The following is a 230686-nucleotide window of genomic DNA, read 5'->3' on the forward strand; positions in this document are numbered from 1 at the left end:
TTGGCTATTAGGCTGTGCAATCGGATTTTTTAACGCCGCCATTATGTTAGTCAATAATACCCGTGATATCACAACCGATACCAAAGCGGGCAAAAACACCCTTGCGGTTCGCATTGGTGAAGCGCAAGCAAAAGTCTTATACCAAAGCTTGTTATATTTACCTTTTGGAATAATCATTGCCGGATTTTTATTGGGTGCACTTCAGGGCTGGCCAGTATTATTAGCAGGCGTATCATTAGTCTTAGCCAGAAACTTAAGTAAAGATTTTAGAGATAACTCAGGAGAAGCGTTAAATCCTATTCTGGGTAAAACAGCTAAACTGACGATGATTTTCAGCGCACTTTTCAGCGCGGGCTTAATTATCAATTTCAGCCAAATCTGAGTATCAAAAAACTTAGATAACCTGAAATCTACATAACCTAAAACTAAGTACACTCAAGTTAAAAAGCTCAGTGTAAAAATCAAAAAAGGCTTCATTAAGAAGCCTTTTTTATTGGATAACACAAACTAAACTTTACACTTTAGTTAAAGTGCGCTCTTTTGCGCTCCAGTCTAAATGGTATTTTTCGCCAGCCGGTTTATCTGTTCGTTCAAAAGTATGCGCGCCAAAAAAGTCGCGTTGACCTTGCAATAAGTTAGCAGGCAATGTTTCGCAGCGATAACTATCATAATATGCCACAGCGGAACTAATACACGGTGCAGGAATACCTTGCATCACTGATGCCGCGACTGTTTTGCGCCAGTTTAATTGCTTGGTTGCTAAAGTGCTGCTAAAGCTTTCGGCCATTAACAGATTTGGCAACGCAGGATCTTGCTCATAAGCTTGAGTAATGGACTGTAAAAAAGTCGCTCTAATGATACAACCAGCACGCCAAATTTTAGCTATTTCAGCAAAGTTAAGTGGCCAATTTTGCTCTTTAGCTTCCATTGCCATTAGCTGAAAACCTTGCGCATAACAGCATACTTTGGCGCAATATAACGCATCTTCTAATGCATCGATAAAGGCTGTTTCCTCAACATCTGACAAGGTTATTTTTGCTGGACCAATTAGGGTTTTGCTTAACGACACTCGTAATGTTTTTTGAGTACTTACCGCACGGGCATACACAGCTTCAGCGATTGTTGGCGCTGGACAGCCAATTTGCAAACTACTGACTGCAGTCCACAAACCCGTGCCTTTTTGGCCGGCTTTATCCAAAATCATCTCAACCAGCGGTTTACCCGTTAGCGGATCATCTTGTTGCAATACTTCTGCACTGATTTCCATTAAATAGCTATTTAAACTACCTTGGTTCCAACGCTTGAAGATATCACCAATCTCGTGGGTTGATAAATCTAAACCATCGTGAAGCAATTGATAGGCTTCGCAAATTAACTGCATATCAGCATATTCAATACCATTGTGTACCATTTTAACGTAATGGCCTGAACCTGCAGGGCCAATAAAAGTGGTACAAGGTTCGCCTTCAGTAACCGGGTTACCGGGCTCAAAACGCTCAATAGGCAAACCTGTTTTACTGTCAACTTTAGCCGCGATAGCGTTCCAAATTGGCGCGACATATTGCCATGCTGATTCATCGCCACTGGGCATTAATGACGGACCAAAACGTGCACCCACTTCACCACCAGAAACGGCTGAACTAAAAAACTTAAACTTACCTTTATAGTGCGCCTCACGCTCAACCGTATCAGTCCACAAACTGTTACCGGTATCAATGACAATATCATCACTGGAAATGCCACTTTCAATCAAAGTATTACAAATACCATCAACAATTTTGCCCGCAGGTACTGATAAAACAATTACTTTAGGGGAAATTAATTTTTCGAGCATTTCTGAAAGATTCTTACAAGCTTGCATTCGAGGTGCTAAGCCTTCTTTCCGCTCTTGGTGTTCTTGTTCAAGCGCGCCATTAACTTTGGCCTCATCAAGATCAAAAACAGTCACGTGGTAGCCATTATCAGCTATATTTAACGCAAGATTTTTGCCCATAACACCAAGGCCGATTACGCCGATGTTTGACAATTGAGTGTGGTGAGTCATTAGATTTATATTCCACAAGGTCACAGAGATTTATCGCGATTCGCGAACCCATATGGACAAATATTATAGCGATTTTTGTAACTAAATTACCAGTTAAAACCTAGATACTATGGGTTACAGTAATCAAAATGTGTTTTTCAATATTTTCGTAAAGCAGTCTTTTTAAGGTATATTTAATAAAAACGTCAATGTTATCAAGTATAAAAATCATTATCTTAGCTAACATTGACGTCTGTATTTATTAAAAAATTTACTCACCTAAGGCTTTAGTTAGTGCATTAGCATAGCCCATTCGCGTTAACGTATTGCGAACAATGTCTAAAGTTTGTGGATCTTCTATGGTAGCGGGCACAGTATATTCTTGGTTATCGGCAATTTTACGCATAGTGGCGCGTAAAATTTTGCCTGAACGAGTCTTAGGCAATTTAGGCACTGCGCTGACTAATCTAAACGATGCCACTGGGCCTATTTCATGCCTTACTAAGGCTAATAGTTGGCGATGAAGTTCATCATCGGTTAGGTTAACGCCATTTTTAAGCACCACCATACCCAGGGGCACCTGGCCTTTTAATTTATCTTGCACCCCAATAACCGCCGCTTCTGCCACCGCAGGGTGTTGACACAAGACTTCTTCAAAGCGCCCTGTTGATAAACGATGACCGGCCACATTAATAATGTCGTCGATGCGACTCATAATATACAGATAACCATCTTCATCAATGTAACCAGCATCACCGGTTAAATAGTATCCGTGATACATGGATAAATAACTGTCCACATAGCGGTCATCATTTTGCCATAAGGTGGTTAATGTCCCTGGCGGTAACGGTTGCTTAATGACCACGTTACCACTTTCATTGGCGGGCACTTGCTCACCCATAGCGTCAAGCACTTCCACTTGATAACCCGGTACCGGTCTTGCGGGTGATCCAGGCTTAATCGCTATAGGTTCAATGCCCATTAAGTTTGACGCTACTGGCCAACCCGTTTCAGTTTGCCACCAATGGTCAATCACAGGTTTACCCAGCATGGCTTGACTCCAGTTTAACGTTTCTGGATCACAACGCTCCCCCGCTAAAAACATTTGTTTTAAACAGCTCAGATCAAATGGCTTAATGAGCTCACCTTCGGGATCTTCGCGTTTAATGGCTCGAATAGCGGTTGGGGCGGTAAAAAAACTTTTGACGTTATTGGCGGCAATAATTCGCCAGAATGCCGCGGCATCCGGTGTACCAATGGGTTTTCCTTCATACATAATTGTGGTTGCACCGACTAATAACGGCCCATAAACAATATATGAATGACCAACCACCCAGCCCACATCAGATGCAGCCCAAAACACCTCATCTTGCTCAATATCGTAGATATTCTTCATCGACCAACATAAAGCCACCGCATGACCACCATTATCACGTACAACACCTTTAGGTTTGCCGGTTGTGCCTGAGGTATAAAGCACATATAAAGGATCGGTGGCATTGAGGGATACACAATCTGCATTTGAGGCATTTTGCAGTGCGTGCTGCCAGTCAGCATCTCTTGGCTCGGTTAACTCTGCTTGATATTGATGTCTGGCTAAAATAAGGCAATGGTCAACTTTATGACTGGCTTGGTTTAGTGCATCGTCTAATAATGGCTTATAAGGTACAACGCCTGAGGGCTCTATGCCGCAAGATGCTGACAGCACGAGTTTAGGTTTGGCATCATTAATACGAGTCGCCAACTCATTGGCGGCAAAACCACCAAACACCACTGAATGAATGGCTCCAATACGAGCACACGCTAACATTGCAAAAGCGGTTTCGGGCACCATTGGCATATAAATCACCACCCTGTCACCCTTTTCAATACCGATAGACTGCATGTAGCCCGCTAAACGGCTCACTTGTGCTAATAATTCGTTATAGGTGATGGTGTATTGATTTTGTGTGACTGGGCTAATGTAATTAATGGCGATACGCTCGCCTTTTCCCGCAGCAACATGACGGTCAACGGCGTTGTAACACGTGTTCATCTTGCCATCGGCAAACCATTGATAAAAAGGTTTATTTGAATCATCTAAAATGCTCTTAGGCTCTTTGTCCCAAGTAATCATCTTTGCAGCATCAGCCCAAAAGGTCGTTGGATCTTCAATTGATTGCTCATGTAATGACTTTCCTACATCAGTCATGTTAGTTCTCCGTTAGCTCTCCCAAGGTTGATTATGAGCAGAATTAAGCCAATATCCCTATTAGACCAAGGGATTAGTATTGATATTTATGAGCGCTGCGACAATTACATCAACAGGATACAGAAACATAAATAATAATTAATAAAAACTTATTAATTAATAGCTTAAAGAAAAAACCCAATCGAAATGGCAAGATGAATCAACAGTTATAAAATAGATTTTTTACCGCAAACTTTACCTTTACGTAAACTTCATATATCGTGCAACAAAAGAAACCTATTTGGTGAGATGATGAACGCTACAGTCAGCACCCAATCTACATACTCTATCAGTGATTTATCAAAAGAATTTGATATCACCACCCGCAGCATTCGTTTTTACGAAGACCAAGGCTTAATCAAGCCGAAGCGTCGTGGCCAAACACGCATATACACCCTAAAAGATCGCGTCAGACTGAAACTGATTTTACGCGGTAAACGTTTAGGCTTTTCATTGGCTGAAACTCGCCGCCTATTCGAACTTTACGATGCAGACAAATCAAGCACATCACAGCTCAATACCATGCTGGACTTAGTCAATGATAAAAAGGCCGCACTTCAGCAGCAAATGGATGACATTAAAGTGGTGCTGATGGAACTCAATTCTGCCGAGCAACAATGTAAATCAGCCTTAGAAACTAACAAGGCATCAAAAACATAAACGCGATTTATTTGACTATTATTACAAATATTGTCATTAAAAAATCGAGTGATATTTTAGTAAAAATGCCAGTAAAAATAGAACCGAATAATCGGTCATTAGCATCATCAATACCATTTAGCTGTTTAACGCAGCCTTTAAAAGACAAGCAAATGACGCCAAAACGCAACATAGCGTGGCGTCTCAAATAATAATTCAACAGGACATAAGCCATGAGCGATTTATACAGCAGCCTTAATTTCGGTTTGGGCGAAGATATTGATATGTTGCGCGACGCAGTTCGCAGTTTTGCCAGCAACGAAATTGCCCCCATTGCCGCACAAGTAGACCATGACAATGAGTTCCCTAATCACATGTGGACTCAGTTGGGTGATATGGGCTTGCTTGGTGTCACTGTGCCAGAGGAATTTGGTGGTGCAAACATGGGTTACTTAGCCCATGTTGTGGCAATGGAAGAAGTGTCACGGGCATCAGCCTCTATTGGTTTAAGCTATGGCGCGCATTCAAACTTATGTGTAAATCAAATCAACCGTAATGGTAATGCTGCGCAACGCGCAAAATATTTGCCCAAATTAGTCAGTGGTGAACATATTGGTGCACTTGCCATGAGTGAGCCTAATGCGGGTTCTGACGTAGTGTCGATGAAGCTCAGTGCCCGTAAAGAAGGCGACCGTTATATTCTTAATGGCAATAAAATGTGGATCACCAATGGTCCAGATGCACATACTTATGTGATTTATGCCAAAACTGATTTAGAAAAAGGCGCCCATGGTATCACCGCCTTCATCGTAGAACGTGGCTCTAAAGGTTTCAGCCAAGCGCAGAAATTAGATAAATTAGGCATGCGTGGTTCAAATACCTGTGAGTTAGTGTTTGAAGACTGTGAAGTGCCAGAAGAAAATATTTTAGGCGGACTGAACAATGGCGTAAAAGTACTTATGAGCGGCCTAGATTATGAACGCGTCGTACTGTCTGGCGGCCCACTTGGCATTATGGCAGCGTGTATGGACATCGTGGTGCCTTATATTCACGAGCGCGTCCAGTTTGGTCAATCTATCGGTGAATTCCAGCTTGTGCAGGGCAAAATTGCTGACATGTACACGGGGATGAACGCAGCAAGATCCTATGTTTATAACGTTGCTAAGTCTTGTGACCGTGGCGAAACCACCCGTAAAGATGCTGCTGGTGCAATTTTGTACAGTGCCGAATTAGCCACTAAAATGGCATTAGATGCCATTCAACTGCTTGGTGGCAATGGCTATGTGAACGACTATGCCACAGGCCGTTTATTACGTGATGCCAAACTATATGAAATAGGCGCCGGTACCTCAGAAATTCGCCGTATGCTTATCGGCCGTGAACTGTTTAACGAATCTAAATAATGGTCAATGCGTTAGCCTTATCAACACTTGTTCAAAGTGAATAGGTATGGCTAACAATTTTCCACTTGAGGGGTAAGTTAATCGGCGTAAACGCCCTCCCCCCTCAATACCCTATTTGTGCTCAATAAAGGATATTGACATGACGCACCTGAGCAGCAAGATAAATCCTCGTAGTGATGAATTCAAAGCTAAATATGATGATATGGCTTTGTTAGTCGAAGACCTGCAGCAAAAACTGGCAAAAATTGAACAAGGTGGTGGCCCTGTGGCGTGTGAACGTCATCTGTCACGTGGAAAATTATTACCCCGTCACCGAGTTGAAAAACTGCTCGATCCTGGTTCTCCTTTTCTAGAAATCGCTCAATTTGCTGCATTTGAAGTCTATGATGAAGATGTCCCTGCCGCAGGTGTTATTGCCGGTATTGGGCGTGTAAGCGGCGTCGAGTGTATGATTATTGCTAACGACGCCACAGTAAAAGGCGGCACTTACTACCCTATTACAGTGAAAAAGCATTTACGCGCACAGGACATCGCCAAACGCTGTCATTTACCGTGTATTTATCTGGTTGATTCAGGCGGGGCAAACTTGCCACGCCAGGACGAAGTATTTCCAGACCGCGATCATTTCGGGCGTATTTTTTACAATCAAGCACAAATGTCGGCCCTTGGCATTCCGCAAATTGCCGTGGTAATGGGTTTATGTACCGCAGGTGGTGCTTATGTACCTGCAATGGCAGATGAATCGATTATTGTTAAAGATCAAGGCACCATCTTTTTAGCTGGGCCTCCTCTAGTTAAAGCAGCAACTGGCGAAGAAGTATCAGCGGAAGAATTAGGTGGCGCAGAAGTGCATACCAAAATATCCGGTGTTGCCGATCACTTAGCTCAAAACGATGATCATGCATTAGAGCTTGCACGTCGGGCAGTACTGCGCCTAAATCATCAAAAAACGATTTCCAGCATGCTTAGCCCAGTAAAACCGCCTAAGTATGATATTCATGAACTTTACGGCATTGTCGGAACCGATCTTAAAAAGCCATTTGATGTTAAAGAAGTCATTGGTCGTATCGTCGATGATTCAGACTTTGACGAGTTTAAGGCCAATTACGGTGCAACATTGGTCTGTGGCTTTGCCCGCATTCATGGTTACCCTGTTGGTATTGTTGCCAACAATGGCATTTTGTTCTCCGAGTCGGCTCAAAAAGGCGCTCACTTTATTGAGCTATGTTGCCAACGTAAAATTCCATTACTGTTCTTACAGAACATTACCGGGTTTATGGTCGGTAAGAAGTACGAACATGAAGGCATTGCCAAGCACGGTGCCAAAATGGTTACCGCTGTATCTTGTGCCAACGTGCCTAAATTTACCGTGATTATTGGCGGCAGTTATGGCGCAGGTAACTATGGCATGTGTGGCCGAGCATTTGAACCCACTATGATGTGGATGTGGCCAAACGCGCGCATTTCAGTCATGGGCGGTGAACAAGCAGCAGGCGTTCTTGCTACAGTTCGTCGTGATGGTTTAGCCCGTAAAGGGGTTGAATGGACCAGCGAAGAAGAACAAGCATTCAGAAAGCCTATTGTTGAGCAATATGACAAAGAAGGTCATCCATACCATGCCAGTGCCCGCCTGTGGGACGATGGTATTATCGACCCAGCACAAACCCGTGATGTGGTAGGTTTAGCGTTATCAGCGGCATTAAATGCGCCTATTGAAGACACCAAGTTTGGTGTGTTCCGCATGTAATTGCGTTCAATCAATAGGAGCATTAAAAAATGATTAAAAATGATTTTCAACACATCCAATGTCATCTTAACCAAGGCGTGGGTGAGTTAATATTAAATCGCGCAGAAAAACATAATGCGTTTGATGAAGTGATGATTAATGAAATGATTATCGCCATCGAACAGTTTGCCGATTCATCAGAATGCCAAATTTTGGTACTGCGTGCCAATGGAAAAAACTTCAGTGCTGGGGCGGATCTTAATTGGATGCGCAAGCAAGCCAAAATGGATTTCGAGCAAAATCTCACAGATGCCCATGAACTTGCCAAACTGATGCATGTGCTTGATAAATTCCCTAAACCGAGTATCGCACTGGTTAATGGAGCAGCCTTTGGTGGCGCATTAGGGTTAATTTGTTGCTGCGACATCGCGATTGCCAATCAAGCTGCCAGCTTTTGTTTAAGCGAAGTCAAACTTGGCTTAATTCCAGCGGTGATTAGTCCTTATGTAGTGCGCGCTATGGGTAATCGCCAAGCCAGACGCTATATGTTAACTGCAGAGCGTTTTAGTGCTAAAGAAGCCCTTAAACAACAGGTTATTCACGCCATTGATGATGATCTAGATGCAGCAGCAGCGCCTTTTATTACCGCCTTTAAAGCGAACAGTCCACAAGGTATGGCATGGGTTAAAACCTTAGTGGCTCGACTAGAAGACGGTGTAATTGATGATGCAACACTGAGCTACACCAGTGAACAGATTGCCCGTATTCGAGTCTCTGATGAAGGCCAAGAAGGCCTAAATGCCTTTTTCGAAAAACGCTCTCCGGCTTGGCAACATGCCGCCGTCCCTCAAGGAGCCAAATAATGATTACTAAATTACTGATAGCCAACCGTGGTGAAATTGCCTGCCGTATTATTAAAACGGCTAAGGCCATGGGTGTACGTACCATAGCCTTATATTCTGATGCCGATAAAGATGCCCTTCATGTCGCTATGGCGGATGAGTCTTATCACCTGGGTGGCAGTGCCCCAGCGGATTCATATTTAAAAGCCGATTTGATTATTGATATTGCCAAACGTTCTGGCGCCGAAGCCATTCACCCAGGTTATGGCTTTTTGTCTGAAAATGCGGAGTTTGCCCGTAAGTGCGAGCAGAACGGTATTGCTTTTGTCGGTCCTGGTAGTGATGCCATTGATGCCATGGGCAGTAAAAGTGCGGCAAAACAGATTATGGGTAAGGCGAATGTGCCATTAGTGCCTGGCTATCATGGTGATGATCAAAGCGATGAAAATTTAGTTTTTCAAGCCACACAAGTCGGCTTTCCACTACTCATTAAGGCTGCATATGGCGGTGGTGGTAAAGGCATGCGCATCGTTGAAAATGACGGTGAAACCCTTGAAGCTATTCGCTCTGCTCGTCGTGAAGCCACCTCATCATTTGGTAATGATAAATTATTAATGGAGCGTTACTTACGTCAGCCACGCCATGTAGAAGTTCAAGTTTTTGCCGACAGTAAAGGCAACGCTATCTATTTATCAGATCGTGATTGCTCTATTCAACGCCGTCACCAAAAAGTGGTTGAAGAAGCGCCGGCGCCAGGTTTGTCAGATGAGCTTCGTGTTCAAATGGGTGAAGCAGCAGTTGCTGCTGCCAAAGCCATTGATTATGTAGGCGCAGGTACGGTTGAGTTTCTACTTGATACCGATAACAGCTTCTACTTCATGGAAATGAATACTCGTTTACAAGTTGAACATCCAGTGACAGAAATGGTCACAGGCCAAGACTTAGTAAAATGGCAGCTTCTAGTCGCCAGTGGTGGAGAATTACCGCTAAAACAAGATGAAGTGCGCATTCATGGTCACTCATTTGAAGTGCGTATTTACGCAGAAGACCCACAGAATGAGTTTTTACCCGCTAGCGGTAAACTGAATTTTTTACGTGAACCTGAGCAAAACCGTCATGTGCGTATTGACTCAGGCATCCGTGAAAACGATGTAATCAGTAATTTCTATGACCCAATGATCGCTAAATTGATTGTATGGGATGAAACTCGTCCACGTGCCTTACATCGCTTAGTTAATGCACTAGAGTCATATCAAATAAGTGGCCTTAAGCATAACATTGAGTTTTTAGCCAATATTGCTGAACACCCCGCGTTTGCCAAAGCAGATTTTTGTACCGACTTTATCGAGCGCTATGGCAATACTTTAATTGGCGATGCTAGCAGTGAATCTGATACTGCGATTGCCCTCGCCGGTTTATATCAGGTGCTATTACGTCAGCAACAAGCAAAAGTGAATGCCGTTAATAGCAACGATCCCTATTCTCCCTGGGGGCAAGTCAGTGGCTTTAGATTAAACAGTGCTAGCATTCATCATGTTGCCCTACTTGATGAAAAACATGAACTGCAAAACTTACTGATGACAGACTTAGGCAGCGCATTGCACTTAGGCCTAAATGGCCAGGCGCTAAAACTAGCCGGTCAAATTAAAGGTGATGTGTTGTTTGCTGAAATTAATGGCCATAAAAGTAAAGTGCCTGTCAGCTGTGATGGTGACGACTTTACCTTGTTTCTCCCTAGCGGCAGTTACCACTTTACCGCAGTGCTTGCACAAGTTGCCGATGAAACCATTAACAGCGCAGATAAGTTAAAAGCGCCAATGAACGGCACAGTGGTGACTCATCTTGTTGAAGTGGGCGCAACCGTTAAAGCGGGACAAGGCCTATTAGTGATGGAAGCCATGAAAATGGAGTACACCATAGAAGCCCCATTTGATGGCGTAGTCACCGAGTTTTACTTCCAAAGTGGTGAGTTAGTTAGCGATGGCGTACAGCTGTTACATGTCGAAGAGTCTGTCAAGCAAGCGACTACGGAAACTGAAAAGGAAGCTAAAACATGATGCCATCAAAGGTGAGCATTTTTGAAGTTGGCGCCCGTGACGGTTTACAAAATGAAGTACCCGTGTCCACTGCCGCTAAACTGCAGCTTATTGCAGACTTGGCAGCAGCGGGCATAACTCGCATTGAAGCGGGCAGCTTTGTGTCACCTAAATGGGTGCCACAAATGGCTGACTCAGGTGACATATTTAGCCAAATGTCACGGGTAAAAGGTGTAACTTACAGCGCCTTAACCCCAAATCTGAAAGGTTTTGAGCTCGCGCTAGCCTCTGGCGCCGATGAGGTGGCAATATTTGGCGCCGCTTCAGAGAGCTTCAGTCAGAAAAATATTAATTGCTCAATTGATGAGTCAATTGAGCGCTTTATGCCATTGATGCAACAAGCAAAACAGCACAATATTGCTGTGCGTGGTTATGTCTCATGCGTACTTGGTTGCCCCTATGAAGGTCACATCGATGTCAATGAAGTCGCCCGAGTGTCTGAAATTCTTTACAAAATGGGCTGTTATGAGATTTCACTGGGTGACACCATAGGTATTGGCACACCATCAAATGCCCGTAAAATGGTAGAAGCGGTGGCGAGTGTCGTACCTGTAAACAAGCTTGCACTGCACTTTCACGACACCTACGGACAAGCATTGGCTAATATTTTAGCCTGCTTAGACATGGGGGTTACCAGTTTTGATGCATCTGTCGCGGGGTTGGGCGGATGTCCTTATGCTAAGGGCGCCTCAGGAAACTTAGCGACTGAAGACTTAGTTTACATGCTTCATGGTATGGGGATTGAGACAGGTATCGACCTAAACATGCTTGCTATAGCGGGTAATAATATCAGCCAAATTATTGGCCGTAAAAGTGCCTCAAAAGTCGCTAATGCATTAGCCTAATTTAGATGGGCAACGAACTTATTTTAAGCTGCTGACTCAAATAATACTCAGCATCTATTAAACATAATAACGAGAAAAGGACAGCACAATGGCAGGTTTCAATAAAGTCGTTCACAGCTATGACGAAGCGCTAGCTGGGCTGACAGATAACATGACCTTAATGGTTGGCGGGTTTGGTTTGTGTGGTATTCCTGAAGGCTTAATTAACCATATGGTTAAATTAGGCGTGACGGGGTTAACCGCTATTTCAAACAATGCTGGGGTAGATGATTTCGGTTTAGGTTTGTTACTCAAACAACGCCAAATTGCCACCATGATAGCGTCTTACGTCGGCGAAAATGCCACCTTTGAACAACAAATGTTGTCAGGTGAATTGAACGTCATTTTAACCCCACAAGGTACTTTGGCCGAAAAGATTCGCGCCGGTGGTGCTGGTATTCCTGCTTTTTTCACCGCAACAGGTTACGGCACACCCATTGCAGACGGTAAAGAAACCCGCGAAATCAAAGGCCGACATTATGTGTTAGAAGAATCACTTACCGCAGACTTTGCGTTAGTACGTGCCTGGAAAGCAGACACTATGGGTAATTTAGTATTCCGTAAAACGGCTGCTAACTTTAACCCTATGATGGCCACTGCAGGTAAAATTACCGTGGTTGAAGCTGAAGAAATTGTTCAGCCAGGCGAGCTTGACCCTAACCATATTCATACCCCAGGGATTTATGTTGATCGCGTGATCAAAGCCAGCTTTGAAAAACGCATTGAGCAACGTACCGTCACCCAAGCAACTGCTAAATAAAGGAGAGCAAGCACATGGCTTTAACCAGAGAACAACTTGCTCAACGTGTAGCAAAAGAAATGCAAGACGGCTTTTACGTCAACCTAGGTATTGGTATTCCTACCCTTGTGGCTAACTATATTCCACAGGGCATGCAGGTAATGCTGCAATCTGAAAATGGTTTATTAGGCATGGGACCATTTCCAACCGAAGACGCTATCGATGCTGATTTAATCAACGCCGGTAAACAAACCGTGACCGCTGTTGATGGTGCATCATTTTTCTCATCAGCAGAGAGCTTTGCCATGATCCGCGGTGGGCATGTCGATTTAACGGTACTGGGTGCATTTGAAGTTGATGTCAATGGCTCCATCGCCTCTTGGATGATCCCAGGTAAGCTCATTAAAGGCATGGGCGGCGCAATGGATTTAGTGGCTGGCGCTGAAAATATCATCGTCACCATGATGCATGCAGACAAACACGGTAACTCTAAGTTATTGCCTTTATGTGAGCTACCGTTAACGGGTTACGGCTGTATTAAGCGTGTAATGACCGACTTAGCCTTTATCGAAATCAAAGACGGCGCATTCTACTTACTTGAGCGTGCACCTGGTGTATCGGTAAAAGAGATTATCGCTAAAACGGCAGGTAAATTAGTTGTGCCTGAGCATGTGCCTGAAATGGTGTTTTAGTCTATAAGATAAATACTGAACAAACTTAAAAGCGCACTTACAGAGAAGTGTGCTTTTTTATTAGCAACACTAATGAAATCAATCTTTAGAGCATCAAATCGATATGAATTTAGTTTTACCAAGCCTCGAATATCTGCAAAGCTATCATGGTTACATCAACGAATTGGGCAATGAAGAGCGCTATCCTTTCGTATTAGATTTTGATTATCAAGATTTCACCGCCTATTTGATTAAAATCAAACATTTCTCAGAAGGCATAAACCTGCCCTGCGGCTATGTTCCTAGTAGTACATTCTGGCTAATTCATCACAATGAAATAGTGGGTGTGACTAATTTGCGTCATCATCTAAACCCTCAAATTAAGCATTGTGGTGGCCATATTGGTTTAAGTATTCGGCCATCTAAAAGAGGCGCAGGTTTAGGTATTCTGTTAATGAAACTCTCTATTGAAAAGCTCCATTCAATGGGCAACAGTGAACTACACATTCATTGTTATGAATCTAATTTAGCCTCCGAACGGGCAATTATCTGCAATGGTGGGGTTTTCGACTCTGCTATAAAAAGTGATTCACACATAGTTAAAAGATATATTATTAACCTTGCGGCTTGTTTAAAGTCAAAATAATATCAACACCTTACTTTGACGAGCTTAATTTAATACCATTATATAACCCTATCAGCAGTGTTATAGAATGGTTTTAATGGCTTGCAAACCGCTTAAAATGGCTATTTCCCTCTATTTATCCAATCGCGACACAACTCGATTTCGTCCTGATTTTTTAGCAGCATAAAGTGCAATATCACTTTGCTTTAACCATTCCTCTAACGAATCATTAATACGCAATTCAGCCACCCCTATACTGCAGGACACATTCACAGGTACGCCGTCAAAGTCGGTTTGGTAAACCGCTTGCTTTAGCCTTTGAGCCATCTCCAATGCTTTTTGCAAATCACAATCTTCATATTGAACTAAAAACTCTTCTCCACCAAAACGAAACAGCTTAGCCTCGGCGGGAAGTAAATGCTTTATCACCTCACTGAACTGCGTCAGTAGCTTATCGCCCACTAAATGGCCGTAGGTGTCATTAACCGTTTTAAAATGATCGATATCGATTAATAACAGACTAGTATCCGTTCCTGTATGCTTAAACGATTCAATACTGCTACTTAAACTGGTGGCTAAATTTTTTCTATTTAATGCGCCAGTTAACTCGTCTGTGGTAGCCAAATAAATAAGCGCAGCCTTTTGTTTTGCAATGATGTAAGCAAATATCGCCGCAAAAATAATGCAATCGAACATTGCCACCCCAAAGCGCCATACAAGGGAGTAAGTTTCAATATTGAGCGCAGCGATCAAACAGGTTAACACGTAAAAACTACTGATGAAGGATGCGTTTTTAAAATTAAAGATAAAGAAAAAAATAAAGATTGTTGGAAAAACATAGATTAACGATTTATAACCTAAAGAATAACAAGATATTGCAATCGTAATACACACTAATATTAAGGTAATTTGTTTGTGTAATATAGTCCCACGATGCTTGATCTCAAGTACCAATGAAATCAATATCGGTAACAAGGCTAACGAGAAAAGGGTAAACAAAAACAAGTCATCATGGGTCAAACGATACAAAGCGTAGATAAAAAATGTGAACAAAGCGGCCAGATGAAAGGCTATTGAAGCGTTCCTTGGTAACCTTTTCGAATCCTGAAGTGCAGTCATATACTTCATAAAGCATCCTTTATAATTTTTATTGGAGGATTTATGCAACGTCATAGAGAACGCTAAAGTAACTAGCGTACAAAGTGAGTTATTTTTTAGAGTATAGACTAAAATACTTGCTTCACGGCAACCGAAAAACAACCATAGAAAATCAACAGCGTATGAAAATGTCAGGGTGATAAAACTTCAGAAGCGGTTTTGAATCGTTAATCTGTAACAGGAGTTGGAATTGGAATTAGACTAAATCTATTTTTAAGGCAAGTAATCTAAATTGAAAATATGGTTATTATCACAAGGGTAAATGCAGCCAGTATTTACTGTTTTGACTGCATTTATTGTATTAACCATGACTACAGCTCTTTTGCTGCATTGTCGCTAACAATGGTCACCTGTGGCGTTATACTTTGTCTATTTTGTGTAAAGGTAATTAACCGCTCAGTCAGCAAGCTCATGCTATATCCCAGTACAGCACCAATAGCTAATGGAGGCACTATCGCAGCGATATCAGCGTTCATCGCAAAAGTAATACAGCAACCAATAAATGCACCGGGGATGAAGGCAAGACGTTTATGGCTGGCTTGTAAACACATCAGGCTGGTGACAATTCCCGTTAGTGCGTAACTGATAATGGGTGAGCCAAAAAAAGTGCTGCCGACGATAATCAGCCACCCCCAGAAAACACCTGACAAGTTAGTACTCATTGCCATTAACATGCCTTTAAAGCCGCTTTCGGTTTGAGCAAAAAAGGTACTGCAACCTAAAAACCCAATCCAGGTCACTAGCTGGAATACATCTGCAACTCCTGCCCATAAAGCGGCTAATAAGCCCGCTGAAAGTGCAATTTGCCAACGATACTGCATGACTCACTCCAACTAAATTGTTTTAATAATAGAAATAACTATTCCCAAAAATACCACAATAACAATCGATTTCAATATTTAATTGTGATGTGAAAAAGAAGATACAAAATCTATGAACAACATCAAATATCTCGCTTATTTGTGAACATAAAATCCCTTATGACAGGCAACCTCTAAATTTTCTAGCAAGAATTAAGTGATCAAAGATTATTGCCAAGATAAATTGGATCATAAAAAACACCCACGTAAGGCGAGTAATACGTGATGTACCTCAAGCTTTACCGATAAAGAAAGCTTAATCAATAAATGCAGCTCTTTTCATGCGTAGGGCGACAGTTTCTCTTTATCAGTTAATTTAATCTAACGGTATGAACAGGGTTGATTGTTTTCAGGAATGGGGATTAGCACTATTTTATTACATCTAAAGATTAAGGGCTCACCATGAAAAATTCTTTCTCATCCTTAAGATTGAATCTAGCAACAACAAGCCTTGATTGGGTTATGGAACACACGATAAAGCATTCATTAAGCCTTAAAAATGCTGTCACTCTTGATGAGTTACAGCCACATAATGTGCCTCAGTCCCCAATTGAAACCCTTTATATCCATATTCCTTTTTGCCATACCCTTTGTCGTTTTTGTTCGTTCCATAAAGTCAAATTTAACGAACATATTGCCAGGGAGTATTTTCAAGCTCTAAGGCAAGAAATACGCGCAGTACTCACCCAAGGTTATCGCTTTAACCGGGTTTATATTGGCGGTGGCACGACGACTATTTTAGAAGATGAACTGATTAACACTATCGAGATGATAAAATCATTAACCTCGGTACGTGAAGTATCATGTGAGAGCGACCCAATCTATTTTAAAGAGGGCAATCCACACTTACTAAAAGGGCTAGTCGACCGCATGTCTATTGGCATACAAAGCTTTGATGATAAGATATTAAAAGCCAGCGGACGATTTGAAAAATTTGGCAGTGGTTTACAACAAGCTGAGTATGTCAGCCGAGCCATTGAGGTTATTCCAACGGTTAATGTAGACATGATGTATGGCTTTAACATACAAACACCTGAAACCATTGCCAACGATTTAGCGCAAACTATTCGCTTACATCCAGATCAAATTACCACTTATCCACTAACAATCGGTATTGGTAAAAATAGTAAAAAGGCGGCTTGCCTAGCGGGTCAAGCCAACGAATTATGGCCACAGTTTTTAGCTGTCAAAAAAGCAATGTCTGAGCACTATGTTATGGAGTTTCCTTGGACTTTTAGCCGAAACTATGGCAAACCGGTAAAAAATAAATATGTATTAGATGGTGAAGACTGTTTTGGCGTAGGATCGGGAGCATTTGGTCGTTTTGGTGAACAGTTTCGCATTTCAAGCTTTGATATTCCCGATTATATCAATCGTATCAATGCGGGTCATACTGGCACTTGCTATACCAAACCATTAGAGAAAAAAGCACTGTTACAACATCATTTAATGATGATGATGGGACATGGCGTGTTAGATAATAAGCTATTAAAAAACCATACTGGCTATAGTTTATGGCAAGCTTTCCCTATAGAAATGACTTACCTGCTATCTGCTGGTGCGCTTATTAAACAAGGAGACCAATACCATACAAACACACAGGGCCAATTTATTGCTTTGAAAATGTTCTCAGGTTTTTTAGCTGGAATGGATTACCTGCGCGAACAAGCAAGGGAATTCCCCTTATCAATGCAGAATTCACCAAGCTCATATCGCGGCTAGTTATAATGAGTCATGCCATTAGGTGTCGTATTATAAATGACATTAACATCTACCTTAATATTATTGTGAGTCATCAATCTCCAATAAATACCCAAGGGCTTTTGATAACTGTGGCGAATCAGGATCGGAAATCCGGGTTGTCCAAACCACATCACCTTTTCTATCGATAAATATTGTTGTCGGTGTACCCGTAACGCCGTATTGTTTTGCAACCGCATCACCCAGAATAAGTGTCGGCATGCCTATGCCACGGTCAGTTAACGACTGCGCGGGTGTCGCCCCTTCATCCTCATTAAAGCTTATCGCCATCATAACCAAATCAGTCTGTTTATTTTCCAGCCTTAAGCGTTCAAGTTCTGGTTGTAACTTTTTACAATAGGGGCACCAAGTCGCCCAAAAGTGCAGCACTATAGGTTTTCCCTTATGCTCACTTAAGGTAAACAGCTGCCCTTTTGCATCTCGTAAGCTGAAATCACTGGTTGGGCCAGCTCCAGCACTCGCATAGGTCGACATCAATATCAGCGGTAGCAAAATGAGTAATTTACCGCGCGTTAACCAATGCGAAATCGCATACAATGACGAAAACGATGTCACAAATTTATCCATGGTAATAACCTTTTTTAAGAAATTGATTTATACAACATGTGGCAAGATTCAAATACTAGACCGACAATATGACGTTTTGTATTCAATTAATAATAGTTAGTAAAGAATTTAACAGTGTTTACCACTATAGTAGTTTAGATTAACTTGTGTTCTATGTTAGATGAATGCGAGTACTTTTTGCCTTATTTAATCAAGGTCTACCTGCAATAAAGGAAGTCATGCCTAATAACAACATAAACGGATCAAACACTCATAATCAGTGGCCTACCCAATGGCATCAAACAGGATTTTTCTATCCATTTATCGATGAAAAAGGCATTCAACGACAGATTTTTATCAATCAGGCTAAGAGTGATAAACCTTGTTTATTGTTGATCCATGGGTTTCCGACTAGTAGTTACGACTGGCATCTGCTTTGGTTTCACCTAAGTAAACATTTTAATCTGCTCACGTTAGACTTATTAGGTTATGGTTTATCAGATAAACCCAGTGATATTGATTACTCTTTTGCTTTGCAAGCTGACATTATTGAAGATGTATTGGCTCATCTTGGTATTCAACATTTTCACATTCTTGCCCATGATTACGGCGACACGGTTACGCAAGAGTTATTAGCCCGTCATGGTGACGCCGGCATTGATAGCGGTTTCGCCATCGACAGTACGATATTGTTAAATGGAGGGTTATTTCCTGAAACAACTCAACCCATCTTGATCCAACGTTTACTTTTGAGTCCATTAGGATTTGTTATCGCTAAGATGTTTTCATTTAAAAAATTTAAGCAAAATTTTGATTACATTTGTTACCAACCGTTACCCGTAGCGGAACTGGCGATTCATTGGCAGCTAATAACACAAAACCAGGGGACTAAAGTAATCCATAAGATTATTCAATATATTCGCGAACGCAAACTACACCGAGAACGTTGGGTGAGTGCATTGCAGCAATATAAAATGCCGCTGCGATTTATCAATGGGATCTGTGACCCCGTTTCAGGCCAAGATACCCTTATTCGTTTTGAACAGCTTATTGAACAAGCTGACACAGTTGCTTTAGTGGAAACAGGTCATTACCCTCAACTAGAAAAACCAAAAGCCGTTTTGCAGCACTGCACTAGTTTTTGGCTACAGCATAAAATTATTATTTAAAACAATGACAAGATTGTTACTTAACAGCTGATTTCAAAGCATTAAACTAAATTTAAGCTGTGATACTTTGTTACAAATTATACTGTCAAATACTTACTGAGTTTTTACTCAAATTGGGTTAATGTAGAAAAGATGACCATAATAAATCACTTAGCATTAGAGACTGATGCTGTATTGCTGAAATACACCAAGCACTAATTAAGTAGTAATAAGCACTGACAAGGAACGACCTCATGCCAATTTATCAAGCCCCTATTCGTGACTATCAATTCATTCTTTCTGAGTTACTGAATATTTATCAATATCAAGAATTAGCCGGATTTGACCAGGTCGATCCGGAACTAGTAGATGCTATTTTACAAGGCGTAGCTGATTTCACGACCGATATTATGCTGCCATTAAATGCAGTGGGCGATCATCAAGGTTGTAAATTAGTTGACGGCAAGGTCATTACCCCTGATGGCTTTAAAGATGCTTATAAGCAGTATGTTGAAAATGGCTGGGCAACATTAACCTGTGACCCAGAATATGGCGGACAAGGCTTACCTGAAGTGGTCGGCACATTTGCTACCGAAATGAAGACCGCTACCAATATGGCATTTGCTATGTACCCTGGCCTCACCCATGGCGCCTATTCAGCAATTCATGTGCATGGTAGTGATGCATTAAAACAAAAATATTTAGCTAAGTTAGTCAGCGGTGAATGGACAGGTACCATGAACCTGACTGAATCCCATGCGGGTACCGATTTAGCCCTATTACGCACAAAAGCCAAGCCTTTAGGTGACGATAAATTTGCGATTAGCGGTGAAAAAATCTTTATTTCATCTGGCGATCATGACCTAGCTGAAAACATCATCCACCTTGTATTAGCGCGATTACCTGATGCCCCAGAAGGCGTAAAAGGCATTTCACTTTTTGCAGTGCCTAAATTTCTAGTCAATGCTGATGGTAGCCTAGGCGCAGCGAATACACTGGCGGCAACGGGTCTTGAGCATAAAATGGGGATTCACGGCAATTCAACTTGCGTGATGCTTTTTGACAACGCTGTAGGTGAGCTTGTGGGCGCTGCACATCAAGGTTTACGTGCGATGTTCACCATGATGAACCAGGCTCGTTTAGGTGTAGGAATTCAAGGTTTAGGCGTATCAGATATCGCCTATCAGAATGCGTTAGTTTACGCTAAAGATCGTATTCAAGGTCGTGCACTTAGTGGCGTGAAAGAGGCCGATAAAGCCGCAGATTCAATTTTAGTACACGGTGATGTTCGCCGTATGCTGCTGTCGCAAAAATCATTTAATGAAGGTACCCGTGCATTAATGGGTCAACAAGCTTTGTGGCTAGATCAGGCAGAGCGCGAATCAGACCCTGTTAAAGCGAAGCAGGCTTCAGCATTAGCCGCCTTATTTACCCCTATTGTGAAAGGTTTTGTCACTGACCAAGGTTTTAAGGCCTGTGTTGATGCACAGCAAGTCTATGGTGGACATGGTTACATTAACGAATGGGGCATGGAGCAATTTGTTCGCGACATTCGTATTGCGATGATTTATGAAGGAACCAATGGTGTGCAGGCACTGGATTTAGTTGGCCGTAAATTGTTAGCAGATAAAGGCGCAACCTTAAACCTATGGTCTGATATGGTTAAACAGTTTATTGGTCAGCACAATGGCAACGAACAAATGAAACCTTTTATTGCAGGACTAATGGATGCTGCTGGTGATCTTGAGCGTGCAACGGGCTACATTGCTAAAAGTGCGGTGACTAATCCAGATCTTATTGGTGCGGCCTCTATGGCATACATGCAATTATTTGGTATTAGTGCTTTAGCTTGGATGTGGGCTCGAATAGCCGCAACCTCTTTAGCCGCATTAGACAAAGGCACAGATGAGGCTAGTTTTTATCAAGCTAAGCTTAAAACCGGTGCATTCTTTATGGGATATTGGGTAAGCCAAACCCGCAGTCTGCGTAAGCAGATTGAAGCCAGCAGTCAACAAATTGTCGATTTTAATGATGCCGACTTTTAATTTATAATAGCTTGATACAAATCACTTAATATAAATTTTTAGAGACTAAAATGCCGCTGAATTCAGCGGCATTTTTAATTCTAGCCAGCAAACTTTTTAAGCATATTCAGCCATAAAATCATCTAAACTATCATTGACGATTTCAATCTCATCACCCTCAAATTGAGCAATATGGAATAAGGCTTCACCTTCATTAGTCACAGGAATATTACTATTACCAATAATGATGCCATCAGTAGGAGCGCGCAGCGCATAAGGCTCACCACCGTGTGGGTTAACAATATAAGCTAAGATATTGCCTTTATTAACCCTTTCACCCAGCTTAAGCTTAATGTTAATCAAACCATCAGCTTCACTTCTTACCCAATAGCTGCGACTGGCGTTAACACTATTGCCTTTGATGCGAATACGGCCTTTAACCATTTCTAAGTGGCGCATGACATTTAATACACCATTAAGACCCGACTTAATCGACATTTCACTAAAGCGTAAGGCTTCACCTGCCTCGTATAAAATACAAGGTATGCCTTTACCGTTAGCATAGCCCCGCATAGAACCTGTGACATTTTTAGACGTCATTATCACAGGTGCGCCGAAGGCATTTGCCATGCCAAACATCACTTCATCATCGGTATCACAACGGATTTGAGGTAAGTTGTCACGGTGAACGGCACCGGTATGTAAATCTATAATGTGCGTCGCCCGATCAACTAATGTATGCGACACCAAATGGGCTAAACGACTAGCCAAAGCCCCTTTTGATGACCCAGGAAAACATCGATTCAAATCTCGACGATCTGGTAAGTATCGTGATTGCTGAATAAAACCAAACACGTTAACAATAGGCACGACAAGTATGGTACCTGTTAACGATTTAGCATTTATTTTGCTTAACAAACGTCGACAAATTTCAATACCATTTAGCTCATCACCATGGATAGCGGCGCACACTAATAAAGTCGGCCCGGCTTTTAGGCCATGGAAAACTTCAACATGTAACTCCATAGGTGTATCGTTATAAAGCCTTGCCGCAGGTAGCTTAACGCTTTGTTGCGTGCCAGCTTTAACGCTCACTTCACCAAGAGTGAAAGCTTCGCGTTTTTTGACCATTTAACCCGTCCCTTTGGTTTTAGAGCTGCTTTTTGTAGAATTCTTTTCAATAAATTGAATAATCTTATCGGCTACATCAATACCGGTAGCTTTTTCAATGCCTTCAAGACCTGGTGATGAGTTCACCTCCATCACGAGTGGACCATGTTTAGAACGTAAAATATCAACACCAGCAACATTCAGCCCCATTGTTTTAGCGGCTCGAATCGCAGTAGAGCGCTCTTCTGGCGTTAGCTTAACCACAGTTGCCGTACCACCACGGTGTAAGTTAGAGCGGAACTCGCCAGCTAACGCTTGACGCTTCATTGCAGCAATCACTTTATCACCAATCACAAAGCAACGAATGTCAGCCCCACCGGCTTCAGCGATATATTCCTGCACCATGATGTTGGCTTTAAGCCCCATAAAGGCTTCAATAACAGACTCAGCCGCTTTACGCGTCTCAGCAAGTACTACGCCAATACCTTGGGTACCTTCAAGTAGTTTAATCACACACGGTGCGCCGCCAACCATATCTAATAAATCAGGTACGTCGGCAGGCTTGTTTGCAAAACCGGTAACTGGTAAGCCAATATTTTTACGAGATAATAACTGTAATGAACGTAATTTATCGCGTGAACGCGTAATCGCCACAGATTCGTTTAATGGATGAGTGCCCATCATTTCAAATTGACGTAAAACAGCAGTACCGTAGAAGGTCACAGAAGCACCAATACGAGGGATAACAGCATCAAACTTAGGCAATTCAACACCACGAGCATGAATACTTGGTGCATTCATGTTGATGTTCATATAACACTTTAATGGGTCGATAACTTTAACTTCATGCCCACGAGCTTCAGCGGCTTCTTTTAAACGATTGGTGGAATAAAGATTCTTATTCCGTGACATAATTGCAATGTGCATTTTACTCTCCAGTTATATAAGATGCTGCTGAATCCACTAAAAAACGTCCTTCCAGTGCTCGGCGACCTAACAACATACGAAATTTCATATTATCTCTATTGGTTAGGGTGAGTTCGATATCGAACTGCTTTCTACCGATAATGATTGGTGTTTTAATTACATACCGTTTAGTCACGTGTCCACCAGAATCGCTAACATTACGGCGATCAAAAATGGGGAATTCACAGATAACTTCACGTTCAGATTCTTGTTCAGGATGCAACCATACACGCACCCACTTTTCTTTTTCTTTTTGGAACGGTTTAATTTTAAAAGCATGTAAACAAGAGGTTTTTGCCCCTGTATCTACCTTAATTTTGACTTTTTCATTGCCAATTTCAGGAAACGTGCCCCATTCTCGCCATCCCACTATATCGAGGGTTTGTTTCGTCATGGTCAGTCCTTACGTTTAAAGGAAATAAGTCTTTCTCGAATAACTTGTCCGATACTACTCATCAAATGTCATATCATCTACTGCATACTTGAGTATGCGAGAAAGTCAGTTAATCATAGCTAATATCAATCAATTTTGGCGCAATATACACTGCATTTTTAATAAAACAAATTTTTTTAATTAGAATTTTTACGTTAGTATTATCAACCATAACGCTTTACAAACACGCACTCAACAGACTAATACTAACCTATTAATAATAAAAGATTTAATTATTAAGGCATAACAATGTTCACTCACAATAGCTTCCTATTTTTAACCGAGCTAAATCAGCATAATGACCGTGATTGGTTTAAAGCCAATCAACCTCGTTATGAAGCTCAAGTGCGTACACCCGCATTACAATTTATTGAAGCCATGCAAGGGCCTATTTTATCCTTGTCACCACGTTTTAATGCTGTGCCCAAAAAAGTCGGCGGCAGCTTAATGCGCCCCCAAAGAGATAGTCGTTTTAGTAAAGATAAAACACCTTATAAAACTAATATTGGGATTCAATTTAAACATTTCCAGGCTAAAGATGTCCATTCACCTGGGTTTTATGTGCATTTAGCCAATAATGAATGTTTTATCGCTGCAGGTATTTGGCATCCAGAATCAACAGCCTTAAATGCCATAAGACACTGTATCGATGAAAACCCTAATGGCTATAAAAAAGCGTTACAAGCGATAGAAAGAGCAGGATTTGTTATGACAGGTGACAGTTTAGTCAGACCACCAAGGGGATTTGATAAAGATCATCCGCTACTTACTGAACTAAAACGGAAAGACTTTATCGCGCTAAAGACGATAACTGAAGCACAAGTTTGCCGGGCTGATTTTGTCGAGTTCTGTCAAATGGAATTTCAAAAAACGACTCAATTAATGGCCTATCTGTGTTTTGCGCTTGAGTTAGATTACTAAACTGTTGCCGATAAACCTAATGGCAACTAAATATAATCTTTGTGCATCATTAATAATACCAACAGTAATATAGCCATACATTCAATCAAGAAAGAGATGCGTCAGTAGCTTAAAAAGCTTATCTAGCAAAAGAGTTAAAGCAAAGTAATAATGATGAAACAGCTAAGCCGCATTTGCTCGCATGCCATGGGGTACGGGTACCCCATTAGCATTTATGTTAACAAAGACCATTTTATCGACACTGGCTATAGGTGCCTGAGTGACTTTGTTGCGTACTTTACAACGAATAGTCACTGAGCTTTGACCTAAACTTACACTTTCAAAACCAAATTCAAGCATATCGCCAACCAATCCTGGAGTCATAAAGCTGATCTCGGCAATCAGCTTAGCAACATGGCATTGGCTGTTCATTTGGCAACTGGCAAATATTGTTGCCTGTTCATTTATCCAACTCAATAGCTGACCGCAGCATAGAGTATGGCTACTGTTTAAATGGACCGGAAGTATTAAGTGGCGGCTGTAGTATTTCATAAGAAAACCCTTTAGTTATTAATAAGAAACTCTTGTATCACTAAAGAGGTAGCAAAGTTCAAGCCAGTTTTAGTCACCTTAATAATCAATTACTTATATGATTGATTAATAAAAACTGCCCTATAACGGAATTATATTTGCACTATTTAACGCCATTCAAGGCATCACTCATATCACGAATGACGTTTACTATCAGCGGATAAAAGTACGGCCCTAGTTAAGTAGATAACACCTGCTTTAAAGATGTAATGAAAGTAGAAATATCTTTCGCTGTAATATCAGCATGGGTTACTAGGCGCAGTTGCTGACTAGGGCTAACCTTAATACCTTTTTGCAATAACGCGTGTGATAATCGATTGGGATCTATATGACTGGCTAAACGAGCAAATACCATATTGGTTTGTACTGATTTCATATCAATCTCAAATTCGTCAAATTGATATAATGCCTCAGCGAGCTGTTTTGCGTGGTGATGGTCTTCAACTAATCGTTCAACTTGATCGGTTAAAGCCAATTTAGCCGCTGCGGCAATAATACCAGCTTGACGCATTCCGCCGCCCAACATTTTACGCCAACGAGTCGCTTTACCAATAAGCCGCTCATCGCCTAACAAAATAGAGCCAATTGGGGCACATAACCCTTTTGATAGACAAATAGAAACCGAATCAAAATATTGGGTAATATCAGCAATCGCAAGATTTTGGGCAACCGCTGCATTGGCTATTCTTGCGCCGTCTAAATGAATTTTTAAACCCCGATTAAAGGCCAAAGTTTGTGCTTGTGCTAAATACTCTTGCGATAAGACTTTACCGCCAATGGTATTTTCTAAGCTCAATAAACGGGTTCTGGCAAAATGAACGTCATCAGGTTTAATAGCAGCGTCGATATCTGACAATAAAATACTACCGTCTTGCTGATTATTTAACGGCTGTGGCTGAATGCTACCAAGCACCGCAGCACCGCCGCCTTCAAATTTATAATTGTGCGCTTGTTGACCGCATAAATACTCGTCTCCACGCTCACAATGTGACATTAAGGCCAATAAATTAGCTTGAGTACCAGAGCTAACAAATAAGGCCGCATCAAAGCCATACATTTCAGCGGCCATATCTTGTAGGTTGTTGACTGTCGGGTCATCACCATAAACATCATCACCCACAAGGGCACTGGCCATTGCTTTGCGCATTGCTGCTGTAGGTTGAGTAACAGTATCGCTTCTAAAATCAATCATAATAAATCATCATTTATCCAAACCATGGCCGACAGTGTAACGGATTAAGATTTAGCTGCAGCAATTTTTGTTAATGCTGCTATTGCCGCATCATAATCAGGGTGGCTGCCGACTTCTTTAACAAGCTCTTGATACTGTAGCTGGCCATTGGCATCAATAATAAATATTGCCCGAGCCAGTAAGCCACGGCTTTCAATCAATAATCCATATTGGTCAGCAAAGTTACGCCATACTGAATCAGATAATACTTTAATTTTATCAACGCTTTCAGTTTGGCAAAAACGCTTTTGAGCAAAAGGTAAATCTGTACTAATAGTCAGCATAACAACGTCGGCATCAAAATTAGCAAATTCACTGTTAAATCGTTTTGTTTGCAACGCACACACACCGGTATCTAAGCTTGGTACGGCACTGATTAATACTGTTTTACCTTTAAAATCACTTAAATTAACCGGATTAAACTTATCATCAACCACTTTAAACTCAGGGGCTGGCATATTATTAGCGGGTAAATCACCTTTAAGCACCACCGGTTGTCCACCCATTGTGACTTCAGCAGCTTGCGTAAAGTTAATAAATACTGGACTGGCAATTAACACTAAGGACAAACCTATGTTCAATAAAGATTGTTGAAATGTCATTATATTCTCCTGATTAATGATAAAAATAATAAAAAACCAGCCTTGTGGCTGGTTCTTGATATACGCAGTTAATCAAATAACTGATTAACTTGCTGCTAATTCTTTAACATGTAAATCCATTTGTGGAAATGGTATTTCAATCTCAGCTGCATCTAATGCATTTTTGATTTGCTCTAAAATTTGAAAACGCGCTGGCCAGTAATCACCCGTGCTCACCCATGGACGAACAACGAAGTTAATCGATGAATCAGCTAACTCAGCTAAACCAATAGTGTAAGCAGGATCTTTTAATACAAATTCATTGTTATCTAATACTTCAGCCAATACTTTTTTAGTTTTCGCGATATCAGAGGTATAGCCCACACCGATGACTAAGTCGATACGACGCTTTTCAAGCGCTGAATAATTGGTAATAGTGCCATTCATAATGGCTGAGTTTGGCGCAGTGATAAGTTTATTATCACCCGTACGAAGCTTAGTCGAGAAAATAGTAATCTCATCTACTACACCGGCAACGCCTGCGGCTTCGATAAAGTCACCCACACGACATGGACGGAATAATACCATTAATACGCCTGAGGCAAAGTTAGATAGTGACCCCTGTAATGCCAAACCAACAGCCAAACCTGCAGCACCAATAACAGCTACGAGTGAAGCGGTTTGCACGCCTATTTGACCTAATGTAGCCACAATGGTGAATACAAATACAACTGACCATGCAAGGTTTGACACAAATGACACTACAGTTTGATCAACTTTGCGACTGGTTAATACTTTATCAGTGAGGCGTTTTGCTACACCAGCAAAATACTTACCAATAAAAAACATCGCCAAAGCAGCTAATGTTTTAAGTCCATAAGCCATAATAAACTCTGGTGCTTGCTTTATTAACGCTTCTAAACCGTCAAGGTTTTCCATTTTTTTACTCCCTAAAGTGACAGATTATTCTGCCGAAATGATAAATTCTACCCGTCTATTGCGTTGTCGCCCTTCAGATGTGGCGTTATCCGCAGCGGGTTGGGTGTTACTCATCCCTTTTACAGAAATGTTGTCAGGATTAAAATTAAATTCGGTGACTAATATTGCTTTTACGCTGTTTGCCCGGGCTAATGAAAGCGCTTGATTTAACTCATCACTTCCCAATAAATCGGCATGTCCAACTAGGTCTAAAGTTACATTATTACCTTGGGCTATTATTTTATTGATACTGTCAAACACAGGTCTTTGCGATAACATCACCTCTGCTTTAGCAAATTCAAAATAAATAGGTTGTACAACTTGCTGTAAACAATTAACTACGCCATCAGCACCCAGTTGCTCGCAGCGATTAACATATTCTGTAGTGCTGGTTGGTTGTTCAGCAACTGCTGTTATAGGTTCTTCATCAAAAATAGGAGCTTCATCAATATTGGATTCAGTTAAAGCAAAAGCTGGATCGTTACAGCCATTAGCCATAACCACCTCACCTTGAGGAGTATCAGCACAGGCATCTTTTTTATCTGGTACGCCATCCATGTCTGAATCAATCCATGCCAAAGCTGGGGTGCTGATCAAAAAAAGCCATAGTACTAATACAGGTACGAATATAGTCAGTAATGAACGCATGCTGTCTCCAATCATGTGATTTTAATACAGTAAGACAACACTTTTTGAGATTTTAACTTTTTTAACAAGTTTGAATTATACATATTTTAACTTCTAGCGACACATTTGCAATCAAGCAAACATAAATTACTGCAAACAAGTTAATGCTTTATGTATTTCAGCTCAAAATAGCACCATCTAAAACTTATAAGGTCAATCTATAATTATCGGCAATAAACTCACAAACTTGATAACAGTAGCTGAAATCAGCATAGAGATATTGAAAATAACTGGCCCTGTATAATAAGCATACAAGCCAACTTAAAAAATGATATATGTTTACAAAAGTGTAACCCGCAAAATGCGCCTGATACCCGCACAAACATTGACTTAAGCGTCCTGAAAAGGGTATATAAGGTGGGATTTTTGATGTTTTAAACAAATTAAACATTAAATGAATAATATTTATTATAAGAAATGAACTATAAATCGGCCAAGATTGCCCAGATAAAAAGCACAACATCTTCATGATGCAATGCCTAATCGCAATACTTTGCCTAAATATGCAAACAATTATTCTGTGGTGCAACTTGTGCCGCAGCCAATCACAAGCTTTAAGGTGGAAAACTTAATGAGTGAAGTAAAAGCACCAGGAACGATGCTTGGGCATCCAAAAGGATTGTTCCTTCTCTTTACAACTGAATTGTGGGAACGATTCAGTTATTACGCAATGCGTGCCATATTGGTCCTTTATTTGGTTGATAAAGTTCAAGCAGATGGTGGTAGTGGTTTAGGTTGGACCCCACAGGATGCATTATCTCTTTATGGAACCTTTACCGGTTTAGTCTATTTAACGCCGCTTATTGGCGGTTGGTTAGCAGATAATTACCTTGGCCAACGTAAATCTATTTATATTGGTGGTGCGTTAATGGCAATAGGGCAATTTACCCTTGCAGCGCCGCATAGCTGGTTTTCTGGTTTAGAAACCACTCTGTTCTATATTGGTTTAGGTACGTTAATATTAGGTAACGGACTGTTTAAACCTAACATCTCTACTATGGTTGGCGACTTGTATGAAGAAGGCGATCACCGTCGTGATGGTGCATTCACTATTTTTTACATGGGTATCAACGTTGGCGCCGCGCTATCGGGTATTATTGTAGCTTGGGCTTACACAACTTTTGGCCATACTGAAGTGGTTGCAGGACAAGAGGTATTTGTTAATAACTGGCAGGCTGGTTTCTTCTGTGCAGGTGTTGGTATGGTTGCATCGTTAATTATTCAATTCTTTTTTGCTCAAAGATTACTTGGCGATATCGGTACTGTTCCTGCAGCAAAGCTCGAACGAGACAGAAATGCACTTAAAGGACAAGTCCGCAGTGAGCCACTGACTAAAATTGAACGTGATCGCATAAAAGTAATTATGATTATGGGTTTATTTACCATTATCTTCTGGGCTGGTTTTGAACAAGCCGGTGGATTAATGAACCTATTCACCAATAACTTTACAGACCGTATGATTGGTAGCTGGGAAGTCCCCACCACTTACTTCCAATCACTGAATGCTATTTTTATCGTCATTTTCGCCCCCGTGATAGCCTCAATTTGGATACGTTTAGGTAAGAACGAACCCAATTCGCCCGTTAAGTTTGCCCTTGGTCTAGTATTACTTGGCATTGGTTTCTTATTTATGATTGGTGCTGTTTTGCAAATGGGCGGCGACGCTTCAATCAAATCAAGCATGTGGTGGTTAGTCGGCGCATATTTCTTCCATACTATGGGGGAACTATGTTTATCACCTATTGGTTTATCTATGGTCACTAAACTGGCTCCACTGCGTATAGCATCACTTATGATGGGCGCATGGTTCCTATTTATTGCTATTGCAAACAAAGTTGGCGGATTAGTTGGTTCACTGATTGGCCACGGTGGCAGCGTTGAAGATCAACTTGCTAATGCAATGTCAATCTTCGCCGGCATCGCAATTACAGCGGCGGTTTCAGGTATAATTTTATACTTTATGGCTGACAAGTTAGTGGATTGGATGCACGGTGCTGAAGGCCATAATGATTCTGAAGAAGAAGCATTAGCGGAAGAAATTGCCGTTACTGCAGAACACGAAGCGATTAAACGTTAATCGCTTGCTATTGAAGTTACTAAGGTAGCTTAATAGGTAAATAAATCATCATATTAATGATATGAAAATGGGCTTTAGATGTAAATCTAAGGCCCATTTTATTTGTATAATTTCGATTGAATAACGAATACGATATAACGGATAACTAGAATTTATTAACCTTCTCTCACTAACTCACTAGCTTATCTAATTGCACTTGCAGTGATGGGTGATATCCTGCCCTGGCTTTAGCGTATATTTGCTCAACTTCCTGTTTATACCCAGCAACTAATAACTCGCTATAAAGTGGTTTAACAAACTTAGCGCGCCCGACTGAAATGAGAAACGCCGATAAGGGTTCAAGCACGGGATCATAATGATTTCGAATAGCGACCCTAAACCAATCACAAACAATTTCTGCATTTTTACTTTGACTAAATAAAAAGGTGTCATCTAAATCAAGTAACTGTTCTTGGCTGATAACCTGTGGTAACTGATTTAAAAAATACTGCCAATGATGAACCCGCCAGTCACTCACATTCAGCATTTTTGCTGGTTTTTTATGTTTAATGTCTATAAGCGCCAAATATACTTTATCTAAACTGCTTGAAGAAGGAGGTACAAACCAATGAGGCAGTCCTTCACCATATACCCACTCTTTTAATTCAACTTCAGATAACTTATCTGGAAAACTGGGTAATACATGTTGCAGCATATAAGCCATAAAGACTTCAGTGGTAATGGCTTTGAAAGCAAAGTGAGTGACATATTGAAACAAAAAAGCATCAAAGGATTCACGGCCAAAACGCTGCTCTAGTTCATGGACAAACATTGATGCTTTATCATAGGTAAAACGATTAAATGCCTGATTTGGATCTCGCGTTTGAACATTTGCAGGCAAGGTTTGATTTATCAAATCAACACACTGCATTTCAGCTTCTAAACGAGTGTATTCATTAACCCATTCTAAATCAGCTTGCTCTTTGCCATATACAGCTTCAACGATACGATTAGTAAAGTAGGTGGTAAATCCTTCGTTAAGCCATAGATCACGCCATGTCGCATTACTGACCAAGTTTCCAGTCCAAGAATGTGCCAGCTCATGGGCTACCGTAGACACTAAACTTTTATCACCCGCTATCAAGGTTGGGGTCATAAATGCCAGCATAGGATTTTCCATACCGCCAAAGGGAAAACTAGGTGGTAATACAATCATGTCGTACCTTTGCCACGCATAAGGGCCAAGTAATGACTCTGCTACCTTGATCATCGCTTCTGTATCTTCAAACTCTTTAACCGCACTTGCTAGCATTGCAGGTTCGGTATAAATACCACTTCTAGGTCCTGTCACTTCAAACGCTAAGTCCCCTACTGCTAAGGCCAGTAGATGAGTCGGTATGGGCTTATCCATCACAAAATGGAAAATACCATCTTTAGGCATCTGCGGATTATTAAGCGCACTCATTACTGCACGTAAACCATTATTAACTTTAATGGTGGCGTCGAACGTTACCCGCGCTTTAGGCGTATCCTGCAAAGGGATCCAGCTTCTGGCGTTAATTGGTTGTGATTGACTAAATAAATAGGGTTGTTGCTTACCCAGAGTTTGTTCCGGGGTCAACCACTGTAAGCCTTGGGCATGTGGGGACGTGGCGTAATGAACGGTTACCGCTCTAATTGATTGATTAATCTGTATCACCAATTTTTGCCCTAAGATATCTCCCACATCAACCAGCGAAAAATCAAGTGACTGCCCTTGTAAGTCACTCACACTTATCAAGGTTAAATCACGGCAATCTAAAATAAGTTGCTCATGTTGACTAGATGACTCTTTAGTTAAATCAAAGTGTAAAGTGACCAGCCCGATAAGTTGCTTAGCACTAAAATCAACTTCTAGATTAAGTTCTAAATGAGAAACACAAACTATGTCAGTATTTGCACTTGAATGGTAATCATACTGATGATCCCATGATGAAGTTAGACTAGTGGCCACTTTAGTCTCCTTAATGGCTGTTTTAGTTTTGACTGTTCTGTTAAGTCAAATTAATAGCACTAAACATAACATTTAAAAGGCTTCTTTAGTATCGCCCCCCTGAGGTTCGACAGGTTTATAGCCTTAAATTATGCGGGTAATAAAAATAATTAACTTTATTGGGAACTTTTATAAATATGGTCAGTCTGAATATATGAACCGAATTTTGTACACCCCAATTTATTGAAAGTTTGAGTCTGTAAATGATTTTGTTCATCATCATCTCCCCTCTCGATAGTGAGTTATCCTATCAACAGAATTGCACATTGCAGTTACAGCAACCTTAATAGGTTGCTTTTTTTTAACTGTTTTTTGAGGTCGAAGCCGTCACCCGGTTTATGGATAATCTTTTTCTTGCACATTTATAAAGCGGATTTTATAACGCTGCGCTCATCAAACGATAAAAAAATAACATTTCTAACGCTAACCTTAAGTCCTTTTCATCAGAACAGAGCTGTCAGATAATACTCGACACATTTTTGTTAGTTTTTTTATCTTTATTTGGAACTTTTATAAATAAGGCCAGTCTGAATATATGAACCGAATTTTGTACACCCCAATTTATTGAAAGTTTGAGTCTGTAAATGATTTTGTTCATCATCATCTCCCCACTCGATAGTGAGTTATCCTATCAACAGAATTGCGCATTGCAGTTACAGCAACCTTAATAGGTTGCTTTTTTTTGGCTGTTTTTTACCGATTATCTTGAAAAACATCGTAACGGCTAAGCTGCCACTATGTTTTAGTGCCATCATTTTTAACAGGCGTTTTATAGTAAAGTGCTTTCTAATAAGAAAACGGCGAGCAATGTTAGTGGGAACAGTACTTAAGATAGTTAATTCAATTTTTTATCTTTATTTGGAACTTTTATAAATAACGCTAGTCTGAATATATGAACCGAATTTTATATACCTACTTTTACTGAACGTTTGAGCCTGTAAATGATTTTGTTCTTCATCATCTCCCCTCTCGATAGTGAGTTATCCTATCAACAGAATTGCACATTGCAGTTACAGCAACCTTAATAGGTTGCTTTTTTTTGCTTCCAAAATACCGCTAAGCTCGAAGCAAAAAAAAGACCTCACTATGGAGGTCTTTAATCGTGCAACTTAATTTAATTTAAAGACGGATACCGGCTTTCTCTAAATCTTTTGCTATTACTGTGCGAGGTAATGGTACATAACCATCTTTTTCAACAACTTGCTGACCTTGCTTAGATAATATGAAGCGAATGAACTCACGATCCATCGGCGATAAATCTTTGTTTGGGTGCTTGTTGATATAAACGTACAAGTAACGAGAAAGTGGGTAAGTTCCATCTGCAGCATTGGCAGCTGATGCTTCGATAAACTTATCGCCTTTCTTAGATACTGCTACAGCTTTTACACCCGCTGTCTTATAACCAATACCTGAGTAACCGATTGCGTTAAGACCTTGAGATACTGACTGTACGACAGATGCAGAACCTGGTTGCTCATTCACGTTTGGACGGAAATCGCCTTTACATAATGCTTTTTCTTTAAAGTAGCCATAAGTACCAGATACTGAGTTACGGCCGTACAATTGCACGTCTTTTGCTGTCCAGTTACCGTCTAGGCCTAAGTCACCCCAACGTTCAACTTGCTTACCACCACACTTGTTTGTTGAAGAGAAAATGCTATCGATTTGCTCGATGCTTAATCCTTTAATTGGGTTATCTTTATGCACAAACACAGCTAGAGCATCAATTGCAACACGAATAGCGGTTGGTTGGTAACCGAAATGCTTTTCAAATGACTCAACTTCATTAGGCTTCATTTTACGGCTCATTGGACCGAACTGTGAAGTTCCTTCAGTTAATGCTGGAGGCGCTGTAGAAGAGCCAGCTGCTTGAATTTGGATATTAACATTAGGATATATATGCTTAAACTCTTCTGCCCATAATGTCATCATATTCGCTAACGTATCAGAACCAACAGAAGACAAGTTACCAGAAACACCACTTGTTTTTTCATACATAGGTAACGTTTCATCAATTGCAGCCATAGATGCTGCCGAGAACACACCAGCGGCTGTTAGGGTAATTGCGCCGACAAGTTTTTTCAGTTTCATTGTATTGCTCCAAATTAAGCGTGCTAAGTTTTTATAACGTAGTCAGTATCAACTCCAATGATGACAAGTCTATGACTATAATGTGACAGTTAGGTGACAGGTGAAATATATTTGCTGATTTAGCATCATTATTGAAATATTTAAGTCACAAAAATGAAAATGCCGTCAATATGACGGCATTCAGAATATCAAAAAGTTAGTTTTTCCTATCAATTAAATGGGTAGGAACGATAAAGCTGAAAGTACTACCTTTACCAAGTTCACTCAATACTGTTAATTCACTGTGATGATGACTTAATGCATGCTTCACAATCGCTAAGCCTAAACCACTGCCTCCCGTCTTACTGGAGCGTGCGTTATCTACCCGGTAAAAACGCTCAGTTAAACGATTGATATGTTGAGGAGCTATACCCACACCGGTATCTGTCACCGAAAACTTTGCACCACTGGCAACACTTTTCCATGTTATAGAGATTTTCCCTCCAGGAGAGGTATAACGAATAGCATTTGATATCAAATTAGAGCATGCACTTCTTACCTGCTGCTCTTGACCATGAATATTTAATCCCGGTTCGCAAAAAAACACTAGTTCGTATTGTTCAGCCGCTAATGCTTGCGCTTCTACTTTTAGCTGATTAAACATGATGTCCATATTCACAGTATGTGACAGGTCAACATTCGCCCCTGCTTCAATGCGTGATAATGCCAATAACTGCTCTACCATAGATTGCATTCGGCTCGTTTGCTGCTGCATCATGTTGAGCGGTTTTTGATTTGGCGAGTTATCATCTTCCATAGTTTGCATTATCTCTAAATACCCCTGCAATACTGTCAGCGGGGTTTTTAGCTCATGGGATACGTTAGCAACAAAGTCTTTACGCATGCTTTCTAATTGATGAATGCGGGTAATATCGCGAGCCATTAATAACAGCTGACGATCGCCATAGGGCATTAGCCTAATTTCTAGCAATCGTCTTTCTGATACTGGCGATGGGATCTCTAAAGGTTCACTGAAATTATGTTTACGCAAGTAGGCTGAAAAATCAGGGTGACGAATGAGGTTATCAATTCGTTGGCCATTATCTTGAGGCCATACAAAACCTAATATTAATTGAGCCAGTTTGTTGCACCATAAAATATTGTGCTCTGAATCTAGCACTACTGCAGCATCTGGCAGTGCTTCAGCACCTTGTCTGAAACGTCCAAGTAATGACGCTAGCTGACCCACTCGACGACGGTTTTTTCCTTGAAGCCGATAAATACCATTAAAAATACCTTCCCAACTCCCCCGACCCTGTGGCGGTGTAAGCTTTTTATCTTTCCATAACCAATGGCTTAACCGAGACAGCTGACGATAATGCCAGAATAGCAGTACAGCGGAACCGAGAAATATTGTTAACAGTATGTTGTCAACAATCCAGCCTAGCAGCAGTAATAGTAGTACCATCACACCAAGGCGAAAAAGCAAGCGAAAGCCTGAATAAGAGTTCAATATACGTTACCTAAATCGCAATATGGCAGTTAAATTATTCAATAATGATAATTTAACTGCCATACAGTGTGACTTTACATTTGAGCAGCTAGACTAGCACTTTTTGCCACTGCAAACATAGTGATATGAATATTCAAACAGTGAATATCCACTACATCCTTGTTGAAAATCGGTAACCGGCCCCACGAACCGTTTGGATTAGCTTATCATGTCCGCCTTGCTCTATCGCTTTACGTAAACGTCGAATATGCACATCAACGGTACGATCTTCAACATAAACGTTTGTTCCCCAAACGTTATCAAGCAATTGTTCACGGCTATAAACACGTTCTGGGTGTGTCATAAAAAAATGTAACAACCTAAATTCAGTGGGCCCCATATCAAGTACCCCATCACCAGCTGAAACACGATGACTAACAGGGTCTAATTGTAAACCTTGTACGTCTATTGTTTCCTCAAGCCTTGTTGGCGCACTGCGTCTTAATACAGCCTTGATACGTGCAACAAGTTCCTTGGGAGAAAAGGGTTTAGTGATGTAATCGTCAGCCCCGACCTCTAAGCCTTTAACCTTATCTTCCTCTTCGCCACGGGCGGTAAGCATGATAATAGGGATTTGACGGGTAAACTCATCTTGCTTTAACCGTTTGGCTAATTGAATACCACTGCCTCCAGGGAACATCCAATCCAATAAAATTAAGTCTGGATAAGGTTCCGCTAATAACGCAATGGCGGAATCAAAATCTTCAGCTGCAGCGGTTGTAAACCCGTGTTGGTCCATCACAAATGTCAGCATCTCGCGGATGGCTGATTCATCTTCTACAATTAAAATCCTTGCTGTCATATTCGCTTCTATCAGTAATTTGCCACGATGACCATTATTGGTCAGTTTTGTTACAGAATTATGATCTTGAAGATATTTAACCATATTCCTTGATAAACAGCTTCAAAATGCTTTGCTTAATTACATTTCAAAACTGAACCAATAACACTTTATACCACAAAGCAAAAAGGAGCCGCAGCTCCTTTTTTTCATCTAAATATTAAGCTTAAAACTTATGCTCTAAACCTAAACCAAAATATGAGTCATCAACATCACCAGAGTCATACATTGCATTAGTTGTATAGTAAGCAAATAATTTAGTTGGCTTAGCCAATGTGTAATCTGCACCCACTGACATTGAGTCGCCTTTATTATCCATGTCTTGGTATTGCACTTTTAAGGTCACTGCATCTATGTCATATGCAGCACTTAATAGATAACCATTATCTGTTACACCAGAGTTAAGCTTTTCTTGTTGCTGATACATACCGCCTAACACTAAACCAGCGACTTTACCTTGTACTGTAGCACGCGCAGTATCATAGCCTTTTACTTCAGAATCATAAGCTATTGCAGCATAAAATGGCGTTGCCTTTAAGCCTGAATCACCATAAGTAGCGGCCATACTCACGCCTGTGTTTTCGCTTTGCTCCGCATCGCCGTCAGCTACATAAGTTAAGCCGAACTGGAAATCACTAAACATTGGCGTCATATATGTCGCGGTTTGTGCCATACGGTTTTCACCTTTAAACACATTTTTTACATCACCAACTAAGTCGTTAAACTGATCAACTTTACCTTGTGATATTTTTAAAACGGTATCATTACGACCCACAGACACAAGACCGAAATTACCTTGCAAACCAACAAATTGGTTACGCGCTTTAAAGTTTTCTTTTACATCATCACCCGTGTCAACTTCATACTCAATAGTATAGAAAGCTTCAAGGTCATTACCTAAGTCAAAATTACCTTTCACGCCAAAACGTGAAGCATTGCTTTGAATCGTTGTTTCTGTCTCACCGGCTACATCGTTAGATTGTGCTGATACATTTAACTTACCATAAACTTGTAATGGGTCTGCGGCGTATGCTGTTGATGCTGTTGCAGCTGTTACAGCGCAAGCCAGTAGAGTTTTAGCAAATAAGTTCATCATTTCATCCTTTCAACGTTTCTAATCATATGTGTTTACAGCTTGGGAACGAGCCGAAGTTTGCCTTGCTAATGTTTCAGAAATATTTCAGTCATTCAGAAAAAACTAACAAACAAGCATAATTAACAAATAAAAATCAACTTAACAATTGAATTTAAACAATAAAAATACAATTAATTGCTTTGTGACATTTTTATGAATTCTGTCATATGAATCAATAGGCCGATTTTAAAGGCCTGTTTACCCAACCAATAAGATGCCGTAAACTGCTTAGCCAACTATTTATTAAATAATGAGTGTCTCTTTATGTGGTTTAAAAATCTCACCTTATACCGTTTCAATAAACCGTTTTCCACCGACACCGAAGCGTTAGAACAAGCCTTAGCAGATTTCACCTTTTCACCTTGTGGTAGCCAAGACATCAGTAAATTCGGTTTTTCAAATGCGCTGGGCAAAAAAGGCCAAGCTTTAGTTCATAGCGCTGAAAATCGTCACCTTATTTGCGTCACCAAAGAAGACAAAATATTACCTGGTCAGGTAATTAAAGAAGCACTTGATGAAAAAGTGGCTTTAATTGAAGATGCAGAAAACCGCACTGTGACTAAAAAAGAAAAAGATGCCATGAAAGATGACATCACAACCACATTACTGCCAAGAGCCTTCACTCGTCGAAGTCAAACCCGAGCGCTTATTTTGCCAGAATTGGAAATGATTTTAGTTGATAGCTCAAGTGCAACCAAAGCTGAAGAAATGTTAGCTTTATTGCGTAAAGCTTTAGGCAGTTTACCAGTTATTCCACTCAGTTATGCCAAGCCTATTGAGCAAACTTTAACTGAATGGTTACAAGCGGGTGAAGCACCACAGCCTTTTGAAATGCAAGATGAAGCAGAGTTAAAATCTGAATCAGATGAAGGTGGCATTGTGCGTTTTAAACAGCAGGTTCTTCAAGAAGACGAAGTATTGGCCCATTTAGCAACTGGTAAACAAGTGCACAAACTCGCGCTACATTTTGCTCAGTCTATCGCATTTGTTATGCAGTCTGATGCTAGCGTGAAACGAATTAAATTCTCTGAAGAGTTTAGAGCCGGCAACGACGAAGTCGGCAATGAGGATCCTATGGCGCGTTTGGATGCAGATTTTGCATTAATGGGCAGTGAGCTTATCGCCTTTGTTCAAGCTTTACATGGTGCATTTGGTCCAATGGAACAAAGTATTTAAGCTGTGACTATATCAATAAACATCTTACTTTTTTAACAAGTGAAAGGAGTGGTAATGAAGCTATATGGAAGTTATACCTCACCGTTTGTCCGCCATTGCAGAATTGCATTGATGGAGTCTGGTCAAGATTTCGAATTTATCGAAACGGACCAAGTCAGTAGTGCGTTACTCTCACCGACTCAACGTGTACCATTCCTACAACATGGTGATACTTTTTTAACAGATTCAAGTGCGATTTTATTTTATATCAGGCAGCAAGCTGGACAGCCATACTTAGGCACTCCAGCTGAACTCGATCTGTTTTGTATGGTCAATACCGCTTTAGACAGCACAGTTAATTTGTTCTTTTTAGAGAAAGATGGCGTTGATATCAACTCAGTCGCTTATACCCAACGTCAAGCGGCTAGAATTGACTCAAGTCTTGCACAGTTTGAGCAACTCACCTTAAGCGATAGCGCCCCCTATACTGACCCGGAGCTGCGTTTAGCTTGTTACTTAGACTGGGGGTTATTCCGTAATCGTATCAATATAGACAAGTGCCAAAATTTAAAGAACTTTTTAAGTGGCATAGCAAACCATGCTCCTTTTGCTGACACTAAACCACCACAGTAAAGGCCAATAAAGATGCCCCATCAATTCTTGAAGGGGCATTTTTTTATCTCACTAACTTATCATTCTGTTTTTATATATTTACCTTCAAGATCAAATGGCCATTCAACACCTAACCATGCTTTTAAAAAGGCTTTATGTTCGACAGTCACCTTTTCAACAGGAGATATTGTTAGCTCACCTTTTGGTTGTTCGGCTAAAGTAAGACTGCGTTTTACCAGTTGATCATTATTAAATATCGTCAACTCAATAATGTCGCCAGGGTTAAAATCCGCTAAACGTTTATCCCAACTTGATGCACTCACTTTAAGCCCGTTTACCGCAACAATTTGATCCCCTGCATTAATGCCAGCTTGCCATGCAGGGCCCTCTCGGGTCACAAATAAAATCGTTAAATCATCATATAAACCAGTTAGGGTTAAACCTGCATTCACTTCGGTTTTAGCCTCTTTACCGTATCCAAGTTGAAGACCAGCTTGTAATAACATGGCGTCAAAGTCCAAGGTGACGGGTGAGGTAACATTTTTACTCCACCACGCTTGATAATCTTTTCCTGATAAACCTTTGAGAATATTTTTAATGTCGCTGACGTTATAGCCCATCGGTACTTTAAAATCTTGATAAAGCTTTCTATGCACATCACGAAATGAATGCTTCAACTTAGTTTGTGCAAGTAAATCAAAATCTAATGATAATGATGTCATGTAACCTTCAGCGTATATATTCACACTGTGATTAACGGCATAGTCCCCCCAAGTACTGCTCCATTGACCTAGACTGGCTTCAGCAATCGATTGAATTTCACGGCCTGGATTATGTTGATTATTGACAATGCGTTTACTGAGGTCATCAAAAAATTCTTCGGCGGTAATAATACCAGCACGCAATAACAATTGATGTTGAAAATAACTGGTTGAACCTTCTGCAATCCACAACAGTTCAGTCATATTTTCAGACTGATAATCGTAAGGCACTAATCCCTGAGGACGATAAGCTTTAACGTTCCAGCTATGAATAAACTCATGTGAAGCGGTACTGATAAAACGTAAGTAATCGCTACGTTCTCGAAAACTAAAACGCGGTAATTGAATAACAGTTGAGTTTAAATGCTCAGTTGCCCCGCTTACTCCACTGGTGGCGTGTACCATATAAACGTACCGTTCAAACGGATAATCATCCCAAATAACACTCGCCTGATGACTGATTTTTTCTAAATCGGTAATAATTTGCTGAGTGTCATAATTACCCTCGCCCCAAAACACAACCTCATATTCCCGTCCATCGGCTTTAAAACTAAAATGCTGATTAATACCTGTCTCTATTGGAGAGTCAACTAACACATCGTAGTTATCAGCCACAAAGGAATGGGCTTTTTTACCGCTTTCCATGCCAGAATAACTGCGCCACTCTTTAGGCACAGACAAATTAACTTTTACCGCTTCGTCACGAAATGCAGGGCTATACATAAAAATACCACTGGCATCTAAATAAGCATGACTGCGATCAATATGACGTAATCGGTCGCCAAGTTCATTAGCATAAATTTGATATTGAACCGTTACACTTGAAGGATTATGTAACTTTACCTGCCATTCGCCACTCGCCGTTCGATGCCAATCTAATGCTTTCCCCTCACTATCTGTTGCTTTAAATAATCTCACCCCATCGGCAACGGGTAATACTTGATATCGACCGGTACGCCACACTGGCATATTAATAGTCAGATAACTTGTATCAATTTGTGGAAAAGTCACCGCCACTTTGGCTAAATGATGCTGTGGCTGCGTTAAATCTATTTGATATTCAACATCGGCTAACGCTGGCGTCGCCCAGCTGGCGACAAAAATAGCACTACTTAACATTATTGCTAAAGAGGTAGGTTTCACTGTGGCATCCTTCTGGTATGATTCTATTATTGTTTTTATGTTGATTTAGTTTTGCATTATCTTAAAAATTATAACAACCTATTGCCAGAGTCTCAGCAATAAACAACATATGTTTACACATTATTACTCATTGTGAGTTTCCGGCTGTTGCCGGCTTATCAAGGAAGGTCTAGGTTTTATGCGGCATATTATCACTTGGTGTTCACTGGTTTTCATTATTTTGTCTGCATCATCTAATGCTAAAGATCTTGAGCTACAGGAAATTACTTTTCGCGAAACACCACAAGAACTGTACCTTGAACTCAAATCTAGTACTCAGTTCCCATTAGAATTTAGCAACAAGAGTGAATTTGATCTGATTGCCAAAAAGCTTGGTATGTCACCCGATGATTTGATCCAACAATTAATATTGCTGGCTAGGCTTAACCTAGAGTCAAATGTGAACTCAGACACTAAAAGTGACGATGCTATTACTCTCATAAAGCAATTAAGGATAGTAGCAACCACACCGTTAGATAAAGCGGTAATTACTATGTTAGACGGGAGGTTAAACGCGCGAAAAAACCAAGATTACACTTATGCGATAAGCCAGTATAACGATGCATTGAATAAGATAAGCTCAGACTTATCATTGCAAGCCACCTTATTCAGATTTTCAATTCATGAGCACTTAAGTGGCTTATATAGAATGGCTTTACAGCCATCACCTAACCTTACTCACTTAAACCGTTATCGTGAAATAGCATATCAATTACGTAATGATTATTTCATCGCATTAGCAGAATTAGAGCTTGGACGTTATTACAATAGAAGAAATGAACCAGCAAAGTCATTGCAATATTATACTGAAGCTTTTCGTGTGGGTAACCGCATCAACTACCCAGGGATTAAAGCACACGCTCAACTCAATTTAGCACGTACTTATCGCGATTTAGAGCAGTGGGATGAAGCGCTCAAACACGCCCATGATGCAACAACAAGTTTCCAGACTTTTGACCAAGGTTCATATACGGCAGAAGCCTTGACCGTTATTGCGATGATTTACGCAGGTAAGAAAGAATGGAACAAAGCAATTGACTATTATCTTAATGCACAACAAGTTAACGAACGTCTTGGTAATGAAATAGGTCAAGGTTTAAACAGCCACAACATTGCTGAGGCCTATTTAAACCTTAATAATGGGCCAGCAGCATTGGCTGCGATAGCCAAAGCTAATAGCATCTTCATCGCTAAAAATGTTACTCATTACTTAGTTTATAATGAAGCCTTGTACACAGAAATTCTGATTAAACAAGCAATGTGGCTAGAAGCCATTGAACATGCTAAAAAGTCACTCATCCTAGCGACAGAAAAAAACTTAACAGATCAAAAGTTAGAAGCATTAAAATATCTATCAATGTCCTACCGAAAAGTTGGCGACTTAAATGCCGCCATAGAGATTGTTGATCAAATTATTGAATTATCCGACGGAATAAACGCAGTAGAACAGGATGATTCTGAGAGTTCGGGGCTCACTGAGCAAAAATTAAAATTCGATTTAAGCCTATTGCAAACAAAAGTCAACGAACAAAAAACAGCGCTTAATGACAATAAGTTGATGACTATTTTATTACTCTGCAGCGCTATTATCATTGTCATTGTATTGTTAGTGACCATAAGCCGTTCTCAGAAAATCATTCGGGCGCAACGAGATTATAAACAACAATACCTATTGGAACCCATAAGCCAGCTAAATGGATTTAGAGCCTGCATTCTACGTTTGCAAAATGACAAACTATCTGAGACATCCACTTTTGCTTTACTTAAAATAGAAGCACTGACTCATAGCGATACCCAAATGGGTTTAACTGAATCAGCTAAAATTATTCAGTCGTTTATTAATGAATTAAGCCAGTTACTAACCGCAGATATCTACGTTATCAAGCCGGGGCAATTTGCTTGTTACTTTAATCATGCTATTAACGCGCATGATTTATTGTCAACTATTGAAGGTTATGTCGCTAAAACCACACTTTTTAACCCCGTAATACCCAGCTTTAACAGAGAAAAAAAATTATCCCGTATTTATATCGGTCATATTAATATGCCATTACTTGCCAACCCGGATATATCAATATCTGCAGAATTGCATTTTGAGACCGCGCAATATGCTATTGCAGCAGCAATGACTCAAACCGACAATACCTATGTATCAATCAAGACCCTTAACTTTGCTCCAGCCACTATTTTTAGTGCGCCACTCTATCTTAACCTCACGCAAGCATTGAAAAGAGGGATAATTAAAGTCGACAGTAATCAGATAATTGCTGAAGAGTCTTGGCCACGTTAAATATTGCACAATTAATCAGCGAACATCAGGAATCATCATCTTTTGTGCTGATTTTAGATACCCGTCTACAACGCTTTGTTATAACATTGCTACACTATAGATATAGTCGAGAGTCGTTATGTTAGATATTACCCAATTAATCTAAATTTTAGTTATCTGTGTTTAGTTATCGGTGTAATTGACGATATATAGTCATTATCTTTTTTATTAGTTGAATTTAGCGGAAGCAACAAGGCATTTTATGAAAGATTCTGAGATAGCGGTATCACAAATAGCGCTAATGAAACAAAAACTTCATGCTGCCCGAACAGCTTTAGAGGATATTAATAAAGATCGTAATGATAAGCTTAAGACCTTGATCCAGTTTATTAGCCATTTAAGTTTGGCCTGTAAAGGACAGAATCTGGAACTTGATAATAAATTAGCCAAATTACGTCATCAATTACATGATTACGAGCAAATTGACGAGGCGCTACCTGAATTAGTTGATATTGAAAGAATTTTGAAAGGTCAATATCACCATACTATGACTCAGCTTGAAGAAAGCAGATTAGGTCTAGCTAGAGTGATAAGGCAGATTCAACGAGTCAATTCAGCACCCGATAAAGTCAAAAAAGAAATCAATTATTTCAAGCAAGATCTCGCTAAACCTTTTCACACCGTATGGGAATACATCCCCAAAGTTGAAAAGCTTATAGGCTTTTACGAAGAAATTTTACAGCAACAATTTACCGGTGCAGACAATTACGACATATTACCGCAGCACATTCAACTTGCGCGTGAACTGGCAGTAAAGATATCTGAAATAGAGTTTCGTAAAGATCAACGCGACCAAATCCTGGTAATGAAAGAAGTATTATTGGGCGATATTAGCTTAAATACTCTACTTGAATCGTATCAAACTATCCTAAGCTTATTATTAGATAATATTGCCAGAGAAAAATCAGCTTCCCAGGACTTTCTATACGCATTAAATGATGCTTTAACCGTTGTTCGTGATGTCGTCAATAATTCGCAAAACAACAATGAGCGAAGCCATCAACTTAAGCAGCAGTTAAATAAAGAGATTAATTTAAGGGTTAATAATGCCGACGGTATTATCACTGAAGTCGATGACTTAAGTGATTTAAAGACGCAGCTAACAGTGCAGTTATCATCCCTTCGTGATGTGTTATCTCGTAAAGAAGCGCTTGAGCAACGTGAACAAACAATATTACGTAAGTCTATTGAAGCCATGCGTAAAGAGCTCAATAGTATTACCCAAGAAGCAAATTGTTATAAAGAAAAGCTATTTGAACACCAGAAACTTAATCTTCTTGATCCACTGACTCAACTGGCCAATAGAACCGCCCTTGAGGACAGAATGGATCAAGAATATCGAAATCATGTTCGATTTAAGACACCTTTGTGGATTGCGGTAACTGATATTGACCATTTTAAATCGGTAAATGATAACTTTGGCCACAGTACGGGTGATAAAACACTGCAAGTAATTGCTATGGCTCTTAAAAACTCATTACGCGACAGTGAATTTGTGGCAAGGTACGGTGGTGAAGAGTTTGTGCTGTTACTGCCTGACGTTACCGAAGAGCATATTTCAGCATTACTTAACCGCGTAAGAGAAAAAGTAAAAAATATTCCATTTAAATTTAAAAATCAGAGAATTACAGTTACATTATCTATCGGTGCTGCGCAAGTGATGGACAATGAAACCATCGAAGAAGCTTTTGAAAGAGCAGATACGGCACTCTATAAAGCGAAAAATAATGGCAGAGACAGAGTCGTAATAGACATATAAGCAGCACCGCAGCTTAAGTGTCTTTACACTTAGGTCTAAAGGAGTTGCTTATGATTATACGGATTAGCCCTCGAGGCAGTTTGGATCAACTTTCACAGTTGGAAGTTGATCGACTAAAACAAGGCGCCAAAAGCGACCTTTATCAATTGTACCGCAGCTGCTCATTAGCGGTGTTATCTTCAGGCCTTGTCAGTGATGACGCTGAAGCGCTTTTCGATAGATTCGACACCTTTAATATCAATGTACTTCAACGTGAACGTGGTATTAAGCTTGAATTGATCAACCCTCCCGAGCAAGCTTTTGTCGACGGCGAAATAATTACCGGTATTCAAGAACACTTATTTGCTGTACTGCGTGACATCATTTACATCACCAATAAATACGATAACCTCAAACACATCAACTTAACCAATGCGAGTCACATTACCAATGTTGTTTTCGATATATTGAGAAATGCGCGCGCGATCTCGCCAATGAAGGACCCCAATGTTGTCGTATGTTGGGGCGGGCACAGTATTAATGCCGTCGAATATCAATATACTCGCGACGTAGGATACCAGTTAGGGCTTAGGCAACTTGATATTTGTACAGGCTGTGGCCCTGGTGCAATGGAAGGTCCGATGAAAGGCGCGGCAATTGGTCATGCAAAACAAAGGGTTAAAAATGCTCGTTATATTGGTTTAACCGAACCCAGTATTATTGCCGCAGAGCCTCCTAATCAAATCGTCAATGAACTGGTCATTTTGCCCGACATAGAAAAACGCCTTGAGGCCTTTGTACGCATTGGTCATGGGATTATTATATTCCCAGGTGGTGCGGGCACTGCTGAAGAGCTACTGTACTTTTTAGGTATTTTATTGAATATAGAAAACGCTGACACTCCTTTTCCATTAGTGCTTACTGGCCCTAAGGAAAGTGCACAATATTTTGAAGAAATTGATAAATTTATTGGTGCTACCCTTGGCGAAGAAGCCCAGAATAAGTATCAAATTATTATTGATGACCCTGTTAAGGTTGCTCAAATAATGAAACAAGGTATGGCGGAAGTGAAAACCTATCGCAAAACAAAAGGCGATGCTTATCAGTATCAGTGGTCTTTAAAAATTGAACCAGAATTTCAATTACCCTTTGATCCCAGCCATGAAGTTATGGCAAATTTAAATCTATACTTTCAAAATAATAAAGCTGAGCTTGCCGCTAATTTACGTAAGGCCTTTTCTGGTATTGTGGCAGGTAATGTGAAAGGAGAAACCATCAAGCGCATTAAGGAGCACGGCAAATTCCATATTAAAGGCGACCCTAAATTAATGAAAATGATGGACAAACTACTTACTGCATTTGTGGAACAACAGCGAATGAAACTTCCTGGCAGCGCTTATGAGCCTTGCTATAAAATCATCACATAAAATAATAATATGAATAATTTACTCATTATTGATGGTCTTAACCTGGTTCGCCGTATACATGCGGTGTTACCAGACGAGACTGATATTGACAGTGTTAAGACACGCTCTTTGGCAGCTTGTCATAAAATGTTACAACACCACCAACCTTCCCATGTCATTGCCGTCTGGGACGGCGAACAAGAGTCTTGGCGTAAAAAGCTTTATGCTGATTACAAAAAAGGTCGAAAGCCGATGCCTGAAGCCTTACATAAAGGGTTAAAGGAAATTAAATCGGCACTAGCTGCAGAGCACATCCATTCGTTAGATGCTACATCAGAAGCTGATGATGTCATCGCTACGTTAGCCCTTAAAATTACCGAAAACCATGGCGAAGCAATTATTGCTTCTACTGATAAAGGTTTTAGCCAATTACCCCAAAATAAACTGACACTGTGGGATCACTTTAATCAAAAAGCATTTGATTTAATTGAACATGAACGCAAACTTGATGTAGTACACAGTCAATTTTTGGACTTTATTGCCCTTGCAGGCGACAGCGGCAATAAAATCCCCGGCATTGCAGGTATCGGTCCTAAATCAGCGGCGGACTTACTGAATAAATTTCGCACTTTAGCTAATATCTATCGTTCACTGGAAAATCTTGGCCCCAAACAGGCACAAAAACTTGCAGATGGAAAAGAAATAGCACGTATTAGTTACAAATTAGCCCAGCTGCAATGTGACATACCACTCAATATCAACTTAAAACAATTTAGATATCAAGCTGGGATATCGACACCATAAGTTACAAAATTAGCCGTTACAAAAACATCTAAATCCATTAAGTTAAATAGTATTGTAACTCAACACTAAAATATATTCGGGCCTAGAAATGAAAGCTAAAGCTACTTACGTTATCGGTGGGGTTTTTATCGCATACCTCTTTTTTGTCGCTGTTGTGATGTTTGTTTACGAACCACAGCCAGAAGATAGGGAGTGGGATGACAGGCAAGCTTATAATAACCAGAAAATGAGTGAACTCAGCTTTGGACAACCACGGGAAGACATTATAAAGATATTTGGCAGCGCGGATTTTGTTGAGGCTAAAACGGCTATAGATGGTCAATATCAACTGTTATTTTATCGCACCCACCATGTGCTATCAGATGGCATTACCACCCGCGATGAATGCACACCGCTGTTGTTTAAAAATAATATCTTAATAGCTTGGGGAACCGAAACACTCCAACAATATTTAGCTAGCACTATTTTTGCTGATAACAGTATTCAGGCTCACTAGTTTAATCCTGCATTTATGCTGCGGCTCATCAATATTGAGCCGTGAGCCGCAATCAGTTAAATAATCGATATTTTTCCCGCAAAGCTAACTCTTTAGCACTATTCTATTTATGAGATTGACTAATTTTTTTGTATCCTTGATATTCAAATCTTATAATTAAGTCAAATAAAGGATTACTTACTCAGGATGATAACTGTTGGAGACAGAATGGGTGATAAGGCCAGATCATCTAATACTCCCACTTAAATGTATTATCATTTTTCAATAAGTCGCTTTTATCGCCGATCTCAATAGCATTATCGCAGCCAATCAGAGGTGCTAGCATTATGCACTGAGATGTATGTTTTCTAATAAAAATGCAGGCTGCTAGTGCCTGCATACTCTAGTCAACTCAGCATCTTATTAGTCTGCAGAATACTCTTGATAAGCTTCACCTTTTTCAAGCCATAATGGCGCTGGTTTACCGAGCAAGTAATGATCAAAGTATTGACGCATTTTGATGGTGTAATCCAGTTTATTAGGGTACTTTTTCAAATGATGTGGTTCACCTTCATACTGAAGAAATACCACATCCTTACCTGCACGGCGCATGGCTAAATACATTTCAATACCTTGCTCCCAAGGCACAGCATCGTCAATATCACCAAACATAATCATCATAGGGGTTTGAATGCGTTCAACATAAAATACCGGTGAGTTTTCAATGTATTTCTGCGGCGCTTTATATAAGCTTTCAGCCATTCGACTTTGGCCTGCCTCATACTGAAATTGACGCGCAAGTCCGCTACCATGTCGAATGCCACTGTAGGCACTAGTCATATTCGATACCGGCGCCCCCGCTACCGCTGCGGCAAACATATTAGTTTGAGTAACAGCATAAGCTGTTTGATAACCGCTCCATGAATGTCCATGCAGGCCGATTTTTTTAGGATCAGCTACACCCATTTCAACTATTTTTTGTACACCAGAGGTTAATGCTTTTACCGCCGATATACCTGGATAGCCAATTTCAAAACGAATATCGGGTAAGAAAATCGCATAACCATTATCGGTATACCAAGCAAAATTAGGTCTATGGTTAATTTTCATATCAGGAAAGGCGTGTAAACGATCACTCATAAAGCGGTAATAATAGACCATAACAGGATAGGTTTTTCCTTCCTGGTAATTACTTGGTTTAATCAACACGCCATCAATAGACTCACCATCTGCACCGGTCCATTGCACCAGTTCAGCATGACCCCAAGAAAACCCTTGGCGCTGCTTGTCTAATTGAGTAAGCGCTTTAGCACTGCTTAGGGAGTCTAGCGTTGCAGTATAAATATCTGGATATAAATCAAAACGCTGGGTTGAAAATAATACCTGTTCGCTCTGCTTAGCTCTGGCTAGCACGGTTAATTTACTATTACTATTGGTGAGTTTTTTTACCCCTGCAGTACCTATTTTTGCTTGGTAAAACTCATCCTCTTTATTGCGATGACTGTAACCTTGTAATAGCACCATTTGATCTTGCTTAAGCGTAGCAGGCTGTTTATCTTCAACTAACCCTCTAACGCGAAATTCAATACCTTGCTTTCGCCCTTCCCCATTAGATAACATAAAACCGTTATGAGACTTAGTATTGAACTGCCATGCATCATATTTATCATAGGCAATAAAGCCTGAACCATCGGCTAACCATGGACCAAAACCATAACCTGGAGCTTGGCTCGGATAATCATGGTCTTCATCGGAAAATGGCACATCATATTGACCACTCAAGTTATAACTTACCGCTTGAGCAATATCGTAAATATAAACATTTCCCTGCTGATAATAGCGAAGGAATTGAGCATTAGGTGATAATGTCGGAATAGCGTCACTAGGTTGCTGTGCCAACACTAAAATTTTTCGACCCGTGTTCACATCCACCAAATACACATCTTGATAAAAACCTGCCCAGGTAATCATTTTCTGGTAAGGCACATCTGATGTCGCCACTAAATAACGCTGTTGCTCACCATAATTTATGGTTGGCACAGTTTTATCGGCTAATTGAACCATATGATCGGCTTCAATATGATAAACAGCTAAATAAGTACGCTTTAACTCATCTTGATATTCTTTAACTTCATGGGGCTTAATTTTAGGGTCATCGCCATGCCAAACGCGTAAGTTTTTATTGTCAGTAATCACACCTTGATCAAATAATGATTGTCCATCGGTATATTTTACCCGCGCTGTAGGGGCAATAACTTGCGGTACTCTACCAACAAATAACCGCTCGTTATCACGAGAAAACATCACGCTAGCATGTTGATTCAACGTCCACCCATCACTACTAAGTTGACGTTTTTTACCTGACTTTATATCAATAAGATGCAATTTATATTCACGACTATCACGCTTACTGGCCAGTTTTCCCGCCGTAAATCCAACAAAGCGACCATCGTTGCTTAAAGCCAGCTCGCCCACTTGCTCATTTATCGCGCTATATATATTACGCTGTGCTTGATCTTTTAAGTTAACTAAAGTGACATGATGTTGATTATTATCATGATCATTAACCGCCGCGACAAAATGAATTCCTGACTCATCAAATGCGTATTGAGTCACATTAGTGAGTTGGATTTCTTTTTGAGTCGTTAAATGGATTAAGGTTAACGAGGTGCCTTTATCCGCATCATCAAGTTTGGGCTTTTTATTCGAATCTGATTGCTCGGTATTATCTTCTGCTGGCTTACTGTCTGGTGCAGTTTTTTGTTCTTTAAACCAAATAGCCAAATACTGGCCATTATCATTAAAATGCGCCGACTTAATATTTTCAAATGTCTGTTGTGTGTTTGTCTTAGTGTTAAGTAGCACTATATTCTGGGTTAATTCGGCTTTGTTTTTAGTTTCTTTATCTAGCAAACTTGCTGGAATAGTAGCGATAACAAATTGGCCATTGGGTGTCACTTCAGGTTGAGTTCCATTAGTGATTTCAAAACTTTTGCTACCATCAGTCGATTTAACAATAACATCACTCTCACCTCTGTCAGGCTGAGCCTCAACTGCCATTATGCTACCATCATCAGCTAATACCGGTTGCTGTAAGGTTTTAAAGTGCATAATGTCGGTCAGAGTTAATGGTTCTGCTGATATCAGGCTCGATGAGAACGATAAAGACAGCGCCACCAACACTGGGTAAGTAGACAAATAAGATAATTTCACAATCTTCCTCTTTTATAATTATGGGGTATTAATAACAACTAACACCCAATTCGAAGTATTTACTGGTCAGTGCTCATTTGTAATTAGTTACAGTCTCCACTAGCAGCCAAATAAGTATGGCTATTTTCATTATGCGACTATGGTCGTCTAGTAAATAACCGCAATAAATGAACAATATATCCTGCTTTAATATCGTTAACTCTTGCTGAAAAAGGCAGGCTGACTTATCGATTTGTTAAGATTTAGTTGAATCTGTCATTTATTGAATTATTTTAATCCAAAATGACTTTAAATGACCTTTAAAATGTCATTTCACTCTCAGTTTTGTGTAAATAAAGATGTTAAATCGTTAAAATAGCTCACCGAAACATTGCGTTTCGATCTTAGTGCCACCGCTTAGTGTAAGCCATATTTAAATCACCTTGCTTAGGCGGTCAATATTAATGCGCTGTATTCATTGCAGTCACATCTCAGGTGTAAGGACTTCTCATGTCAAAACGTACAATAACCGTAATTCCAGGTGATGGAATTGGCCCAAGCATTATCGATTCTGCATTAAAAATTCTTGATAAGGCTGGTTGTAATTTTGAATATGAATTTGCCGATGCTGGTTTAGCTGCGTTAGAAAAACACGGTGAGCTAATACCGCAACGTACCTTAGACTTAATTGAAAAAAACCGCATTACTTTAAAGGGCCCGTTAACCACTCCTGTTGGTGAAGGTTTCACTTCAATTAATGTTAGTTTGCGTAGAAAGTTCAGCTTGTATGCAAATGTCCGCCCAGTAAACTCATTCAAGGGCACTCAGGCCCGTTATGAAAATATTGATATTATTACGGTGCGAGAAAATACCGAAGGCATGTACTCTGGTTTTGGCCAAAAAGTATCAGACGACGGTGAAACGGCTGAAGCAACCAGTATTATTACCCGTAAAGGTGCTGAGCAAATTGTGACATTTGCCTATGAATTAGCCCGTAAGGAAAATCGTAAAAAAGTCACTATTGTGCATAAAGCCAATATCATGAAATCAACCTCAGGTTTGTTTTTGAAAGTGGCTCGAGAAGTCAGCTTACGTTATCCTGATTTGATTACTGAAGAAATGATTGTTGATGCCACTTGCATGAAGCTGGTAATGAACCCAGAAAACTTTGATGTAATAGTCACAACCAACTTATTCGGCGATATCTTATCTGATTTATGTGCTGGCCTTGTCGGTGGTTTAGGCATGGCACCGGGTGCCAATATAGGTCGCGACGCCGCTATCTTTGAAGCGGTACATGGCAGTGCACCAGATATTGCGGGTAAAAACTTAGCCAATCCAACATCCGTTATTTTAGCCTCAATTCAAATGCTTGAATATTTAGGTATGTCAGATAAAGCGGTTATGATCCGTAATGCTGTGGCGGCAGTGATTGAAGAAGGCGACCGTACTACCCGTGACTTAGGTGGCACTTATGGTACAACTGACTTCACCCAAGCGGTATTAGAACGATTAGGTTAATTTTTACAGCTGAAACTTACAAAATTAACCCTGATAAATATGACTAAATAACAAAGCCCTAATATTGATTAGGGCTTTTTATTTTGTACACTTTTAACATGTAATTAATAACTTATCTTTCACCCAATATGGCATAATTAACGCCTTTTTCTGGGAATAACCATAAGTGTACCGTCACTTCGTCACGGTCATGGTAAAGGTGTTTGCATTGCATACGGTATTCGATGTTATTTTCTTTTAAAATCTCAGCCATAGTGTCTAAAATAACCCGCACTTCTTTGTAACGACTCTTCATTGGCAATTTTAAATTAAAAATAGCTTCTTTAAACCACGCATTAATGGCCCATGCTTCCATCAACTCTGCCACACGGGAAGGTTTTTCAACCATGTCACACACTAGCCAATAAATGTTTTTTCTTGGGGGTTCAAAGCGAAAACCATCGGCACGATAATGCTTAACTTGGCCTGTTTCCATTAACTTTTCATTCATTGGACCATTATCAACAGCCGCCACCATCATCCCTCGGCGGACTAATTGATAAGTCCAACCACCAGGGCAAGCACCCAAATCAACAGCATTTAAACCGCTGCGACAGCGCAAATCCTGCTCTTCTCTGGTCAAAAAAGCACTAAAAGCCTCATCTAGCTTTAAACTCGAGCGACTCGGTGCGTCAGCAACCATTTTCAAGCGCGGAATGCCCATGAAATGTGGTGAACTATTATTACTCAGTGAATAGCCAACATACGCTTTGCCCGGACCAATAAAACACACATGTACAATAGGACGGCTTTGGCTTTCTTTGGCCAATAAAATACCAGCTTTTTTCAACCCCTGGCGTAATGGTACAGTAAACTTACGGCAAAATGCCGACAACTCTTTTGCTTCGTTAGTGTCAGGTGTTTCTACCCGTAATTCACCACAACGAGATATATCACCTAAGGCTGCAACAATCGGACTCATTCTGTCTTGCTCTGGCAAGTCAATTAATAACTCACCCGCAGCAAACATCTGCCGCGTAAAAATTAACGAGCGTAATGCTAGTTGCTCGGCTAATTTATCGGCACCATTGTCTTCAAAACATTGATAAATAACATAAGCGTCATTGTTATTGGTTTTAACGAAGCCGCCAATGTTGAGCTCTGCCGCACGTTGTTGAATTTCTGCTGCGCACTCTTTTTCATATCCAGCGCGGCAAAATAAGAATAGGTTTTTCATGTAAAGCCTTAGCAATAGTCGATCTTGGAGCCAAATTTTGTCGGATTATAGCAAGAATATGACGCTATAGCAGATTTAGATTTGATCAATACTAATGGGTCTACGCCATGCAGCAATCGCAAATAACGCCCAAGCTATGAGTAAACAAAGCCCTCCCATAGGAGTGATAGTACCAATCCATTTAGCCTGGGTTAAAGCATATAAATACAGTGAACCAGAAAACAAGAGTATGCCTACGATAAAGAAGCCCGCAGACCAATTAAGCCACTTAGTTGACAACCATTGGGCCGCAAAAGCTAAACTCACTAGTGCAAAGGTGTGATAAAACTGATACTCAACCGCTAATTTGAAAATACTAACCATTTCCGCTGAGGCAATATTTTTTAATCCATGGGCGCCAAAAGCCCCTAAAGCAACAGCAATAAAACCACTAATAGCAGCAATAAATAACAAACGATGGTTCATAACGCACCTTGAATTGAGTTAGCGGATTTATCATCCTAAAATGAATTAAGTGACAGACTGAGAGAATTTAACGATTTCTGTCACAGTAAGCTCTAGATTAGCGTCAAACGTGATGCCTGACGACTTTCTTGGTGTAAAACTATGATCGCCATCTGGAATAGTGACAAACTCAATGCCGTCCCTGAACGTCCATACCGCTATTTGTTCAGGCAAACCAAATTTATCACGCTCACCCTGTAGCACTAAAGTTGGCATGTTCGAATCATTCAGGGGTGGCAACCTTGGCTCGCCGCCTTTAATAGGAACAAAGGGATAACCTAGACATATTTGACCAACAACCTGGCCTAATATAGTTTGTGCCTCAACAGCATCACACGAATGCAGATTTGATGTTAATGTCGCCATCACTCTTGAGCCCATCGACTTACCGATAAACACGATTCGTTTAGCGGTAATGGTTCCCTGCTGCTGTTTGTGATGAATATCGGTTAACACAGTTTCAAGATGCGACAGTAGCTTAGGGGCGCGATCCGGTGGGCGCTTCTTGCTATCAAGCATATTGGCCTGCATGTATAAGAAATTAAATCGATATACTGCAAAACCTTGTAATACCAAGAGCTCAGCCAATTGCTGCATAAAAGCATGGTGCATATTAGCGCCTGCACCATGGGCAAGCACAATTAAGGTGTCACTTTGATTATCGCCTTCAAGCAAGTAATCGGTTGCTAACAAGCTTGCTGGGCTATCAGTATTTAAAGGACTGACAGATATCCTATCCTGTGAGTAATTCACTGCGTGACTCCTCAGCAAACATATCCACCATCCATTCACGAAATGCACTGACTTTGCCTAATTCAGAATGGTTCTGCTGACACACTAAATAGTATGCATCTTTACTGACTAATACTTCTGAAAACGGGCATACCAGACGACCCGCTTTAATATCTGGCCTAGCTAACACGCTGTAGCCCAATGCAACCCCCTGCCCGTGGGCAGCGGCTTGTAACACTAAGGATGAATGACTAAAAATGGGGCCTTGATTGACATTGATATCACTTACCCCGCATTGTCTAAACCAGGCCTGCCAGTCGTGGCGGCTTGAGTCATGTAATAGGGTATGATATTTCAAATCACTTGGGGTACTTAGTGGCTTAGGTCCATTTAATAACAATGGTGAACAAACGGGGATCAATACTTCATTGCGCAGTTTATCCGCTCTAAGCCCTGCCCAATTACCTTGACCATAATAAATTGCCACATCAACATCATCTGTTAACGACCCAGTATCACTGTCTACCGCTTTAATACGCACATCAATATCAGGATTCTTTTCACTAAATTTGGCTAACCGCGGCACCAACCATTGAATCGCAAAACTCGGTGACATACTTACCGTTAACGAGCCCACAGCGCTGCGGGCAAGCAAGCGGTCGGTCGCCTCCCCCAACTGAATGAAAATATCCTTGATGTCAAGAAAGTAGCTCTGACCTTCTTCGGTTAACAGTAATGATCTATTTTTACGTCTAAAAAGTTTTAACCCTAGAAAATCTTCTAATGCTTTAATCTGATGGCTCACCGCAGCCTGAGTAACAAACAACTCCTCTGCAGCCCTAGTAAAACTGAGGTTTCTTGCTGCCGCTTCAAATGCTTTAACTGCATTCAAGGGCGGTAATCGTCTAGCCATGATGATTAATCTCTTATTATTTTAATTAGTTTTTCTAATGATTATCTCTATTTTTAACGGTTTGTAAAGAACAGGTTTTTGATTAGACTAGTATATTGAAATAACGTTAGCAGGGGAGTATTTTCGAGGTGTATTTCAGCTGAACAGTAGGGGATTAATTCGCATTCACGAAACGGTATTGATTAGATTTTTCCATATCGAAGATTATCACTTAATTGCTATAAACCGTTGCTATAAACCGTTGCGATAAACAATTACTATAAAAAATTGCTATAAAAAAGGCTTGCACCGTTGAAGATACAAGCCTTTATTACAAACAGTTTAACGTTTTATGGACGATAAACTTTTACATTCTGATAGCCTTGCTCAATTAAATACAAGGCTTGTAACTTACTCATCACACCGCGGTCACAATATAATAGGTAGGTTTTGCTCTTATCTAACTCAGCAAATTTTGTTGCCAACTTAAAGAATGGAATTGCTGTAATCTCTACGCCTTCGATAGATAATGGCTTACGCTCTTCTTCTTCTGGAGCGCGCACATCAATCACTATTTCGCCAGATGCAATATCAGTTACCGTTTCTGTTTCAGTGATTTGTTGATTCATTTCGGTTTCAATATCTCTAATATCCATCACTTTAGCTGAATAAACGATACGTTCGATAAGATCTTCATCAAACTTTAATTCTTCAGCTTCAATTTTAGATAACACTGCTTTTACCGTCGGTTTTTGAGAGATAACACCGCAGTATTCAGGCATTGTCTTAGCAAAATCCTCTGTGCCAATTAAGCGACTTTGATTGATGATATCCTGTTTGTCCATGGCTATCAGTGGACGCATAATTAACATGTCAGTACAGCGGTCTATAACATTCAAATTGGTCAAGGTTTGGCTAGACACTTGACCTAAACTTTCACCTGTCACCAAACCCTGAATTTTAAATTTTTCGGCAATACGCGCAGCTACTCGCATCATCACACGCTTTAAAATAACGCCCATTTGCCCACTGTCTATTCTTTCTAAAATTTGTTCTACAACTGGCTCAAACGGCACGGTAATAAAACGTACCTTATGTGACTCGCCGTAGGTTTTCCATAAATGATAGGCAACTTGTTTAACGCCTATCTCATGCTGTGCGCCGCCCAAGTTGAAGAAGCAATAATGGGTACGCGAACCCTTTTTAATAAATTGAAAACTTGATACACCAGAGTCAAACCCACCGGAGATAAGTGATAACACATCCTCTTGGGTTGCCATTGGAAAACCACCTAAACCTTCGATACGACGCTCAACCAAATAAACTTTATTTCCATCAATTTCAAGATTAACAGTAACATCTGGATTATTCAGTTTTACGCCCAAGGCATCAGCATGTTGATTTAAGCCACCGCCAACATAACGCTCAACCTCGATCGAATTAAAATCATGGTTTCCAGTACGTTTTACCCGTACACAAAATGTTTTACCGGCAATTTCATCACGATACCGGGGTAAGGCTAACTGGTAAATGCTATCAATAGTATCAAACGGATACTCGCTAACTTGCACTACATGCGCAATACCAGGAATACACGCTAAGCGTTGCCCAAATATGTCCTGCAATTCTGGTTTATCTTCAGGTACCTTGACGATGAGCCGGTCAAATAAACGTAGCACATTAGCCTCTTCGTCGACTTTTTTAAGTACATTTCGAATATTCGTTTCTAGCATTTTAGTAAACCGTAATCTTACCGATTTACTCTTCATCATGATTTCAGGGTATAACTTTACAATAAACTTCATAGCGGTTCCGGCAACATTAATTACTGGCTAAACACGACAATGTATTTAGCCAACGTCATAGTTAATGGTTTTAATTAAGAAAATAAATACTTATTTTTCACGGCAAAAAAATATCGACCCAGCTTACACTGAGTCGAATAAATTAATTACCGTACGTAAAAAAAGCAGTAATTATGAGGATTATATCAAATTTTTAGTCGCTTGTAATAACATTATCCGCTTGAGCAAGCGTCACGATATATATACATAACGCTGAGTATGATCCAAAAAAAGCACAATCATTTGATTGCGCTTTAAATTCAGTCATTTGCGTTTATTAAGGGTTTTGAGTTATCTGCGGATCCTAAATCACTTTAATTTCATCAGATTCTTTAGGTTTGCCCTGCTCTATGGCTATTTCGACTCGACGATTTCGAGCTCGATTAGTGTTACTGTCATTCGGCACCAGTGGATTATTGGACGCCTCTCCCATCACTTTCATCCGTGTTTCATCAAAGCCAGGCACTTTCATCAATTCATGGGCTACCGCAACAGCTCGCTGACTGGATAAATCCCAGTTTGAACTATAAAGTTCATTGCTGATATGAGCGCCATCTGTATGTCCTGACACTGTAATAATGCCAGGTACATCTTTGAGTAACTCACCAATGGATCGCACAATAGGCCTAAACTGGGGCTGTAGAAAGCCTGAACCGGAAGAAAATGATCCCTTTTCTCGAATTCGAATAATAATTTGCTGACCTAACGATTCTAATTCAATGGCACCATCAACAATTTGTTCATTCAATTGTTCAGCCATTTTTTTAAGTTGCTCATTGATATTATCTTGTGAAGATGCAGCATCTTTTTTAACCGCTTCAGCTTCTTTTTGTGCAGTTGCGCTAGCATTACCGCCGCGTTGAGCGCCATTCTGTTTTTGCACCCCGCCAGCACTGTCTTCTTCACCTGCTTGATACTCAATGGTTGGTTGAGTCATTTCATTAGTTTGCTGATTAATAATTTCAATCGGAGTGGGATCGGGTCGACCAGGTCGAAACTCCAGTGCAATAACCGATGTGCCTTTGGGGATGTCTTTGACTTCAACTTTATTCTGTACACCAAAGGCATACTTCATTGAACCTGCAATTTGCTTGAACTTCATTACGTCCATTTCAGAGAACGCTAATAATAATACGAAAAAGCACATCAGCAACGACATGAGATCAGCAAAGGTTGCTAACCACATGGGCGCGCCGGCAGGTGGACATTCACACTTGGCCTTAGCCATGGGTTACTCCCCGTCCGTTGTATCTATTTTACGTTGTTTTTCAGAAATATAGTTTTTCAAAAAACCTTCAATTACACGCGGGTTTTGACCGTCTTGAATCGCCAATACCGCATCCATAATCAAATTACGATTCAATAGCTCTTCATTCATTCGCAGTGATAATTTATCCGCCATTGGGATGGCTATCATGTTGGCGATTACTGCACCATAAAGTGTGGTTAATAACGCCACCGCCATTGATGGGCCAATTGATTTAGGGTCATCCATGTTTGATAACATGGCGACCAAACCAACAAGCGTACCAATCATCCCCATCGCAGGTGCAACATCTCCCATGGCTTTAAAAATATTTACCCCAGACTTATGGCGATCTTCAGTTAAGGCAATATCTTTCTCTAATGCATTACGTACGACCTCGCCATCATGACCATCAACTAACATATCGACTGCTTTTTGCATAAAAGTGTTGCTAATTTGCGCTTCTTCTAACGCTAAAAAGCCCCCTTTACGGGCAGCATCGGCCATATTAACGGATTGCTCAATGAGGTCTTCTGGTTTATCAATTTTAAACATAAAGGCTTTTAAGCCAATCTTAATCGCACCTAAAAATTGCTTTAGGTTAAACTTCATCATCACCACAAATAAAGAGCCGGCAACAACAATCAAAATTGACGGTACGTCGATAAATAGGCCGATACCACCACTGGTCACCATAGCGCCAATGATAAATGCAAAAGCACCAATAATTCCTATCAGGGTTGCTAAATCCACAACGTCTCCTCAAATGCAGTAAAGTCTGCTTGAATATGCTAATGCTAAAATCGTTAAACTTAAACATCATCTTACTATGTTATCGGTCAAAATCATTTCTAGTTTAGCTCGAATTTCAACTTTCTAAACAAATTTCAGTAACAAAGCGTGCTATTGAGCAAATATCAAGCGTCTGTATTTGACCCAAAAGCTCGGCTGATATACCTTGTCACACGCTGAACAAGAGGAAATATCAACGTGGCAAAAAAACCTGAAAATCTCAGTTTTGAGCAATCTTTAAATGAACTTGAAACTATTGTAGCCAGTTTAGAGCAAGGTGAAGTCTCCCTTGATGATGCATTAAAGCAGTTTGAACGAGGCATCAACCTCGTACGCCAAAGCCAGGCAAAACTTGAACAGGCACAACAGAAAGTATCCATTTTATTAGATGACAAAGACACCTTAACCCCATTAGAAATTGAACAATAAACAGCTTTGACAGCATGTTGAGGTATTACAGTGCTAACTGATGCAATAAAGACTTATCAACAAAGAGTTGATCAAGTATTAAGCCAAAAATTAACTGACCTTGATAACGCTGCACCAAAATTAAAAGCGGCCATGACCCATGGTGCGTTATTAGGTGGTAAGCGTATCAGACCTTTTTTGGTTTACAGTATAGGACAAATGTTAAATGTCCCGCTAAAGGTATTAGATAATTTAGCCGCTGCCATTGAATGTATTCATGCATATTCGCTTATCCATGATGACTTACCAGCAATGGATAATGATAGTCTTCGCCGTGGCCAACCTACTGTTCATATTGCTTTTGATGAAGCCTGCGCAATATTAGCAGGTGATGCATTACAAACGCTTGCATTCGATATTATCAGTGAGCCTATTGAGGGTTTAACTCCCTCACAGCAATTAGCCATCGTGAAGTCATTGGCAAAAGCCTCTGGTTATATGGGTATGTGTGGTGGTCAGGCAATTGATCTTAGCGCTACAAATCAGCGTATTGAAATGGCGAGATTAACCGAGCTTCATAACAAAAAAACGGGTGCATTAATCTGCTGCGCAGTAGAAATGGCGTTGATTGCAGCCAATGCCCCCGATAATGAACATCAAGCCTTAATGGTTTACGCTGGTAAAATAGGTTTAGCCTTTCAAGTGCAAGACGATATATTAGATATCGTTGCTAGCACCGAAGAGTTAGGTAAACCACAAGGCAGTGACGAGCAATCAAATAAAAGTACCTTTCCTAAATTACTCGGTTTAGAAGGTGCCAAGCAGACATCACAGCAACTTGTTGATGATGCTCTATCAGAACTGACTAAATTGCCATACAATAGTCAGTTAATTGCAGACTTTGCTCGGTATATTATCGTGCGAAGAATATAATAAGACAGATATCTCACTATGAGTTTCGATAATTCTCAATATCCTGTGTTAGCAAAAGCTAACACCCCAGAAGAACTTAGACAGCTACCTCAGAGTTTATTGCCGCAGGTATCAGATGAGCTGCGCCAGTTTCTGTTGCAATCGGTAGGCATGTCTAGCGGTCATTTTGCTTCTGGTTTAGGCACGGTTGAATTAACCGTAGCGCTTCATTATGTGTACGACACGCCTTTTGACCAATTGGTTTGGGATGTTGGCCATCAAGCTTATCCTCACAAAATTTTAACTGACCGCCGTAACCGCATGCACACTATTCGCCAAAAAAACGGTTTGCATCCTTTCCCATGGCGTGAAGAAAGTCATTACGATACCTTTAGTGTCGGTCATTCTGGCACCTCTGTCAGTGCAGCTTTAGGCATGGCAATTGCCGCCGAAAAAGAAAATAAAGGCCGTAAAGTTGTTGCTGTTATTGGTGATGGCGCAATGACAGGCGGTATGGTATTTGAAGCTTTAAATCATGCCGGTGACTTACGCAACGATATGTTAGTCGTGCTGAACGATAATGAAATGTCGATTTCAGAAAATGTTGGCGCACTTAATAATCACCTTGCTCAACTTATGTCTGGCCGCTTTTACACGACTATCCGTGAAAGCAGTAAAAAAGTGCTTAAAGGCATGCCTGCTATTAAGGAAATAGCTAAGAGAACAGAAGAACACCTAAAAGGCATGGTGGTTCCAGGGACTTTGTTTGAAGAACTAGGCTTTAATTACATCGGCCCTATTGACGGCCATGATGTTGATGCCTTAGTTGAAACCATGCGCAATATGCGTAGCCTAAAAGGGCCACAGATCCTGCACATCATGACTAAGAAAGGTCGTGGATATGAGCCAGCAGAAAAAGATCCTATTGGTTGGCACGCCGTGCCTAAGTTTGATCCTAGCCAGTTTAAAAAACCTGCGACTAAACCAGGTTTGCCGACATTTTCACAGGTGTTTGGTAAATGGCTATGTGATGTTGCTGAGCTTGACGATAAAGTGATGGGGATTACCCCTGCTATGCGTGAAGGTTCTGGCATGGTTGAGTTTTCACAACGTTTCCCTAAACAGTATTTTGATGCTGCTATTGCTGAGCAGCACGCAGTAACCTTAAGTGCTGGTATGGCAACCCAAGGCTTAAAGCCCGTTGTAGCCATATACTCTACCTTCTTACAACGTGGTTATGATCAACTCATTCACGATGTCGCATTACAACGCTTACCAGTGTTATTTGCCATTGACCGTGGTGGTATTGTGGGCGCAGATGGTCCGACCCATCAAGGCGCGTTTGATTTAAGCTTTATGCGTTGTATTCCCAACATGATAATTATGACCCCTTCTGATGAAAATGAATGTCGTCAGATGCTGTACACCGGCTATTGCTATCAGGACGGTCCTACTGCTGTGCGTTACCCAAGAGGGTGTGCAACAGGTGCTGAACAAGTTGAAGAAATGACCCAATTGCCTATCGGCAAAGGCGTAATGAAGCGCCACGGCAAAAAAATTGCAATCGTTAATTTTGGTACAACATTAGAAACCGCCTTAATTGCTGCTGAAGCATTAGATGCTTCCGTTGCCGATATGCGCTTTGTGAAACCGTTAGATATTGAGCTACTGACAGAACTGGCAAACAACCATGATGTGATTGTCACAGTTGAAGAGAACGCGATAATGGGCGGCGCTGGTAGTAGCGTGATGGAAACGTTACAACAACTTAAAATAATTATGCCTGTGCTTCAAATAGGTCTGCCGGATGAGTTTATTAAACACGGCGCTCCAGATGAAATTATCAGTGAACTGAAATTAGATGCCAAAGGTATTGAGCAGCAGATTAGAGACTATTTAGCTTAGTTGATATCAATGTAGCTAAAATAACTTCTTAATCTAAACGAACTAAAAAAACGCATAAAAAAAGGGCTGAATTATCAGCCCTTTTTAATCGATTACTTTTGGAAAGGTAGAAGGCTACCGTTCTAAGTGATTATGCTTGAGTATCTACACCTGGACCGCCTTGCGATACCATCACCATAGCTGGACGTAATAAACGGTCATTTAAAATATAACCTTTTTGCATCACTAACATCACTGTATTTTCTGGATACTCAGCACTTGGCTGCATACCAATAGCTTGGTGATGTGCAGGATTAAACGTCTCGCCTAATGGGCTAAGCTGTACCACACCAAATTTCTCAACAGTACTTAAGAAACCTTTCATGGTTAATTCAACACCTTCATAAATCGCTTTAGTGGCCTCATCAGCTGGCGAGGTACCTTGTAACGCTCTATCCATGTTGTCGATAACGGGTAAAAGCTCATTAGCAAATTTTTCTAGGGCAAACTTACGCGCTTGTTCTACATCTTTTGCAGTACGTGTACGAATATTTTGTATCTCAGCTGCCGCACGCACTTCAACTTCTTTGCGATCAGCGAGTGCTGCTTCAGACTCTGCTAATAGCTGCTCTAATTCTTCAATGCGGAAGTTAGCCTGGGTTAACTCATCCATTAAGCTTGCTTCACCAGCTTCAATGACGGTACCTTCTTCCACTTGATCTTGGGTATCGATATCTTGTGGATCGTAGTTTGACTCGTTGCTCATTTTCACTCCAGCTAAAAAATGCGATATTTTCGGAAATCTGACAGAAACATGTCAGAAGAAGATTAATTATCATGCTTCTGACACTTTTAATTAGTTTGGGTATATTATGGGGATCAATTTCAGCGTTTCAAGGCTTTTAAGGCCAACAAATATCAATATGAGCAAAAAGTTTAATACTATCGGCCTTATCGGTAAGCCCCATCATCATGGCACAAACTTGACCTTGAAGCGTTTGCATCATTGGTTATCAATGCAAGGCTACCAAGTTATTGTTGAGTCCCGCGTCTCAGCAGAACTTGGTAATGATATATCATCCATGGACTTACTCGAGATGGGGGCACATTGTGATCTCGCCATTGTGGTCGGTGGTGATGGAAATATGCTAGGTGCAGCAAGGGTATTAGCCCGTTTTGATGTTGCTGTCATTGGTGTCAACCGGGGTAATTTAGGGTTTTTAACCGATTTGCCTCCAGATAATTTTGAAGATACCTTGTCTGATGTGCTTGATGGTGAATTTGAAACTGAATACCGCTTTTTATTAGAAGCTGAAGTACATCGCCATGGCAAAATAACCTCAAGTAATACTGCGGTTAATGAAGCGGTATTGCACCCTGGTAAAATTGCTCACATGATCCAATTCGAAGTCTACATAGACGAGCAGTTTATGTACAGCCAACGCGCGGATGGTATGATTGTATCAACACCAACAGGGTCTACTGCATATTCATTGTCAGCAGGCGGTGCTATTTTAACGCCTAATTTACAAGCACTCATTCTAGTGCCTATGTTTCCCCACACCCTTTCTTGTCGCCCTATTGTGGTTGATGCTTGTAGCACTATCAAATTAGTAGTGTCACCTGAGAATGGTGAAAATCTTGAAGTCAGTTGTGACGGCCACGTTCACTTAGCCGTGTTGCCTGGTGATGAAATTATTATTCGCCGCTCAAGTGAACAATTAAGACTAATCCATCCTAAAGGCCATAATTACTTCCACGTATTGCGCAATAAACTGGGCTGGGGCAGCAAGCTATTTTAATCACTTAATGCTCATGCCCGCTCCTTTCTGCTTCCTATCAAGGTGATATATAGCGTTTTTTTATCACCTTGAATGCTCATCTCGTGAGTGAGTTCACATTCATAATCGCTAATATTAAGTAAAATCATCCTTCACTCACTGGACACTTAAACGGTGATATTAATCACATACTTAAATGAGTGAAATCGATCTATGTCCCAATGTTTGGATGGTTTGTAATAGTTACGTTTTAAAATGATCTTGATCAAGTATTGAAGTCACAAAATACAGTCTATTACATCTACCTTTTGTTACATCCAAGTAATAGAAATATAACAAACAAAAATAAGACCTAAACTAACAACCTTACAAATAAAGAGGTGTGCATGACTACGTTACAGCTAATCGCGAGCTTAACGCCCATTATCAGCGTTATGGTGTTCCTTGTTTTACTTAAGCTCCCTGCGTCTAAAGCCATGCCCATTTCAATGGTCGCGACAGGATTAGCGGCTATCTTCATTTGGCAAATGGACACTAGAATACTCGCAGCTTCGATTGTAGAAGGGTTATTATCAGCCCTCACACCTCTCACCATTATTTTTGGCGCAGTGTTTTTACTCAATACGCTTAAATATTCTGGCGCCATGGACACTATTCGAGCCGGCTTTACGAGTATCAGTGCAGATGCGCGAGTACAGGTTATTATTATCTGTTGGCTATTTGGCTCGTTCATTGAAGGTTCGGCTGGTTTTGGTACACCCGCAGCCATTGGCGCCCCATTACTGGTTTTATTAGGTGTGCCGCCTATTGCGGCCGCTGTAGTGGCATTAATTGCCGACTCGACCTCGGTATCATTTGGCGCAATAGGTTTGCCTGTATTATTTGGTATGGAACAAGGTCTAATACAAAATGGCGTGTCCATGGCAACCGAACAAATTACAGCACATGGCGGTAACTTTGCTAATTATGCTCAGTTTATTGCCATGCACATTATCACTATTGATTTAATCACGGGTTCATTAATTCCCTTAGTGGTTGTCTGTGTGTTAACTGGCTTTTTTGGTAAGAACAAATCATTTAAAGAAGGGTTACAAATCTGGAAATTTGCACTGCTAGCAGGTTTCGCTTTCACCATTCCTGCATGGTTAATTAATTACCTTGCGGGTCCTGAATTCCCCTCGGTTATTGGTGCGTTAATTGGCATGGCAGTGGTTATTCCAGTCGCTCAAAAAGGCTGGTTACTTCCAGCAACACCCTGGAATGACTTTGCAGACAATGAACAACTGTCACAGAACATTACCACTGAAGATAAGCCTGTAGAAGCTAAGTTTTCGCAAATTGCAGCCTGGTCCCCATATATTATTATGGCCGCATTGTTAGTGCTTTCCAGAATAGTCACCCCATTCAAAACTTGGTTAACAGGCTTTAATATCAGCTGGACGGGGTTGTTAGGAACCGAGTTAAAAGCCAGCTTTGCCACATTCTATGCGCCGGGGATTTTCTTTATTCTAGTGTGTGTTGTAGGTTTTATATTATTCAGAATGAAACCGAAAGCCATTAAACAATCTATCACGGTATCTTGCGGCTCAATGTTACCCACCATCATCTCACTCGGCGCATCTGTGCCTATGGTCAAAATATTCTTAAACTCAGGTGCAAACTCTGCAGGCCTGCAATCTATGCCGGTAGCACTAGCAGATTTACTTGCCAATACTATGGGCTCAGTTTGGGCTTGGGTGTCGCCCATAGTCGGCATCTTTGGTGCATTTCTTTCCGGTTCAGCCACTTTCTCCAATATGATGTTTTCAGGCTTACAGTACTCTGTTGCCGATAATATTGGAATGAGCCATGCGTTGGCCTTAGCACTGCAAGGCATTGGTGCTAATGCAGGTAACATGATGTGTGTGATGAACGTTGTTGCAGCGGCAACCGTGGTGGGAATGGCAGGACGTGAGTCTGAAATTATTCGTAAAACAATGCCTATAGCATTAGGTTATGCGCTTGTTGCTGGCACCATTGCTGTAATTTGGGGTGGTTTCTAAGCTTAATGACCTGTTCTCAATGTCGCAAGTCACTGAAGTTTACTGTTGATGGTTTATTACTGTGATTTGCTGCTGAATTAATAAGAGAAATATTATGACGATTGATTATCGAACCATCATGCAAGAGTTAACGCTACAACTAGGCGAAAAAGCGGTGAGTAATGACCCTACTCGTCGCTTTGCGTGGTCTACAGATGCTAGTTATTTTCGAATCGTACCTGAAATCGTTGTTCATGCAGATGAACTTGAACAAGTTAAAATAACCCTTGAGATTGCACGCAAACATAATGCACCAGTTACCTACAGGGCAGCAGGCACCAGCTTATCAGGCCAAGCGATTGGTGAAGGTATTTTATTAATACTCGGCCATGACGGCTTTCGCACCATTAATATCAGTGCTGATAGAAGTCAAATAACCTTAGGTTGTGCGGTCATAGGTGCAGATGCGAATGCGGCATTAAAACCATTTAATAAAAAAATTGGTCCAGACCCTGCCACTCTCGCCGCAGCTAAAATTGGTGGTATTGTATCCAATAACGCTTCTGGGATGTGTTGTGGAACCGCTCAAAATAGTTATCAAACGATTTCGTCAGTGAAATTATTGTTTGCAGATGGAACCGAATTAGACACTAGTTGTGAACAATCTAAATCTGCATTCGCACTAAGTCATCCAGGTTTATTAGAAGCTTTATCATCTTTAGCTAAAAAGACCCAAAATAATTCGGCTTTGGCTGCACGAATTCGTAAAAAGTTCTCGATTAAAAATACCACTGGATACAGCATCAATGCGCTAGTCGACTTTAATGACCCTTTTGATTTAATCAACCACCTTATTGTGGCTGCAGAAGGGACATTAGCCTTTGTCAACGAAGTGACTTATCACACAGTAGACGAAGCCCTTTTTAAAGCTTCTGCTATGGCCGTGTTTTTCAGTATGGAAGATGCAGCAAGTGCCGTTCCACCGATGAAGGGGGACAGCGTAGCTGCGGTTGAATTACTCGACTGGGCATCGATTAAATCTGTTATGGGTAAGCCTGGTATGCCTACCTGGTTAAATCAATTACCTCAAGGCGCGGCGATATTATTAATTGAGTGCAGAGCAAACAATAAAACAACATTAGCCCAATATACCCAAGATGTGATTAACAAAATTGCCCATATTGAAACAGAACGCCCAATTGAATTCAGCAACGACCCTGCCGTATTTGCTCAATACTGGGCTATGCGTTCAGGTTTGTTCCCTATTATTGGTGGCGCACGCCCTAAAGGGACCTCCGTTATTATTGAAGATGTGGCCTTTGAACTTGAGCATCTTGCTGCCGCCGCGGCCGATCTAACCTCCTTATTTCATAAACACGGTTACCCTGAAGGGGTAATTTATGGTCATGCATTAGCGGGCAACTTTCATTTTATTATTACCCCCACCTTTTCATCTGAAACCGACACGCGCAATTTCCATGCTTTTATGCAGGATGTCGCGGATATGGTCATCAATAAATATGATGGTTCAATGAAGGCGGAACATGGGACTGGCCGTGCCGTCGCCCCTTTTGTTGAAATGGAATGGGGCGCTGATGCTTACACCATAATGAAGCAAATTAAACACATTTTTGATCCTCAAAGGTTACTCAATCCTGGGGTGATTTTAAATGATGACGCTGAAATCCATGTCAAAAATATCAAACCTTGCCCTGTGGTTGATGATTTTATCGATAAATGTATTGAGTGTGGATTTTGTGAAAAAACCTGCCCAACATCAGCACTTAATTTTTCACCACGTCAACGTATCGCGGTGTTGCGTGAAATAGAAAGATTAACCGAATCCGGTGACAAACAAGCGGCTGCAAAAATGCGCGCTAGCGCTAAGTATGATGTTGTTGATACCTGTGCTGCTTGTCAGTTATGTACTATTGCCTGCCCTGTTGACAGCAGTATGGGGCAACTGGTGCGTAAACTGCGTACTCCTTATATCAGTACCACTGAACAAAAAGTATTAGATTTTCAAGCCAAGCACTATGGCGCTGTGAATACCGTTATCAGCACAGGCTTTAATCTATTAGGCACTATTCATAAACTGACGGGTGATGGTATTACCAACTCGTTGATGAATGTCGGCCGCATGATCAGCAAAGAAGTACCCTATTGGAACCCTGACTTCCCTAAAGGCGGCAATGTTGCTAAACCGTCAGCCCACATAATTGGCCAGCCTACTGTGGTTTACTTCCCAGCTTGTGGTGGGCGAACATTTGGCCCTACGCCAAAAGATCCTGACAGTCGCACCTTATCTGAAGTGGTTATGACTTTACTTGAACGAGCAGGCTATAACGTTGTTACGCCAAATAACACGCGTGAATTGTGTTGCGGCCAAATGTGGGAATCAAAGGGTGATTTCAAAAATGCTGACACTAAACGAGATGAGTTAATTGATTCCCTCAGCAAGCTCAGTGATAACGGTAAAGTCCTTGTTGTGGTTGATGCATTATCTTGTACATATCGCACACTCACGGGTAACCCCAAAGTCGATATTTTAGATCTTGTGCAGTTTATGCATGACAATATTTTACCTAAAGTGACTATCACTAAAAAAGCCAGTATTACGCTACACCAGGGCTGTAGTGCGCGTAAAATGAAACTTGAGCCGACCCTCCAGGCAATTGCCAATGCCTGTGCTCAGGATGTGATATTGCCGGCTGGCATTGCCTGTTGTGGCTATGCGGGTGAAAAAGGTTTGTATAAGCCTGAAATTAACGCCAGTGCATTACGTAATATCAAAAATCTTATTCCTATTGAAGTTAAACAAGGTTACTACGCCAACAGAATGTGTGAAGTGGGCTTAACTCAACACAGCGGCATTTCGTATCGTCATCTAGCCTATTTACTGGAAGAGTGTAGCCGTTAGTTTCTCTAACAGTTGCAATAAACTTTGTACATTCATATAAAATAGGCCTGTCTGGTGACAGGCCTATTTTTTAGCGAAATAATTGTAAAATCGAATAATGAAATAGGTACGTTAAATAATTCTGCGCGCCGTAAAAAATAAATAAAGCAACTCAAAATCGTTAACCGCAACAGGCTAATAAACCTAGCTGTAATGCTTTGGGATCTAATGAAGTTGTCGCAATAATCTCTAAACGTGAATCATTCGCGTCATCCAGTTCAGATAAACTTAACTGCGCATCGACCATATTCACCCCAAGAATACCTTCTTCGGTAATCATTACCGCTTTTAGACGAAGTATTTCAGGTCGTTTAAATGTGTCAATCCAGGCCATTAATAAATCAAAATCAAACATTACGCTTGGGCTAATTAACCAGCCCACACTGAAACACCCTTCACCTTGATTAATTTTACACACCACTTCACCATGGCTTAAAATGGGTAAAACAGTCTCTTCAACTTGATTAAACCATAAAGTTGATTTTGCAGATAAGCCACTGTTTAACAAAGCATGTTGTGGCTTAATCTGTTTAATCGGCTTAATGGTTCTTTTATGGGGCTTATGCAAATTTTTTAGCAAAGTGTCAATAAGTTGAGGTGAGCTAAAATGATCGGCTGCGGTAACAACACTAGGATTAATCTCAAGCTCGTCACACAATGTGCTTAATTGTTGAATATCAGATGGTTGGTACAGTTCACTTTTACTGGCAACGATGACATCTGCTATTAACAATTGCTGAATATATATTTCATGCTGACGATAACGGCTATCGACAAGTTTACGAGCATCCACCAAACATAAACAAGCCTGCAGATGAATAACTTGTTGGTAATGAGGCTCACTCAAAGTGTTAATAATTTGCTGCGGGTGACCAATGCCGGTAGGTTCAATTAGCAACCTATCGGGTTTTGCCCGCTGAATAATTTGATTTATTGCCACTTGTATTGGTATGCCAGCGGCGCAACATAAACAGCCACCAGCTACTTCTTTAATCACTACACCATCTGTTGGCGAGCGATTAATTAATCCCGCATCAATACCAATTTCACCGAACTCATTGACCAGTACAGCCCAAACCTCGTTATCAGGTTTATGCTTAAGTAACTGTTTAATTAGGCTGGTTTTACCTACGCCTAGAAAGCCGGTAATCACATTGGTATTGACGGGTTTTATGATCATATTTTGCTTATACTTCAGTTGTTTTTATTAACTCAGTTATTTCTTCTTACTGTATTTACCATGGCGTTGTGGCTTAGCTGAGTCTTTATCAAATTGGCCTGAACGGTTATTGCGATTTGGACGAGCATGCTTTTTAACTTGCTTTGTTTTGGTCGGATCTGACGCTAATTCACGATACCGAGCAGGAAGCGGCGCACCTTGCTCATAGCCAGCAATGCTTGTTAATACTAAACGTTGTTGAATAACCGCTTCAATAGCCTCAAGGCACTCCTGTTCTTGCGGGCTCACTAGCGAAATAGCCTCGCCAGCTAAACCGGCACGACCAGTACGGCCTATTCGGTGAACATAATCTTCAGGCTCTTCAGGTAGTTCAAAGTTAATCACCCGCGGTAACGCTTGTATATCTAACCCTCGGGCGGCTAAATCGGTTGCCACTAATACACGTAACTTGCCAGACTTAAACTCTTCAAGGGCTTTATTACGTGCTCCTTGGGATTTGTCACCATGAAACACAGCACTTTTAATGCCGTCTAATGACAATTCTTTTTGAAGATGATCAGCGGTTTCTTTACGGCTGGTGAACACCATCACTTGCTGCCAATTATGCTTGCCGATAAGTTCCGATAATAATTCAGCCTTTCGGCGTTGATCGACTTGATAGGCCAGCTGAGTGACTGTGGCAGCTGTCGTTGTGGTTGCCACATTAATGTGCTCAGGTGAAATAAGCATATCATCGGCTAACAATTTAATTTCATCAGAAAAAGTCGCTGAAAACATCATCGTCTGGTGATCGCGATTAATAAGCCGCTTCACTTTTTCAATGTCTTTAACAAAACCTAAATCAAGCATGCGGTCAGCTTCATCAATGACTAAATATTTTACCGATGCAAGTGATAAGTCATGCTGACCAACAATATCAAAAAGACGACCTGGGGTGGCCACTAAAATATTAACCCCTTGGCTTATTGCTGTGAGCTGCGGGCGAATACTGGCACCACCATAAACAGCGACACTTTTAATTGGCAAAAACTGACTAAATTGTACAATATTTTGTTCAATTTGAATCGCGAGTTCACGCGTTGGTGTCATGATTAATACCGTGAGTGGATTAGCGTCTATGCCACCTTCATGGTCAGAGCTATCATCTGCTGAGGTGATCATTTCAATTAACGGTAATGCAAATGCCGCTGTTTTACCTGTACCTGTTTCAGCATTCGCTAGAATATCTTTACCAGCCTGGATTTTGGGGATCACCGCCAGTTGAATTGGCGTAGGGGTCACATAACCAATAGCGGTCAGTGCTCGTTGAATTTCAGGCTTTAATCCTAGCGATAAAAAAGACATAACAGGCTCTATAGAGTAAAAGAATTAGCAATCGCGCATTATATACTGGATTGATCCGAAAACTTATAAAAAACGGCAATCTCACTAAGGTTTGCCGATCATAATTCAAACATATCGAGTAACATTTTGTATCAACCAGACAATTTTTGGTTGAATCAATGGCCTAAAACAGCAACTATGTCGCAAAACTTATAACAACTTTATAAAGGAATATATGAAAGCTTATTTATTAGCAGCAGCTTTAATCAGTTTAACCGCCTGTGGTGGTTCAGAATCATCACCACAAACGCCAACGCCCCCACCAACTCCGACGCCAACTCCTTCGCCTGAGTTAGCGATTAATGTGTGTTATTCGGTAGATACCACCATGGGCGAATTCACCTTAGGTATTGATAATACTAACATGCCTATTACCGCTGCTAACTTTAGTCGTTATGTTGACGAAAAATTTTATGATGGCACTCTATTTCATCGTATTGCCAATAACTTTGTAAACCAAGGTGGTGGTTTTACCCCCGGCATGAATGTAAAGTCGACTTATGACCCAATAAAAAATGAATCGAGTGTTGGGCTTAAAAATGATCGCGGCACTATAGCGATGGCACGCACCCAAGTATTAGATTCAGCTACCAGTCAGTTCTTTATTAACATTCATGATAACGATAACTTAAACTACCCTAGCCAGGGCGGTTATGCGGTATTTGGCAAGGTAGTAGAAGGCATGGAGGTAGTTGATATTATGAATGCGGTGAATACTCAATCAGTACAAAAAGATGGTGTCACCTTTACCAATGTCCCTATTGAAGAAATTATCGTTAATTCAATCAGTGACACAAACTGCCCAGGGTAATACCCAATTCACCTGGCTACTTACTTATTTACTTACGGTTAATCGTAAAAATAGCCTCTCCCCTTGGTAATATCGCTATTCAAACTTCAATGATTAGCGATATATTTTTGCCTTTTAATCAGTAAACACGCTTAATAAAATAACGAATTTAAATAACAGCCAAGAACACTAAAAATGGTGCAAGCGCACCTTTTTTAGCATTTCATGATAGAAGTCATATCACATTATATTCAGTACTTTCGTCCTAGTAACAAAACTACTCCTTTTTAAGTATGATTCCGTGAAATATTTGATATCTCTCACAAATATTATCCACTGAGGTTGGTATGTTAACTACAGATAAAATAATCCGTAGAGGTAACACCATGGCGACAAAATTCTTTATTCCTAGTGTCAATATCCTAGGTAAAAACGGCGTTGAAGAAGCAGTAAAAGACATTAAAAGTTTCGGCTTTAAACACGCACTTATCGTTACAGATAAACCATTGGTCGCTATTGGTTTAGTCGCCAAGGTAGCCGATAAATTGCAAACCGAAAATATTCAAGTTTCAGTTTTTGATGGTGTTCAGCCTAACCCCACTACAGGCAACGTAGAAGCTGGATTGGCTTTGTTAACTAAAAACCAATGTGACTTTATTATCTCGCTTGGTGGTGGTTCACCACATGATTGCGCCAAGGGAATTGCATTAGTTGCTACCAATGGCGGCAGCATTAAAGATTATGAAGGCGTTGATATGTCATCTAAGCCTCAATTTCCTTTAGTCGCTATTAATACTACAGCAGGCACAGCAAGTGAAATGACACGTTTTTGTATTATCACAGATGAAGCACGTCATATCAAAATGGCTATTGTTGACAAAAATACCACTCCTATTTTATCGGTAAATGACCCCGAATTAATGCTCGAAAAACCTGCGGCATTAACCGCAGCAACAGGTATGGATGCATTAACACATGCTATTGAAGCCTATGTCTCTATTGCCGCTAATCCTATTACTGATGCGTGTGCAATTAAAGCAATCGAATTAATTAGGGCGAATTTAATTAATGCAGTAAAAGAGGGTCACAATATTGATGCCCGTGAGCAAATGGCTTACGCCCAGTTTTTAGCCGGTATGGCATTCAACAATGCAAGCTTAGGGTATGTACATGCTATGGCGCACCAATTAGGGGGGTTCTATGACTTACCTCACGGAGTTTGTAATGCCATTTTATTACCCTATGTGCAAATTTATAACGCCAAAGTGGTACCGCAACGCTTAGCCGACGTGGCCAAAGCGATGGGAGAAGACATCAGTGATTTATCAGCTGAAGCCTCCGCCATGCTAGCCATTAGTGCAATTAAGCGCTTATCTGAAGCTGTCAACATTCCTGCGACACTTAGCGAGCTTGGCGTAAAAGCCGAAGATATTCCAACACTGGCAGAAAATGCATTAAAAGATGCCTGTGGTTTTACTAACCCACAACAGGCAACCTTTGACGAAATATGTCAAATTTATCAAGCTGCGTTGTAAAAGTTAACCGGTGAAAACGATTAGTACCGTTTTCCAAAAATATCATTTCAATAAATAAAAAGCTCGCATATTTTGCGAGCTTTTTATTAGAAAAATTTTGTTTACCAACAAATGGTTAGTCAGTACATTAGTAAAAGCGAACCTAGATCTCAGTTCTGATAATAACGATTGACCACCATAGAATTTACGGTCTATGATAAATTATCTTATAAAGAAAAGGTGCACCTAAAATGACAGCGATAACTCATGTCCACAATTACACCGTTCGTTGCCCTCACTACCAACAAAATGACAAGCAAGCCTCTTGGCAGAATCATATCGAAGTTAACCATTCTTGCGAAATAGCCTTAGACAGAATCACTAAATGGCATAACAATGCTGGCAGTAAATTATTTGAAATTGACGGCATTACTATTCGTAAAGCTGATAAGGAAGAAGCTTACTTTGCGATGCAAAGTAGTCGCTTAAAAAATGATGGTCACGGTTTAGTAACGTTTAAAGTTTATTTAGATAATTGCTGCCAAGATGCTTCGGTAAACGACATTATGACTCATCTGGTCAATGACTATATGCAACGCTGTGAAAAAATAAGCTAGTCAAATAGCAGTCTATAATTCGGTCAACAAAAAAGGTTTAGTATCACTACTAAACCTTTTTGTCACTTCAAAAATACAATAAATTCAGGTAATAACTATCCGCAGTTTAACTGCATAAAGCCACCTGCATGGGTGCTTTTATCAAAGGTTAAGCCTTTAAAATGATTGTTAAGCAACGCTTGCTGATGCTCTTGAAAATGCGTACTAATACACAAATACTCACCGGTAGAAAGATGACGGCGTTGCACGCTAGGTTTCTCCCATAGAACAGAGCCTATTGGTTGACAATCAGGCAATGCTAAAGGCAATAAACCGGTACTATTTCGCAAATAACATCTTAATCCTGCCCCTGCTCGCGCAATAACCGCATCATAACGCTTTAAGTCGATGCAGATATAAACCATATTGGTAAAAATATGTAGCCCGGAACTCATTATCCGTGTGTTGAGGTAATTAAGCATCTCAACGGGGTTAAGTAGCTCGCTACTTGTTCCAGTTCTAAAACTTTTCAGTTTTTGATTAATAAAACTACGCAATAATACACATCCAAATGCAGCACTGTTATCTTCAGGTTGAAAATGAGCCATATACATCACAAGGTGATCATCACCCACCATAGTCGAATCAATGAAATAAGCACTGACATCGCTGTTTTTAAATAAACTGTAATCTATCGCAGCTTGCGGATATTGAATGTGAGAAGCGGGGAAAAGTTGTTGTTGCACATTTTTAGCGGCATGTGAGCTTTGCTCAAGTAACAATAAATTTTCATTTAATTCAAGATACGATAGCTCAGCTAATTGATGCTCAAATACATCTGTGGGATCATATGTATTCTTTGCGGTTTGATTAACGGAGTGGTTTAATGCTTGTTGGATAGCTGCTTCAATAATAAATAAATTAGCTAAAGGTTTAACAAGATAATCACACGCCCCAATTCGTAATGCTTCGACGACATCTGGCATTTCATCGTTACCAGAAATCACAATTACAGGCACATTTGGATTAATCACCATCATCTGCCTTATCATGGGTAAACCACCCAACTTAGGCATATTTAAATCAGCGATAACAATATCAAATGTTAACTCACTGAACAGCACTAAACCTTGACGCCCATTAGCACCATGTTTAACAACAGCCCCTTTGCTTTGCAAAAAGTCTGTCATTAACTGACTAAAAATAGGATCATCTTCAACAATTAAAACCGATATATCTGTCAGTGCCATGCTACAACTCCACAGATGAAAACCTGCCAGAGTCGTTATCTCTCTGGCTACTTACTCTAACTCATCCATATATTCATCTAACAGTTCATCATCCTGTTGATCTTGAGGCACATTACCATCATAAACTTTATAATCCATGTGCTGAAAATATGCTTCTTTTACAAATGTATAAGGGTCAAGAGCATTGTCTAGCAGTCTTTCTTGATCGATAGCGGATGCACGTGTGTGCAACCCTTTAAATGCCCACTTTAAAGCTGATTGCCATAAAGTAAACTCTGATAAAGGGAAGTATAGACCATCAACCCAGTCTGTCGCGAGTTCACGTGTCACATAAGGGCCTAAAAAGGGCGCCATAAAATAAGGACCATTGGGTACACCGTAATATCCGAGCACTTCATTGAAGTCATCATCTTTACGCGCCATGCCCATCATTTCTGCAACATCAACAATGCCCAGAAGTCCTAAGGTGCTATTAATAGTGAATCGCCCACCAGCATTGGCTGACCAACCCCATTTACCTTGCAAGGCGTTGTTGACCATTGAGCTAGGCTCTTCAAAATTACGAACAAAATTATCTAAACCTGACTTTACCGGATGAGGTACATAATCATTGTAACCATGTGCTACTGGGCGAAATAAATACTTATCGAAGTATAAGTAATTTAAATCCCACATCACGCGGTTAAAACCTTCAAATGGATCTCGGGGATCATTATGGATTACGGTAACTGAAGATACATTGTCACCGACTTGCATTAAATCTGTATCAGGCTCACTAGCGGCAGCATTACTGACATTCAATAACAGGAAAGGAAGTAATATTCCCTTAGACTTATTCATAATACTCTCTTAAAAACACAGCGGATAAAGCTATAAACAAACTGCTATTTTGTCGTTTTTATTAAAGCAATGATTGTTCAAGTCGATAAATGCTGAGATAGTCAATCCCAGCGTACTACACAGGCTAACGAGTCATTAAAAATTGACTATGTACTCTAAAAAGCCATTAGGTCGCTAAGGATACTTCAGCAGACATTAATCGCAAACTCAAAATTGTAAAAATAAATGAAAATTGCATCTTTAGTTTTATAACAGAAACACCTAAGGCCATAACATGAAGGCGCCACACACAAGATTACAGCCAGCAGTAAGTTCTAGCCCTGATGGTAAAACTGAGCAAATAAATAAAGTCACTGGCTCTGCTAATCAGCATGCACAGGCACCTACAAATAAGTCTCAATCTTTGTTAGATGTCCCCTTACGTGCAAGTGTCAATAACTCTGCCTATGTTGTTGCAACTACATCAGCCTTAGCAACGACCAATACAGTGCCAACTCAATGGGCTTCGACACAAGGTGTAAGCACTCAACAGACAAGCTCAAGCGGAACCAACAGCCCTATTATTGTCAGTGCAGACAAATCATTTATCCCGACCAATAATATCCAACCTGTGGTGATATCAACAACACAAAATAATAGTACGCCATCTCAAAATATGAACATCACCATTGCAAATCAGCAGTATCAATTTAACTTGACCGCAGAACTGCAAAAAATATTTCAAAACAGTGCTCAAATTGTTATTACTGCTGATGCGGCGAAAGAGGTTAACCTGCAACGAATAGCGGTCATTAATACATTAATACAAACAGCCTCGCTAGATGGTGCATCTAAGTTGGCATCTACATCTACATCTACATCTATGCTTGCACCAAATCACCAAGTTCAAACTCAGTTGATATTATTAGCACAAACCATTCAAATAAAATTACCGACAACTCTGATTGCACTGGCGGTTAAAAATGGCGTATCAACTGAACAACTGTCACAATTAGCATCTCGGCCCCAAGGTTATCCATTACCCAATGCGATAATTAATCAACAACAACTCAGCTTTGTTGATGGGCCAACAATAAAATTAGATCATGCTCATTTGGCAAAGGGGCAATACCTAGTCAATATTATGAACGTTAATCAGCGATTGGTGCTGACTCTTACCCCTGTGCAAGCCGAAGTAAAGGTGAGTTTAACCCCAATAACTCAAACGCAAGATAGCACAATAACAACCAAACAAGACTCTATTGTGTTAAGTAAACCAGAACCTTCACAGCTGCTCAATCTACTATTTAAAAAGCTCGAAACCTCATTGTTAACAGAAACGGCACTCAGAAATAATCAACCAACTAGCGGACAAGCATCACAATCTGAAACGGTCATTAAACAAGCTCTATCTGCAGATAGTTTAAGTATACAGAGCAAATCAGCGGCTGTTACAGAGACTATTGCTAGCTCAAAAATAGACATATTATCTGCGCAAAAAATGGCTAAAGACATTGCTGGAGCTTTCAGTCAAAACGCTTTAAATCAGAACGCTTTAAATTCAGGTTCAACTAAAACTCAATCACCATTAGAGATAAATAATCCAGCTTCTTCAAATACAGAAAAACCGACTTTAGGTCCCATTGAAGTGTTGCAAAAAGCACTGTCTAAAGCAGGTGCCATGCCCGTAATGACTAAAACCGCCAACCAATCACCTCAAAATTTAGCATTAGAGTTACTAAAGTTACTGCCACAATTAGCGCCTCAACCTATGACAACATTGACAGAACCAAATCAATTACTGGGTGAATTACACAGTATAACCGGATTAAATTTAGCCCAAACAGCACCTCCTGCTTCACAGTCTCAACTTTTTTCAGGTGGTGCTGTGTCAACATTATTTCAGTTATTGTTGGGCGTTAAAGCCCAAAATAGCGGCAAGCAAATCAGCGAAAAGCTACAAAACCACTTGCAGTTACTACAACGTTTAACCTCAGGAAAATCTTCAGCAAATAGTGGGTTATTGGGCTTGCTTGAAAAAGCAGGAACCTTAGATAGCATGAGTCAGCTAGCCAATAGTTTTCAACTTTATCAGCAAGCCAGCAGCAGTGATCAAACCATAAATTGGTATTTTGCTTTACCCTATTCCCTCAATCAACGAAACGAACAATTTGAAGGGCACTTTCAAAAGGAACCTGATAAAGACACTGAAGATAAAGCGGGTTGGCGTTTACAGTTAAAATTTAATTTATCTCAAGGTGCTATTTTAATTATCGCGCACAAAAAAGCTGATGTACTCAATTTACAATTTATGGGTAATAACCAACAGCTATTAGATAAAATCTCCAATTTTGACAGCGCATTATCACAAAAAATGAGTCAAATTGGATTTACACCCGGCGAGTTTTCAACTCAAATAGCCAATATTCCAGCAACCCTGTTACCGGGTGATCATTTCTTGGTAAAAACACGCGCTTAATCGATTTGAGTTTGAGTTTGGAGATAAAATATGCAAGAAAATGATCACAAGAACAAAGTAAAGCATGCTGTTGCTTTAAGTTTTGATGGTAAAAATGCCCCTAAAATAACCGCATCAGGGAAAGATTTGGTCGCGGAGGAAATTATCTCACTGGCGAAAGAAGCAGGTGTTCATATTCATCAAGACCCTCATTTAAGCGAGTTTCTACAACTACTTGAAATAGGTGAAGAGGTTCCTAAAGAGCTTTATCTTCTAATTGCAGAGCTTATTGCCTTTGTCTATATGTTAGAGGGGAAATTCCCAGAGCAATGGAATAATTTGCATCAGCGTATCCTTACTGAAGTTTAATGACTGGTAGGCAACAGAGAGCTGAGATCTTGAAACTGTGTTCGCATGGTCAAATAGCTAAGTGACGTGGTAAACTTCATATTTATTCCCTATTCCAGCAATTGACACTAAAACTCATGACTGACTCTCCATTTACTATCAGCAAAGTGGCCACTTCTAGTGCTGAAAAACGTGCAATAAGTTATGCCAGTACTATTTTCAATTTATTTGACTCTGTACTAACAACTAAGCAACCAGCAGATCGCATCATAGCCAACTATTTTAGAGAACATAAAAAGCATGGTTCAAAAGATCGGCGTGTGATCAGAGAGAGTTTGTTTAGTTTATTTCGTTGGTGGGGCTGGATCCAACAACTTGGTGAATACCAACAACAAGAAACTTTTTTTAGCATGTTAGCGAGTGCGGCACAATTAGAAAACCACTCATGGATTGATATTCGTGACGCTTGGTTAACATTTGGCAAGCATAGTCATTTAGCCAACCCACTGCCATCATCTGCATCAGATAATGTTGTCGATAAACTTAGCCTATTTAAGCAATTCTCCCAACTGGATGGCTGCACACTTGAACAGCTTTTACCCGCTTGGTTTTGGCAGCACTGCCTTGTAGATTCTAAGATAGAAAAACAAGCTTTAATCCAAGCCATGAGTTCACGCCCGCCTATCTGGGCAAGAGCACAACAGGCTTCGACTCAAAATGTATTAAACCGGTTGTCCCTGGACAATATTCAAGCTGTAGGTTCTGAGTATTTTAGTGACACGATCAATTTAGGCCATAACAGCGTTAATTTAAATCAAGTAGCCGCATACACCGAAGGCTTGCTTGAGATCCAAGACATTGCTTCACAGGTGATTGGTCAAACTTGCGATCCTAAGCCGGATAGTCAATGGTGGGACGCTTGCTCCGGTGCTGGTGGCAAGAGCCTTCAATTATTATCATTAATGCAGCAGGCCGGTATTGAGGGGCATGTAACAGCTTCTGACATAAGATTAAATCCGCTTAATGAGCTACTAAAACGTGCTAAAAGAGCCAACTTTAAGCAAATAAGTATTTGCCCATGGAAAACCGAGCAGCTGCCGGTTAAGTCAGACTTTTTTGATGGTGTGTTAGTCGATGCACCTTGCAGTTGTACAGGAACTTGGCGTAGAAACCCAGACATGCGCTGGATAGATGATGTTAGTAGTATAGAAATGAAGCCTCAGCTGCAATTAGATATTCTTAAGCGCAGTGCTGATGGTGTAAAATTCGGCGGGGAATTAGTCTACGCAACCTGCTCGCTTGCACAGGCAGAAAATCAACAGGTGGTGAATGCATTCTTACAAAGTAATGTTAACTTTGAACTGGTAATATTGACTCATCCTTTTGATGGTACACAAAGTAATATGATAACAGTGTGGCCACAACAGGCTGATAGTGATGGTATGTTTGTCGCAAAAATGCGCCGAATAAAATAGTCATTCTTGCTATTAAAACGAAAAAACCATTACAGTTGTGATGGTTTTTTCTATTAACAAAGGCTATTTTTTATGCAACCGCAGTAGTAATTCAACCTCAGCTTTAGGCAATTCACATTCCTGCATAAGCTCTTCAATACCAGCGCCAAGTGCAATCATCTTCACTGCGCGCGAGTAAAGTTTAGCCTGCGGATCTTGTTGGCTTGCTTCATCAATAAGATCTGACTGTTTAGTCAATCTCTTCTCAATTTCAGCCACTTTACGCCCCATGCCTATCGTACCACTGCGAAGCTCATTAAGTTCACGCTTAACAGCCTCTCTTTGACGATCGCTTTCTTTTACTAATAAAGTTAACGCTTCCACTTTGCTTTTTAACTTACTTGATTGTTGTTGCAAATAAAGCACCACACCTAAACAGGCAATGACATAGACCAAGGCTGCTATTAAAAATTCATCACCCATGTTTTACTCTCAAAAAACGCTTAAAACAAAAAAGCCAGCATACTGAATGAGCTGGCCATTTGTCACTGAAAAGTTTATCTAAATATCAGTTAACTCTTCCCACTCTTCGTCAGATAACAGTTTATCAAGGTCGACTAAAATCAATAGTTCATTGTCGCGATTACTCACACCTTGGATAAACTTAGCACTTTCTTCGGTGCCCACATTAGGTGCATTATCGATCTCAGAGCGGCGTAGATAAACGACCTCAGCAACACTGTCGACTAGAATACCAATAACTTGTTTTTCCGCTTCGATAATCACAATACGTGTTGAATCATCTACATCAGCAGGCTGTAAACCAAAACGTGAACGGGTATCAATAACCGTCACTACATTGCCTCGCAGATTAATAATTCCCAATACGTAATGCGGTGCACCTGGTACTGGAGCAATTTCAGTGTATCGTAATACTTCCTGAACTTGCATTACGTTAATGCCATAGGTCTCATTATCTAATTTAAATGTAACCCACTGTAATACTGCATCGTCTGAACCTGCAGCTACAGCTGCTACACTTCTAGAATCACTCATAGTTAACCTCGGTCAATCGAATCCTGACAACCTAAACCTGCATCAAGCATGTCAATCAAAGCTTGTACATGCAATATGCCACACATTTGTTGTTTTACAACTCCAGCAAGCCACGGACGCTTACCTGGTTTCTCACGCCAATTGACGTGTGATTTATCAATCTTGACGGCATTGACTAGCGATTCACAAGCCAGTCCCCATCGACTATCGCCCAGCATCACCAGATACTGATAATCTATCGATTCAGCCATTTCAGGAGAATATTTCTCTGGCATCACCCAGGCACAAGTATCCACCACATTAATTTTTTGTTCTCGATAGGGCTGAACCCCTAAAAACCATTTAGGACGACCAATTAAATGGTTTATTCGCTCCACTTTTACAATACCACCTAAATTCACAAGGGGTACTGCTAATGTTAAGCCCGCAACATTAAAAAACAGCACTTGAAACTCATCATCAAGCACTTGCTGTAAATCATGAGTAATACTCGGTGGTATTGCACCTAATTGAGTCTCAGGTGTTACATCAAGTATCTCTTCACTATTTATAATAGCTTCATTTACAGAACTTGGGGTTGTTTCTGTTAAATTTATATCGACTAAAGGCTTGATTTCTTTATTGGCATTTAGTGTTTTTTGTAATGAAAGTGGATCAACAGCAGTTTTTTTAATCGATTTCTCTATTGGCAGCCCTAAATTTTGTCTTACCTTATCAGCACTGGCCTTAATTTCCTGAGCTGTTATAGTCATTTTAGAAGAAGCTGGTATAACTTCAGTTTTGACGTCAGGCTTTACTTCAGGCTTTGAGACTGCCGACAACAGCCTTTCAAGTGCTTGCTTATTGATATTCTCACTTGGTTCGGCAAAACCTCTTTCTAGAATCGAATTTATTGGCTGCTGATATTTAACTGCAGTATTTGGTTTGTTTAGCGGCTCAAAAGAAGTTTTAGAATATTTATCATCGATTTGATCAATCTCTATCAAATCCGCCGTATCCACTTTTTTTGAAATAAAGCTCGTCTCAGATAGTTTTCTCGTTTCAGACAGCTCTTTTGCTAAAAGAGCGTCTGGTATAGTTTTTATCTCTGCAGCCGACTTTTTAGTGATTAAATCTAAAGCTAACTTATCAGAACTTATACGACTTATTTTACCTTTGGATATAAGCCCTGTAGAGTCAGAATTCTCAGATGCAACAAATCCCTGCTTTGCATCATTCGATTGCGCAGTTTGTGTCTCCTCAGTAGTTTCCGAAGCCGGCTCAGTGAGGAGCATTGTAAAATAATCAAAAACAGTTTCATCAACCGATTTTGACATGTGCTAACTCCCGCGAATCAAGGTAATTTAACAGTAAATTGTAGGCTTTTACTCCACGGCTAGATGGAGAATAATGTGATGCTGGTAAGTGCGCTAAACTGGCATCCCTAAACTTAGTATCTACAGGGATCACATTATCTGGCCATAGGTTCTTATTGTATTTTTCTTGCATATACGACAATGCTATCGGAGAAGCTTTTGTGCGTTTATCATACATTGTCGGCACGACAGTATAACTATACCGAGTCTTTTTAGATCGCCCCATTAGCTCCATCGTTTTAATCATTCTGTCTAAACCTTTAATCGCCAAGAATTCAGTTTGAACAGGAATAACAATGTGTTGGCTTGCCGCTAATGCATTTACCATTAATACGCCTAAAACGGGTGGACAATCAATAATGGCAATATCATATTTATCTTCTAATAACACGAGTAGATTACGTAACACCAGGCCCATACCTTCTTGATGCCCTAATGCTCGGTCTAATGTTGCTAGTGCCATTGTTGCAGGCAGTAAATCAAGCCCCTCAAGTTGAGTTGGCATAATATATTGTTGGATAAACTCTGCGGTAAGCGACTTGTGATTAACAAATACATCATAAAGCGAACCTGGAACCTCTTCAGAATCAATGCCTAAATAATAACCAAGTGAAGCATGAGGATCTGTATCTATCATTAAAACACGCTGCCCACGTTTAACAATAGCGCCGGCTAAACTTGCTACAGTTGTGGTTTTACCAACCCCACCCTTTTGATTTGCTACGGTCCAGACTTTCAAATATTGATTCCTCGGCCTGTTATTATGAGTGAGATTCTATCATGCTAGCGTTTTGATTCAGTTTCTTTAGGTAGTTCACGTGTAGTTACTCTTATACCACCATGAGGTAAGCGAATAACTTTTACACCATCGGCATTTTCAGACACTACTACATCAGTCGGTGGGTTATCGTCAACCATTTGAGTAGCAGACGGTTCAGTTGTAGAGAACTCTGTTGCTATTTGTGGCCCTAGTAACACACTTTGCTGACGTGAATGTTCACCAATATTCCCATAAGTACTACTCTTATCACGACCTGCAAATTCAATAATTGTTTCAGTTTGCTCTGGATGTTGCGCTAACCAATTTGCAATATCAGCAGCTTGCTCATCAGGTACCATCAGTAATACTTGTGAAGCTGCCAACCTTTCGACATCTGCTTTTAAAAGATCATTTTTTTTAAGGGCATCAAAATATAAACTCGACAGCGCGATTACCGCTAACATTAATAAAAAAAGCATTAAATTGATACCGACGCTGCCACGGTAATATTTAAAACCTTGACTAGCCACGGGAAGTCTCTTTTAAAATTGACTCAGCCATGTTGTCCAAGCTAATAGAGTGACTAGCAATACCTGCTGAGGCGACAGCTTGTGGCATACCATATACAACACAACTTGCTTCATCTTGCGCCCAAACATTGGCGCCAGCAGCTTTGAGCATTCTAGCGCCCTCACGACCATCAGCGCCCATACCAGTTAATACTACGGCTAAAATATCTCCCCCATAGGCTTTAGATGCCGATGCGAAGGTAATATCTACGCAGGGTTTATAGTTCATGTCAGTGTTGCCAGCGATAACTTTTAACCGACCAGATATACCCGCTTTTTCAACTAACATTTGCATGCCACCCGGCGCTAAATATGCACAACCAGGCTTAAGCACATCGCCACTTGCTGCTTCTTTTACACTAATCTGGCAAAGGCTATCTAAGCGAGTAGCAAAAGCAGGTGTAAACGCTGCTGGCATATGTTGAATAAGTAAAATGGGATGCGGGTAATTTGCAGGGAACTGAGTTAACACCTTTTGCAAGGCCACAGGGCCACCTGTAGATGTACCAATTAGCAATAATTTATATGATTTACCACTGGCACGAATAGAAGAAGGTAAGTTCGGGACTGTTGATGCATTACCTAATGTTGAGCCTAACGTTGTTCGTGTTGAAGTGTCAGCTGAAGAAGACGATAAGCTCCTACGAGAGGTTAACGAACTTGCCGCATTAGCACTATTTAAATTTGTGTTGGACGAGCTTAAGCTGCCAGCAAGTGAACTAGAAGACCTATAAGCTGTAGGGGAAGATGGTGATATACGGCTAACAGGTCTAAACACCCTTCTACGCCCTAACGCTTTTATACGTTGTTGAAGAAGAAGTATCGCATCATCTTTATTTGTAGCGATATCTTCAAAACGTTTAGGTAAAAAATCAAGTGCCCCAGCTTCAAGTGCATCTAAAGTCGATTTAGCACCATCATGAGTTAATGATGAAAACATAAGAATAGGAATAGGGGTACTTGCCATAATAGCGCGAACAGCACTTATACCATCCATCACTGGCATTTCAATATCCATAGTGATGACATTAGGGCTAAGCTCTGCCGCCATTTTAACAGCTTCTTCGCCATTGACAGCCACGCCCACAACTTCGAGTTCAGGATCTTGATTAACAATTTCACTGACTCGACGTCGAAAAAAGCTTGAATCGTCAACAACTAATACTTTTATAGCCATTTCATTCCTTAAATAATGGAACTTTTATTTTTTATTTTTGGCGTACTGTTTTAATAAACCTGGTACATCTAAAATCAGCGCAATACCACCGTCTGAGGTAATTGTTGCCCCCGCCATACCCGGCGTACCTTGTAGCATACTTCCTAACGGCTTAATAACCACTTCTTCCTGTCCAATTAAACCATCAACCACAAAGCCAATCTGTTTTGTACCTAATTGAACAATAACGACATGGCCGTGCTTTTTATCACCATGTTTAAACTTAGTTTTATGGCTGTGCAACCAATGCTCTAAATAAAATAATGGTACGGCTTTATTACGTACAATAACCGTTAGCTGACCATCTACAACATTGGTTTTGGTTAAATCAAGATGGAAGATCTCATTGACACTTGATAGCGGTAACGCAAACACTTGCTTAGATACATCTACCATTAAGGTCGGCATAATAGCTAACGTTAACGGTACTTTAATTTCTAAGACAGTGCCTTTACCCTTCAATGAGTCGATATGCACGGTACCGTTTAACTGAGTAATACGGGTTTTCACCACGTCCATACCCACGCCACGGCCAGAAATATCTGACACTTCCACTTTAGTTGAAAAGCCTGGCGCAAAAATTAAATTGTATGCTTCGGAATCTGTCATCCTAGATGCAGTATCCTCATCAAGCACGCCACGGGTAATAGCTATCTCTTTCAGCTTTTGAGGGTCCATCCCTGCACCATCATCTTCAATTTTCAGTAAGATGTGATCGCCTTCTTGGCTTGCTGATAATGTAATAGTACCTGTTCTTGACTTGCCATTCGCCTCACGGGTAATAGGCATTTCAATCCCGTGATCAACCGAGTTACGCACTAAATGCACTAACGGGTCGGCTAAAGCTTCAACGAGATTTTTGTCTAGATCGGTTTCTTCACCAATCATAACTAAATCAATTTCTTTATTAAGTGTACGCGCTAAGTCACGCACAACCCGCGGAAAGCGACCAAAAACCTTCTTAATGGGCTGCATACGAGTTTTCATTACTGCGCCTTGCAAATCAGCAGTAACTAAATCTAAATTTGCCAGTGCTTTAGACATTTCCTCGTCTTCACGAGTAACACCTAAACTAACTAACCTATTTCGGACTAATACCAACTCACCGACCATATTCATAATTTGATCAAGTCTAGCGGTATCAACACGAACAGTTGTTTCCCCTTGAGGAACAGATGCTGCCGCTTTTGTTGGCGCTTTATCTTTAACAACCACCTCAACCTTTGCTACAGGAGCTGGTGCTTTAGGTTGAGGGGCTGGAACTGGAGCAGCCTTTACTGGTTCAACGGTTTTAGGTGCCGCTGTTTTAGGTGTTGCTGTAGAACTTGACGCAGAAGTATCTACTTTAGCAGGGGAAGAACCTTTACCGTGAAGCTCATCAAGTAACTTCTCAAACTCGTCGTCGGTAATATCATCTGAGTCGACCATTTGAGCTGGAGGTTGTACAGATTTAGCTGGCGCAGGTTTACTATCAGCTACACTTAATTTGTTTGAACCATGAAGTTCATCTAACAATGCTTCAAATTCGTCATCAGAAATTTCATCTGAGCCAACAGGAGCTGGAGCTGTTTGCTGAGGGGTTTTAGCCGTTGATGAAGTGGTTGCTACAGGACTATTACCTTGACCATGAAGCGCATCTAATAATGCTTCAAATTCGGACTCATTTATCTCGTCAATATTAGTATCAGCGCTAATATTGTCTTCAATGAATTCAGGTTGATTGAAAGGCTCGATTTCCTCTACTGACTCTTCAATCAGCTCTTCAATCTGTCCGCCCATTTCTGATGGCAAAGGCGCACCCGAACTGAGTAGCTTCAATTTATTAAGTAGTTCGACTTCAACAGGATCTTGTTCTTCGCCTTGCTGAGTTTGCGCAAACATAATGTTAATAGCATCAACTGCTTGCAAAATGATATCCATCAATTCTGCATTAACACTACGCTTGCCGGTTCTCAATAGGTCGAAGGTATTTTCCGCTTCATGGCAGACGTCTACCATAGGTTTTAAACTTAAAAAACCTGCTCCACCCTTTACAGTATGGAAACCGCGGAAAATAGCATTTAACAAATTACTGTCATCAGGATTATTTTCAAGCGCAACTAACTGCTCTTGAAGAAGCTCTAGAATCTCACCAGCCTCTACCAAAAAGTCCTGGAGTATCTCTTCATCAACATCAAATGACATTCAACTGACTCCTAATTAGAAACCCAGACTGGATAGCAAATCATCAACTTCATCTTGACCTGCGACCACGTCATCACGCAATTCTGCGTGCATAATTGGGCCCTCTGCCTCTATTTTATTCTCTTTTTTAACAGTTTCCGGTTGCGGCGTATAATCACCAAATACTGTCAACATAGAGACTAGATTATTTTCGACTTCGCGAACTAAGTCGATAACTCGACGGATCATTTGCCCTGTTAAGTCTTGAAAATCCTGCGCCATCAGTATTTCATTTAGTAATTGTCGTAAACGGGTTGTATCGTGTTCACTATGTGACATAAGCTGTTGAACATCATGACAAAGTTTTTTGAACTCACTCAACTCTATATCTCGACGCATTAACTTATCCCACATAGGGGTAACAGATTTTATATTGGTAATTATTGTATCGGCCAAAGGTAAACATTCTTCAACTGCATCCATGGTTTTATTTGCAGCTTGTTCTGTCATATCAATAACGTAATTTAATCTTTCTTTAGCATCCGGTATTTCAACCTTGGCTAATTCTGATAAACGGTTATCTACCTGAAAGTCTTGAAGCGCGCTATGAAGTTGACGAGTTAATTTCCCGACCTCTTCAAATAATTCACGCTGTATTGGTGTAGCGAGTTCTCTAACAACGTCGTCAGCTTGATCTTGCTCCCCCGCACTAAGCAGTTCGACAAGTTGCTGGGCCTGCTCGAGAGTAATTAACCCCGATATTATTGGCTGCATAACTTATCCTTGCTTAAGCGAGACGTTCAAAAATTTTATCTAATTTCTCTTTAAGGGTCGCTGCTGTAAAAGGTTTAACAACATATCCATTCACACCTGCTTGGGCTGCTGCAATAATTTGCTCACGCTTAGCTTCTGCCGTAACCATCAAAACAGGTAAATGTTTTAATGAATCATCGGCACGAATAGCCTTCAGCAAATCAATACCTTGCATACCAGGCATATTCCAATCTGTTACAACAAAGTCAAAATCACCTTTTTGCAACATAGGTAAGGCTGTTGATCCATCATCTGCTTCTTGGGTATTATTGAATCCCAAGTCTCGCAACAAGTTCTTTATGATACGTCGCATTGTTGAAAAGTCGTCAACAATAAGAATCTTCATATTCTTGTCCAAGGTTTCCTCCGGTGAGCTGACACTCTAGTGCTCTAATTAATAATTATTGTTGTGTCCAATGCTTGAGTTTGCCTTTTAATCTAAGCATAGCCTGACTTAATATCTGACTAACCCTAGATTCGCTTACTTCAAGAATTGCACCGATTTCTTTTAAGTTTAACGCTTCGTCATAGTACAGTGAAAGTACTAATGCATCTCTTTCTGGTAAGGTTTTAATTGCTTCCACCAGCGCTGATTTAAATTGCGTTTCAGCTAATGCTTCAAAATTATCATCTGGTATTCCATCATCTGTGACTAACACATCTTGCGAAATACCTAAATCTTCTATGCCTATGATTTTCCCAACAGAAACATCATTTAAAATATGATGGTACTCATTGAGCGACATATCAAGTTTTTCTGCAATTTCTGTGTCACGAGCGTCACGTCCCAACCCTTGTTCTAGCTCGTCAATAACCTGTGCAACCCGGCGATTATTTCGATGTACTGAACGAGGAACCCAATCACCACGGCGGATTTCATCAATCATAGCACCGCGTATCCGAATCCCTGCAAAGGTTTCAAACTTAGCCCCTTTGGTATCATCAAATTTTGATGACGCTTCAAGTAACCCTATCATGCCAGACTGTAACAAGTCGTCGAGTTGAACAGAAGCAGGTAATCGCGCCAACATATGATGTGCAATTCTTTTTACCAGCGGTGCATACTGTTCAACAACGGATGTTTTATTATCGAACTGAGTATACGCGGCGGCTTTATTCACTCACTCTATCCTCTTGTGTTTCTTTGCGTTGGACTAAACGTTCAACAAAAAACTCTAAGTGACCACCCGGCTGTTGTGGAACCGGCCAGCTCATAATTTTATTTGCCAGACCGTGGTAAGCTATGGCTGATGGCGACTTTGGATACGCTTCAACGACTAACTTTTGCTTACGCACAGACTTACGTAAATTTTCATCAAATGGCACAGTTGCAACTAACTCTAAAGCAACATCTAAAAACCGATCCGTTACTTTACTTAGTTTAGCAAACAATTCCATTCCTTCACGTAAACTGCGCACCATATTAGCCACAATTTTGAAATGAAATACACCATGTTCACGGCTTAATATTTTTATCAGTGCATAGGCATCTGTGATAGATGTCGGTTCATCGCATACCACAATCAATACATCTTGTGATGCCCTTGAGAAACTCAGTACCATATCTGAAATACCTGCCGCGGTATCGACAATTAATATATCAAATTGGGTGCGCATCTCACTGAAAGCACGAATTAATCCTGCATGTTGAGCCTGGGTTAATTCAACCATGGCTCTGCTTCCAGACGTTGCAGGAACAATACCAATACCTTTAGGGCCTCGAACAATGATATCGTCTAATTCGGCGTCGCCAGATAAAACATGAGATAAATTTTTCTCAGCACGAATTCCTAACATCACATCAACGTTAGCTAAACCAAGATCCGCATCTAATACTAAAACACGTTTACCCTTTTCGGCGAGTGCGACTGCAGTGTTTATAGAAACACTGGTTTTTCCTACCCCACCTTTTCCACCGGATACGGCAATTACTTTAACTTTTTCGTTATTTGGTTGATTCATCATACGTAAACCACTTGCTTGATCACGGGTCATATTCTTACTCGAATGCATAAGTCATTTCATTCGACCATGCGCTTGTGTCTTGTGAAATTGCTTGTTCTGTTTCATTTAACGCGGCTAAAGCTTGCTTAGCCAGAGCTAAAGTATCTGCTACTTTTATGTCTTCAGGAACACGTTGGCCATCAGTCACATAGCTTAATGGTAACTCATTTTGTATCAGAACGCTCAATGCACCTGCAATTGATACAGATTCATCTAATTTGGTTAAAATTACACCCGCTAATGGAATGCGTTTAAAATGATTAACCGCGTCTTGTAATACCCTGCGTTGCCCTGTTGCCGACATAACTAAATAGCTGCGAATTGGGATCCTACTGTTTGCTGTCAAATTATCAAGTTGTTGATAAAGACGCATATCACGTTGCCCCATACCCGCTGTATCTATCAGTACTAACTTACGACTTCTAAATTGGTACAAAATCTGTTCAAGCTCGGTCACATCATGTGCTTGCTTCACTGGACAGCCCATTATTTTGCCATAAGTTGCTAATTGCTCATAGGCACCAATACGATAATGATCCGTTGTAATAAGCGCAACTTGATCTGCACCATGTTGTGCAGCAAAACGTGCAGCAATTTTTGCCAGAGATGTCGTTTTGCCAACACCAGTTGGTCCAACAAAAGCCACAACGCCACCGCGTTTTACAATATCATCACCTTGGTTATCAAGTAAGTTAGCCAAACTTTGTGGTAATGAACGCACTAATTCTGCAGGATTATAGTGTTGACTCAAAGATGAAAGTTTAGCTGCAACGGGTGCTGAAAACTCTGCAGCAAGTAGCTTACTTTCAAGCATAGCACCCACGGGGTCTTTCCGCTTTTTTTGTTCAGTCATCAATGAAGATACTTGATGAGTCAGTAAGTTACGTAATGATGCCATTTCTTCACGAAGCGCATCCATTTCGGTCGAACTGACCTTATTATTTTTTGACTGCTTATCAAATCCAGCTTGTTGCTGATATTGGGGTTTAGCTGGCTTCGCCTCAGCTGTCACACCTTGTAATTGGCGCGCCCATTCAGGTAAATCAGAGTCATCTTTTTTAGGAGGAATTTGCTGACTTAAGCGGCTTTGTTGTTTCTCTAACAACGCTTGTAATGAATCTGCCGCTGGCGGTGGATTAATTTTTGTCTTTGCCTTGATTACAGAGTTAGATGCAAGTGATACGCGATCCTCACTTAGATCCATAAAGCCTGGAGTCGGTGCCGCCATAGCGGCACTCGCCTTAGGCTCATCGTAATCAACGGCGGCGACAATCTCGATCCCGCCTGCCACTTTTTTATTCGACATAATGACAGCGTCAGAGCCAAGGGTCTCTTTTACTTGCGCTAATGCTGCGCGCATATCTTTGGCAAAAAATCGTTTAATTTTCACTTACGCACCTCTTTTATCTGACGTTATCACTATTGGCCAACAGATGAAACAATCCGTATCTGTTTCTCATCTGGAATTTCTTGATACGAAATTACCCTTAAATTTGGAATAGTGTACTTAACAAATCGTGACAGAGTTGAACGTAGCATGCCTGATGTCAATAAAATGGCTGGCTGACCAACCATTTCTTGTTTCTGTGAAGCATCAAGTAATGACTGCTGCATGCGTTCTGCAAGGCCTGGTTCAATATTTGGCCCCTCTCCCCCTGTCGCCTGCATAGACTTATGCAACATTTGTTCCAACTCTGGAGCCAAAGTAATGACGGGGATTTCTAGCTCAGGTCCGGATATTTCTTGCACAATCATACGTTTTAGCGCGATTCGAACTGCAGCGGTAAGCACTTCAGTATCATTACTTTTCGTGCCGTATTCCAGCAAAGTTTGCACTATAGTACGTAAGTCACGCACAGACACGCCTTCATTCAATAGATTTTGCATTACTTTAACTACATTACCTAGCGACATTACATCCGGAATAAAGCCATCAACAAGTTTTGGCGATTGCTTGGAAAGCATGTCCATTAATTGTTGTACTTCTTCATAGCCTAATAACTTAGCAGCATTATTACTGAGTAATTGGCTGATATGAGTTGCTACCACAGTTGCAGTATCTACCACTGTATAGCCTAGTGTTTGCGCATGCTCACGTTGCTCTGGTGCAATCCAAACGGCTTCTAGCCCAAATGCAGGATCGGTAGTTTCTATGCCATCAAGCTTGCCATAAACTTGGCCAGGATTAATGGCTAACTCACAATCATGTCTGACTTCAGCTTCACCGACGACCACGCCCATTAAGTGAATACGATATGAATTTGGCGATAAATCTAGATTGTCACGGATATGTACTGCTGGCACTAAAAAGCCTAATTCTTGTGATAATTTTTTACGTACACCTTTAATTCTACTTAATAATTCACCGCCTTGGCCTTTATCAACCAAGGGGATAAGTCTATATCCAACCTCTAAACCGATAGTGTCAACGTGACGAACATCATCCCAACTTAAATCTTTTGGTTCCTTATCTTTGACATCTACAGGGCCTTTTTTGACAAGCTCTAATGCTGCTGATTTTTTCTCATTAATACGTTTTTGTACCATATAAGCAGTGGCCGCGGTAATAAATGCAAAGCTGATAAAAGCGACATGTGGCATACCAGGCACAATACCCATAACAAATAACAAACCTGCAGCAATTGCTAATGATTTGGGCTTGTCAAACATCTGGCTCATCATCATCTGGCCCATGTCACCAGATTCATTTTGACGAGTAACCATCAGAGCAGCTGCAATTGAAAGTAGTAACCCAGGTATTTGGGCGACTAGACCATCACCAATAGTTAGCAGAGTATAAACTTCAACTGCACTAGAAAAGTCAAGTCCATGCTGGACCATACCAATGATAAAGCCACCCAACATGTTAATAACCAGAATCATAATACCGGCTATCGCATCACCTTTTACAAATTTTGACGCACCGTCCATTGCGCCATAAAAGTCCGCCTCACGGGTCACTTCTTCGCGACGAATTCGAGCTTGTTCTTGGTTTAGAATACCTGCGTTCAAGTCGGCATCAATGGCCATTTGTTTACCAGGCATAGCATCTAAGGTAAAACGTGCACTGACCTCTGAAATACGGCCAGCACCTTTGGTTACAACAGCAAAGTTGATAATGATCAAGATTAAAAACACAACTAAACCAACAGCATAGTTACCACCAATAACCACTGAACCGAAGGCTTCAATGACTTTACCCGCCGCATCGCCACCATTATGCCCTTCTAGTAATACCACTCGAGTTGAAGCCACATTTAAGGCAAGTCTTAGTAAAGTAGCTACTAAAAGTACTGTGGGGAAAGCGGCGAAATCGAGTGGTCTGTCGGTATAAATAGCGACAAGCAAAACGACTAAAGCCAGCGCAATATTGAATGAAAATAAGATATCTAATAAGAATGGCGGGATCGGTAAAACAATCATCCCTAATGCCGCCAATACTAATAGAGGCGTACCAATTCCTTTAAAGGTTGATGGTCGGATTTGTTTGAATTGGCCGAAAACTGCTTTTACATCCATTCGCGAAAGCCTTTTACTGATGAATTTTTGACGCGTACAGTCAATTAGCAAGAATTAAGCCAACAAAAAAATTCAATCATAATTTGATAATAGAATCTATTTACTACGATTAAAAAACAATCTAAGAGTGATATTAATGCTTTAGTTCATCAGGAATGGGTTGTTTTAACGGGACTGGTATAGGACGACGCCCCTTACCTTTTTGGTATTGTTTTAACTGAAATACATATGCAAGCACCTGAGCAACAGCGGTAAATAAGCCTTCTGGCACTTGTTGATCTACTTTTGTTGTATGATAAATAGCCCTTGCTAATGGTGGTGCAGACACAATCGCAACGTTATGCTCACGAGCGATTTCACGAATTTTAAATGCAACATCATCAACTCCTTTAGCAATTAAAAATGGTGCTGAGGAGCGGGCAACATCATATTTAACCGCTACAGCATAATGTTCAGGATTGACCACAATAACATCAGCATTGGGCACTTCGGCCATCATCCTTCTTTGCGCCATTTCTCGTTGCAGTTGTCTGACACGGCCTTTAACTTCAGGTTGGCCTTCAGAATCTTTATACTCGTCTTTAATTTCTTGTTTGGTCATTTTAAGTTGTTTATGGTGATTCCAAATTTGAAACGGTACATCAATAATCACAATGATTAGCATCGAGGAACATAACAGAATAAACATCCATACTAATAAATCTAAAGCATGGTAAACGTTGCCAGGTAAATGGTCGCTAGACAACATTAAAATATCGTGAAAGTAGATCTTTAGTAAGAAATAAGCAGCAATGGCTACTACCGAAAATTTGGCTATGCCCTTAGTTAACTCCACTAACGCCTGCGTTCCAAACATTCGCTTAAATCCACTAACGGGACTCATTTTACTGCCCTTGGGCATAAAAGCTTTTACAGAAAAAGACAAGCCACCTAAAACGATATTGCCCAAAAAGGATACCAAAGCGAGCAAAGCAATAAAACTTACCAAAGGCCAAGCAAGCTCATTTCCCACCACGCCCCAAATTCGATACATCGAATTAGTATCAAAAATTTGATCTCGCTCCATGGTAAAAATTTGTTTCATTATGGTATACAAACTTTTGGCAATAGCAGGCCCAGTCATAGCAAAGCCAACCGATGCAGCAAGTAACACCGCAGCAGTGCCTAACTCTTTAGATCTGGCAACCTGGCCTTTTTCACGCGCCTGTTCAAGACGCTTACTTGTGGGCTCTTCTGTGCGTTCTTGACCACTGTCAGCTTCTGACATTTACTGTGTCCTTAAAAATCCACATCACCATCAATTTGGCATTGCAGTTGTAAAATATCACACATCAATAATTGGGCTGCTAACCATACTTCATCAAAATGTGCCATGATAGGACCTAATGTTAGCCACAATATCACTAATCCGCTAACCATGGTGACCGGAAAACCTATTGAAAAGATGTTCAGCTGTGGTGATGCTCGGGTCATTACACCAAAAGATAAATTGATCAATAATAACGCAACAATCGCTGAAATAGACATAGTTAGTGCAGCACCGAACATATAAGATCCCCATTCAGCAAGATTTTTGTAGGTGGTAATATTAATACCCTCTGCCGATACTGGAATAGTTTCAAAACTGGCGACAATCATTCTAAACATCAGCAAGTGACCATCAACGGCTAAAAATATTAACGTCGCAAGAAGCAAGAATATATTACCCACCACAGGGGTTTGCTCACCAGAGCCCGGATCAACCATTGACGCAAAACCTAAACTGGTTTGCATACCAATAATATGCCCTGTCAGCACGAATGTTTGCATCATCATCACACTAACAAAGCCCATTGCAGTACCAATTAAAAGCTGTTGTAAAGTAATAAACACTGAGCTAAGTGCAAATAACTCTACATTTTCAACAGGGGGGAGAACCGGCACAATGGCAAACGTAAAGGCCATTGAGAAAAGCAATCTGACGCGGGAGGGCGTTGTATTGGCGCCAAAGACAGTCATGGTCATCAACATGGCTGATATGCGAAAAAGCGGCCATAGATACGTGGCTATTGTCTGACTGATTTCTTCAAACAATATTTCCATCGATCTACCCAATCACAACAGGGATAAGATTAATCATCTCGAAGAAAAAATCCATCATAGTCTGTATAAGCCAGTGTCCTAGAAACATCAGTGCAAATAAGGTCACCAATAATCTAGGTAGAAAACTCAATGTTTGCTCGTTAATCGATGTTGCGGCTTGAAACACTGCAACCACTAGACCTATTGCCAAACCGGGCAAAATAATCGCTGACACAATCAATACAATAATTGACAGTGCTTCACGAAAAACATCAATTAAGGACTCGGGAGACATGTCTTCTCCTAAATGCCAAAGCTATTGGCTAGGGTGCCCATCACGAGACTCCAGCCATCAACCAGCACAAATAGCATAATCTTAAAGGGTAGTGACACAATCATGGGTGACAACATCATCATACCCATTGCCATCAAGATACTGGCGACCACTAAATCTAATACTAAAAATGGCACAAATAACATAAAGCCAATTTGAAAAGCCGTTTTTAACTCACTGGTGATAAAGGCTGGCACAATGACGACCATTGGGGCTTGCTCAGGAGATTGAATGTCTTTGTAGCCTGATATTTCAATGAAAGTTTTCAAATCTGTGGTTCTTACCTGTGATAGCATAAAACTTTTAATTGGTTCTTTGCCAACATCATATGCTTGGGAAAGTGTCATCGATTCATTCATATAGGGTTCTACCGCTTCGGCATAAATTTTATCAAAAACGGGTGCCATGATAAAAAATGTCATAAACAAACTTAGGCCAATTAACACCTGGTTTGATGGAGTTTGTTGCAAGCCTAATGCTTGTCGAAGAATAGATAACACTACAATAATGCGGGTAAATGAAGTTAGCATTATCACCATAGCAGGAATAAAGCTCATGGCGGTCATCAGCAATAATATTTGCATGGTAACCGAATATTCTGTCGCGCCATCGGCACCTGTGGTTACGGTTAACGCTGGCAATACGCCATCTTGTGCGATTGTACCTGAAGACCAAACTGTCGCAGCCAACACCGAGACCCAGAGTATTGCTTGAAACACTTTACTCATGATGTCTTTCCTTAGCTTGTTGTAGGTTTTGGGCAAATGAATGAGTAGAGGCTTCAACGGGGCTTGCAAGTTTATCGATTAAATTAATTTGCTGGGATGTCACGCCGAGTAAGTATTGCTGTTGATTAATTTCAACCACCATCAACTTCTCTTTTTGACCTACAGGTGTCATCGCAATCGTCTTTATAATCCCATTTTGACTTGGAACAAGATTGAGCTTTTTAACGATATAGGCGAGTAATATAATAAGCGCAACCACAACAATAAGACCACCAAGCATATTTGCTAAGGTAGAGACTGTAGAGGTGTTATTTACCGATGTCGTTACATCAGCCACGGGTAACACTTGTGCTGTTGTAATGGCATTGGATAAAGCAACTGTAAGGTATGACACGGTTAATCCTTGAGCCATATGTCACTTAAATGATTAATAAAAATATAAGCACCTAAGTGACTATTTATGATTAAAGCACAATATAAAAAGAACAGTAAAAAGAAATGCAATAAATTTTATTGATATTATTTTAATTTTTTAATGCGCTCAGTTTGACTAATAACATCAGTCAGTCGGATACCAAACTTATCATTGACCACAACTACTTCACCATGGGCAATTAAGGTACCGTTGACCATCACATCTAATGGTTCACCTGCCACCCTATCTAACTCGACAACTGAACCTTGGTTAAGTTGAAGTAAATTACGAATACTGATAAAACTGCGCCCAACTTCCATTGAGATAGTCACAGGAATATCTAAAATAGAATCCAATTTAGCTGCATCTTCTTTAGAAATCGGCTTTGAATCATCAACTAATTCATCCAGTTCAATTTGTTCAGCTTCTTCAATTGCTTGCTCAGCCATTGCAGCTGCCCAATCATCGCCTGTATCTTCTGTGCTCATTTACATCACCTTATAATTCTGAAATATCACGCGACTTACCTTTTCGTGTTACCAATTGCAACTCAGACTTTACTGTTTCAGGTCGCGGAATTTTTTCACTAATTTTTAACGCTAAGTTATCGCGTGAACGCCCCAATTTACATCGGTAAGTGGGTAAATCTTCGATACGCATCATAATATGTTCAGGTAAATCTATCGGGATAATATCACCCGCTTTAAACCCCATGACATCACGAAGCGTCACTTCGTGTTCAATAATATTGGCGTCAAAACCAACCTTCACGTCCATAATTTCATCACGTAATGCCTGAGACCAACGCATGTCGGTATCTTGTTTGTCACTTTGCACACCTGCATCAAGTAATTCACGTATAGGCTCTATCATCGAATAAGGCAGCGTGATGTGGAAATCACCACCACCGCCGTCCACTTCAATATGGAAAGAGTTAATCACTACCACTTCTGTCGGACTAACAATGTTAGCCATTGCGGGGTTAACTTCAGAGTCCAAATATTCGAACTCTACATCCATCACTGGTGCCCAAGCGTCTTTATAATCTTCAAAAATAATTTTTAATAATAACTGAATAATTCTTCGCTCTGTCGGCGTAAATTCACGGCCTTCAATTTTTGCATGAAAGCGGCCATCACCACCAAAAAAGTTATCTACCAATATAAAGACTAAGCGCGCTTCCATAGTAATTAGCGCAGTTCCCTTTAAAGGGCTGAAACGCACCATATTTAGGCTAGTTGGCACAAATAACGTATGCACGTATTCGCCAAACTTTAACATTTGCACACCGTTGATAGACACTTCTGCCGCTCGGCGCATCATATTAAACATGCTGATCCGTAGATGACGAGCAAATCGTTCATTGACAATTTCCAGTGTCGGCATTCGGCCACGAACGATACGATCTTGAGACGAGAAGTCATAAGATCGCGCATCTTCGCCACCTATATCACCATCATCCTCATCAACATCATCAACACCATGTAATAGTGCGTCAATCTCGTCTTGACTTAATAAATCACTCACATGTTCACCTTAACTCTATCCATCTGGATTATTGCATCACAAAACCAGTAAATAGCACTTTCTCAACAAGAGGCTTTCCAGTAACAGGTTGCAAGGTATTTTGTACACTTAATAACGCCAATTGACGTACTTCATCTTTACCCGCTTGTGTACTTAACTTTTGAACATCTGCACCGCTAAAAGTGGTTAGTAAAGCATCTTCAATTAAGGGGATATGCTTTCTAACTGCAGTTTCATCATCAGCGCCACGCACCATTAATTGCACCTTAATTTCAACTAAACGAGATCTATCGACCCCTGGCAAATTGAACAAAAATGGTCTTGGCATACCGACATAATTTGCTTCATTAGTTGGTGCTTGGGAAGAGGATTCGGTAACTGCACCGACATCATCACTTTGAGCTGGTGCTGCTGGCTCGTCAGATCCTAAAAAAAACCATGCCCCCCCTCCAATTAATAATGCTACAACTAGCCCTATTCCACCAAAAAGGAATAATTTTTTAGATTTTTTTGGTTCACTGCTTGCTTCATTAAGCTCTAACTCTTCAGCCATGGAGATCCCTAAACAAATTATGCGTATCAATTATGCAAATATCTAATAAGGGTAACATAAACCGCTTTGTTAGCTTATGAACCTTGAAGATAATAATTATGCTATAGATTACCGACTTAAGCGTAATAATCTATACCTGATTGCAAACTCTCTGGATGATTTTGAAACATTGAATGCTCTAACGCTGAATTTTCATCCATATCTTGCTGCTCAGCATAGCTACTAGATGAATCTTGCGGCTGTCCATCTCTTCCGCCACCACCTTGCGAAACCTGGCTGTCGGTAAGTTGTAATCCTTCTTGCGCTAACATGTCTCTTAATCTGGGGATTGCTTGCTCAATCAATTCACGAGCTTGTGACTGCGTAACATGAAACTGTACTTGAGTTTGATCACCATTTATCTGAATTTTAACCGTCAAGTGACCTAACTCAGGTGGATCAAGGCGAATCTCCGCTTGTTGAATGCCATTGCTAACCATAGTGATCAATTGCTGCTTCATTACAGGTGAAAAACGTTGGATCATCTCCTGCATTTGAACTTGAGATTCACCCTGTTGCTTTAAAGATAGTTGAAACTGCGGTACTTCACTTTTATGAATAGGGGTAAAACTACTTTGATTTTGCATCGCCTTTACATCAATCGCTTCATCGGGAGCACCAAAAACTTCAATACGAGCTGATTTAGCCAATTCGCTATCAATATTGATTGATGCTGCAACAGAAGCTGTTTTAAGCGATTCGGCAGAAGTTTGCGTTTTAAAGTCAACCTGTGCCAAAGCCTTTGGCTCAATGATGTTAGCTGGACTAGGTGCTTTATCGCCCAAAACATTATTACTATCTTGAGTGCCCACCGAGGTAAACAAAGCATTATTCTTTTGACCCAAAGAGTCATTCGCTAATTTAGTCGCATCACTGTCTTGAATGACATTTTTCACCATATTGGCACTAGCCATAGCAGACATTGGAGCTTGAAGGGGCGCAATTGGAGAAGACTCTGTAATCGCTGGAGAGACATCATTAAGTGAATTAGCAGCAATAGGATCCAATTTAACCTCTAAATTTTTAGCTGCTAAGTCTAAAATAGATTCATCAAGCACCGGAGCTTGTAAATTAAAGTCATCTACAAGGCTAACTAAATCATCATGGCTCAGGGCAATTAACTGTTCTGCTGATAAAGTTGAAAAATCACTCAACAATTCTTTTTCAGAATCAGATAATGACGCCAAAAATACGTCATTAGACTCACCTTCAAGCGGCAATTGAATCATATTACTAAACAGGCTACTTTCTAATGGCTCTATGCTAGTAATGTCACTATCAGTGTCATTACTAGCGAGTTGATTATCTAAAACGTCAAAATCAATTTCACCATCAATGCCATCAATGCCATCAATATTAGATAAAGTCTGCGTTATAGTATCAAGCCCCCCATCATCTGCATCATTACTTTCCCCCTTAACCTCGAATATCGGCAATATTTGTCCGTCGCCCTTTGACTTGTCAAATGATTGCGCCATGTCTAATTGGGCGAAAATAAGCTCAATATCAGTTCCCTCTAGAGGCTCTGATAAGTCAACATCAATAGTGCTAATTGCTGATTGCTCAGACTGTTTACTCGTATTAACAAGTTTAGCCGATTGAAAAGAAGATATTTGGCTTGCTTGATTAAATTCATCTAGGAATGATTTACTTTCAGACACTTGCATAGCATCTTTAGCCTGTGAGCCTGTAGACTTACTCGTACCAGTTAAGAGAATATTACTCATCTGTTGCATTATATATGCTCCACAAACTCAATCTAAAAGAAGATAATCAATCATCTTTTGTGTATTTAATCTACCGTCCAATAACACGCTAAATAAAATGTCACAACGCCACTTCAATGACGATTAATTATTACGTAATGGATATTAAGCAATATAAGTGCCAACATAATAGCTACAATTTAATTATCGACTCCTAAAAAAAGCTACTTATTTAAGCGCTGGCGAATATACTGTTGCATTGCAAACTCATCAGACATTTTTTGCTCAAGCTTAGTTTCTGCTATTTGTGCTTTTTCTGCTTTGTTGGCTAACAACATTTCAATTGCTTTACGTTTTTGTTGTTTTTCAAGCCAATGAGTTTGACGATAACCTATCTGGTATTCAGCGTCTTGAACAGCTGTCACTTGTTGAGTAATAGCACTATCGACCTGTTTAATAAATTGATGAAATTGATGATATTGATTGGCACTAATACTTTGCCCTTGCCGGCTTTTCATTTGCTTCATGTAATCGAGACGGTAGTTATTTAGCGCATCTAACTGACCTTGCCGTTTCTGTTTTTCAAATTGAGCCGACTTAAGCTGCATAGCCGCTTGACTCTCTGCTTCGGTCGCTAATTTGAGAACGGTAATTAACGGATCACTTGCCATAGGTTACCTCTTATCAACACACCGAACAAATCAACACACCGAATAAATCAGCAGTAAAATAAATATTGCTTTGAATTAATTCTGACATTGACCCGCTATTTGCGTCATCATAATAGCGCTACTGTCAAAACTAATCGCTTCTTTATAACCCTGACGTAAAAAAGCATTCATAGCAGGCTGTAACCTAATCGCATTATCAATCCGCGGATCACTCCCCTGCGAATATGCCCCAATAGAAATCAAATCTCGATTCTGTTGGTAAAGAGAGTACATTTGTTTGACGCGACGCATTGCCTCTAAGTGTTCGTCGCTGATCACCATAGGCGCTACGCGACTAATCGATTGCTCTATATCAATAGCCGGATAATGGCCTGAATCAGCAAGGCGACGCGATAACACTACGTGGCCATCTAAAATAGCACGCGATGCATCAGCAATAGGATCTTGCAAATCATCGCCCTCGGTTAAGACAGTATAAAAAGCCGTAATAGACCCCTGACCTGGGCCACCATTACCCGCACGTTCAACTAGTCTAGGCAATTTAGCAAACACAGAAGGTGGATAACCTTTTGTTGCGGGCGGCTCACCAATCGCTAAAGCCACCTCACGCTGAGCCTGAGCATAGCGGGTCAAACTATCCATCAATAACAATACGTTATAGCCTAAGTCTCGAAAATATTCTGCTATACGAGTCGATGTTTCGCATGCCCTCAAGCGCATTAATGGAGAGGTATCGGCAGGTGCTGCCACAACAACTGAACGAGCACGTCCTTCATCACCTAATATCTCTTCTATAAACTCTTTGACTTCTCGGCCACGCTCGCCAACTAGCCCAACGACAATAACATCTGCATTTGAACCACGGGTCATCATGCCTAATAAAACACTCTTACCCACACCAGAACCGGCAAATAAGCCCATTCGCTGACCCTTACCAACAGTCAGCATGGCATTAATTGCACGTACACCAACATCTAATGGCTCGGTAATCGCACGTCGAGATAAGGGGTTGATATAAGGAGGATGACGAGAAGCCTGTTCACTTGTGGTTAATGGGCCCAGTCCATCAAGGGGCTGACCGCTGCCATCTAACACGCGGCCCAACAAACTTAAGCCTACTTTTAAGCCTTCTTGCTCACCTAACGGTTGCACTCTTGCGCCCGGTAATACCCCCCGAAGCTCTTCAACCGGCATTAAATATAATAATTTATCATCAAATCCAACAACTTCAGCCGTCAGCTCACCAGCCATAGTTTCAATTGAACACAAACTGCCCACAGGTGCACGACACCCAGTCGCTTCTAACGTTAAACCCACAACACGCACCAACTGACCGCTAGCAATAGGACGTACAGGAGCAACCTTAAGATGATGGGTTTTAAGTTTATTCAGTAACTGATGTTGGCGGTCTTTCATCAACTTAACCTTGCTCAGTAGTTTGCGAGTCAGCATATTCGGATGCTGCTATGTCAGTTGCTTCAATAGATTTGGATTTTAATTTTGATTGTGATTGCGTTTCGGATTCCGATCGTTTTTCATCCATAACAACCTGTACTGAACCAACTGCATCAGTTGGTGTTTCAGAAATTGACTCTGGCACATTGTTGATTAATGACGCTGTGCCATCAGGCTCATATAGAGTTGAATATTCATCGCTTGAATCATCATTGTGATTTTTATCATGATTGTGATTGTTGTCGTGAGTAGAACTAACATCAGCAGATGATAGTTCTGTATCTACTTGTGTCGTGGTATAAACGCTATCTTCATGTTTTGCCACCTCAACTTGACGAGCTAACTGAGCTGATTGTTCATCAAGGCTGCCAAATACCTGTAAAATACGTTGTGATAAACGTAAGTCGACATTTGAACGTGTACTATCAATAAATACATCACCTACCGATAAACTTGGGTCACTTTCTAGATGCCAATCATTTTTGCTTAATTGTGACTCACCGTATAAAGACATCACCAAAGCAACATCATCCGGATGCAATCTTAGTTTTACTCGTTGCTCTTTTATTGGCAGAGCATCTACGCCTTGACGAATAGTGGCTGCAATATGCTCTGGATGCATTTTCAGTTCTTGTTGTACAACAGCTTTGGCTAACGCCAATGTCATTGCTAACACTTCTGACTCAACTTCAGCATCCAAAATAGCTAAAGGCTGTTGGAACTGAGTGATTAATGAAGATAATTGCTCTGCCAGTTGATTGGCTTTAACCATTCCAGCTTCATAACCCTGCTCTTGCCCCTGAGTAAACCCTTCTTCATGGCCTTGGGCTAATCCATCTAGTCGACCTTGTTCAAGCCCCTGTTTAAGCCCCTCTTGTTTGCCTTGCTCAAATCCTTCGTTTTCTGCATCTGCTCGAATCTCTTCAATTTGAGCCATAGTCGGCATAGACACGACTTTATCAACCACGGCAACTGAAGGCTGATATACACCTTCTTTTTTACCGTATAGGTTTGAGGGTTTAGCTGAAATATCTTCGGTGACATCCGGCAGCTGCCAATGGCTGAAATCATGTTCATCCTCAACATTTAAAACTTTCTTGGATATTTTTGAGTCAGTCATAGTTTAGCCAATGTTATATACATTCCTGCTGTGACATGTTGATTTTCGAGATAGATGTCGCTTCGAAAGTTCAATTGCCATTCGTCATGGGCTGAAGTGGTTCTTACAAGAACTCTTCACCGCCGCCACCGCCAAGCATAATCTCACCACTATCAGATAAACGTCTGGCTATCGATAAAATTTCTTTTTGCGCCACTTCAACTTCACTGATTCGAATTGGTCCCATAGCCTCAAGATCATCGCGCAGTAGCTCTGCCGCACGCTTAGACATGTTACCTAATATTTTCTCTTTCAAGGCATCATCAGCACCTTTGAGCGCTTTCATTAGTACATCTTGTTGTACATCACGCAGTAATGCTTGAATACCACGGTCATCAACATCAATAAGATTTTCAAACACAAACATCATATCTTGAATTTGTTGTGCCATTTCTTCATCAGATTCACGCATGGTTTCCATAATCTGACTTTCGACACCCGTATCTAAGTAGTTCATGATATTGGCCGCAGCTTTTAAGCCGCCCATTTTCGCTGCTTGCGCACCACCTTGGCCAGCAAACTGTTTCTCCATAATATCATTTAACTCTTGTAATGCAGCGGGCTGCACTTCTTCAAGGTTAGCAATTCGCATCATTAAATCAAGGCGTGTATTTTCGGGGAACTGGCTAAAGATTTCAGCCGCTTGATCCGGTTCTAAATAGGATAAAACAATGGTTTGGATCTGCGGGTGTTCGTTTTGAATGATGGTTGCCACTTGGCGTGCATCCATCCATTTAAGCGAATCTAGACCTTTAGCTCCACTGCCCATGATAATTTGTTCAATCAAATTACCGGCTTTATCTTCACCTAACGCCGCAGTTAGCGCCTTGCGTACGAATTCAGCACTATTAAAACCAATTGAAGAGAACTTCTGAATTTCATCTAAAAAAAGCTTATGGACACCAATGACTTTTTCTTGACCAAAATCATCCATCGCCGCCATCGCCATACCCACTTTCTGAACCTGTTTGGGTTCAAGGTGCTTTAAAATTGACGCCGCATCTGCTTCGCTTAAACTCAGCAATAAAATCGCCGTTTTTTCAATTCCAGATATGGACTCAGAATCAAAACCGACTTTCTCAGCTTTTTCTTTTTTATCTGTTTTATTATCAGCCATTGTCTTGTAACCAATTTTTAATTACTTGAGTAGATAGTTCCGGCTCATTTGCAACCAGTGCCCTAATAGCCTTAATCATATCATCATCTTTATGTAAATTCGGAATAAGAATTGAACCATCATCAGCATAGCTGTATTCAGCATCTTTGGTATTTAACATGCCTAGCGTATCGGCAGCATATTGATCTTCAATTTCAGCAAGTTCATGCCCTAAACGAACATCATCGGGCATATTAACACCATCAGGGTTAACAAGGCGCTTAAGCATAGGGCGCACTACCGTAAGAATAAGAACTAAAACCACTAATGCACCTAGCACCAGTTTAATTGCACGCCAAAACCAAGGTTCTTCCCACATATCAGGAGCAGGCAGTTCTTCTAAAAGCTGATCCATAAACGGCACGGTTACCACTTCAAGCGCATCACCACGTTGGCTACTAAAGCCTACTGCACCTTCCAGCAACCGACGAATGTTAGTTAACTCTTGTTCCGTACGCGCAACCCGGCTAACTTGGCCATCTTCACCCGCCTCTCCAGGTTTAAAGTCGATTGCCACGGACACACTCACTCGACGAACTTGCCCCACTTGCTGGCGGGTATGGCTAATTGTCGTGTCATAGTCAAAATTACGGGTGGCTTCTCGATGAGTATCCGATGATTTTGATGATGCTGCCGCACCGCCGCCTGCTTCAATAGGAATATCAGCCTCCATAGGAGGTTGATTAGTTAGCGCACCTGGTATGCCACCTACACTTCCACCAGATGATTTACTTTCAATAGTCATCTCACTGCTCAATGCAGGCAAATCAGGATCGTAACGTTTTGAGGTTTGCTCTATCGCAGTAAAGTCCATACTGACATCGACCTGAGAGGTGTAGTTTTCAGGACCAAGAATAGGCATAAGAATTGAATCTATCTTTTTACGGTATTCGGCTTCTTTTTGTTGCACTAACTCAAGTTCACGACGGGCACGTGCTGACACCCCATCTTGACTGCCTGAATTAAGTAATCTTCCATTAGAATCAGTTACTGTCACGCGCGAAGGTTCAAGACCTTGTACAGCGGACCCTACGATATCAACAATAGCGTCGACTTCTTCTTGGCCTAGGCCGCCTCGACGCACATTGACTACAACAGTAGCACTTGGCTTAGATGCGTTACGGGCAAAAACATTTTCTTTAGGCAGTGCAAGAATTACTTTGGCACGGCTAATACTTTTTAATTCTTCAATAGCACGGGCAAGATTTAACTCTTGGCTGTGCTTTAATCGCGCTTGCTCCATACGCTGACTCACCCCAAAGCCACTATCCTGGCTTAAGTAGTCATCATTTTTGGCACTACTCTCGACTCCAGCACGACTTAACAGCAGTTTAACGTCTTGGTATTGATCTTCAGGAACCTTAACAACATCAACACTGATTTGGTATTTAATATTATTTTTATCAAGTACATCCAGTACCTGGATCATTTCAGCGGTTTCCATTTTACCCAATGGACGATACTCAGGCTCCTGTGCCCACATCATAATAAAAACAGCTAGGGCTAAACACACTGCCAACGCCAAAATCATAGTGATTTGACGCATCATGTCTGCCCCGCCCACATTGCTCAACAAGCCAGACTTATTCTCTTGCTGAATACCGGCATCAACTGCCGCATCTGAACCTACCATTATGTCTGTGCTCACAATATGCCCCTACTTTTATACTGCTTTAATAACGTCTTTCTGATGCAAGTTATACCGGCATACTCATGATTTCTTTATAAGCTTCTACCAGTTTATTTCTGACTTGCACAGTCGCTTCAAATGCTACGCCTGATTTTTCGCGCGCAATGACGGTGTCAGATAAGGTCACAGTTGAGTCCCCCATATCAAGACGAGTCGCTAAACTTGAAGATGATTTCTGTAAACCACTCACATGGCCGACAGCTTGGGATAACAACTGGCCAAAATCTGACCCTGAGGTGTTATTCACTTGCTGGATTAGGTTAGGGCTAATACCCGACCCCATGTTCGAACGGCTGGAAGGTGCAATTTCACCACGAAGTGACTGCATTTCTTGAAGTAATGGATTGGCGTTGATCTGCATGCTGAAACTCCCATTCGTCGAATATTTGACGATATTTAACTTTCTTAATGGGATAAAGCAATTTGAGTGCCAAGATTAACAGTAAACAAAAAAGCTACGCGGGAATGCGTAGCTTTGATAAAAAATGCTATAAAACAAACACTGTGTGTTCGTAAAAAACAAAACGGCAGTTATGCGGGCAATTGAATTCCCGCATCACGCATTTTAGCCATTTTATAACGTAGCGTGCGTGCACTTATGCCTAATTTTTCAGCGACAAGTTTTCGGCTACCATGACATTGAGTTAGGGTTTCAAGAATAATCACATGCTCTTGCGCTTGCAATTCACCGCCAAGACCTTCAACTTCAAAAGGTTTTTCGATACTGTCAATATCTGTGTGTAAAGCCACATCTGCCGAATCAATAATAATATCTTGCCCGTTGATCTCGCCACCATTGCTTAAAATAAGCGCCCTTTGAATAACATTATCAAGCTCACGCACGTTACCAGGCCAACGATGGGCTAATAATCGTCTAGTCGCTACCTCACCTAAAGTAGGTATAGGATTGATATTAAATGCTTTAGCATGTTTAACCAGTAAATGTCTGGCTAACGGTAAAATATCAGCAGGACGCTGATAAAGTGCTGGCCAAGTTAATGGAAACACATTAATCCGGTAATATAGATCTTCTCTAAATTCACCTGAATTGATAATGGCTTTTAAATCACGATTTGAGGTGGCTAATACACGCACATCAAGTTTAATCGTTTTACGACTGCCTAATCGTTCCACTTCGCGTTCTTGTAAAACACGCAACAGCTTTGCTTGTAAACCCAGTTCCATTTCAGATATTTCATCAAGCAGCAAAGTGCCACCTTGGGCCTGCTCAAACTTACCTGGACATGCTTGATATGCACCTGTAAACGCCCCCTTTTCATACCCAAATAGGGTCGCTTCCAGCATATTTTCAGGGATAGCAGCACAATTGATGGCAATAAAAGGCGCATCTTTACGACTACTATGATGATGAATATAGCGCGCTAGCACTTCTTTACCAGAACCGCTGGGACCTAAAATCATCACTGAAGCATCTGATATCGCCACACGTTGGGCTAACCCTAACAACGCGAGACTTTTTTCATCGGCAACAATAGGTTGGTTAGTATTTTGCTTCTGCGGCAAATATCTTGATACCTGATTAAGCAAAACTTCAGGCGCAAAAGGTTTAGCTAAATAGTCAACAGCTCCCAATTTAATGGCACTAACCGCACTATCAATAGTGGCATAAGCTGTCATCAACAATAGCGGTAATTTGGGCTGAGCTTGCTGCAAATAGGTCAGCAGACCTAAACCGCCAATACCTTCCATTTGGACATCGCTGATGACTAAGTCAAAATGTTGTGCTTTTAACGCGATAATCGCATCTTCTGCACAGCTAACATCAACACATTCATAATGCGCCAACAATAATGTATCAAGTAATGCTTCACGTAAATCAGCATCATCTTCAACGAGTAATAGTTTTGCTTCAGACATGATTACCCTCCTGCGACTGACTATTCAATACCGAATCTTTAGACATCGGAAAACTTAATCGCACCTGACAACCCATTTGCGGTTTACATGATAATTGAATGTTACCACCATGGTTACGCACCACAGATTGCACAACAGCTAAACCTAACCCAGTCCCCTGTGCTTTAGTGGTAAAAAAAGGCTCGAGCACTTGTTGCTGCATTTGAGGGTCTAGTCCTTTACCATTATCAATCACATCAATAATGACATTACCTTCAGCTTCAGTGGCGCAAATTTTAATTTTGGTTGCACCGGCCTCGATACTATTCATCACTAAATTATTCACTGCAGAACTTAACGCATCGCGATTAGCATATAAACTGGCATCGGTTGAGCATTGCTGGAATATCTCACAGGATTTTTTGTTGGCAATCACTTCACAATTAGCCATAACAATATTGATAATATCAGATACTGCTACGTTATCCGCTTTCGCATCTTGACGCCCTTTGGCCATCAAAAGCATATCGTTTACTTGACGCTCTAACTCATTTAAACGATCAACCAGTTTTGATTGAAAGCGAGTTCTTGAAGGCTCTGCTAGTTTAGTGTTACCTAAATTTGAGGCATAAAGTAGCGCGGCTGATAGCGGTGTTCGAATTTGATGAGCTAAAGTTGCCACCATTTTACCAAGCGCCGATAAACGCTGTAAGTGGGATAAATTTTTCTGTAGTAAACGCGTTTCAGTTAGATCAGTTAATACAATCAACTGACCGGGTTCTGGAGTTAATGGCGTAATAGCCAACTTAACTCGACGTCCATTTTTCAATGACACTTCGTGGCCATCATCATCTTGGGGTGAAAAAGCGCGATTAATAATATCAAACCAACGTAACCCCTGAAGCGGTCGGCCAAGCAGCTCTGCCGCCATAGGGTTAGCGAGTGTCACCACACCATCACCGTTAATAATAACGACACCAGACGGTAGCGCCTGAAGAATATGCGCCATTTGATTTGACATATTGGCAGCCTCTTTCACATGGGCAAACTGACTTCGGGTCAATTTACTGTCATGAAGGTATTCTGCTGAGGTGTCCACTCGCAAAGAAGCTACAGCAGATTGTTGCAGCAAATATTGAGTTTGCTGAAAATCTGTTGAATTTTGCTGGGTTACAGCGTGTGCAATTAGCATAGTGACTCCGTCAAAAGAACGACATTTAACGGGTTACTGCATTTAGTATGCCAAAATACGAAAAAAATAAAGCACACCTTTGGAGGGTATGCTTTATCAGTTAATACTCACTGTACATAAAGGTGACTATTCTTTACCCATACCGTATTTTCGCATTTTTTCTACCAGGGTAGTGCGACGAATCCCCAACATTTCAGCGGCTCTAGCAACCACATTATCTTGTAATTCTAACGCCTGACGGATCATATCTATTTCAAGCTCTGCCAATAAATCTTTAAGGTTGACGCCTTCAGGCGGTAACTCTGTAGGAAAGCGTGTGTCAGGGAGTTCAATGGGCTCATCATCATTAAAAATAGACGCTAATGCATCACGCTCTAATTGCTCTTCACTTATCTCAACACAGTATTCTGGTACATCAATATAGCGATATTTATTAGGTAAATCGTTTACATCAACTAATCCACCAGGAAATAAAATAGTCAATCGCTCGACTAAATTAGACAATTCGCGAACGTTTCCAGACCAAGTGTGCTCTTTTAATGACTCAATAGCACGCTGGGTAAACCTCACTTTACCTCGGCCTTCATTAAAGACTCGACTAACCAATTCTTGCAATAACAATGGCACATCATCACGACGTTCAGACAATGCAGGCATTTCAATTGGAAAGACGTTCAGGCGATAATATAAATCCTCACGGAATTCATTCTCAGAAATCATGGTCTCTAAATCACGATGCGTTGCCGCGACGACACGCACATCCGTTTTGATTGTTTTACTGCCGCCAACACGTTCAAATACTCGTTCTTGCAGAACACGCAATAGTTTCACTTGCATTTGCAGTGGCATATCGCCAATTTCATCAAGAAATAGCGTGCCACCTTCAGCTAACTCAAAGCGACCTTTACGTGATGATATTGCCCCGGTAAAAGAGCCTTTCTCATGGCCAAATAACTCACTTTCTAGTAACTCTGGCGGTATCGCACCGCAGTTAACCGGTATAAACGGTCCGTCACGACGTTCTGATATGTAATGAATATTACGGGCAACCACTTCTTTGCCTGTACCAGATTGGCCAAGCACTAAAACCGTGGCATCAGAACCTGCAACTTGGCTAATTAAGTGTCGCACATTGGCTATACCCTGACTGCGACCAACAAGACTGCGAAATAATTTAGTTTGATTACCACTGGTAGGAGCTTGCTCTTTTTTAGCTTGACCGAACACCTGACAAAAATGCAGTAATTCAGTTAGTTGTGGATAATTAATCGGTTCTTCTATTACACCAAGAATACTGGACGCTTCAATAGCGGTATTGCCCAATAGTAATAGTGGCTGCCAAGGCGCTATTGCTGCAATATTTTTAACACTATCAAGCCCTACCACATCGGAGTCTATAACAATGGCGCGGTATCTTGATTCTTCTATCAAAGGTAACAAAGCGTCAACGGTTAAAATGTCACATTGCTCACCTAAGAATTCAAAAATGCAGCACAGGCGAGTTACACGCTCGGAGAGGGTACCGACAATTAAAATTCGTTGTTCAATTTGCATCATTCAGAGGGCCAAAGCTTATTATAAGTGTAAAAAATCCTGAGCCATTATTACGCGTTTAATAATAAAACCAAAGGACAAAATGGTCACAGTAAGTGACAAATGTTAAACAAAACATTAATTATAACCATAAAATGTCTATCCGAAGATGATTTTCTCGTTTAGAGGACTAATTGTTTCGCTTATGGGGTTAATTTTTCATTTACAGTACTAAATATGAATTAACCCCGAACCAGAAGCAAGTGCTTCAACGGCTAAATCATTATCTAAACTCATATTAGTGCACAATTGCTGATAATTCATGCAATACAATGTATTTTTTATAAAAATATAAAAAAACGCCATTGAGATTTGCTCAATGGCGTTTAAATCTGTCACAGCATACCTGAATAAAACTAGCTTGCTTCAGAAGTTAGATGATGATCACTTTGTGGAATAGCATCCCAACCTTCTTTAAGTGTCCTTAAAACACTGACAGCATCATCAATAGACTGAGTATCGTTTTTCAAATTCGCTTCGGTGACTTTTATTAAAATAAAGTCATACAATTGACTAAGATTTCCAGCAATTTCACCACCAGCTTCCATATTTAAACTATTATTTAAACCGTTAACGATACCAATAGCTTTGCCGATAAACAGACCTTTATTTTCCATATCACCATTTTCAATGGCATAGCGACTTTGAGCAAGTCTTTCCAAGCCACCGGCAAACATCATCTGAATAATACGATGTGGCGAAGCAACTGATATTTCACTGTCAATCGAAACCTTACGGTATGACTGTAAAGAACTTCTCATAATAACCTACCTATTTGCATCAATGTTTTGATAAACTTTAATTTGTCGTTGATGAGTGCTTTTTAAATTTAATAAGTTTTGTCGATGGGACATTATTTTAGAAGCCCTGTTCACAAAGTCATTAGTGACTAATAGCTGTTCTGATAAATAAGCAGCAAATGTGTCATCGACAGCATCATTAATCATTGAATCAATATATAATTGACGCTCTCCTATACACTCAAGCAATAATGATACCAACTTATCAGACTGTTCATCTTCAGCAGGCATATTATCAATTTGATTTAACGTATCTTCAATAGTGTCGTTAATCAGTTTAAGTTTAGAGTGCAATCAATCATTCCTTTTATGTTCGAACGACGCCAGGTAGCGAATTGAGCCTATCTGATAAACCAGAACTTTGTTGATTTAATTGTGCAACAATCAAATCCATAGCATTAAACTGTTTAAGCAATCGAGCTTGTAACTGTTCCATTTTCAAACTAAATGCAGTTCTTTGATCTGTTAGCCGACTTGATTGCTCTGTATAAGAATTTTTGCGGCCATCAATCACACCGCCAGCTTTAGTATAGGTCTGAACCAGATCATCAAATTTATGTGCTAAACCTGTATTTTCAGTAGAAAAAACACCCTCAACTAACGACATGTTATTATTAATAGCGTCGGTTAAACGGGTATTATCAATATTGAGTTTACCTTTATTATCTGTCGATATTCCTAACTCATATAAAGCAGACTCTATACCATCAACACTGACTCTTTCACTAACCGTCTTTCTAAGCTGGGACTCTAATGAACGAACCATAGAATCACCTTGTAAAGCTGATGCGGTTTTTGTTTCGGCATCATATGAAGATAACTTATCTATAGAGGAGATAAGAGTATTGTAAGCATTAACAAACTCTTCAATATTCTTCTTTACTGAATCGGTATCTTGTTTAATCGATAGCGTTGAGGTGGCAGCTATATCAGCCTTCGTTAGGTCAAGTGTGACACCAGTAATAGCATCATCAACAGTATTACTTTGAGAGGTTAACTTTTGACCATCGATGTAAATAATAGAATTGGCTGCAGTTTGAAGTTCTTCAAGATTAGCGCCATTAAACATATCGCTTAACCCTGTACCACTGGTATCTGTTGCAGACATGGTAATTTGATTATCGGTGCCAGAGTCATTGGCGGTAAAAACGAGGCGGCTACCAGCATCACTTTTAACCACAGTCGCAGTTATACCTGCATTATCTGAAGCATTATTAATTTTTGATGCTATAGCGGAAAGCGTATCAGCGGGATCGACAGTAACCGAGAAGTTTGCACCATTTACAGATAAATCTAAACTTCCTTGACCAACAGCCTGACTTGGATCGGCTATATTGGCACCAGCAACTTTATGAGAAGCGGCAAGCTGCTCAACCTTTATAGAGTACTTACCTGGTTGTGCATATTGATCAGCCTTAGCGGTAAAAAATGCACTGTCTCCTGTCGATACTGTACGTAAATTTAACAGCGCACCACTTTGTAGTTTTTTGGCTGCATCTTGAAAGTTTGACAAGCCACTTTTCAACGTTCCTATGGCAGAAACTTTTGCATTAATTTGGGTTTCTTGTCGGGTAAAAAGTGCTTCTTTAGGGCTTTTTTCAGCACTAACGAGTACGCTGACAATATTTGAAATATCTAACCCAGAACCAATACCTGTCGCAGTTAATGCCATAATAGCCTCCGTTGAGCCGATTGATTACCTAAAATGCTGACAGCAAAAACCAACTACACACGTTAATATATAAAATTTATGAAAAAAATTAAACCTCAATTGGCATCAATACCCCAGATACCTCACTGAGTTTTTGCGCTAATTGTAATGCTTCTTCACTTGGTATCTGTCTGATAATATCACCAGATTCAATATCTTGTACTTTAATCACTTGTTTGCCTGAATCAACATCGACAGAAAACTTTAATCCTTTTTGCATCATTGCGACCATATCAGTCAATTCTTTGGCAACAACCTCTAGAGACTCATTTGGTTTTTTGCTATCAGTTGATGTTTCTTCTTGCTGTTTTACTGCTTGAATTGATGATTCTCGATTTAATTCTACCTGGCTAACATCAATTTTTTTAGCGCTCAAAGGTACACTATTTAAATCAGATTTTGTCGACTCTGCCCTGGCAATAAAACTCGCACTGCTATTTGTTTGAATTTCCATGTTTCACCTCAACGAATACTCTTTTACCAGTTAATTAATCGCTTTAAATAGATATCTTTGAAACAACAAAGGGAGATCCGCCAGCGAATCTCCCTATTAATGCTTACAAAACTAACTTACATTATAGTAAAGATAATGCGATTTGTGGTAATTGGTTAGCCTGAGCTAACATTGCCGAACCCGTTTGTTGAAGCACTTGGTTTTTAGTCATTGTTGATGTTTCTTTGGCGAAATCCACATCTACAATACGAGACTTAGCATCTGCAACGTTTGCTTGAGTGTTAGCACTGTTACTGATGTTATGGCTTAGACGGTTTTGAATCGCACCTAAGTCAGCTCGTTGTGTATCAATACTCTTGATTGCAGCATCAATCTTACCGAGTACAGAAGCACGGCCAGCTGATGTAGTCACATTTAAAGAGTTAACAGATAAAGAACCCGCATTTGTTGTCTTAACGGTAATCTTAACATCTTCCCCTTCTTGATGACCAACCTGGAAAGTCTTACCACCAGAAAAACCACCTGCCATTAATTTTGTATTACCAAACGCAGTGGTATTACCAATCGCTGTAATTTCTAATGCAAGCTGATCCATCTCTGATTTTAGTGCCGTTAAATCCGCTGAACTGTTTGCACCGTTTTCAGATTGAATTGCCAAGTCACGCATACGTTGAAGCATGTTAGTCTGTTCTTGCATTGCGCCTTCTGATATTTGCGCAATTGAAATTGCATCGTTCGCATTACGCATACCGACGTCAAGACCACGAACCTGCGAATTTAGACGGTTCGAAATCGCTAGACCTGCGGCATCATCTTTTGCGCTGTTAATACGCAAACCACTAGACAAACGTTCCATTGAAGTCGCAAGTCCACTAGAAGATGAATTCAGATTTTTCTGTGCTTTTAATGATGTAACATTAGTGTTTACTGTGATAGCCATGATTGCTTCCTCATATTATTTCTGACTTGAGATACGCCTGTTTGCTTTAGCTCAAGTCAGACAGGTCTTGCTCGTTACAATATATGTAACGGCAATTACTTTTTTTTCTTTAGATTTTTTTTGATTTATTTTTGTTCTTAATCTGTTTAAAAAATAAATTTCAAAAAAAACAATATTTAACAGAAAAATAAAGATCTAGAAATAAGAAAGTATTTGGGTCATAGATACCCTATAAACAAAATCAGCCCCTACGTATAGAAGCTGATAGAGGCTGATTTATTTGACGCTTCAAATTATCCCAACAGAGAGAGTGCTACTTGAGGTAACTGATTTGCTTGAGCAAGCATTGCAGAGCCTGTTTGTTGAAGCACCTGATTTTTAGTCATAACAGATGTCTCTTTAGCAAAGTCGACGTCAACGATACGACTCTTCGCATCTGCAACGTTTGCTTGAGTGTTAGCACTGTTAGCAATGTTATGACTCAAACGGTTTTGAACAGCACCTAAGTCAGCACGTTGAGTATCAATTTTGTTAATCGCGGCATCAATTCTACCTAATGCTGAGTTACGCCCTGCAGAAGTTAATACTGTTATGGCGTTAACAGATAATGACGCTGCATTATTAGTCTTCACGGTAACTTTAACATCTTCGCCTTCTTGATGGCCTACCTGGAAAACTTTTCCCGCCGAGAAACCACCCGTCAATAATTTAGTATTACCAAATGCAGTACTATTGCCAATCGCTGTAACTTCTGTAGCAAGTTGATCCATCTCTGCTTTTAATGCCGTTAAATCGGCGGTGCTATTTGCACCGTTTTCAGATTGGATGGCCAAGTCACGCATACGTTGCAGCATGTTAGTTTGTTCTTGCATCGCGCCTTCAGCAATTTGAGCAATTGAAATCGCATCATTTGCATTACGCATGCCAACATCTAACCCACGAACCTGCGAGTTCAAGCGGTTAGAAATAGCCAAACCAGCAGCATCATCCTTAGCACTGTTAATTCTTAATCCACTTGAAAGACGTTCCATTGACGTATTTAATGCACCCGTTGAAATGTTTAGGTTTTTTTGCGCCTTCATTGAAGTTACGTTTGTATTTACTGTAATAGCCATAAATAATTCCTCATTCCTAGTTTTGTTGCCAAGACTGTGGAGCTTGGCTAAATTTTACAATTTAACGTGATTGCTTTTTTGTTATATATAATCAAACAATGAAAGCGAACCCACTTTACTAAACACACTCGATACAGCATTAAGTGCAAGTTGTTGTTTTTCAAACTCTGTTATCGCTTCTGCATAATCTAAATCTTCCAGAATTGATAACGCACTACTATTAATAATTTTTTCGTCCGAATGATTTGTTGAAATACTCTCCAAACCCTTCAAATTATTTCCAGCGATACCTCGTGCTGTACTGACTTGATTTTGACCACTATCTATACCATTCAATAGTTGTGCCAACTGTGATAACCCTTGCGCACTATTTGTTGAGTTTGGGCTTTCTAATAACGCTAAAGCCTTATTAAATGTATCAAATACGCTTACTGTCTCTACCGGTTCAATAGTAAAAGAGTCCCCTGCAACTGGCGTCCCGTCCAATTTAACGTCAATGCCATTAAAAGATACTGGGGTTGTCGAGTTGAAATTAGCTACAGTTGCGACGGTTAAACCGCCAGAATCTAATACTTGAAGATCAACATTGGAACCATTTGGTGTAAAATTAAAAGTATAAGTATCAGCTACATGAGATGCTTGGTTGGCTATTTTTGCACTTGAAACAGTAAAGTCACCTTGTTGTGATGACAAATAATTGGCGCCGTAGTCGCCAAGTGGATTAACAGCATTCATAAATGCCGTATCTCCTGGTATATTTGTCGCCATAACGATTCCAGATGCGACCACACTTTTTCTGACACCAGAGTCACCGCTGTAAACAATTTCACCATTAGCGTCAAAAGAAAAAGGTTTAGAATTTGTTTTATTGCCGGCAAACAAGTAATTACCTGATTCATCCTTACTATTAGCAATAGAAAGTAACTCATCTAAACTTGATCTCATTTCATCGGCAACCATTTGCCGCTCGACTGAACTAAGACTGCCGTTAGCGCCTCGTAATACTTGTTCGCGCATAGATGAAATTAATGTTTCTGCACTGCCGATTTTACTTTCGCTAATGGATAAGTGATTTGTCGCATAGTCAATATTTTTGGCGTATTGATCGACTAAGGCATTTTTTTGCTTCAAGTTATCAATCACTATCGCGGCAACAGGGTCTTCTCCCGCGGTATTGACTTTTTTTCCGCTAGAAAGCTGTTCCATAATTTTGTTTGTTGCAGTTTGCTTTTGCAAAATACTGCTAGTGTTTTGATTAAACATTTGTCCGGTAGAAATTCTCATGATTTATCCCCTAACGAACCGAGCTTAATAAAGTATCGAAAATGGTTTGTGCTGTTGTCATAATTCTGGCGGATGCTTGATACGCTTGTTGAAAACGCATTAAATTTGCAGCTTCTTCGTCAAGGTTGACACCTGATTCACTTTGCACTCGGTTATAAGCTTGCTGAAAAATAGCATCAGCTGAACCCGCTCTCACTTCAGCAGCTTTTGTTTTACTGCCAATATCTAATTTGGTGTTTTCAAAAATGCCGACTAGTGTGGTTGTTCCACCGTTCATTAATTTGGCGTCAGCCATTTCTGCCATTGCTACCGCATTGCTGTTATCACCTTCTGCAAACGATAAGTCGAAAGTAAAGCTGTCAGTGACACCTGCTGCAGATGTGTCGTCAATTTCGATGCTAAAACCAAAACCTGTATTTATTTGTGGCGGTGTAAAAGCGCTTGGCCCGGCTAAAGAAGTGCCTGATGCATTAAAAACTTCAAAGGTATTGGCAGCACTATCTACGCGAACAGTAAGTTCACTACCTGTAAGAGGAAACCCTGCTGTAGCACGGTTAACAGTACTTACCTTAACTTCCATTTCACCAGAGTTTGCAGCATTTACAGTGATTTTAGGGGCGGCGGCGGCAATACCTTTGGGGTCAGTCATTATCATGGTTAACCCCGCAGCTGCGCCTGAGGTCGGACGAATTTCAAACTTGTCGCCATCATTCATTGCACCAGTGCTAATATTGATGGTAAAGCCGTCACCACCAACTAACTCCCCTGGTGGATTTAATGTCAACGGACTAACTTTACCGGTTTGGGTATCTGTTAGTTTATAGGTCGCTGGTGCGGTGAAAGATAAGTCATAGCCACCACCACTTAACTTGCCAACATCATCAACATTGACGCTAATTTTTGCATTACCCGTATTAGTAGAGTATTCACCAACCCTTCCAGATGACATTAATGGATCATTAATGTCGCGAAATAGGTTTTGGCCAACATTACCATTTAAGTCGAACCCTTTTGATTGCATTTCATTAAACGCATCTGCAATACCCAAAGCTAACTGACCTAGCTCTTGGCTAGCTGGTACTAAGGTTTCTGAACGAAAATCAAATAAAGCACCTAATTGTCCACCTAACTTAGAGGGATTAATAAGCAGCGACTGATTACCTGTACTTGCGGTTATACGGGGCTCATTTGGATAAGGGTCGCCAGTGGTTACGCCAACTGACATAGACACTTCACCCGATACCAACATCACAGACCCGCCTAACATAATAGACTTAGCACCAGTGTCTAATGGAATGACGTTAACTTGAGCATACTGGCTAAGCTCTTGAATTAGTGCATCTTGTTTATCTAACAATTGACTGTCATCACCACTAGACTTCATTAGTTCTAAGTTGAGGTTGCCCAACTCTTTACTAATTTCGTTAATGCGCACCGTCATTGACTCAATCTGGCTATTGGTTTGTTTAGTTTGATTATCTAAATGCGATTGCATTTGATTCATCGTTTTGGCCAATTGCTCAGCAGAACTTAATGCACTGCTGCGGATCCCTATGTCTGTAGGTAAATCAGCTACGCTATTAATACTGCCAAAAAAATTATTTAACCCTGCAGGCACCATATTGCCGATTTGTGAATAAAGTTGATCCAATTCACTCATCTTTGAATAGGTCGCTTCTGCACCACTTAAGCTAGTTTGGCCAATGCGTAACTCACGGGCAGCGAATTCGTTGTACACTCTTTTAACATCAGTGACATAAGTGCCAGTGCCATAAAAGCTATTGCCTAATCGTTGAGACTCTGTACTAGCTTGGTTTGCCACCTGACGGTGATAGCCTTGAGTATTAGCATTGGCAATATTATTACTGGTAACCCCCAATTGAGCCTGGGAAGCCTGCACACCTGTTCGGGCAATATTTAGTAGATCGATAGCCATTATTTAGTCTCCCCAGGCATAATGGACTTAAGTCCTTCAGTTACAGACTGCATTACACTGATCACTTTTTTGGCATAGTGTGGATCGGTGGCATAGCCGGCTTTTTGCAAAGCGTGAATAAATTGACTCGGCTCACTGGCCACTTTACGCGCATCTTGATAGCGATCATTTTGAGAAATAAACGACACAAAGTCATTAAAGCTCTGTTCTAAGTTTTCATACATTCGAAAATCTGCACGTTGCTGAACGGGAATACCCTTTTCAAATTCAAGAGTGTTCACTGTAGTTTTGTCACCCTGCCAACGTTTATCTGCTTTAATATTGAATAGGTTGTTACTCATGCTGCCATCTTGTTTACGGATAACTTTTTGACCCCAACCCGTTTCAAGTGCCGATTGAGCAATTAATACTTCTGGTGTCGTACCTAGTTTTTTAGCCGCTTTTTCAGCATGGGGATACAAAACTGATATAAAGTGTTGTGGATCTTTAAATTTATTCACCACCTCACCCAGAGTGGGTGTAGATGCTGTTAATAATGATAATGATTTTGTTGCTTTTTTTGAGCTTATTGCAGGCTTTTCTTCGGCAGTAGAAGCAGCCATAGTAGGCAATACTTTGCCGTCAAGATGATCAGCTCCACTTGGTGATACCTTGCCGGCTAAAATTGAATCCATCATTTGTTTAGCTGAAATAGACGACACAGGTGTTGCCATTATAATGTCGCTTTCGCCAGCTAAAGTCTGTGAACTGCCCACATTGTTGTTCGCAGTCCAAGACGGGGATAAAGAAGAAATATTCAGCTCATTTGGGTTATTCACAACCATCGCTGGAATGACATTTCCATCAATATTGCCACGCAACACTGATGCGGGGGTCATCGGGCTATCCTCAGGAGAAAGCTGCTGAACCATTAGCTCTGCTAGGCCCAGCATGCCTTTATTTGATAAGTCCATCGACATTTGTTGGTCACGCATTTGTTCGTAAAATGCTGTAGACTCACTATTAAAGGGACTGTCCGACTTAAACGCTTCGTTGGCATCGCGCATGCTTTTCATCAGCATTTGAATAAAAATACCTTCGAACTGTTTGGCCACTTCTTTAAGCGCACCTTTCTCGCCTTTCTGGGCTTGAACACGAAGTGAATCCAGTCCACCTAGATCCAGAAAGTGCGAAGAATTTGACAGCTTTTCCATAGTAGTCCCGTAACAGAAGTCGGTCTTATTTAAATAATCACTTTAAAAAAGTGCCAATATTTAAATGATGATAAGTTCACCATGCAAAGCGCCTGCCACCTTTAATGCTTCAAGAATAGCCAGGACATCTGAAGGAGCTGCACCGACTAAATTTACTGCGCGTACTAATTCATCTAAGGTGGTTCCTGGGTTAAACATGAACATGCGTCTATCATCTTGTTGTACGTCGATAGTCGTGTTGGTGGTAACAACGGTTTCGCCCCCTGCCAAAGCATTAGGTTGAGACACTTGTGTTGCTTCAGCTATAGTGACTGTGAGTCCACCGTGGGTAACCGCTGCGGGTAACAATTGCACATTTTGGCCTACTACTATGGTGCCAGTTCTAGAATTCACTATCACTTTGGCTGACTCGTCAGCTGGCTCAACCTGGACATTTTCTAAGGTTGCTAGAAATGATACCCGTTGTGAAGCATCTCTTGGCGCACTAACTTGAATTGAACTGGCATCTAAAGCTCTCGCCATGCCTGGTCCTAATAAATCATTGATGGCATCTGCGGTTCTCTTAGCGGTAGAAAAATCAGCCCGGCGTAAGTTAAAGGTTAGGTGATCACCACTTGCGAACGGTGATAACACACTGCGCTCTACAATTGCACCGCTAGGAATACGTCCAACTGTTGGTGTGTTCTGTATAACGCTTGAACCGTCTAAGCCTTCAGCACTAAAGCCACTTACCACTAAACTGCCCTGTGCAATAGCGTACACATTACCGTCTACCCCTTTCATAAAGGTTTGAATCAAGGTTCCGCCACGTAAACTTTTAGCCTCACCAATACTTGATACAGTGACATCTAATGTTTGACCGGGTTTAATGAAAGCTGGCATGTCAGCGTGAACCGCAACCACTGCTACGTTTTTCACTTTAGGTCTAACTGAATCGGGTAAATTTATACCGAAGTTCTTTAACATGGTTTTAAAGGTTTGTTCGGTGTACTGGGTTTTCTCACCAGTACCTGGCAAGCCAACAACAAGCCCATAACCAATAAGTTGGTTACTACGAACACCTTGCACATTGGCAATATCTTTAAGACGCTGTGCTTCAGTGGGTGTGGTAATGACCATACATGCTGTGAAAAGCATGGCTAAAATAGGTTTAATATTCATATTCTACCCCTTAAAAAGGCCACCACTCACCCATAAAAAACGAGCTTAACCAGCCCACTTTTTGGGTGTCGGCAAACGTGCCAGTTCCGCTATATTGGATACGAGCATTAGCTACTCGCGTTGATTCGACTGTGTTATCTGGTGTGATATCTTGACTACGCACAATACCTGTTACGCGAATAAATTCATCGCCATTGTTAATGGAGATCCATTTCTCGCCTCGAATAACCAGGTTACCATTACTCAGTACCTGCATTACATTGGCAGAAATACTGCCATCTAAACTGTTCGATTGATCAGCATCAGCTTCACGTTTGGTATTCATGCTGTCTGAATAGCGTAAATCTAACGGTACCCCTTTAATAGAGATATTACCGCCACCGGCGTAAAGTGGATCGACACTTAATCCGGTATTTTTTTTCATTTCATTGTTGGCACTTTTAGTCGCCTGAGTAGACTCTTTCAATACAACGGTAATGATGTCACCTACTTTGTGGGCACGAAGATCCGAGTACAAACTTGAAGCTTGTGAATCTAAAAATATAGATCCCGTCGCCACCACTTGAGTCGAAGGCTCTTCTGGATAAACAGGCGCGTAAAAAGGATCATCTGGGATCGGCTTTTTCTGAGTAGAACTGCAACCGACTAACAGCATGGCTGTTGTAGCTATAACAAGAAGTTTACTCATCACTGCCCCCTAAAGATTCTGATTAACATAAGACAGCATTTGATCTACCGCTGAAATAACCTTCGAGTTCATTTCATAGATCCGCTGACTTTGGATTAAATTAACCAATTCTTCTGTCACATTAACATTCGATGTTTCTAACGCACCTTGACGAATTGCCCCTAAACCATTTTGTGAAGCAGTACCTTGAATAGGAGTGCCACTCGCACCGGTTTCGGTATAGAGATTCTGACCCAGTGGATCGAGGCCTGACGGGTTGATAAAGTCTGTCATCGTAAGCTGACCGATTGTCTGGTTATCTGTAGCACCAGCCAATTTAACTGACACTTCCCCTTCCGCAGAGACAGTAATACTCATGGCATCTTCAGGAATAGTAATTGGCGGTTGTAATACGTAGCCTGAACCAGGTGTAACAATTTGCCCCGTATCATCTAAGCTAAACTGACCATTACGGGTATAGGCTGCAGTACCATCAGGCATTTGGACTTCAAAGAAACCTGGACCTTCAATCATTAAATCTAATGAATTGTCGGTTGTAAGCATGTTGCCCTGTGTAAACACTTTTTGCGTAGCAACAACTTTGGTACCCGCACCTAAGTTTAAACCATTAGGTAACTTGGTATTATCTGCACTGATCCCTCCGGCTTGGTTAATTGTTTGATAGAGCAAATCTTCAAATACCGCGCGGCCTTTTTTGTAACCTATGGTGCTAGCATTCGCGACATTATTTGAAATAACCGCAATATCCGTTTGTTGGGCGTCTAAACCCGTTTTACTAATCCACAGAGCTGGATGCATAATAAATACTCCTAACCAATTCTTAGTAACGATGAAGATGAGCGGTCTGCTTCTTCTGCATTTTTCATCATCTTCACTTGCATTTCGTACTGACGCTGAATATCTATCATCGCCACCATTTCATGTACAGGGTTAACATTACTGCCTTCAACAGCACCACTTTCAACTTGTACCATGGGATCTTTAGGTGCTGGCAAACCAGATATTAAGCGAAATAAGCCATCTTCACCGCGCATCATTTGATCATTGCCCGGATTAACAAATTTAATTCTGGCTACTTCCTCAATCACTTCAGCTGTCGCTCCCTGAGGGCGAATTGAAATGATGCCGTCAGGTGAAATATGGACTTTATCGATTGGCAGTGGCAAAACAATTGGACCGGCATCGCCCATAATTGGCGTATTACGACTATTAACCAGCAGGCCAGTGCTGTCGAACTTCAAATGTCCTGCACGGGTATAAGCTTCTGACCCATCAGCCGCTTGCACTGCTATCCAGCCATCACCTTTAATGGCAATGTCTAAGTCATTACCCGTCTCCCTAATAGGGCCTGGAGAAAAATTAGACCCGGGGCTTTCAATCATTGAAAATACCCGCGTTGGCAAACCTTCGCCAAACGCCTGCATTGACCTTGCTTGGGTCATATCCGATTTGAAGCCATCGGTATTGGCATTGGCTAAATTGTTCGCACGAACGGCCAAGGCATTCATGCCTTGCTTTGCACCGCTCATTGCAACATACAAAAATTTGTCCATTTGCCGCTCCGTCAATAATGCTTTAAATAAAGATTCTAACTAGACAAAGCAAAGGGCATGCCAACAATCGAAGGTAATATAAGTAACTGATTTGATTAGGTGGTGGTACGATTTGAAACAGAATATTGCGGATAAAGTGTCAAAAAAACACCGATAAGAGAAAGTGAAAGAATATAAAGAAAATAAAAGGCAAAGTGTTGCCGCTATGGGCAACACCTTATTAGTACCAATATAATAGGTACTATCAGAGTAAGGACTATCTGATCTGCAATATCGTTTGATTCAAAGTATTGTTAACTTCAAGAGTACGTGAGTTTGCTTGGAAGTTACGCTGAGCTGAAATCAAATCAACTAACTCTGTGGTTAAATCGACATTCGATTGCTCAAGTGATGAAGAACGAATACTGCCGAAAGTACCACTATTTGCTTCGCCCGCTAACGCAGGTCCAGAATCTAAACTTGCCTTCCAGGCCGTATTGCCTACCTGAGTTAATCCCTGTTCATTTGCAAAACGAACTAAAGCGACTCGAGATAATGGCACGGTAGACCCATTACTGTAACTGGCTGTGACTAAACCATCAGCACCTATACCTACGTTAGTTAATCGGCCCACTGTGGTGCCATCTTGAGTTAACTCAGTCACCTCAAATGGTGAAGCGTATTGGGTCGGATTGTTAAAATCGATAGTAATAGTCTGTGAGCCGTCAGCTCCTGGACCCAACACATTTGCACCAGTAACACCAAGTGCCTGAGTTTTTAATACTACAGGACTAGTCCCAGTATAAGTTCCAGCGTCATTAAACTTTATAACAGAACCAGTCCAGCCCCCCGCTGTTTGTGCATTACGAGGTGCACCATCAACAATACCATCACCTGTAGTATCAACGCTGTATTGGCCTGCTGCACCATCTAAATTAACCTGTTTACCATCTACAGCATAATAAGCAACCCAGTTACTTTCACCAGTGTAGGCACCATCTTCTGGTTTAATAAAATAGGTGGTCAAAATATGCGATTCACCCAGTGAGTCATAGATGGTCACAGAAGTAGAGTTATTGAAGGTGTCAGCATTGCTTGGATCAAATGCTGCGGGGTCTAAAGCTGACTCGCCGACATTTAGGTTCATTTGCAGGCCCACTTTACTTGACATTACAGGGCTTCCAGCTGTATCTGGTACTTTAATAGCCTGAGTTGTGGTTAAGCTTACTGATGTTGAATTTCCCTCTTTATCTACAGGAAAACCCTGTAAGAAGTTACCAGCCGAATCAACCATATAATTATTTGAATCAACTTTAAAAGCACCTGCACGAGTAAATGATTGATCGCGTGCACCAAGTTCAGATGAGGTCACAAAAAAACCACCACCACTTATCGCCATATCCAAAGAGTTGCTGGTAAGCTGCAAACTCCCTTGATGGAATTGCTGCGCGACCTGAGTGGTAGCAACACCACCACCAACTGCCGTTTTACTGTTAGAAAAAATAGAGTTAGCATACACATCCGCAAACTCAGCACGAGACTCCTTAAAGCCTATTGTATTTACGTTTGCAATATTATTGGCTGTGGTATTTAGATCTTTCTGAGCGGCTGCTATACCACTTAATGCGATGTTAAAAGACATATTTCACCTCGAGTAATCAGGTTTTCTTTAATGACAATTTATTGTCACAAGCTTTATTAAATTTATGATTCGGACACCGCAAGTACATCGGTCAATTTAATGCCACCAATACCACGAAGATTAAGAATCGCCCCAGTTGCTGCTGTACCTAATGAAACACTCGTCACATGCGCATAAGTAGAAACAGGTAAATCTTGAGATTGTCCATCGACTTTACCGCTAGCTTTGATGACGTAAGCACCTTCAACCACCGGTTTACCATTTTTATCTAAACCGTCCCATGCCACGTCTACGTTTCCGCCAGCACTACCATCAATTTCAAAGGTCTTAATTAACTGACCTGATTCATCTTCAATACGAATGCTTATTTTATCAATGGCTGCAGGTGTACTCACCACACCTTTAATTTCAGGACTTGCCGGCGAAATAGCTCCAGTATCTGATGGAATCAACACTTTACGGCCAACTAAACTAGAAGCTTGTAAAGCCTGGCTTGAACTCATTACACCATTCAAATTTAGAATTTCTTTATTTAAGTTTGAAATACCATCAACTGTTGAGAATGAAGCCATTTGAGCAATCATTTGATCATTATCAACTGGCTTAAACGGATCTTGCATCGAAAGTTGTTGACTAAGCAGTGCAAAAAAATCTTCCTGCTTAAGCATTTGATCTTTTGCAGCAGGTGTTTCAGGCGCATCAGGTAAACGGATACCATCTAGAAATGGGTTACCTGTTGTAGTACTCGTCGTGTTCGATTGAACGGTATTTTTACTGACCGTACCGGTATTAGACGATGCCAATGCCTGTTGTGGCAAAGATTGGCTACTATATGGATTAACGAGGCTCATAATTTACCTCCTACAATAATCATGTTATTTACCCATTCTAAGTGTTTGTTGCAACATAGTTTTAGCTGCATCTGCGACTTGAACATTCATTTGATAAGAGCGAGAAGCTGAAATCATGTCAGCCATTTCTTCCATTACATTTACATTAGGCTTATAAATAAAACCGTCACCATCGGCCATAGGGTGATCTGGTGAATATTCTTTAATCAATGGCTTATCACTTTCAACAATGCCACTTACATTAACGCGATGAGAACCTGACTGCTGATAACTGGCTTTGGACATTTCAGCCTCAAATACAGGGTGTCTAGCACGATAAGTTTGATCAATACTGCTGGAAACAGAGTCAGCATTAGCAATGTTACTCGCGGTGGTATTTAAGCGGACAGACTGTGCTGTCATACCTGAACCGGCGACATTGAATATATTAAATAAGCTCATAATTAATCACCTCGTAATGCTTTACGCATACCTGAAAACTTACTTTCTAAGAACCCTAGTGACATTTGGTATTCAATAGAGTTTTGCATAAAGGCTGATTGTTCTTGTTGCATATCAACCGTATTACCATCGCCAGTATCAGGCTGATTAGGGACTCGGAATTTGACATGTTGCTGACTGAGAGCAGTTAAATCAAAATGCTTTTCATTAGTAATGCTCATCGTTAAACCTTTCTGACGAGAGCTAGCTGCTTGCATTGCTGAGGAAAAGTCGACATCGCGAGCCTTATACCCAGGAGTATTCGCATTCGCTATGTTACTTGATAGCACTTCAGCGCGCTGCGCCCTGACACCAAGGGAGTATTGATGTACTCCAAGTGCATTATCAAAATTAATCGCCATAAAATTGCCTCCATCAGCTAACTGATAGTTATGAAGCAAGGGTTATGCCAATTATTTAATCAATGGGAGGATATGTAGAAAGGAAAGCATGTGCAGGAAGTAACACATGCTTTTCAATGGTTTAAACTAGGTTTTCTTTTGGTAGTATATACCTGGGTTACAGCGGACCATGTCAAATTCTTCTGTTAATCCGGAAATAGATTCTGATGCTCCAAGAAATAAAATGCCTTTTGGGTTTAAAGCGGCAGCAAATTGCCGCAAAATTTTAGCCTTTGCCTCAGGAGCAAAATAAATCAATACATTGCGACAAAAAATAATGTCGTATTTTCCTAAAAGAGTGTAACTTTCAAGTAAATTATGCGCTCTAAAATTCACCAACCGCTTAACATTATCTTTGACTTTCATATTGCCATTAGGCAAAGCATCAAAAAACTGACGTTTACGTTCTTCTGATAATCCACGCGCCAATGCTAAGCCATCATATTCGGCATTCTTACAACGTTCAAGCATTGAAGGTGACAAATCAGTCGCTTGAATAGTCACACCACCAGGCAGTGCACCCGGCTTGCGTTGTTGATACTCTAAAGAGGTCATTGCTAATGAGTAAGGCTCTTGCCCTGAAGAGCAAGCAGCAGACCAAATACGTAATGAACGACCTAATTTAGAATATTCAGGTAGTAAAGTATTATATAATAAATCAAATGGATAACGGTCACGAAACCACAATGTTTCATTGGTTGTCATAGCGTCAATCACTTCCGCACGTAATTGGCGTTCGGTGGGCTTCATTGAATGCTTAACCACTTCAGATAATGAGGGTAAACTGTATTTGCCCATCAATGGAGCTAAACGACTTCGTACTAGGTATTGTTTATTTTCACCTAAGACGATGCCGCTGTGTTGTTCTAAAAACAACCTAAATTGATTATATTCTGCTTCTGCGAGTGATTTATCTGTCACATTCACATCCTAATATAATGAGTTATATTTACCCTATCATTAGAGCTTTTACGCATAACTAACATTCATGAATTCTCATGCTGCCTACTGCGTTCAATAGACAAAAAATATTACAAACTTAAATGTTTGTTTACTGCTGCGGCTAATTCATCAGGATTAAACTTGGCAATAAAGTCATTTGCCCCTACTTTTTGTACCATTGCCTGATTAAATACGCCACTTAAAGAAGTGTGTAGCACAACCTTAATGTTTTTTAATTTAGGGTCATCTCTAATTTCAGCAGTAAGGGTATATCCGTCCATTTCAGGCATTTCAATATCTGAGATAATCAACGGGATCTCTAACGATACATCATCCATCTCTTTTGCTATGGCCTTGAGTTTGTTCAGTGCTTCTCGACCATCTTTGGCGGTATCAATTTGTAAATTTAAAGACTCAAGAGAACGAATAATTTGCTTACGAGCTACAGCTGAATCATCTATCACCATAATATGATAATGTTGTTCTCTATCTATGGTTAATGTCTTATTAACTTCTTCACTGATTGCCGTTTTAACAGGAGAAATTTCATCGAGAATTTTCTCCACGTCTAAAATTTCAACCAACTCACCTTCAATTTCAGTAACAGCGGTCAAATAAGAATAACGCCCGGCTCCTTTTGGTGGAGGCATAATGGCAGCCCAATTCATATTGATGATACGTTCAACAGAACTGACTAAGAAACCTTGAACACTGCGATTGTATTCAGAAATGATAATGAAGCAATTCTCAGTAGAAGTGAGTGGACGTCCACCTGTTGCAGCGCTTAAGTCAATGACTGAAATAGTAGCACCACGAATGTGTGCAACCCCTTTAACAAACGGACTCAGTTTAGGTAACTTAGTTAACGGAGGACACTGAAGCACTTCTTTCACTTTAAACACGTTAATGCCAAAACGTTGACGCCCATTAAGCTTAAACAACAGTAACTCTAATCGGTTTTGGCCAACTAATTGAGTACGTTTGTTGACTGATTCCATGATACTCGACATAACACTGCCTTTTTTTATTAAAATATCCGAATAAATAGATACTAGTTTGTTTTACTTAAAAACATAAATCGAATAATGATTTATCTTGCTTTAGGGGGATTAAATCTGTCCTTCCTGCTGCTCATTATTCAATTATGCACTGGGTCAAGCCACTAACTTACTACCGGCATGATTATTGCTATTGAATTATGTTAATCATATTAGCAGAATAAATAACGAAATAAGTCAATATACTGTCGCTACAGCTTAGCAAATTATGCCGTATTTAATATCAAATACGCACATACACAAGCTGCATCAATATTTTCAAAAGACTTTAAATGAATTTATTCTATTTATCTTTATAGAATTTAAGTATAGGTGCATTCTGGCTAAACAAGCTAGTATCTTAATTATGAAAGTATATTTTTTGTTATTTTTTTATTTATTGTTCAATTCATTAGCTGTTTTTGCTGATGAAGAAATAACCATACCCTCTGTATCGACCATAAGTGAGATGGCTGAAGAGGTTGTGAGAAAAAAAATTCAATTGACACCCGATGCTAAGGTGATTATTACCCCTCAAAATTTAGAAGGTCGCTTAACGCCTCCACGCTGTTATAAGCCATTAACAATCGAACTTGCAAGTGATCGGGACATAGCTAGGAATAATACGGTTAAAATAAGTTGCAACAGTCCTGACTATGATTATCCTTGGCAAATATTTTTATCGGTGAGAGTCGAAATCATGTATCCCGTTGTGGTCGCCAGTGAAATTATCTCGCCGGGCATATCACTATCAACACAACAACTGCACATAGAATATATTGATCAGTTCAGCCTTAGAGGTCAATTTTATTCTGACATCAAAGCCGTTTTAGGCAGTAAAACTAAAAGACGTATTAGTAAAGACGCGCCGATTTTAAATAGTCATTTATGCTTTGTGTGCAAAGGTGATGCTGTATCAATATACGCCAGGAGCGAAAACCTCCAAATTAAAACATTAGGTGAAGCGATGCATGACGGTAGTATCGGTGAATCGATTAGAGTTAGGAATGCAAATTCAAGCAGAGAAATAGAAGCTAGGGTAATTGGTGTTGGTGAAGTAGAAGTAAGAATGTAAAATAGATTAAAGTTTTTTTCTGCTAGGTCGATAGCCTATTTGGAAAACCAAAATTAACGCTGGAGCCACTCATGGCAATTGACATTAATAAACTTAAAGCTGCAACTTCGACACCAATGCAAACGGCACGAGATGCTAAAACTACAGGTAATACCGCTCAAGCAGCTCCCAAAGCTGCCACTGTTACAGTAAAGACGGACTCTGTTAGCATTACGCCTCAGGCGCAAGAGTTGCAAAGTGTGCAGTCAAAAATGGCTAGCCTACCTGAAATCGATCAAAAGAAAGTAGCCGAAATTAAACAGGCTATTTCGGAAGGCCGTTATAAAATTGACCCTGAAAAACTTGCTGCAAATATTGCAAGCTTTGAATCAGAGCTAAGCGGGCTTAAGTTCCAAGAAGAGTAGTAAAGCACTCAATATTGCTGTGTGCATGAATGTTTGCTGTAGTCTATTCTTCTGAGCTGAAATAAATCAGAATACCGGTGCCTAATGGCATCATAGACAAGTGTTTTTCAAGCAAAAAAATTCGAGTAATAGCATGGCTGAACTATCTACACTGCTCTCCCACCAGCACGGCATATTGACGTCGCTGAAGTCACTTATATCTGCAGAAAAGCAAGCGCTGCAAGACCAAAATGCCGACAAGCTGTTAAAACTTGCCCAAGAAAAGCAGCAATGTTTAATCGCACTGCAAACGAATGACCAGTCGATGGCTAATCACCCTGAGCATACAAGACTAACATCAGACCCTGAGCTTATTGAAAAAGTCACTTTATCGAAAAGTCTTCTTGCTGAATGCAAAGAGATTAATCAGCAAAACTCTAGCTTAATAGAACTAAATATCGCTAGTTTAAATAGATTTTCTCAGGCACTGCAAGCCAGTCGAAATGCATCAAGTTTAACCTATAATGATAAGGGTAAAACCTCGACGATTTCGACCTTGGGTAATGATTTCAAAGCATAAACGTAAACTAGGTTTTATGTGTAAAGCGTCACAGAACTAGCGTTTAATGAATTATCTATTGCCCTAACATATCTTGTTTTAAGCTTTTTTGAGCAGGCTTATCCCCTAACCAAATTTTAATAAGCGCTTGACGAAATAACTCACCAGGGATTTCCCCCTGTGGTTGATCATTTTTAAAACTTGCAACCCCTCTATCCCTTGTTAATACAAAAGTAAATTGGTCACCATCGTTAATTTCAGCGCTAAATAATGCCATAAACTGGTCTATCTCAGTTTGTAAGTGCACACTATTTCCATCAGTAGCTTCATCAAACCCATCCTTAATGGCATCGGTCATCTTATCTGAGGTGATCATCTCTGAAGTGATACGCAAACGGATAACCGCAACGGGCTGTTCAATTACTTTTTCCAGCTCAGATTGAACAGATGCAAGGTATAAACTGCCAATATACAAATCCATGAAAAACTTACTGCGAACCCCTGCACCATTAAGGACTAAAGATTGCTGATTAACGACGATGGAATCGGGCACGTTTATGCCAGATACCATTTTAGCTTGCAGAATTGGACTAACGAATAAAGCTGCGACTAAACCTAAATAGGATAATAATTTCATACTAAATATTCTTGTAGGATAAATATTTGAATTAAACTAAGCACAACTTAGCTGAGCTAAAATTACGAAAAATAACGGATAGTTAGCCGCGGGTGCCTAATTTATATTGTCCGTTTTGCTCAAACATAAGCGCTTGTTTTTGGGTAGGAGAAACCAATAAAGGGCCATCATCAAAAAACAGAAAACATTTCCAATTACGGACAAACACATCCCAGCGAGTTTCGATAATCTGGTACTTTTCATAACAAAAATAAACTGTTGTATCATCGCTCCATTGAATATGCTCAATGATAGCTTCAGGTAATGCATTATCACTCGCATCCCAGGCCGCTTGCCAGTGTTCAGTCGCGCTCCATGCATCCTGTTTCACCGGCCAATCACCTTTAGCGAATTGTTCTGCTCGGCTACTTTTATTACTTATCCATTTATTCCAGACTTCCATTGCGCTTTTATCAGATAAAGGCTTAATCATCACTTTATCCGTTTCGCTAACTGGCAAATCTTTATGGTTAAAAATCCATTTACGTTTATAGTTCTCAAATGAAATATAAGTATGTCCCACACGACCCCACTATTGAAATGTATAATTTATTCGCCTGCCATTATACGGTTTGACTGGCGACAAAGGAAATTATGGTTATCGATAACTAACTGTACAGCATTGATTGTGTTTATTAACCACCAATCTGCTGCAGATAACGCATTGCAGCTTGATTTTTGACATCTAAGTTCAATACATTTTGAAAACATGATTTAGCGCTATCAATTTGGTTCATTTCAGCGAGAAAAATACCTAACTTTAGCAATACCAGAATATCCTCAGGGTACTTATTTAAATAATCGAGATAAATATTTAACGCTTCCTGCGGTTTATCACTCAATCTTAAAGCATGAGCATATTGTGGTAAGTATTCATCGCTATAGTGGATTATTTTTGCAAGATGCGCAGTAGCAAGTTCAAGTCTATTCAGTTGCAAAGCCAGCTTGATGATCTGCTTTAATTCAGCTTCATGACAAAGATCTATCGGAATTTTCAATATTGTTTCTAACGCTATTTCAGGGTTTTTCTCTAACATTTTCTGATAACTTAGCGCCAAATGGTAAAGTCGAGAAACCTCTGAGTCTGTTGTTATAAAGGGGAAAGTGTATTCGACAATCTTAGAGATACCGAGCAAATGCTTATTATGCAGCAATATTTGCAGTTTTTTAAAAGCATTATCTATAAATGGTACGATAGACTCACCTGTATCATCGATAAACTCTTTGATTATAAATTGGTCATAGAACTTTTTTTGAGTCTTTTTAATCTGTTCCAGTTCGATTGTGGCTAAGTTTGCGAATTGCTGAGGCTGCTTGGCCTGCCAGAGAACAGATCTCCCCCATTGTTTATCGTTATTCCACTGTTTGCATAAAGCGGTTACATCAATTATGGATTGATATTCATTAATCCGAGAATCAACACGTTGCACAGCAGAGGCTATTAACGCTGATATTTCAATAGAGATGGCTTTAAATGCTTGGTAGTAAATGCGAGTGTGGTTAACAACATCTTGCTGTGACCACTCTTCCTTTTTCTTTGTAGATAAAAAGTGCGAGAACTCATAATAACCATAAAATTTAATAAGATGGGCAAGTAAAATAAATTTTTTATTAATACTCCGCTCTATCTTATCGATTTTATCTGCCAATGCTGGAATAGCTTGAGGCTTTTTCTGACTTTTTTCTATTTTGTTATTAAGTACTAATGCTTCTGATACTAAAACGTTAAGTTGTAGCAGTTTATTTTGAGTTGTAGTAAGAGCATCTAAGGTATCACTTAGGTACTTAAGTTTTTCTTGTGTAGATATCTGATAAGTTTCAGGCTTTAACATTTGCCGCTGTTTATCCGTTATTGGCTTAAGCTTAATATCATGACACGCTTGATATCGCACACCTTTTACTTTGGCAGCATCTTTAGATAAGTTGATGTAAGTGGTATTTTTTTGACATGCCACAGAAGCTTGTAATGACTCTATTGCATGCATTAACTGAATCGGGGTTTCGGCCATCTCACCAGAATAGGTTTCCACCCACTCAAGCATCACACCAATGTTAGGACCTAAACTTGCACCATAGGTCCCCTGAGTGTGCGTCACACCTTTTTGAGAATGGCAAAAATCGACACCACACAGCAAAACTTGCTTAAAACCCATTTCGGTTGCAATTTCAATGGCACTGTTGGTTACGGTCGGACCAACTGATTTTATATTGTCTTCGTCGCTATCGTTGTTCCAGGGTAAACGCTGACCAGTATAGAGTGCAGCCCCCCTCCATTGGCCCATAATTTGTGGTGCAACATGGTAGGAATTAATCAGTAAAGCATCATGTTCTAGCTGCATAAACTCTTTATTGACATCAAAACTGTGAGATTGCGGATCTACTGATACCACAATATCAGCTTTGATATTAAGTCTAGTTAGTTTGCCAACAACTCTCGAAGCTGCTATGACCACTAAATTGCATGCGTTGTCTCTAATCCAATTGATAGAATTATCTAAAGATGGCCCTCCACCTAATACAATACAGCTTTTACCGACAAACTTTTTCTTTAAAATTTTAGCTGGGATAAGATTTTCGGCTAAGTTATCCAGCTGTGCCCTTACAAAGACTTTCTGATTAAACCCAATGCTTTGTTCGAAATACTCATGATCAAGTGCGGTTTCAACTTGAGCGTTAAGTCCGCAGTACGACTCCAGATAATTCCCAGCTACGGCTATTGCACGGTGAATTTTGAATTTTTGCTTCACAATATAAATATTGTTTTCACGCTCTTTGATGAGGGCAGAAAAACGCTCTGATGAAGTAACACACAAATCGTCCTGCAGAGCTTGGGGGATATCGATTGTCAGCAGAGCCAAAACTTCAGGCAATTCAACAAAAATATATTTACTCCCCTTAGCGAGTGGCCGCTCCATAATGTAATTAGCTAATAGGCCAGAGTCTAAACCTATGATGACATGTAATGTGTCAACTGCGCTAAAAGCGTCCTTAAACTTTTCGTCATACAAAGAAACTGAGTCAATTTTTTCGAAGGTATGTCGATTAACACTGGATAAGTAACCTTCGTTAAATTGACTTATGGCAAATGTTTTGGCTATTTCTGATGGTGTATTAAGCATGGTGCCCTCAGCGATTAATTGTCCACAGTTTCTGTCAATTAATTGTCATTGTTAATCGACTAATCAATCTAATTTAAACAGTTTATCTAAAATTTCCTTTTAATTGCGATATTTATGCCACAAGGAGAGACAAAACTTATTTTATAGACATTTTTTTAGAAATTTAACCAAATAGCTAATTTTCATGCCCTATAAGAAAAATAAGGTTAGACAATTAGAATTAAGTTACTAAGATTACAGATGTTTATATAGGTTTACTTGCCAAAATTGCACTATAGATATGAATAGATTAATGAGTAACTGTTGTAATTAAACCCATTATGGTGCAGAAATTGCTTTAACGGTTTGTTGGGTTAACAAGAAAAAGTTGTCTTTTGCCAGCTTAATATCTACATAAAAAGAAAGCTGGGCGACGAAGACAACAATTTGGAGAGTACATGTTTGATAATAAATCGATTCTAATAACAGGTGGTACGGGCTCATTTGGTCAGAAATATACTAAGACAATTTTAGAGCGATACAAGCCTAAGCGGTTGATTATTTTATCGCGCGATGAACTCAAACAGTATGAGATGCAGCAGGTCTATAATGCCCCCTGTATGCGATACTTTCTTGGCGACGTCCGTGATGGCGATCGCATGATGCAGGCCTTTAAGGATGTGGATTATGTCATTCATGCCGCGGCGATCAAGCATGTACCTGCAGCTGAATATAACCCGATGGAATGCATTAAAACCAATATTCATGGCGCCGAAAATGTCATTAAAGCGGCTATTGCTAACAAGGTGAAGCGAGTCATTGCGCTTTCTACCGATAAAGCTGCTAATCCGATAAACCTTTACGGTGCGACCAAGTTAGTTTCCGATAAATTGTTTGTCGCCGGTAATAATATTGTTGGTGAAGGCGAAACACGATTTTCAGCGGTTAGATACGGTAATGTGGTTGGCTCGCGCGGTTCGGTTGTGCCCTTTTTTCAGCAATTAATCCGAAATGGCGCAACATCACTACCGATAACTCACCCGGATATGACACGTTTTTGGATCACCCTGCAAGATGGGGTTGATTTTGTACTAAAGAATTTCCAGCGTATGCAAGGCGGAGAAATCTTCGTACCTAAAATACCATCGGTGCATATTACTGATTTAGCTGAAGCTTACGGCCCAGGTCTTAAGCATGATATTGTTGGTATTCGCCCAGGTGAGAAAATGCATGAAATTATGTGCCCTGCTGATGATTCACATCACACCATCGAATTTGATGATCACTTCGTGATAACACCAAGTATTTCCTTCTTCGACCGTGAGCATGATTACTCAATTAATCAACTCGGCGAAAATGGCTCCCTGGTTAAACCGGGGTTTGAATATCACTCTGGTAATAACCACCATTTTTTATCTACCGCTGAAATAAAAAACTTGGATGAGGAGAGTGTTTAATGATCCCCTACGGACGACAAGATATAAATGCAGCAGATATCGAAGCTGTCATTAGCGTCTTAAATAGTGATTATTTAACCCAAGGCCCTCAAGTACCACTGTTTGAAGCTAATATTTGTCGCGAAACTCAGGCCAATTTTGCCGTGGCAGGAAATAGCGCAACATCGATGCTGCACGCAGCCTGTCTAGCATTAGGGGTTGGTAAGGAAGATATTGTTTGGACAAGCCCGATCACTTTTGTCGCCTCGGCCAATTGTGCGCTCTATTGCGGCGCGGACGTCGATTTTGTTGATGTGGATCCGTCAACAGCCAATATGTGTCCCGTTGCATTAGAGAAAAAACTTCTTGAGGCCGCTAGGTTAGGAATATTACCCAAGGTTATTATTCCTGTTCACATGGCTGGCCATAGTTGTGATATGCAGGCCGTATCTAAGCTAGTAAGTCCTTATGGTATAAAAATCATTGAAGATGCCGCGCATGCTATTGGTGGACACTATGCTGATATACCTATTGGTAGTTGTCTATTTAGTGATATTACCGTTTTCAGTTTTCATCCCGTTAAAATCATCACCACAGCAGAAGGAGGCGTTGCGACCACAAATTGTCCGCAACTTTCTCAAGCAATGCAATCGTACCGCAGTCATGGCATAACTAAATCCGCAGATGAGATGCTAAGACCTGATGAAGGTGATTGGTACTATGAGCAACATAATCTTGGGTTTAATTATCGGATGACAGATTTACAAGCAGGATTAGGTAATAGTCAAATTACACGCTTAAGTGAGTTTGTTGATAAACGTAATCAATTGGCTAAACGTTATGAGTTACTACTTAACAAGTTAGATATTAAATTTATTCAACCTCTTAATCACTGTCACAGCGCCTATCATCTGTTTATTGTGCGCTTGCCTGCAAATATCGACCGTAAGTCTGTCTTCAACCTAATGCGTATAGCTGGAATTGGCGTTCACGTGCATTATTTCCCTGTTTACCTTCAGCCTTTTTATCTACAAAAAGGCTTCCTGCCTGGTCATTGCCCTGGAGCGGAAGCTTATTATAGTCATTGTTTAACTTTGCCACTTTACACAGAGTTAACAGAAAGTGAACAGGATTTTATTGTCCGTAATCTTACTGACATTTTAAGCCTTATCAAATAGCTATTATTTCACTTTGCCCAGAAGTAACGGCAAGTGAATAGGATTTCATTGTTGCCACGCTCATTCAAACTCTTAATAAGGATCGATGATTTGAGCGTGCCAATTTTGAGACAGTTTTGTCATTCTTTCTCTTGTCGGCGCATAAATTGGCACAATATAGACAGTATTAGCCACCAGTTCTAATCCAGTGCTAGATAAAATCTCTTGTCCCGCAAAGGTGTGACCTGCAAGCTCATAATCATAAAGCATTATTTGTTGATTCTCTATTGCCTTGAGTATTGAAGGATACGATTGAATTAATAAATAGAAGTCCCCGCCTATGCCCCATAACCCGACTTTTTCTTGCTGCGTTAGTTTATGCTGGATCTGATTAAATAGAACACTCAAGTAGCTATTATATTGAGAAAAACGCTGTTCAACAGCAAGCTTTGCCGAGTGTTTTATAACGCTATGATTACTTATTTGCGCCGTGGTCACTTTTTTTAATAGCAACAATAATCTGGGAATATTACCTGTGGTTAGCTGCTGTTGATTGATAATTTTCAGACCCGCTTTTTCAGCAATCAACTTGAGAGAGTCTTTAGTGTAATAATGAATATGTTGGCCATGAACAATATTGGTCACTCCCAAGTTATCTGTAAAGGCATCAGGACTGCAATCTGGCACTTCGATGAAAATAATACCGTCCTCAACTAAACATTCGCTCATTTGCGTTAAATAACGCACAGGTTCGACTATGTGCTCAAGAACATGTGTGCTGATTGCGATGTTGATTGGATATTTAGCAAAATGAGGCAGGATTGTATCCAGTTGATTTAAGTTAGCAGTAATATGTTCGACTGTATTCGATTGTATGTGGTCGTGAAAATCTACGCTAGAAAGCTTGATTGAAAACTCTTTAAATTGACTATCAATATGCTTCAGCGTCGCACCACCACCCGCGCCAAAGTCAACAATATGCGCGCCCATTTTTATATAGGATGCGAAAAACTCTGACATCTCCTCATAGGGAGACTTCTCTCCTTCAGGAGTATCACACCACATATCAGGCTCTAGCGCATTGGAAAAATAAAGTGCACCAAATATTGCGTCAGTATAAGGGATGGTTACTTGAACATGGCTGCAATGCTGGCACTGTCCGATAGGGAAACGGAGCACTTGCCTTTTGAGTTCTTTAGCCTGCTTATCCCAAATGCCGGAAGTCAGTGTATCTATTTGCTGCCATACGGTATGACCGCATACTTTACATGATGTTTGCGTCGCAACTATCGTGCTCATCTTAATCATTCCCGGTATAAAAAGGGTCTACAACATTATGCCAATCTTGGCTAAGTGATCGCATCTTTATCCTTGTTTCTGCAAGTTGAGGGCTCATAAAAACGGTATACTTGGCCGAAGGAATTTGACTACTGCATAAGATGGGTTGCTGCTGGAGTATTCTATCTTTTAGTGCGTAATCAAACAGCACAATATTGCCTTGCTTAATCAAGTCATTTATATCAGCGTGCTCAGTCATCAGATTATAAAAATCAGCCCCTACCCCCCAAATACCAACCTTACCATCTCGGCTTATACTCTCACGCAATGCATCGGCTAAATTAGTCCGTAGTTGACGACATTGTGCTTGATAATGTTTGATCACATCCGCGGCATCAAATAAAGAAGATGATGGATGAGATTGGACTATTTCATCTGGGGTTAGTAATACCTGTAATCTGGGTATATAGCCTGTTGTTATACGACTAATTTTGACCACTTTAAATCCAGCCCGTTTGGCTGCAAAAGTTATAGAGTCTGCCGTATAGTAATGAATATGCTGTAAATTAACTAAATTACTCATACCAATGGATTGAAGGATATGGCATTGTGAAAAGTCAGGGACTTCAATAAACACTGCCCCATTTGGGCTCAGTTGTTGTTTGATATGCTGTAAGAAGTTAACTGGATTAATTACATGCTCTAATACATGCGAAGCCATCGCTAAATCAATACCCTCTGGCCAATGTTGGTTTGGCAACTGAGCGAGATTATTTAAATCGAACGAGAGATAGTGAATATTATCTTCAGAAAAACGGTCATTAAAATCGATACCGACTAGTGTACTGTCTGGCAGTCGTTTATTGGCAGCAGCTAATAGTTTTCCTTCGCCACAACCAAAATCGACGACAGTCTTAGGTGTCGAATCATTTAATGCAAAGTCTATCATCTCTTCGTATGGACTATTATCACCCACTAGAGTTTCATGCCACATGACAGCTTCTTGGGTAGAGTGAAAATACAACTTTTCAAATAATGCTGGCGTATATTCACTACTAATCTGAACGTGTCCACAATGTTTACATTTAGATAGAGGATAAACTGAGTTTTGACGGGAAAGTATTGTGCTACTTTCCTCCCATATCCCAAATGAAATATCTGAAAATGTTTGCCATTGCTGACGGTTACAAAGCTGACATGAAGTTATAGCCATAGGTGAAGTCCTAGTTGGTAATACCGCCGTCAATCGTCAGCGTCTGCCCAGTAATAAATGCCGCGTCATCGGACAACAAGAAACTGATTGCAGGGGTTATATCTGCAACTGTACCCAAACGATGCATAGGTGTACGGCGGATAATTTGGTCGCGTTTTTTATCTGAAAGTGTCGACGACATCTCAGTGTCGAGATAACCAGGAGCAATGGAGTTGACGGTAATATTTCGGCGGCCATTCTCTCTGGCAAGCGCACGGGTTAAGCCATCTAACCCCGCCTTTGACGCAGAATAGGCAGCAAGACCAGTATAACCTCGACTACCAATGATTGAGCTTATATTGATAATTCGCCCCGCACTATTCTGCCTTAAGAATACCCTTAGCACCTCACGAGCAAAGTACAACGCACCGTTTAAATTCACTTGCAATAACGCATCAGATTCTACATTAGGAAAGGTGGCTAACACCCCCTCTTTTGCAATGCCGGCATTATTGATTAGCCCCCAAAGTGGTACTTCTGCCCATTCACAGGCTGATTTTACAAATGCAGCGGTTTGATCTGCATTACCGACTTCACACTGAAACCACTTAACATGTTCGTTGTTATTTACTAGGTCGTCGATCGCCGCCGTTTTATTGCGACTACAGGTAGAGACCTTATAACCTTGATTAAGTAAGTGAATAACTGTGCCTAAACCCAGTCCACGACTACCGCCTGTGACCATAATGTGTTTCATTGAATCAACCTCTGTTTTTTACCCGTCGCAGAAAGACTAATTTGCTCACTAAAGGTGATAATTCTAGGTCGTGCCGCAGGTTCTAATTGTTCAGCAAGTTCTTTAAGTGCTTCTTTAGCAATCTGTTGATCTTCAGCACATAACTCAACACAGATAAGTGCCCCTGTAATAGGGTTAGCTTTGGCGTAGACTCTTGCGTCAATTATTCCAACCAATGCAATAATTTTTTGCTCTAAGGTTTCAAGATTAACCTTAACACCACCTACATTCACTAAACTATCTTCTCGACCGGTAAATAATACTCTGTCATCAGTGAGAGTAATACAGTCACCGGTGTCGATAGACTCGTTACGCCTGTTTAGTTGTAATGTATGCGTAGCTCTTAATTGCCAGCCATTAAACTCTTGTTTTAGCCAAGTTCGAGGAAAGCCCGCTAATCCATCTTTAACTGAAAATATGACACCAGCTTCAGTGGTTGCGTAGATATGGCGCACCTTAGCCCTAGGACATTGTAACTTGATAGCATCTAAGGTGCGCTGGTCAGCTATTTCTCCGCCCAGAGTAATAACGGCCAATGGTGGTGATTTTGTATGCCAGCTCATTAATAACGCCCGCATCATTGAAGGAGTCGCACTAATGGCATTAACACTATGCTTTATCGCAAGCTCGGATTTGCGTTGAAGATTGGCATCAACATCGGCAATCAACGTATCTTTACTAACAATAGCCTGCAAAATGACTTGTAAACCAGCAAAGCTCATTGGGTGATAACAAAGTAGCCATCTGCTAGCCACTTTCTCGGTATTGTTAGCGTTTTTAGGCATCAATTTGTTTAGCCGATGAAAAACTAACTTAGGTTGCCCGGTCGTACCCGATGTTAATAGTCCAATAGCGAAACCTGTTGGAAGATTGCTGTCATCAATACCTTGATTAGTTCGATTAAAAATAACCGGGATATCAGCTTGTTGTGCATCAACCATCGCCTGGATCATTTTCGACACCAGCGGGCTAGTTGCGTTGTCAGCAGCGCCATTAAGCTCGATGAACGTTTTGCTTTTACAGTCAGCACTGGGAGTAAAATCAATTCCACAGCACTGTAAGCCCGGCTCAATTAATGAGAATTGCTCATCGATAACAAACATTAAACTGCTGCACCTTCATAAAGCGCTATCAGTTCGGCAATGCTGTGAAACGTCTTAAATCCATCACGAAAGGGATCAATTCCGGTTGTTAATTCTAAAGTCACAATCAATGTTGCTAAGTCCAAAGAGTCCATTGGTAAGTCGACTAAAAACTCTGACTCGACAGTTATTTCAGGACAAACCTCGGCCTTATTTTCAATAATTTGACGGGTCTCATTGAGGATGATATCGGCTAAGTTACTCATATATTATTCCAATCATTAAAAGCGGCTGATATTTTATCTAAGCTAAAATGTTGCTTTTGGGTTAGCCAATCTTGTTTTAGCTGCTCAAAAATGTGCACATCCAGTAGCTGGCCATTTTTACAAATATGTTGCTTTAGGTGACCAACTAAACGCGTTTTATGCAATGTTTGTAGCTTGACCACTTTTTCATTTGCATCCAGTACATAGTTTACAATTTTGTTGAGTTTTAGCTGGTAAAAAACATAGTTACAAATATAAGTATGCATAGTGACACCATATTTGAGTCTCGCTTGACGCTCATAAATATAAGAACCCGTACTGCAGCGTTGGTGTTGTCTATCTATATCGGTAAAACACAAAAAGCCAATTGAAACACCATCATCTTGGATCATATAACCACGATAGTTGTCATTTTTTTCAAGTGACCGTATCCAGTTTTTTTGTTTGTCTAATGATGGCTCTTCAAGATCACTGAACATGTGTTTAGTGATCTCTGGATCGGTACGCCACTTAAGCAATAACTCTGCATCACTGACATCTACACGTTTAAAATTTAACGCCATTATCTACTTCTTAATTTGCTAAATAGCCGCCTTCAACTGGCAGTGTGACAGCGTTTATCCACTTAGCAGCGTCGCTAAGTAAAAAGGCTACCGCATTGGCCACATCTTCTGGCTGCCCTAATCCCATAGGGTGTTGGTTAAGCATATGCTGATATTGTGCTTCGGTCATACTGTCTTGGGTGCGTTGTGCCATCTCTGTTTCAACGAGTGCAGGCGCAACACAATTAACCCTGATATTATCCCGCAGTAACTCCATCGATAACCCTCGAGTTAGCGACATTAAACCAGCTTTGCTTGCGCCATAAACAGTATTACCGGTTTGGCCAATAAGCCCCGCAATTGAGGACACAAAAACTATCGCACCTTGCTTAGAGCGATCACGCTTGAGCCTGAAACCTTTAGCGATAGCCATAGCGCTAGCTAAATTGACATGCATAGTTTCGTTAAAAAATGCTTGGTCAAATACCCGTATAGGTTTGGTTATTTGAATACCTGCACAATGAACAAAACTATCAATATAACCGTATTCTTTAACTAATGATTTGACCCAATCAGAGAGTTTATCGGTATCGGCCATATCAAATGGCGCACAAACATGACCACTACCTTCAAGGCTTGATGCTGTTTTTTCAAGAGCGACCAGGTCGCGACCATTGAGTATCAAGGTTGCGCCCAATTTAGCGAGTAACACGGCGCATGCGCGGCCAATGCCTGCCGATGCGCCAGTGATCAATACTCGTTTACCGCTGAAATCCATAGGATTAAAGATCATCTCGGTACCGACTAGTTATTTATGCAGTTAAATGTTCTTCAACCAGTGCAATAAGATCCGCTACTGTGTTGATCTCTTCTAATTTGTCACCTTGAATGATGATGTCAAAATTCTCATCAGCCATCGCAATCACGCTCAGAAAAGCTAATGAATCCCATTGCTCAAGCTCCATCAATACTTCATCACCTTTTAAGGTGTTGTCATCAAGTTCTAATATCTCTTCTAAGTTGTTTAAAAATTCTTGTCTGTTCATCTTATTCACCTCTAATTTGTCGTGTTTTTTTATTTACAGTGCCGCTAATAGTGTATCGGCAAAAATAGGTATTTGTTTATGTTAATGTGCTGTGCGTTGTGCCACATGGGCATTTATCTTTGCAAGCTGCGGATTATTAAGCAGCAAAGTGCAAATTTTGTCAGGACTCGCCTCAAGCCAGTCATTACCTAAATGCTCAATTAGTTGTTCAACAAGATGAAGGTCATCTTGTTCATCAACGCAAAGCCTAAACTGCCCCCATGCTAATTGTCCGGTTTCTATCGGTACAATATGTGCATCGGGTTTGCTGTAAAGGTAAAGGGTCACATGTTCTCGTTGTGGCTGAGTCGTCGCTTCTTTATAGGCGTTTAACAGGCTTGCCATGCTAAATACTTCCACATCAAACCCCCTGGGGAAATACGCGAGGCTAATGTGTGTGTACTGTGACATGTCCCCTTGACGATGTTGTTTCACTGCCTCATCAATAAGGCTGGGGCAGATAAGCGGACAATCCCCCGTGAGACGGATAATAATATCCTCATCGGTTGCCTCCGCCGTTAATGCTGCGTGATAGAAGCGATCGAGTACATCATGTTCGTCACCACAAAAATACGGCTGCTGATTGGCTTCACAATAGTCAACAATGGGTTGATCTGTCGACTCAGTAGTGGTGGCGATAATATGAATATCAACCAGTGTTGACTGCTTAACTCTGCCAATGTGATATTCCAACATAGGGCGGCCATTTATTGGCGCTAACACTTTGCCAGGTAATCGGCTCGATCCCATGCGAGCTTGCGTAATGCAAATGACGCGCATTTATTTCTCCTTTTTAAGTAAAGGAAAAGACAGATAAGCTTCTTTCATCGGCTCGCCAAAGGCGATATCTTGGGTAGCAATTTGGCCAATTATTTGAGGTAAATAGCGCGTGTGTAGCCCATGAGCGGGTCTTACTGAACGCACATTGTCAGCGGTAAACTTCTGGCCTTGTTTAATCGCCTGCGCAATATACAAGGAACGCCTGAAATATCTTCCACCTGCTTCACTGGGTTTTACTTCATAGCCAGCAACGCCCAGTGCACTGTGCACTTTATCCGCTTGTTGTTTTAATTGAACAAATTCATCAGGTTCTAATGAAAATGCCGCATCTACTGAACCATCACTTTTATCGAGTGTAAAATGCTTCTCAATAACACTTGCACCAAGCGCTACCGCGGTAATAGATGCGGTATTTTCAATGGTGTGATCACTCAATCCGATAGGAAAATCAAACCGCTGGCACAGATCGGTAATAGTGCGTAAATTACAATCTTCAATCGGCGTTGGGTAACCGCTAATACAATGCAGTAATGCCAACTGCGTGCCACCAGCTAAGGCAACAGCTTCAACAGCCTCTTCAATCTCTTCCAGTGTAGCAAGACCGGTTGACATAATGATTGGCTTGCCGGTTTTTGCTGCAGCGCTAATCAATCCAATATCGTTAATTTCAAAAGAAGCAATTTTATAAGCTGGGCAACCAAGGGATTCAAGCAGTTCAATTGCGCTAAGGTCAAAGGGAGATGAAAATAACGTAATATTATTTTGTTTTGCTCGTTCAAATAGCGCTTTATGCCACGCCCATGGGGTGTGAGCCTCTTGATAAAGATCATATAGCGTACGACCAGCCCAAAGGCCACCTTCAATACTAAACTCTGGGCCATTATGGTTAAGCGTTATGGTATCAGCGCTATAGGTTTGAATTTTGATAGCGTCAACACCTGTTGCCGCTGCGGCATCAATCATCGCCAAGGCTTGATCTAAATTACCTTTATGGTTACCTGATAATTCTGCAATAACATACGGTTTATGCAGTGGGCCTATTTCTCGGCCATCGATATTAATTGTGGAAGCAAACATACTTATTCTCCCGAACTTAACTGCGGTTTAATATCGCTACGCCAGGCGTCATGAAAATGTCGGATCCTGTCTTCACATTTACCCAATATGCCTGGTGTATTAACAGCAGGCATATTCGCTTGGCAAGATTCAGCCACTAATCGGTCTTCTTCCAAAATGGTATGATTAAACTCGGTAAAGTTAGCTTTAATGACCGCTTTTACAGCATCACTTGTGGCACTGCCATCCAGTCTTTTTATCATTCGTAGCTGAAAGTTCAGTTGCGATTGGGTGGATGTTAACGGATCATAGGTTTGTAGCGACATTAATGAGCCATTGGTTAATCCAATTGCCAAATTAGGGTAAATAAAGAAGTGATTATATTCAGTAAACTCGCTGCTTTGCTCAAGTTTTAGGTGCTTTCTCGCCCCTGCCCACCATTTTTTGGGAGTATCTTGTAGCGGAGTATTACCTGTTGTGTGCCCATTAAAAAACTCAATATCACATTCTGCTTTGGCAAATTTTGCAAACGTTTCCGGGTGGACACCGGCGACATGATAAACTTCTAGTACCGTTTCACAGGCGATTTTCCAATTGGTATTCCACCGAAAATCACCTTGTTGAACGGGATCGGTAAACTCAGCTGAAATACGGCTTAAAATGGCATAATACGGCCCAAGATAATCTTCAAGTGATGGGCCTGCTTTCGCGACGCGAACAAAGAGCAACTCTCCGCAACTTTCTAAAGCAAACTCCCTCAGTGATAATGCCTTTTTAGCAGCCTCATCTAGACCAAAATCAGTACGATTTTGTGGAACGCCAGCCAATGCGCCATCGCTTTTATAACTCCAACAATGATAAGGACATATAAGAGCTCTATTACCATAAGCTTCTCTTTGAAGCTGTGCTCTTCTGTGACTACAAATATTAAGCAATGCACTAACTTGTCCATTAAAATTTTGCACCACAACTGGGGTATTACCCACTTTAAGGGTAATAAAATCATGATTTTTAGCCACTTGATCTTTAAAGCCAACAAATATCCAGTTTTTCTCAAACACTTCTACGCGCTCAAGTTCAAAGGTGGCCAGGTCATAATAATGGGTCGGGTGAATGGCTTGTATCGCTATCATTAAAGTTCCGATTTTTGTTGTATGCTGACAATCAACTGTCTAATTATTCGTTGACAGCCTTGGCTGTCAATCAGTTGACGAGCAATGTCACTCATGTCTTGTCTCAAGCATTTATCATGCCAGAGGTTTACAGCATCGACTTTGATTTTACTCAATAAATCGTTATTAATCTGAGTATCAGCTTGGTTACAGTCAAAAGCACGCGTATCGATAGCATAATACCAGCTGTTATTCAGCGGTGAGCCAAGTGCGGGCAATTGATTATCAACCGTCACTAACGCTAACGTAGGTACACCTTGGCTTGCTAACTCCCCCAATGTGCCACCAGCAGCAGATATGGCTAACCCTGATTGCATCATTATTTGAGCAACTGATGGAGGGTTACAAATAATCGAGAAGTTTGAATGCTGTTTAGCCAGCAGCTCTAAAGCGCGCTGTTGCTGATGAACTTGACCAATCAACAAGCGGACATGCGCTTCAGGTAGTGCATCAATAATGGCTCTTGAAAGGGGCAGTGCCAAAGATTTTGGGTCTGTACCCCCTAAGGCGATCAGTAAATCTGGGCGCTCAGCTATTGGGATATAATCTTGAGCAGCAAACTCTTTACGTAAATAGGTGTATTGAGGCCCTAAGCAAAAAGTCGCATTAGGCGCTCGTTGTCGGTACTCTTCAAGGCTGACATTGGGGGCCGGATTAATGACAAAGTCCGCCCAAATAGGCTGATGGTCTAAGGCATCATCTAGCTTAACGATAAAAATAGTAAGTTGATTGAGTTGTAACCACTCATCTGTTGTCAGATCATAATCATCAACAATAATGGCGGTAAACGCATGTGGTAAAAGTTCATCTGTCGATAATGGCGCTGCTATTTGTTGCGTGTTGAAATTAGCCTGATGCAGTTTATTGAGTAAAGGCAAACTACAGGTTTTATAAATAAAAGTGATATCAAAAAAAACCTGCGCTGCCTGTGCAAGCGCATATAGACGCATAATATGTCCAGCGCCTATACCATGGGAGTTATTTCCGTAAAATGCGACCCGTGGTTTAACCGGCAAGAAAACCACCATCAACGGCTAAGGTAATACCTGTTGTATTAGCACTTAAGCCACTCAGCAGAAAATAAACACTATTAGCCACATCTTGTGGCGAACTTAACCCTAATGGATGGGCATCGATTAATAGTTGGCTTTGCTGTTCGCCTAAAGTCGAAAATTGAAGTTCAGCTTTTGCACCACTTACCACAGCTGGCGCAACACAATTAACTCTAATTTTTTTACTGGCTAGCTCCAAGGCCGCTGATTGCACCATGGATGATAGTGCCGCCTTCGATGCTGCATATAGGGTTCGAGCCTTTAGGCCTCTTTGACCTGCTGCTGAACCAATAAATACAAAGCTGGCTCCAGAGTTAAAATGTTTTGCCTTAGAAAAAGCCGCAGTTAACATCACAGCAGCTGAAAAATTAACATCAAAATATTGGCTAATCTGTTTAGGTGAAATAGTTCTTAGTGGGCTATAGCCTTGATAGCTGGCGCTATGCACTAAGCCGTCTATTGCACCATATTGGTTGATAAGCGATTTAACCCATGATGGAATATCTTCAAGGTGACTTAAATCAAAAGGGGCTATTTGATGATGTTGTTGAGTTAATTGACGTTTTGTGTCAATAAGCGCCGCTTCTCGCCGGCCCACTAAAATGAGTTTTGCGCCACATTCATCCAGCTTTTTGCATATAGCGAGTCCAATGTCTGAATCCGCCGCAGCACCGGTAACAACATATAACTTATTAGTTAAATTCATTATAGTTACTGCACCAAGGTTAATGGCTCAAAATCATCACTTATCTCTATAATTTGTGGCGCAAGTATTGGGCCAATATCGGTAATAATGGCTCCCCAGGACCAACCAACACCAAAACCGCCTAACATGACTTTTTTTGTATCAGTTTCGAAAAAATCACCTAACTTATGGCAAATGGCTAGCGGCACAGAGGCGCTGGATGTGTTGCCAAAGTCGGCCATGTCGATGAGATATTTATCTGCTGGAATTTTGGCTTTTTTACGCAAATGTTCAAGAATAAACTGATTAGCCTGATGCATAACGACCATATCTAAACTGTCTGCTTCAATATTAGCTAAAGCCAACGACTCTCTGATTAACTTAGGCACCACTTTCAATGTAAAGGAGAATACCGCAGCGCCATTTAAATAAAGTCGAGACTCTGTATATAGCTTTTGTTCTTCTTCACTGCTTCTGGCTTCAAGTTCTGGCATGGTGGGGTTTCGTCGCCCACCCGCTTTTACTGCAATATGCTGCCCGCCAGTGCCGTCGGTGCCAAAAACAGCGTAGGAGTCAGTCCAATTCTCATCAAATTGTAATGCTGTTGCTACGCCCGCATCGCCAAAAAGAGGAAGAGTACCGCGATCATCAGGCAAAAGATGACGACTAGAAGTGTCGCCACACAGCACTAACGCCCGTTGACCATCAGAGCCATTAAGCATTTGACTCGCCAACCAGGTACCATAGACAAAACCCGAACAACCTAAACTCACATCAAGACATGCAGCATCCTGAGACAAACCAAGTCTGTGTTGCATTAAACATGCCGTTGCGGGTAATGCATAATCAGGATCCTGCGAGACATAAACCAATACATCAACAGACTCTGGTGCCCAATTAAGGCGCTTTAATAAGGTTTCAGCAGCGGCAATACACATGTCCGATGCACATAGATGTTTTGGCAGGATTCGGCGACTATGTATGCCTGTGCTGGCATAAATTTTATCCGCCTCCTCCTGAGTGAAAATATCTGGTGTTTCAACATATGAATGTCTATGGGGAGGAACAGCGGCTTGCATACCTGCAATTTTGACTGACTTTATCACAGCTTTCATAGATAACCCTGTTGAAATAAACGAATAATGTTGGTTTTAACTATAACATTGAATAATATAGCTTGAAAGTGTCATGCTTGCGTCAAATTTGCACTAACCTTTTCTATATAGTGAAAAAATCAGGGATAAGAAATGACCATTACTACTGTTAACAAGATTTCAATTGCTGGCATTGTCTGTGTCTTACCTGAATTAGTTTGTGAAAATATTGATAAGTCTTCTGAGGTTGCTAGCCAAGAAATGGCACGAATTGTTGCCTCTACAGGCATTCATTCAAGACGGGTAACACCACCAGAACAGACGGTATTAGATCTAGGGCTAATCGCATGCGAATCGTTATTAAGCGAGTTAGCTTGGGATCGCGATGAAATATCGCTGATTATTTTTGTGACTCAAACTCCCGACTACCCATTACCTGGCAATGCGATACAGCTACAACATCAACTGGGGTTAAATAAAGGCACTATTGCTTTTGACGTTAATTTAGGTTGCTCAGGTTTTATTTATGGATTGTGGCAGACATCGCAATTACTCAGCGGGCTACCAACAGGTAAAGCGTTATTAATTGTAGGTGATACTACCAGTCATCAGTACAGCGAAAGTAACCGAGCCGTATCATCATTATTTGGTGACGCAGTCAGTGCTATCGCTATTGAGAAGCGTGACAACTGCGATGAGATGGTCTTTTCACTAGGCTCAGACGGTGCAGGCGCACCTTATCTTATTCAACCAAATGGTGGTGCTAGAACGCCAAATCGCGCCCCAGAATTATTTATGGATGGTATGCAGGTATTTGTATTCACCCTAAGAGAAATACCCGCCTCAGTTAATGCTTGTTTAACCCATAAAGGCTGGCAAGTAGACGATATAGACTACTGCGTAATGCACCAAGCAAATGAAATGATGCTAAAACGCTTAGGTGACAAAATAGGCATAACTCAGCAGCAATTGATTATCTCAATGGGGGACATAGGCAACACTAGCTCGGCATCAATACCCTTAGCGTTGTGCTTAAGTCTGCAAGATGAATTGCTGCGTCAACCGACTAAATTACTCTTGTCGGGGTTTGGAGTAGGTTGGTCTTGGGGAACAGTTGCCTTTACATTACAACCGCTCAAAGTATGTAAAGTGATTGATTTAAAAACATCAAATTAACGCGTATTTAAACGCATCTAGACTGTAAGCAATTCTGGAAGTTCGTGTTCTAAGTAATCGGCTAAACCTAGCCAGTCATGACGTTCTTGAGCAGCCAACATACTTGGAATAAGCGCGAGTATTTGGCTTGAATGTGGAAGGAAAGCGAGCATAGGTTCTAAGTGATTTAAACATTCCCGCAGGCGCTGCGCCCCTTCAGCCTCATGGCCGAGTCTTAAAGTATGTGCCGTGGCAATAAGTTTCTCTATTAAGGTATTTGGACTACATAATGTCATAGTGATAAATCCTTATACTGAGCACCATGTATACGTGCTCCATCTAGGCTAGATTGATAAAATCTCACATGCTGCTTAGCGCTGATATAGTGCTCTAAACTGCGTAAATATCCCCTGAAATTCAGATCCGTTGCCACGCGTTCGCCATGTCCATTAATGACCCAATGGTGATTTTGATTATTTATGGAAGGCCCTAGGGCACCATCGTGCCAAAATGCATGTGTTTTATTGCCAGGGTAGCTAAAATCACAGCCAAAAAGTGTTATCTCCTTAATTTTAAGATATACCGCTAGATCAATCGCAGGATGAATAACACTGCCATTGGTAAATAGTCTCAGCTTCGGATACTGCTTATCTAGCGTGTCATAAATAGGATTTTTGGAATAAGCAATAAACTTTGGCCCTGGCCATTGCCCGTGTATTGATGATGACAAGGTGGGGAAATAAACCAGCGTAATCGACGACGGAATTGTGTCAGGAAAATGCGCAGGGGTAATTTTATTGTCTATTGACACCACAATATCAGGAATAATATTTTCATGAATGAGTGCCTTCAGTGCGGTATCCACTGCAATCATTAGTGATCGCTGGCCAATTGGCAGCTTACGCTGTGCGCGTAAATAATCGTAATGATTCTCTAAAGTGGGGCCTGAACCAATCAAATGCGCTTTGTATTGCCCGTGGGGAAGAATTAATGTCGATGCGTCAGGGTCATTTGCTATCGCCTGTGCATTTTCATTTAGACGCTTCTGTACTTCAGGGTTAGCGGGTTGATGCTGACGATTCACATAAGCACGATTATTTTCCAGTACTAAATGATCGCGTAAGATGGCATTTTCATTATTAGCGAGTAACAAATCAGGTGTAATAACAATATTTGGCTGGTTTATTTTATGCTGATGAACTTTATAAGCAACCGTAACTCGAGGGTCGCTTAACCACTCACTTTGGTCAGTAAAGCTCAACAGCAATGCTAACAGTGACAAATTGAGTGGAACCACTTCGATTGATTGTAATTGTTTGTTATCAATCAACAAACTCATCACATCTCCCATCCCAACACCATAAACAGTCACATTGTCGCAAACTAAAGGCAACTGGTTAATCAGTAACTTAGCTTCAGCTATTCGGTTATGGCGGCTACTAAGCTGAATACCGTCAACACTGATAGTTTGATTATTCCCCTCCACAAGGTGAGCATCAAAATGATCGATAGATTCAAATTTAAGTGCCGACGCAAGAATCGGCCAACGCTGGCTGATGATATCAACATTCTTAGCAAAAAGATCAGTCATTGACACTGCCCTCGATGTATTACTTTAAAGTGAAAGTCACTAACAAATCAGTCGCTTGAAGTTAGCCTATTACAAGATTAATCAAAGTTAGCTAGATACTATTTCTCAAAACAGTAACTCGCAAGTCTTGTTTATAAAATTATCCGACAGGTGTCAAAATAGTTCGCCTATAACAATACAACGAAAGGATAATTTTAACGCTAAGTAATTATGTCATAACAAATTACTTTAACCAAACAAGGGTGTGAGCCACGAACATAGACGCTAATATAAGCTATAAATTTAGAGGTTATACTGCTCGGTAAAATGCATTGTCAATTTTAACTTAATTTTATCGATAGTGAAGAGTATGGTCTGGCAGAGCAATTTAATGAATTGATAATAAGTCGCTGCGTTAAAAGGCAGCTTGATCGCGGTAGATATTGCTGTAAATGTTAATCTAAATACAAGCCGAAGAAGCATCCATATTTAATGGTAAAACCTTAATCATGACGGTAAGGTCTATAACTGTACTCAAGCACTAAAATACAATTCGGTTCTATTTCTGCCAAGTGTTTTAGCTTGATACATAGCATTATCAGCTTGAGTAAATAAACTTGTAAATGATATATCTTTTGCGCTAATACTCACCCCTATACTGACTGTTAATCCAATATCACCCACTTTAATTTGAGCAATTAACTTATGCAGCCGCTGGCAAAATAATTCAGTATCACTTTTGTTCGTATCCGGTAACATGATCAAAAACTCTTCTCCGCCAAATCGAGAGACAAAATCTGTTTGACGGCAAAATCCCTTTAATAACCCGCCTAGCTCCTTCAACACTCGATCACCTTCTAAATGGCCAAAGGTGTCATTAATTTTTTTAAAATGGTCAATATCGAGTACTAACAAACCTACCGATTGCTTAGACCTTGCAGCTTGTTCAAGGGCTAAAGTGCTTCGATATTTCATTTCCCTTCGATTGAGTAAACCGGTTAACTCGTCTGTAGACGCCAGCAACATCAACTTTTCGGCCTGATCCTCTAATGTTTTTCTTGTTTTGATTAATTCTTCATAGAGCTGGTCTCGTTTAGATGCATTGAAAAAACTCCAATATATACAGCCATCCTCACTTAAACGTGCGTTCACCGTTATCGGAATACGCACTCCTACAGCATTGAATATAATCAGCTGCATTTCTTCGCAAATCTTTTCATGTAACAGTGTTGGAATTAAATAACTTTGAAAAAATATTCGAGAAGATTGAGTAAATATAACATCAGCACTTTTACCTATAAGATCACCGGGCGGCCACATTAGCTCACTGGTAAAATATGAATTTACATAGGTAATCATTCTTGAGGGGTCAGTCACTAATACCCCACACGGGAAACTATCCGGAGAGAAACCAATCGAGGTATCCCCCTCCAACTTAAGTGTTTTCAAGGTAGTTAATTCGCATATTCTATTATCGATTTAATAATAGCATCAGGATGCGTCATATGCAGGCAGTGGCCATCGGCTGGAATAACTTTAAGCTGGCTATGGGCTATTTCACTGGCAATAAACTCACCAATTGAGGTTGATGCCAGCGCATCATTTTCACTTTGTAAAATTAATGACGGTTGTTTAATCTCTTTCAAAAGATAACGATAATCAGATAAAAAAGTCGCTTCAGCAAAGTTTTTGGCAATAACAGGATCAGTAGAACAAAAACTGCCAGATAACTCGCCAATCAGATCATCAGAGTTATTGGTTCCCATGACTAATGGTGCTAAATAATTAGCCCAGCCAATATAGTTTTTATCCATTAGGTTCAATAATTCTTCAAGATCTTCTTTTTCAAAGCCACCCAGGTATTCTGGAGGAAAATTTAAAAAACACGGTGATGGGCAAACCATGATCAAGTTCGAAAACAACGTCGGTTTCTCAATTGCAGCTATTGCACCAATAATACTACTGACCGAATGACCTACAAAAATAGCATCAGTGAGCTTTAACGCTTCACAAATCTCAATAATATCTTCAGCATACCCTTCAAGTTGGCTATAGCGTTTTTTGCTGTATTGAGAAATATCAGAAGCACCCGAACCAACATAATCAAATAATACCATTTTGAAATGCTTTGCCAGTTCAGGGATTAAAAAGCGCCACATGTTTTGGTCACATCCAAAACCATGAGCAAGAAACAGCGTTTTACTGCCCTTACCGATTAACTTAACATTATTTCTAATCAATACATCATCTGCATTTAGCATACTTTGTCGTCCTTTTTATCAGGTCACCAATAATGAGCGCCTGCTGACTTTGACATGGTCAATCTAATTTAGCCATAGCTAAGTTAAGAAAACCATTCAAAATTATCCATTTCATGTTCTGCATCGCCGATATTTTCCGCTGATAAAAGTCAGGTCACGTTATCAAAAATGTAAATAGCGCTTTAAAATACAATAAAGACCAGTCGCTATACACATTGAAGTATTGAAAGTTTTGGGCTGAGTGGTTTGGCATCGCATCACAGAACGCGCAGTGCTTAGTGGCACTGAAAAAGGCCTACACTTTCAAAAGAACTGCCACCATTCACGATTTAAAACGAACCATCGCCAGTTGGAGCGTCATGCGAGGCGGTAACATTCAAACCACCCATAAATCTGCTAGGTCATAAGGTAATCCCCCATACCCCTAGGGATTTAAACAAGAGCCAGTACCTATGCGCATTTGGATATTGAGCAGGTGAGAGCTGAGTTAGGTATTACCACAGCGCATTTACTGGGGACTTTTCAGCAAGAGTCTAAGGTTGAGAGATTGGTAAGGGGAATAGAACAGCTCTCTGCGGATGAAAAGAGAGCTGCAAGCAAAACTAGAGCAAATAATTAACCAGCTACAGTAAGACCTTGTTTTTTAAATTCTAGTGCTTTTTCTACAGTAAAACCTTTGCTCAACCATTTAGAGGCTTCACGGGGAGAAAATCCCGCTCTGTGCCAAGTAACAATATCATTTGGTGAATGAATTCCAGCTTGAACCCAACCGCTTGCATCTGATGGAGTAAACCCATTGCGTCTAAGTGATTTAGCATCGTAGGCTTGCACACCAATACCACTCCATGCATTAATTTCCTCATGTGGAATTCCAGCCCAAGGGCTTGGTTCTGATGCGCATCCAGTTAGCGTCAAAATGCTTGTTACAAGTGTTGCTAGAACTGCTTTCTTCATTTTAATTCCTTTTAAACTTTGTCAGTCAAACTTAATAAAAGACTCAATAAATCATAACTTAAGCGAATTATTTTAAGATGTAACATACTTGTTTCACAAGCGTTATTTATAAAAATTAAGTTGTTGGTAAATTTCTTAGCTACCTCAAAGTTCATTTTGTAATACGGACTAACAATCACAAGGCTTTAGGGATCAAATCAAACAAGGCAAGCAAAGGTAGCTTTTGGCATCGCATCACAGAACGCGCAGAGCTTCGTGGTGCAGAAAAAGGCCTACACTTTCAAAAAGAGCTGACAGTATTAACGATTTAAGGCGAACCATAGCAAGTTGGATCGTCATGCGAGGTAGTAACATTCAAACGACGAGTAAGCTGCTAGGCAATAGCCCTAGAGATTTAAACAAGAGCCAGTATTACAGACAGTACCTATGCTCATTTAGATATTGAACATGTTAGGGCTGAATTGGGTATTACTACAGCTCATCTGCTTGGAACTTTTCAACATGAATCGAAAGTTGATAAGTTAATGAGGGAGATTGAACAGCTCTCAGAAGATGAAAAAAAAGAGCTGTACAATAAATTAGTCAAATTTAGCTGATATTTTACAATCCATTTGAATCATAAAGTTCATTTAATTCCATCTGCTCCTTTTCAGAAATGAATAAAGGAAAGGCTTCAAAAGCAATTTTAAATTTGCGGATATCACTTAAGCTTTGTGCATTAAAGTAATCATTAGCAATTGAATTGTTGTATCGATGATCTAACAGTATTTTAACTTTTCCAAAAATAACTTTATCTACCGCTTTTTGCGCTATAAGACTAGTGTCTTGAATCATTATAGTCCTGATGTCAATCAAGCCGTGAAGGTAGGATACTCTCTCCTTCCAATTTTCAAGATTTAATTCATCACTTCCTTTGGAATTTAATCTATATATTTCTATTCCACATTCAGGGCATTTCTGCCCTAAACAAGGTTTTTCAAATTGTTCTTGCCTAGTTACTGCACAGCTATCATTAACTACGCCGACAAACATTACACACATTATTACACTGGCAGTAATTAGCTTATAGCCGTATGGAAAAATTTTATAGAGCATCATTTCACCTATGATTTAGTAGTTCAGAAAGAATTTCAGCCGATTCTAAACTCTGCTGCGGACTAATATTCAATGGCGTATTATTAATACTAGCTTGCATTAACTTTATCGCTCGCTCCTGTTCTGTTGTATTAGGCCAGCCATTAATTTTTTGCTGCCGAAGAAAAGTATTTTGCAAAATTTGGTAAATAAAATGATCTATAGCGGCAAGAGAGTTAGAGTATTCATTATCAATAATAGTCGCTCTTAGTTGCTCAAGCTCTTCCAGTTGCTGAATGAGAATAATTCTTATTAGAGCATTATGGTGACTAGTTGTATTATTGATAATCTCTGAGATATCAATTTTGCACTCTTTAGAAACCTCATCAGCCGTACAATAGCCAAAAGCACAAATTTCGTCCGCTTGTGAGGTATTAAAGATTAAAGACGCTACCTGAATAATAGCGATGGTAAGTAATGATAGTTTTTTCATAGAAATCCATTTCGTACTTTTTTGTAAACTCTAACTTAAAATTCATCATGTTGCGATAGTCTCGTAGTGCTAAATCATAAGTAAATTTACAAAATGAAGGTTAAAAACCGATACCGTGCCACTAACTAAATAAACGATGAATATTCTGACTAGAGGAGGCCAAGAAGCAGCCAAAGGTGAACGCTTTGTATTCCCGAGTGAGCGCAGGCAGGTAAAGGCAGCTTTTGGCATCGCATTACAGAACGTACTGAGCTTCGTTGCATAGAAAAAGGTCTATGCTTTCAAAAAGAGTTGTCACCATTCACGATTTAAGGCGAACCATCGCCAGCTGGAGCGTCATGCGAGGCGGTAACATTCAAACGACGAGTAAGCTGTTAGGCCATAGCCCTAAGAATTTAGACAAAAGCCAGTATCACACACTGCAACTATGCTCATTTAGATATTGAGCATGTTATGGCTGAGTTGGGAATTACAACGGCACATTTATTAGGAACCAACATACCGTCACTGGGTGTGGCGGTATAGATTTATAACCATTTATATTTGTGACCAGTAGCGATGAGGTTTTGCTTTAACCTATTTTTCATTTCATCGCTTGCCCTGAAATAAACAGATTTAATGTCATTGTCGTAAGCGTCTTGGCTAAACCCGCGTTCTTTTGCTTTGTCATACCACTTATGGCCTAAGTCAAACTCACCCGTTGAAAGGTAAACAGCGCCTAGCAAAGTACATGGCCTGAAATTTAATGGTGTCACTTCATGTGCTTCTAAACCAAGTTTAATTGAATTCACATAATCCTTTAAGTCTCTGCAAACGCCACCGTATGTGGTTAATAAAGCAGATTTTAACTTCTTTTCATTCTTAGGGATATTAAACGGATATGATTCATCTAGCGCTTTTTTTATTTTAGTCAGCACTTCAGCTTTTCTATATGCAGCACTGGCATTAACCAGCTCCCAAGGTAGGCTTTTTTGTTTCCAGTTTTGAAAATGAACGTGTGCAAGTTGAAGGTGATATTTCTGTACAACAAGTTCAGTTGAAAAACCAACACTATCTAACCATTTAAGCTCTTCAGGAGTAATTGCATTCTTACGCAGTTGAGTCAAAAGCTTATCTACACGGGAATTCTTTTGAATATTTCTGACTTCAAAATCCTCAAAATCAACACGGCTTGCTTTGAATGCTTCTGCTTTTTTTCTAAGTTGATTCTGTAACATTTCAGCTTTTGCTTTAGCTTCAGATAGAACTTTAGCTTTTCGTTCAAGAATCTCCTGCCGTTTTAGTGCTTCAATTTCATCGAGTTTGGATTGGTAATGAGAAATAACAACATCGACAACATCTTTATTGGCTTCTTTTGATAACTCTGTTTGGCTTGTTGTAAGCCTTCTTTTTGTTTCGACTTTAAGTTTAAGCCCATCACAAATTAAACTTTCAAGCTTATCTGCAACGTTTTCTTTTGAATTAACAGCCCTGAAAAGCTGACGTGTCGTTTGCCCCAACGCAATAGACATAATTTCAAGATCAGATTCTAAAACACAAATATCGTGTTGAGTTATGTATTTCACAAAAAGGTCAATGTAGGTACTTAAAAGAGGATACTGCAATTTTGGAAATAGCAGTTGAGCTTGAGCGATCTGTTTATTAACCACAGTAAAAATCCATTTTTATGACGTTGATTTAATAGAAAACTATTGGAAATACGCTTAAATGTCCATGATTGAGTTCAAACTATCAAAAAGCGGAGTTTTGAAGAGTGCTTAAAAAATTCCAAAAAAGGGGTTTCCAGAGGCGGCACATAGGCGGAACCACTTTTGGCGATTTTATTAAGAGTTTGATTTTAAGATAAAAAGAGGTGTTATGGTCTCCCCACAGGGACTCGAACCCCGATCGGCCGCTTAGGAGGCGGCTGCTCTATCCTGTTGAGCTATAGGAAGACGAAACTGATTATACTGGTTTTCAGCCTGATGAAAAGAGCTTATAGGCGATTAAAATCGTTAGGATTTAATTGCTTAATTATTAAACTGATTTAAATAAGACAAAAGTTGCTCACCTTTTGTCTTATTTACCCTAAACACTTAGAGTTTAATGGCTATATCGTGAACCTGAATGTTATCGGCGGCATCAACGTGTTCAATCATCGCGGTGGCTGTGCCTTCACTCACTTGATCTATCACTATTTCAGTGCGGTTTTTAGTCACAACAGCGCGCATGATATTAAGACGATCGGGGATGTTTTTTTGCAAAACCAACTGAAATTTGTCACCCAGTTTAACGCCATTTTTACGGCCTAAATTGATAATCACTCGATCCCCTTGCCTAGCGATAATTTGCCCTAGCAACGGGCGACACTTGAGTGCGTTATCAAGTGACATAACACTTAATTGCAGCTGGCTTGTGATTGCTTGACCATAGGATGAAGACCAAAAACGCTGGCTGTTTGGCATTACGGTTTCTTGACGTTCAAACTCCCAGGGGGCTGTGGTAGCAAATGTTTGTGACCACACCTCTTCACCGCTGATGCCATGATATAGGGTTAGTTCATAGCTAAATTGACGTGAGGGGACTTCATCAACAAAGCCCATAAAACTGCTGGTGTAAGGCTCTGTCGACATATCAGTAATGTAAGATTTCAATATATATTGGCTATCGGTGATTTCACCAAGCCAACTAGGGATGCTATAGCCTTTGAAATTAACCAGTTCATTGGCGGTATCTAAGCGTTCATCAGCATGTACCTTAGCGAAACTAGCGCTTGATTGTTGATTAATGGCTTTACCAAATTGAAGCGTAAAAGCTTTATTAAAATCGGATAAATGACCATAACTTAGCTGAGTTCTGTCAGCTATATCTGCCTGCGGTAACATAATAGCCGCCTTTAAGGACTGTGCCTGACACTGCTCTGTTTCACTTTCATCATCAATATTAAGCGACAAAATAACCGTCATAATATCATTGCTGACTAACTCGCTGAGCAATTCAATATTATTGGCCGCGCCCATTCGTTGCATTGAAAAGGTATCCTGGGTGAGCGAGCCTTGAGTAATTTGCTGCTGGCTAGAAAAATTAACCCCGCCCCTCAGACTGGCGTAATTCAATGCTTGGTTAATGGCGTCTTCGCGCGCTTTATCTATATTACCATTCATAACTTTGGCAGTACCTGTCACTTCAATTTGCTCTGCAATTGAATAAGGACTCAATAAAAAAGGCAATAACATCAAGGCCCGACACCATTTAGGCCACGAGTATTGTGTTAACTTATTATTTAATGCATGTACCATATTTCACCCTGCGTCAGATATCTGTCACTTGTACCACAAAACAACACGTTACATCGCTGAAATAGCGCTGTCGTGAGTTACTAACAACTTATCAAGCAAAAACTGTGCCCAATCTATCTTTACTTTCGCTAACGACACTATGACTGACGCCACTATGATTAGCGCTACTATGAATAACGCCGTTACAATTAATGAAACTCTATCTAGTTTAAGTCTACCTAAAACGGTCTGAGGTTTATTGACTTCAGTTTTATAAGTAAACAGCGCTTTATAAAGGTAAAGAATACTTATCCGATGCCGATATATCAGTATCAATTGAATAATATTGTTTTTTAGACAGACGCGAAGGACTCAATCATGCAGCACAAGCTTTCTATTCTCGCTCTGATGCTAGTCACCATAGGGCTTGCTGGGTGCGGTAATACGCTTAACCCCGCAGCAAATTTGGACTATGCACAAAATGGCCAACTAGTGGGTTATCAAGACGCTGATGACGTGCACCAGGAAAAACTGGTTTATGATATTAATGCGTCGGGTTTAGCGCCCAAGGGACAAATTAATATTTGGGCTGAAAAATTAGTCAATGAGTTGGTGTTACAAAATGATGCCCTGCGTCCTGATCAACCCTTATTAATTGTTACCCCAGTAATGAGTAGCGACTTTAATCAAACTAATGAGTTAGCACTTCAGCTGCAACAGAGTTTACTGAGCGCATTTCACGCCCATGAATTCAATTTAGTTGACCTTAATGTGTCAACGTCACTGCGCGCGACAGAAAAAGGCGAATTAATATTAAGCCGAAACTGGGAACAACTTCCCGCTGACATGCCTGTATCTCATGTATTAGTGTCAACATTAAATCTCACCAATGAAGGTGTGAATTTTAATGGCCGTGTGGTGGATATAACCAATAATCGTGTAGTGTCGGCGGTGCAGTCTTTTGTCGCAGGTCAAAGTTTATCCGGCTATGTTTTGCCAGCCAATAAAATACAAACCCGTGACGGATTAATTTATCGAACCGAAAATGTTAAACAGAGTCGCTACACTGTGATAGGAGACAAGCAATGAAAAATCTAATACTAATTGCAGTGCTAAGCTTTTTAATGCTGGGTTGTACAAGTAATGATAAGTATGTGCTATGGGAAACCGAGGCTCCAAGCCACTTTCCTAAAATTTCAGCTATTGGTTATGCACCACTCGCTACCCAACCAAGTAATATTGAAGCACATAAAGTATTGATGGCAATGCAAGCATCAAAAGTGGCCGCTTATCGTGAATTAGCAGAACAAGTATATGGGCAGAAGATTGATGCGGTTAGCAATGTCAGTGAGTGGCTACTGACTAACGATAGCGTTAAATCCTCTGTTAGCGGTATTATTCGTGGTGCAAAAGTGGTTAAAACCTACCCTTCTGGCGACTTTTATGTCACGGAACTGGAGTTAGATTTTGAACAGGTTTGGCATTTATACGAGCAACAAAACCGCGCCAAACGAATAAAAGAAGTGACTTACTTTTAACCCGAACGCACTTAAGTTATTTCAACAAAACAAAACGCCGCGTATTATCGCGGCGTTTTGTTTTGAGTAACTGCATTTATAACAACTAAATGATTATCCTCAAAAATTAAAATTTCACTTTAAATGCCAACGCCGCTGCGGCTTGATTACTGAGTTCTTCGGTTGTTTGTGGCTCGCTTAATTCCATCTCACCACCAAAATAGTAACCAGTATAGGCATTCAAGCTAACGCTTTGGCTAATTTTCCAACCTGCGCGTAAAAAGCCAACCCACTCTTCAATTTCAATGGTGGTATCATCATTTTCAATTAAAAAGCGTTCTGTACGACGAGAGCTACCGACACCAAAATCCCAGTCGGTTGAAAGCTGATACGTTAACTCTAAACCCGCAGGGCCACTGAATCCGGCTTGGAACGGGTTAGCAAGTACCCACTTATCATTAATTTGCCAACGCACCGCAAGATAGGGAACGGTTCGCACCTCAGATATATCATTAAGATAAGCCACACCAAGACCTAGCATATTGCCAGATTCAAAACGGTACATACCTGAAGCAACTACGCCATAACTTTGAGCATTTGAAGATGATGCGGTGTTGGCATAGGCATATTGCACTTTAGGTGCAAACATGAACATCCACTGATTATCAGGGCGATAAATCAAAGATAGCCCAGCGCTGTACTGATGAATAGAAGACCAGGGCACAGTATTAGTTCTTAAGGGAGTTTGCTGGTTAATACGCCAGCCATAGTCAAGATTATCATAACCAATGTTAGCGCCTATCATCCATTGTTTGTTTAATGGCATGGCCGCGGATAATTTGGCGTTCCATACATCACGCTTTAATTCATTACCATTATTACCTACAGTGGCGGCTTGCGAGCTGGTACGGGCGACATTGAATTCAAAAGGCGCACGATCTGGTGATGATGTCGATGCTAAAGCACTCATACTTGTTAAGCTTAAACCTGCAACAACGCCTGTCACTAATAAAGGTAGCAAGCTCATTTGGGATAAATAATCTGGGCTAGATTTATTTGGCTTAAATTGGTTCGGCTGTAAGTTAATGTGAAGTGCAGTAGTCATTAAAAGCATCCTTTCTAGGGTAACAAGTCGATTGATACTGCCTGAGGACAGTGTGGTATTTAAAATAGTACGAATTGTGCTACAAAGTGGTTCAATATCATCCTATTTTTATAAAATACGATGATATTATTTTATCCTTCACAATATTATTTACAGGCTCTTATTTATAGGCTCAAGTGATTATAGCTTGTGCGCTTTTAAAAACATCATCGCTGTTTCAGTTAAGTACGCTTGCCTTTTAGACAATAAATCCGCTGTTGGCAGGCCTAATTCTAAACGCATTCTCAACTCACCAAATAACATTAGACTTAATCGTACTGCACTGTCATGGGGGTTATTAAAATGATATTGGCCATGTTGATTAACCTTTTTGAGGTAACCACTGACTAAATTTAAAATATGTTTTGGGCCAGCATCATAAAAAAGTGCTGCCACTTCAGGATGAGTATCAACTTGTGCAACACAGGTAGTAAAGACGGTTATAGCCTCTTCTGACGCTATCATGGCACCAAAATGTTGAGCAAATGAAGTTAATACACGCTCAGGATCGGTAGCATCCACTAACAAATTTTCAGTCAGTTGATGTACTACACACTTAGATTCTATTGAGGCAACAAAAAGATCATCCTTCGAGCCAAAATGAGCATATACAGTCTGCTTTGACACGCCTGCGTGTTTAGCCACTTCATCCATGCTCGTATTTGGAAAGCCCTGATGGCAAAATAAATCAATAGCCGATTGCAGAATTTGCTCTCGCTTCTGTTCACTTTTAGATAATGTCATTTGATTATTCTGGGTCAATGTTTGTTCTTCTGTCATCTTTTCCCCGTATGTTGTCACATCAGCTAAACAGTTAACACTATTTAATCACAAAATGGACTGGACAGTCTAGTTCCTTAAAACTAGACTAGGCAGTCTAGTTAACACTAACGTTACATCATTAACCTAAACATAGACTTGTTTTATTAACGTGTAATACACGCTCGATAGCATTGGAGAATACAATCATGGAACATAAATCGACCCGCTCAATGCATCGATATATGGTAGGCCTATTAAGCATATTGCTCGTCAGTAGCTGTGGCTCAGAGGTTAAGCAACATTCAAAGTCTGTTAGTTATCAAACGGTAGCAGTCTCAAACATTGTCGCATCCAATTATTATCCACATGAACAAACCTATACCGGTACGATTCGCTCTGCAAACACCACAGGTATTGGTTTTGAGCTAGCGGGAAAACTCAATGGCATAAATGTCGATAGTGGTAATAGCGTTATTAAAGGGCAAACACTTGCCACACTTGATACAAATTTACTTCAGGCTGAAAAACAACAACTTGAAGCAAGCCTGCAACAAACAAAAGCTGACCTAGACCTTGCCCAAAGCACCCTAAAACGCACCTTGGCCTTAAAAGATAAAAATTACGTCTCTGAACAACAATTAGATGAAACCAAGCAACAAGTTAATGGCTTGCAGGCCAACAGCCAAAGATTAAATGCCAGCTTATATGCCACCAATCTTAAAATTGAAAAATCCACCTTAACCGCCCCTTTTAACGGCAAAATCAGTAAAAGGCATCACAATGTGGGTGAGGTTATTGGCTTAGGCAGTCCGGTGTTCACCTTAATTGGTAATGATCAACAACAGGCATATATTGGTGTACCCATTACGGTGGCACAAGGGTTAGCTAATCAACAACAAGTGCTTGTGCGTGTTGGTGATCAAAGTCTCAATGGTATCATTGCGGGGATCAGTGCTGAAGTTGATAGCATTACGCGTACAGTGCAGTTACGGATAAGTTTACCCCACGATGCCACTGTGCTTAATGGTGAAATAGCCTATCTTGAATACAATCAAAACATCCAAGTTGCCGGCTATTGGGTGCCTATTTCGGCATTAACTGATGGCGTTAGAGGATTGTGGAACATATTTGTATTAAGTAAACAAGCTGACATGAGCGGCAGCAATCACTATGCGATTGAACGTCGTGACGTTGAAATTATCTATACCAATCAAGACCAAGCTTATATCAAAGGTGCAATAAGCGCTGACGACACCATTATTGTGGAAGGTTTACATAAGTTAGTGGTAGGTCAGGTTGTGACACCTGTTAAAACCGTGATGGCGGAGGCATTATGATTAAAGCCTTTTTAGAAAACGGTCGACTTACCAGTTTATTTATCGCCCTCCTTCTTGTGGCAGGTCTTGGTGCTATTTCTAGTCTACCGCGAACAGAAGATCCGCATATCACCAATCGCTTTGCATCCGTTATAACCCACTACCCGGGCGCTTCAGCTGAACGCGTAGAAGCTCTGGTGACGGAAGAGTTAGAAACTCAGTTACGTCGCTTAGAAGAGTTAAAGCTGGTTCAGTCTACTTCTCGCCCAGGGATTTCGGTGATTCAACTGGAACTTAAAGACACCATTACAGAAACCGATCCTGTATGGTCAAGGGCGCGAGACTTAGTTGCAGACGCCAAACGTTACTTACCCGCACAAGCACAAAACAGCACATTAGATGATCAATTTGGTTATGCCAGTACTGCTATTTTAGGTGTTGTGTGGGATGACGACTCGCCAGTAAGAAGTGATATTTTAAATCGCTATGCCAAAGAGTTAGAAAGCCGAATTAGATTATTATCAGGTACTGATTTTGCCAGACTTTATGGCGCACCAGAAGAAGAAATATTGGTTGAGTTAGATGGCAATAAAATCAGCCAACTTAAATTAACGCCCGGCACGATTGCACAAATTCTGACTAATGCTGACAGCAAAATTTCAGCTGGCGAAATCAATAACGATCAATTTCGTGCCTTGGTTGAAGTGTCTGGTGAGCTCGATTCACAAAGCCGCATTCGCCAAGTACCATTAAAAGTCGACGATGATGGTCAAATCATTCGCTTGGGTGATGTGGCAACCATTAGCAGGCAATCTAAAACTCCAGCCAGCAGCATTGCATTAATAGATAGTCAGCAAGGCGTGCTGATTGGCGCGACCATGTTAAATAGTCACCGAGTGGATGTGTGGCAACAACATGTTGCCGACACCATTGAGACTTTTTCAAAAAATTTACCAGCAAACATAAAAGTACAATGGTTATTTGACCAGCAAGGTTACACCAGCGTCCGTTTAGGTGATTTGGTGATTAATCTGCTGCAAGGTTTTGTCATTATTGTCGCAGTGCTAATGCTCACGCTCGGTCTGCGTAATGCACTTATTGTCGCGTTATCTCTGCCATTAACCGCGCTATTTACCTTAGCCTGTATGAAATACACTGGCTTACCTATTCACCAAATGTCAGTTACAGGCTTAGTGGTTGCATTGGGGATCATGGTTGATAACGCCATTGTGATTGTTGATGCCATAGCGCAACGACGCCAACAGGGGATGAGTAAACTAGAAGCCGTATCGAAGACTCTGCATCATTTATGGCTCCCGTTAGCTGGGTCAACCATTACCACCATGCTTGCCTTTGCACCTATTATGCTAATGCCAGGTGCTGCGGGTGAATTTGTTGGCGGCATTGCTATTTCAGTGATGTTCGCACTTTTAGGTTCATACATTATTTCTCATACGCTTATTGCTGGCCTTGCTGGACGCTTTAGTCGAAGCGAGCCCGCTACGGCATGGTATCAACAAGGGATGGCCTTTCCACGGTTGGGGTATGCTTTTAAAGCCAGTTTAGAATTTGCACTAAAGCGACCACTGTTAACCGCATTGTTGGTGGGTATTTTACCGATAAGTGGTTTTATGGCTGTAGGACAAATGACTGAGCAGTTTTTCCCGCCGTCTGACAGGGATATGTTTCAAATTGAAGTCCATCTTGCCCCGCAGGTGAGTATTGAAAACACCCGTCAGCAAGTGGATTTAATTGATAAAAAGCTACAACAGATAACTGATATTAGTGAAGTCACCTGGGTTGTGGGCGGCAATACGCCTTCTTTTTACTACAACCTCACTCAACGTCAACAAGGGGCGACTAATTACGCCCAGGCAATGGTTAAAGCTGCAGACTTTGAAACCGCTAATCAATTGATCCCACAGCTACAAAATGAGCTAGACATTGCATTCCCTCAAGCACAAATTTTGGTGCGAAAGTTAGAGCAAGGCCCACCTTTTAATGCGCCAGTGGAGCTATTAGTCTATGGACCTAATCTTGACACATTAAAAGAAATTGGCGATCAGGTTCGCGCCCTGCTTATTGCTACGCCAGATGTTATTCATACCCGTGGCACCCTATCACCCGGAGCGCCAAAGTTATGGTTACAGGTCAACGAAGACGCTAGTTTGATAAGCGGCCTTAGCTTGACCGATATTGCCAATCAAGTGCAAATGGCCACAACCGGTATTATTGGTGGCAGTATTTTAGAACAAACTGAATCTTTACCTATTAGAGTCAGACTTGGCGATAACAGCCGCGAACAAGCAACCCGCCTAGCCGAGCTTAATCTGGTATCACCTTCAGGCACAGGCATTCCACTGTCGGCATTATCTTATAACGAAATAAGCGTCAGTCGTGGTGCAATACCCCGTCGTAACGGTGAGCGGGTCAATACCATTGAAGCCTATATCACCAGTGGTGTATTACCTGCTCAGGTGTTAAATGACGTGAAGCAAAAGTTAGCTGAGATTAATTTACCCTCGGGTTATCGCATTGAAGTCGGCGGTGAAAGCGCCAAACGAAATGAAGCTGTGGGGAACTTATTATCCAATGTGGTGGTGGTAGTCACGCTATTGCTGACCACAGTAGTGTTGTCATTTAACTCATTTAGGCTAACCGGTATTATTTTACTCAGCGCCATACAATCGGCCGGACTGGGGTTATTAGTGGTGTTTGTGTTTGGCTACCCATTTGGTTTTACGGTGATTATTGGTTTATTGGGTTTAATGGGATTAGCCATTAATGCCGCCATTGTGATTCTGGCTGAACTTGAGGACTTACCTGAGGCCAGACAAGGCAATATGGCATTAATTGTTGATACCGTTAGCAGTTGTGGCCGCCATATTGGATCGACAACCATCACCACTATCGGCGGTTTTTTACCGTTAATCATTGCTGGCGGTGGATTTTGGCCACCCTTTGCAATTGCGATAGCGGGCGGAACATTATTAACCACCATGTTGTCACTCATCTGGGTACCTGTGATGTACCGTTTACTTATGAAACCAAAATCTAGCCAGCTCTCTCTGTGAGAATTAAATGAATCAGTGACAAATATAAACCACTTTGCATTAGGCAGCATGGGGACTAAATAAATTATCATTAAAAAAGCCGCTTTATCACTAAAGCGGCTTTTTATGTTAATAACCTACATTTTATAAAACTAGGGCTAGCAATTACTCTTCGGCATTACGGTCCATGTTTTCAGTATTTTCAAGCCATAACGCATTGATGATACCGAAGGAACAAGCAAGCAACACACCTAAAATCCACGCAAAATACCACATAGATGATGACTCCTATTAATAAAGTGATGACTTGTTGTCTTCAATAAAGTTGCGACTTAAGCGGCCATACATCTTGTAGTAAGTCCAAATCGTATAACTTAATACAGTTGGAACAAAGATTATCGCTGCAAACGTCATTACTTTTAAGGTCATTTGGCTTGCGGTTGCATCCCACATGGTTAAGCTCACATTGGGTTCAAGTGACGATGGCATAACGAATGGGAACATAGCAGCACCACAGGTTAAAATTACCCCCGCAATAGCCAATGAACTGAAAAAGAACGCAAACCCACTGCGATTAAACCGGCTAGCAAATATCGCTAACACTGGCATTAATAAACCTAATGCAGGGAATAACATGGTAACAGGGTATTTGTCATAATTGACTAACCAAGCACCCGCTTCAATCGCTACCGTTTTATTAGTTGGGTTTGAAGGCCCCGCTAAATCAAGTGTTGAAGTAATCACGTAACCGTCAATACCATTGGCTAGCCACACACCGGCAGTTGCAAATAGTACAACTAACAAACCGCCACAAATTTGAGTCATGTTAGCCGCACGAACACGTAACTCACCTTCGGTTTTCATTTGTAACCAGGCAGCACCTTGCATCATGATCATGCTGACACAGACAAGGCCTGTTAGTAGTCCAAATGGATTAAGTAATCCAAAAAAACCACCATGGTATTTAGCCCGTAAAAACTCATCAAAGTTAAACGGTACACCTTGCAACAAGTTACCAAAGGCAACGCCAATGATCAGCGGGGGCACAAAACCACCGATAAATAATGCCCAATCCCATGACTTACGCCATTTTGGATCTTCGATTTTTGAACGATAATCAAACCCAACAGGACGCAAGAATAAGGCAAACAATACCAACATCATCGCGACATAAAAGCCTGAAAATGAGACAGCATAAACCATTGGCCAGGCAGCGAATAACGCTCCACCAGCGGTAATTAACCACACCTGGTTGCCATCCCAATGGGGGGCGATGGTGTTGATCATAATACGGCGTTCAGTGTCATCTTTACCAATAATGGGTAACAAGGCACCGACCCCCATATCAAATCCGTCTGTTACAGCAAAGCCAATAAACAGCACACCAATTAATGCCCACCAAATAAATCTTAATACTTCATACTCAAACATAATTAGGTCCTCTGATTAAGCATCTTGGTTTTCAAAATGATAACGGCCAGTCTTCATGCTACTAGGGCCAAGACGGGCATACTTAAACATTAAGAACATTTCTATTACCAGTAATATTGCGTAGAACAAGGTAATTGAAATAATACTGAACCACAGGTCTGCCGTCGTTAAACTAGAGGCTGACATAAAGGTCGGTAACACTTCAGAAATGGTCCAAGGTTGACGGCCATACTCAGCCACAAACCAACCACATTCAATGGCAATCCAAGGTAATGGTAAACCGTATAATGCAGCTTTAAGTACCCATTTTTTCTCTGCGATTTGATGACGCGTACTTTGCCAGAATGCAGCAGCAAAGATAAACAGCATTAATACTCCAGAACCAACCATGATACGGAATGACCAAAATATCGGTGCTACGCTAGGAATAGAATCTTTGGCAGCAGCTTTAATTTGCTCTTCTGTTGCATCAACCACATTTTCGGTATAGCGCTTTAACAAAAAGCCATAACCTAAATCATGTTTGGTAGCTTCAAAATTATCACGCAGCTCCTGGCTTTCATCACCAGCACGTAATTGGGTTAAGAAGGAATAAGCGATCATGCCGTTACGAATACGCACTTCATGTTCATCGATTAAATCAATAATCCCGGTAACCTGCTCATCTAATGAACGGGTCGCAATGATACCCATCGCGTAAGGAATTTTTATCGCATAGTCTGTATTCATTGTTTCCTGGTTAGGAAACCCGACAACAGTAAAGGCAGCAGGAGCTGGCTCAGTGTGCCATTCAGCTTCAATTGCGGCTAACTTTACACGCTGTGCTTCACCAACTTTATAGCCAGATTCATCACCTAACACGATAACAGATAAAATAGAGGCCATACCAAAGCTTGCTGCAATCGCAAATGAGCGACGCGCAAAAGGTAAGTCACGGCCTTTTAGAATGTAGTATGAGCTGATTGCCAGAACGAACATGGCACCAGCGACGTAGCCCGATGCAACTGTGTGAACAAACTTAACCTGTGCAACTGGGTTAAAAATAACCTCAGCAAAGCTGGTCATTTCCATACGCATGGTTTCGTAGTTAAACACTGACCCTACAGGGTTTTGCATCCAACCATTGGCAACCAAAATCCACAACGCAGACATGTTAGAGCCAAGCGCAACCAACCAGGTAACGGCTAAATGCTGACGCTTACTGAATCTGTCCCATCCAAAAAAGAACATTCCCACTAGGGTTGATTCCAGGAAGAATGCCATTAAGCCTTCAATAGCTAATGGCGCACCAAAAATGTCACCTACATAATGTGAGAAATAGGACCAGTTAGTACCAAACTGGAATTCCATTGCCAAACCGGTAGTGACACCTAAGGCAAAGTTAATTCCGAATAATTTACCCCAAAACTTAGTCATGTCTTTATATATCTGCTTATCTGTCATCACATAAAGTGACTCCATGATCGCAAGAATAAAAGCTAAACCTAATGTGAGGGGAACAAACAGAAAGTGATACATGGCTGTCAGCGCAAATTGTAAACGCGATAGCTCAACAACCTCTTCAATAATCATTGGCGACTCCTTACTTCAGTACAACCAAATACTGCATAGCAACATAGTTGCTATAATGACGTTATACCTGAAAACAGTCATATTGACGCAATGAACAACTCACCAATGTATATAAAATGATAAATTAATCTGTTTGTCTGCGTTTTCAAGTCCAATTCTAAACGGTATACATATTAAGGTATAATTAAGCAAAAGGTCATGTTTTTTAATCAAAAATGTGATGACAATTAGATTTTTCGAATGAATCTAATTTTAATATAAATAATCATCTACTTAGCAAAAAACCGACTCTTACTAACTTTGAATTTAATGTCAGACAGCTCACAATTTAATCATAAAAAATCATCTGCCCGACTATCACATATATCACCACCCACTTTTAGGTATTGACAAAAACATGCCACTTGCTAGGAAAAAAACGCATCGACCTTAATCAACAATAAAAATCACAACTTACGCCAATTGTTAACAGGAAGTATGAAATAGCAAGAATAAATAATAATGGATTAATTATATAAATATTACAAACTGTAATAAAATATATAAAAAACTTACAAATCAACAACTAAATTAAAAACAAAACAAATAAAAACAAACAACGAAATAAATCATTAATTAGATTATCTAATGGCAAAAATCATTTTTACTCGTTTGAACGCAAACTTCAATCTCAGTATGATATACCTATTAAGAAAACGAGCAGCATTCATGCCAGGGAGTCGTTATCTTAAGCCCAAGGTGTTTTTATCGTTCAATTACTGAACTTATTGATCTAAGAGATGTTGCTATGACTAAATTATTTGAAAACGTTGTCAACTTATACAAGCGTGCTTTTGTTGAGATGTACAACGCAAAAGAAATGAAATAATTCATTTTATCCTATTTGATATTTTGTTAGCGCAAAATAGCCAATCATTGTTTTTAACAATACGATGATTGAGACAAAAAAGCCCATTCATCACTGAATGGGCTTTTTTACGCCTAACAGTTCTATCACTCGTCGTAATGGAATGTTTTAGCGATAAAAATAAAAAAGGCGACTATAAATAGTCACCTTTTTATTAGTTCAATTTACAGCGCTAAACTTAAGACTACCTAGCCAATCTTAACTCGAGCATTGCGGAACATACGCATCCATGGGCTATCTTCGCCCCACTCTTCTGGGTGCCAAGAGTTGGCTACGGTTCTAAATACACGCTCAGGGTGCGGCATCATAATCGTTACACGACCATCAGTCGTACACACACCCGTTAAACCATTTGGTGAACCATTTGGATTTAAAGGGTATTGAGCAGCAACTTGGCCATGGCCATCAACATAACGCAATGCAATAGTGCCCGACGCCTCTGCTTTTGCTAATGCCTGTGCATTGGCGAATTCCGCTAAACCTTCACCATGTGAAACAGCGATAGGCATACGCGAACCGACCATGCCTTCAAAAAAGACCGATGGAGTTTGTTGCACTTCAACCAAACTGAAACGTGCTTCAAAACGTTCAGAACGGTTACGGACAAAGCGTGGCCAATGTTCGCTACCTGGAATGATTTCTTTCAAGTTAGATAACATCTGACAACCATTACATACACCCAAAGCGATGCTAGCGTCACGCTCAAAAAAGCGGCTGAACTCATCACGGGCACGACTGTTGAACAGAATTGACTTAGCCCAACCTTCACCAGCACCTAATACATCACCGTAAGAGAAACCACCACACGCCACTAGGCCTTGGAATTCTTCTAAGCTAATACGTCCTGATAGAATGTCTGACATATGCACATCGCGGCTTTCAAAACCTGCACGGTCAAATGCCGCAGCCATTTCAATGTGAGAGTTAACCCCTTGCTCACGTAAAATAGCCATCTTAGGCGCTAAACCTTTTAAGATATAAGGCGCTGCAACGTCAATGTTTGGATCAAAAGCTAACTTAACGGTTAAGCCCGGTGCATCAGCTTGTTGCTTGAGAGCGAACTCTTCTTTAGCACATTCTGGGTTATCACGTAACGCTTGAATGCGGTAAGTGGTTTCAGACCATAACGTCCGTAATGCGGTGCGAGTATCGGCAAAAATAATGCGCTGACCATCAGTGATGCTAATCATATCAGCGGCTTGTAGGCCACCAATGTTATGGCAAGTTACCCCTTTAGCTTCAAACAGAGCAGCTATATTAACAGCGTCATCTTGGCTAACTTGAATAACAGCGCCTAACTCTTCGTTAAATAAACGCTCTAAATCTGTACCGTTCAAGCTGGCTAAATCGATGTTTAAGCCAGTATTACCGGCAAAAGCCATTTCCACTAATGTGGTAAATAAGCCACCGTCACTGCGATCGTGATAAGCGATAACAGCTTGGTCAGCCACTAACTTTTGCATCACTTCAAAGAAGCCTGCTAGGTTAGCAGTTTTATCCAATGTTGGCGCAACATCGCCTAATTCACTGTAAACCTGAGCTAAACAAGAGCCACCTAAACGGTTTTGACCATTGCTTAAATCGAGCATTAATAAAGCGGTATCGCCTTTATCGGTGCGAAGTTCTGGCGTGACTGTTTTACGAATGTCTTGTACTACACCAAAGGCGGTGATCACTAACGACATAGGTGAGGTCACGGTTTTTTGCACGCCGTTATCTTCCCAAGCCGTCTTCATTGACATTGAGTCTTTACCGACAGGAATGGTAATGCCAAGCTCAGGACAAAGGTCCTCGCCAATGGCTTTCACAGCTTGATATAAACCGGCATCTTCACCAGGGTGACCTGCTGGAGACATCCAGTTTGCTGACAACTTAATACGTTTAAATGTGCCAATATCTGTGCCTGCAATGTTCATGATTGATTCAGCCACCGCCATACGGGCAGATGCATCAAAATCAAGCAAAGCTAACGGAGTACGTTCGCCCATAGACATAGCTTCACCGCAGTAGCTGTCATAGCTTGATGCCGTTACCGCACAGTCGGCAACTGGCACCTGCCAAGGGCCAACCATTTGGTCACGGTTAACTAAACCGGTAACTGAACGATCACCAATGGTAATCAAGAAACTTTTATCTGCCACTGTAGGCAAGGTTAAAATACGCTTAACAGCTTCTTTAACATCAATTTTAGATTGGTCTAACGCGGGTGAAACCGCTTTAGCAGATACCACATCACGGCTCATTTTAGGCGCTTTGCCTAATAAGACTTCAAGCGGTAAATCGATTGGCTTGTTGTTAAAGTGACTGTCTGCAAGCGTTAGATGCATTTCTTCAGTCGCCTCACCAACAACGGCAAAAGGTGCACGTTCACGGGCACAAATATCTGCAAATTGCTTTAGATTCTCAGGCGCAACAGACAATACATAACGTTCTTGTGACTCGTTACACCAAATTTCAAGCGGGCTCATGCCTGGCTCATCTGACGGCACGTTACGTAAATTGAATACCCCGCCGCGATCTGCATCATTTACCAATTCAGGGAAGGCATTTGATAATCCACCTGCACCCACATCGTGAATAAACTGAATTGGGTTCGCATCACCTAACTGCCAGCAACGGTCGATCACTTCCTGACAACGACGTTCCATTTCTGGGTTTTCACGTTGCACTGAAGCAAAATCTAAATCTTCACTTGATTGACCCGATGCCATAGAAGATGCTGCACCGCCGCCAAGTCCGATGTTCATTGCTGGGCCACCTAATACAATTAGCTTAGCGCCAACGGTAATTTCGCCTTTTTGCACATGCTCATCACGAATGTTACCTAAACCACCCGCTATCATGATTGGCTTATGGTATCCACGCACTTCCACACCGTTATGGCTAGACACTTGCTGCTCATAGGTACGGAAATAACCTGTAATCGCAGGGCGGCCAAACTCGTTGTTAAATGCCGCGCCACCTAGTGGGCCTTCAAGCATAATTTCAAGTGGTGTGACGATACGGTCAGGCTTGCCGTAATTATCTTCCCATGGGTGAACAAAACCCGGAATTTTCAAGTTCGAAACCGTAAAACCGGTTAAACCTGCTTTAGGCTTAGAACCACGACCAGTCGCACCTTCATCACGAATTTCACCACCAGAACCTGTAGCCGCGCCAGGATACGGGCTAATTGCGGTTGGATGATTGTGGGTTTCCACTTTCATCAAGATATGCATAGGTTCTGTGTGGTAGTTATAAACGCCATCTGGATCAGGGAAGAAGCGACCCGCAACAGGCCCTGTCATTACCGCAGCATTGTCTTTATACGCTGACAGCACGAAATCTGGAGTCACTTCAAAAGTGTTTTTGATCATTTTGAACAATGATTTTGGCTGAACTTCACCATCAATTGTCCAATCAGCATTAAAGATTTTATGGCGGCAATGCTCAGAGTTTGCTTGAGCAAACATCATCAGCTCGATGTCGTTTGGATTACGCTTCAAACGCACAAAGTTCTCGACTAGGTAGTCAATCTCATCTTCAGCCAGGGCTAGACCTAATTTGACGTTAGCCACTTCTAATGCACGGCGACCTTCGGCAAGAATATTAATACTTTTGAATTTTGCAGGCTCTGTTCGAGTAAACAACACATCTGCAGCGGCGAAATCGTTAAGTACAACCTCCATCATGCGGTCGTGTAGCAAGCTCACTAACTGGGCATATTGCTCAGTCGTTAACACTTGTGATTCAACATAGTAGGCAATACCACGTTCTAAACGCTTTACCTTACTCAAGCCACAATTGCGGGCTATGTCAGTAGCTTTAGAAGACCAAGGCGAAATAGTGCCAGGACGAGGCGTGATAAAAATTAATTGTCCTTGTGGGGCGTGGGACTCAATGGCAGGGCCATAGGTAAGAATTCGTTCAAGCTGAACACGCTCGTTATCATCTAATTGTTCAGTTAAATCAGCTAAATGCGTATATTCAGCGTAGATACTTTTCACAGGAAGATCTGCGCTGTCGCAGGCCTCGATGAGTTTTTGAACTCTAAATGCAGAAAGTGCTGGGGCTCCGCGAATGATTTCCATCACGTCTATTCACCTTATAAATTATATAGGAGGGTCAGAATTGGCGCTATTATAGGGAATTGCACAGTACAAATCACCTACCATGCTGTTTGAAAACAGTGTTTCCTAATAGACAAAATATCGAGCCAACAAAGCAGAGCAAAACCCAAAAAATCAATCTAACCTCTATACTAAAGGTTATCGGCAATTAGCCTTGTTAAGCACGTTAATCGTAACATTGGCATAACATTGACAATGCAATTTCATCATTTAGCTCAGCATAACCGCTGCTATTTTAACCAACACTATGCGATTTTAATAACTCCTGCTAAAGTAGGCGGCATAAAATACCCAACAGCTTAGCGATTAACTCTTTCTGCATGAGCTTACAATAGCCATTTATTTTGATTCCCAACAACCTTTTTATTAAATAATCTATTGAAATATATGATAAAAAAAATACTTTCCATTTTGTTTGTTATTTTTATCTCGGCATGTCAACCAGCCGAAAAACAACAAATAGAAGACATTATATCTTCAGCACCAAAGCAAACTGAACTTCGTGTCGGCACGCTTTATGGTCCACAAATTTATCTTAACTCGGAAGAGTTGGGAGAGTCAGGCTTTGATTTTGAAATGGCAAGCAAGTTTGCTGATTATCTAGGTGTACCATTACAAATGGTACCTTTTACTGACCGTAAACAATTATTTAGTGCACTTAAGCAAGGTAAGATCGATATTATTGCTGCCGGTATCGCGAAAACCCCCAACCGCATAAAGCAATTTAAACTTGGCCCAACCATGTACAAGGTTAATCAAGTACTGGTTTATAAAGAAGGCACCCCAGAACCTAAGGATATTGCCAATCTAGCGGGTGAAATCACGGTTGCGTCTAATTCGTCTTCTATACACACGTTAACCCAGTTGCAAAAAAATCATCCCGATTTAATGTGGAATCAGGTAAATGATAAAGACTACGAAGATTTATTCGCTTTAGTGGCCAATGGCGACATCAACTATACAATTGCAGATTCAAACAGCTTGTTAATCAACCAACGTTTTTTACCCGAGTTACGTGAAGGTATGATTTTAGAAGAGAAGCTTGAAGTCGTGTGGCTTTTACCACCTGATGAAAGTGATCGTTTAATGAGTAAATTACTGGCTTTTTGGCATAATGAAAAGCGCGCGGGCACCTTAGAGCATTTAAACGAAAAGTATTTTGGTCACGTTAAACGGTTTGATTATGTCGATACCCGTGCCTTTATCCGTGCTATCGATAATGTGTTACCTGAATACCGCAGTATGTTTGAACAATATTCTGGCGACTTTGATTGGCGTAAATTAGCCGCTGCCAGTTACCAAGAATCCCATTGGAATCCTTCGGCTCGCTCACCGACAGGTGTTAGGGGCATGATGATGTTGACGCTTCCTACAGCGGCTTACGTGGGAGTCGATAACCGGCTTGATCCAGAGCAAAGTATTCGAGGCGGTGCATTTTATTTAAAAGATATGATGGAGCGCTTACCTGATACTATTTCAGATAATCAGCGAATTTGGTTTGCTCTAGCCTCATATAATATTGGTTTAGGACATGTGGAAGACGCCCGTAAACTAACAGAATCGATGGGAATGGACCCCGATGCTTGGCGAGATGTCAAAAAGGTATTGCCTTTATTACAGCAATCTAAATATTATAAACAAACGCGCTATGGTTATGCTCGTGGAAGTGAAGCTGTCCATTACGTTGATAGTATTCGTCGTTATTATGACACGCTAGTCTGGATAGATGATCAAACTAAGCAAATAGACATTATCGACTCAGAGCCAACGCCTGAAGCCATTGCCGACAATATAGAACCAATAGCAGACTCAACAACAGTCCCTAAGGGCTAGTATTGATGTTACAATATCAGTCGAAAATGTATATGGAGTCATTATGAAAAGACCACTAGCAAGTAATTTTATGTCTCGCAGGCGGGTGATGTTAAAACTGCAAAAAAGACGTATCAAGAATAGACAGCATATTTTCTTCTCTTTCCAAACTCCGGATGCCTAGGCATCCGTTTTTTTATGTCTATTTTGATAGCTTTAGTTACATCAGTTATTGAACCATCAGTTATTGAAATAGTAGAGGCTGGAAAGAAAAACTGTGATATTTAACAAATGATTTTTTGCTAAAACAATATGCTTAACGGCCTTTGATGCCATCGGGCTCGATAGCTAACTGCCCAGCTTGTTTTAGGGCTTTTTTCTCAGCTCGGCGACGGGAGAAAAAAGCGCTTAACTGATTACCACATTCTGGCGCAAGCACACCAGAAGTGACTTCAAGCTGATGATTAAATGCCGGATGTTGCAATAAATTCATCACACTCCCCGCAGCACCTGTTTTTAAATCATCTGCACCATAAACTACTCGCTTAATACGGCTGTGGATGATGGCACCTGCGCACATAGTGCAAGGCTCTAAGGTGACATATAAGGTGGTATCTAACATACGATAGTTAGCTAATATTTGACCCGCCTGGCGAATACATTCCATTTCGGCATGTGCGGTAGGATCATGCTTTAAGATACTTAAATTAAAGCCACTGGCAATCATCACATCATCTTTGACCAATACAGCACCCACTGGCACTTCGCCCTTCTGCTCTGCTAGCTCAGCAAGTTGCATGGCAACACGCATCCACTTAATGTCGATAGCCTCTTGAGTGTCTTTTTCTGGGGTGTTTATCACTTTATTAACCTAGGCAATGATTGTACGGCGCTATTCTAGCAAATAAAAAAGACGCCGAAGCGTCTTTTTTATGAATAAGTAGGCTTAATGCTGACGCATTATTCCCATTCAATCGTTGCTGGAGGCTTACCTGATATATCGTAAACGACTCGCGAAATACCATCTACTTCATTGATAATCCGGTTAGATACACGACCTAAGAATTCATAAGGTAAGTGTGCCCAATGCGCGGTCATAAAGTCGATTGTTTCCACTGCACGCAATGATACAACCCAATCATATTTACGGCCATCGCCCATTACGCCAACAGAGCGAACAGGTAAGAAGACGGTAAACGCTTGGCTGACTTTGTTGTATAAATCTGCTTTGTGTAATTCTTCAATGAAGATAGCATCGGCGCGGCGCAGTAAATCACAATACTCTTTCTTCACTTCGCCTAATACGCGCACACCAAGACCTGGTCCTGGGAATGGGTGACGGTAAAGCATATTGTATGGCAAGCCTAATTCAAGACCAATTTTACGCACTTCATCTTTAAATAACTCACGTAATGGCTCAACCAAGCCCATCTTCATATCGGCAGGTAACCCGCCAACATTGTGGTGTGATTTAATCACATGCGCTTTACCTGTAGCACTACCTGCTGATTCAATCACATCAGGATAGATAGTACCTTGGGCTAACCATTTAGCATTGGCGCATTTTTTTGATTCTTCATCAAAAATTTCCACAAACACACGGCCAATAATTTTACGTTTAGCTTCTGGTTCAGCTTCTGATGCTAATGCATCTAAGAAACGGTTTTCTGCATCGACATGGACAATTTTTAATCCAAAGTGATCGCCAAACATCTCTAATACTTGATCAGCTTCGTTTAAGCGTAATAAGCCATTATCAACAAACACACAGGTTAATTTATCACCAATAGCACGATGCAGCAGCATGGCTACAACCGATGAATCTACCCCGCCGGATAAACCTAAAATAACTTCATCATCACCAATTTGTTGCTTTAAACGCTCAATCGCATCTTCAATAATCGATGATGGTTTCCAGTTGGCTGGACAACCACAAATTTCAAGGGCGAAATGCTCGAGCATACGCTGACCTTGACGAGTGTGGGTCACTTCTGGATGAAATTGTACGCCGTAGAATCTTTTGTCTTCATTGGCCATTGCTGCAAAAGGACAGGTATCTGTTTTAGCGACAGCAACAAAACCTTCTGGAATGGCTGACACTTTATCACCGTGGCTCATCCACACATCAAGAAGAGGCTTGCCTTCAGCGCTAACAGCATCTTCAATGCTTTTGAATAATGCAGAAGTAGTTTGTAACTCTATTTGAGCATAACCAAACTCACCTTCACCTACACCTTGAATCACTTTACCGCCAAGCTGCTCAGACATAGTTTGCATGCCGTAACAAATACCTAAAACAGGTACGCCAGCGTTGAACACGTATTCTGGAGCGCGTGGAGAATTAGCAGCAGTCACACTTTCTGGACCACCGGCTAAAATAATACCATTTGGGGCAAAACCGCGGATTTGCTCTTCGCTTACATCCCAAGCCCAAAGTTCACAGTAAACGCCAATTTCACGAATACGGCGGGCGATAAGTTGAGTGTACTGAGAACCAAAATCAAGGATCAGTATCTTATGCTCATGGATATTACTCATGGATTACCTTCAAATATTGATTAATGCATAACCTAAACACAGTGTTTAAGCCATTTAAAATAGTGTCAAACAGAGCGACTTTGTGTCGCTCTGTTATCGAAAACTAATCGATTAAGAGCCTGAACGGTAGTTCGGTGCTTCTTTAGTAATGGTCACATCATGAACATGTGATTCACCCATGCCAGCTGAAGTCACTCTAACAAACTGCGCTTTTTCATTTAAATCTTTAATGGTCGCACAACCTGTTAGGCCCATACATGAACGTAAGCCACCCATATGTTGATGGATAATTTCTTTCAGCTTACCTTTATAAGGTACGCGGCCTTCAACACCTTCAGGAACTAGCTTGTCTGCAGCGTTGTCACTTTGGAAATAACGGTCTGATGAGCCTTGAGTCTGACCCATTGCGCCAAGTGAGCCCATACCACGATATGACTTATAAGCACGGCCTTGGTAAAGCTCGGTTTCACCCGGAGCTTCATCAGTACCAGCAAACATCGAACCCGCCATAATACATGATGCGCCGGCTGCTAAAGCTTTGGCTAAGTCACCAGAGAAACGAATACCACCATCTGCGATAACCGGAATACCCAATGCAAGCACAGCTTCGGCCGCATCAGATACAGCAGTAATTTGTGGTACGCCGACGCCAGTTACAATACGCGTAGTACAAATTGAGCCAGGGCCTATACCGACTTTCACTGCGTTTACGCCAGCTTCAACTAACGCTAAAGCGCCTGAAGCCGTTGCCACGTTGCCGCCAACAATTTGTAAATCAGGGTATTTAGCGCGGGTGTCACGAATGCGTTGTAATACGCCTTCTGAATGTCCATGTGATGAGTCAATCAATAACACATCAACACCAGCTTTTACGAGGGCATCAACACGTTCTTCATTGCCAGGACCAGCACCAACCGCAGCACCGACACGTAAACGACCTAATTCGTCTTTACATGCGTTCGGCTTACGCTCAGCTTTTTCGAAATCTTTAACTGTGATTAGGCCTTTAAGTTTAAAGTTACCATCAACCACAAGGACTTTTTCTATACGATGAGAGTGCATTAATTTTTGCACTTCATCTAACTTAGTGCCTTCAGCGACAGTCACCAAGCGATCTTTTGGCGTCATCATATCGGCAACAGTTTTACTCCAGTCGGTTACAAAACGCACGTCACGGCCGGTAATAATACCCACAAGTTCATGGGCATCATTCACCACTGGGTAACCGGCAAAACCATTGCGCTCTGTTAACTCACGTAAATCGGTCAAGGTTGTTGCTGGGGTTACGGTAACCGGGTCTTGAACGATACCAGCCTCATAACTTTTAACTTTACGAACTTCTTCGGCTTGTTGCTCAATACTCATATTTTTATGAATAAAACCTAAACCGCCCTCTTGCGCCATAGCGATAGCAAGACGAGATTCAGTCACGGTGTCCATAGCAGCAGACACAAGTGGAATGTTTAGTTCGATTTTATTGGTTAAACGAGTTTTAAGCACAGCGGTATTAGGGAGTACGGTCGAGTGGGCAGGAACCAACAACACATCATCAAAGGTTAGTGCATCTTTCAGTAAACGTAGCATGGCAACATCTCCCTAGTAAGTAGGATTTGAGGTGAAATATTGCGGCGAGATTATACCTTGCAAATTGCAGTTGGTAAATGGAAAATAGCTTTTTATTGCCCTTAGAATAAGAACAGTCATGAGTGCCACAAAAAACAATGTTTATACCGTCTCTAAATTAAACGGCGAAGTCAGGCAAATTCTTGAAGGTCAATTGGGTAAAATTTGGCTTAATGGCGAGATTTCAAACTTCTCATCGCCCTCTTCTGGTCATTGGTATCTGACGCTTAAGGACAATTTTTCTCAAATTCGTTGTGCGATGTTTAAAGGCCGTAATCAAGCCGTGCGTTTTCGCCCTGTTAACGGTCAACAAGTATTAGTCAAAGGCGCGATAAGCGTTTATGAGCCTCGTGGAGATTATCAATTATTAATTGAATCTATGTTGCCTGCAGGTGATGGTTTATTAGCGCAAGAATATGAAGCGCTAAAAATGAAACTTGCAGCTGAAGGGCTATTTGCCGCAGAAACTAAACGCCCACTGCCCGATAACATCCAACGTATTGGCGTAATAACCTCTGCAACGGGCGCAGCACTTCGCGATGTACTGCATGTACTTGCGAGGCGAGATCCCTCTATTGAAGTTATTGTTTATCCGACACAAGTACAAGGCGGCCCGGCAAGTCAGTTAATTTGTAATGCGATTCAAACAGCCAATCGGCGCCTTGAAGTGGATGTATTACTATTGACCCGCGGTGGTGGCTCGTTAGAAGACCTGTGGTGCTTTAATAGTGAATTACTTGCCCATGCAATTTATAACAGTTCAATCCCTGTAATCAGCGCTGTAGGCCATGAGATAGACACCACCATCAGTGACTATGTTGCCGATGTACGCGCGCCAACGCCTTCAGCAGGCGCAGAGCTTCTATCAAAAGACAAAGGTAATAAAGCCGAAAAGCTGGCTTTGATGTTGTCGCGTTTACGTCAAAGTATTCGCCATTACCAGTTACATCAATCAAGTCGGTTAAATCAATTACAACATCAACTGCAACGTCATGATCCCGCAAGACGCTTACAGCAATTTGAACAACGTTTTGATGAAATGCAAATGCGTTTACAAAATGCCTTACAACATCGTTTAAACCGTTTGGCGATGCAACAACAGCAATTACACAGCAGGCTACAACAATGCTCACCTGTGAATAGTTTAAAAGTTGAAGCTAATCGCTTACAGTTTTTAGAGACGCGCTTTAATGACGCAGCCAAACAGTATTTTAACCATGCCGAGTTACGCCTCAAACAAGCGGTGCACCACTTAGAGACTGTTAGCCCATTATCAACTTTAACCAGGGGATATTCGATAACCAAACACAACGATCATGTGTTAACTGATGCCACCAAGGTGAACTCAGGTGACCGGCTTACAACCCAGTTGAAAAACGGGCAAGTGATATCAAAAGTAATTTGAGTGTCATTATTGCTAAACTAATAGAAAAATATTATTTACAGATGCTAACTGCAATAAAAAACCACCGCAAGGTGGCTTTTTATGAGTTGTATTTGTATAAAAATTGGCTAACGATAAGCTAAGTCTTTATTACTTACCCATAGGGGTAAGCACAATTTCTACACGACGGTTTTGCGCACGACCTTGCTCAGAAGCATTGCTGGCTATAGGGCTTGATTCGCCCATACCTGTAGAAGATACACGTGAGCCACTGACTTTTTGGCTAGTAATATATTGAGCAACTTCGCTGGCTCGCACTTGCGATAAACGTAAGTTATAAGAATCAGAACCTGAACTGTCGGTATAGCCAATGACATTTAAGCGGGTGTCATCATATTCTTTGGCAACTAATACCACACTGTTTAATACTGATTTAGCGCGCGTGCTCAGTACAGTTTGATCAACCGCAAACGTCACATCATTAGGCATATTAAGGATAATATTATCACCATTACGGGTGACACTTACGCCAGTCGATTTTAACTGCTTGCGTAATTCAGCTTCTTGCACGTCCATGTAATAGCCAATACCACCACCTAACGCAGCACCCGATGCGGCGCCAATAGCTGCACCTTTAGCACGATCTTTTTTACTTGATGATGCCACGCCAATAACGGCTCCACCTATTGCACCAATAATGGCACCGTTAGTTGCTTTGCTGTTTTCAGCTTCACCTGTATAGGGATTAGGTAGTTGGCAACCCGATAATAAAAGCGCACCTGATGTGAATACAACTTTAACAACATTGCTCATTACTTTATGACTCATTATTTACTCTCTTTTTAAAACATTTAGCGGCTATTAACACCACTTTTTTAACATCACCTGTAAACTTAGTACGTGGCAATGTTCGAAATGAAGGTGATTGTAACGATTACTCGCTTCTTTACTATCTTTATTACTTATGATTTTTTAGATACATCACCTGTCTGCTGAATAAGCCTGCAAATAGTAGTAATAATACTCCCCATGACAGACTTCCCCCCTCAACTATCACCACTTCTTCAACGATGACTTCTTGATAAATTACATCACGATCACTGCTTTCTAATGCCAAGGCATATAACCCATCAGATTGATCTGCACTTAAGGTTGCAACCACATCGGTATAACCGTACTCATATAAATCGATTAGCACATCGTAATAATCAGTTTTATACCCTTGGCTCAATGTGGTCAGCACTTCAAAATCATCATCTTCTGATTCACCATAAATGGTAAATACATCGGTGGTATAATAATACTCCCAAGGCCCTCCGTTACGGCTTAAATACATTTCGGCATACACATTGGCCGGTTCATTAAGGGTATAACCATACACGTCAGCATCGAATGTCACGCTAAAGGTTTGGTAGAATCCGTCTTGATCAATATCGTCAAACAAGCGGCTATGGGCTTGATAGACAGAGAAATCGCGATAACCAACATAGGTTTGCTGTTGCTGCTGAGCCTGTAATTGAGTTACCTGAGTCAGTTTAGTTGCATTCTTAGTTAGGGCGGGCTTTTGCTCAGATAACTTCAGCTCAGGTAGCGCGATTGTTCCTTGTTGATATGCTGCAATACGTGCATCACGGTCTATCAATAATGGTTTACTTACACTTTGGTTGTTATTGAGTCGCTTTGCGCTTTGCTTAAGCTTTTCAATTTGATTTTTTCTGTCTTCATTAACAAAAGTCGCAGCTTGATTGTTAACCACTTGACCTTCACTTACGGCATGCGGCGTAGATATATTATTATCGGCGATAACCGATGACGATGCGCATAAACTGCCCATAATCATGCTACCAATAAGAACACCCTTTACTTGTGTCGCTAATCTTGAGTAATTCGACTGCATAATAATTCCTTAATGACTTCTCGCTTAAGTGCATTAAAGACTATTCAAAATGAATCGAAGCTGAACGAATAGAAAAATTTTATATTCAGTCTGTATTCATTTTCATTATTCGATAATCAATCTTATAGTTTGTTAACTGTTTCTAAACTGAAGAGGATCTTTTACACTGATGATTGATTTTGCAGAAAATGACTCACCATTATTGTGATCGCAGTGAATACTTCAACCGCGTACTAATTTGGCTAAATGGAATAACACATGAATCTGGCTCCCTTAAAAAGCGTAATGATATTGGTATCCCTGCTGTGTAGCTTGCTATGCATTAGCTTGCCAATTTCCGCTCAAATATCGTCAGTTGTGCTTAACCTTGCCGTGTTGCAGCAACCCGGACCACAAAATAATAAGCAGCAAAATTTAGTGATAAGAAGCCCTCAACAAGCCTCAAGTCGTGCTCAAAGCCAATTTGGTGGCAAAGTATTGCGGGTACAGTCAAGCCAAGTGAATGGCAACCCAGAGTATAGTGTTAAATTACTCAGCAATGATGGCGTAGTGTTTTATGCTAGCGTAAATGCCGTTACCGGCGCGGTGTCGAGGAATTAATAATGCGCATATTATTAGTTGAAGATGACTTAAGCTTACAAGCCAATCTAGTCCAGCATTTACAACAGGCAAATTACAGTGTTGATGTTGCATCTGATGGTGAGGACGGCTTATTTCAAGCCCAAGAAACTCTATTTGATGCGGCGATTATCGATGTCGGCTTACCTAAAATTGACGGCATTAGCTTAATTGAACAATTACGTCAGCAAGGGGTCAGCTACCCTATTTTAATTTTAACGGCTAGAGATGGTTGGCAAGACAAAGTAAAAGGTTTAGATGCTGGCGCTGATGACTACTTAACCAAGCCTTTTCAAGTAGAAGAATTATCCGCTCGTTTAAATGCACTGATTCGTCGCTCTGCAGGGCAAGCCAGCCCTGTTATCAATAACGGCCCTTTGCAATTAAATACCCGAACATTAGCGTTAAGCCTTCTGCAACAGCCAATCACCCTAAGCAGTTCTGAATTTAAACTGTTTGAATATTTGATGTTGCATCAAGGTGAAGTCATTTCAAAATCGACCTTAATTGAACATATTTACGACCAAGACTTTGATTTAGATTCTAATGTTATTGAAGTATTTATTCGCAGGCTTAGAAAAAAACTCGACCCCGACAATCAATATCAATTGATTGAAACCTTGCGTGGCCAAGGTTATCGCCTGCGTTCTTTGCAAGATTAATCACCATGACAACAACTAGGCATTGGCGACATTCACTCAAAGCCCGCTTTGTATTAAGCGGCTTATTATTGATAGTGGTGTTATTGCCAGCAATTGGTTTTACGGTCAATAAAGCCTTCGAGAGACAAATCGCCTTATCGATAGAAAACCAGCTAAATGCTTATATGTACAGTGTGTTGGCGGTCACAGAAGTAGACAATGGCGACGTTAACATGCCTCCCCATTTGGTCGAAAATCAATTCAATGTTATTGGCTCAGGCTTATATGCGTTGGTCAGTAATGAGCAACATAAAGTGGTATGGTCTTCAGGATCTTTTTTCGGCCTTAAAACACCAACGCTACAACAACCACCGGTAGGTGAAAGCCAGTTTTACCGGATTAAAATAGATAAAACTAAACATGTTGTGTTTAGTTTTACCGTTAGCTTTGCCCTTAACAAGCAACTTATTCCCATAACAATCCACATCATTAAAGATGAATCAGATTATCAATTACAGGCGCGTGAGTTTAATCGTACTCTGTGGAGTTGGATTGGTATATTGATGCTAGTTTTAGTGGCAATTCAAGCTATTTGGCTGGCATGGACACTTAAGCCTTTACGCCAGTTCAGCGATGAAATAACCCTGGTTGAACAAGGTAAACTGACTGAACTTAATCAACAATATCCCAATGAATTAAGCATTTTAGCAAAGCAGCTCAATGTATTACTGCATACTGAACAGCAACAACGTAAACGCTATCGTAATGCCTTATCAGATTTAGCCCACAGCTTAAAAACTCCATTAGCTGTGATTAAATCTCAACCTGAACTAAATCAAGATAGCCATGAGCAGCTTGATCATATCAATCATATTATTGGTTACCAGCTGAAAAAAGCCCAAAGCGTCGCTGCAAATGCCTGGCACTTAGGGGTTAATGTCGACGACACCGCAACAAAGTTAGTCCGTACCTTAAGTAAAATTTATCATGACAGTCACAAGGATATTGATTACCAGTTCTCGCAACATAATGACCAAGCTGCGATTTTCAAAGGCGACAGTACAGACTTAAGTGAAATGATAGGAAACTTACTTGATAACGCCTGTAAAGCAGCAAAATATCAAGTATTACTAACTGTTGAAACCACCATAGATTCCTTACATATCATTGTAGAGGATGATGGACCAGGACTGACTGAAGTACAGCAAACCTTAATATTTGAACGCGGAGCGCGTGCTGATACTTATCAGCAAGGTCACGGTATTGGGCTGGCGATAGTGAGTGACTTAGTAAATAGCTATCAAGGAAAACTGAATGTCGGTAAATCAAACGATTTAGGCGGCGCAAAATTTAGCCTAACATTTACATTATAAAATTCTGCTTTCAGCTTATGTTCATTTTCAGTTTTGTATTATCACCCTAACTTAGCCAGAGTGTTGGAGATAATATGAAATGGACTAACTCACTACCGTCACTATTTATACGCATATTTGCGATGATGTCATTTGTCATTATTGCCATGACATTGTTTAGTGCCCACGCTGCTCAATCAACATCTGAGCAAAGACAACAAGGTATCGCTGAAGAGACTATTTCAGAAGCTGAACTTGCGCAAATACTCGCCCCTATCGCGTTATACCCTGATAGTCTATTAACTCACATTCTGATTGCCACTACCTATCCATTAGAGCTAGTCCAGGCTAATCGCTGGGTGAAAAAACAAAAAAATGTCGATGTCAGCACCAGAATGCAGTTAGCTGAAGGTCAGTCATGGGACCCTAGTGTTATCGCATTAACCGCTTTTCCTAGCGTATTGGAAAAGCTAAATGACGACCTTGATTGGGTTCAAAACCTAGGCGATGCCTTCTTGCAAGATGAAGAAGCCGTATTAGCCATGGTGCAAACCTTGCGCCGCCAGGCGGATGACGCTAATAGCTTTGATAACATGGACAATATGCGAGTCACCAAAGTAGAGAAACAGATCATTATTGAGCCTGCTCAGCCAGAAGTGATTTATGTGCCTTACTACGACACTCGAGTGGTTTATGGTAACTGGTATTGGCACGCTTATCCGCCAGTATATTGGTATACCCGACCAGTCTATGCATACCACAGACCCATTTATTGGGGACCAAGCGTCTATGTTAATTTTAACTACTTCTTTGGCTCTGTACATTGGTCTCAACGTCGAGTGGTTGTGATTAATCACCGTCATAGCAATTACTATCAACCTTCACGTAAAATTGCCTACAGCAGTGGTGCGAAGCGCTGGAAGCATCAACCTACCCATCGCCATGGGGTAGCCTATCGCAGCAGCTCGGTGAGTAAACGTTATGATTCACCTCAGCGTTATCAACAACACCAACAGGCGAGAAGCATGCGTAATAACACGCAGCAAGCACAAAGCAGAACACTGAACAAAGAGCCACGTTTACATAACAGTCAAGCGGCTTATAAAGTGGATAATTCACCGCAGCATAGAGTGAATCAATCATTACAGCTAGCGGGCAAAGAACGCCAAAATTATTCAAATAATAAAATGACTCGAGATGACGCATTCACCGGTAATCGCTCGGGCAATATCGAAGAGCCCCAATTAAAGAATAGAGAATTGAATAATAAACAGTTGAACAATAAACAGCTGAATACTAAACCCAATATTACTCCTGGCCAACACGACCGAGTCAGTCGCGAACTGCAGCGCCAAAAGGAACCTGCACAATATAAAAACAATGATAGAAACACCAGAACGACTACACAAGTTACGCGTACACAAACCAATAACGCTGACAAACAGCCAGCTAAAGCGTCGAGGGAGCTGAATAATACCAGAGAGCTGTCGCGTCAAAAACCGAGTAATCAGAGCTTTAAAAACAAATATCAAGTAAGCCGAGCCATCAGGTAGCACCGCCGACAGCAAGACAAGAGATTAACAGGCAGGCCAGTAGTAATAGGCAAGCAAATAGCAGTAGGCAGTCATCGGCGAGAACTGCGCCACAGAGACAACCTAGCCATAATACTAGTGGTTCAAAATCGCGTGGAATCGAGCGTTGATAATAATAGTTAAGTGCAAAAAAGCTAACACGATTGTGTTAGCTTTTTTTGATCATTAATTTGGCCCATAATTAGCAGACTTTACTAACCCGTTATAGTTCAGCTTGAGCGCTAGGCTAATATTAACATCATAGCGCCATCGTCGTGGTGACAATAAAAAAGCGAATTAAAACGGATGATCAACCATTATCCACACATTAGTGCCTTCATCCGATTTTGCTAAGTCAGTGCGGATAACTAATCCAGCCATCATGGCTCGAATTGATACCCCATAGTCATATTTTATATCGCTTAATAATTCACTCGCCTTATACGACTCTGCCACTCGCCCAGCTTCAACAAAACCCACTAACTGAAACCAATCTAAGTGCAAAAAGCGTAACCAACGGATATCTTCGATTGGGTTGGCCTTCAAGGTATAACGATACTCAGCAGTGCCATAAATAACCGCTTTATCATGAAAACGATTTTGATCGTAGCCGCGCATACGATAAAAACCACCTAAAGTAGCCCCTTCATTATAGGGGGCGTTATTTGTGACTCGGCGATCATTATTGTCATCATATTCTAACTCCCAAGACGGCGAGTAACCGGTCCAGAAATTCAAAGCAATGACCCTTTGGCTAGCATATTTAGAAGGGCCCAAAGAGAAGTACTTGCTAACATCTATATTGATAAAAGACCACTGGTTATCTGATTCTAGCCATCCTGCATCATGGGAAATAGATAAATATTGGCTGCTACCGTAAGACGGGTTGATCGGAAAATCTGTATTGTCGTATAAAATGCCTAACTCGATAGCATGGACAGCCCCATCGAGTTTGTCATTTGTAAATTCAAAACTCTGGTAGCGATTAAATTGCCTAAGCACTAATACCGAAGCACCACTAGAAAATGGGTTCCATTCATCGCCACCACTGGGCGCTGAAACTAATAAACCATTTTTAATCTCATAATTGACCAGTCCGTCAGTTTCAGTGGCCCCCCAAGGTAGAGCGTATTCTAATTTAATATCAAACCAATTTGATGAGCCATTAGCCTCTAAATATTGCTCCGCAGAAGAATCATTACTACCTGAAAGTGGAATATGTTCAGCAATAAAGCTTTCTCTCGTATCGGCATAAGCGCGCTGCAATGGATAATAGCCGATCATGCCGTAGACACTTAAAAAAAAGCGATCGGTTTTAGGTAACATAAAGTTCCATACTCCGCCACCAACTCCGCTACTGACATCACCGGTAAAACCGGTTAACCCGAGCGACATTTGGTCTTGATAGTAACCACTGAACATCGCGCCCACACCAAAATTAACTCCCATGGTGTCAGTGCTAAAAACATAAGGTAAAATGAGTTGTTCTCTCACTTTTGCACTATTTTCTATTCGATTCACTGAAGATTTAACATTCGCAGCGGGCGCGGCATGAATGACCCCTGGACAGAGAAAAGCCAAAACGATTAATACTCGGTATTGTCTGTTCATTAATACCTCTAGTGACTAAATATATAGAGACTTGAAAAAATTACGTAAAATATTTAAACCCACAAAAGTATATAAAATATATTAACTATCCTCGAATCATTATACCGTTGCAATAGCTGATAGCTTGTTTGTATATAAACTTCATTAAGCTTTACCCAATAAGCAGACCTGTAAATAGGTATGTCAAAGAAACAAAAAAGCCTGAACAAGTCAGGCTTTTTATGAATCACAATCTTATTTGCGATCACGAATATGGCTAGTAGCACGTTTGCGACGACGCTCTTGGCTTAAAGTTAACTTCTCGCCACGGCCTTCAAACGGGTTAGCACCTTCATGGAAACGTAATTGAATTGGCGTACCAACCACCTTCAATGAACGGCGGAAATAATTCATCATATAACGCTTATACGAATCGGGTAACTTAGTTACCTGGTTACCGTGTATCACCACGATTGGCGGATTATAACCACCAGCATGGGCATACTTAAGCTTAACTCGGCGACCATTCACCAATGGTGGCTGGTGATCATCTTGAGACATTTGCATAACACGAGTCAACATTGAAGTACTCACACGACGTGTCGCACTATCATAAGCTTCTTCAATAGATTCATACAAATGGCCTACACCGGTACCATGAAGTGCAGAAATAAAGTGAATACGAGCAAAGTCGATAAAGCCTAAGCGGCGGTCTAATTCGCTTTTTACGCGGTCTTTAATGTTTTGATCAATACCGTCCCATTTATTTACCGCGATAACTAATGCGCGGCCAGCATTTAGGGTAAAACCTAACAAACCTAAATCTTGCTCGGCAATACCTTCATGGGCGTCAATAACAAGTAATACAACGTTACAGTCTTCAACGGCTTTGAGAGTCTTAATAACAGAGAATTTTTCAATGACCTCATGTACTTTACTGCGGCGACGCACACCCGCTGTATCGATAAGGACATACTCACGACCTTCACGTTCCATCGGAATATAAATACTGTCACGGGTGGTACCAGGCTCATCATAAACAACAACCCTTTCTTCACCTAAAATACGGTTAATAAGCGTTGACTTACCGACATTGGGTTTACCAATAATCGCTAATTTTATCGGTAAGCTTTGTAAACGGGCCTGTTCTGCTTCGGCTTCTTCTTCAGTATATTCACGCTCTACAACATCACCAGTATCCTCTTCGATACGGACAATGCCCATAGCTTCAGCATAAGGTGTTAAAGCGTAATCAATCATGTTGGTAACGCCACGGCCTTGAGCCGCAGCCATTTGATACACTTGACCTAAGCCAAGCGACCAAAACTCAGCACACTCAGAGTCACCATCAATACCATCGACTTTATTAGCCACAACAAAGGTGACTTTATCGCGACTACGTAGATGTTGAGCGATAGCTAAATCAGCAGCCGTTAAGCCTGCTCTTGCATCGGTCATAAACAAAACAACATCAGCTTCTTCAATAGCAGCTAATGACTGCTCTGCCATTTTAGTTTCGATCCCCTCTTCTGAGCCATCAATACCACCGGTATCAACCACAATGAATTCATAGCCAGCTAAAAACGCTCGGCCGTATTTACGGTCACGAGTTAAGCCAGGAAAGTCGGCGACTAATGCATCACGGGTACGTGTTAGACGATTAAATAACGTCGATTTTCCGACATTGGGTCGCCCAACAAGGGCCACTACAGGGATCATGATTTTGCCTCTAAAATACTTCTCAATAAAAAGCCCCCGGAAAGCTTCCAGGGGCTCTAATAGAGTATATTATACTCTATTGTCTAAAAATTGCTGCTGCGAAATTATTCGTCAGCGGCAACTTCTTCGTTTGTTGCAACACTGCCGTCACCGTTTAGGGTTACAACAGCTAATGTACCATTGCGAGTTTGTAGATAAATTTTATCATCTACAACCAAAGGTTGGCCATATAAGCCATCGCTATCAACTTCTACTCGGCCAACTATCGCACCGTCTTCACGATTTAATACATGAAGATAACCTTCAAAATCACCTACAATTAAGAACTGCCCAATAATCGCTGGTGAAGTAAGCTCACGATTTTTAAGGGTTGAATTACTCCACAACTCTAGGCCATTGCGGCGATCAACCGAGTAAATTCGGCTACGATCATCCACTAAGTATAAACTTAAACCAGCTTCTGCAAGTTCATTAAAACTTGAATACTTACGTGACCAAACCACTCGACCTGTGCGTAACTCCATTGACACTAAGTTACCGTTATAGCTAATGGCGTATAAATTGTCCCCTAAAATCAATGGCGTCATATCCACATCAGCCATGCGGGTAAATTCATTACCGCCAGTTGGGGTAAAAATAGCTTGCTCCCAAGCAATTTGGCCACTGTTTTTAACTACTACAGCAATTTTACCATCAGCAGTACCAATAAAAAATCCACCAGCTTCATATGCCGCCGACCCTGTACCACGCAGGGTTAGATTTGGAAGCTGCATGTCATAGCTCCATAACCTTTCGCCACTGTCAATATTAAATGCTTCAAAGGCACCTTTACTACTGTGAACAGTTACGACATCTTCGGCAACAGTGGGTGCTGATAATAATTCACCGTTGGCTTGCGCAGACCAAACGACATCACCCGTTGCTTCATCTAATGCGACTAACATACCGGTTTCACCGCCCACAAAAACTTTGTTACGTGCAGTGGTAATACCGGCAGCTAAACGTATACCTTTGGTTTTGATATTCAGTTTTTCTTCAAACTCGCTAGAAAAATCCTTTTCCCATACTAATTCTAAGGTTTGTTGATCATAAGCACTCACATTGCCGTTGCGATCTGCTACAAAAATTTTGCCATAACGTATTGCAGGACGAAGTTGTGAGTAATAATCACCTACGCCATCACCAATACTGGTACTCCAACTCACTTCAGGGAATACACTTGCTTGAATTTCGACTAGCTCACTAACCGGCTCTTCTTCAACATCGTTTGAAGAACACCCAGAAATAAGGGCCATACCTAACCCAACGGCAAGGAAATTTTTACACCATAACTTCATTGGGTAATTCCTTATGCTTTGTTTAGGTTATCTAACTTCATTGTCAATGCTGGATTAGTTAACGCACCGCCATTATCAATTGCTGTTTGATATGCCTGTTTTGCACTGTCTACATCGCCTTGACGAATCAAAAAATCACCTTTTAATTCTTCACGTTGCGATTTGAACGCATCATCAGTGACAGCGTCCAATGTTTTTAATGCCGTGCCTACATTGTCTTGCTCAGCTTGTAAACGTGCTAAACGGATCATAGCCACCATATCAATACCAGAGCCTGGCTTAGCTATAATAATGCGCTTGTATGCTTCTTCAGCTTTAACTAAGTCACCTGATTCAACTGCAGCTTTTGCTGTCATTAGCTCAAGCAAAGCTTGATAACCTTTTTGGTCATGAGCTTTAACAAAGCTTTCTGCACCTTCAATAAATAATGTCGGGTTAGCCGCATTAACAACCAATTTATCAAAAGATTCAGAGGCTTCTTCAGATGCGGTCACTTTCATTTCAGAATAAGTGTTCCAACCATATAAACCGCCTAAACCGACTACCGCGCCGACTATAATAGATACGCCATAATCTTTACCAAACTGCTTGATAGCATCTACTTGTTGTTCTTCTGTGCTATAAATTTCCACGCGCACTTCCCCTTTCTAAATCAGTTCTGCAATTTTAGCTACCAGCTCACTGCGGGTAACTAATTGTTGTTCGTTATTGTTTCTTAACGGCTTAATAGCCACTTGATTATTGGTGATTTCATTCTCACCAATAATTAACGCAAATTGTGCACCGCTTTTATCAGCACGCTTCATCTGCTTTTTAAAATTACCACCGCCACAATGACTCATGACTTTAAGGCTTGGTAGCCCCTGACGCAACTCTTGCGCGACTTTAATGGCTTCAACAAGACAATTATCGCCCATTGCCGTGACATAAATATCAACTTCTGGAGCAATATCATCATTAAGCTCTAAGGTTTCAAGCAGCAATACAATGCGCTCTAATCCCATAGCAAAACCCACTGCTGGAGTATCTTTTCCACCTAATTGGCCAACTAAGCCGTCGTAACGACCACCGGCCAATACAGTACCTTGCGAGCCTAAACTGCTAGTTACCCATTCAAATACTGTACGGTTGTAGTAATCTAATCCACGCACTAAACGCGGATTAATGGTGTATTGGATGCCCACAGCGTCTAAGAGTTCACATAATGTTGAAAAATGTGTTTTCGAGTCTTCACCCAAATAATCCATTAACGCTGGCGCATCGGACAATAAAGCCTGCACTTGCTGGTCTTTAGAATCGAGAACCCGTAGTGGATTAGTATACATGCGACGCTTGCTGTCTTCATCAAGCACATCTTTGTGTTGTTCTAGAAACGCAATTAATGCATCACGATAAGCGGCGCGCTCTGCGGGATCACCTAAGGTATTTAATTCTAATGACACGTGATCTTCAATGCCTAACTGCTGCCATAATCGCGCTGAAAGCATCAAGACTTCTGCATCAATATCGGCACTGCCAATACCGTAAATTTCAACACCAAACTGATGAAATTGACGATAACGCCCTTTTTGAGGACGTTCATGGCGGAACATAGGCCCCATGTACCATAAGCGTTGCTCTTGGTTATAGAGTAAACCGTGTTCATTACCTGCACGCACTGTTGATGCAGTACCTTCAGGTCGAAGCGTTAAACTGTCACCGTTACGATCTTCAAAGGTGTACATCTCTTTTTCAACAATATCGGTGACTTCACCAATAGAACGTTTGAAAAGTTCGGTACTTTCTACAATTGGAGTTCGAATTTCGCTATAACCAAAAGCACTGACTGAAGAGCGAATAATCGACTCAACTTTTTGCCAAACTGGACTTTGGGTGGGTAGAAGATCATTCATACCACGAATTGCTTGGATTTGTTTTGCCACAGGTAACTCGTCCATTCTGTTGCTAAGCCAACTGCATCTCAGTTAGCTGATAGAAAATCACCAATACTTGCAACCCCAGGAGAACCTGAGGTCAAGCATCGGCACAAAATTATTCGGTTTTATCGCTGATAGCAATTCGATTAGCCATTAAACGAGCTTTTGCACGAATTTTGGCTTCTAGCCCATCAACGATATTGTTATTGTCAAAACGCTCTTTTTGACGTTCACCATCATCATAGTAACCACTTTTATTACTGCCACCCGTTAGGCCAATATGAGAAACCAAGGCTTCACCTGGGCCATTGACAACACAACCAATAATAGACACATCCATGGCAGTGGTGACATCTTCTAGACGACGTTCTAATTCATTTACCGTTGCTATCACATCAAACTCTTGACGAGAACAAGATGGACAAGCAATAAAGTTGATACCACGACTACGAATACGCAGTGACTTTAATATATCGAATCCGACTTTGATTTCTTCAATTGGATCTGCGGCTAACGAAATACGTATTGTATCGCCAATACCTTCGGCGAGTAACATGCCTAACCCCACTGCAGATTTAACCGAACCAGAACGTAAACCGCCCGCTTCAGTGATCCCTAGGTGCAATGGTTGTCTAATTTGCTTAGCCAGTAAACGGTAAGACTCGACCGCGAGAAATACATCGGAGGCTTTTACGCTTACTTTAAATTGATCAAAGTTAAGACGGTCTAAAATATCTACATGACGCATAGCTGATTCAACTAGCGCTTGAGGTGTGGGCTCACGGTATTTATCCATGAGATCTTTTTCTAATGAGCCACCATTAACACCAATACGTATCGGAATATTTTTATCGCGCGCGCATTCTACCACACTGCGGATACGGGCTTCATTACCTATATTACCAGGGTTTATGCGTAAACAATCTGCGCCGTATTCAGCCACTTTTAATGCAATACGATAATCAAAATGAATATCGGCAACCAAGGGTACATTCACTTGCTGCTTAATGAGTTTAAATGCTTCTGCTGAATCCATAGTCGGTACTGAAACACGTACAATGTCAGCACCCACTTTTTCAAGGGCAAGAATTTGCGCAACTGTGGCGGCTACATCATCGGTTTTAGTATTGGTCATCGACTGCACAGCAATGGGTGCGCCGTCACCAATTGGGACGTTTCCAACATAAATGCGTGTTGAAGGTCTGCGGATAATTGGAGATTCGTTATACATGCAATATTGCTCTACTAATTTTTGTCAATTTGGTTTCATCAATTTGGCTATTCAATCAGCGCAAAAAATTGATTTATCAGAATGTATTAAGCAATTGAGTTAGCATAACAAGAGCAAACCCAAACTATGACTAAGGCTTAGTTAACGTTAATCGAGCCACACGGCCGTTAGTATACTCAGATAAATCAACATTTTTGCCATCAACGGCTAACATCACCGACTGAGGGGCACCTAAAATCATCTTGAAAGGTGCTTCACCTGTAACCTCAACTGTGTGTCCCGCTTTTTTAACGCCATCAACCAACACTTTACCGGTGACATCGACAAGGTTTACCCAGCAATCGGCTGTCACATCCATAGTTACAACTGAGGCACTAGCGCTAGAAGCAGTATTATTTACAGGTGATGTAGAAGCTGCTGGAGTGATATCAGACTGTTGAGTCGCGCTTAGGTTATCGCGATTAGCAGAACTATTGTTATTAGAAGGATTACTATTGTTAACAAGGTTACCAACTGGATTCACTCCACCTGCACCTTGACTAGTTTCAGCATCATTTTGAATTAATTCATTCTCTGTAGCACCGACTTGCTCAGATTGCGGAATAGTAGATTCAATTGCCTCCGCTGAACCAGTCGCGGCATCTCTTTGAGTCGGCACTAACACCCCAGATTGAGTATTGGCAGTTTCAGCTTGTATTTCTTCAACTGTTGGTAAAGCGAAGTTAGACTCAGTTAATACATCTGATTTCTGTACCCACCATAACACCAACATAGCTAGCAAAATAATCACAATCGCATAGGTGACCAAGTTTACTCGGCTATCCCTAGCTTGACGGGTTGTTTTACGCGAGAAACTTTGCATTGTTGGCGGGGCATATTCAGGTATTTGTTGATCAAGACATTGCTTTATTGCGGCAATATCGGCGTCAACAAAACGCGCGTAGTTCTTGATATAACCACGAGCATAAGTATTAGATGAAATATTAGTAAAATTATCAGCTTCGATATCATTCAGAATTCTGGGACGCAAATGCAGCTGCAATGCTACCGCCTCAACAGTAACACCTTTTTTCTCACGCGCTGCTTTAAGTATTGCCCCGACGGTGGCAATGTCATTTAATACTGCTGCTACTTCAGTAGTTTCGTCTAATTGTTCTTTTATCATTTAAGCAAGTTTGCTCTATATTCTTTGGCTTGAGAAGATGTTGGAAATTTGGCTATCAAGGTAATACCAAATCGTTTCATGGCGTTAATGTCGCCAATTTCCTGTTCTATTTTTATCCCTAACGCTAAGCTTTCTGCAGTTTCATTCGCAACCTGATGATATCTTGATAAAATATTGCGAGCGTCTGCATAGTCGGCATCATCCATGGCCAACTCTGTCAATCCAATTAATGTGTTGCCTCGACGCGGATCGTATTTTAACGCCATCTTAAAATACTGTCGCGCTTTTTCTGGTTCACCGTTATTACGGCTGCACACACCTAAATTTTCATAACTTGATGCGACTCGTGTATATTTGGGTGTTTCTATCGCTTCTAATAGCATGGTTTCAGCGCGAGCATATTTTTTCTGCTGGCATAAAAACACACCAAAATTATTTTTAGCATCACCAGATGCATCACTGGCTTTAATTGCATCACCGTAGGCGTCTTCTGTGCGTGTTAAATCTCCCACAGTTTGATAATAATAAGCCATAGCAACATGAACTTCACTTATTTGTGGTGCAAATTCAATCGCTTTATCTAAATTATATTTAGCTTGCTCACCATTACCACGACGCAAATACGTGAGCCCTAATTGCATACGTTCACGCGCTGCTGCAACTTTATCAATATCTCGCTCTGCAACAGGTATGTCTGTACCTGTATAAGTTCGTTCGGTAACACAGCCACTTAAAGATGCACCTAATAAACCCACTATTGCAATGTACTGTATTCCTTGTTTCATTTTATGGCCTATTTATTGTGCAAAACAAAGAGTTAATCCATTGTGACTGAAATCTGGTTTTGTTGCATTTGTTTTTTTGCTAAACGTTTGGTGCGGTCACGGATATCACCAGCAAGTTGACCACATGCTGCATCAATATCATCACCACGGGTTTTACGTACAATCACAGTCAAACCGTACTCCACAAGGACTTTAGAGAAACGATCAATACGTGAATTAGAAGAACGTCCATAAGGCGAACCAGGGTAAGGATTAAATGGAATTAAATTTATCTTACAAGGGGTGTCTTTCATTAGTTTGGCTAATTCGTGCGCTTGATCTGTGCTGTCGTTAATATGATCGAGCATGACATATTCAACAGTAACTCGGCCACGATTAGCATTAGACTTAGCTAAATAACGACGAATGCCGGCTAAGAACTCTTGTAATGGATATTTTTTGTTAACTGGAACAAGCACATCACGTAGCTCGTCATTAGGCGCATGAATGCTAACGGCTAACGCCACATCGATTAAATCACCTAGTTTATCAAGTGCAGGGACAACTCCCGATGTTGATAGAGTCACTCGACGCTTAGAAAGGCTAAAACCAAAATCATCTAACATAATGTCCATGGCAGGGATAACGTTAGCAAGGTTTAATAACGGCTCGCCCATTCCCATCATCACTACGTTAGAAATAGGACGGTCGCCGGTATCCTTATGAAAACCTAAAAATTGCGATACGCGCCAAACTTGACCTACAATTTCAGACACGGTTAAGTTACGGTTAAAGCCTTGCTGCCCCGTAGAACAGAAAGTACATTCAAGTGCACAACCTACTTGAGATGACACACATAAGGTTGCACGTCCTTCTTCAGGTATATAAACGGTTTCAACTTCTTGACCTTGACCGACGTCAATAGCGAATTTAATTGTGCCATCATTTGATTTTTGAAAACTGGCAATTTCAGGTGCAACAATTTCACATCTCGCAGCAAGTTTACCCCGCAACACTTTGTTTATATTGTTCATTTCTTCGAAGTCGCTAACACCAAAGTGATAAATCCACTTCATTAATTGATCGGCACGGAACGGTTTTTCACCCATTTCGCTGAACAATGCTCGCAGTCCTTTACGATCAAGATTTAATAAATTGATTTTCTTTTCACTCATTAGCCTAACCTCAAACACCTAAAACCTGTAACAGGGCGGCGAATTATACAGGCCACGACTTGTTTTAGCCAGTATATCTGGATTTAACAACATGAATATATGATAATAGCCCTTGGCAATATTGCCTGCTATTAGGAAGTTTTCACCACATATATGTTAACTCTGTTTTTTATTGTATTTATCGCTATTACGATTTCGTTTTTTTGTAGTGTTTTTGAAGCGGTTCTTTTATCTGTAACCCCCAGTTACATTGCCAACTTAAGAGAAACCAACCCTAAAATTGCCGCTTTGCTTGATAAGCAAAAAAAGAATGTCGAATCACCTCTCGTGTCAATTTTAACCTTAAATACCATCTCTCATACTGCTGGTGCAGCGGTTGCAGGAGCTCAAGCCTCTGTGGTATTTGGCAGTGAAATGCTTGGGGTATTCTCTGCAGTATTAACATTTTTAATTCTATTCTTATCAGAAATCATTCCTAAAACATTAGGCGCGAACCATTGGCGTAAACTAGCGCCAACAGTGTCAGTGTGTTTATTTTGGATGGAAAAATTAACCCTTCCGCTTATTTGGATGTCACAAAAAGTGACCAGTCTTCTAGGCAAAGGCGAACAAGGCCAATATATTCGTCAAGAACTCAGCGCTATGACCAAAATGGGCAAAGACAATGGAGAGTTGGGTGAGCAAGAATCACAAATATTAATGCAAATGTTGTCAGTAAAAGACATGAGTGTTGCTAATATAATGACACCTAGAACGGTAATTTTTAAACTGCCCACTCACATTAGCCATTCAAAATTTATTGACCAACACTTAACCAGCCCCTTCACTCGTATTCCTTTATATGAAGGTGACCGTGATAATGTGATTGGTTATGTTAATCGTAATGATATTTTGCTCTCGGTCCGCCAGACACCAGAAATGCCAATTGGCGATCTGCTAAAAAGCTTACTGGTTATTCCTGCATCCGCAAAAGTACTGCCACTGTTTCAAATGATGATAAAACGTAATGCAAAAATGGCATTAGTGGTTGATGAGTATGGTTCAAGTGAAGGCATTGTCACTATTGAAGATATTATCGAAACGTTAATTGGTTTAGAAATTGTCGACTCCAAGGATTTAGCGCCAGACATGCAAGCATTAGCGCGAAAGCTATGGTTACGTCGAATTGAAAGTAAAGGCATAGTGCTATCAAATGATGGCGAAACCCATTAATTCATAATCAAATAAGATTCAGATAGCGTATAGGCTAAACTGAATCATAAAGCTAAGTTTATCCTTGCTTAACGGTATCACAGCTAAAGTATCCCTAAGATGATACCGTTGAGTGAGGTAAATTAGTACCTGCTGATCTAAAAATGCTAGCATAAGGGCAATCAGCTGAGGAAAAAAATGTCAAAATCTTACCGTTTATCCATTGCCCACATTAATGATACCCACTCTAACTTTGAGCCAAGCCAGGTCAAGTTTACCCTGCAACATCAACAGCAAGCTTACAGCCTAAAAGTCGATACAGGCGGATATGCTCGTCTGGGATATCGCATTGAACAAGCGCGCCAGCAAGCACATGCTAAACAACAGCCGTTCTTATTTCTTCACGGTGGCGACAGCTTCCAAGGCACACTGTATTTTCGTGAATTTCAAGGTTCAGCAAACGCCCATTTACTCAATTTACTTAAACCCGATGCTATGGTCCTTGGTAATCATGAAATCGATGCAGGTAACAGTCCGGTAAAAGCCTTTTTAAATCGCATCGAATTTCCGTTAATGGCCGGTAATATGGACTTAAGCCAAGAAGAAACCCAAAAAGAAGGTATATTGCGTGATCACCCTCAATTATTAGATTACGACGTTGAGCAAGGCATTGCTAAAACCTTAATCAAGCCTTTTTATGATACGCAAATGGCCATTGTTGGTATTACGTTAGATCAAATGCCGCTGATTGCCAGACCTGATCCTGACACCTTGTTTGTCAACGCCATTGAAACCACTAAACGTACCGTAGATTCATTACATCAACAAGGGATAAAACATATCCTAGTATTAAGCCACTTAGGGTTAGATCAAGACCGAGAACTTGCCAGCAAAGTCGATGGGATCAGCCTAATTATTGGCGGTCATTCACATACCCTACAAGGTGACTTTAGCGCTGTTGGTATGTCTCACCTTCCCTACGGCGAAACCGTTAATAACACTCCTATTTTTCACGCGGGAAAGTATGCCGAAACCATAGGTCTACTTGAGCTATGTTTGGATAAAGAAGGCAAAGTGTGTCAATTTACTGGTGATAACTACTTTATGCTAGGTAACACGGTGGAAGTGAGTCAAACATCTGATGAGGTGGTACCGGACACACTACAACACACACTCATCAATACTCTTCGCCAGCATCCGAACATGCTTAACGCTTCACAAGATAATGCCATTGATGAGGTGATTCAATCACAGTATCGTCCTGCTTTAGTGGCATTAGAAAGTCAAATATTGGCCCATATTCCAAAAGACTTTATTCATACTCGCCTGCCCAGTAAACATTTTCCCCACGGCAGTGAAATTGCGCCTTGGGTCAGTAGAAGCATGTTTAAAGCCACCCAATTAGTTGAGCCTAAATTGGATTTCGCACTCCACAATGCCGGTGGAGTAAGGCAATCACTCAGTAAAGGGCAGCTTTCCGTAGCCGATGTATTTGGCCGTATATTACCTTTTGAATTACCCTTGGTGACCTATCAAATTAAGGGAGAATACATTATTGAGGTGCTAGAATCGACCATTAATGCCGCCACCAATAACGGTGTAATAGGCACAGGTGCAGGCAGTTTTCCATACCCATATGGGATCCGTTATAGCTATGATGGGACCCAACCTTTAGGCGCCAGAATTACCCTTATTGAAGTGTATCGAGACGAGCAATGGGTGCTATTACAGCCTAATGAGCTTTATATCGGGGTATCCAGTTCTTACACAGCGACTGGACGTGAGGGATATGGTGCACTTTTAAAAGCCCTGTGGCAGCAACCGGTAGAAAGTAAAAACCTACCTGAAGCATTTATTGACTTTGTTTGCCAGTATGGTTACAAAATAGGTCAGCAACAAATTGTTAACATTAATTACATTAGCCATAGATAATTTCTGGCTTGGATCACAGACGGTAACTGACTTGCGTGTTTTAATGACGCCAATACTAAAAACAATTAAGGAACATTAATGAAAACTACATTACTTAAAGCACTCGCCACTACAATGCTTGTCTTAGGTGTCTCATCAGCCTGGGCTCAAGGTGTTGTCCATCAGGGCGAAGTTATTGATACTATGAATGGCGGTGGTTATACCTATGTTCAAGTTAAAGAAGCCGACAAAACTTATTGGGCTGCGGGCCCTCAAGTTGAAATTGTTAAAGGCGACAATGTTGAAATGTCTGAACAAATGTGGATGAGCGACTTTAAAAGCGCAAGCCTGGACCGTACCTTTGATGAAATTATGTTTGTCGGTCATATTATTAAAAAGTAACCATCGATTTACGGCTGATACTGCAAAAAATTTATACTTTAATAATCGGTTAACCCTAGCTAAGTTAACTTAAACTGAGTTGACCGATTTTTTATAACCCTTCCGATAAAATACCATGACCCAACTAAACATCGTTAGTTTTCTACCTAGCCACGCTGCTGATATCAGCCATATTTATCATCAGTCAGTGCAAGCCATTAACCATCCTAGGTATAATGATGCCAAAAAAAATGCTTGGTCTGCAGCGCCTCGCTCAACCAAGTATTGGCATCAGCAATATAAACTTAGCAAAGCTTGGGTAATTGAAGATGAATTCAAAAACGTATTAGGATTTATTGGTCTTGAAACAGCATACCGAAGCCGAGGATATATCGATTGTCTTTATGTGCACCCAAGCTACCAACACCAGGGTTTAGCCACTCAGCTGCTTCAACACGCGCAGCAATGGGCGACTGCGCAACACTATAACCAACTCAGTGTTGATGCATCATATCTATCTAAACCCCTATTTGAGAAAAATGGCTTTGTGTTAGTTAAATCAAATTTACGGGTAAAGAAAAATCAAACTTTAGCGACGTTTAACTTAATCAAATCGTTGTGAGCTTTTATTTAAAAGTGGTTGTAGCATGCCTTCAAGCCCATTCAACTTCACCTCGTACATTAATGCTAGCTGCTGACCTAACTTGCCTTCAGGAAATCCTTTGGCGTGAAACCAGACTAAATAGGGTTCGGGTAATTCTAATAACTTTCGCCCGGCATATTTACCAAAAGGCATCGTCTGGTTAATCGCTTCCAATAGCTGCTGCTCATTCATATGTCTGCTTTGCCTCGATATAAAACAATTATTTATATTATTTTGAAATAATAAAACAAAAATTAGTTACATTTGATTATATTAAAACAATCATTCTATTCAAGCACCTTAATTTATTAAAATCGTTTTTTAAAATATCCGCTTCAAGCGGCTCATTTCATTAACCTTTTGGCAACATTGACACTGCCTATCCATCAGGGTCAATTTTTTGTCTAACAACAGAATAGCGTCAACAAAAAATCATCTAGACAGTTTATAAAAAGTGTCAAAAATCAGCTAATTGACGGGCTATACCACACAAGATTAAAGTAAGGATATATCACTCAATGATGAGGGGCAGGTAAAATGATTATTCTAGTTGGTGGCGAAAAAGGCGGTAGTGGTAAAAGCTGTCTAGCCCAAAATATCGCTGTATTTCTTACCAAAGAAACAAAAGCCAGTGTCATTATGGTCGATTGCGACCCACAGCGAACAACATCAGATTGGATCCAAGCGCGTAACAATAATCCACAACTACCGCCGATTAACTGTGTGCAACTTTATGGAAAAATCCGTAATGATTTATTAAGTCTAGAGCAGCATTATGACTATGTTCTGGTTGATTGCGGCGGTCAAGACAACCTTGCCCTTAGAGCAACAATGTCAGTGGCATCACATGTACTGATGCCACTTAGGCCAAAACGACGTGATCTTAAAACCGTCAGCCACATGGATGATATTGTGTCTACTTGTATGATGATAAATCCTAAAATGCGCGCCGCCTTTGTGATCACTCAATGCCCTAATTTACCTAATCAAGCTGGGCGAATTTTAGAAGCAAAAGATGTCTGTCGTACCTATGATATTGACGTATTAGAGGCAATTAATTACTGCCGTAACATTTATGATGACAGCGAAGAATCGGGTTTATCGGTTATTGAAATAGAACCTAATGGTAAAGCGGCTGAAGAAATGCGCGCAATAGCATGTGAGTTACTGCAAGCTGAAAATGCTAAGCAAATAATGGAACAGCGGTTATCACCACGAAATGTCACTTCACTGAGGGGGAATTATGGCACTGGCCGATCTCAAGAAAAACGCCTCGTCATGTAAATCGAGTTTTAAGAGGCAGATGTCTGTTGAAGAGTTTATCGACACTGCCAGCTTATATGCACTAGGGCAAACCCATGAGTTTGCTCGGCCCAGCAACGTTGTCGACTTTTTACAATGTCGTGATAACAAACGCGCAATAGCGTCTATTAATGTAAAAGCGGAATCAGTAACCCAGGTCAGTAAACAGCCTTTTAGACGTGCCACATTTACCTTAAGTGAACAGGCAATTAATCAATTGGCGCAGTTTAGCCAGGCGAGTCAATTAGCTAAATCAAAATTAATCAGGCATTTGATCGCAGAACACAACCTGTTATCTGATGAAGATAAACAACAGCTTTATCAAAAGTTTGAATTAGAAACTCAACTTAAATCTATTCCTACATAGTCATAAAAGTAGTATTGCTCTATCCCCAACCTTTTTACTGGCAGCATTAATTGTATGCCAGTTTTTTTTATCTGCTTGAAAATTGATTAACATTACCCCATCTCTTGTTTATCACCTAAATTAGAGCGTGCTCATGATTGCCATTATAATTGTCTCCATTATTGCTACTGTAGCAATAGGTTGGATAACCAGCGCCTCATTTAGACGAGAACGTCATCGCCAAAATGTTTGCCAGCAAGCTTTCCCTAAATCCTGGCGTATTATATTACGTCATCGATTTCCGTATTTTAAAAGCATGCCAACTGATTTACAGCTACAGCTTAAGAAACATATTCAAATTTTTATAGATGAAAAACAATTTATTGGCTGTGACGGACTGATGATTACCGATGAGATGAAAGTCACGGTTGCTGCGCAAGCTTGTTTACTGCTGCTTAATCGTAAAACGGACTACTACCCTAACCTCAAGCAGATTTTAATTTACCCACACGCATTTATCGTAGAACAACAAAAAGTCGATTTTGCTGGTGTTACTTCACAGCATAGAAGTGTTCTATTAGGTGAATCATGGGGAAATGGTAAAGTTATTCTGTCATGGCAAAACACGTTAAATGGCGCAGCAGACCCTTTTGACGGTGAAAATGTGGTTATCCATGAATTTGCTCATCAACTCGATCAAGAAAATGGTCCTGCAAATGGCGCGCCTGCATTAAGACAAATTAAAGATTATGCCCATTGGTCATCCACGCTAGGTAAAGAATTTAATCAGTTACAGTATTGCGCGTCACAGCAAATACCGTCATTATTCAATTACTATGGTGCGACTAATCCAGCAGAGTTTTTTGCGGTGATAAGCGAAACCTTTTTTGAAAAACCAAAACAGTTCTTTCAACAACATCCTAAACTGTATAACGAGTTAAGTCAGTTTTATCAATTAGACCCAATACATTGGCACTAAAAGTATCATTTACTCAAGACTAATATATCGCCATATACTTATCAAAAATACTGAACATCTGTTTTTTACAAACAATAACAATGATAAATACACAACATTAGTTTTATTTAGCAGGGATAACCATGCAATCAATTATTCATAAACTTGGCTTTATCGCAGTATTACTCACAACGGTTAGTGCATTTGATATTAATGCTAATTCGCTACAACATCTCGATAGTGAAACCACTGCTGAACAAGCAAGTAAAGCTGTGGTAAATGAAGATAACCAACAAACACTTGCAAGTCAGCTAAGCAGTGACGAAACACCAGCTGTTATCACAAACCTAAACCAAGTTGACCAAGCATTAGATAGCCAGGGGTTAACAGAAGAAGATAGTCACAATGTTAATGGCTTACTCAACCAGCTACATGAAAGTGCCATGTCTGCTGACTGGGAAAGTTATTTTAGCTTATATCACCCAGATGCGATTTTTATTGGCACTGACGCCAATGAGCGTTGGAATATGGAGCAATTTAAACAATATGCAACACCCACTAATGGCTGGCGCTATGATCTTCAAGCTCGTCATTTACTTCAAATTGGCGATGTTATTGTATTTGATGAACAGCTTTATAGCCCTTCGTACGGCATTAGCCGTGGTACTGGTGCGCTAATTAATACTGAACAAGGCTGGAAGATAGCGCAATATCATTTAAGTTTTCCAATTCCAAATGATAAAGCCAAACGTATCACATCGTTAATTAAACAATAATACGGCTATTACTAATCGAAAAAAACTCAAACTAGTTATATTAAAAAGCCCTTAGTGACTTATCATTAAGGGCTTTTTTTAAGTCGATAAATAATGTAAAGCTTATTTCATTGCCACGCTAAAGCACACATTAGCAAGTTGTGAAAAATGGGTAAAAGCATCAAAATCAATTGATTCAAATCGTCTAAATGAAGCATGCCTATCAGCATAAAAAACACCTAGCACCTTAGTGCCAACCATTAGCGGTGCAATTAAAAAGCCTTCTCGCGACAAGTCTTCAGTCAGATCACTAGCCAAACTTTGTGGCTCAGACCCACTGACTTGAGATACCCAATAGGGTTTCTTTTGTTCAATACACTGGGCAAAAATAGATTTGTGATCCGTTAACTCAATGACAAAATTAGTTTTCATGGTTTGCGCATCATCACCCATGGCGACTCTTGGCAGCAGCGTTTTTCGATTAGGTGACAATAACAACACCCCGCAACGGTCTACCCCTACACCGGTAAATATCCCTTCTAACGCAGTTTGCATTACCTGATTAAAGTCGGTTTTAGTAATAGCAAAACCGGTTAACTCACGTAGCTTAGTCAACTGAATCGATAAATTAGCCTCACGCAGTATGCTTTCAGGTTGAGGTGCATCAAGTGATTCAAACACTTTTTCAGTATCGGGAATAAATTCAACTAATATTTTAGCGCCATAATCGACCGCTAATTTATGGGTGGCTTGATTACAGCGCACTAAGCGTAAGTTAAACTCTTCAATGCTAATATCAAGCATATCAGCCGCTTGCTTTAAACGTTTTTGAAAGCCTTGCGGATCAAGCTGAGGTTGTGCAAGTGATTCAGCCAGTTTATCGGCAATAAAAATACACCGAATTTCAGGCGTACGTTCATCGGGGTTATTCAATGCTTTAAGTAACATCCCACCTAAGCCCCAGTTTCTGGCAATGCCTTGGGTTAATTGATTAAATGATGTCCCAAGCTCACCTCGGATAATACTCAACTGATCTACACTATCAGGATTGGATAGCAATTTGGCATCCAATTCATCCACCAATGTGCCACCCGTACTCCAAAAAGCACTTTCACCAATGCGATAGAGTAATGTAGCAATAAACACTTCTTCTCTTAAGGCTTCATCACGATCACTCACCATCATACGGGCAATCATTGCCCCATGAAACGATTGGGCCATAAGCTTTAATAAGCGTTTAAATACACTGTCTGAAAGGTTATGACTTTCAAGTAAACTGGATAATAATCTAGCAGTTAGGCAGATATTTCTAATGGTATCAAACCCTAGTACCACAGCCGCTCGGCTAACGGTAGACACTTGATTAATACCTTTGTTGTAAGTTGCGCTATTAGCAACCCGTAAAATGCGTGAAGTTAATGCATTATCATGGATCACACTGCGACCGAGTAACGATAAAGAGGAGACGTCATCCTTGGCAAGCTGCTCTAAATCTCTAACGGTTGAACATAGGGCTGGCATTTCTTGATCACTAATGCGCTTGGTCCAATATTCAACACCTTTATGAGATTGATTGGCTGTCATAGTTGTCTTTTTTGATTAAATAATTGTGGATATATTGTGACAAGTATACTCAAGATAACCCAGTGATGGAGATCTTATTAATACCCAAGTTGATATTATGTGATTTAGCATAAAAAAGCGGCCCATAAAGGGCCGTAACACAAACGAATTGGTTAAAAACTTACGGGTAGGAAGTGCACCAACAATAAGAATCAACGACAAAGCTTATGGGCTTATGATCCAAAAGGTCGATAAAAGTCCCGTGCGGCCTGTAGGAGAACCGCACGGGGTTACAATAGTCGCAAAGCGACTAAACTGTAAAACGGTACATTTAAAACTTAAAACTGCTCTTTTTCAGTTGAACCAGTTAGTGCTGTTACTGAAGACTTACCACCTTGAATACAGGTTATGGCTTGGTCGAAATAACCTGAACCCACTTATTGCTGGTGAAACACGAACGTATGACCTTTTCTCTGCGGCTGCGAGATTAGTTATCACGGCAGCAGGTGAGATTCTATAATTAAATACTGTTATATTAAGCGGTTAGTAGCTCATATCCTGGTAGCGTTAAAAAATCTACCAATTCATCTGATGTGGTAATTTGTTCAAGTAATTCAGCGGCTTTTGCAAACTGGCCAGCTTGGTAACGTTCATCACCTAATTCTTGTTGAACATTCACTAGCTCTTCTGCCAGCATGCTTCTAAACAAATCTTTAGTGACTAATTTATCGTTAGATAATGTTTTGCCATGCTGGATCCACTGCCAAATTGAGGTGCGTGAAATTTCAGCGGTTGCAGCATCCTCCATCAAACCGTAAATGGGCACACAGCCATTACCTTGGATCCAGGCTTCTATGTATTGCACAGCTATACGAATATTAAGACGCATGCCTGATTCAGTGCGTTCACCATTGCATGGTTCAAGTAATTCAGAGGCAAGAATTGGCGCGTCAACATCACGGGTAATGTGCAATTGGTTAGTTCTATCGCCGCCAATATAATCATTGAATATTTTCATTGCGGTATCTGCTAGGCCTGGGTGTGCCACCCATGTACCATCATGACCGTTACGGGCTTCTAGCTCTTTGTCACCACGCACTTTTTTCAGTACAAGTTCGTTAGTTGCTTCATCTTTTGCTGGAATAAATGCCGCCATACCGCCCATGGCGAGTGCACCACGTTTGTGACAGATTTTAATCAACAAGCGTGAATAAGCACTTAAAAATTTGGTTTCCATGGTCACCGCCTGGCGATCAGGTAAGACTCTGTCAGCATGGCGCTTTAAGGTTTTAATATAACTAAAAATGTAATCCCAACGGCCACAGTTCAGTGCAACTATGTTTGAACGCAGTTCATAGAGAATTTCGTCCATTTCAAACACAGCAGGCAAAGTCTCAATTAAACAGGTACATTTAATCGTGCCAGGTTTTAAGCAAAAACGTTCTTCAACAAAGGCAAACACTTTTGCCCACCAGCGCGCTTCAACATGACTTTCAAGTTTAGGAAGATAAAAATAAGGACCTGAATTATTAGCCAATAGCTGGTGATAGTTATGGTAAAAATATAAGGCGAAATCCATCAAACCGCCTGGAATAGCTTGGCCTTTGTATTCAACATGTTTCTCTTTTAAATGCAGACCACGAACACGGGCAATGAGTACCGCAGGATCGGGGTTTAGCTTATATTGTTTACCATCTGGCGAGGTAAACTCAATATCACCACGAACCGCATCACGCAAATTGATTTGCCCTTCAACCACTTTCTGCCAGCTTGGCGCTAGTGAGTCTTCAAAGTCCGCCATAAACACTTTAACGTTAGCGTTTAAAGCATTAATAATCATTTTACGGTCCACAGGACCGGTTATTTCGACACGACGATCGGTTAAGTCATGTGGAATACCACGAATAGACCAATTACCATCACGTATTGCACGGGTCTCAGGTAAAAAGTCAGGTAATTCACCGTTATCAATACGTGCTTGTTTCTGTTTGCGCTTTTCAAGCAGCTGTGGCACTTCTGCGGCAAAACGGCTACATAAGCTATTAAGTAATGCTAATGCGCCTTCATTAAACACATTTTCTTGTCCTGCTATTGCTGGACCAGTAATCACTAAATCTGACGAGCCGCTGGGCTGTTCAGATGTTGTCTTACTGTACTGTGCTACTAATTGCTCTGCCGTCATAACCAGGCTCCCTTGACGCGACTGTCATTGTTTTTCAAACGGGTTGAACATTTCTATTTGGATTAACGCATTGAATGAAAAGTGACTAATAAACTCAATCATTCAGAGTAACTCAAGTTGTTTGCTTAACATGCTGCAAATTAATCTGAGCGACTTTCGTTTACCAGTAACACTTTAATTCAAATAAAACCATCAAATGTTCGTTTCGCAGTAAAAAATACGCAAAAACAGTTGTATTTGCAACAGTTATCACTTTACCAATTCGGTAAAAAACCATCAACAACCTCGGTTTAAAAATGGTCATACCAAAAGATAATTTCCACAACAAACCATTGAAAAAAACAATTTAAATTATTTTTAAACTGTATAACCAACCCTGTAAAATTAAATGGTCTTACCTAATTACCAATAAAAAATATAGGTAATAACACACGTAACAAAAAAACATATCGTAAACCATTAATTACAAAACTTTAGTAGAACAAACCTTCACAGCAATAGCCTCTGCGTTTTGCGCTCACCTTGAGGTAACCTAATTTTTATCAATATAATCAGATACTAATACCCTAACCAATAATCATCAAATTAAAACACTCGTTTTAAATTTACGTTGACGTAAGGTGGAGTTTTTGTGGGTACTTAATCACAGAAATAAAGATGAACGTTATCCGATCATCAACTCTATTCTTTGTGGTTTTATTGAAAAATAAGTTAATTTATTTTCATTTTTTTCGACTTCTTAGTCATTTAGCTTAGTATTTCAGCAGAAAGTAAACTTAATACGATTTCAGCAGGCGTGTTTATTACTATTTCGCAACATCAACTCAGTAGAAATACCCAGTCGCACGTAGCATTAATATACCTACAAATATCATTCAATGGCTCGATAAATCATCAAACAGATATAGGCTCTACCTGCAAGCCACATACTGAGGACCATGCTATTTGATATCACAGCCAATTCAACATCCTAAAAGGAGCAAATAACTCTCTGAAAATGTTAGCTGTGGTAACTGGCACTAAACACCAAAAAACATATCAATTTGAATAGCCGAAAGCTGAATGATTGGATGATTGAGTTATCGAGCTGCTCGACGAATGGGCTAGTAAATAAATTAATCAGCCGATAAAGCAGCTAACGATTAACCTTGCCTATTAGATATTAGCAATGATGGGAGAATGACAAACATAAACAGTGATTAGCAAGTGAAAGGTTATTTGATGAAAAGTCGGCTTTCTGAGGTCTTTTTAGGCTTTTTCTAGGCTCTTTAAAACACTAGTCAAAAACATGTACCCACTATTGTCACAGTAATAGTATAAGCGATGATGCTTATTAAAATAGCGACAACCACTATATATTCTTAATGCTAGTAACTTGCAGAATTGCAAAGAGAGTTAATTAAAGCAGCTTTTAGGCGAAGCTAGGGTGATATACCAGCACTTTATTACGTCCTTGATGCTTACATTTATACAAGGCAATGTCAGCACGACTTAATAATGGGTCAATACTTAAATCATCACGCGTTAACGAGCTTACACCAACACTCAAGGTTATCGAAAAGTTATGACCAGAATACTTAGTATTAATGTGTTCAACTTCTTTACGTATCGTTTCAGCTAGTTTAAAGGCTGTCTTCTCGTCGGTATTAGGCAAATAAAGTACAAACTCTTCACCGCCAAGGCGACAAAAAATATCGCTAGGACGAATAACATCTTCAATAACTTGAGTCACTTTTTTTAATGTCCAATCGCCAGTTGCATGGCCAAAACGATCATTAATTGACTTAAACAAATCCAAATCTAATACCAGTACAGAAAAGTGGCGATGATTAGATAACGCTTGTACCAATTCATTTTCAGCTAAATCTTGACCTGTTTGGCGGTTAAAAATTCCGGTTAATCCATCCCGCTGGGCCTGGCGCATAAATTGATTCCGCTGCAGCCATGCCGTTAATAGTAAAAGTAATAAGCCAATACACACCCCGAACAACAGAGTCGAAAACATAATCGATGAGCTTTTCTCTTTTAAAAACAGATCTTTTTGCTGCACCATTAATTCATGTTCTTGCAACAAATTCTTATTCTCGCGATTTTTCTCAGCACTATCAAAACGGGCCATTTGATAAGCATTTTGTTTATGATTACTTTCATCTAAATCTTGTAAATCTAACGCATGGGCTACCACCTGATATTGGTATGCTTTAGCATATTCCCCATCTCGACTGGCTAACATGGCCAATACTTCATTAGCTTGCTTTTTAACATGATTATTAGACTTATCTTCGTTTAATTCGTTAAGTTCATTAGCATATAGCGCCGCTTTTTGATAATCGCCCTGGTAGAAATAAATTTTACTCAAAAAGGCTTTCACGCTGTGTATCTCAACTTGAAATTGAAATGACAAATACCCTTCAAGTGCAGCTTCAAACAGCGGCTTAGCCAGGTCTAGTTGGCCTGATTCAAAATAACTCTCCGCCTGTCCCTTAATAGACATAATTTCTATTAACGGCTGCTCATTATTGGCGCAATACATTTCAGACTGCTTAAATAAATCATTCGCCTCGCTATAGCGCCCTAACCTTAAGGTAGCTACAGCTAAATAGACTTTGGTATAGCACTCATGTTTAGTATCTTTACCTTGATTAAGGTTTAACACTAACTGTGCGGTACTGAGCATTTCTTCATAGGCATTTAAATCAAGCAAGATATTTAACAGACGAACATAAGAAGCGACTTTAAGGCTGGTGTCTTCAACACCTTCAATGCGGGCTAGATTTATTTCCAACATAGCAAACGCTGCTTCATAGTTTTTAAGCATCAAAAACACAGTTGTTTTATAAAGATAAATTCGAGTAAGCGACTCTTCCGACGGGGAGTAAGTTAACGCTAAGTCAAGTGCTTGGTTGGCTTGTTCCAATTCTGATAAATAAACGTATTTTGAACTCAGCAGCGTATAAAACTCAGCCAACTGAGGATGGGACAACTTATCAAGCGAACGCTCTATATCTACAATCGCGGACTCTGCTTGAGTAAAATCTGTTTGCAGTAATTTTTCAATTCGACTTAAAGACTCATCGTAATTTTCAGATGCAAAAGCACAATTGGTCAATACCAATTGTGCTAATAAACAGAAAACTAAGCCTTTATATTTCATTTGTTATTCAGTTGGCGTTGCAACCATCACATAAGACTGCATTAAACTATCGCCAAGTAGTGCTTTTAAAGCATCTAAATCACCTGACATCACTAAATCGGCCTCTTGAGCTGTTAAGCCATGTGCCAACATAACGCCTCGAGGATCCGCTTTATAAGCTTCTAGTAACCCAGCATCGACCGATAGCGCTTCGGCAAATTTTTGTAACTTTGACATGACATTCCTTTATCGTTTTTGTAATTATTTTAAAACTAGCCGATAGTATCAGCTGTTATACCTAATTTATCTAAAATCTGTTGATTTAATGTTAACTTCTTTGATGGAGGTATCATTAAGGTACTAATTGACCTAAGTTCTGCAAAAGGTAAATCACTCAAAGCAATGGTGTCAATTCTGGGTTGTTGAAATGGCAAGGTAGCCGCTTCATAAATCACCACGGGATGTTCTAACGGATACCATTGGCTCAAATGCTCAACCAATATCTCAAGTTTTGCATTAGTGGTCGAAAACTGGGTCAGCGTATGTTCACCGGCCAAGGCAATTTGCCATAACAATAAGTGAGTGCAATTATTGGGGATATGGTTATAAAGTAAAAACTGCGTCGCCTCAAAACTTTGATGACCGACATTAGCCGGATCTATACCTAAATCAGCCCATAAACAGGCTTCAGCAGAAACACCTGGTAGCATATTCGACTCAAAACCCTCAGCCCGGGCTTGTTTTATAGCCATATGTGCTACACAGGCAAAAATACCTGGATGACCATAAAGTGCGCACACCACCAACTTGCCTTGACGTACTTCAGCTAATATAGCGTTTACCATTTCACTATAGGTATCACGTCGGTTTTTAACTTCATCAGGTTTGGCATAAAAAGACTGCAGCGATCGCACATCAGCGTTTATAGCATCTAGCCACCGCGCTGCAAAGCCATCGGTTACCAACGAAAAAACCACATCGGCTATTTCAATATAACTTTTACTTAAGGTGCTAATTTGACCCGCCAAGTGCATGCCTGTACCCACGCACACCAATCGGCCGACATTTTTTGACTGTTCAGATTGAGATATTATTTCAGTATTCTGAGCTTTCAACATGACACCATTCATTGTTTATTCATTTTTATTATTAAAATACCGTATGGCAGTACTAAATAACATTTAATTTATTGCTAAAGCTAAACAATTTGAGTAAACATTCCAATGTTTTTTTGCTTAAAAATATAATAAACCATTGAACTTATGCCAATGAAACCAATCAAATTAGCCGCAAGTCACATCCGCCCCTTGTCATGATAGGGTTTGCTTGGGTATGATGACCAACAGAATTTAGGAACTAGCACAGACAATGATTAACAAAAAACAAAGTCTTACTCTGTTAAGCGCAGTAGCATTATCTATCTCATTAAGCGGTTGTGGTGTATTTGATTGGCTAATTTACAAGCCAGATGTCCCTCAAGGGAACTACATGGAAAGCCAGCAGGTCGATAAATTACGTATCGACATGACAAAAGAACAAGCTGAATATATTTTAGGTCGCCCAGTTTTACGTGACAGCTTTGCCGACGATACCTGGTATTACGTGTATCACTTTAAAAGTGGTCGTGATGCAAGCATTATCCATAAAGAGTTAATTATTCACTTTATTGATGACAAGGTTAACCGTGTTGAAGGTGATTATGATTTAAGTGCAGATTTTAATACTCCACTAGATCAAAGCAAACTACCTTCAAGCAATGAGCCAGAAGATGATCCGCTTATTCCGGAAGCTCGCCCAGACGCTAAACCTTTAGTTGAAGAACAACGTGGTTTAAACGGCACGATTAACAATAAAAAATAAACCTTAACTTAACGTTACAGGACACAAAAAAGCAGGGAGCCCATCCCTGCTTTTTTATATCTGAAATTCAACAGTGTTTAACTCAACTTTGCGCCGGTAATTTTATTAATTCGCCCTTCATCTTTAGCTTTTTCAGCACGCTTACGACGTACATCTTTTGGATCGGCAATCAGCGGCCTATAAATTTCAACACGCTGACCAGGCACTAAAATCTCATCATGTTTCACCTGACGACTAAATACCCCAAGCTTTACCTTGTCTAAATCAATTTCAGGGAAAAAAGCGCAAATATCACTTTGCCTAACCGCCTCAATAAAACTGCAACCCGGTGCAACCATCACAGTAATAATTTTTTGTTGGGTTGGCAGCGCATAAACCACATCAACAGCAAACGGTTGTTGTTCAATTGTCACGATAAATTACCTTAGCTCGGTCAGTAAATGCGGTCACCATAGACAACATTAATTGTTTAAATACCCGCCCAAAAGCCAAATCAGACAGCGGATTAGCAAATTCAAAATCCAAATCAAACTCAACTTTGCACGCATCATCGGTTAACTCAGTAAACACCCACAAACCTTGCAGGCGTTTAAATGGGCCATTTTCGAGTGTTAAAGTAATCCGTTTACCTGCTTCCACATGATTACGTGTCGTAAAAGTCTTTTTGATGCCAGCTTTACTCACATCAACCGATGCCACCATGGTTGTACCATCAAACTCCAATACTTTACCGCCCACGCAGCCGGGTAAAAAAGCATGGTAAGACTCAACATCATTAACCAACTCATACATCTGCATGGCACTAAAGCGCACCAACACACTCTTGGAAATCTTAGGCATCCGCACTCACTTTTACGAAATAATAACGCGATTTTATCACGATAAATGAAAAAGGCATCTGTTGCAGTACAACATAGACGTACACAAACCAATAATTTAGGTATAATCGTTGAATTATTAATACTCTCCCCCCATATCTGTTGTAGAACTGAATGAAAAAGTTAACACAACAGCGCTTTTAAAATGGGCAAATTGCAGGCGATATACGCCTAGATGGTAAAAAAGCATGGTAAAGAAATCGGCAAAAAATCCCTCAGCAACTATCGCACGTAATAAACGCGCGACATTTGAATACCGCATAGAAGACAAAGTCGAAGCGGGATTACAACTTATGGGCTGGGAAGTAAAATCTATCCGCATGGGTAAAGTTAACTTATCTGATTGTTATGTATACATAAAAGAGGGTGAAGCCTTTATGCATGGTTGTACTATACAACCCCTTAATACCGCTTCAACCCATGTAATATGCGATCCAATAAGAACCAAAAAACTGCTATTAAAGCGCAGTGAAATCGACAAACTTGCCGGGTTAATTGAACGTCAAGGTTACACCCTTGTGCCCTTGTCCATGTATTGGCGTAAAGGTGCGTGGGTTAAAGTTGAAATTGGCTTAGGTAAAGGTAAGAAAGATCACGATAAACGTGAAGACACCAAAGAACGTGAATGGAAAGTCGAACAGTCTCGCGTAATGAAAAAGAGCAGACTGGACGGATAATAACCAAACGATGATATTTTGTTAATCGTCGCTAGGTATTAACCAAACAACACGTTATGATATTACTAATTGGGGGCGATTCTGGATTCGACAGGATTCACGAAACCCAAGGAGCATGTCGAGGGGCGGTTGGCCTCGTAAAAAGCCGCACCGTTATAGTTGCAAACGACTCTAACTACTCTCTAGCAGCTTAGGCTAGCTAGCCATCACCCACACGTTTCGCACGTGGACAGTGGATCATGATGGTCATATTACAGTGTGCTAGCGAGGGAACTCCGTCCGGGGGTGAACCGCGAAACAGTACCGGACTCACCAAGTAGCATCCTGTCTTTCGGAGACTCCTTGGTTAAATAAAAGAGAGACTAAACATGTAGTGCCGAGGATGTAGGCTTTCTGGACGCGGGTTCAAGTCCCGCCGCCTCCACCAATTTATAGAAGGGCTTAGCAGCAATGCTAAGCCCTTTTTGTTTCTGTTTTTTACTTATATTGTTACAGCGAAAATCACTTTCTATTTTTATCCGATTCAGATGTGGCGGCGGGACTTGAACCCGCGTCCTATTTGTATCGCTAAACCTCAAGAACTCCTTTAAACCTCGCAAAGGTATTCATTGAGGTTGTTGATAGCATGTCTTGATAATCTGGATTATTAGCACTTAAAGTGTACTGACCTTGCCCCAGTTTTTTCACTTTACGTAATAAATATTGGGGATCACCGGTTTCATCTAATAACTCAATCGCAAGAGTATGATTTGTAGCGCGTCGCGAGGTTTGAGAAATGAAATCGGCTGGTTTGAGACAAATCAATCAACTTAATTCTCAAATTGGATGGAATCACTTGGTTTGAGAAAAACTTTAAATATCATTTAAAGGCTTTTAAAAGCCTTATAAATACATATTTAACATTCCAAATTATATCTGCTTCACCAGTTCGATTTTTTAAATCTCTAACTCTACATAAGCCAGGTCAGCGGCTTGGCCTTGGGTTTGACCATCGATGATATACACCTTACCGCTTGTCACTGAATCCCCTAACACCGTTTGATAACTGCCATCAACATGCTGCACTGTTGTGGTTCCATTACTCACGTTAATCACAGTGGCGACACTACGCTGTGGTTTGGGGTTAAGGTTAGCTAAGCGTTGATAAATGTTACTCATGCTGCAACCTCATTACGCAATAAAGTGACTGTTTGATTGACACTCACCACTCCCGTCGATTCATTAACACTTGCAGTGATAGTGAAGCTATCACATACAGACTTAAACACATCAACACCTTTGCGAACGACAACTAACATGCCTGGTCTAATGGGGGGTAAATCAGCCATAACCTTTGTTCGAATAACGCTTTGTACTTTATTACCGGCATTAGATAACTCAGCCGTTGCACGCATTCTAGCGGCTTGATTATCAGTAATTAACTTATCAACTATATCAGCAGCAAAGTTATCGCCAGCAGTACCTGAACGTTTTACTTTTGCAGCAACCCCTTGTTGTTCACCCCTTACAAAAACTGCATTGGCATCAGGTCGTATTTCTCGACGCTCACTAAAATCGAGGATCACACTGTCATGAATAATCACATCCGGTACCGCACTTTCAGTATCCCAAGGGACTGTTGGCCATTGTGGAATAACAGTAATTGTTTGGGTTTCATCATCAATATCTAACATAGCACCAACAGCGCTGGCCATTAAGCTTATCGCTTCCGCTGGCGTTTTAGCCGCATAACTAAAGGCATTCGCGGGCACTGTAAAATCGGTGATTTCACTTACAATAGTCCAACCCGTATTCACAATAACATCAGACATTAAGCCAATAAAGCTACGGGAGACAGTGTTCATATAGTTAATCGATTTTTGATAAGGTGCAGACAACAACGCCAAGCGCCCACGTCCACTAGTGCTATAACTGGCCGAACCAAAGGCACGTGTTTCACTTGAAGACTCACACAGTAAATATAAGTCGTAACCGTTAATCGTTATCTTAAGCAATTCATCCGCAGCACGTAGGGCATCAATTCGCGATGAGAAAGTTAAACTTCCACTACTTGCCCACTGACCTCTTGAGCGTGAAATCGATACTGATTTAAGTACCACCACAGCGCCATCACTAACACGAACACAACTAATTTGAGGCTGCATGAGGTAACTCCTTCTAATTTGGGGCTCAATAGGGATTTTAAAGTCGATTGTAGGTAGCACTGGATTAGCATCAATTAAGCCGCCACCGTCGTCAAAGTAACAATACTCTGGTGACGGTGTGAACCGGATAATAATCGGATTGACTGCAGCGCTGGTTAAAGGGGTAAATGGATCATTAAAACGAATACTCACTACACCCACTGGTGGGCGGTATTTAGTCGAGCATATCCAGCGTGCTGCATGCGGGGCCCATTTTAAAAGGTGTTCAGTACCGCAACGCATTCCTTTATAACGTAATGTATGCTGAATATGTTGTGCTGCGCCATCATGCCATATCACACTGACTGATAAGCGCTCAGCGGCAACATCTAACCAACGCATTACGGTATCAGTTTGATGACTTATTGTTGTTTTCCACAAAATATCAATTGAGGTTTGATGGCTTGTTGGTAGCGCCCAACTAATCGCAAAGTCATTGCGGGTTTGCGGTAATACTTTCCAGCTTAAACCGTAGCTTATACCTTCTGATGCTTTAGATGCCCAACCAGCGATAATCGTTTGTTCGGTTCCATTGTTTAACGTCCAAGATACGTCAAATTGGATACCTATGTGACTTGCTGCCTCAGCCAGTACCGTTTGTGTTTCAACAGCTATAGGTTTGCGCCACACCATACCGTATTCAATACCAATGCTATTATCGATAGGTAATGGTGGTTCAATATCACCACCAAACCGAATTACAATGGGTGACAATCTAGACGCGTAAGGTCTGCTGAACCTTATAATTACCATATGTCTAACTCACCGAGTACCGCAGGTTCTAGTTTAATTGCGTCAATTGTTTGAAGCGCATAAACACCATTCATATCAATAATGCCGACAATAATTTTATTAGTTAATGCGTACTCGTAATTAAACACAGTTTGAAAAGTCTTTGACGGTGGTACTTCCATGTATCTCATAACCAAGCCAGTAGTTCGGTCAATTATCATCAAACGACTCGCTGCAACGTCAATATCAACGGTCAGTAACCCAACGTTTAAATGGTCAGCACCCTTTGTTAGTTTGAGTATTAAACTATTCATACCAAGTGTCCAAATCAATACATACGTTACATGAACCAACGTGACCTTGCCTGATAATCCAATAACTACGACCCTGTTGAGTATGAATTTGCGGCCACGGTTGGTCACTATATCCACCTTGTGCAAATTCATACAGCCCAGCTATAGCGCCACGAATCACAGGTCTACTCTCGCTGAACCGTATGAGTGTATCAAAAGCGTCCTTGGTGCCTGAGTTAAGCGTTTTTAATTTCACCAATACAGGGGCAAGAAATAGGTTTGTAACGGGTACACCTTGCGAGTTAGAAGCTGACGTTTGAGAATAAAGTTTTGCACCATCCATCGGTAAATACAATTGGTACTCCGCTGAATATATGTCGTTGTTGGCGTCACCAAGTACGACTTGCCCTGAACCGTTACCCAAATAATCTAGTGATAAATTCCAACCAGTACCACCTGTATTATTTGTTGATGCATAAAATGCCATCATTGTTGATTGGTCATAAGGTAGCGATGGGTCTAAATCACCAAACCACCAAGTACCAGACCCAGACGTACCTGACGCCATAGGTTTAGAGGTGTTATTAACTATTAAATAAAACGATCTCGACGTACCGATTATCACCCACTGTGTGTTATTTACAGTTTGTGCAAAGATGGAATTATAAACGTGAAGCGGTAGCACTTCATCTACACTATTTGCAATTTTACCATGAGTGTAAATTACCGTACCACCCACCCTATCATCCGTATTGAAATCCGCAAATCGCAATACACCACCACTACCGTCAGTGGGTGAGTTTCTAAAAACAATCTTTCTATTCTGAACATCTTCAAATGGTGCAGTCCACCCTAATGGTGATTTAGTTCCATAACCCTCAACCAAGCATTTTTTTAAAATCGTTATAAGTTCAGATGGTCGTCTTTCAACAAGTTGCGGTGCACCCGCATCATCCCAGCGATAAACCGTTACTGGTAATCCCATTTTAATACCCCTTCTTATAATTTATTAATATCGAGCGTTACGATTCATTACCGCGGAATGACAACACCGCACGGTCTTCTGTAATTTGTGTGTGGCCACTTTGTACTGTTCGCAACAACATGGCAGGTTTTGAACTGGCATAACTTCTAAAACGAATAGCCTCACCAGCTTGCCAGCCGCCACCAAATGCGCTCTGGCGAATAATAAAATACGGGGCAAGTGTCAGTGGGTTTATTGGAGCGAAATCATTGACGGTATCGCCAGTTGCAATTTGACCTAAACGTTTACCCACACAGCGAAATGATGTTGGACTAGTCATAATTAACACCCAGTCTTCATTAATCGCGGTGTCGTTACGCACCTCAATCGGGTAATCAACCACGTTCAAGCTGGCTGTCGCATTGGTTCCATCTTGGTCCCAATTATTCGACCAAGCTGTCATGTCGCGAACAGTACCAACTCGTGCTTGCAAGTCGCCCAAGTCTTGTACGCTAGACACCACAGAACCAATGGGATACGACTGGCTTAATGGCGCGGCTAATACCAAAGTATTGGGCAGCACCTCTACAACCAACGCTAATTCACCTATGCTATCTGTCAGTAAAAATGGCGCTTCAAAACCACTAAAATTACTGTGCAGTGTCACAACACCCGTTTCTTTAACCACACTGTAATGCGTGTTATTTAGTGTCCATAAACTGGCCCCATTGGCGTCAGTAATATCAACAAATCGGGCATTCACTCGTACAGATAAGGTTTGGTCAGCAGCAGGGCTAACGATTACTTGGGTTTGGCTATGTTGCACATTGATGTTGGTCCAGGCAGTAAAACATGCCACAACACCGCCGTTTTTAATCCGCAGTGGGTTTAGGCCATAAAGCTCAGGAGGGGGTGAAAGCGTCACCGTTTCGGTTACGTCATAACGTAGGGTGCTTAATATCACTCGTTGCGTAAACTCAAGCGACACCGCACCATTAACAATACTGCCCGTCACACCCGTGCCAGTAATAATGCCGTTGGCATCGGCGCTGGCACTCAGCAAGGTTTCAGAAGTGGTCGAAACAGTGACATAAAAGCTATCCAGTACAGGCTCAGGACTGGTAAGAACAAACGTCACACTTAAATCACCAGGTGGTACATCGCCACCACTTGCAGGTGCTGTTTTAGCTAGCAAACAGCCGTAGGTTAAGGTGAAATTACCCCGAAAATCCACGTCCTTAGTCACCACACCAGTACGGGCATTAATCCAACCAATTACGGTCTGATTTAATTCAATTATAGGGATTGCGTCGATGTCATCGGCACTAAAGTTACCTAGGCTCACACTACTGTTGCTGTAGCTTGAACTATCAAAATTTACTTCACCCGCAAAAAAATCCTTCGTCAGAATGCTATTAACAGGAAACGTATTACTACTGGCATAAATCTGGTACTTGCTGGCCTGATAATACGACACCGCAATGCTGTTATTCCCGGTCATGTTAATGCCCGTAAAAATAACAGTAACCGTGGTACCAGTAATGAAGATGTTGGCATACTGACCAAACGAACCGCTGTAAGTTACCGCTTGCTTATTGTTTTCAGCAAACCAAGGTGAATTAACCAAATCAGGTATCTCAAAAATATAGGTGTTTTGATTTGGTATACTTGGCAAAACCAAGGTGTTGCGTGATGGAACATACACACCCGCATTATCAACTGTAACGCTGCCGCCTTGCGAATCAGACACTCCCGCTAATGCATTACCTGCGCTTAATGAAATGGTACGCACCTTGGGTAACATCTCTGTTATCGTGGTGCCAACATCAAGTATTTCACTCGTTGCAGCAGCGGTCAGCTCACTCACGCCATGGTATTTAATGCCATCGTTTGCGCTAACATAACGTAATTTAGTACACCCAGTTTCACCATTGATAGTGACGTCAAAGTTTGGCGTATTAAACGGAATAGCCGGCTTAAAATACACTTGCCCACCTTGGCCACCTGTTACGGTTTCTTGCACTTCACAAAAATGTTCAAAGCGGGGATACAGCGCATTTTCATTACCCTCATACTCAACAGAAATAACAGTCACTTGGCCTTGGCTTAAGCGAATAGTTTCGTAATAGTCTTTACCATTAAATTGGTAAATAGACTGCAAATACGAACGAGGAAACGAGTCTTGCCCCGCCAACAAACCAATTAACCGGTTGCGTACCAGTTGCCCAGCTTTAACGGATGACTCTAAAATCTCTACCATGTCTGTCATGCGATCAGCATCTTCAAACTCATTTGACTCAGCTAACAACATGCTTACTAAAGGGTCTGTAGGTTTTTGACTGAAAAAAACATGACCATTAAGCAACAGCTCAGTGCCTGTGGTATCCAGCGCGGGGTAACATTTGACAATATCGACCGCAGATTGCGAATGGTCAATATCTGAAATCGCTCTAAATAGCTCATTAAGCTCACCAGACTTCACCACTAATTTAGTGCGCTGGCCGCCCGCATCATCACTAGAACCCAGTGACTCAGGCTTGAATATTTTTAAATCTGCTCGGGTAATGGTCATGTGCTTTCTCTTTAAATAATGGCTCTTTAAACGGTGATTAATTTCAGGGTAATGGCGTCAATTTGTTCCGGATCGCCATCGCTATAATTGATTGTTGGTATGCCGCTGATTGCCTGCTCGCTAAAGTCCCACATCACGCTCAACACTTGACCGTTAATTTGTAATTCAAATGCCGTGACAGTTAAATTTGCATGGCTTTCTAGCAATTCGAATATGGCCAAGGCTTCACCTTCGCTATACAACACTATGCTGCGACCAGCTTGTTTACTGGCAATTTCAATATGCTGCGAACCATCGAGGGCAAATTCACGACTGCTCACATGGGGCGTATAGCCAAAGCGGTTTAACCAAATAAAATGCGGTAATTCGATAGTGCCTAGAATGATCATGAGGTAGCCTTTATTTGTTCAAGCTCACGAAACAGCAACTGTTTAAACTCATCCAGCAAATCAGCTTTCATGATATTTCCCGATGGCATAACCAGTTCAAGCCGCACTGTATCAACACGCCCGGTACTTACTGTGGTCGTCGAATTTCGAGGGGTAACCGCTGATTGTGTTGGGGCGTTACTTGCGCTGATGTCGCGGCTTGTCGTTGATGCTTGCGCTTGTGCTTGCTGACGACGTTCGCTTGCCTCTGCATCCATCTGTTTAAGCTTTGTTTGATAAATTTCTCGGCTTAAACTCAGCGCCTCTTTGGCACTGGCAATCGCGGTTTCATCCTGGGCTGTTCTTGCTGCGATCAGCTGGGCTTCAAGTTCAGCTTGTTGCTGTGCATAACGACGCTTTTCAATAGCGGTTTGATTATTGTTAAGTTGATCAAGCTCATCTTTAAGGCTATTGACCGTGCCGTTAATATCATCACGTAAGTCTAAAATTCGGCTACGGGTAGACTCAATGGCAGCTTGTAATGGCTTAAGTTCCTCATCACCCAATTCACGTATTTGTTGTTTAGCATATCGACCAATCTGATCTACTTTGGCAAGGGTAGCGCTTGAGCTTTCAAGCTCTTCGGTCCACTTACGAATGGCTAATGTCTCGTTGATGATTTGTTTTTCACGCGTCAACCCAAGGTTATATTGCCTAGCCAAATGGCCCCAAAAACCAGTATTCACCCTTTGGTTTTGCACTATTTTACTGGTTAGCACATCAACACGTTCGCCTAAGTCTTCAGTGCTTTTATCACTTAACGAAAATTGCTCATTAAGGTAAATTTGAGCCTGAGCAAATAAGTTAATATATTCTGTGACTTTCCCTGTCTGCTGCTCAAGTCTTTCTAATTCTTCACGTTGTTCAATCAAGCTGTTAGTGGTGCCTTGTACTTGATCGTCCGTGTTTTCTTCTTCATCACCTAAACCACCCATAAGCTGTTGCAAAATGTTTAACAACTGCACTAAGCGTTCTTTTTGACGGTTATATTCTTCTTGGTTAATCGCACCGTTTTTAAAGGCATCATTTAGCCTATCAAGCTCGGCGTTATTTGATTCATATTGTGTTTTTAGCTGGGCAAAATTAGCGGCTTCAAGCTTCTTAACCTCATTAAGTCTCTCTGTTTGGTCTTTTAATTTTTGGGTATTGCGACTAAGGTCAACTATTGCATCACTATTAGTGGTATTGGCATCAGTACTAACACTTAATGCAGCACGATTCTTCGCTAATGTTGCAGTGGTTTGTTCAATATCTTTAGCTAGTTTCTGGTGTGCAGACGTGACGCCACCTTGCAGCGCATCGCTATAACGCTTCGATTTATCCGTCAGCTTTTGATATTCATCACTTAATTGCAATGCAGCAGCCTGAGCTTTTAATCCTTCAGGAACCATTTTACCTGATGCTTCAGCGGCAACAATTGCGGCCTTTGCCCAGCCAATAAAGGCATCTCTAACCTGATCAACGGGCTCTTTATTGTCACGAATAAGCTCAAAAGCAACTTTTGATTTTTCAGCAGTGTCCTGTAACGACTTAGTACTGGTCAGCCCTAAGTCTTTGTATGCTTGTTCAAGTGCATTAGCGCCTTTAGCAGAGGCATCTAAGTAAGTTTGTTGTTCTTGAAATTTAGCTTTTAACTCATTGAGCAATTGCACATGGGCTGCATATTCATCACCAGCTGCCTGCAAAGGTTCAATAGCCGCATCAATTTGGCGAATAAAGCCAGCCATGCCCCCATTCACATTTTCAAGCGTTTTAGTTTGCTCGCTCAGGGTTAACGTTAAGCGTAATGCTTCATCTATAGTCAGTCTGATGGGCTCAATAGCCACTTGCGTTGCGTTACCTAATGCGGCTGTAGCATCGGCTTGATCTTTAGTGGCTTTGGTCGCAGCGCGTGCCGCTTCTTCTTGG

The 230686-nt window shown here is 40.7% G+C and carries 206 protein-coding genes, 1 tRNA gene, 1 other RNA gene and 1 pseudogene (2 of these 209 cut by a window edge); 62 read left to right on the forward strand and 147 right to left on the reverse strand.

Features of this window, described 5'->3' with window-relative positions; genetic code table 11:
- A protein-coding gene (locus FJ709_RS12550) for a 1,4-dihydroxy-2-naphthoate polyprenyltransferase (RefSeq protein WP_226410372.1) crosses the window boundary here: on the forward strand, positions 1-382 show its final stretch. 503 nt of this gene lie to the left of the window's left edge; only the last 382 of its 885 coding nucleotides appear in the window; its start codon lies beyond the left edge, outside the window; it ends in the stop codon at positions 380-382.
- A gap of 132 nt (positions 383-514) precedes the next feature.
- On the opposite strand, the gene gndA is transcribed toward FJ709_RS12550, so the two are convergent.
- Together gndA and FJ709_RS12560 are read right to left on the reverse strand one after the other, a co-directional pair.
- Positions 515-2044, reverse strand: coding sequence for an NADP-dependent phosphogluconate dehydrogenase (gene gndA, locus FJ709_RS12555; protein WP_226410373.1), 1530 nt, complete (start codon positions 2042-2044; stop codon positions 515-517).
- A gap of 250 nt (positions 2045-2294) precedes the next feature.
- A complete protein-coding gene (locus tag FJ709_RS12560; protein WP_226410374.1) occupies positions 2295-4214 on the reverse strand; it encodes a propionyl-CoA synthetase in 1920 nt (639 codons plus the stop codon).
- Positions 4215-4505: 291 nt separating this feature from the next.
- Between FJ709_RS12560 and FJ709_RS12565 the strand changes: the two genes are divergently transcribed.
- The 9 genes from FJ709_RS12565 (at position 4506) to FJ709_RS12605 (ending at position 13899) form a co-directional block, all read left to right on the forward strand.
- Positions 4506-4913 (forward strand): MerR family transcriptional regulator, encoded by a 408-nt coding sequence (locus FJ709_RS12565; protein ID WP_226410375.1) that lies wholly within the window; start codon positions 4506-4508, stop codon positions 4911-4913.
- A gap of 212 nt (positions 4914-5125) precedes the next feature.
- On the forward strand, positions 5126-6295 hold the full coding sequence (locus FJ709_RS12570) for an isovaleryl-CoA dehydrogenase (protein WP_226410376.1): 1170 nt from the start codon (positions 5126-5128) through the stop codon (positions 6293-6295).
- Between the two features lie 139 nt (positions 6296-6434).
- The gene (locus FJ709_RS12575; protein ID WP_226410377.1) at positions 6435-8042 is read left to right on the forward strand and encodes a carboxyl transferase domain-containing protein; all 1608 of its coding nucleotides are present in this window, start codon (positions 6435-6437) and stop codon (positions 8040-8042) included.
- A 29-nt stretch (positions 8043-8071) separates the two neighbouring features.
- Positions 8072-8884: an enoyl-CoA hydratase-related protein gene (locus FJ709_RS12580; protein WP_226410378.1), complete on the forward strand. Its 813-nt coding sequence runs from the start codon at positions 8072-8074 to the stop codon at positions 8882-8884.
- Positions 8884-10920 carry an acetyl/propionyl/methylcrotonyl-CoA carboxylase subunit alpha gene (locus tag FJ709_RS12585; protein WP_226410379.1) on the forward strand — a complete coding sequence of 679 codons (2037 nt, stop codon included), beginning with the start codon at positions 8884-8886 and terminating at the stop codon, positions 10918-10920. Before FJ709_RS12580 ends, FJ709_RS12585 begins: the two co-directional genes overlap by 1 nt.
- Positions 10917-11804: a hydroxymethylglutaryl-CoA lyase gene (locus tag FJ709_RS12590; RefSeq protein ID WP_226410380.1), complete on the forward strand. Its 888-nt coding sequence runs from the start codon at positions 10917-10919 to the stop codon at positions 11802-11804. Before FJ709_RS12585 ends, FJ709_RS12590 begins: the two co-directional genes overlap by 4 nt.
- An 88-nt stretch (positions 11805-11892) precedes the next feature.
- Complete coding sequence (locus FJ709_RS12595) at positions 11893-12603, forward strand: CoA transferase subunit A (protein WP_226410381.1); 711 nt, start codon at positions 11893-11895, stop codon at positions 12601-12603.
- 14 nt (positions 12604-12617) lie between these two features.
- Positions 12618-13274: a 3-oxoacid CoA-transferase subunit B gene (locus tag FJ709_RS12600; RefSeq protein ID WP_226410382.1), complete on the forward strand. Its 657-nt coding sequence runs from the start codon at positions 12618-12620 to the stop codon at positions 13272-13274.
- A 103-nt stretch (positions 13275-13377) separates the two neighbouring features.
- Positions 13378-13899, forward strand: a complete 522-nt coding sequence (locus FJ709_RS12605; RefSeq protein WP_226410383.1) for a GNAT family N-acetyltransferase — start codon at positions 13378-13380, stop codon at positions 13897-13899.
- A gap of 111 nt (positions 13900-14010) precedes the next feature.
- Here the strand turns inward: FJ709_RS12605 and FJ709_RS12610 are convergent, their stop codons facing one another.
- Both FJ709_RS12610 and FJ709_RS12615 read right to left on the reverse strand, forming a co-directional pair.
- A complete protein-coding gene (locus FJ709_RS12610; protein WP_226410384.1) occupies positions 14011-15006 on the reverse strand; it encodes a GGDEF domain-containing protein in 996 nt (331 codons plus the stop codon).
- Positions 15007-15347: 341 nt separating this feature from the next.
- The gene (locus FJ709_RS12615; protein ID WP_226410385.1) at positions 15348-15857 is read right to left on the reverse strand and encodes a DUF1097 domain-containing protein; all 510 of its coding nucleotides are present in this window, start codon (positions 15855-15857) and stop codon (positions 15348-15350) included.
- 441 nt (positions 15858-16298) lie between these two features.
- On the opposite strand from FJ709_RS12615, the gene FJ709_RS12620 reads away from it, so the two are divergent.
- The gene (locus FJ709_RS12620) at positions 16299-17618 is read left to right on the forward strand and encodes a coproporphyrinogen III oxidase family protein (RefSeq protein WP_226410386.1); all 1320 of its coding nucleotides are present in this window, start codon (positions 16299-16301) and stop codon (positions 17616-17618) included.
- Positions 17619-17678: 60 nt separating this feature from the next.
- Here the strand turns inward: FJ709_RS12620 and FJ709_RS12625 are convergent, their stop codons facing one another.
- Positions 17679-18224, reverse strand: coding sequence for a TlpA family protein disulfide reductase (locus FJ709_RS12625; protein ID WP_226410387.1), 546 nt, complete (start codon positions 18222-18224; stop codon positions 17679-17681).
- A gap of 164 nt (positions 18225-18388) precedes the next feature.
- Between FJ709_RS12625 and FJ709_RS12630 the strand changes: the two genes are divergently transcribed.
- Positions 18389-19372 (forward strand): alpha/beta fold hydrolase, encoded by a 984-nt coding sequence (locus FJ709_RS12630; RefSeq protein ID WP_226410388.1) that lies wholly within the window; start codon positions 18389-18391, stop codon positions 19370-19372.
- Between the two features lie 233 nt (positions 19373-19605).
- Entirely contained in the window at positions 19606-21396 is a 1791-nt protein-coding gene (locus tag FJ709_RS12635) for an acyl-CoA dehydrogenase C-terminal domain-containing protein (protein ID WP_226410389.1), read from the forward strand.
- Between the two features lie 96 nt (positions 21397-21492).
- On the opposite strand, the gene FJ709_RS12640 is transcribed toward FJ709_RS12635, so the two are convergent.
- From FJ709_RS12640 to FJ709_RS12650, 3 genes are read right to left on the reverse strand one after another with little or no spacing between them, the layout of a single operon-like run.
- Entirely contained in the window at positions 21493-22506 is a 1014-nt protein-coding gene (locus FJ709_RS12640) for a succinylglutamate desuccinylase/aspartoacylase family protein (RefSeq protein WP_226410390.1), read from the reverse strand.
- The gene (gene rimK, locus FJ709_RS12645) at positions 22507-23412 is read right to left on the reverse strand and encodes a 30S ribosomal protein S6--L-glutamate ligase (protein ID WP_226410391.1); all 906 of its coding nucleotides are present in this window, start codon (positions 23410-23412) and stop codon (positions 22507-22509) included. It abuts the gene before it with no gap.
- A 1-nt stretch (position 23413) separates the two neighbouring features.
- A complete protein-coding gene (locus tag FJ709_RS12650) occupies positions 23414-23845 on the reverse strand; it encodes an ATP-dependent zinc protease family protein (protein ID WP_226410392.1) in 432 nt (143 codons plus the stop codon).
- A 288-nt stretch (positions 23846-24133) separates the two neighbouring features.
- Here FJ709_RS12650 and FJ709_RS12655 point away from each other — a divergent pair, with 288 nt between their 5' ends.
- A complete protein-coding gene (locus FJ709_RS12655; protein ID WP_226410393.1) occupies positions 24134-24805 on the forward strand; it encodes a DUF2461 domain-containing protein in 672 nt (223 codons plus the stop codon).
- 162 nt (positions 24806-24967) lie between these two features.
- On the opposite strand, the gene FJ709_RS12660 is transcribed toward FJ709_RS12655, so the two are convergent.
- The 5 genes from FJ709_RS12660 to FJ709_RS12680 form a co-directional block, all read right to left on the reverse strand.
- A complete protein-coding gene (locus FJ709_RS12660; RefSeq protein WP_226410394.1) occupies positions 24968-25336 on the reverse strand; it encodes an acyl-CoA thioesterase in 369 nt (122 codons plus the stop codon).
- 217 nt (positions 25337-25553) lie between these two features.
- Complete coding sequence (gene ltaE / locus FJ709_RS12665) at positions 25554-26567, reverse strand: low-specificity L-threonine aldolase (RefSeq protein WP_226410395.1); 1014 nt, start codon at positions 26565-26567, stop codon at positions 25554-25556.
- A gap of 44 nt (positions 26568-26611) precedes the next feature.
- Positions 26612-27208 carry a thiol peroxidase gene (gene tpx / locus FJ709_RS12670; protein WP_226410396.1) on the reverse strand — a complete coding sequence of 199 codons (597 nt, stop codon included), beginning with the start codon at positions 27206-27208 and terminating at the stop codon, positions 26612-26614.
- Positions 27209-27292: 84 nt separating this feature from the next.
- On the reverse strand, positions 27293-28126 hold the full coding sequence (locus FJ709_RS12675) for a mechanosensitive ion channel family protein (protein ID WP_226410397.1): 834 nt from the start codon (positions 28124-28126) through the stop codon (positions 27293-27295).
- Between the two features lie 24 nt (positions 28127-28150).
- Positions 28151-28813, reverse strand: a complete 663-nt coding sequence (locus FJ709_RS12680; RefSeq protein ID WP_226410398.1) for an OmpA family protein — start codon at positions 28811-28813, stop codon at positions 28151-28153.
- 610 nt (positions 28814-29423) lie between these two features.
- On the opposite strand from FJ709_RS12680, the gene FJ709_RS12685 reads away from it, so the two are divergent.
- Positions 29424-30929 (forward strand): peptide MFS transporter, encoded by a 1506-nt coding sequence (locus tag FJ709_RS12685; protein ID WP_226410399.1) that lies wholly within the window; start codon positions 29424-29426, stop codon positions 30927-30929.
- A 169-nt stretch (positions 30930-31098) separates the two neighbouring features.
- Here FJ709_RS12685 and FJ709_RS12690 read toward each other — a convergent pair whose 3' ends face one another.
- From FJ709_RS12690 to FJ709_RS12710, 5 genes are all read right to left on the reverse strand, one after another.
- Positions 31099-32901, reverse strand: a complete 1803-nt coding sequence (locus tag FJ709_RS12690; RefSeq protein ID WP_226410400.1) for a M1 family metallopeptidase — start codon at positions 32899-32901, stop codon at positions 31099-31101.
- 1158 nt (positions 32902-34059) lie between these two features.
- Positions 34060-35031, reverse strand: coding sequence for a PstS family phosphate ABC transporter substrate-binding protein (locus FJ709_RS12695; RefSeq protein WP_226410401.1), 972 nt, complete (start codon positions 35029-35031; stop codon positions 34060-34062).
- Between the two features lie 196 nt (positions 35032-35227).
- Positions 35228-36526: a phosphate regulon sensor histidine kinase PhoR gene (gene phoR / locus FJ709_RS12700; RefSeq protein ID WP_226415982.1), complete on the reverse strand. Its 1299-nt coding sequence runs from the start codon at positions 36524-36526 to the stop codon at positions 35228-35230.
- 148 nt (positions 36527-36674) lie between these two features.
- Positions 36675-37364 (reverse strand): phosphate regulon transcriptional regulator PhoB, encoded by a 690-nt coding sequence (gene phoB, locus FJ709_RS12705; protein WP_226415983.1) that lies wholly within the window; start codon positions 37362-37364, stop codon positions 36675-36677.
- Positions 37365-37569: 205 nt separating this feature from the next.
- Positions 37570-38499, reverse strand: coding sequence for a porin (locus FJ709_RS12710; protein WP_226410402.1), 930 nt, complete (start codon positions 38497-38499; stop codon positions 37570-37572).
- 303 nt (positions 38500-38802) lie between these two features.
- Between FJ709_RS12710 and rdgC the strand changes: the two genes are divergently transcribed.
- Positions 38803-39714, forward strand: coding sequence for a recombination-associated protein RdgC (rdgC, locus tag FJ709_RS12715; protein WP_226410403.1), 912 nt, complete (start codon positions 38803-38805; stop codon positions 39712-39714).
- A gap of 54 nt (positions 39715-39768) precedes the next feature.
- A complete protein-coding gene (locus FJ709_RS12720; protein WP_226410404.1) occupies positions 39769-40326 on the forward strand; it encodes a glutathione S-transferase family protein in 558 nt (185 codons plus the stop codon).
- Between the two features lie 59 nt (positions 40327-40385).
- Here the strand turns inward: FJ709_RS12720 and FJ709_RS12725 are convergent, their stop codons facing one another.
- The gene (locus FJ709_RS12725; RefSeq protein WP_226410405.1) at positions 40386-42209 is read right to left on the reverse strand and encodes a M61 family metallopeptidase; all 1824 of its coding nucleotides are present in this window, start codon (positions 42207-42209) and stop codon (positions 40386-40388) included.
- A gap of 178 nt (positions 42210-42387) precedes the next feature.
- Here FJ709_RS12725 and FJ709_RS12730 point away from each other — a divergent pair, with 178 nt between their 5' ends.
- The 5 genes from FJ709_RS12730 (at position 42388) to FJ709_RS12750 (ending at position 49021) form a co-directional block, all read left to right on the forward strand.
- A complete protein-coding gene (locus FJ709_RS12730; RefSeq protein WP_226410406.1) occupies positions 42388-44538 on the forward strand; it encodes a tetratricopeptide repeat protein in 2151 nt (716 codons plus the stop codon).
- 241 nt (positions 44539-44779) lie between these two features.
- The gene (locus FJ709_RS12735; protein ID WP_226410407.1) at positions 44780-46336 is read left to right on the forward strand and encodes a GGDEF domain-containing protein; all 1557 of its coding nucleotides are present in this window, start codon (positions 44780-44782) and stop codon (positions 46334-46336) included.
- Positions 46337-46386: 50 nt separating this feature from the next.
- Complete coding sequence (ppnN, locus tag FJ709_RS12740; protein WP_226410408.1) at positions 46387-47742, forward strand: nucleotide 5'-monophosphate nucleosidase PpnN; 1356 nt, start codon at positions 46387-46389, stop codon at positions 47740-47742.
- A 9-nt stretch (positions 47743-47751) separates the two neighbouring features.
- Positions 47752-48525, forward strand: coding sequence for a flap endonuclease Xni (gene xni / locus FJ709_RS12745; RefSeq protein WP_226410409.1), 774 nt, complete (start codon positions 47752-47754; stop codon positions 48523-48525).
- A gap of 88 nt (positions 48526-48613) precedes the next feature.
- The gene (locus FJ709_RS12750; protein ID WP_226410410.1) at positions 48614-49021 is read left to right on the forward strand and encodes a DUF3192 domain-containing protein; all 408 of its coding nucleotides are present in this window, start codon (positions 48614-48616) and stop codon (positions 49019-49021) included.
- Positions 49022-49423: 402 nt separating this feature from the next.
- On the opposite strand, the gene FJ709_RS12755 is transcribed toward FJ709_RS12750, so the two are convergent.
- Positions 49424-52213 (reverse strand): alpha/beta hydrolase family protein, encoded by a 2790-nt coding sequence (locus FJ709_RS12755; RefSeq protein WP_226410411.1) that lies wholly within the window; start codon positions 52211-52213, stop codon positions 49424-49426.
- Between the two features lie 489 nt (positions 52214-52702).
- On the opposite strand from FJ709_RS12755, the gene FJ709_RS12760 reads away from it, so the two are divergent.
- Entirely contained in the window at positions 52703-53713 is a 1011-nt protein-coding gene (locus FJ709_RS12760; protein WP_226410412.1) for an isocitrate dehydrogenase, read from the forward strand.
- Positions 53714-53825: 112 nt separating this feature from the next.
- Here the strand turns inward: FJ709_RS12760 and rlmM are convergent, their stop codons facing one another.
- The 7 genes from rlmM to pomA form a co-directional block, all read right to left on the reverse strand.
- Entirely contained in the window at positions 53826-54929 is a 1104-nt protein-coding gene (gene rlmM / locus FJ709_RS12765) for a 23S rRNA (cytidine(2498)-2'-O)-methyltransferase RlmM (RefSeq protein WP_226410413.1), read from the reverse strand.
- A 75-nt stretch (positions 54930-55004) separates the two neighbouring features.
- A complete protein-coding gene (locus tag FJ709_RS12770; protein WP_226410414.1) occupies positions 55005-55394 on the reverse strand; it encodes a DUF423 domain-containing protein in 390 nt (129 codons plus the stop codon).
- A gap of 45 nt (positions 55395-55439) precedes the next feature.
- Positions 55440-56165, reverse strand: coding sequence for an alpha/beta family hydrolase (locus FJ709_RS12775; protein WP_404830056.1), 726 nt, complete (start codon positions 56163-56165; stop codon positions 55440-55442).
- Between the two features lies 1 nt (position 56166).
- Positions 56167-57078, reverse strand: coding sequence for a transcriptional regulator GcvA (locus tag FJ709_RS12780; RefSeq protein ID WP_226410415.1), 912 nt, complete (start codon positions 57076-57078; stop codon positions 56167-56169).
- A gap of 329 nt (positions 57079-57407) precedes the next feature.
- Positions 57408-58862: a tRNA uracil 4-sulfurtransferase ThiI gene (gene thiI / locus FJ709_RS12785; protein WP_226410416.1), complete on the reverse strand. Its 1455-nt coding sequence runs from the start codon at positions 58860-58862 to the stop codon at positions 57408-57410.
- A gap of 343 nt (positions 58863-59205) precedes the next feature.
- Positions 59206-60129, reverse strand: a complete 924-nt coding sequence (locus FJ709_RS12790) for a flagellar motor protein MotB (protein WP_226410417.1) — start codon at positions 60127-60129, stop codon at positions 59206-59208.
- 3 nt (positions 60130-60132) lie between these two features.
- Positions 60133-60900, reverse strand: coding sequence for a flagellar motor protein PomA (pomA, locus tag FJ709_RS12795; protein ID WP_226410418.1), 768 nt, complete (start codon positions 60898-60900; stop codon positions 60133-60135).
- A gap of 237 nt (positions 60901-61137) precedes the next feature.
- Between pomA and xseB the strand changes: the two genes are divergently transcribed.
- From xseB to dxs, 3 genes are read left to right on the forward strand one after another with little or no spacing between them, the layout of a single operon-like run.
- Entirely contained in the window at positions 61138-61368 is a 231-nt protein-coding gene (gene xseB, locus FJ709_RS12800) for an exodeoxyribonuclease VII small subunit (protein WP_226410419.1), read from the forward strand.
- A gap of 30 nt (positions 61369-61398) precedes the next feature.
- Positions 61399-62280 carry a (2E,6E)-farnesyl diphosphate synthase gene (gene ispA / locus FJ709_RS12805; protein WP_226410420.1) on the forward strand — a complete coding sequence of 294 codons (882 nt, stop codon included), beginning with the start codon at positions 61399-61401 and terminating at the stop codon, positions 62278-62280.
- Between the two features lie 18 nt (positions 62281-62298).
- A complete protein-coding gene (dxs, locus tag FJ709_RS12810; protein ID WP_226410421.1) occupies positions 62299-64164 on the forward strand; it encodes a 1-deoxy-D-xylulose-5-phosphate synthase in 1866 nt (621 codons plus the stop codon).
- Positions 64165-64294: 130 nt separating this feature from the next.
- On the opposite strand, the gene grpE is transcribed toward dxs, so the two are convergent.
- Positions 64295-64909 (reverse strand): nucleotide exchange factor GrpE, encoded by a 615-nt coding sequence (gene grpE / locus FJ709_RS12815; protein ID WP_226410422.1) that lies wholly within the window; start codon positions 64907-64909, stop codon positions 64295-64297.
- A gap of 157 nt (positions 64910-65066) precedes the next feature.
- Here grpE and nadK point away from each other — a divergent pair, with 157 nt between their 5' ends.
- The 3 genes from nadK (at position 65067) to FJ709_RS12830 (ending at position 70865) form a co-directional block, all read left to right on the forward strand.
- Complete coding sequence (nadK, locus tag FJ709_RS12820) at positions 65067-65945, forward strand: NAD(+) kinase (RefSeq protein ID WP_226410423.1); 879 nt, start codon at positions 65067-65069, stop codon at positions 65943-65945.
- 365 nt (positions 65946-66310) lie between these two features.
- Positions 66311-67966 carry an L-lactate permease gene (locus FJ709_RS12825; protein WP_226410424.1) on the forward strand — a complete coding sequence of 552 codons (1656 nt, stop codon included), beginning with the start codon at positions 66311-66313 and terminating at the stop codon, positions 67964-67966.
- A 94-nt stretch (positions 67967-68060) separates the two neighbouring features.
- Positions 68061-70865: an FAD-binding and (Fe-S)-binding domain-containing protein gene (locus FJ709_RS12830; RefSeq protein ID WP_226410425.1), complete on the forward strand. Its 2805-nt coding sequence runs from the start codon at positions 68061-68063 to the stop codon at positions 70863-70865.
- A 160-nt stretch (positions 70866-71025) separates the two neighbouring features.
- Here the strand turns inward: FJ709_RS12830 and FJ709_RS12835 are convergent, their stop codons facing one another.
- Together FJ709_RS12835 and FJ709_RS12840 are read right to left on the reverse strand one after the other, a co-directional pair.
- Entirely contained in the window at positions 71026-72084 is a 1059-nt protein-coding gene (locus tag FJ709_RS12835) for a CobW family GTP-binding protein (RefSeq protein WP_226410426.1), read from the reverse strand.
- A 36-nt stretch (positions 72085-72120) separates the two neighbouring features.
- Positions 72121-73428 carry a DEAD/DEAH box helicase gene (locus FJ709_RS12840; protein WP_226410427.1) on the reverse strand — a complete coding sequence of 436 codons (1308 nt, stop codon included), beginning with the start codon at positions 73426-73428 and terminating at the stop codon, positions 72121-72123.
- A 214-nt stretch (positions 73429-73642) separates the two neighbouring features.
- On the opposite strand from FJ709_RS12840, the gene FJ709_RS12845 reads away from it, so the two are divergent.
- The 3 genes from FJ709_RS12845 to FJ709_RS12855 all read left to right on the forward strand — a co-directional run bounded on the left by FJ709_RS12845 (position 73643) and on the right by FJ709_RS12855 (position 76388).
- Positions 73643-74278: a peptidylprolyl isomerase gene (locus tag FJ709_RS12845; RefSeq protein WP_226410428.1), complete on the forward strand. Its 636-nt coding sequence runs from the start codon at positions 73643-73645 to the stop codon at positions 74276-74278.
- A 365-nt stretch (positions 74279-74643) separates the two neighbouring features.
- Positions 74644-75792, forward strand: a complete 1149-nt coding sequence (gene yiaY, locus FJ709_RS12850; protein WP_226410429.1) for an L-threonine dehydrogenase — start codon at positions 74644-74646, stop codon at positions 75790-75792.
- A gap of 230 nt (positions 75793-76022) precedes the next feature.
- Positions 76023-76388, forward strand: coding sequence for a cytoplasmic protein (locus FJ709_RS12855; RefSeq protein ID WP_226410430.1), 366 nt, complete (start codon positions 76023-76025; stop codon positions 76386-76388).
- 95 nt (positions 76389-76483) lie between these two features.
- On the opposite strand, the gene FJ709_RS12860 is transcribed toward FJ709_RS12855, so the two are convergent.
- On the reverse strand, positions 76484-77617 hold the full coding sequence (locus tag FJ709_RS12860) for a response regulator (protein WP_226410431.1): 1134 nt from the start codon (positions 77615-77617) through the stop codon (positions 76484-76486).
- Between the two features lie 51 nt (positions 77618-77668).
- Positions 77669-78373 (reverse strand): MlaA family lipoprotein, encoded by a 705-nt coding sequence (locus tag FJ709_RS12865; protein ID WP_404830057.1) that lies wholly within the window; start codon positions 78371-78373, stop codon positions 77669-77671.
- Between the two features lie 358 nt (positions 78374-78731).
- On the opposite strand from FJ709_RS12865, the gene FJ709_RS12870 reads away from it, so the two are divergent.
- The 3 genes from FJ709_RS12870 (at position 78732) to FJ709_RS12880 (ending at position 82717) form a co-directional block, all read left to right on the forward strand.
- Positions 78732-80915 carry a hypothetical protein gene (locus FJ709_RS12870; protein WP_226410433.1) on the forward strand — a complete coding sequence of 728 codons (2184 nt, stop codon included), beginning with the start codon at positions 78732-78734 and terminating at the stop codon, positions 80913-80915.
- A gap of 30 nt (positions 80916-80945) precedes the next feature.
- A complete protein-coding gene (locus FJ709_RS12875) occupies positions 80946-81263 on the forward strand; it encodes an EscU/YscU/HrcU family type III secretion system export apparatus switch protein (protein ID WP_226410434.1) in 318 nt (105 codons plus the stop codon).
- A gap of 116 nt (positions 81264-81379) precedes the next feature.
- Complete coding sequence (locus tag FJ709_RS12880) at positions 81380-82717, forward strand: RsmB/NOP family class I SAM-dependent RNA methyltransferase (RefSeq protein WP_226410435.1); 1338 nt, start codon at positions 81380-81382, stop codon at positions 82715-82717.
- Positions 82718-82780: 63 nt separating this feature from the next.
- Here FJ709_RS12880 and FJ709_RS12885 read toward each other — a convergent pair whose 3' ends face one another.
- From FJ709_RS12885 to FJ709_RS13135, 51 genes are all read right to left on the reverse strand, one after another.
- Entirely contained in the window at positions 82781-83179 is a 399-nt protein-coding gene (locus FJ709_RS12885; RefSeq protein ID WP_226410436.1) for a DUF2802 domain-containing protein, read from the reverse strand.
- A gap of 78 nt (positions 83180-83257) precedes the next feature.
- Positions 83258-83752, reverse strand: a complete 495-nt coding sequence (locus tag FJ709_RS12890; protein WP_226410437.1) for a chemotaxis protein CheW — start codon at positions 83750-83752, stop codon at positions 83258-83260.
- 2 nt (positions 83753-83754) lie between these two features.
- Positions 83755-85068: a chemotaxis protein CheW gene (locus tag FJ709_RS12895; RefSeq protein WP_226410438.1), complete on the reverse strand. Its 1314-nt coding sequence runs from the start codon at positions 85066-85068 to the stop codon at positions 83755-83757.
- Positions 85052-85846, reverse strand: coding sequence for a ParA family protein (locus FJ709_RS12900; protein WP_226410439.1), 795 nt, complete (start codon positions 85844-85846; stop codon positions 85052-85054). Before FJ709_RS12900 ends, FJ709_RS12895 begins: the two co-directional genes overlap by 17 nt.
- A 44-nt stretch (positions 85847-85890) precedes the next feature.
- Positions 85891-86331 carry a membrane anchored protein in chemotaxis locus gene (locus FJ709_RS12905; RefSeq protein WP_404830058.1) on the reverse strand — a complete coding sequence of 147 codons (441 nt, stop codon included), beginning with the start codon at positions 86329-86331 and terminating at the stop codon, positions 85891-85893.
- 58 nt (positions 86332-86389) lie between these two features.
- Positions 86390-87613, reverse strand: coding sequence for a protein-glutamate methylesterase/protein-glutamine glutaminase (locus tag FJ709_RS12910; RefSeq protein WP_226410441.1), 1224 nt, complete (start codon positions 87611-87613; stop codon positions 86390-86392).
- Positions 87614-87637: 24 nt separating this feature from the next.
- Entirely contained in the window at positions 87638-89836 is a 2199-nt protein-coding gene (locus FJ709_RS12915; RefSeq protein WP_226410442.1) for a chemotaxis protein CheA, read from the reverse strand.
- Positions 89837-89851: 15 nt separating this feature from the next.
- Positions 89852-90589, reverse strand: a complete 738-nt coding sequence (locus FJ709_RS12920; RefSeq protein WP_226410443.1) for a protein phosphatase CheZ — start codon at positions 90587-90589, stop codon at positions 89852-89854.
- Positions 90590-90602: 13 nt separating this feature from the next.
- Positions 90603-90986, reverse strand: a complete 384-nt coding sequence (cheY, locus tag FJ709_RS12925; RefSeq protein WP_007649667.1) for a chemotaxis response regulator CheY — start codon at positions 90984-90986, stop codon at positions 90603-90605.
- A gap of 43 nt (positions 90987-91029) precedes the next feature.
- Positions 91030-91749: an RNA polymerase sigma factor FliA gene (locus tag FJ709_RS12930; RefSeq protein ID WP_226410444.1), complete on the reverse strand. Its 720-nt coding sequence runs from the start codon at positions 91747-91749 to the stop codon at positions 91030-91032.
- Positions 91742-92623 (reverse strand): MinD/ParA family protein, encoded by an 882-nt coding sequence (locus tag FJ709_RS12935; RefSeq protein WP_226415986.1) that lies wholly within the window; start codon positions 92621-92623, stop codon positions 91742-91744. The genes FJ709_RS12930 and FJ709_RS12935 overlap by 8 nt, the downstream gene beginning before the upstream one ends.
- Before the next feature lie 4 nt (positions 92624-92627).
- Entirely contained in the window at positions 92628-94022 is a 1395-nt protein-coding gene (gene flhF / locus FJ709_RS12940) for a flagellar biosynthesis protein FlhF (RefSeq protein ID WP_226410445.1), read from the reverse strand.
- A 29-nt stretch (positions 94023-94051) separates the two neighbouring features.
- Positions 94052-96151, reverse strand: coding sequence for a flagellar biosynthesis protein FlhA (flhA, locus tag FJ709_RS12945; RefSeq protein WP_226410446.1), 2100 nt, complete (start codon positions 96149-96151; stop codon positions 94052-94054).
- A gap of 133 nt (positions 96152-96284) precedes the next feature.
- Positions 96285-97418, reverse strand: a complete 1134-nt coding sequence (gene flhB / locus FJ709_RS12950) for a flagellar biosynthesis protein FlhB (RefSeq protein ID WP_226410447.1) — start codon at positions 97416-97418, stop codon at positions 96285-96287.
- An 11-nt stretch (positions 97419-97429) separates the two neighbouring features.
- Entirely contained in the window at positions 97430-98233 is an 804-nt protein-coding gene (gene fliR, locus FJ709_RS12955; RefSeq protein ID WP_226410448.1) for a flagellar biosynthetic protein FliR, read from the reverse strand.
- Positions 98234-98237: 4 nt separating this feature from the next.
- Positions 98238-98507, reverse strand: a complete 270-nt coding sequence (gene fliQ, locus FJ709_RS12960) for a flagellar biosynthesis protein FliQ (RefSeq protein ID WP_226410449.1) — start codon at positions 98505-98507, stop codon at positions 98238-98240.
- Positions 98508-98515: 8 nt separating this feature from the next.
- A complete protein-coding gene (gene fliP, locus FJ709_RS12965) occupies positions 98516-99274 on the reverse strand; it encodes a flagellar type III secretion system pore protein FliP (protein ID WP_226410450.1) in 759 nt (252 codons plus the stop codon).
- Entirely contained in the window at positions 99267-99668 is a 402-nt protein-coding gene (gene fliO, locus FJ709_RS12970; protein ID WP_319002882.1) for a flagellar biosynthetic protein FliO, read from the reverse strand. The genes fliP and fliO overlap by 8 nt, the downstream gene beginning before the upstream one ends.
- Before the next feature lie 125 nt (positions 99669-99793).
- On the reverse strand, positions 99794-100177 hold the full coding sequence (gene fliN / locus FJ709_RS12975) for a flagellar motor switch protein FliN (RefSeq protein ID WP_226410451.1): 384 nt from the start codon (positions 100175-100177) through the stop codon (positions 99794-99796).
- A 10-nt stretch (positions 100178-100187) separates the two neighbouring features.
- Positions 100188-101216, reverse strand: coding sequence for a flagellar motor switch protein FliM (fliM, locus tag FJ709_RS12980; RefSeq protein WP_226410452.1), 1029 nt, complete (start codon positions 101214-101216; stop codon positions 100188-100190).
- A 28-nt stretch (positions 101217-101244) separates the two neighbouring features.
- Entirely contained in the window at positions 101245-101769 is a 525-nt protein-coding gene (gene fliL, locus FJ709_RS12985; RefSeq protein ID WP_404829962.1) for a flagellar basal body-associated protein FliL, read from the reverse strand.
- 116 nt (positions 101770-101885) lie between these two features.
- Positions 101886-103544: a flagellar hook-length control protein FliK gene (locus FJ709_RS12990; protein WP_226410453.1), complete on the reverse strand. Its 1659-nt coding sequence runs from the start codon at positions 103542-103544 to the stop codon at positions 101886-101888.
- A 194-nt stretch (positions 103545-103738) separates the two neighbouring features.
- Positions 103739-104185, reverse strand: coding sequence for a flagellar export protein FliJ (fliJ, locus tag FJ709_RS12995; protein ID WP_226410454.1), 447 nt, complete (start codon positions 104183-104185; stop codon positions 103739-103741).
- 75 nt (positions 104186-104260) lie between these two features.
- Positions 104261-105601 carry a flagellar protein export ATPase FliI gene (gene fliI, locus FJ709_RS13000; RefSeq protein ID WP_226410455.1) on the reverse strand — a complete coding sequence of 447 codons (1341 nt, stop codon included), beginning with the start codon at positions 105599-105601 and terminating at the stop codon, positions 104261-104263.
- A gap of 4 nt (positions 105602-105605) precedes the next feature.
- Positions 105606-106760, reverse strand: a complete 1155-nt coding sequence (gene fliH / locus FJ709_RS13005) for a flagellar assembly protein FliH (protein ID WP_226410456.1) — start codon at positions 106758-106760, stop codon at positions 105606-105608.
- 103 nt (positions 106761-106863) lie between these two features.
- Positions 106864-107916, reverse strand: a complete 1053-nt coding sequence (gene fliG / locus FJ709_RS13010; RefSeq protein ID WP_226410457.1) for a flagellar motor switch protein FliG — start codon at positions 107914-107916, stop codon at positions 106864-106866.
- A complete protein-coding gene (fliF, locus tag FJ709_RS13015; protein WP_404830059.1) occupies positions 107909-109588 on the reverse strand; it encodes a flagellar basal-body MS-ring/collar protein FliF in 1680 nt (559 codons plus the stop codon). Before fliF ends, fliG begins: the two co-directional genes overlap by 8 nt.
- Positions 109589-109652: 64 nt before the next feature.
- Positions 109653-110006 (reverse strand): flagellar hook-basal body complex protein FliE, encoded by a 354-nt coding sequence (gene fliE / locus FJ709_RS13020; protein ID WP_226410458.1) that lies wholly within the window; start codon positions 110004-110006, stop codon positions 109653-109655.
- Between the two features lie 170 nt (positions 110007-110176).
- The gene (locus FJ709_RS13025) at positions 110177-111523 is read right to left on the reverse strand and encodes a sigma-54-dependent transcriptional regulator (RefSeq protein ID WP_226410459.1); all 1347 of its coding nucleotides are present in this window, start codon (positions 111521-111523) and stop codon (positions 110177-110179) included.
- On the reverse strand, positions 111516-112694 hold the full coding sequence (locus tag FJ709_RS13030) for a sensor histidine kinase (RefSeq protein ID WP_226410460.1): 1179 nt from the start codon (positions 112692-112694) through the stop codon (positions 111516-111518). The genes FJ709_RS13025 and FJ709_RS13030 overlap by 8 nt, the downstream gene beginning before the upstream one ends.
- A 126-nt stretch (positions 112695-112820) precedes the next feature.
- Positions 112821-114251 carry a sigma-54 dependent transcriptional regulator gene (locus tag FJ709_RS13035; RefSeq protein ID WP_226410461.1) on the reverse strand — a complete coding sequence of 477 codons (1431 nt, stop codon included), beginning with the start codon at positions 114249-114251 and terminating at the stop codon, positions 112821-112823.
- 207 nt (positions 114252-114458) lie between these two features.
- On the reverse strand, positions 114459-114626 hold the full coding sequence (locus tag FJ709_RS13040) for a hypothetical protein (RefSeq protein ID WP_226410462.1): 168 nt from the start codon (positions 114624-114626) through the stop codon (positions 114459-114461).
- Positions 114627-114643: 17 nt separating this feature from the next.
- A complete protein-coding gene (gene fliS / locus FJ709_RS13045) occupies positions 114644-115048 on the reverse strand; it encodes a flagellar export chaperone FliS (protein WP_226410463.1) in 405 nt (134 codons plus the stop codon).
- Positions 115049-115054: 6 nt separating this feature from the next.
- Positions 115055-115381 (reverse strand): flagella biosynthesis chaperone for FliD, FliT, encoded by a 327-nt coding sequence (locus tag FJ709_RS13050; protein WP_226410464.1) that lies wholly within the window; start codon positions 115379-115381, stop codon positions 115055-115057.
- A gap of 13 nt (positions 115382-115394) precedes the next feature.
- A complete protein-coding gene (fliD, locus tag FJ709_RS13055; protein ID WP_226410465.1) occupies positions 115395-116759 on the reverse strand; it encodes a flagellar filament capping protein FliD in 1365 nt (454 codons plus the stop codon).
- Between the two features lie 88 nt (positions 116760-116847).
- Positions 116848-117252, reverse strand: a complete 405-nt coding sequence (locus FJ709_RS13060; protein WP_226410466.1) for a flagellar protein FlaG — start codon at positions 117250-117252, stop codon at positions 116848-116850.
- Between the two features lie 121 nt (positions 117253-117373).
- On the reverse strand, positions 117374-118192 hold the full coding sequence (locus FJ709_RS13065) for a flagellin N-terminal helical domain-containing protein (protein ID WP_226410467.1): 819 nt from the start codon (positions 118190-118192) through the stop codon (positions 117374-117376).
- Between the two features lie 293 nt (positions 118193-118485).
- A complete protein-coding gene (locus tag FJ709_RS13070; protein WP_226410468.1) occupies positions 118486-119307 on the reverse strand; it encodes a flagellin N-terminal helical domain-containing protein in 822 nt (273 codons plus the stop codon).
- An 81-nt stretch (positions 119308-119388) separates the two neighbouring features.
- Positions 119389-120591: a flagellar hook-associated protein FlgL gene (gene flgL / locus FJ709_RS13075; RefSeq protein WP_226410469.1), complete on the reverse strand. Its 1203-nt coding sequence runs from the start codon at positions 120589-120591 to the stop codon at positions 119389-119391.
- A 10-nt stretch (positions 120592-120601) separates the two neighbouring features.
- Entirely contained in the window at positions 120602-122527 is a 1926-nt protein-coding gene (gene flgK, locus FJ709_RS13080; RefSeq protein WP_226410470.1) for a flagellar hook-associated protein FlgK, read from the reverse strand.
- Positions 122527-123720 (reverse strand): flagellar assembly peptidoglycan hydrolase FlgJ, encoded by a 1194-nt coding sequence (gene flgJ, locus FJ709_RS13085; RefSeq protein ID WP_226410471.1) that lies wholly within the window; start codon positions 123718-123720, stop codon positions 122527-122529. Before flgJ ends, flgK begins: the two co-directional genes overlap by 1 nt.
- A 60-nt stretch (positions 123721-123780) precedes the next feature.
- Complete coding sequence (locus FJ709_RS13090; RefSeq protein ID WP_226410472.1) at positions 123781-124881, reverse strand: flagellar basal body P-ring protein FlgI; 1101 nt, start codon at positions 124879-124881, stop codon at positions 123781-123783.
- Positions 124882-124891: 10 nt separating this feature from the next.
- Positions 124892-125569 (reverse strand): flagellar basal body L-ring protein FlgH, encoded by a 678-nt coding sequence (gene flgH, locus FJ709_RS13095; RefSeq protein ID WP_226410473.1) that lies wholly within the window; start codon positions 125567-125569, stop codon positions 124892-124894.
- Positions 125570-125578: 9 nt separating this feature from the next.
- Entirely contained in the window at positions 125579-126367 is a 789-nt protein-coding gene (gene flgG / locus FJ709_RS13100; RefSeq protein ID WP_226410474.1) for a flagellar basal-body rod protein FlgG, read from the reverse strand.
- Between the two features lie 11 nt (positions 126368-126378).
- On the reverse strand, positions 126379-127122 hold the full coding sequence (flgF, locus tag FJ709_RS13105) for a flagellar basal-body rod protein FlgF (protein ID WP_226410475.1): 744 nt from the start codon (positions 127120-127122) through the stop codon (positions 126379-126381).
- A gap of 256 nt (positions 127123-127378) precedes the next feature.
- Positions 127379-128743 (reverse strand): flagellar hook protein FlgE, encoded by a 1365-nt coding sequence (gene flgE, locus FJ709_RS13110; protein WP_226410476.1) that lies wholly within the window; start codon positions 128741-128743, stop codon positions 127379-127381.
- Between the two features lie 62 nt (positions 128744-128805).
- Positions 128806-129594, reverse strand: coding sequence for a flagellar hook assembly protein FlgD (flgD, locus tag FJ709_RS13115; protein WP_226410477.1), 789 nt, complete (start codon positions 129592-129594; stop codon positions 128806-128808).
- 24 nt (positions 129595-129618) lie between these two features.
- Positions 129619-130035 (reverse strand): flagellar basal body rod protein FlgC, encoded by a 417-nt coding sequence (flgC, locus tag FJ709_RS13120; protein ID WP_226410478.1) that lies wholly within the window; start codon positions 130033-130035, stop codon positions 129619-129621.
- A 2-nt stretch (positions 130036-130037) separates the two neighbouring features.
- On the reverse strand, positions 130038-130436 hold the full coding sequence (gene flgB, locus FJ709_RS13125; RefSeq protein WP_226410479.1) for a flagellar basal body rod protein FlgB: 399 nt from the start codon (positions 130434-130436) through the stop codon (positions 130038-130040).
- Positions 130437-130562: 126 nt separating this feature from the next.
- Positions 130563-131402 carry a CheR family methyltransferase gene (locus FJ709_RS13130; RefSeq protein WP_226410480.1) on the reverse strand — a complete coding sequence of 280 codons (840 nt, stop codon included), beginning with the start codon at positions 131400-131402 and terminating at the stop codon, positions 130563-130565.
- A gap of 104 nt (positions 131403-131506) precedes the next feature.
- Complete coding sequence (locus FJ709_RS13135) at positions 131507-132427, reverse strand: chemotaxis protein CheV (protein WP_226410481.1); 921 nt, start codon at positions 132425-132427, stop codon at positions 131507-131509.
- A 394-nt stretch (positions 132428-132821) separates the two neighbouring features.
- Between FJ709_RS13135 and flgA the strand changes: the two genes are divergently transcribed.
- From flgA to FJ709_RS13150, 3 genes are all read left to right on the forward strand, one after another.
- Positions 132822-133529, forward strand: a complete 708-nt coding sequence (gene flgA / locus FJ709_RS13140) for a flagellar basal body P-ring formation chaperone FlgA (RefSeq protein WP_226410482.1) — start codon at positions 132822-132824, stop codon at positions 133527-133529.
- Between the two features lie 71 nt (positions 133530-133600).
- Positions 133601-133933 carry a flagellar biosynthesis anti-sigma factor FlgM gene (gene flgM, locus FJ709_RS13145; protein ID WP_226410483.1) on the forward strand — a complete coding sequence of 111 codons (333 nt, stop codon included), beginning with the start codon at positions 133601-133603 and terminating at the stop codon, positions 133931-133933.
- A 133-nt stretch (positions 133934-134066) separates the two neighbouring features.
- Positions 134067-134492: a flagella synthesis protein FlgN gene (locus FJ709_RS13150; RefSeq protein ID WP_226410484.1), complete on the forward strand. Its 426-nt coding sequence runs from the start codon at positions 134067-134069 to the stop codon at positions 134490-134492.
- Between the two features lie 55 nt (positions 134493-134547).
- On the opposite strand, the gene FJ709_RS13155 is transcribed toward FJ709_RS13150, so the two are convergent.
- The 3 genes from FJ709_RS13155 to FJ709_RS13165 all read right to left on the reverse strand — a co-directional run bounded on the left by FJ709_RS13155 (position 134548) and on the right by FJ709_RS13165 (position 138266).
- Positions 134548-135108 (reverse strand): chalcone isomerase family protein, encoded by a 561-nt coding sequence (locus FJ709_RS13155; protein WP_226410485.1) that lies wholly within the window; start codon positions 135106-135108, stop codon positions 134548-134550.
- Positions 135109-135190: 82 nt separating this feature from the next.
- Positions 135191-135670 (reverse strand): DUF2947 domain-containing protein, encoded by a 480-nt coding sequence (locus FJ709_RS13160; protein ID WP_226410486.1) that lies wholly within the window; start codon positions 135668-135670, stop codon positions 135191-135193.
- A gap of 112 nt (positions 135671-135782) precedes the next feature.
- Positions 135783-138266, reverse strand: coding sequence for a motility associated factor glycosyltransferase family protein (locus FJ709_RS13165; RefSeq protein ID WP_226410487.1), 2484 nt, complete (start codon positions 138264-138266; stop codon positions 135783-135785).
- Between the two features lie 437 nt (positions 138267-138703).
- Here FJ709_RS13165 and pseB point away from each other — a divergent pair, with 437 nt between their 5' ends.
- Together pseB and pseC are read left to right on the forward strand one after the other, a co-directional pair.
- The gene (pseB, locus tag FJ709_RS13170) at positions 138704-139702 is read left to right on the forward strand and encodes a UDP-N-acetylglucosamine 4,6-dehydratase (inverting) (protein WP_226410488.1); all 999 of its coding nucleotides are present in this window, start codon (positions 138704-138706) and stop codon (positions 139700-139702) included.
- On the forward strand, positions 139702-140859 hold the full coding sequence (pseC, locus tag FJ709_RS13175) for a UDP-4-amino-4,6-dideoxy-N-acetyl-beta-L-altrosamine transaminase (RefSeq protein WP_226410489.1): 1158 nt from the start codon (positions 139702-139704) through the stop codon (positions 140857-140859). Before pseB ends, pseC begins: the two co-directional genes overlap by 1 nt.
- A 72-nt stretch (positions 140860-140931) precedes the next feature.
- Here the strand turns inward: pseC and FJ709_RS13180 are convergent, their stop codons facing one another.
- From FJ709_RS13180 to FJ709_RS13245, 14 genes are all read right to left on the reverse strand, one after another.
- The gene (locus FJ709_RS13180; protein WP_226410490.1) at positions 140932-142137 is read right to left on the reverse strand and encodes a class I SAM-dependent methyltransferase; all 1206 of its coding nucleotides are present in this window, start codon (positions 142135-142137) and stop codon (positions 140932-140934) included.
- A 1-nt stretch (position 142138) separates the two neighbouring features.
- The gene (locus FJ709_RS13185) at positions 142139-143329 is read right to left on the reverse strand and encodes a class I SAM-dependent methyltransferase (RefSeq protein ID WP_226410491.1); all 1191 of its coding nucleotides are present in this window, start codon (positions 143327-143329) and stop codon (positions 142139-142141) included.
- 10 nt (positions 143330-143339) lie between these two features.
- Positions 143340-144065 (reverse strand): SDR family NAD(P)-dependent oxidoreductase, encoded by a 726-nt coding sequence (locus FJ709_RS13190; protein WP_226410492.1) that lies wholly within the window; start codon positions 144063-144065, stop codon positions 143340-143342.
- Positions 144062-145207 (reverse strand): AMP-binding protein, encoded by a 1146-nt coding sequence (locus FJ709_RS13195; protein WP_226410493.1) that lies wholly within the window; start codon positions 145205-145207, stop codon positions 144062-144064. The genes FJ709_RS13190 and FJ709_RS13195 overlap by 4 nt, the downstream gene beginning before the upstream one ends.
- Positions 145207-145452, reverse strand: a complete 246-nt coding sequence (locus tag FJ709_RS13200) for a phosphopantetheine-binding protein (protein WP_188923647.1) — start codon at positions 145450-145452, stop codon at positions 145207-145209. The genes FJ709_RS13195 and FJ709_RS13200 overlap by 1 nt, the downstream gene beginning before the upstream one ends.
- Entirely contained in the window at positions 145449-146015 is a 567-nt protein-coding gene (gene pseH, locus FJ709_RS13205; RefSeq protein ID WP_226410494.1) for a UDP-4-amino-4,6-dideoxy-N-acetyl-beta-L-altrosamine N-acetyltransferase, read from the reverse strand. The genes FJ709_RS13200 and pseH overlap by 4 nt, the downstream gene beginning before the upstream one ends.
- Before the next feature lie 10 nt (positions 146016-146025).
- Positions 146026-146787: an SDR family NAD(P)-dependent oxidoreductase gene (locus FJ709_RS13210; protein ID WP_226410495.1), complete on the reverse strand. Its 762-nt coding sequence runs from the start codon at positions 146785-146787 to the stop codon at positions 146026-146028.
- Positions 146788-146806: 19 nt separating this feature from the next.
- Positions 146807-147040, reverse strand: a complete 234-nt coding sequence (locus FJ709_RS13215; protein WP_226410496.1) for an acyl carrier protein — start codon at positions 147038-147040, stop codon at positions 146807-146809.
- An 81-nt stretch (positions 147041-147121) separates the two neighbouring features.
- Positions 147122-147859 carry a cytidylyltransferase domain-containing protein gene (locus tag FJ709_RS13220; protein WP_226410497.1) on the reverse strand — a complete coding sequence of 246 codons (738 nt, stop codon included), beginning with the start codon at positions 147857-147859 and terminating at the stop codon, positions 147122-147124.
- The gene (gene pseI, locus FJ709_RS13225) at positions 147860-148936 is read right to left on the reverse strand and encodes a pseudaminic acid synthase (protein WP_226410498.1); all 1077 of its coding nucleotides are present in this window, start codon (positions 148934-148936) and stop codon (positions 147860-147862) included. It abuts the gene before it with no gap.
- Between the two features lie 2 nt (positions 148937-148938).
- Positions 148939-150048 carry an aromatic ring-hydroxylating oxygenase subunit alpha gene (locus tag FJ709_RS13230; RefSeq protein ID WP_226410499.1) on the reverse strand — a complete coding sequence of 370 codons (1110 nt, stop codon included), beginning with the start codon at positions 150046-150048 and terminating at the stop codon, positions 148939-148941.
- Positions 150048-151103, reverse strand: a complete 1056-nt coding sequence (locus FJ709_RS13235) for a PseG/SpsG family protein (RefSeq protein ID WP_226410500.1) — start codon at positions 151101-151103, stop codon at positions 150048-150050. The genes FJ709_RS13230 and FJ709_RS13235 overlap by 1 nt, the downstream gene beginning before the upstream one ends.
- Entirely contained in the window at positions 151093-151845 is a 753-nt protein-coding gene (locus FJ709_RS13240) for an SDR family NAD(P)-dependent oxidoreductase (RefSeq protein ID WP_226410501.1), read from the reverse strand. The genes FJ709_RS13235 and FJ709_RS13240 overlap by 11 nt, the downstream gene beginning before the upstream one ends.
- Before the next feature lie 5 nt (positions 151846-151850).
- Entirely contained in the window at positions 151851-152939 is a 1089-nt protein-coding gene (locus FJ709_RS13245) for a 3-oxoacyl-ACP synthase III family protein (protein ID WP_226410502.1), read from the reverse strand.
- A 132-nt stretch (positions 152940-153071) separates the two neighbouring features.
- Here FJ709_RS13245 and FJ709_RS13250 point away from each other — a divergent pair, with 132 nt between their 5' ends.
- A complete protein-coding gene (locus tag FJ709_RS13250) occupies positions 153072-154094 on the forward strand; it encodes a ketoacyl-ACP synthase III (RefSeq protein WP_226410503.1) in 1023 nt (340 codons plus the stop codon).
- 17 nt (positions 154095-154111) lie between these two features.
- Here the strand turns inward: FJ709_RS13250 and FJ709_RS13255 are convergent, their stop codons facing one another.
- The 10 genes from FJ709_RS13255 to FJ709_RS13300 all read right to left on the reverse strand — a co-directional run bounded on the left by FJ709_RS13255 (position 154112) and on the right by FJ709_RS13300 (position 163640).
- Entirely contained in the window at positions 154112-154369 is a 258-nt protein-coding gene (locus tag FJ709_RS13255; RefSeq protein ID WP_226410504.1) for a hypothetical protein, read from the reverse strand.
- The gene (locus FJ709_RS13260) at positions 154366-155664 is read right to left on the reverse strand and encodes a motility associated factor glycosyltransferase family protein (protein WP_226410505.1); all 1299 of its coding nucleotides are present in this window, start codon (positions 155662-155664) and stop codon (positions 154366-154368) included. Before FJ709_RS13260 ends, FJ709_RS13255 begins: the two co-directional genes overlap by 4 nt.
- A gap of 513 nt (positions 155665-156177) precedes the next feature.
- Entirely contained in the window at positions 156178-157092 is a 915-nt protein-coding gene (locus tag FJ709_RS13265; RefSeq protein WP_404829966.1) for a sensor domain-containing diguanylate cyclase, read from the reverse strand.
- Positions 157093-157097: 5 nt separating this feature from the next.
- On the reverse strand, positions 157098-157904 hold the full coding sequence (locus tag FJ709_RS13270) for an alpha/beta fold hydrolase (protein ID WP_226410506.1): 807 nt from the start codon (positions 157902-157904) through the stop codon (positions 157098-157100).
- A 615-nt stretch (positions 157905-158519) separates the two neighbouring features.
- The gene (locus tag FJ709_RS13275; RefSeq protein WP_226410507.1) at positions 158520-158858 is read right to left on the reverse strand and encodes a hypothetical protein; all 339 of its coding nucleotides are present in this window, start codon (positions 158856-158858) and stop codon (positions 158520-158522) included.
- A gap of 600 nt (positions 158859-159458) precedes the next feature.
- Positions 159459-159890, reverse strand: a complete 432-nt coding sequence (locus FJ709_RS13280; protein ID WP_226410508.1) for a hypothetical protein — start codon at positions 159888-159890, stop codon at positions 159459-159461.
- A gap of 67 nt (positions 159891-159957) precedes the next feature.
- On the reverse strand, positions 159958-160425 hold the full coding sequence (locus FJ709_RS13285; RefSeq protein WP_226410509.1) for a hypothetical protein: 468 nt from the start codon (positions 160423-160425) through the stop codon (positions 159958-159960).
- Positions 160426-160952: 527 nt separating this feature from the next.
- A complete protein-coding gene (locus tag FJ709_RS13290) occupies positions 160953-162074 on the reverse strand; it encodes a hypothetical protein (RefSeq protein WP_226410510.1) in 1122 nt (373 codons plus the stop codon).
- 209 nt (positions 162075-162283) lie between these two features.
- Positions 162284-162359 (reverse strand) — tRNA-Arg (locus FJ709_RS13295).
- 141 nt (positions 162360-162500) lie between these two features.
- Positions 162501-163640: a flagellar assembly protein FlgT gene (locus FJ709_RS13300; protein WP_226410511.1), complete on the reverse strand. Its 1140-nt coding sequence runs from the start codon at positions 163638-163640 to the stop codon at positions 162501-162503.
- Between the two features lie 420 nt (positions 163641-164060).
- Here FJ709_RS13300 and FJ709_RS13305 point away from each other — a divergent pair, with 420 nt between their 5' ends.
- Positions 164061-164771 carry a FlgO family outer membrane protein gene (locus tag FJ709_RS13305; protein WP_226410512.1) on the forward strand — a complete coding sequence of 237 codons (711 nt, stop codon included), beginning with the start codon at positions 164061-164063 and terminating at the stop codon, positions 164769-164771.
- Complete coding sequence (locus FJ709_RS13310) at positions 164768-165220, forward strand: LPP20 family lipoprotein (protein WP_226410513.1); 453 nt, start codon at positions 164768-164770, stop codon at positions 165218-165220. Before FJ709_RS13305 ends, FJ709_RS13310 begins: the two co-directional genes overlap by 4 nt.
- Positions 165221-165326: 106 nt before the next feature.
- Here the strand turns inward: FJ709_RS13310 and FJ709_RS13315 are convergent, their stop codons facing one another.
- Both FJ709_RS13315 and FJ709_RS13320 read right to left on the reverse strand, forming a co-directional pair.
- Positions 165327-166226 (reverse strand): DUF6268 family outer membrane beta-barrel protein, encoded by a 900-nt coding sequence (locus tag FJ709_RS13315; RefSeq protein WP_404830060.1) that lies wholly within the window; start codon positions 166224-166226, stop codon positions 165327-165329.
- A 258-nt stretch (positions 166227-166484) separates the two neighbouring features.
- Positions 166485-167123, reverse strand: coding sequence for a TetR/AcrR family transcriptional regulator (locus FJ709_RS13320; RefSeq protein WP_226410515.1), 639 nt, complete (start codon positions 167121-167123; stop codon positions 166485-166487).
- Positions 167124-167311: 188 nt separating this feature from the next.
- On the opposite strand from FJ709_RS13320, the gene FJ709_RS13325 reads away from it, so the two are divergent.
- Together FJ709_RS13325 and FJ709_RS13330 are read left to right on the forward strand one after the other, a co-directional pair.
- Entirely contained in the window at positions 167312-168442 is a 1131-nt protein-coding gene (locus tag FJ709_RS13325; RefSeq protein WP_226410516.1) for an efflux RND transporter periplasmic adaptor subunit, read from the forward strand.
- Positions 168439-171495 (forward strand): efflux RND transporter permease subunit, encoded by a 3057-nt coding sequence (locus FJ709_RS13330; RefSeq protein ID WP_226410517.1) that lies wholly within the window; start codon positions 168439-168441, stop codon positions 171493-171495. Before FJ709_RS13325 ends, FJ709_RS13330 begins: the two co-directional genes overlap by 4 nt.
- A 144-nt stretch (positions 171496-171639) precedes the next feature.
- On the opposite strand, the gene cydX is transcribed toward FJ709_RS13330, so the two are convergent.
- From cydX to purL, 4 genes are all read right to left on the reverse strand, one after another.
- Entirely contained in the window at positions 171640-171750 is a 111-nt protein-coding gene (cydX, locus tag FJ709_RS13335; RefSeq protein ID WP_226410518.1) for a cytochrome bd-I oxidase subunit CydX, read from the reverse strand.
- A 15-nt stretch (positions 171751-171765) separates the two neighbouring features.
- Complete coding sequence (cydB, locus tag FJ709_RS13340) at positions 171766-172905, reverse strand: cytochrome d ubiquinol oxidase subunit II (RefSeq protein ID WP_226410519.1); 1140 nt, start codon at positions 172903-172905, stop codon at positions 171766-171768.
- A 15-nt stretch (positions 172906-172920) separates the two neighbouring features.
- Positions 172921-174477: a cytochrome ubiquinol oxidase subunit I gene (locus tag FJ709_RS13345; RefSeq protein WP_226410520.1), complete on the reverse strand. Its 1557-nt coding sequence runs from the start codon at positions 174475-174477 to the stop codon at positions 172921-172923.
- A 1095-nt stretch (positions 174478-175572) separates the two neighbouring features.
- The gene (gene purL, locus FJ709_RS13350) at positions 175573-179454 is read right to left on the reverse strand and encodes a phosphoribosylformylglycinamidine synthase (RefSeq protein ID WP_226415995.1); all 3882 of its coding nucleotides are present in this window, start codon (positions 179452-179454) and stop codon (positions 175573-175575) included.
- 426 nt (positions 179455-179880) lie between these two features.
- Between purL and mltF the strand changes: the two genes are divergently transcribed.
- Complete coding sequence (gene mltF / locus FJ709_RS13355) at positions 179881-181326, forward strand: membrane-bound lytic murein transglycosylase MltF (RefSeq protein WP_226410521.1); 1446 nt, start codon at positions 179881-179883, stop codon at positions 181324-181326.
- Between the two features lie 295 nt (positions 181327-181621).
- Here mltF and tadA read toward each other — a convergent pair whose 3' ends face one another.
- From tadA to guaB, 3 genes are all read right to left on the reverse strand, one after another.
- Positions 181622-182167 (reverse strand): tRNA adenosine(34) deaminase TadA, encoded by a 546-nt coding sequence (gene tadA, locus FJ709_RS13360; protein WP_404829967.1) that lies wholly within the window; start codon positions 182165-182167, stop codon positions 181622-181624.
- 98 nt (positions 182168-182265) lie between these two features.
- Positions 182266-183843: a glutamine-hydrolyzing GMP synthase gene (guaA, locus tag FJ709_RS13365; RefSeq protein WP_226410522.1), complete on the reverse strand. Its 1578-nt coding sequence runs from the start codon at positions 183841-183843 to the stop codon at positions 182266-182268.
- A gap of 111 nt (positions 183844-183954) precedes the next feature.
- Positions 183955-185427 (reverse strand): IMP dehydrogenase, encoded by a 1473-nt coding sequence (gene guaB, locus FJ709_RS13370; RefSeq protein ID WP_226410523.1) that lies wholly within the window; start codon positions 185425-185427, stop codon positions 183955-183957.
- Positions 185428-185545: 118 nt separating this feature from the next.
- On the opposite strand from guaB, the gene xseA reads away from it, so the two are divergent.
- Positions 185546-186871 (forward strand): exodeoxyribonuclease VII large subunit, encoded by a 1326-nt coding sequence (xseA, locus tag FJ709_RS13375; protein ID WP_226410524.1) that lies wholly within the window; start codon positions 185546-185548, stop codon positions 186869-186871.
- Positions 186872-187000: 129 nt separating this feature from the next.
- Here the strand turns inward: xseA and FJ709_RS13380 are convergent, their stop codons facing one another.
- Both FJ709_RS13380 and FJ709_RS13385 read right to left on the reverse strand, forming a co-directional pair.
- Positions 187001-187678, reverse strand: a complete 678-nt coding sequence (locus FJ709_RS13380; RefSeq protein WP_226410525.1) for an OmpA family protein — start codon at positions 187676-187678, stop codon at positions 187001-187003.
- Between the two features lie 130 nt (positions 187679-187808).
- The gene (locus FJ709_RS13385) at positions 187809-188747 is read right to left on the reverse strand and encodes a choice-of-anchor H family protein (protein WP_226410526.1); all 939 of its coding nucleotides are present in this window, start codon (positions 188745-188747) and stop codon (positions 187809-187811) included.
- 258 nt (positions 188748-189005) lie between these two features.
- Between FJ709_RS13385 and FJ709_RS13390 the strand changes: the two genes are divergently transcribed.
- The 4 genes from FJ709_RS13390 to FJ709_RS13405 all read left to right on the forward strand — a co-directional run bounded on the left by FJ709_RS13390 (position 189006) and on the right by FJ709_RS13405 (position 192911).
- Positions 189006-189347, forward strand: a complete 342-nt coding sequence (locus tag FJ709_RS13390; protein ID WP_226410527.1) for a PepSY domain-containing protein — start codon at positions 189006-189008, stop codon at positions 189345-189347.
- 2 nt (positions 189348-189349) lie between these two features.
- Entirely contained in the window at positions 189350-190027 is a 678-nt protein-coding gene (locus FJ709_RS13395) for a response regulator transcription factor (RefSeq protein WP_226410528.1), read from the forward strand.
- A 5-nt stretch (positions 190028-190032) separates the two neighbouring features.
- Positions 190033-191379 carry an ATP-binding protein gene (locus FJ709_RS13400; protein WP_226410529.1) on the forward strand — a complete coding sequence of 449 codons (1347 nt, stop codon included), beginning with the start codon at positions 190033-190035 and terminating at the stop codon, positions 191377-191379.
- A 74-nt stretch (positions 191380-191453) separates the two neighbouring features.
- Positions 191454-192911 (forward strand): DUF3300 domain-containing protein, encoded by a 1458-nt coding sequence (locus tag FJ709_RS13405; RefSeq protein WP_226410530.1) that lies wholly within the window; start codon positions 191454-191456, stop codon positions 192909-192911.
- Positions 192912-193226: 315 nt separating this feature from the next.
- Here FJ709_RS13405 and FJ709_RS13410 read toward each other — a convergent pair whose 3' ends face one another.
- The 9 genes from FJ709_RS13410 to FJ709_RS13450 form a co-directional block, all read right to left on the reverse strand.
- The gene (locus FJ709_RS13410; protein WP_226410531.1) at positions 193227-194540 is read right to left on the reverse strand and encodes a BamA/TamA family outer membrane protein; all 1314 of its coding nucleotides are present in this window, start codon (positions 194538-194540) and stop codon (positions 193227-193229) included.
- A 234-nt stretch (positions 194541-194774) separates the two neighbouring features.
- Positions 194775-196238 (reverse strand): ribosome biogenesis GTPase Der, encoded by a 1464-nt coding sequence (gene der / locus FJ709_RS13415; protein ID WP_226410532.1) that lies wholly within the window; start codon positions 196236-196238, stop codon positions 194775-194777.
- Between the two features lie 104 nt (positions 196239-196342).
- Complete coding sequence (gene bamB, locus FJ709_RS13420; RefSeq protein WP_226410533.1) at positions 196343-197575, reverse strand: outer membrane protein assembly factor BamB; 1233 nt, start codon at positions 197573-197575, stop codon at positions 196343-196345.
- A gap of 11 nt (positions 197576-197586) precedes the next feature.
- The gene (locus FJ709_RS13425) at positions 197587-198207 is read right to left on the reverse strand and encodes a tetratricopeptide repeat protein (RefSeq protein WP_226410534.1); all 621 of its coding nucleotides are present in this window, start codon (positions 198205-198207) and stop codon (positions 197587-197589) included.
- 15 nt (positions 198208-198222) lie between these two features.
- On the reverse strand, positions 198223-199497 hold the full coding sequence (hisS, locus tag FJ709_RS13430) for a histidine--tRNA ligase (protein WP_226410535.1): 1275 nt from the start codon (positions 199495-199497) through the stop codon (positions 198223-198225).
- 109 nt (positions 199498-199606) lie between these two features.
- Positions 199607-200722 (reverse strand): flavodoxin-dependent (E)-4-hydroxy-3-methylbut-2-enyl-diphosphate synthase, encoded by a 1116-nt coding sequence (ispG, locus tag FJ709_RS13435; RefSeq protein ID WP_226410536.1) that lies wholly within the window; start codon positions 200720-200722, stop codon positions 199607-199609.
- A 130-nt stretch (positions 200723-200852) separates the two neighbouring features.
- Positions 200853-201887 (reverse strand): RodZ domain-containing protein, encoded by a 1035-nt coding sequence (locus tag FJ709_RS13440; RefSeq protein ID WP_226410537.1) that lies wholly within the window; start codon positions 201885-201887, stop codon positions 200853-200855.
- A complete protein-coding gene (pilW, locus tag FJ709_RS13445) occupies positions 201884-202672 on the reverse strand; it encodes a type IV pilus biogenesis/stability protein PilW (RefSeq protein WP_226410538.1) in 789 nt (262 codons plus the stop codon). Before pilW ends, FJ709_RS13440 begins: the two co-directional genes overlap by 4 nt.
- Positions 202673-202704: 32 nt before the next feature.
- Positions 202705-203826, reverse strand: a complete 1122-nt coding sequence (locus tag FJ709_RS13450) for a bifunctional tRNA (adenosine(37)-C2)-methyltransferase TrmG/ribosomal RNA large subunit methyltransferase RlmN (RefSeq protein ID WP_226410539.1) — start codon at positions 203824-203826, stop codon at positions 202705-202707.
- A 153-nt stretch (positions 203827-203979) separates the two neighbouring features.
- Between FJ709_RS13450 and FJ709_RS13455 the strand changes: the two genes are divergently transcribed.
- From FJ709_RS13455 to FJ709_RS13470, 4 genes are all read left to right on the forward strand, one after another.
- The gene (locus FJ709_RS13455; RefSeq protein WP_226410540.1) at positions 203980-205038 is read left to right on the forward strand and encodes a CNNM domain-containing protein; all 1059 of its coding nucleotides are present in this window, start codon (positions 203980-203982) and stop codon (positions 205036-205038) included.
- Positions 205039-205215: 177 nt separating this feature from the next.
- Positions 205216-206949, forward strand: a complete 1734-nt coding sequence (locus FJ709_RS13460) for a bifunctional metallophosphatase/5'-nucleotidase (protein WP_226410541.1) — start codon at positions 205216-205218, stop codon at positions 206947-206949.
- A 78-nt stretch (positions 206950-207027) separates the two neighbouring features.
- Positions 207028-207330, forward strand: coding sequence for an NrfJ (locus tag FJ709_RS13465; protein ID WP_226410542.1), 303 nt, complete (start codon positions 207028-207030; stop codon positions 207328-207330).
- Between the two features lie 115 nt (positions 207331-207445).
- Positions 207446-207931: a GNAT family N-acetyltransferase gene (locus FJ709_RS13470; protein WP_226410543.1), complete on the forward strand. Its 486-nt coding sequence runs from the start codon at positions 207446-207448 to the stop codon at positions 207929-207931.
- Here FJ709_RS13470 and FJ709_RS13475 read toward each other — a convergent pair.
- Complete coding sequence (locus FJ709_RS13475) at positions 207914-208144, reverse strand: DUF3820 family protein (RefSeq protein ID WP_226410544.1); 231 nt, start codon at positions 208142-208144, stop codon at positions 207914-207916. The genes FJ709_RS13470 and FJ709_RS13475 overlap by 18 nt on opposite strands.
- A 345-nt stretch (positions 208145-208489) precedes the next feature.
- Between FJ709_RS13475 and FJ709_RS13480 the strand changes: the two genes are divergently transcribed.
- The 4 genes from FJ709_RS13480 (at position 208490) to FJ709_RS13495 (ending at position 211334) form a co-directional block, all read left to right on the forward strand.
- Positions 208490-209236, forward strand: coding sequence for an AAA family ATPase (locus tag FJ709_RS13480; protein ID WP_226410545.1), 747 nt, complete (start codon positions 208490-208492; stop codon positions 209234-209236).
- A 19-nt stretch (positions 209237-209255) separates the two neighbouring features.
- Positions 209256-209621, forward strand: a complete 366-nt coding sequence (locus FJ709_RS13485; protein WP_226410546.1) for a CopG family transcriptional regulator — start codon at positions 209256-209258, stop codon at positions 209619-209621.
- Between the two features lie 133 nt (positions 209622-209754).
- Entirely contained in the window at positions 209755-210579 is an 825-nt protein-coding gene (locus FJ709_RS13490; RefSeq protein ID WP_226410547.1) for a M90 family metallopeptidase, read from the forward strand.
- A 122-nt stretch (positions 210580-210701) separates the two neighbouring features.
- Positions 210702-211334, forward strand: coding sequence for a nuclear transport factor 2 family protein (locus tag FJ709_RS13495; RefSeq protein ID WP_226410548.1), 633 nt, complete (start codon positions 210702-210704; stop codon positions 211332-211334).
- Between the two features lie 102 nt (positions 211335-211436).
- On the opposite strand, the gene FJ709_RS13500 is transcribed toward FJ709_RS13495, so the two are convergent.
- The 6 genes and pseudogenes from FJ709_RS13500 to FJ709_RS13525 all read right to left on the reverse strand — a co-directional run bounded on the left by FJ709_RS13500 (position 211437) and on the right by FJ709_RS13525 (position 219309).
- On the reverse strand, positions 211437-212897 hold the full coding sequence (locus FJ709_RS13500) for an HDOD domain-containing protein (RefSeq protein WP_226410549.1): 1461 nt from the start codon (positions 212895-212897) through the stop codon (positions 211437-211439).
- A gap of 317 nt (positions 212898-213214) precedes the next feature.
- Positions 213215-213349: pseudogene (locus tag FJ709_RS19730) on the reverse strand (isocitrate lyase); the annotation flags it as partial.
- 62 nt (positions 213350-213411) lie between these two features.
- Positions 213412-215058, reverse strand: coding sequence for a malate synthase A (gene aceB, locus FJ709_RS13510; RefSeq protein WP_226410550.1), 1647 nt, complete (start codon positions 215056-215058; stop codon positions 213412-213414).
- A 1411-nt stretch (positions 215059-216469) separates the two neighbouring features.
- Positions 216470-218212, reverse strand: coding sequence for a tetratricopeptide repeat-containing diguanylate cyclase (locus FJ709_RS13515; RefSeq protein WP_226410551.1), 1743 nt, complete (start codon positions 218210-218212; stop codon positions 216470-216472).
- A 3-nt stretch (positions 218213-218215) separates the two neighbouring features.
- Positions 218216-218428, reverse strand: coding sequence for a hypothetical protein (locus FJ709_RS13520; RefSeq protein ID WP_226410552.1), 213 nt, complete (start codon positions 218426-218428; stop codon positions 218216-218218).
- A 35-nt stretch (positions 218429-218463) separates the two neighbouring features.
- A complete protein-coding gene (locus FJ709_RS13525; protein WP_226410553.1) occupies positions 218464-219309 on the reverse strand; it encodes an SAM-dependent methyltransferase in 846 nt (281 codons plus the stop codon).
- A gap of 250 nt (positions 219310-219559) precedes the next feature.
- Between FJ709_RS13525 and FJ709_RS13530 the strand changes: the two genes are divergently transcribed.
- Entirely contained in the window at positions 219560-220051 is a 492-nt protein-coding gene (locus FJ709_RS13530; RefSeq protein WP_226410554.1) for an outer membrane protein assembly factor BamE, read from the forward strand.
- A gap of 77 nt (positions 220052-220128) precedes the next feature.
- Here FJ709_RS13530 and FJ709_RS13535 read toward each other — a convergent pair whose 3' ends face one another.
- A complete protein-coding gene (locus FJ709_RS13535) occupies positions 220129-220464 on the reverse strand; it encodes an RnfH family protein (protein ID WP_226410555.1) in 336 nt (111 codons plus the stop codon).
- Positions 220454-220891, reverse strand: coding sequence for an SRPBCC family protein (locus FJ709_RS13540; protein WP_226410556.1), 438 nt, complete (start codon positions 220889-220891; stop codon positions 220454-220456). Before FJ709_RS13540 ends, FJ709_RS13535 begins: the two co-directional genes overlap by 11 nt.
- Before the next feature lie 226 nt (positions 220892-221117).
- On the opposite strand from FJ709_RS13540, the gene smpB reads away from it, so the two are divergent.
- A complete protein-coding gene (gene smpB, locus FJ709_RS13545; RefSeq protein ID WP_226410557.1) occupies positions 221118-221606 on the forward strand; it encodes an SsrA-binding protein SmpB in 489 nt (162 codons plus the stop codon).
- A 71-nt stretch (positions 221607-221677) separates the two neighbouring features.
- Positions 221678-222033, forward strand: a transfer-messenger RNA (tmRNA) gene (gene ssrA / locus FJ709_RS13550).
- Positions 222034-222173: 140 nt separating this feature from the next.
- Here ssrA and FJ709_RS13555 read toward each other — a convergent pair.
- The 8 genes from FJ709_RS13555 to FJ709_RS13590 form a co-directional block, all read right to left on the reverse strand.
- Entirely contained in the window at positions 222174-222410 is a 237-nt protein-coding gene (locus FJ709_RS13555) for a hypothetical protein (protein WP_226410558.1), read from the reverse strand.
- A gap of 132 nt (positions 222411-222542) precedes the next feature.
- Positions 222543-222764: a hypothetical protein gene (locus tag FJ709_RS13560; RefSeq protein WP_226410559.1), complete on the reverse strand. Its 222-nt coding sequence runs from the start codon at positions 222762-222764 to the stop codon at positions 222543-222545.
- Complete coding sequence (locus FJ709_RS13565; protein WP_226410560.1) at positions 222761-224503, reverse strand: hypothetical protein; 1743 nt, start codon at positions 224501-224503, stop codon at positions 222761-222763. The genes FJ709_RS13560 and FJ709_RS13565 overlap by 4 nt, the downstream gene beginning before the upstream one ends.
- A gap of 32 nt (positions 224504-224535) precedes the next feature.
- Positions 224536-224835 (reverse strand): hypothetical protein, encoded by a 300-nt coding sequence (locus FJ709_RS13570; protein ID WP_226410561.1) that lies wholly within the window; start codon positions 224833-224835, stop codon positions 224536-224538.
- Positions 224828-225799, reverse strand: coding sequence for a hypothetical protein (locus tag FJ709_RS13575; protein WP_226410562.1), 972 nt, complete (start codon positions 225797-225799; stop codon positions 224828-224830). The genes FJ709_RS13570 and FJ709_RS13575 overlap by 8 nt, the downstream gene beginning before the upstream one ends.
- A gap of 37 nt (positions 225800-225836) precedes the next feature.
- Positions 225837-228350 carry a hypothetical protein gene (locus FJ709_RS13580; RefSeq protein WP_226410563.1) on the reverse strand — a complete coding sequence of 838 codons (2514 nt, stop codon included), beginning with the start codon at positions 228348-228350 and terminating at the stop codon, positions 225837-225839.
- A 26-nt stretch (positions 228351-228376) separates the two neighbouring features.
- Positions 228377-228739 carry a hypothetical protein gene (locus tag FJ709_RS13585; protein ID WP_226410564.1) on the reverse strand — a complete coding sequence of 121 codons (363 nt, stop codon included), beginning with the start codon at positions 228737-228739 and terminating at the stop codon, positions 228377-228379.
- A protein-coding gene (locus FJ709_RS13590) for a tape measure protein (protein ID WP_226410565.1) crosses the window boundary here: on the reverse strand, positions 228736-230686 show its end. It continues 2063 nt past the right edge of the window; 1951 of the gene's 4014 nt are visible here — the last part of the coding sequence; the start codon falls outside the window, past its right edge — the gene reads right to left on this strand; the stop codon is at positions 228736-228738. Before FJ709_RS13590 ends, FJ709_RS13585 begins: the two co-directional genes overlap by 4 nt.

Source organism: Shewanella glacialimarina (genome assembly GCF_020511155.1).
GTDB classification, from domain to species: Bacteria; Pseudomonadota; Gammaproteobacteria; order Enterobacterales; family Shewanellaceae; genus Shewanella; species Shewanella glacialimarina.

Excerpts from the sequence above, each read along its gene's own strand:
- gndA (WP_226410373.1), bottom strand. The coding sequence starts at position 2,044 with ATGACTCACCACACTCAATTGTCAAACATCGGCGTAATCGGCCTTGGT.
- FJ709_RS12560 (WP_226410374.1), bottom strand. The coding sequence starts at position 4,214 with ATGACTGATGTAGGAAAGTCATTACATGAGCAATCAATTGAAGATCCA.
- FJ709_RS12565 (WP_226410375.1), top strand. The coding sequence starts at position 4,506 with ATGAACGCTACAGTCAGCACCCAATCTACATACTCTATCAGTGATTTA.
- FJ709_RS12570 (WP_226410376.1), top strand. The coding sequence starts at position 5,126 with ATGAGCGATTTATACAGCAGCCTTAATTTCGGTTTGGGCGAAGATATT.
- FJ709_RS12575 (WP_226410377.1), top strand. The coding sequence starts at position 6,435 with ATGACGCACCTGAGCAGCAAGATAAATCCTCGTAGTGATGAATTCAAA.
- FJ709_RS12580 (WP_226410378.1), top strand. The coding sequence starts at position 8,072 with ATGATTAAAAATGATTTTCAACACATCCAATGTCATCTTAACCAAGGC.
- FJ709_RS12585 (WP_226410379.1), top strand. The coding sequence starts at position 8,884 with ATGATTACTAAATTACTGATAGCCAACCGTGGTGAAATTGCCTGCCGT.
- FJ709_RS12590 (WP_226410380.1), top strand. The coding sequence starts at position 10,917 with ATGATGCCATCAAAGGTGAGCATTTTTGAAGTTGGCGCCCGTGACGGT.
- FJ709_RS12595 (WP_226410381.1), top strand. The coding sequence starts at position 11,893 with ATGGCAGGTTTCAATAAAGTCGTTCACAGCTATGACGAAGCGCTAGCT.
- FJ709_RS12600 (WP_226410382.1), top strand. The coding sequence starts at position 12,618 with ATGGCTTTAACCAGAGAACAACTTGCTCAACGTGTAGCAAAAGAAATG.
- FJ709_RS12605 (WP_226410383.1), top strand. The coding sequence starts at position 13,378 with ATGAATTTAGTTTTACCAAGCCTCGAATATCTGCAAAGCTATCATGGT.
- FJ709_RS12610 (WP_226410384.1), bottom strand. The coding sequence starts at position 15,006 with ATGAAGTATATGACTGCACTTCAGGATTCGAAAAGGTTACCAAGGAAC.
- FJ709_RS12615 (WP_226410385.1), bottom strand. The coding sequence starts at position 15,857 with ATGCAGTATCGTTGGCAAATTGCACTTTCAGCGGGCTTATTAGCCGCT.
- FJ709_RS12620 (WP_226410386.1), top strand. The coding sequence starts at position 16,299 with ATGAAAAATTCTTTCTCATCCTTAAGATTGAATCTAGCAACAACAAGC.
- FJ709_RS12625 (WP_226410387.1), bottom strand. The coding sequence starts at position 18,224 with ATGGATAAATTTGTGACATCGTTTTCGTCATTGTATGCGATTTCGCAT.
- FJ709_RS12630 (WP_226410388.1), top strand. The coding sequence starts at position 18,389 with ATGCGAGTACTTTTTGCCTTATTTAATCAAGGTCTACCTGCAATAAAG.
- FJ709_RS12635 (WP_226410389.1), top strand. The coding sequence starts at position 19,606 with ATGCCAATTTATCAAGCCCCTATTCGTGACTATCAATTCATTCTTTCT.
- FJ709_RS12640 (WP_226410390.1), bottom strand. The coding sequence starts at position 22,506 with ATGGTCAAAAAACGCGAAGCTTTCACTCTTGGTGAAGTGAGCGTTAAA.
- rimK (WP_226410391.1), bottom strand. The coding sequence starts at position 23,412 with ATGCACATTGCAATTATGTCACGGAATAAGAATCTTTATTCCACCAAT.
- FJ709_RS12650 (WP_226410392.1), bottom strand. The coding sequence starts at position 23,845 with ATGACGAAACAAACCCTCGATATAGTGGGATGGCGAGAATGGGGCACG.
- FJ709_RS12655 (WP_226410393.1), top strand. The coding sequence starts at position 24,134 with ATGTTCACTCACAATAGCTTCCTATTTTTAACCGAGCTAAATCAGCAT.
- FJ709_RS12660 (WP_226410394.1), bottom strand. The coding sequence starts at position 25,336 with ATGAAATACTACAGCCGCCACTTAATACTTCCGGTCCATTTAAACAGT.
- ltaE (WP_226410395.1), bottom strand. The coding sequence starts at position 26,567 with ATGATTGATTTTAGAAGCGATACTGTTACTCAACCTACAGCAGCAATG.
- tpx (WP_226410396.1), bottom strand. The coding sequence starts at position 27,208 with ATGACATTTCAACAATCTTTATTGAACATAGGTTTGTCCTTAGTGTTA.
- FJ709_RS12675 (WP_226410397.1), bottom strand. The coding sequence starts at position 28,126 with ATGGAAAACCTTGACGGTTTAGAAGCGTTAATAAAGCAAGCACCAGAG.
- FJ709_RS12680 (WP_226410398.1), bottom strand. The coding sequence starts at position 28,813 with ATGCGTTCATTACTGACTATATTCGTACCTGTATTAGTACTATGGCTT.
- FJ709_RS12685 (WP_226410399.1), top strand. The coding sequence starts at position 29,424 with ATGAGTGAAGTAAAAGCACCAGGAACGATGCTTGGGCATCCAAAAGGA.
- FJ709_RS12695 (WP_226410401.1), bottom strand. The coding sequence starts at position 35,031 with ATGAAACTGAAAAAACTTGTCGGCGCAATTACCCTAACAGCCGCTGGT.
- phoB (WP_226415983.1), bottom strand. The coding sequence starts at position 37,364 with ATGACAGCAAGGATTTTAATTGTAGAAGATGAATCAGCCATCCGCGAG.
- FJ709_RS12710 (WP_226410402.1), bottom strand. The coding sequence starts at position 38,499 with ATGATGAACTTATTTGCTAAAACTCTACTGGCTTGCGCTGTAACAGCT.
- rdgC (WP_226410403.1), top strand. The coding sequence starts at position 38,803 with ATGTGGTTTAAAAATCTCACCTTATACCGTTTCAATAAACCGTTTTCC.
- FJ709_RS12720 (WP_226410404.1), top strand. The coding sequence starts at position 39,769 with ATGAAGCTATATGGAAGTTATACCTCACCGTTTGTCCGCCATTGCAGA.
- FJ709_RS12730 (WP_226410406.1), top strand. The coding sequence starts at position 42,388 with ATGCGGCATATTATCACTTGGTGTTCACTGGTTTTCATTATTTTGTCT.
- FJ709_RS12735 (WP_226410407.1), top strand. The coding sequence starts at position 44,780 with ATGAAAGATTCTGAGATAGCGGTATCACAAATAGCGCTAATGAAACAA.
- ppnN (WP_226410408.1), top strand. The coding sequence starts at position 46,387 with ATGATTATACGGATTAGCCCTCGAGGCAGTTTGGATCAACTTTCACAG.
- xni (WP_226410409.1), top strand. The coding sequence starts at position 47,752 with ATGAATAATTTACTCATTATTGATGGTCTTAACCTGGTTCGCCGTATA.
- FJ709_RS12750 (WP_226410410.1), top strand. The coding sequence starts at position 48,614 with ATGAAAGCTAAAGCTACTTACGTTATCGGTGGGGTTTTTATCGCATAC.
- FJ709_RS12760 (WP_226410412.1), top strand. The coding sequence starts at position 52,703 with ATGTCAAAACGTACAATAACCGTAATTCCAGGTGATGGAATTGGCCCA.
- rlmM (WP_226410413.1), bottom strand. The coding sequence starts at position 54,929 with ATGAAAAACCTATTCTTATTTTGCCGCGCTGGATATGAAAAAGAGTGC.
- FJ709_RS12770 (WP_226410414.1), bottom strand. The coding sequence starts at position 55,394 with ATGAACCATCGTTTGTTATTTATTGCTGCTATTAGTGGTTTTATTGCT.
- FJ709_RS12780 (WP_226410415.1), bottom strand. The coding sequence starts at position 57,078 with ATGGCTAGACGATTACCGCCCTTGAATGCAGTTAAAGCATTTGAAGCG.
- thiI (WP_226410416.1), bottom strand. The coding sequence starts at position 58,862 with ATGAAGTTTATTGTAAAGTTATACCCTGAAATCATGATGAAGAGTAAA.
- FJ709_RS12790 (WP_226410417.1), bottom strand. The coding sequence starts at position 60,129 with ATGGCTAAGGCCAAGTGTGAATGTCCACCTGCCGGCGCGCCCATGTGG.
- dxs (WP_226410421.1), top strand. The coding sequence starts at position 62,299 with ATGAGTTTCGATAATTCTCAATATCCTGTGTTAGCAAAAGCTAACACC.
- grpE (WP_226410422.1), bottom strand. The coding sequence starts at position 64,909 with ATGAGCAACGAGTCAAACTACGATCCACAAGATATCGATACCCAAGAT.
- nadK (WP_226410423.1), top strand. The coding sequence starts at position 65,067 with ATGAGCAAAAAGTTTAATACTATCGGCCTTATCGGTAAGCCCCATCAT.
- FJ709_RS12825 (WP_226410424.1), top strand. The coding sequence starts at position 66,311 with ATGACTACGTTACAGCTAATCGCGAGCTTAACGCCCATTATCAGCGTT.
- FJ709_RS12830 (WP_226410425.1), top strand. The coding sequence starts at position 68,061 with ATGACGATTGATTATCGAACCATCATGCAAGAGTTAACGCTACAACTA.
- FJ709_RS12835 (WP_226410426.1), bottom strand. The coding sequence starts at position 72,084 with ATGATCATAAAACCCGTCAATACCAATGTGATTACCGGCTTTCTAGGC.
- FJ709_RS12840 (WP_226410427.1), bottom strand. The coding sequence starts at position 73,428 with ATGTCTTTTTTATCGCTAGGATTAAAGCCTGAAATTCAACGAGCACTG.
- FJ709_RS12845 (WP_226410428.1), top strand. The coding sequence starts at position 73,643 with ATGAAAGCTTATTTATTAGCAGCAGCTTTAATCAGTTTAACCGCCTGT.
- yiaY (WP_226410429.1), top strand. The coding sequence starts at position 74,644 with ATGGCGACAAAATTCTTTATTCCTAGTGTCAATATCCTAGGTAAAAAC.
- FJ709_RS12855 (WP_226410430.1), top strand. The coding sequence starts at position 76,023 with ATGACAGCGATAACTCATGTCCACAATTACACCGTTCGTTGCCCTCAC.
- FJ709_RS12860 (WP_226410431.1), bottom strand. The coding sequence starts at position 77,617 with ATGGCACTGACAGATATATCGGTTTTAATTGTTGAAGATGATCCTATT.
- FJ709_RS12865 (WP_404830057.1), bottom strand. The coding sequence starts at position 78,373 with ATGCAAGTCGGTGACAATGTATCTTCAGTTACCGTAATCCATAATGAT.
- FJ709_RS12870 (WP_226410433.1), top strand. The coding sequence starts at position 78,732 with ATGAAGGCGCCACACACAAGATTACAGCCAGCAGTAAGTTCTAGCCCT.
- FJ709_RS12875 (WP_226410434.1), top strand. The coding sequence starts at position 80,946 with ATGCAAGAAAATGATCACAAGAACAAAGTAAAGCATGCTGTTGCTTTA.
- FJ709_RS12880 (WP_226410435.1), top strand. The coding sequence starts at position 81,380 with ATGACTGACTCTCCATTTACTATCAGCAAAGTGGCCACTTCTAGTGCT.
- FJ709_RS12885 (WP_226410436.1), bottom strand. The coding sequence starts at position 83,179 with ATGGGTGATGAATTTTTAATAGCAGCCTTGGTCTATGTCATTGCCTGT.
- FJ709_RS12890 (WP_226410437.1), bottom strand. The coding sequence starts at position 83,752 with ATGAGTGATTCTAGAAGTGTAGCAGCTGTAGCTGCAGGTTCAGACGAT.
- FJ709_RS12895 (WP_226410438.1), bottom strand. The coding sequence starts at position 85,068 with ATGTCAAAATCGGTTGATGAAACTGTTTTTGATTATTTTACAATGCTC.
- FJ709_RS12905 (WP_404830058.1), bottom strand. The coding sequence starts at position 86,331 with ATGTTAGCGGTAATCGCGCTGTCGAGTTTATATTTTGATGCCCTTAAA.
- FJ709_RS12910 (WP_226410441.1), bottom strand. The coding sequence starts at position 87,613 with ATGGCTATAAAAGTATTAGTTGTTGACGATTCAAGCTTTTTTCGACGT.
- FJ709_RS12915 (WP_226410442.1), bottom strand. The coding sequence starts at position 89,836 with ATGTCATTTGATGTTGATGAAGAGATACTCCAGGACTTTTTGGTAGAG.
- FJ709_RS12920 (WP_226410443.1), bottom strand. The coding sequence starts at position 90,589 with ATGCAGCCAATAATATCGGGGTTAATTACTCTCGAGCAGGCCCAGCAA.
- FJ709_RS12935 (WP_226415986.1), bottom strand. The coding sequence starts at position 92,623 with ATGACCCGTGATCAAGCAAGTGGTTTACGTATGATGAATCAACCAAAT.
- flhA (WP_226410446.1), bottom strand. The coding sequence starts at position 96,151 with ATGGATGTAAAAGCAGTTTTCGGCCAATTCAAACAAATCCGACCATCA.
- flhB (WP_226410447.1), bottom strand. The coding sequence starts at position 97,418 with ATGTCAGAAGCTGACAGTGGTCAAGAACGCACAGAAGAGCCCACAAGT.
- fliR (WP_226410448.1), bottom strand. The coding sequence starts at position 98,233 with ATGGAAATATTGTTTGAAGAAATCAGTCAGACAATAGCCACGTATCTA.
- fliQ (WP_226410449.1), bottom strand. The coding sequence starts at position 98,507 with ATGTCTCCCGAGTCCTTAATTGATGTTTTTCGTGAAGCACTGTCAATT.
- fliP (WP_226410450.1), bottom strand. The coding sequence starts at position 99,274 with ATGAGTAAAGTGTTTCAAGCAATACTCTGGGTCTCGGTGTTGGCTGCG.
- fliN (WP_226410451.1), bottom strand. The coding sequence starts at position 100,177 with ATGAGCACAGAAGATACAGGCGATGATTGGGCAGCTGCAATGGCTGAG.
- fliL (WP_404829962.1), bottom strand. The coding sequence starts at position 101,769 with ATGGCTGAAGAGTTAGAGCTTAATGAAGCAAGCAGTGAACCAAAAAAA.
- FJ709_RS12990 (WP_226410453.1), bottom strand. The coding sequence starts at position 103,544 with ATGCAACAGATGAGTAATATTCTCTTAACTGGTACGAGTAAGTCTACA.
- fliJ (WP_226410454.1), bottom strand. The coding sequence starts at position 104,185 with ATGGCAAGTGATCCGTTAATTACCGTTCTCAAATTAGCGACCGAAGCA.
- fliI (WP_226410455.1), bottom strand. The coding sequence starts at position 105,601 with ATGAAAGACCGCCAACATCAGTTACTGAATAAACTTAAAACCCATCAT.
- fliH (WP_226410456.1), bottom strand. The coding sequence starts at position 106,760 with ATGACTGACTCAAAAATATCCAAGAAAGTTTTAAATGTTGAGGATGAA.
- fliG (WP_226410457.1), bottom strand. The coding sequence starts at position 107,916 with ATGGCTGATAATAAAACAGATAAAAAAGAAAAAGCTGAGAAAGTCGGT.
- fliF (WP_404830059.1), bottom strand. The coding sequence starts at position 109,588 with ATGGTAGGTTCAGATGCGGCAGTTGATGCCGGTATTCAGCAAGAGAAT.
- fliE (WP_226410458.1), bottom strand. The coding sequence starts at position 110,006 with ATGCAGATCAACGCCAATCCATTACTTCAAGAAATGCAGTCACTTCGT.
- FJ709_RS13025 (WP_226410459.1), bottom strand. The coding sequence starts at position 111,523 with ATGTCTGAAGCAAAACTATTACTCGTTGAAGATGATGCTGATTTACGT.
- FJ709_RS13030 (WP_226410460.1), bottom strand. The coding sequence starts at position 112,694 with ATGCTAATTGCACACGCTGTAACCCAGCAAAATTCAACAGATTTTCAG.
- FJ709_RS13035 (WP_226410461.1), bottom strand. The coding sequence starts at position 114,251 with ATGATGCAAATTGAACAACGAATTTTAATTGTCGGTACCCTCTCCGAG.
- fliS (WP_226410463.1), bottom strand. The coding sequence starts at position 115,048 with ATGAGAAGTTCTTTACAGTCATACCGTAAGGTTTCGATTGACAGTGAA.
- fliD (WP_226410465.1), bottom strand. The coding sequence starts at position 116,759 with ATGGCATTAACTGCGACAGGTATTGGTTCTGGGTTAGATATTTCAAAT.
- FJ709_RS13060 (WP_226410466.1), bottom strand. The coding sequence starts at position 117,252 with ATGGAAATTCAAACAAATAGCAGTGCGAGTTTTATTGCCAGGGCAGAG.
- FJ709_RS13065 (WP_226410467.1), bottom strand. The coding sequence starts at position 118,192 with ATGGCTATCACAGTAAACACTAATGTTACATCATTAAAAGCACAGAAA.
- FJ709_RS13070 (WP_226410468.1), bottom strand. The coding sequence starts at position 119,307 with ATGGCTATTACAGTAAATACAAACGTAACTTCAATGAAGGCGCAAAAA.
- flgL (WP_226410469.1), bottom strand. The coding sequence starts at position 120,591 with ATGAGAATTTCTACCGGACAAATGTTTAATCAAAACACTAGCAGTATT.
- flgK (WP_226410470.1), bottom strand. The coding sequence starts at position 122,527 with ATGGCTATCGATCTACTAAATATTGCCCGAACAGGTGTGCAGGCTTCC.
- flgJ (WP_226410471.1), bottom strand. The coding sequence starts at position 123,720 with ATGGAAAAGCTGTCAAATTCTTCGCACTTTCTGGATCTAGGTGGACTG.
- FJ709_RS13090 (WP_226410472.1), bottom strand. The coding sequence starts at position 124,881 with ATGAATATTAAACCTATTTTAGCCATGCTTTTCACAGCATGTATGGTC.
- flgH (WP_226410473.1), bottom strand. The coding sequence starts at position 125,569 with ATGAGTAAACTTCTTGTTATAGCTACAACAGCCATGCTGTTAGTCGGT.
- flgG (WP_226410474.1), bottom strand. The coding sequence starts at position 126,367 with ATGCATCCAGCTCTGTGGATTAGTAAAACGGGTTTAGACGCCCAACAA.
- flgF (WP_226410475.1), bottom strand. The coding sequence starts at position 127,122 with ATGGACAAATTTTTGTATGTTGCAATGAGCGGTGCAAAGCAAGGCATG.
- flgE (WP_226410476.1), bottom strand. The coding sequence starts at position 128,743 with ATGTCTTTTAACATCGCATTAAGTGGTATAGCAGCCGCTCAGAAAGAT.
- flgD (WP_226410477.1), bottom strand. The coding sequence starts at position 129,594 with ATGAGCCTCGTTAATCCATATAGTAGCCAATCTTTGCCACAACAGGCA.
- flgC (WP_226410478.1), bottom strand. The coding sequence starts at position 130,035 with ATGAGCTTATTTAATATATTCAATGTCGCCGGTTCAGGTATGACAGCA.
- flgB (WP_226410479.1), bottom strand. The coding sequence starts at position 130,436 with ATGGCGATTAATTTTGATAATGCACTTGGAGTACATCAATACTCCCTT.
- FJ709_RS13135 (WP_226410481.1), bottom strand. The coding sequence starts at position 132,427 with ATGTCGAGTATCATGGAATCAGTCAACAAACGTACTCAATTAGTTGGC.
- flgA (WP_226410482.1), top strand. The coding sequence starts at position 132,822 with ATGAAAGTATATTTTTTGTTATTTTTTTATTTATTGTTCAATTCATTA.
- flgM (WP_226410483.1), top strand. The coding sequence starts at position 133,601 with ATGGCAATTGACATTAATAAACTTAAAGCTGCAACTTCGACACCAATG.
- FJ709_RS13150 (WP_226410484.1), top strand. The coding sequence starts at position 134,067 with ATGGCTGAACTATCTACACTGCTCTCCCACCAGCACGGCATATTGACG.
- FJ709_RS13155 (WP_226410485.1), bottom strand. The coding sequence starts at position 135,108 with ATGAAATTATTATCCTATTTAGGTTTAGTCGCAGCTTTATTCGTTAGT.
- FJ709_RS13165 (WP_226410487.1), bottom strand. The coding sequence starts at position 138,266 with ATGCTTAATACACCATCAGAAATAGCCAAAACATTTGCCATAAGTCAA.
- pseB (WP_226410488.1), top strand. The coding sequence starts at position 138,704 with ATGTTTGATAATAAATCGATTCTAATAACAGGTGGTACGGGCTCATTT.
- pseC (WP_226410489.1), top strand. The coding sequence starts at position 139,702 with ATGATCCCCTACGGACGACAAGATATAAATGCAGCAGATATCGAAGCT.
- FJ709_RS13180 (WP_226410490.1), bottom strand. The coding sequence starts at position 142,137 with ATGAGCACGATAGTTGCGACGCAAACATCATGTAAAGTATGCGGTCAT.
- FJ709_RS13185 (WP_226410491.1), bottom strand. The coding sequence starts at position 143,329 with ATGGCTATAACTTCATGTCAGCTTTGTAACCGTCAGCAATGGCAAACA.
- FJ709_RS13190 (WP_226410492.1), bottom strand. The coding sequence starts at position 144,065 with ATGAAACACATTATGGTCACAGGCGGTAGTCGTGGACTGGGTTTAGGC.
- FJ709_RS13195 (WP_226410493.1), bottom strand. The coding sequence starts at position 145,207 with ATGTTTGTTATCGATGAGCAATTCTCATTAATTGAGCCGGGCTTACAG.
- FJ709_RS13200 (WP_188923647.1), bottom strand. The coding sequence starts at position 145,452 with ATGAGTAACTTAGCCGATATCATCCTCAATGAGACCCGTCAAATTATT.
- pseH (WP_226410494.1), bottom strand. The coding sequence starts at position 146,015 with ATGGCGTTAAATTTTAAACGTGTAGATGTCAGTGATGCAGAGTTATTG.
- FJ709_RS13210 (WP_226410495.1), bottom strand. The coding sequence starts at position 146,787 with ATGATCTTTAATCCTATGGATTTCAGCGGTAAACGAGTATTGATCACT.
- FJ709_RS13215 (WP_226410496.1), bottom strand. The coding sequence starts at position 147,040 with ATGAACAGACAAGAATTTTTAAACAACTTAGAAGAGATATTAGAACTT.
- FJ709_RS13220 (WP_226410497.1), bottom strand. The coding sequence starts at position 147,859 with ATGCGCGTCATTTGCATTACGCAAGCTCGCATGGGATCGAGCCGATTA.
- pseI (WP_226410498.1), bottom strand. The coding sequence starts at position 148,936 with ATGTTTGCTTCCACAATTAATATCGATGGCCGAGAAATAGGCCCACTG.
- FJ709_RS13230 (WP_226410499.1), bottom strand. The coding sequence starts at position 150,048 with ATGATAGCGATACAAGCCATTCACCCGACCCATTATTATGACCTGGCC.
- FJ709_RS13240 (WP_226410501.1), bottom strand. The coding sequence starts at position 151,845 with ATGAATTTAACTAATAAGTTATATGTTGTTACCGGTGCTGCGGCGGAT.
- FJ709_RS13245 (WP_226410502.1), bottom strand. The coding sequence starts at position 152,939 with ATGAAAGCTGTGATAAAGTCAGTCAAAATTGCAGGTATGCAAGCCGCT.
- FJ709_RS13250 (WP_226410503.1), top strand. The coding sequence starts at position 153,072 with ATGACCATTACTACTGTTAACAAGATTTCAATTGCTGGCATTGTCTGT.
- FJ709_RS13255 (WP_226410504.1), bottom strand. The coding sequence starts at position 154,369 with ATGACATTATGTAGTCCAAATACCTTAATAGAGAAACTTATTGCCACG.
- FJ709_RS13260 (WP_226410505.1), bottom strand. The coding sequence starts at position 155,664 with ATGACTGATCTTTTTGCTAAGAATGTTGATATCATCAGCCAGCGTTGG.
- FJ709_RS13270 (WP_226410506.1), bottom strand. The coding sequence starts at position 157,904 with ATGCTAAATGCAGATGATGTATTGATTAGAAATAATGTTAAGTTAATC.
- FJ709_RS13275 (WP_226410507.1), bottom strand. The coding sequence starts at position 158,858 with ATGAAGAAAGCAGTTCTAGCAACACTTGTAACAAGCATTTTGACGCTA.
- FJ709_RS13280 (WP_226410508.1), bottom strand. The coding sequence starts at position 159,890 with ATGTTTGTCGGCGTAGTTAATGATAGCTGTGCAGTAACTAGGCAAGAA.
- FJ709_RS13285 (WP_226410509.1), bottom strand. The coding sequence starts at position 160,425 with ATGAAAAAACTATCATTACTTACCATCGCTATTATTCAGGTAGCGTCT.
- FJ709_RS13300 (WP_226410511.1), bottom strand. The coding sequence starts at position 163,640 with ATGTTATTGCCTTTTTTATTGAGTCCTTATTCAATTGCAGAGCAAATT.
- FJ709_RS13305 (WP_226410512.1), top strand. The coding sequence starts at position 164,061 with ATGCAGCACAAGCTTTCTATTCTCGCTCTGATGCTAGTCACCATAGGG.
- FJ709_RS13310 (WP_226410513.1), top strand. The coding sequence starts at position 164,768 with ATGAAAAATCTAATACTAATTGCAGTGCTAAGCTTTTTAATGCTGGGT.
- FJ709_RS13315 (WP_404830060.1), bottom strand. The coding sequence starts at position 166,226 with ATGAGCTTGCTACCTTTATTAGTGACAGGCGTTGTTGCAGGTTTAAGC.
- FJ709_RS13320 (WP_226410515.1), bottom strand. The coding sequence starts at position 167,123 with ATGACAGAAGAACAAACATTGACCCAGAATAATCAAATGACATTATCT.
- FJ709_RS13325 (WP_226410516.1), top strand. The coding sequence starts at position 167,312 with ATGGAACATAAATCGACCCGCTCAATGCATCGATATATGGTAGGCCTA.
- FJ709_RS13330 (WP_226410517.1), top strand. The coding sequence starts at position 168,439 with ATGATTAAAGCCTTTTTAGAAAACGGTCGACTTACCAGTTTATTTATC.
- cydX (WP_226410518.1), bottom strand. The coding sequence starts at position 171,750 with ATGTGGTATTTTGCGTGGATTTTAGGTGTGTTGCTTGCTTGTTCCTTC.
- cydB (WP_226410519.1), bottom strand. The coding sequence starts at position 172,905 with ATGTTTGAGTATGAAGTATTAAGATTTATTTGGTGGGCATTAATTGGT.
- FJ709_RS13345 (WP_226410520.1), bottom strand. The coding sequence starts at position 174,477 with ATGATTATTGAAGAGGTTGTTGAGCTATCGCGTTTACAATTTGCGCTG.
- purL (WP_226415995.1), bottom strand. The coding sequence starts at position 179,454 with ATGGAAATCATTCGCGGAGCCCCAGCACTTTCTGCATTTAGAGTTCAA.
- mltF (WP_226410521.1), top strand. The coding sequence starts at position 179,881 with ATGATAAAAAAAATACTTTCCATTTTGTTTGTTATTTTTATCTCGGCA.
- guaA (WP_226410522.1), bottom strand. The coding sequence starts at position 183,843 with ATGAGTAATATCCATGAGCATAAGATACTGATCCTTGATTTTGGTTCT.
- guaB (WP_226410523.1), bottom strand. The coding sequence starts at position 185,427 with ATGCTACGTTTACTGAAAGATGCACTAACCTTTGATGATGTGTTGTTG.
- xseA (WP_226410524.1), top strand. The coding sequence starts at position 185,546 with ATGAGTGCCACAAAAAACAATGTTTATACCGTCTCTAAATTAAACGGC.
- FJ709_RS13380 (WP_226410525.1), bottom strand. The coding sequence starts at position 187,678 with ATGAGTCATAAAGTAATGAGCAATGTTGTTAAAGTTGTATTCACATCA.
- FJ709_RS13385 (WP_226410526.1), bottom strand. The coding sequence starts at position 188,747 with ATGCAGTCGAATTACTCAAGATTAGCGACACAAGTAAAGGGTGTTCTT.
- FJ709_RS13390 (WP_226410527.1), top strand. The coding sequence starts at position 189,006 with ATGAATCTGGCTCCCTTAAAAAGCGTAATGATATTGGTATCCCTGCTG.
- FJ709_RS13395 (WP_226410528.1), top strand. The coding sequence starts at position 189,350 with ATGCGCATATTATTAGTTGAAGATGACTTAAGCTTACAAGCCAATCTA.
- FJ709_RS13400 (WP_226410529.1), top strand. The coding sequence starts at position 190,033 with ATGACAACAACTAGGCATTGGCGACATTCACTCAAAGCCCGCTTTGTA.
- FJ709_RS13405 (WP_226410530.1), top strand. The coding sequence starts at position 191,454 with ATGAAATGGACTAACTCACTACCGTCACTATTTATACGCATATTTGCG.
- FJ709_RS13410 (WP_226410531.1), bottom strand. The coding sequence starts at position 194,540 with ATGAACAGACAATACCGAGTATTAATCGTTTTGGCTTTTCTCTGTCCA.
- der (WP_226410532.1), bottom strand. The coding sequence starts at position 196,238 with ATGATCCCTGTAGTGGCCCTTGTTGGGCGACCCAATGTCGGAAAATCG.
- bamB (WP_226410533.1), bottom strand. The coding sequence starts at position 197,575 with ATGAAGTTATGGTGTAAAAATTTCCTTGCCGTTGGGTTAGGTATGGCC.
- ispG (WP_226410536.1), bottom strand. The coding sequence starts at position 200,722 with ATGTATAACGAATCTCCAATTATCCGCAGACCTTCAACACGCATTTAT.
- FJ709_RS13440 (WP_226410537.1), bottom strand. The coding sequence starts at position 201,887 with ATGATAAAAGAACAATTAGACGAAACTACTGAAGTAGCAGCAGTATTA.
- pilW (WP_226410538.1), bottom strand. The coding sequence starts at position 202,672 with ATGAAACAAGGAATACAGTACATTGCAATAGTGGGTTTATTAGGTGCA.
- FJ709_RS13450 (WP_226410539.1), bottom strand. The coding sequence starts at position 203,826 with ATGAGTGAAAAGAAAATCAATTTATTAAATCTTGATCGTAAAGGACTG.
- FJ709_RS13455 (WP_226410540.1), top strand. The coding sequence starts at position 203,980 with ATGTTAACTCTGTTTTTTATTGTATTTATCGCTATTACGATTTCGTTT.
- FJ709_RS13460 (WP_226410541.1), top strand. The coding sequence starts at position 205,216 with ATGTCAAAATCTTACCGTTTATCCATTGCCCACATTAATGATACCCAC.
- FJ709_RS13465 (WP_226410542.1), top strand. The coding sequence starts at position 207,028 with ATGAAAACTACATTACTTAAAGCACTCGCCACTACAATGCTTGTCTTA.
- FJ709_RS13470 (WP_226410543.1), top strand. The coding sequence starts at position 207,446 with ATGACCCAACTAAACATCGTTAGTTTTCTACCTAGCCACGCTGCTGAT.
- FJ709_RS13475 (WP_226410544.1), bottom strand. The coding sequence starts at position 208,144 with ATGAATGAGCAGCAGCTATTGGAAGCGATTAACCAGACGATGCCTTTT.
- FJ709_RS13480 (WP_226410545.1), top strand. The coding sequence starts at position 208,490 with ATGATTATTCTAGTTGGTGGCGAAAAAGGCGGTAGTGGTAAAAGCTGT.
- FJ709_RS13485 (WP_226410546.1), top strand. The coding sequence starts at position 209,256 with ATGTCTGTTGAAGAGTTTATCGACACTGCCAGCTTATATGCACTAGGG.
- FJ709_RS13490 (WP_226410547.1), top strand. The coding sequence starts at position 209,755 with ATGATTGCCATTATAATTGTCTCCATTATTGCTACTGTAGCAATAGGT.
- FJ709_RS13495 (WP_226410548.1), top strand. The coding sequence starts at position 210,702 with ATGCAATCAATTATTCATAAACTTGGCTTTATCGCAGTATTACTCACA.
- FJ709_RS13500 (WP_226410549.1), bottom strand. The coding sequence starts at position 212,897 with ATGACAGCCAATCAATCTCATAAAGGTGTTGAATATTGGACCAAGCGC.
- aceB (WP_226410550.1), bottom strand. The coding sequence starts at position 215,058 with ATGACGGCAGAGCAATTAGTAGCACAGTACAGTAAGACAACATCTGAA.
- FJ709_RS13515 (WP_226410551.1), bottom strand. The coding sequence starts at position 218,212 with ATGAAATATAAAGGCTTAGTTTTCTGTTTATTAGCACAATTGGTATTG.
- FJ709_RS13520 (WP_226410552.1), bottom strand. The coding sequence starts at position 218,428 with ATGTCAAAGTTACAAAAATTTGCCGAAGCGCTATCGGTCGATGCTGGG.
- FJ709_RS13525 (WP_226410553.1), bottom strand. The coding sequence starts at position 219,309 with ATGTTGAAAGCTCAGAATACTGAAATAATATCTCAATCTGAACAGTCA.
- FJ709_RS13530 (WP_226410554.1), top strand. The coding sequence starts at position 219,560 with ATGATTAACAAAAAACAAAGTCTTACTCTGTTAAGCGCAGTAGCATTA.
- FJ709_RS13540 (WP_226410556.1), bottom strand. The coding sequence starts at position 220,891 with ATGCCTAAGATTTCCAAGAGTGTGTTGGTGCGCTTTAGTGCCATGCAG.
- smpB (WP_226410557.1), top strand. The coding sequence starts at position 221,118 with ATGGTAAAGAAATCGGCAAAAAATCCCTCAGCAACTATCGCACGTAAT.
- FJ709_RS13560 (WP_226410559.1), bottom strand. The coding sequence starts at position 222,764 with ATGAGTAACATTTATCAACGCTTAGCTAACCTTAACCCCAAACCACAG.
- FJ709_RS13570 (WP_226410561.1), bottom strand. The coding sequence starts at position 224,835 with ATGAATAGTTTAATACTCAAACTAACAAAGGGTGCTGACCATTTAAAC.
- FJ709_RS13575 (WP_226410562.1), bottom strand. The coding sequence starts at position 225,799 with ATGGGATTACCAGTAACGGTTTATCGCTGGGATGATGCGGGTGCACCG.
- FJ709_RS13580 (WP_226410563.1), bottom strand. The coding sequence starts at position 228,350 with ATGACCATTACCCGAGCAGATTTAAAAATATTCAAGCCTGAGTCACTG.
- FJ709_RS13585 (WP_226410564.1), bottom strand. The coding sequence starts at position 228,739 with ATGATCATTCTAGGCACTATCGAATTACCGCATTTTATTTGGTTAAAC.